The following is a 229,735-nucleotide window of genomic DNA, read 5'->3' on the forward strand; positions in this document are numbered from 1 at the left end:
AAACAAAATCGCCAGGCCCCTTTACCGAGACCTGCAGGTTCTGGACTTCCCCGAAATCACGCCCCAGCGACTTTCCTGCCTTGACGGCAGCCTGAACCATGACATTGAGAAGAGCAGAACGGGCCATTGGGGCATTTTCCTTGGAACTGGTACGGGGTGCGCTGTCAGGGCGGGGAAGGTCCCTGATCGCCGGAAAGGGCAGCGCTCTTAATTAGATGGCGGCCTCAAGACCACAAAATCAGGCAAATTTCAAGGGGAGAGCGTTGCAGACGCTGAAAGAGATCACCGGCACCGAAGGCTTCGCCGACGCTCTGTTTGTGAACCTCAGGGCAGGCGGCGGAACTTGTTGGCCCGGTCGATCGCCTGCTTTTGCTGAGTGTCCTCGATGCCGAGATAGAAATCCTCAAGCTCCGGATCGGGTAACCCTGCCCGGCGGGAGAGCACGTACCATTTCGCCGCTTCGACCGGGTCCGGCTTGGTGCCGAGCGCACCGATATAAAGATGTGCGAGCTTGTTCTGCGCCGCGACGTTACCGCGATTGGCAGCGAGCTTCATCCACTGAAAGCCCTTCACGAAGTCCCGCGGTCCGTTTGTGCCATTGACGAGCCAGACGCCGAGATCGAGCTGCGCGGTGTCGTAACCTGCGCGCGCTGCGCGGGCGAGCCATTCGCGCGCCAGCTTCTTTTTCTGCTTCGGCAGATCGGCAAGCACGGAATAGATTTGCGCCACGGCATATTGGGCGTCGGCAATGCCCTGCTGGGCGGACTTCTCATAGTAGGGAAGCGCGAGCTTCAGCCCTTCGGGGCCGGGATGATCGGTCGTCAGCAACTGCCCCCAATTGAATTGCGCTGAAGGATTGCCGCCGTCGGCCGCCCGGCGCATGTAATCGTCCGCCTTAGCCTTGTCGCGCGGCACGAGCTCTCCCGCCATCAGGATCAGCGAATATTTGAACATCGCCGCCGCATCGCCGCCTTCGGCGGCCTTGCCGTACCAAAATGCCGCGCTCTTCAGATCGCGGCGAACACCGAGCCCGGCATACTGCATTTCCGCAATGAGCGTCTGCGCTGCCGGATCCCCGAGCTGCGCGCGCGGCAGCGCCAGCTGCATTGCCGTCAGGTAGTAACCGCGCTGATAGGCGCCGTAAGCCGTATCGATAGGCCCTTTGTAATCCTTCTCCGGCGGCAGGTCGGGCAGTTTGGCGCCCATGCGATCCAGCACGCCGAGACCGGTCGAGGGCTGCGCTCCTTCCGCCGGCCGGTTGGTCTTGAACGGCTCGGCTTGCGAACCCAGCGGACGTGTCACGACGTTGTCGACCGTCTGCGCCGAAGCGCCATTCGGCAAAACAGCCGCGAAAACGGCGGCAGACAGGAGGGATCGGCGCAAACTGGCGGAGAGGATCGGCATGGCCGCGATATCAATCCCCAAACCGTGGCGCTTTTTCGTCAAGAAGTGCGTTGACCCGAGCGACGACCGACGGGGCCAGCCCCGGCTCGCCAAACACCGCCAGGCGCAATGCCACGAACTCGGCACCGGATTCGGCGACGACAAGAGCAGAAGCCGGATCGATCCCGCCCATGACGATGCAGGGAATTTCGATCATCGAGGCCCACCATTCACCGAGCGCCACGTTCTTCGGATGCGCCTCCGGCTTGATGTCGCCATCGAGTTTGCCGAAGAAAATATAGTCCGGCCGCGCCTCGCCGATCTCCAAAGCCGAGTGGCGGTCGGTCGCTTTACCGCCGCCGATGATCAGCTTGCCGGCATGTTTGTCGATCGCCTCGGCAATCTCGGCGGCTGAGCCTGTCAAATGCAAACCGTCTGCTTTCGAGCGCCCAGCGACACGGCTGTCGCCCGCAATCAGCGCCGCTGCCCCTGCATTCTGGATGATCGGAACAAGTTTCTCGGCATGTTTTTGAAACGCGCCGGCATCGAGCCCGTATTGCGGCACGATCACCGAGGCAACGTCGCCGCCCTTCAGCGCGTCGGCGACAATATTTGCCTGCTCGTCGGCATCCGCGATGTCCGGGACGATCAGGACAAGGCGGCAGCGGTTTTCCGGTCCGGTCATGAACTCTTTCCATTTTCAGCGGATATCGCCAGTAGGCGTCAAATCCACACTCGTTTTGTGTGAGTAATTCCGTTAGACGGGGCTGGCAAGGGGAGGACTTGAAAAGCATGCTGCCGGAACTGTCATTCTTTTATGCCGCGGTGCCGGCCGTGCTGCTCGTCGGCCTCGCCAAGGGCGGCATGGGCGACGCACTGGCCTTGATCGGCGTCCCTATTTTAGCCCTGGTTGTCTCGCCTGTCGAAGCAGCCGCCATCCTGCTGCCGATCCTGATCTTCATGGACATGATCTCGCTTGTTGTCTGGCGCAAGCACGGCGACTGGACGACGCTGAAGATCATGCTGCCCGGTGCCCTCTTCGGCATTGCGCTCGGCTGGGCGACATCCGCACTGGTGCCCGGCAATGTCTTGCGCGTGGTGATCGGTGCAGTCACTGTACTCTTCTGCGCCCGCTATTTCTGGAACAGTTTAGGCCCCGGTGCAGGAGAGGTCGCCCTGCCGCGCGGCCAGCGTCCCTTGCTTGCGAGCGCCTGGGGCACGCTTTCCGGCTATGGCAGTTTCGTCGCCCATGCCGGTGGCGCTCCGTTTCAGATCTACGCCCTGCCCTTGAAACTGCCGCCACGCGAATTCACCGGCACCGGCGTACGTTTCTTTGCCATCCTGAACGCGGTGAAACTCATTCCTTATTTTGCGCTCGGCCAGCTCGATACCAAGAATCTCGTGACATCGGCGACATTGCTGCCTTTCGCCCCGTTTGCGACCATTGCTGGCGCCTGGTGCGTTAAGCGCATGAAGCCGGAGATATTCTATCCGTTCATGTATGCGATGGCACTGATCGCAGCGCTTCTGATCATTCACGAAGGGCTTGGATTCTAGGTCCTGACGCCGGCGAGCGCCGCTCGGTTGCGGCGCACAATTTCCTTGCCCGGAAGCTGCCTTTGACGTAGCTTTTCGCCATGTCGACCACCGACCCTTTCGCCGCGATATCAGATCCGAACCGGCGGTTCCTGCTGGAGCAGTTGCGGCGCGCGCCGCGAACGGTCAACGAGCTCGCCGAAAGCCTGCCGATCAGCCGGCCGGCAGTCTCGCAGCATCTGAAGGCGCTGCTCGACAGCAACCTCGTGTCGGTAACCTCCGAAGGCACCAGGCGCATCTATGCGGTCAACAACCGCGGCTTCGACAAACTCAATCTGTGGCTTGATCAATTCTGGGCGTGAAGCCTTCGTCCAAAAGAAATGCGCCAGCCCAACTCCGCACTGTTTGGGACTGGCGCATGATTTTTCTCAAAAATCGCCGGTTATAACTAACCCATTTGAAAGATTGGATTTTATCCTCTTTATGCTGCAGGATCAGCGCGCCGGCAATCGGCATTATCGCTTAGTGAACGGATGATTTCAGACGTTGGATTTCGTCTTTGATGCGCAGCTTTCTGCGCTTGCAATCCGCAATGTCGGTGTCTTTTCTGGAGGGAGATGCCATCAGCGAATGTAACTCCTCCTCAAGAGCTACATGCTTTTTTTCGAGTGACTCAAGATGAGCTTGAACAGTCATTTGACCCTTCCTTCCTCTTGCCTTCCCCAGCCATCCATCGCTGGAGTTCTAGGCGTCAACTTTTGGAATGTGACATATTTTTACATCCTTGTCGAAGGCGAAAACGTGCTCAGTCCATGGCAAATTCATGTTCAGCACCAACTAGCCGCTGCCGCTATTTGGTGATAGGAGCTTGCGGAAATCATCGGCAGGCCGGACAACGTCCGAAGACGATAATGGGGAATACGAATGGCCGATCAGGAACAGGCGGAAATCAGGCTCATGGCAGCGCGCTTGCGCCAGGAGCACGAGGATTACGACGCCGCGATCAACGCCATGATTGCCATGGGATGCGACGCGCTGCGCATCCAGCGCATGAAAAAGAAGAAGCTCGCCATCAAGGACAAGCTGACTAAGCTGGAAGACCAGATCATTCCGGATATCATCGCCTGAAAGGGTAATGCCGTTGACGCTGACAGACAGACCGCCCGTCGCAATCATCATGGGCAGCCAGTCCGACTGGGAGACCATGAAAAACGCCGCCGACACGCTGGAGGCGCTGGAAATTCCTTATGAAGCGCGCATTATTTCGGCGCATCGGACGCCCGAGCGCATGGTGAATTTTGCCAAGACCGCGCGCGACGAGGGCTTCAAGGTGATCATCGCCGGTGCGGGCGGTGCCGCCCACCTTCCCGGCATGACGGCCGCGCTGACGCCGCTTCCGGTTTTCGGCGTTCCCGTCCAGTCAAAGACGATGTCCGGCCAGGACAGCCTTCTTTCCATCGTCCAGATGCCGGGTGGCATTCCGGTCGGCACTCTTGCGATCGGCAAGGCAGGTGCAATCAACGCAGCACTCTTGGCCGCCGCCGTTCTTGCGCTTTCGGACGAGGATATCGCCGAGCGCCTCGATGAATATCGCGAACGGCAAAGCGCCTCGATTGCCGAATATCCCATGGACAACCTATGACGGCAAAGACGATCGGCATCATCGGTGGCGGCCAGCTCGGCCGCATGCTTGCGATGGCCGCAGCACGGCTGAACTTCCGCACAATCATCCTGGAACCGCAGGCCGATTGTCCCGCCGCACAGACCGCCAACCGCCAGATCGTTGCGGCCTATGACGATCCCGCCGCGCTGGCTGAACTTGCAAAGGTCTGTGACGTCGTGACCTACGAGTTCGAGAATGTGCCGGTTTCCGCGGCTAAGGCCCTGGCAAGAGATGTTCCCGTCTACCCCCCGCCTAAGGCGTTGGAAGTGGCACAAGACCGTCTTGTCGAAAAGCGCTTCATCAATGAATGCAGCATCCCGACCGCGCGCTTTCACGCCGTCGACAGCCAAAGCGAGCTTGACACGGCCCTGAAGGCCTTCGGCGGCCAGGGCGTGCTCAAGACGCGCCGCCTCGGCTATGACGGCAAAGGCCAGAAGGTATTCCGTTCCGCCGCCGACGGCGCAGAAGGCGTCTATGCCGGCCTCGGCGGCGTGCCGCTGATTCTGGAGAGCTTCGTAACCTTCGAGCGCGAGATTTCGGTCATCGCCGCCCGCGCGGCGAGCGGCACCGTCGTCGCCTTCGATCCGGCGGAAAATGTGCATCGCAACGGCATTCTGCACACATCGACGGTGCCCGCGTCGATCTCTAAGGCGACGGCTGCGGCTGCACACCAGGCGGCAGAAGCAATCCTCTCCTCGCTCGGCTATGTCGGCGTCATCGGCATCGAATTCTTCGTTCTCGCAGACGGCAGCCTGATCGCCAACGAGATGGCCCCGCGCGTCCACAACTCCGGCCACTGGACCGAGGCAGCTTGCGTTGTCTCGCAGTTCGAGCAGCACATCCGTGCCGTCGGCGGCCTGCCGCTCGGCAACGTAGAGCGTCATTCCGAATGCGTGATGCAGAACCTGATCGGTGACGATATCTTGAGCCTGCCGGAATGGCTGAAACGCCGCGATACGTTTGTCCACCTCTATGGCAAGACCGAATCCCGCCCCGGCCGCAAGATGGGCCATGTGACGGTACTGACGGGCAAAGCCTAGGTTTTTGCCCGAGAAAAAGCCTTCATGTGGTTGACACAGACATGAGGCCGGGTTATCTGCACGCCCAACCTAAAGAGCGCGCGCAGACGCGCTTTTTGATTGTTTAAAAGATACGGGCGAATGTGAAATTCCCCCACAGAGATCGCGGATCAGAAAAATGAAGATCAAGAATTCGCTCAAGTCGCTCAAGGCTCGCCACCGTGACAACCGTCTGGTTCGCCGCAAGGGCCGCATCTACATCATCAATAAGCTCAACCCGCGCTACAAGGCTCGTCAGGGCTGATCATAGCGTGAGCTGGATTACGCCTGCGTGCTGCAGGCTTTTCCGGTAGGGTCGCTGCGGTGATCACATCAAATTTTCTTTGATCTTCGGCGCTGGCGGGCTACATTGTCCGCCATGCGCTTTTTTGCTTTGACCTGTGTGGCTCTGCCGCTTGCTCTCGGTTTCCTTGCTCCTGCTTTCCCTGCCGCTGCCGCGGAGAAGGAAGTTATTGTCGAGCAGCCGAATGCCAGTACCTCTCCGAAACAGCACCTCGACAATCTCTATGCCCAGCTGAAGCGCGAGCGCGATCCGGACAAGGCGAGCGGCATTGCGGAGGAAATCCGCATCGAGTGGAATAATTCCGGCAGCGCCACCGTGAATTTGCTGATGCAGTGGGCCGACAAGGCGATCGAGGAAAAGCGCAATCCTGCAGCCCTTGATTTCCTCGATCAGGCGATTGCGCTGAAGCCTGACTACGCCGAAAGCTGGAACCGCCGCGCAACGCTGAATTACGCCATGGGCAATTACCGGAAGTCGATGTCCGACATAGAGCACGTGCTCGATCTCGAGCCGCGCCACTTCGGTGCACTCTCGGGATTGGCGACGATTCTCAATATGTCGGGCAATGACCAACTCACCTTGAAAGCCTGGGAGCGCTTCCTGGAGGTCTACCCGGCAAACCGCGCGGCGCAGCAGCAGGCGAATACCCTCTCCGAAAAACTCGCCGGAAGCCGGACCTGATCTTGACGCCGAACCGGCATGCGCAATCTTACGGATTGGTGCCGTAACTGTTGCCGGTTCAAAGCCATGCTTGCCGAAATTTCCGCCATTCTCGTCCCCATCGCTGCCGCAATCGGCTATTCGTCTTACAAAGCCCGGCAGTTTGAACAGGCATTTCCCAATATTGGCGAACTGGCCGATATCGACGGCTACAGGATGAACGCCGTGCACATCCCCCGCCCCGATACCGCCGACCTACCGCCCCTGGTCTTTATCCATGGCGCGAGCGGCAATCTGCTCGACCAGATCGGCGCCTTCCTACTGCCGCTCGAAGGGCGCGCGGAGATGCTCTTCGTCGACCGTCCCGGACATGGCTATTCAGAACGTGGAGGACCGGAGAACGCTTTTCCTTCCGGCCAAGCGGATGCGATCGCAAAGCTCATGGAAAAGCGCGGGATCGAAAAGGCGATCATCGTCGGTCACTCCTTCGGCGGTGCGATCGCCGCGGCCTTCGGCGTGCGCCATCCGGAAAGGACCGCCGGTCTCCTCTTCCTTGCCCCCGCGACGCATCCGTGGCCGGGCGGCATCGACTGGTATTATCATATCGCAGCCGTGCCGCTGATCGGCTGGCTCTTTAGTCGAGTTGTTGTCGTGCCACTGGGCCTGTGGCGGCTGGAGCAGGTTACGCTCAATGTCTTCCGGCCCAATCCACGCCCGGCTGATTACATCTCAAAGACTGGGCCGTCCCTGGTGTTGCGGCCGAAGACCTTCCATGCCAACGCCACCGATTTCATCAGGTTGCTTGAATATGTGAAGGCGCAGTCGCCGTTCTATACCCGCATCACGGCGCCGACCGTCATCATCACCGGCGACAGCGACGGCATCGTCTGGGAGCACCTGCATTCTCAGGGCCTTGCCCGCGACATCGCCGGCTCCAAACTGCTGAAGATCAAGGGCGTCGGCCATAAGCCTGACTATCTCGCGACCGATGTCGCCATCGCCGCACTTGAAAGTATCGCCGGAATGCCACGCGATCTCGAGGCGGCCGTGCGCGTTGCCGAAGAAAGGCTGTCAGGCGGCAGCGCAATTGCCGCCTGAGCGGACTTGCGCACCGCCAAAACGAAACCATATCCCTCCGAATAATTTGATGGTTTGGAGGGGAAGTGATGGTCCGCTTGCGCATTAAAGCCATTTCGCTATTTACCGCTTTTGCCTTTGTCGTCTTGCCGCTCGCGCCGGCTTTCGCCGCCTCGCCTGCGCCCGTCGAAGCCGAACATGGCATGGTCGTAACCGCACAGCATCTGGCGACGGATGTCGGTGTCGAAATTTTGAAGGGCGGCGGCAATGCCGTGGATGCGGCAGTGGCGGTCGGCTACGCGCTGGCAGTCGTCTATCCGACGGCGGGCAATATCGGTGGCGGCGGCTTCATGACGATCCGGCTGAAGGACGGCAAGACGACCTTCCTCGATTTTCGTGAACGCGCACCGCTTGCCGCCACCAAGACCATGTATCTCGATGCCAAAGGCGATATCGTTCCGCGTGCCAGCCTGGACGGCTATCTCGCCGTCGGCGTACCGGGCTCGGTCATGGGATTCGAAACGGCGCGCGAGCGATATGGCACCAAACCCCGCGCCGAGTTGCTGGCGCCGGCGATCCGCTTTGCCAAGGACGGCTTTACGTTGGAACAGGGCGACGCGGCGACTTTCGCCTCAAGCGCAAAGCGCCTCGCAAAAGATGAAGCTGCCGCAAAGATCTTCCTGAAGCCGGATGGCAAACCTTATTCCGCGGGAGAAAAGCTCGTGCAGCCTGAACTCGCCGCGGTGCTGTCCGGCATTTCCGAGAAGGGCGCGGACGCCTTCTACAAGGCCGCCCCGGCCGAGGCGATCGTAAAGGCAAGCCAGGCGAAAGGCGGCGTTCTCGCGAAGGAAGATTTCGAGCAATACAGCGTGCGCGAATTAAAGCCGGTCGAATGCAACTACCGTGGCTACGACATCGTCTCCTCGCCGCCCCCCTCTTCGGGTGGCGTCATCATCTGCGAGATCTTGAACGTGCTGGAGGGCTATCCGCTTTCCTACATGGGTTATGGTTCGTCCGAGACAGTCCGCGCCATGGTCGAGGCCATGCGTCACGCTTACGTCGACCGCAACGCCGCGCTTGGCGATCCGGACTTCGTCGACAACCCGGTTTCGAGGCTTCTGGACAAAGGCTATGCCAAGGAAATCCGCGAGAAGATCGATCCCTACAAGGCTGGCAAATCCGACAACCTGAAGCCGCTCGGCGCCAAGGAAAGCGTTGAAACCACCCATTATTCGATCGTCGACGACGAGGGCAACGCGGTCGCCGTCACTTATACGCTGAACGGCTCCTTCGGTGCCGGCGTGGTTGCCCCCGGCACCGGCATCCTGCTCAACAACGAAATGGACGACTTCACCTCGAAGCCGGGCGTCCCGAACCTCTACGGGCTCGTCCAGGGCGAGGCCAACGCCATCGCGCCGAAGAAGACGCCGCTCTCCTCCATGAGCCCGACGATCATCTCCAGGGACGGGAAGCCCTTCATGGTGATCGGCAGCCCCGGCGGCTCGCGCATCATCACCATCACGCTGGAAGCGATCCTGAACGTCATCGATTTCGGCATGGACATCAGCCAGGCCGTCAATGCACCGCGCATCCATCATCAATGGCAGCCGGACAAGATCTATCTCGAACCCTATACCCTGTCTCCGGATACGATAAAGACGCTCGCCGCCATGGGCTACAGCTTCGATGACGGCAGTGGTCCGCCCCAATGGGGCCAGGCGGCCGGCATCCTTGTCGGCGGCAAGAGCCTTGCCGATATCGAGAAGGGTGGCGGCGCGCGCTATTATGGTGCGATGGATAGCCGCGCCACCGAGGGTTCGGCAAGCGGCTATTAAGCGCCTACCGGATCAGGGCGCGTACATAATCTGCCTTGATGTTCACCAGCGGGCGGGCGCCCGGAACGCTTGGAACGAGGCTGTCAATGCAGGACGCCTTGGCGGTTACGGTGTAATCGACTGGGACATCCTTGCCGAATCCGAGATAGGCATCGAGCGACTGTGCGGCGATCTCGATCTTTTCGTCGTGTTTGACGGTATCGTAGGTGAGGTTAGCGCGAACGGCGGCGCCGGAGATTTCGACGCTGGAAGCGTGGCCGTCGAGCATGATGTCCGCCGCCTTTCCCGTTGTGCCAAGACTTGCGAAGTCGCCGTTCAGTTTCGCCGCGAATACCTGCTGCTCGATGCGCACGGCGCTGCCAGGCGGGACATTCGCCGACACTTCCGGCGAACAATCGGCAATGTCGCTCCAGGCCGACATTGCTACGTCGATTGTCAATGTCGCTCCGTCGATTTCTGCCTGGCTCTCGTCCTTGCAGATATTGAAAAACCAGCTCGAATACCAGGATGAAAACCAGCCGCTCCGGCGGCCGCTGGTTGCTGCACGATAGGGCTCCTCCGATTTCGTCGTGATCTTGATTGAGCTTGCATCGCCAATGATCACGATGGTGCGGATGCTGGAAACATCAATGGTCTCGTCGAGCGGCCTCACATCAGCGAAACTGGATATCAGCATCATGAAAAACAGGGGACCGGACAGGACTATCGACATCGCTTTCTCCTTGATGGTGCCGTCGAAATGACCGGCCAATCAGGTTGCTTTCCAGTCCTCCTTGTTGAGACCTCAATCATGTTCCGGGTCGCCCGCAATTGCGATTGAGGCCATTCTCGTGCTGATATCGAACCATCGAATTCGGACATCACCTCATGATCTTTGTTCCGCTTCCCTTCGTCGTTGCCCTGCTGCTCTTCACCGTCCAGATCCGCCTGCTACGGCAGGAGGACTGGCGTGCGCCGGAAAAGCGGCCGTTCCTGCTTCTCATCGGCATCTATGCGCTGCAGTCCGTACTGATTGGAATTCGCTGGGGCTACGACGTCCTCGCGATCATGCCGGCACAAGTCATTCTGGCAGCAATGATTGCCGCACTCGCCTGGGTCAGCTTCCGGAGCCTGACGCTGGAAGGGCCGCTTTCATTCGCGCACCTATGGCCTCATACCCTTCCAGCGGTTCTCATCGCCGCCCTGCTGGTATTTTGGCGCGAGCCGATGGGTGTTGCCTTGATCCTCATCTTCCTTGGCTATGGAGCGGCCCTGCTCTGGCTCGCGCGCCATGGCCCGGACGGACTTATCGCGTCGCGGCTGGACGGCGCGCTACTTTCTTATCGTTCGCTTCTGATCACCGCAGCGGCGCTCATTGCTGGTGCGGTCGCCGACATTTACATCAGCCTGGACTTCGACCGCACCGGCGGCACACGTGGCGGTGCCATCGTGGCGCTCGGCAACGTCATCACGCTCCTGGTTCTCGGGGGTGCCGCGTCCATTGCCAGCGGCGGCCAACCGGCGCAGGAGCAGAGCCCGGAAACACCCCCCACCCCGCCGCCAATGCCGACGGAAGAGGACGGCGCAGTTGCCGCCTCTCTCGATGCACTGATGCAATCCCGCGAGATCTATCGAGATCCCGAGCTCAACCTTAACCGCATTGCGCGAAAGATGAGCCTGCCTGCCCGCCGCGTATCGATTGCCGTCAACCGCATCCACGGCGTCAGCGTCTCGCAATATGTCAATGAGTTTCGCATCCGTTCGGCCTGCGATCAACTGATCAAGACGGATGAACCGGTGACGCGCGTGATGTTCGATTCCGGCTTCATCAGCAAATCGAACTTCAATCGCGAGTTCCTGCGCGTGACCGGCACGAGCCCGACCGACTTCCGGCGGCGGCGCGTCAGCGGCATGGCTGACACCGCTGATGCGAAATCGCCGGCTTTTGTGTCACGGTGACAAAGTCTCCGTTCACAAGTGAAGGCGAGCATCATATTCATGGATGAACCATCAGCCGAAAGAGCTCATAATGGCCAGCATTGAAATGATCGTCGCCGCTCGCGCCCGTCTCCGGGGCCATGCACGGCGAACGCCGCTTCTTTCCTCCCCATTCCTCAACGAAATCGCCCGAAGGCAGGTCTTCGTGAAGGCGGAATGTCTGCAGCATTCGGGCTCGTTCAAGTTCCGCGGCGGCTGGTCGGCCGTTTCCGGCCTTGATCCTACAGTGCGGGCGAAAGGCGTTATCGCCTTTTCGTCCGGCAACCACGCGCAGGGCGTTGCCCTTGCCGCAAAGCTTCACGGCATTCCCTCCGTTATCATCATGCCGTCCGACGCGCCGTCGCTGAAGATCGACAATACCCGCGCTTTCGGTGCCGAAGTGGTGCTTTACGACCGCGTAAATGGGGATCGCGATGCGATCGGTGACCGGTTTTCGGCTGAGCGCGGCCTCACTCTGATCAGGCCTTTCGACGAGCCGCTGGTGATTGCCGGCCAGGGCACGACCGGGCTTGAAATTGCCGAACAGGCAGAAGAGGAAGGCGTGAAGTCGGCAGAAGTCCTTGTTCCCTGCGGCGGAGGCGGGCTGGCGTCCGGCATCGCTCTGGCGCTCGAAGCAAGTGCGCCGGGCTTCACCGTGCGGCCCTGCGAGCCGAAAGACTTCGACGACACCACGCGTTCACTGGCCTCCGGCAGAATCGAACGCAATTGGGCGATGACGGGCACGATCTGCGATGCGATCATGACACCGGAACCCGGCAAGATCACCTTCCCGATCCTGCAGAGGCTCGCAGGCGCGGGCATCGTCGTCACCGACGAAGAGGCACTGCGCGCCATGGCGCTCGCATTCAAACGGCTGAAGATCGTCGTCGAGCCCGGAGGGGCGGTTGCGCTTGCCGCTGCGCTCTTCCATGGTGACGCCCTCGAAAGCGACAACGTCATCGCGGTGACCTCGGGCGGCAATGTCGATGCGGATATCTTTGCCACCGCTCTCGAGAAATACGGCTAGGCCAGCGAAGTCATCGCCTACTGATTGTCCGATACGCGTTGCGGCATAAAATCCGTGATCGCCTCGCCTACCGCCCGCAGCAAGATCGAAGCGAGCCGTGCCGTCGCCGGATCAGGGTCAGCTTCCGCGCGGTGAAGCACAAGGCCCAGCGACGGCAGTGCCGGCAATCCAAGTTCCGCAGGCTTCAGCGGCCTGACCTTTGCCGGCAAGCCGATCGGCGTGCGTATTGTCACGCCCAACCCGGCCGCGGTTGCAGCCCAAAGCCCGCCGAGGCTCGGGCTGACGAAGGCAAGCCGCCAGGCAATATTGGCCCTGTCCAGCGCATTCGTCGCGGCGGTTCGCAGGAGGCACGGCGCCTCCAGCGAGGCAAGTGGCAGCGGCTCGCCGCTTGCGGCGTTCCAGCCGGGCTCACCTGCGGCAGGACCGATCCAGCGCATCGGCACCTCGCCGATCTTTTCGCAATGGGCGGTCAGCGTCGCATCGCTCCAAGCAAGCGCCAGATCGAGTTTTCCCGTTGTGACCCGCTCGAGGAGTTCCGCGTTGCGAACGACTCGCGCCTCGATCCGCACCTTTGGATGGGCGCGAGCGAAACGGCCGAGAACATCGGGAAGCAGATTTTCACCGAAGTCCTCTTGCAGGCCAAGCCGGACCCAGCCTTCCAACTCGACGCTTTGGACGGCCACTGCCGCTTCGTCGTTAAGTTCAAGCAACCGTCGGGCATAAGCGAGCATCGTCTCGCCCGCCTCCGTCAACGCCAGGCCACGGCCCGCCTTGCGGAATATTGGCGTACCCGCCTGCTCCTCGAGTTTCTTGAGCTGTGCACTGACGGCCGAGGTTGAGCGCCCAAGCCGATCCGCCGCCTTTGCAAAGTTCCCGAGTTCCATTCCAGTCGCGAAGGTTCGCAGCACATCGAGGTCGAAGACCATCCTACGCATCGCTTAATCCTGTTTTTCAGGACATTTAGTCCATAAAATTCTGATTTTCTGCATCACCGTGGCGTGCGAGAATTATGAAGTCAAGGTTGGATTAGCAAGGAAAAGGAGGCTCCAAATGCCTTTCGTTCGAATCTCTCTGCTGAAAGGCAAGTCGCCGGATTATCTCCGTGCGCTCTCAGACAACATCCATCGTGCCATGGTCGAGACGTTCGACGTGCCTCCGAATGACCGCTTTCAGGTCATTCATCAGCATGAGCCTGGTGAACTGATCTTCGACCGCCACTATCTCGGGGGCCTGCGTTCGGACGATTTCGTGCTCTTTTCCATCACCGCGGGCAAGCCCCGCACGACCGGGATGCGCAAGGCTTTTTACCGGCGTGCGGCCGATCTGCTCGGACAATCTCCAGGCCTGAGGCCTGAAGATTTGATGATCGTGGTCAATACCACCTCTCCGGAAGAATGGTCCTTCGCAAATGGCGAAGCCTCGATGACGGAACCAGACTGGCAAATCCGAGCGCTCGCGCCCATGGAGCCATCCCGATGATCGCCATGCAATACAGCTTCACGCTGCCGGCGGATTACGACATGACGATCATCGATCGCCGGATCCACGACAAAGGGCCAATGCTGGACGGCTTTTCGAATCTTGGATTCAAGGCCTACCTCAGCGCTCGCAAGGGCGAATTCGGCAGCCGGGAGAACCTCTATGCTCCATTTTATCTTTGGAAGCAGCCGGAAGGCGCCAGCGATTTCCTCACCGGAGCCGGTTTCGAAGGGCTAACGCAGTCATTCGGTTGGCCGCAGGTAAGGCACTGGATGGTATGGAATGCCGAGGTCGCGGACTTGCGAGATGCAAAGTTCGCAAGCTGCGATATCCTGCCGATTCCTGCCTACGCGCCGCTGGCCGAAATGCGCAAGGAGGAGGTCACGCGGTCAGATGCTGAAGCGGCACGACGCGGCGTTCTGGCCTCGATATCGGGCTTCGAGCCGTCCGGCTGGAGCCTTGTGCGCTTCACGCTTTATCGCGACATGCCGTTGACCTCCAACGGAGACCAGATCTACCGCGTCGGTCATGTCTCCTTGCCGTAGGTCAGGTGGTCGCGCGCCGATAAAATGCCAATGATCCGGCAAGCGCGATGAGTGCGCCGCCGCTGATACGGTCAAGCCACATGGCGCCGGAATTCTTGAGCAGGCGGACAGCCTGCGAGCCGAAGGCGGCGTATCCGAACATGATCACGAAATCGATCGAGGCGAAGATGACGGCAAGCACCGCATACTGAGCAGGCTGCGGCAGTGCAGGATCGATGAACTGCGGCAGGAAGGCCGAGAAGAACAGGTAGCCCTTGGGATTCGTCACTGCCACCATGAAGCTTTTCAGCCCGATCGCAAAGGCTGAAGCGGCGCCGCCGGGGCTTTCCACCTTCATTGCCGTTTCGATCGTCCCTTGAGAGCGCAGCATCATGATGCCGAGAAAGGCAAGATAGGCGGCACCCAAATATTTCAGCACGGAGAACCAGAATTCGGAGGCCGCAAGCAGCGCACCGAGGCCGATCGCCACAGCGCCGATCAGAACGAAATCCGAAAGCACGGCACCCAGCATGCCGGCAATCGCCCGACGAGTGCCATAACGCGAACCGTTGGTCAGCGCCAGGAGCACTGTCGGCCCCGGCGTTGCGATACCCACAAAGGAAACCGCAGCGAAAGCAAGAAGCGTGACGATATCCATAAGTCCCTCCAGAGCTCGGATATCGGAAGCTTGCATTTGCCGGGAAAGCGATCAAGCCGAAAACGAAAAGCCCGTTTCCTTCCGAGGCAGCGAGCTGGTTCAAGCCAACGCGAACGGATCACATGCCGCTTTGGCCGTCCGAACCGATATAGGCGATGCGGAGCATGTTGGTGGCGCCCGGCGTTCCGAGCGGCACGCCGGCCGAAATGATGATACGGTCGCCCGGCTTGCCGAAACCCTCACCGGCGACGATGCGGCAGGCCCGGTTGACCATGTCGTCGAGATCGGTCGCGTCATGCGTGACGACACAGTGCAGGCCCCAGACGATCGCCAGCCGGCGGGCTGTCTTGATGATCGGCGAGAGCGCCAGAACCGGCACCTGCGGGCGCTCGCGCGAAGCGCGCAGGCCGGTGGTGCCGGACGAGGTGTAACAGACGATCGCGGAAAGCTTCAGCGTCTCGGCAATTTGGCGGGCGGCGAGCGAAATCGCATCGGCACCGGTTGCTTCCGGCTGGGCGCGCTGGGCGTAGATGATGCCCGGATAATGCGGTTCGCGCTCGATGGCACTGGCAATCGACGCCATTGTCGCAACGGCTTCGACCGGATAGTCGCCCGAGGCGGATTCAGCCGAAAGCATGACGGCATCCGCGCCTTCGAAAACGGCGGTCGCGACGTCCGAGACTTCGGCGCGTGTCGGCACCGGCGCGGAGATCATCGATTCCAGCATCTGGGTCGCGACGACGACCGGCTTGCCGGAGCGGCGGCAGGCACGGATCAGCTGTTTTTGGATGCCCGGAACGGATTCGAGCGGCATCTCGACGCCGAGATCGCCGCGGGCGACCATCAAGGCATCCGAGAGTTCGATGATTTCTTCGATGCGCTCGATTGCCTGCGGCTTCTCGATCTTCGACATCAGGCCGACCCGACCTCTGGCGATCTTGCGGACCTCCGCGAGATCTTCCGGGCGCTGGACGAAAGACAGCGCGACCCAGTCGACGTCATCGGTCGCCAGAACGGCATCGAGATCGGTACGGTCCTTGTCCGTCAGAACACCGACGCCGAGCAGGGTGTCGGGAAGGCTGATGCCCTTGCGGTCCGAGATCTTCGTGCCGGAAATGACCGTCGTTACGATGCTCTTGCCGTCGCATTTTTCGGCGCGCAATGCGAGCTTGCCATCATCGATCAGCAGACGGTGGCCGGGCTTGACGGCTTCGAGAATTTCCGGATGCGGCAGGAAGACACGGCTTGCATCGCCGGGTGTGTCATTGTCGTCGAGCGTAAAGGTCTGGCCCGGCTTTAGTTCAACCTTGGTTTCCGCAAACTTGCCGACACGAAGCTTCGGCCCCTGCAAATCGGCCAGGATGCCGATCGGACGGCCGGAGCGGGCCTCGACGGCGCGAATACGCTGGATCAGAGTGCGCATCAGATCATGGCTTGCATGGCTCATGTTGATACGGAAAACGTCGGCACCAGCCTGGTGCAGCTTTTCGATCATCGCTTCTTCGCTCGAGGCGGGGCCGAGCGTCGCGAGGATTTTCACTTTGCGGTTACGCTTCATCAATTCGGACTTTCTTGCGTGCCGGGAGTATCGGAAAGTTGGACCATCCAGCTGCCCTGGCGGCCCGTGTCATATTCCTTGAATCCCATCCTCTGATAACCGCGGGCATAGCAGTCCTGCACGCCCGCGATCTTGAACTCGTTTTCCGCTACGCACATCTGGATGTCACCCGTCCAACGTCCCCCCCGGGCGGCATCCTCTGCGTAGAGGTAATAGTATCGCGACTGCAATTCTCCTTCGATCAGCGTCGCGCAGGTCGTTGCCGGGACCTGCCACCAGCCTTCAGTGATCCACCCGTCCTTGGCACGGTATCCAATCGCCACACCCACAAGGTTCTGCGTGCCGTTGCAGACGCGAAAATCGGCGCGGGCAACATCGGCAGCGAAAAACGGTGAAAGGGCAGCGAATGCAAACAAGGCGAAACGGGCAATCCCGGACCGGGTGAGGAAACTTGGTGCGGCTTGCATCAACACGGCTTCCGAATGGCTCCCACGGTTATTCGTTGTCCGTGCCTTCTTGCGCCGCCATCAAACGAATGTCAACGCGATGCTAATCGATTATATTCCTTTCATAACCTGCTCGTGATCACTGACTTGCCCTGGGCTGGGGCGCATTGCGCTTGAACCTGCAGCATGTGCATGCGATCAGTGACGGCGAGCGCCAAATGACGATCGGCAATTCCCTGATGAATCCCTTCCAATCCTTCGAAATTCTACCTGGAAATCATGACAGCGGCATGGTGATTCTGGGCGATCACGCGATGAACCGCCTGCCGGAACGGTATGGTAGGCTCGGGCTTCCCGAATCCGCCTTCTCCCGCCATATCGCCTATGACATAGGCATAGAAGGCCTGGTGCGGGGGCTTTCCGCGAGGCTGGGGGTTCCGGCCGTTCTTGGCGGCTTTTCGCGGCTTCTAATCGACCCGAACCGCGGCGAAGACGACCCGACGCTGGTCATGAAGATTTCCGACGGCGCGATCATTCCTGGCAATCATCCGATCACGGATGAGGAGTGGAACTACCGCATCGAGGCGTTCCACCGCCCCTATCACAGTGCCGTCTCCAAGACGATCGACAAGGTCGCCAACGCGAGCGGCAACGCGCCGCTCGTGCTCTCGCTTCATTCCTATACGCCTGCCTGGAAAGGCGTACCGCGACCATGGCATGCCGCCGTCCTCTGGGACAGCGACCACCGCGCCGTCGCCCCTCTGCTTGACATGCTGAGCCGCGATCCCGATCTGATGGTCGGTGACAACGAACCGTATGACGGCGCACTCAAAGGCGATACGATGTACCGGCACTGCATGGTCACCGGCATACCGCATGCGCTGCTCGAGATCCGTCAGGACCTGATTGGAAACGAGGCCGGCATTTGCGAATGGGCCGAACGCCTGGCTCCGATCTTCGCGGCCATGAATGCCGATCCGGCCCTGCATAAATACAATGTCCATGTGTCGCGCACCGGCCCTTACGAATGAAGGAAAGCGAGATGACCGCACTCAGCAAGAAACAGCAGACCGAATTCGAAGCTGCCGCCTTCCGCCGCCTTGTCGCGCATTTGCGCGAACGGACCGATGTTCAGAATGTCGACCTGATGAATCTCGCGGGTTTTTGCCGCAACTGCCTATCGAACTGGTATCGCCAAGCCGCCGAGGCCGAGGGCGTGCCGCTGTCGAAGGACGAATCGCGCGAGATCGTGTACGGCATGCCCTATGAAGACTGGAAAAACCTGCACCAGACCGAGGCCTCGGACGCACAAAAATCTGCATTTGAACTGAACAAGCCGCACAAATAGGTTCATGACGCCCGATTGGACTTGACCGCGGCGCCGCTTCGCGGCAGTCACTCCCCCACCGAATTCAAGACGAGAAAATCAGGAGAACACGATGTCCGATGCTCATGGCGTCGCCCGCGATCAGCTTCGCGCTTTCATCGAGCGCATTGAACGGCTGGAAGAAGAAAAGAAGACCATCGCCGACGATATCAAGGACGTCTACGGCGAAGCAAAGGGCATGGGTTTCGACACCAAGATCCTGAAGAAGGTCGTCGCCCTTCGCAAGAAGGACGAGCAAGAGCGCATGGAAGAGGAAGCCATCCTCGATACCTATCTGCACGCGCTCGGCATGATCGAGTCCCCGCCGGAAGCCTGAGGATTGCCGTTGGCAGTTTTCAAAGCCGCCGGATTTACCCCGGCGGCTTTTTGAATCATGCTTTGGAATTAGCCCGCCGTTCTCCGGTTGTGCTTGCATCCGGCGCGATAATATCCCTCCGCCAGCATACTGGAGCCGCGTCCGGTTCCGCTTAATATTCAGTTATTTGATTTGATTGTAGCGAGCGGCTGCCGGTTTTCTCAACACTCTGCGCGTCGCGAGCACAATGCATGCGTTCCTATTCAGACATGCGCGAAGCCGCGAGCTTCGCTCACTCCCATCCGGTGCTCGCATGGCGCCGAGATCAAAGCCGAAGGTGAAAATCAACCCTCCCCAGGAGGAACTCAGATCATGTCGATGATGACCACGAAGGACGGAACGGAGATTTTCTACAAGGATTGGGCAAGGGCCAGCCTATTCTTTTTCCCACGGCTGCCCGCTTTCGGCCGATGCCTGGGATGCGCAGATGGTCTTCTTCGGCAATAACGGCTACCGCGTCGTCGCACATGAGCGTCGCTGCCACGGCCGTTCGAGCCAGACCTGGGATGGCAACCACATGGACCAGTACGCCGACGACCTGGCCGAACTGATCGAGAAGCTCGACCTCAAGGACCTCATCATGATCGGCCACTCCACGGGCGGCTGAAGGCTTGATCCTTCGGGCATCAATCCTCCCGCCTCCAGTGCGGGAGGATGTGCCCAGCGCAAAAACAAGGACCGCCGGATTTCTCCGGCGGCCTGTCGTTCATTCTGATTGATTCGCTCAGTTCGTGTTGAACTTGCGCACTTCCATGAAGTTCACCGCCGAGCCGCTGAAGCGGGCCGGATCGATGGAAGCCGTTTTGACGTTGAAGCCTTCGGCGTAGACGGCGGTCGGCTGGGCGCGAAGCGTCTGGCTGACGAAACGGGGGGCCTTGACCGGCTTCGTGATCATTTCCATGCGGGAATTGGTGAGCGCCCACTGCGAAATTATCTTCTGGGTCAGCTTCGGCTCGGTACGGACCGTCGCGCGGCTTGCGTCGGCAGCGGCAGCAGCCTCCTTCGTCGGGCGCCCGCCCTTGGTCGCAATGCCATTGGCATTGGAGTCTTCGGAAATCTGCTGCAGGTCGAAGGCGTCGCCGAAACTTGCGGATTTGACAGGAGCGAGTGCGGCAAGTTGCACCGGTGCCTTATTCTCAGCCGGCTTGGCCGCAGGCATTGCTGCGCTGATGGCCTGCTCGACCGTGGCCGGCGCAAGGGCGGCCACCCGCCTATCGACTGCATCGTTCTGATCAAGCGCTTGAGCCAGTGCCGGAGAAAGCCGGTCCGCTTCGGCCTCGTCAGCATCCGCTTCCGGATCGATTGCCGCCGCCGCAAGCAGATTTTCAGCGACCGCTGGACGTTCGGCCGGGGTCGGAACCATCGGATCGTTGGATGCCACTTGCGCATCACCGGGCGCGTTGCGCGGGCCAAGCAGCGAGGGAACCGGAACGTGATAGGTGCTGAGATCGGCGAACTGCTGTGGCTGGCCTTGCTCTTCGGTGGCAGCGGCAAGTGCCTGCTGCGCAGCATTACCGGAATTCGGCGAAACGAGGGCATTTGCAACTTCGCCCCCGGCAAGCTGACCAGCAAAGGCTGGACGAACCTGCGGTACCGGTGCATTCACGGCGGCAACCTCAGTCGGCTGCGGCTCAGCCGCGGTAGCAGGCGCTTCGGCCTTCGGCGGCGTTGCCCTTGCAACGGCGACCGGAGCGGTATCCTCCACGCTATCCTCTTCGTCGTCTGCGCCGCCGCCAAAGAGCGCAGCGAACAATGTCTTCGGCTTTCTCGTTTCGGCATCGCCGCCGCTTGCCATGACAAGCTGATTGGAGCTCACCCGGCGCTTATACTCGGCCATCGCCTGCTGGTAGCCCGGCAGGGGCTTGCCATCCGACGGGATATGAATGGTGTTGCCGTTCGGGAAAAGCTGCGCCAGCTCCTGGCGGCTCATGCGCGGCCAGGCGCGAACGCCGCCGACATCCATGTGCACGAAGGGAGAACCGGACTTCGGATAGAAGCCAACGCCGCCGACCTGCATTTTCATGCCGATCGCACGCAGCTTTGCAAGCTTCACATCCGGAATGAAAAAGTCCATCGCCTTGCCGAGCATATGCTGGCTCTTCTCGGCAACGCCGGAATTGCGCGAACGGGACTTGAGCATTGAATTGGTGGCGGGCGAACGGAAGCCGCAGACAACGTTGATGTAGTCCCTGGAACCGCTCTGGCGGTAGACTTCCCAGATCAGATCGAAAAGATGGGGGTCCATCTTCGTCGGCTGGTTCTTGCGCCAGTCGCGAAGGAATCGGTTCAGCTGCCCAAGACCCTTCGGGTCGAACCTGCCATTGCGTTTGTAGGTGATGACGGCCTTTTCGCCGGTATGGATGAAGTAGAGTTTCAGACTGCGCGTTTCGCCCGCTGCCTCGGACGGCGTGCCAACGAATACTGGTGAGGAAACCGCGAGTGCGAGAAGGACAGCCATGGCCGTCCTGACCGCCTTTCCGCCAATGTCGGCGCACAGGGTACGCCAGCTCAAGCGCGAAGGCTTGGTGTTCTCATTCAGATCCGGCAAACTCAATCCCCGTCAGACTGCCCAGGTCCCCGAACTGTCCCAATGACTGTCAATTGCGGTGACACGATGGCAAAAATGCCACACACGATCAACCTTTTCTTTACATAGTCAACGATCGACTAACAAGTGGTTTATATCGGGTAACAAAACATGCTTGCGGGAATATTAATCGCCGCCGCTTATGCCGCATCTTTCTGGGGATTGTCGGGATCGATGCCGTAATCCTTGAGCTTTCTGTAAAGCGTTGAGCGTCCGATGCCGAGTTTTCTGGCCACTTGACTCATCTGGCCGCGATAGAATTTAAGCGCGAATCGAATCAATTCTTCCTCGACATCGGCAAGTTTGCGCACCTCGCCCGCCGGATTAACGCTTGCGATCGCATTCTCCGGCATCTCGTCGTGGTGCCCGCGCGTGTCGCTCGCAGAGACCTGCGGAGCGTGAAATTCCGCAAACTCCACCTCGTGCTCGCGATAGGTGTTGTCGGCAACCAGCGCCAGATGATCGACCACGTCATATTGCGGCAATTGGGCAGCGATCTGCGGAAAATCCGCTTCGCTGAGCTCCTGGCCTTCGGCGAGCACGACAGCGCGGAAGATCGCGTTCTCGAGCTGGCGGATGTTGCCCGGCCAGTCATAGGCCGTCAGCAATGCCAACGCACCCGCGCTGACCGTCATGCGATGGCCATTCTTCTGTTCGGACGAGAATCGGTCGGCAAAGACGCGCACCAGATGCGGAATGTCCTCCTTGCGCTTGCGCAGCGCCGGAATGGTGATCGGAAAGACATTGAGGCGATAATAGAGGTCTTCGCGGAAGTGGCCGTTTTTCACTTCCTCGATCAGGTCCTTGTTCGTCGCGGAAATGAGCCGGACATTGACCTTGTGCGCCGTGCGTGCGCCGACGGTCTCGACTTCACCCTGCTGCACGGCTCGCAACAGCTTGACCTGCACGTCGAGCGGCAGATCGCCGATTTCATCGAGGAAGATCGTGCCGCCGTCAGCCTCCATGAACTTGCCCGTATGGCGTTCGGTTGCACCGGTGAACGCGCCCTTTTCATGGCCGAAGAGGATGCTTTCGACGAGGTTGTGCGGAATGGCGCCGCAGTTCACCGTGACGAAGGGCTTACCCGAGCGGTCGCCGCCGGACTGGATGGCACGCGCAACCAGCTCCTTGCCGACGCCGGACTCGCCTTCGAGCACCACCGGAATGTTGGATTGCGCCGCACGCTGCGCCAGATCGATGACGCGGATCATCGCCGGGCTTGCCGAAACGATGTCGTCGAAGCCGACGATGCCGGAGCGCGAACGGCGGCCCGAGCGGGCCCGCACTTCGCGCTGGTCCAGCTTCATTGCGTTGGCGATCGAGGTTGCGATGCGCTCCGGTGAAACGGGCTTGACCACGAAATCGAAGGCGCCGGCACGCATGGCCTGCACCACCGTTTCAATGCCACCCTGCCCGGTCTGCACGATCACCGGGACCTGCGTGCCGAGTTCATGCAGCGCTTCGAGGAATTCGAGGCCGGTCATTTCCGGCATCATCAGGTCGAGAAGGATGACGTTGAAGAGACCGCTGTCGCGCTTCACCATCTCCAGGCCGATGCGGCCGTTCTCAGCCTGATGGACGACATGCCCGTGACGCTCGATTGCGTTCTTCAGCAGACGGCGTTGTACCGGGTCGTCCTCGACCACGAGAATCTGCCCTGCACCCTTGAGCTCACTGTAACCGGTCATTGTCGCCTCACTTCATGCGAAACCTGCGGGCACTTTGGCAGAAAGGCTTGAACATCCAGTTTTGAGAAATAATTGCATTTTAACGATTGTGGCGATACCGAATCCGTATCGAAGCGGGGCCTCCACCATCCCGAAAGCCCCTTGATACGGGGCCTTCCGGCGCTTAGACAGTCAGACCTGTTCGAAAAGAGGAAGAGGAACCCAGCCATGAATTTCGTGCTCCACGGCGCCGGTCTTAATTTTTCGGCAACAGTTGCCTCGGCCGCGGCTGATCCGGCGCTCGGCGAGCTCCCGGTCTGGAAGCTGCAGGATCTCTACCCTTCCGCCACCTCGACCGCCTTCACCAGCGATATGGAAAAGGCGGGCCGGAACGCGCTCGCCTTCGAGGAAAAATGGAAAGGCAAACTTGCCGGTGCAGCGGCCCAAAAAGGCGCTGGAGGCATTGGCGAGGCGCTGAAGGAATATGAGGCGCTGGACGATCTCATCGGCCGTCTCGGCTCTTTTGCGGGCCTCACCTATTTCTCCGATACGACCAACCCGGTAAACGGCAAGCTCTACGGCGACGTCCAGGCGAAGATCACCGAATTCTCCGGCCACCTTCTCTTCTTCGCGCTGGAGCTCAACCGCATCGACGACGCGGTGATGGACGCATGCATGGCGAACGACCCTGAGGCCGGCCATTACCGCCCCTGGCTGATCGACCTGCGCAAGGACAAGCCCTACCAGCTGGAAGACAAGCTGGAACAACTCTTTCTCGAAAAGTCGATGACGAGTGCGGCTGCGTTCAACCGCCTCTTCGACGAGACGATGGCCGAGCTCCGCTACAATATCGACGGCGAGAAAGTGCCGCTCGAAGTCGCGCTCAATCTTTTGCAGGACAAGGATCCGGAAGCCCGCCGCAAGGCGGCAATGGCGCTCGCCGAAACCTTCAAGGCGAACATCCGCACCTTCACGTTGATCACCAATACGCTTGCCAAGGACAAGGATATTTCCGACCGCTGGCGCGGTTTTGAGGATATCGCCGACAGCCGTCATCTGGCAAACCGCGTCGAGCGCGACGTGGTCGATGCGCTGGCAGCTGCCGTCAAGCAGGCCTATCCGCGCCTTTCGCACCGCTATTACAAGATGAAGGCGAAGTGGCTCGGAATGGACCAGATGAATTTCTGGGACCGCAATGCGCCCTTGCCGGAAACCTCCAATGCAGTGATTTCCTGGGGCGAAGCGAAGGACACCGTTCTTTCGGCCTACGGCAATTTCGCGCCGGAAATGGCAGCCATCGCCAAGCGCTTCTTCGACGAGCAGTGGATCGACGCGCCCGTGCGTCCCGGCAAGGCGCCCGGCGCCTTCTCTCACCCCACGGTTCCCTCAGCCCATCCCTATGTGCTGGTCAACTACATGGGCAAGCCGCGCGATGTAATGACGCTTGCCCATGAACTCGGCCACGGCGTTCATCAAGTGCTGGCCGGTGCACAGGGCGCGCTGATGTGCCAGACCCCGCTGACGCTTGCCGAAACCGCATCCGTCTTCGGCGAGATGCTCACCTTCCGCGCACTGCTTGACAAGACGACGGACAAGCGCGAGCGCAAGGCAATGCTCGCCCAAAAGGTCGAGGACATGATCAACACGGTCGTGCGCCAGATCGCCTTCTACGAATTCGAACGCGAGCTTCACACGGCCCGCAAGGCAGGCGAACTGACCGCCGAAGATATCGGAGAACTCTGGCTTTCGGTTCAGTCGGAAAGCCTCGGTCCAGCGATCCGGATCTCGGAGGGATACGAGACCTACTGGGCCTATATCCCCCACTTCATCCACTCGCCCTTTTACGTCTACGCCTATGCCTTCGGCGACTGCCTGGTGAACTCGCTCTATGCCGTCTACCAGAAAGCCGACAAGGGCTTCCAGGACAAATATTTCGAGCTTCTGAAGGCCGGCGGCACCAAGCATCACTCTGAACTCCTGAAGCCTTTCGGACTCGACGCCAGCGATCCGTCGTTCTGGGGCAAGGGCCTTTCGATGATTGAGGGGCTGATCGATGAATTGGAAGCGCTTGATAAGGCTTAAGACGCAACTCCGGGCGAGGAGCTGACCGAGAGCCCTGACCTTGAGCTTCGGCTGTCGGTGCAAGCAGCCAGGCGCCTATTGTGCAACGCTTACGAGGAACGATGAAGGCAACCCCTTCTCCCTCATTCCTGTGCTTGTCACAGGTCTCCAGTGCGCCCAAGTCCTTGGGCGCGGGAGACGCTTTGAACCGAAGGAAGTCATTCGCGGTGCGGATGCGCCGTGGCTGGAACCCTATGACAAGCAAGGGAATAAGGAAATCCGGAGCGAGCGGACTCAGCAAATGGGAGCGCGGATGACCATTTCTCAGTCTTGCATCCTCTTGCGCGACGACACGACCGGCGAAGTCATGCTCTTTGCCGATCCCGCCGAGATCATCATCGCCCGGACGCGCGCCGAATTCTTCGCCGGACTCGCGCGGATGGAGGCGGCCAAGACGGAAGGAAAGTGGCTGGCAGGATACCTCTCTTACGAAGCGGGCTATCTCTTCGAGGAAAAACTCGCGGGCTTCGTGGAAGAGAACAGGCAGACGCCGCTGCTGTGCTTCGGCATCTTCGACGCCCCGCAGAAGGACGGTTGTCTGCTCGCGCAGCCGAAACAGCGGCTCGAAAACGAGGAATTCCTGACAGCGCCCAAAGCCGCTTGGGCATTCCCCGCATACAAAGAGCGCTTCGACCGATTGCATCGGCATCTGCGCCAAGGCGATTGCTATCAAGCAAACCTCACCATGCCCATCGAAGCACGTTGGAACGGAGATCCGCGCGCGGCCTTCTGGTCGCTGATCGAACGTCAGCCGGTAAAATACGGTGCGCTCGTCGATCTCGGCGGGCCTGTCATCCTGTCCCGCTCTCCCGAACTCTTCTTCCGGACGGACGAGGAAGGCTGGATCGAGACGCATCCGATGAAAGGCACCGCCAAGCGCGGCGCCGATGCGGCCGAAGATGCCGCCATTGTCGCGGCGATGCGGCACGATATAAAGACACAAGCCGAAAACCGGATGATCGTCGACCTGCTTCGCAATGACATCTCGCGCATCACGGAGGTCGGTACGCTCGATGTTCCGAAGCTCTTCGAGATCGAGACCTACCCCACGCTGCACCAAATGGTAAGCCATGTGCAGGCGAAACTTCTTCCCGACCTTTCCATCCGCGATATCTTCGCCGCCCTCTTCCCCTGCGGCTCGATCACCGGCGCACCGAAGCTCAGCGCCATGCACATCCTGCACGAACTCGAAGACACGCCACGCGACGCCTATTGCGGTGCGATCGGCATGATCTCTCCGGCAGGCGCCATGCGCTTTTCGGTTGCGATCCGCACGATCAGCCTTTTTGAGGACGGCAAGGCAATCTTCAATGTCGGTGGCGGCATCGTCTTCGATTCCACCGCGCAAGCCGAATATGAAGAATGCCTGCTCAAGGCGCGTTTCGCGATCGGCGACCAGGAAATCGCGCGATGAGCGACTTCTCGCTGATAGAGACGTTGCGGTTTGAACCGGAGAGCGGCTTCATGCGCCTGCGGCTGCATCTTGCCCGCCTGACGCGCTCGGCCCGGCGCATCGGCTTTCCCGAACCGCGACATGTGCTCGACGAACTCAATGCCTCCGTCCAAGGCGCGACGGGCGCTCTGCGCATCCGGCTGACCTTCGATGCTCAGGGCCGCGTAGAAGTCACGACCGCGCCTTTCACACCGCTTGCGCCCGGCACGCAGTGGACCATCCGCATCGCTTCGACCCGCCTCGACAGCGCCGACAAGCTGCTGCGGATCAAGACCACCCGCCGCACGGTCTACGAAGCCGCCCGCGCCGAATACACGCCGCAGCAGGCGGACGAAGTGCTGATGCTGAACGAACGCGGCGACGTCTGCGAAGGCACGATCACTTCAGTCTTCCTGAGCGATGTTTCCGGCATCCTTCGCACCCCGCCGATTTCCTGCGGCCTGCTCGCTGGCGTGCTGCGCACCGAGTTGATCTGTCAGCGCAAAGCCCGCGTCGGTCGCATCCGGATGGACGATTTGAACGGCGGCCAGATCTACGTTGGAAATTCGCTTCGCGGCCTCATCCCTGCACAGCTTGTCATCTAAGCCGCGCAAAATCCTAAAAAGAAGATGGATGGCAGCGTTTTAATTGGATATTCAACAGGTTCGCAACGATAGGCCGGAAGGATTTTGCCATGTTCATACTGGCGCTCACCTATGTGAAGCCGAACGAAGAGGCCGATAAACACATGGAGCCGCATATGGCCTGGGTCAAGGAAGGCTATGCCAAAGGCTGGTTCCTTGCCTCCGGCCGCAAGGTTCCCCGCACCGGCGGCGTCATCCTCGCTATCGGCAATCGTGCCGAGATCGAGGCCTATGTCGCCGACGATCCATTCATGGTTCACGGCGTTGCAGAATATGAGATCACAGAAGTCGCGGTGACGACGGTGGCCGCGGGGCTGGATATCCTGAAAGAATAGAGTCACCGCCGACGTTGCACAAGGCCAAGCTCGTTGCGGCAGCTTGGGCATGTTCGCTTGACTGATAAATCCATTTCCGGCCCAAACGCTCTTTATTGTGACGCCGATTTATGATTAGAGCCGGTCACCTCGCATTTCTCGCGCCATTTCAGAAGAATTCTTAAAGGTTCATCGCCTTCGTCGCCTTCCATAGGAGAAAAGAATGACGGAACAGACCCACCCGGTATATGCCGAAATTACCGGTCCGATCGTGATGATCGGCTTTGGCTCCATCGGCCGCGGCACGCTGCCGCTGATCGAGCGCCATTTCAAATTCGACAAGAGCCGGATGGTTGTCATCGACCCGCGCGACGAGCCGGCCGACATGGCGATCCTGAAGAAGTACGGTGTCCTCCACATCAAAGAATACGTGACGAAGGACAATTACAAGGATCTCCTGAAGCCGCTTCTGACCAAAGGCGGCGGTCAAGGCTTTTGCGTCAATCTGTCGGTCGATACCGGCTCGCTCGACATCATGAAGCTCTGCCGCAAGCTCGACGTACTTTACATCGACACCGTCGTGGAACCCTGGCTCGGCTTCTATTTCGACAAGAACATGAAGAACGCCGACCGCACCAACTATGCGCTGCGCGAAACCGTCCGCAAGGAAAAGGCGAAGAACCCTGGCGGCGCAACGGCTGTTTCCACCTGCGGCGCAAACCCCGGCATGGTGTCCTGGTTCGTCAAGCAGGCGCTCGTCAACCTTGCCAACGAGATCGGCGTGAAGTTCGATGAGCCGAACCAGCACGACCGTGACGGCTGGGCGAAGCTGATGAAGAAGGTCGGCGTCAAGGGCATTCACATTGCCGAACGCGACACGCAGCGTACCAAGCATCCCAAGCCGCTCAACGTCTTCTGGAACACCTGGTCGGTCGAAGGCTTCATTTCCGAAGGCATGCAGCCCGCCGAGCTCGGCTGGGGCACCCATGAAAACTGGATGCCGAAGAACGCCAAGAAGCAGAAGAAGGGCTGCAAGGCCGCGATCTATCTGGAGCAGCCGGGCGCCAATACCCGCGTGCGCACCTGGTGCCCGACACCTGGCCCGCAATACGGTTTCCTCGTCACTCACAACGAGTCGATCTCGATCGCCGATTATTTCACGGTCCGCGACAAGGATGGCGAAGTTACGTTCCGCCCGACCTGCCACTACGCCTACCATCCGGCCAACGATGCGATCCTGTCGCTGCATGAGATGTTCGGCAATGGCGGCACGCCGCAGCCGGTCCACCACGTTCTCGACGAAGACGAGCTTGAGGACGGCATCGACGAACTCGGTGTGCTCCTCTACGGCCACGAGAAGAATGCCTACTGGTTCGGCTCGCGCCTGTCGCTCGAAGAAACCCGCCGCATCGCGCCCTATCAGAATGCGACCGGCCTGCAGGTGACCTCTGCCGTTCTCGCAGGCATGGTCTGGGCTCTCGAACATCCGAAGGCCGGTATCGTCGAAGCCGACGAGATCGACTACAAGCGCTGCCTCGAAGTGCAGCTGCCTTATCTCGGCCCGGTTGAAGGTCACTACACCGACTGGACGCCGCTTGACGGTCGTCCGGGCCTCTTTCCGGAAGACATCGACACCAAGGATCCCTGGCAGTTCAAGAACATCCTGGTTCGTTCGTAACCGGACATTCAAATCCGCATCGATGCCCGCCGAAAGGCGGGCATTTTTGTAACGCCTGCCGCGTAATTTCGCTTCATCGTTGCAGGAGGCTTGCCATGGCGGCGGGCTCGCGCCATGTTTTTCAAGACTTTCGCGGATAGAGTCCGCTCCGAATCGCCGGGAGAACCATATGACGTTCAGAAACATTCTCGTCCTTGCGGGTGCAGCAGCAGCACTTGCCGCCTGCGTCTCAGATCGCCCCATGCCGGTAGCGACACGCGCTGCGCCGACCGGCGTCGAGGGTTCCTGGGCCGATCCGAACGGCATCATTTCTACCTTCCAGGCAGGCACCTTCACCACCCGTACGACCGACAGCAACCAGCTGCTCGCGTCCGGCACCTATATCACCACCTCGCCGTCACTCGTCGAAATCAGCATGACATCGCTGGTTCGCAAGACCCAGTCGAAGGTCAATTGCGCGCTTGTCAACCAAAGTCAGCTGAACTGCACCTCGGATGCAGGTTCGCAATTCACGTTGACGCGCCGCATGTAGTTCCCCGGCCCTCAATGAAGAAGCTCTCCTTCGCGGGAGCTTTTTTCGTTTTTGCCTCTTGGAAAGCACCCCGAGAACAACAGCTTTTTTGCACTTGCGGTCGGTCATCGTTGATGAAAACATCCGCCCGCCGGGTAGCCGCCAAACGATAAAGGGAAGGACGAAGTCAGGGGTACGGGGCTTCGCCATTAAATCAGGAGAACAGTATGACCAAGTCATTTAGCTTCGGTCTGTTGACCGCATCGATGCTGGCGCTCAGCGCTGGCGCAGCCTTCGCAGACTACCAGCTCAATATTCTTCATATCAATGATTTCCATTCACGCATCGAGTCGATCAACAAGTTCGATTCCACCTGCTCGGCGGAGGACGAAGGCAAGAACGCGTGCTTCGGCGGCGCCGCCCGCTTGAAGACCGCGATAGACCAGCGCCGTCAGGCGCTGTCCGGCCAGAACGTCCTGCTTTTGAACGCCGGCGACAACTTTCAGGGTTCGCTCTTCTACACGACCTATAAAGGTACCGCGGAAGCCGAGATGCTGAACGCCATGAAGTTTGATGTGATGACTGTCGGCAACCATGAATTTGACGACAGCGAAGACGGCCTCGCCGCCTTCCTCGACAAGGTTCAGTTCCCGGTTATTTCCGCAAACGTCCTTGCCGCCGACGGCTCGAAGCTCGGCGATCGCATCAAGCCTTCGCTGGTGCTCGATGTCGGCGGGCAAAAGATCGGCATCGTCGGCGCCGTGGCCAATGATACCGAAGAGCTTTCCTCTCCGGGCCCCAAAGTGATGATTGCCGAGGACGTCCAGACGATCAGCGCAGCCGTCCAGGAATTGAAGGCCCAGGGCATCAACAAGATCATCGCGCTCACCCATGTCGGCTATCCGCGCGATCTCGCAGCCATCGCCAAGATTCCGGATGTCGATGTCGTCGTTGGCGGCCACTCGCACAGCCTGCTTTCGAACACCGATCCGAAGGCGGAGGGCCCCTACCCGACGATGGTGGACAATCCGGGCGGCTACAAGGTGCCCGTCGTGCAGGCGGCCTCCTACAGCAAGTATCTCGGTGATCTCGTCGTCGACTTCGACGACAGCGGCGTCGTCAAGAGCGCCAAGGGCGATCCGATTTTGATCGACTCCTCCTTCACGCCCGACCCGGCCCTTGTTGCCCGTATCCAGGAACTGGCCAAACCGATCGATGAACTCCGCAAGAAGGTCATCGGCTCGTCCGAAGCCCCGATCGAGGGCGACCGCACCGTTTGCCGCGTCAAGGAGTGCTCGATGGGCAACCTCGTTGCCGATGCCATGCTCGACCGCACGAAGAACCAGGGCATTCAGATCGCCATCCAGAACGGCGGCGGCCTCCGCGCCTCGATTGACGGCGGCGATATCACCCAGGGCGAAGTCATCACCGTGCTGCCGTTCCAGAACACGGTGGCCACCTTCCAGCTGACGGGCGCAGACATCGTTACGGCGCTAGAAAACGGTGTCAGCCAGATCGACGAGGGCGCCGGCCGCTTCCCGCAGGTCGCGGGCCTGAAGTACAGCTTCGACAAGTCGAAGCCTGCGGGCAGCCGTGTCAGCGGCGTTGAGGTCAAGGAGGGTGACAAATTCGCACCGATTAATCCGGCCAAGACCTACGGCGTCGTCACCAACAATTTCATGCGCGCCGGCGGAGATGGGTATTCGATTTTCGAAACCGCCGGCAAGAATGCCTATGACTTCGGTCCGGATCTTGCCGACGTGACGGTCGAATATCTGGCAGCCCATAACCCTTACAAGCCCTACACCGACGGCCGCATAGCGCAAATCGCCCCGGCTGAGACCGCTGCACCTGCCGCGCCGGATGCTCCATCCGCAAAAGCTCCGGCCGCAACTGCGCCAGCTGCCAGCGCACCGGCTGCCAGCGCACCGGCTACCGCGACGCCGGCAAGCCATGTTATCGCTGCAGGTGATACCCTTTGGGATCTTGCCAAGCAGTTTTACGGCGATGGCGAACTCTGGAAGAGAATTTCCGAAGCCAACGGCAATCCCGATCCGCGTCGCCTGATGGTCGGCAAGGAGCTGCAGGTTCCCGCGAAGTAAGGCGATTGTCTGGATGTTGAAGACCGGTCCGGGGTTTCCCGGGCCGGTTTTTCCACTTATAGGGATAAGCCACCGCGCCGGCTGCCTATGAGCGGAAAGAGACTATCAAACGTTGGGGCCAAGATGACGATTGCACCTTCATACCTCCCGGCCGAGCATCCTCCGGTCAAATTCGGCAAGGTCGGAGTCCTTCTCGTCAATCTCGGCACGCCTGACGGCACCGATTACACGTCGATGCGGCGCTATCTGCGCGAATTCCTGACCGACAGGCGCGTCATCGAATGGTCACCCTTGAAATGGTACCCGATCCTCTTCGGCATCGTCCTGAACACCCGCCCGCAGAAGGTCGGCAAGGCCTACGAGACGATCTGGAACAAGGATAAGAACGAGAGCTATCTACGCACCTATACGCGCAACCAGTCCGATCTCATGGCCGCGCGTCTGAAGGACCTGCCGAATGTAAAGGTAGACTGGGCTATGCGTTACGGCACGCCCTCCATCGCGTCGCGCATCAACGCACTGAAAGAGGATGGCTGCGACCGCATCGTTCTCTTCCCGCTCTATCCGCAATATGCGGCAGCGACGACCGCCACAGTCAACGACAAGGCATTCCAGCATCTCTTGAAGATGCGCTGGCAGCCGGCATTGCGCACGGTGCCGGACTATCACGACGACGAAACCTATATCGAAGCACTCGCCAATTCGGTGAGAAAGCATCTGGCGGGGCTCGACTGGGAACCGGAGGTGATCCTTGCCTCGTTTCACGGCATCCCGCTTTCCTATTCCGAGCAGGGCGATCCCTACTTCTTCCAATGCCAGAAGACAGGCCACTTGCTTTGCGAAACGCTCGGCCTTGCAAAGGAGAAGTTCATGATCACCTTCCAGTCCCGCTTCGGGCCGGAAGAATGGCTGCAGCCCTATACCGACAAGACCGTCGAAAAGCTGGCGCAAGACGGCGTCAAACGCATCGCCGTTCTCAATCCCGGTTTCGTCTCCGACTGCCTGGAGACACTGGAAGAGATCGCCGAGCAGGCGGCCCATTCCTTTCATGAAAACGGAGGCGAGAAATTTGCGCATATTCCGTGCCTCAACGACAGTGAGGACGGGATGCGCGTGCTGGAGAAGGTCGTGCGCCGCGAACTTCTGGGTTGGGTCTGAGCCGGACGTCGGCTGCCAGCCGAGCCCGATCTTCGGGCTGCTGTTTAAAACCTTGGCGTGCGCTTGTGAATATCCCGCTCGTTGAATAGGATCGCCGCGATCATAGGCCTGGTGAAGGAGAGAGAGTGATGATTTTAGGCGGGTTCGATATCGTCGTTATTGCTCTCGTCGTCTTCGTCATCCTTGTGCTTTTTGCAGGCATCAAGACGGTGCCTCAGGGCTATCGCTATACGATCGAGCGCTTCGGCCGCTATACGCGCACACTGGAGCCGGGCCTCAACATCATCACGCCCTTCATCGAGCGCATCGGCGCCCGCATGAATGTGATGGAGCAGGTGCTCGACGTACCCACCCAGGAAGTCATCACCCGGGACAACGCCTCGGTCGCCGCCGATGCCGTGGCCTTCTATCAGGTCCTGAATGCCGCGCAGGCCGCCTATCAGGTCTCCAATCTCGAAAACGCCGTTCTTAACCTGACGATGACCAATATCCGTTCCGTCATGGGCTCTATGGACCTCGACGAGCTTCTGTCCAACCGCGATGCAATCAATGACCGGCTGCTGCGGGTCGTCGATGATGCCGTGCAACCGTGGGGCATCAAGGTCACCCGTATCGAGATCAAGGACATTCGTCCGCCGACCGATCTCGTCGACGCCATGGCGCGGCAGATGAAGGCCGAGCGTGAGAAGCGTGCCCAAATTCTGGAAGCTGAAGGTTCGCGCAACGCTCAGATCCTTCGCGCCGAAGGTGCCAAGCAATCGGCGATCCTGGAGGCAGAAGGTCAGCGCGAGGCAGCGTTCCGCGAAGCGGAAGCCCGCGAGCGTCTGGCCGAGGCGGAAGCCAAGGCGACAAAGATGGTCTCCGAAGCGATCGCCGCCGGCGACGTGCAGGCGATCAACTATTTCGTCGCGCAGAAATATACAGAGGCGCTGTCTGCCATCGGTACGGCCGGCAATTCCAAGATTGTCCTGATGCCGATGGAGGCCTCATCCATTATCGGCTCGCTGAGCGGTATCGGTGCAATCGCTAAGGAGGTCTTCGGCGACGGCAATAATCCGCCCTCCCCGCCGCGGCCGCGTCAAGTGCCGCCGCGCACAACCCCGCCGGTCAATCCCTTCAACCAGGCCCCGGAGCGCTGACGAATGCTGACACGCGTCGTTGCCGAACTGGGACCATGGACCTGGTGGATTGTGGGCCTGGCGCTGCTTGCCGCCGAAATGATCGTGCCGGGCTTTTTCCTCGTCTGGATCGGTCTTGCCGCGCTCGCTGTCGGCATTCTGTCGCTGCTGCTTTGGAATGCCGCCTTCTGGTTCTGGGAAACGCAGCTCATCCTTTTTGCCATCCTGGCCGTTGCTGCGACATTCCTTGGCCGCCGTCTGACGCTTCGCCATGATACGACCGACGAACCCTTCCTCAATCAGCGGGGCGCAAGTCTCGTCGGCCGGACGGCAACTCTCTTTGAACCGATCGCCGAAGGCCGCGGCCGCATTCGCATCGATGATACGATCTGGCGAGTGACGGGTCCGAACCTCCCGGTCGGAACGCAGGTGAAGGTGGTCGCGAGCAACGGGCGCGACCTGACGGTCGAGCCGCTCTGATCAGGCGACGCCGATCCGCAAGAGATCGTGAAAATGCACCAGGCCGGCCGGCTTGTTATCGTCATCGATGACGATCAGCGCGCCGATTTGATACTGCTCCAGCAATGCCAGCGCGCTTGTCGCAAGCGCCGTTGGCCTGACCGTCTTTGGCGTGCGCGTCATGATGTCGTCGACGCAAAGCTCGGACAGGTTGCGCGTCAAATTGCGGGCAATGTCGCCTTCGGTAACGATGCCGCAAAGGCGCCCGTCCTCGTCCAGGACGCCGACGCAGCCGAAATGCTTGCGCGACAGCACGTGGATCGCCTCCGGCATCGGTGTCCCCTTCGCCACCAGCGGGACGCGGTCGCCGGTATGCATGACATCGCCGACATGCATCAGGCTGGCACCGAGCTTTCCGCCCGGATGGAAGACATGGAAATCCCGCGCCGTGAAGCCGCGCGCTTCAAGCAGCGCGATCGCGAGCGCATCCCCGAGGGCGAGCTGCATCAATGTCGATGTCGTTGGCGCAAGGCCGTTCGGGCATGCTTCCTGCTCGTTCGGGATCAGCAGTACGATGTCGGATGCCGTCGCCAGCGACGAGTGTTCGCTGCACGTGAGGGCGACCAGGGGGATCGAAAATCGGCGCGTATAGGCAATGATGCTGCGCAGTTCCGCGCTTTCGCCGCCCTTGGAGATGGCGAGCACAAGATCGTCGCTCGCGATCATCCCAAGGTCGCCGTGATTGGCTTCGGCAGCGTGAACGAAAAACGCAGGCGTGCCCGTCGAAGCAAGGGTAGCGGCCAGTTTCGTTCCGATATGTCCACTTTTGCCGACACCGGTTACGATGACACGACCGTTGATCCTGCCGATCGTCTCGACTGCTTGAGAAAACGGCTCCGACAGACCGTCGCTCAAGGCGCGCTCCAGCGCTTCCAGTCCGCGTCTCTCCGTCTCGATCGTCCGCTTGGCGGATTCGAGCACACCATTCTCAACAAGTTTGACTGCTTTCCTCATGGTCCTGCGTTAGCGCTTTTCATTTGAGGTGTCTACCCACGTCGCCTTGCAAACCTGTGAACAGAGCCTCGCGGCCGCAACGAATGATTAACCACGAGGCTTTACGTTCGGGTAACGAATTGAAGCATGCCACGCGCGGAATCCGGATGGCCAAGGAAAGAGAGACGAGCAGTTTGACGCCGCTCTGCGCGACGCGCTTTGCCGTGTCTTCTATCGCTCTCTTCGGATTGTTTCTTCAACCTCACTCTGGTCTTGCTCAGTCGGCGCAGAACAGCACCAGCGGCGCCTCATCCGGCTATTCGTCTGCATCTAGCTCGCAGTCATACAGCAGTTCGTCGAATGCCCAGCAGTTGCCCGCCAATGGCGCAGTCGACGGTAGCGATATCGCAAATCCCTCCGCCGATGGAATGAGCGGCATACCGCCGAGCTCAAACCAACAAGCCGGAACAACGATGGCAACGGGGACGACCGATCAGGATCCGTCCAACGAGACGACCGGCTCCATTCTCGATGAGGACATCCGTCGCCTGAATACCCGCGAACCGGCAATCGATGACAGAAGGGCGCCACGCAAACCGGAGGAAATCCTCACAGGTCAGGAGACGCCGGGCATCCGCATCGGCACCTTCGTACTGCGCCCTTCCGTTACCCAGTCGATCAACACCGAAACGACGAAGGACGGAGAGACAAAGGAGACGCGCGCTTTCCTCCAAACCGACGCCCACGCAACGCTGACCTCCGACTGGGCGCTCCATCAACTGATCGTCACGAGTGAGGGCACCTGGCAGCGCAATGTCAGCGGTACCGGCGAAGAACAGCCCGCCTTCGACATCGACGCGGACCTTCGCCTCGACCTGCCGGACGATACGGTCGCTCATATCAAGGGCGGATACCGGTTTTATCGGGAAGATACCGACGATCCTGACGCGATCGCCGATGCCGAGCAGCAATCGGATGTGCAGGAGTTCTCAGCAGGCGCATCCGTCGAGCGCGATTTCGGCATCCTGCGCGGTACCGCGGCACTCGATCTGACCCGGACCATCTACTCCGACGCCGTGCTTTCGAACGGCACGAGGGTCTCGCTCAGCGACCGCGACCAGACGTCCGGCACATTTCGGGCTCGTGTCGGCTATGAGCTTTCGCCAGCACTCGTTCCCTTCGTCGAGGCCTCGGTCGGTAAGACTGTCTACGACGAAACCCGGGACTCGGCGGGTTTTGCGCGCTCCGGCAACAGCTACGGCGCCAAAGCTGGCGTCGAGGTCGATCTTGGAGAAAAGTTGAGGGGTGAAGTCGGTCTCGGCTACGAAACCGCAACCTTTGACGATAGCCGCCTCGATTCGATCGATACGGCAACCGTCGATGCAAACCTTTTCTGGTCGCCGCTTCGTGGAACCGACGTTCGTTTTGATCTATCGACCAGCATCCAACCCTCAACGACAGCTGGTCAGAGCGGCTATATCTCGCACGTACTGACAACGGCAGTCACGCATCAGCTGCGCGACAATCTCCAGGCAACGGTGCTGGGTGGGGTGACTTTGAGGGACTATCCGTCCGGCGGCAGCAGCGACGAGACTGTCTATACGGCGAGCGGCAGTCTCACCTGGAACATCAACCGCTATCTCGATTTCACCAGCACGCTGGGTTACGAACTGACGACGCGCGATGTGGGCGCCGACTCGCAGCAATGGCGAGCCGGCGTCGGTCTCAAGCTGAAACGCTAGGCTCAAAGGCCTTTCAGCAGTGCCTTGAAACCGTCTTCGACGGTCGGGCGGATATCCGCACGTTCGAGTGCGAAGGCAACATTGGCAAGGATGAAGCCATCCTTCGCGCCGCAGTCATAGGTCGTGCCGCGGAAATGGTAGCCTGCAAAATCCTGTTCCTTGAGCAGCTTCAGCATGCCGTCGGTCAGCTGGATTTCGTTGCCGGCGCCGCGCTCCTGCGTCTCGAGGATCTTGAATATCTCCGGCTGCAGGATGTAGCGGCCGTTGATGAAGAAGTTCGAAGGTGCCGTTCCCTTTGCCGGCTTCTCGACCATGCCGGTGATGCGGAAGCCATCGCCGATCGGTTCGCCCGCTCCCACGATGCCGTATTTATGCGCTTGATCGGGAGCACATTCCTCGACGGCGATGATGTTGCCGCCGCTCTGGGCATAGAGATCGATCATGCCCTTCATGCAGCCCTTGCCTTCATTCTTCATGATCATGTCCGGCAGCAGCAGCGCGAAAGGTTCGTCGCCGACGATCTCACGGGCGCACCATACGGCGTGGCCAAGGCCGAGTGGCTCCTGTTGGCGGGTGAAGCTGACCGTGCCAGCTTTGGGAAGCTGATTGGCGAGCAGCGTCATTTCCGCCTGCTTGCTGCGTTCGCGCAGCGTCTGCTCGAGCTCGAAATGAATGTCGAAATAGTCTTCGATGATATGCTTGTTGCGCCCGGTCACGAAAACGAAGTGTTCAATGCCGGCTTCAAGAGCCTCGTCGATCACATACTGAATGATCGGTTTATCGACGACAGTCAGCATTTCCTTCGGAACGGCTTTGGTGGCCGGGAGGAAGCGTGTCCCCAAACCTGCAACCGGGAATACCGCTTTACGAACTTTCTTCTGCTGTCCCACTTAGACCTCCTAGGGGGGCTGGATCGCTTTTATACTCAAGCTATTTAGGGTGAACTAGATTAGAATCGCTACCGTTTTGCAAAGGATGACGGGAGAAGCCGGTCATGGTAAAGAATTTGTTGACTCCGTTCCGGTAGTGTCGGGTTTGGCCGGAAACTGCAACTCCGCCGCACGTGCAACGAAGATGACGGATACGACTGCCGATGACCCAGAACCGCAAATACTCCCTTCGTGGTCTTGCTCTCGCCCTCATGGTGACCGCTTCCGCAGGTCTGGCTCCCCATAGCGCGGTGGCCGACCAGCGGTTCCAGAAGTGGATCGCGGACTTTTATCAAACTGCCGCGCAAAATGGCATCAGCAAGGCAACCTATCGGAAAGCTTTCGCAAACGTGACAGATCCGGACCCGACAGTCCTTGAAAAGGCGACTTTTCAGCCGGAATTCACGACCAAGATTTGGGACTATGTGGACTCCCGCGTGAACCCCTACACAGCCGAGATCGGCCGCAAAATGGCCACAAAGCATGCGGCGACTCTCACGGCGATCGAACGGCATTTCGGCGTCGACAAGAACATCATCCTGGCGATCTGGTCGATGGAATCGAACTACGGCGCAGTCCTCACAAAGGACGACCGGCTGCACTATGTGCCACGCGCGCTTGCAACCCTTGCCTACGCGGACGACCGCCGAGCCAAATTTGCCAAGAAGCAGCTCGTCGCTGCACTGAAGATCCTGCAGAACGGTGATATCTCTGCCGATGGCATGACGGGATCCTGGGCAGGCGCCATGGGTCATACGCAGTTCATCCCGACAAGCTATTTGCTCTATGCCGTCGATGCCGACCGCAATGGTCATCGCGACATCTGGAATTCCGTGCCGGATGCACTTGCGACCTCCGCCAATCTTCTTGCAAAGAACGGCTGGGACACCGGCAGGACCTGGGGCTACGAAGTCTCGGTTCCGGCGAGCCTCGCAAAGCAGGTAGGCAAGACACATACGATCGCGCAATGGGCAGCGATGGGCGTCACCCGCCCCAACGGCAAGGGTTTTCGAGACGGCTCAACAAGGGCCGTGCTGAAGATGCCGGCTGGTGCTGGCGGTCCCGGCTTCCTGATGACCGCGAACTTTTTCACGATCAAGAAATACAACGCTTCCGACAGCTATGCGCTCGCCGTTGGCCTGCTTGCCGATGAGATTGCCGGTTATGGTGGTATGAAACAGCGCTGGCCGCGCCCGGAAGGCACGCTCGACATGAAGGAAAAATTCGAGCTGCAAAATCGCTTGAAGACGCTCGGCTATTACAACGGCGAGGTCGACGGCAATTTCGGGTCAGGTTCGAAAGCCGCAATATCGGCGGTTCAAGAACGTCTCGGCATGCAGGCCGATGGCAAACCCTCGCTCCCGCTCCTGAACGCGCTCCGGCGCTAGAAAGGAGAAATCCGCGACATAGCTTTCATGGAGAGTGGACGTGTGTGTCCCCTCCATGCGAAAATGTCGCGAGATGCGGGGCATGACGATGCGTAGATCGGGTGACAGGCTGAAACTAGGCTGGAGGACGCTGCTTTCCGCCGCTCTTGTGCTTTCCTTCGGCATCACCGCGCCCGTTGATTTTGCCGACGCGCAGGAGCGCTATTACTACCGCCGCTCGATCTTCGATTTCTTCACCGGCCGCCGCTACATCAACGAAGATTATGCGCCGCCGCCCGAGGTTCGACGCCCGCCGCAGCGTCAGCGCAAACGGGCGCCGCTCGCGCCCAAACCCCCAACCGTCGCCACTGCGCGGCCTGCAGCGCCCGTCCTTCAGGAGCCGGTGGTCCAGAAACTCCAGAATGCCCACAAGATCCTGATCGTCGGCGATTTTCTCGCAAGCGGCCTGGGTGATGGCATGACAGAAGCATTCAAGACTTCGCCCGGCGTGATCGTAGAGGCCCGAGGCAACGTTTCTTCGGGCCTGGTGCGCGACGATTATTACGACTGGCCCGAACAGCTCCTGAAAATAATGGACGAACTGAAGCCGGCGATCGTCGTCGTCATGATCGGCGCCAACGACCGGCAGCAGATGATAATCGGCGGCGCCAAGGAGAAGTTCCGCACCGACGCCTGGTACGGCGAATATCAGAAGCGTGTGCTGAACTTCGGCAAGGAAATAACGAACCGCAAGATACCATTGCTTTGGGTCGGACTCCCTGCTTTCGAATCGCCCTCTATGACGGCCGACGCCGTTCAGATGAACCAGCTCTATCGCAAGCAGGTGGAAAGTATCGGCGGCGAATTCGTCGACATCTGGGATGGCTTCGTGGACGAGAACGGACAGTTCGTGGTTACGGGTTCCGACATCAATGGTCAGCAGGTGCGCTTGCGCACCTCGGACGGCATTAATCTGACACAGGCCGGACGCCGCAAGGTCGCCTTCTATGTTGAAAAGCCGGCCCGCCGCCTTCTCGGCACGCAGGCAAGTCCCGACCTTGTGCGCCTCGACACCAGCAACCTGCCCCATCTCGGTCTGCCATCGGACCCGGTCGCGCATACGCAGCCGATCAGTCTTTCGGACCCCAATCTCGATGGAGGAGCTGAGCTTCTCGGCGGCAGGCAGCCTCCGGCCACTTTGGCGAACTCGCCACGAGACATGCTCGTGCAGGAGGGTAAGATGGAGCCGGCCCCGGCAGGACGCGTGGACGACTACAGTCTTCCGGCCTCGAAAGAGCCGAAACGGGTCTCGGCTAAATAAGCTTCAGTTCTTTGCCGCGCGACAGTGCGCATGAAGATGAAATTGTCGCGACGCTCGCGGACTCGAAGTCGGTCGAGCCTCGCCTTTCGAAGCCCTTGAACAGATACCCTCCAGGCTGCTCAACAGATCGGCCGCCCGCAACCTCTTGCGAGCAGCGCGTTCTGTTCGGCTTCAAGCCGGAGCAATCAGCGCGGCAGAACCGTCGAGCCCATCAGCGCTTCATCGATCGCACGCGCTGCCTGGCGGCCTTCGCGGATCGCCCAGACGACCAGCGATTGGCCGCGGCGAACGTCGCCTGCTGTCCATAGCTTGTCGACCGACGTCTTGTAGTCGTGGTCGTTGGCAACGACATTCGTCGAGCCACGGCGGTCGGTGTTGAGCGTCAGTTTGCCGTCCAGTTCCCTGAGCACGCTGTCAGTGAACGGTCCGCGGAAACCGATGGCGATAAAGGCAAGATCCGCTTTGATGACGAATTCCGTGCCGGCAACCGGCTTGCGGCGCTCGTCGACTTCGCAGCACGTGACGCCTGTCAGCACGCCGTCTTCGCCGATGAACTCCAGCGTCGCCACCTGGAACTCGCGGACGGCGCCTTCCGCCTGCGACGAAGAGGTGCGCATCTTGGTTGCCCAGAACGGCCAAACGGCGAGTTTGTCTTCCTTCTCCGGCGGCTGCGGACGAATGTCGAGTTGCGTAACCTTCACAGCGCCCTGACGGAACGCCGTGCCGACGCAGTCCGAAGCGGTATCGCCGCCACCGACGACGACCACATGCTTGGCGCCCGCCAGGATCGGGTCCGACGCCCAGCCGACGCTATCGATGTTTTCGCGGCCGACACGCTTGTTCTGCTGCACGAGATAGGGCATCGCGTCATGGACGCCGGCAAGTTCGATACCGGGAATGCCGGCTTCGCGCGGCGTTTCGGAGCCGCCGCAGTAAAGCACGGCATCGTAATCGGACAGCAATTGCTCGACCTTCATGTCGACGCCGACATTGACGCCGCAATGGAAGGTAACGCCCTCGCCCTTCATCTGCTCGACGCGGCGATCGATGAAGTTCTTCTCCATCTTGAAGTCGGGAATGCCGTAGCGCAGCAGGCCGCCCGGGCGGCTTTCGCGTTCGTAGACATGGACCTCATGGCCGGCGCGGCCGAGCTGCTGGGCAGCCGCCATACCAGCGGGACCGGAGCCGATGACCGCGACCTTCTTGCCGGTATGGACCGTTGCCGGCTGCGGACGGATGAAGCCGAGCTCGTACGCCTTGTCGGCAATCGCCTGCTCGACCGTCTTGATCGCAACCGGCGCATCTTCGAGGTTCAGCGTGCAGGCTTCCTCGCAGGGCGCCGGGCAGACACGGCCGGTGAACTCCGGGAAGTTGTTGGTCGAATGCAGGTTCTGGATCGCCGCTTCCCAATTGTTGTTGTAGACGAGGTCATTCCAGTCCGGAATTTGGTTATGGATCGGGCAGCCGGTCGGGCCATGGCAATAGGGGATGCCACAGTCCATGCAGCGCGCGGCCTGTTTCTGCACTTCCTGGTCCGACATCGGGATCGTGAATTCGCGGAAATGCCGGATACGATCCGACGCCGGCTGATACTTCGCTACCTGCCGGTCGATTTCCAGAAACCCTGTGACCTTACCCATATTTTCGTCCCTCATCATCTTAAAGCCCAAGACCCAGAGGTCCCCAAAACCAGTAGGCCAGTCCCATGACTGCGCCCAGGGCTACGAATTCCGTTTCAAGGCCGCCGCCGGCAAAAGAGGTTCCGGCGGAAACTGCGACGGCGAGGCACAGAGAGATGAAGGAATGAAGCAGCGAAAACCGATTTTTCATCATCGTTCTTACCAGCATCCTCCATGCCGCTCCTCGAAGCAGTGGCAGGTTTAGCGATTTAGAGCACTCACTCCGCGGCGATCCCCATCCGGCTCCGCTCCATTTCCTCGAGCGCACGACGGTACTCGACCGGCATGACCTTGCGGAATTTCGGGCGGTAGTCGACCCAGTTGTCCAGGATCTGCTTGGCGCGGGTCGAACCCGTGTAGTGCAGATGGTTGGAGATCAGCTGGTAAAGGCGCTCCTCGTCGTGACGCGTCATGTCGCCGGAGACGTCGACGCGTCCCTTGTGCATGAGGTCGCCGCCGTGATGGTGCAGCTTCTCCAGCATGTCGTCCTCTTCCGGAACCGGTTCGAGTTCGACCATCGCCATGTTGCAGCGCTTGGCGAAGTCGCCGGCCTCGTCGAGAACGTAGGCGACGCCGCCGGACATGCCGGCCGCAAAGTTGCGGCCGGTTGCGCCGAGCACGACCACCACGCCGCCCGTCATGTATTCGCAGCCGTGGTCGCCCACGCCCTCGACAACGGCAATGGCGCCTGAGTTGCGCACCGCGAAACGCTCGCCCGCGACACCGCGGAAGTAGCACTCGCCTTCAGTCGCGCCGTAAAGCACGGTGTTGCCGACGATGATGGAATCTTCAGCGACGATCTTCGAGTTCTCCGGGGGCCGGATGATGATCTTGCCGCCGGAAAGGCCCTTGCCGACATAGTCGTTGCCATCGCCGACGAGGGTGAAGGTGACGCCGCGCGCGAGGAACGCACCGAACGACTGACCGGCCGTCCCCTTGAGTGTGACGTTGATCGTGTCGTCCTTCAGGCCGCGGTGGTTGTAGCGCTTCGCAACCTCGCCAGAGAGCATGGCGCCCGCCGAACGGTCGACATTCTTGATATCGACTTCGAAGGCGACCGGCGTCTTCGAGGAGAGCGCAGGCTCGGCCTTCTCGATCAGCTTGCGGTCGAGAATATCATCGATCGGGTGCTTCTGACGCGCCGTCCAGTAGGTCTCTTCCTTTGCTGCATCAACCTTGTGGAAGATACGGCTGAAGTCGAGCCCCTTGGCCTTCCAGTGCGCCAGCATCTCGTCCTTCTCAAGCAGTTCCGAAGCGCCGATGATGTCATCGAGCTTGGTGAAGCCGAGCGAGGCCAGGATTTCGCGCACTTCGTTGGCGACGAAGAAGAAGTAGTTGATGACGTGCTCTGGCGTACCCTTGAAGCGCTTGCGCAGAACCGGGTCCTGCGTCGCAACCCCTACCGGACAGGTGTTGAGGTGGCACTTGCGCATCATGATGCAGCCCGCGGCAATCAGCGGCGCGGTTGCGAAGCCGAACTCGTCGGCACCCAGCAGCGCGCCGATGACGACATCGCGGCCGGTCTTCAAGCCGCCATCCACCTGCAGAGCGACACGCGAGCGCAGCCCGTTTAACACCAGCGTCTGCTGGGTTTCGGCGAGGCCGATCTCCCAAGGGCTGCCGGCATGCTTCAGCGAAGTGAGCGGCGACGCACCCGTGCCGCCGTCAAAACCGGCAACGGTGATGTGGTCGGCGCGCGCCTTGGCAACACCGGCAGCGACCGTGCCGACGCCGACTTCCGAGACGAGCTTGACCGAAACGTCGGACGTCGGATTGACGTTCTTCAGGTCGTAGATCAGCTGCGCCAGATCTTCGATCGAATAAATGTCATGATGCGGCGGAGGCGAAATCAGCCCGACGCCTGGGGTCGAATGACGGGTCTTGGCGACAGTCGCATCGACCTTGTGGCCCGGCAGCTGGCCGCCTTCGCCGGGCTTTGCACCCTGCGCGACCTTGATCTGCAGCACGTCGGCATTGACAAGATATTCGGTCGTCACCCCGAAGCGTCCCGAAGCGATCTGCTTGATCGCCGAGCGTTCCGGGTTCATCGAGCCGTCGCGCAGCGGCATGTAGCGGTCGGACTCTTCGCCGCCTTCGCCGGTGTTCGACTTGCCGCCGATCTTGTTCATGGCGATTGCCAGCGTCGTGTGCGCCTCGCGGCTGATCGAGCCGAAGGACATCGCACCCGTCGAGAAGCGCCTGACGATATCGGCGGCCGGTTCGACCTCGTCGATCGATACCGGCTTGCGGCCGAGCTCATCTGCGCTCTTGACCTTGAACAGGCCGCGGATGGTGTTCATGCGCAGCGCCGTGGTGTTCACCATTTCGGAGAATTCGCGGTAGCGATCCTCGGCATTGCCGCGAACGGCATGCTGAAGGGCTGCAACTGCGTCCGGCGTCCAGGCATGGCTTTCGCCACGCATGCGAAAAGCATATTCGCCACCAATGTCGAGCGTGCTTGCAAGCAACGGGTCGCGGCCGAAGGCGGCCGTATGGCGAGCAACGGTTTCCGTGGCGATCTCTTCCAGCCCGACGCCTTCGATCATCGTTGCGGTGCCGAAGAAATACTTGTCGACGAATTCCGACTGCAGTCCGATCGCGTCGAAGATCTGCGCGCCGCAATAGGATTGATAGGTCGAGATGCCCATCTTCGACATGACCTTGAGGATGCCCTTTCCGACCGCCTTGATGTAGCGGTAGACGATTTCGCTGGCGTCCACTTCCTTCGGAAACTCGCCCTTGGCATGCATGTCGAGCAGTGTGTCGAAGGCGAGATAGGGGTTGATCGCTTCAGCACCATAGCCCGCGAGCAGGCAGAAGTGATGCACTTCGCGCGGCTCACCGGTTTCGACGACAAGACCGACCGAGGTTCGAAGCCCCTTGCGGATCAGGTGATGGTGGACGGCAGCCGTCGCAAGCAGCGCCGGGATCGCGATGCGATCTGGCCCGATCTGACGGTCGGAGAGCACGATGATGTTGTAGCCACCCTTGACTGCCGCTTCGGCGCGCTCGCAGAGCCGGTCGAGCATATCCGGCATGCCTTCGGCACCACGCTCGACATCATAGGTGAAGTCGAGTGTCTTGGTATCGAAACGGTCTTCCGTGTGACCAATCGAGCGGATCTTTTCGAGATCGCCGTTGGTCAGGATCGGCTGGCGCACTTCGAGACGCTTGGCGTTCGCCATGCCGGTATGGTCGAGGATGTTCGGCCGCGGCCCGATGAAGGAAACCAGGCTCATGACAAGCTCTTCGCGGATCGGATCGATCGGCGGGTTCGTGACTTGGGCGAAGTTCTGCTTGAAGTAGGTGTAGAGCAGCTTCGACTTGTCGGACATCGCCGAAATCGGCGTATCCGTACCCATCGAGCCGATCGCTTCCTGACCCGTCGTCGCCATCGGCGACATCAAGATTCTCGTGTCTTCAGTTGTGTAGCCGAAGGCCTGCTGGCGGTTGAGGAGCGAAACATCGCGGCGCAGCGCACGCGGTTCGACCGGCTTCAGGTCTTCCAGGATAAGCTGAGTACGGTCGAGCCAGCTACGATAGGGATGCTGGGTCGCAAGCTGCGACTTCACCTCGTCATCCGAGATGATGCGGCCTTCTTCCATATCGATCAGCAGCATCTTGCCGGGCTGCAGGCGCCACTTCTGGACGATGTTTTCTTCCGGAACCGGCAGCACACCCGCTTCCGACGCCATGATGACACGATCGTCATTGGTGACGAGATAGCGCGCCGGACGCAGGCCGTTGCGGTCGAGCGTCGCGCCGATCTGCTTGCCGTCGGTAAAGGCGACAGCTGCCGGCCCGTCCCATGGCTCCATCAGGGCAGCGTGGTATTCGTAGAATGCCTTGCGCTCAGCCGCCATCGACTGGTTGCCGGCCCAGGCTTCGGGGATCAGCATCATCACCGCATGCGACAACGAATAGCCGCCGCGCACGAGGAATTCGAGCGCGTTATCGAAACAGGCTGTGTCCGACTGGCCTTCATAGGAGATCGGCCAGAGCTTGGAAATGTCCTCGCCGAAGAGCGGCGAAGACACCGAAGCCTGGCGCGCCGCCATCCAGTTGACGTTGCCGCGCAGCGTGTTGATTTCGCCGTTGTGGGCAACCATGCGATAGGGATGCGCCAGCTTCCAGGACGGGAAGGTGTTGGTCGAGAACCGCTGGTGAACGAGGGCAACCGCGCTTTCGAACCGCGGGTCCGACAAGTCCTTATAATACGCGCCGACCTGATAGGCGAGGAACATGCCCTTATAGACGACGGTCGATGACGAAAGCGACACTGGATAGAAGTTGCTCTCCTCGCCTTCGAACTCGTCGTAGATGCGATTGGAGATCACCTTGCGGAGCGTGAAGAGGCGGCGCTCGAACTCGTCGTTCGTCGCGGCATCCTCGCCGGCACCGATGAAGACCTGAACATGATGCGGTTCGGTGGAGGCGATATCCGGCGCCTTGGAGAGCGACGAGTTGTCGACCGGCACGTCGCGGAAGCCGAGGAAGACCTGGCCTTCCTCGGTGATCACATCCTGGATCACTTTCTTGAAGTGCTCGATCTGCTGCTCGTCGCGCGGCATGAAGATATGGCCCATGCCGTATTCACCGGCCTTCGGCAGGATGACGCCCTGCTTTGCCATTTCCTCACGGAAGAAACGGTCGGGAATCTGCACGAGAAGACCGGCGCCATCGCCCATCAGCGGGTCAGCACCGACGGCACCGCGATGCGTCAGGTTTTCGAGAATGAAAAGGCCGTCCTTGACGATCTGGTGCGACTTCTGGCCCTTCATATGCGCGACGAAACCGACGCCGCAGGCATCATGTTCGTTGCGCGGATCGTAGAGGCCCTGTTTTCGCGGCAAACCGGAGGCGGATTTACGCGTATTGGCCGTTGCGCGCACGTCGGCTGCTGCGAACTGGTCAAAACCCGTGGATGGCGTCTTCGTCATCTTTCCCTCCATGTCAAAACCCGCAAGCGGGCGTCTCTTTGTCGCGCGCCGTCCCTTGATTACGGGTTCGGCGCGTGACAGCGCTGTTGCATTATCGAAGATCCGGTCGCGTTGGCCCGCCAAAAGCGAGCCGCCGCGCTCCGCGCCTACCAGTCGCCGCAGCGCTGCCAAGGCCGCGCTCGAGTGGACTATAGCGTGAAACCCTGCAAAGGTCAGGGCTTTCGGCGCCTCTTCGGCCGCAAAGGCCAAAATAGGACAGCAACACTGTCCTAATTCATCAGTTCTATGCCAGAAACCTATGCGCTCCGCAAGAGCACGCGATTAAAAAATCGTCGATTTGCGACGGAAGATTGCCAATCTGACGAAAATGACGAAATTAAATTACACGACGCCGTACTATTTTGTTTATTGATTGCGGAATTCAATTTTTGTGATGCATTGCCAGGCAGATGTTTGATTGCGTGAAGCTTTGGCGTAATGTCCCTGCCGCACTTGCCAACCCCACATTTTTCTGACGGTTCTTCCATGTATTTTGCTTCCGACAACTGGGCTGGCGCCCATGAATCTATTGCCCAACGCCTGCTCGAGGCTTCCGCCGGTTTCGCGTCCGCATACGGCACCAGCGACCTCGATAAAAAAGTCGAGGCACGCTTTTGCGAAGCCTTCGAGCGTGAAGTCGCCGTCTTTTTTGTCGCGACCGGTACGGCTGCGAATTCCCTTTCGCTCGCCAGCGCCCAGCGCCCCGGCGGTGTCACCTTCTGTCATTCGGAAGCCCATGTCATCGAGGACGAATGTGGCGCACCGGAATTTTTTTCCGGCTCCGCTCGCCTTGTTGCCGTGCCCGGCGAGTCCGGCAAGATTGATCCGGCAAGGCTTTCGGCGAAGATTTCAAGCTTCCCCGAGGATGCCGTGCACCACGGCCGCGCCAGCGCCATCACCATCACCCAGGCAACCGAAATCGGCACGGTCTACTCGTTGCCGGAAATCGGCGAGATTTCAGCCATCGCAAAGAAGAGGAGCCTTGCCCTTCACATGGATGGGGCACGTTTTGCCAACGCGCTCGTGGCGCTCGGCGCAACGCCTGCCGAAATGACATGGAAACGCGGGGTGGACATGCTTTCCTTCGGCGGCACCAAGAACGGTTGCTGGTGTGCGGAGGCGATCGTCTTCTTTAATCCGGATCAGGCCAAGGAGATGCCTTTTATCCGAAAGCGTGCGGCACAGCTCTTCTCCAAATCGCGCTTCATCGCCGCCCAGTTCGACGCTTATTTCAAGAACGATCTCTGGCTCGATCTTGCCCGCCATGCAAACAGCATGGCCGATGGCCTGCGTGGCGGCATCGGCGCCAGCAGTTCCGCCAGGCTCGCCTGGCCCACCGCCTCCAACGAAGTCTTCGCCGTCGTCACCAAGAGCGCGGCCAGAACTGCTGAAAATAAGGGGGCGACGTTCTACGAGTGGCCGGTTCCGGCCGCAACGCCTGGCCTCGTCGAAGACAACGAGACGCTGATCCGCCTCGTCACCAGTTTCGCCACGACAAAAGCCGATGTCGACGGCTTCCTGAAGTGTCTGGCGACTTAAAGCCCGGCAGTACCTAAAGCCCGGCAGTACCTAGTTCTGATGGCCATAGACGGCGGATTGCGGGGCACCGTGATCCGCCTTTTCCGCTTCGTGCCCGATCACCAGGATCATCATTACACAGGCCACCAGCCCGGATACGAACAGTGCGCCATACATCATCGGTCCGTCCTTTCTTGCCCCGAACGACGACCATATTGGTTCGTACCGTAGGAGCCGGAATATCACCAAAAAGCTAAGCGACAAGGTTGAGAGGGGCTTAAAATGGCAGGCAACCGGTTAACCGCCGACTGCGACCGGCGTTTAAAATTCGGCCGTCGCTGGAACTTTTCAGGAACAATTTCATTGATAGCTAGAAAGGTGAAAAGCCATGAAAACGTTAGCTGTCGTGTTCATCTCAGCTATGACTGCCTTGACCAGCGTACTGCCAGCCGAGGCATTTCCTGCGATCAATCTCGAAAAGCCGAAAGTCGTGTCGAACATAGAGCAGGTTCGGGATCGCGACTGGAGTGGATGGAGCAATTTTGCTAGGCGCCGCTACCTCAAGAGTGTGCGCAGCAATCGCGGTTCATACTATGGCGGTTATCGTGGTTATCGCTACAACAGATATTATGGCCGCCGGTACCACGATTATGACAATGACAACGACGCCGCCGCAATTATCGGCGGATTGGCGCTCGGCGCGATCGTAGGCGGTGCTTTGGCTCAGCCAGGCTATTATGGCCCGTCCTCCTATGCTTATGGCGGCAACGGTCATACGAGCTGGTGCTACAGCCGATATCGCTCTTATAGGGCCTGGGATAATACGTTCCAGCCGTACTATGGCCCGCGCCGACAGTGCGTTTCGCCCTATTGATCGGCAAGCAACCGAAACCCGCCGCCCGGCGGGTTTCTATTTTTGTGCGCCCGATCGCAGACCCCGCACCTTCCCAAGAATGTCCTCCGAAAGCGCCGACACCAGCGCCTGATCGGCCCCTTTGCGCGGCACGAGTACGAATTCCACATCCTCCAGCAGCGGCAGCCTTGCCGTGCCGATCTCTTTCAATCCCGAGGGGGCCATGCTGCGCGGCTGCACCAGTACTCCCATTCCTGCCCGCGCCGCGGCCGTAAGCCCGCTCAGGCTGCCGCAGGTGCAGACGATCCGCCAAGGCACCTGCATTCGGCTGAGCGCCTCGAGCGCAATGCTGCGGGTGACACTTGGCGGCGGGAAGGCTATCAGCGGCAGCGGTCCTTGTGCAAGCACATGCTCCGGATCACGCGCCAGCCAGACCAGCGGCTCGCGATAGACAAGCCGGCCACGGGCATCGCCGAGCCGGCGCTTGGCAAGCACCAGATCGATCTCGCCATTGTCTTGCATCTCGTAAAGCGCTCCGGAGAGCGCTACCGTCAATTCCAGATCGACCGATGGATGCGACCGCACGAAATCCTCCAGCACGGCCGGAAGCTGGCTGGTCACAAAGTCTTCCGAGACGCCGAGGCGGAGACGGCCGCGCAGACTGTTCTCCTTGAAAAGCGATTGCACCTGCCCTTCGATCGAAAGCATCAGGCGCGCATGCGAAAGCAGCGCTTCGCCATCTCCGGTAAGCACGACCTTGTGGGTGTCGCGCGCCAATAGCTTTCGCCTAAGTGACGTTTCCAGCCGCTGGATATGTTGGCTGACGGTCGATTGACCGAGGCCAAGCCGCTCAGCCGCGAGCGTGAAACTGCCCATCTGCTCGACGGCAACGAAGCTGCGCAATTGCGTGAGATCAAGCACGGCTGTATCCTAATTCGCGATAACTGTTATTTCTTGCATCCTGATTCATAATGAGGGACAAAACAACGAAATTCTGAAATGCCGAGAAAGCATCATGCGCCGCTTCTTGCCCGATACCTTCACGATCCTCCTCGTGTGCACCGTCATTCTTGCCTCGCTGCTTCCGGCGAGCGGCATTTTCGCGGATTATTTCGGCGTTGCCACCGGTCTTGCCATCGCCCTGCTGTTCTTCCTGCATGGCGCCCGGCTATCCAGCGACGTCGTCATTGCCGGCATCCTGCACTGGCGGCTGCACCTCGTCATTCTTCTGACGACATTCGCCATCTTTCCGCTGCTCGGCATGGCGCTCGGCCTCATCCCGGATTCGATCCTGCCGCGGCCGCTTTACCTCGGCATCCTTTTCCTGTGCGTCCTGCCATCCACGGTGCAATCGTCGATCGCCTTCACCTCGATGGCAGGCGGCAATGTGCCCGCTGCCATCTGCTCGGCCTCCGCTTCCAACATCTTTGGCATGTTCCTGACGCCGCTGCTCGTCGGCCTGCTCTTTTCCGTCGGCGGCCATGGCGGCTTTTCCTGGGATGCGCTGGAGCAGATCCTGCTGCAATTGCTTGCTCCCTTCGTGACAGGCCAGATCCTGCAGCCTTGGATCGGCGGTTGGATCCGCGCAAAGAAGAAAATCCTGACGCCAATCGATCGCGGATCGATCCTTATGGTCGTCTATCTCGCCTTTAGCACCGCGGTCGTCGAGGGCCTGTGGCACACCTTCTCGGCCAGAGACATCGCGGTCGTCGTCGTGCTCGACATGATGCTGCTTGCAATCGTCCTGCTGCTCACCATGCATGGCAGCCGCCTTCTCGGCTTCAACAAGGCCGACGAGATCACCATCACCTTCTGCGGCTCGAAGAAGAGCCTGGCAAGTGGCGTGCCGATGGCAAGCGTCATCTTCGCCGGCCAGTCGATCGGCGCCATCGTCCTGCCGCTGATGCTCTTCCACCAGATCCAGCTGATGGTCTGCGCGGTTATCGCGCAAAAATATGCCGCAGCGGCTGCGCATCGGATAACAAAAGAGGAAGCCGACGAGGCTGCGAGCCCAGCCTGATCCGCAGCCAACAAAAAGCGGCGCCCCAACGGAGCGCCGCCTGTCTTTCTTATCCTGGGAGGGATCGGTTAGTTGGCGACCTGAGCCTCGATAGCCTTCGGTGCGCTTACCGGCTCTGCGGCAATCGCGATCTTGCGCGGCTTCATGGCTTCGGGGATGCTGCGAAGAAGGTCGATATGAAGCAGGCCGTTCTTCAGCGAAGCGGCGGTCACCTCGACATGATCGGCAAGCTGGAAGCGGCGCTCGAAGGCGCGCTTGGCAATGCCGCGATAGAGGAACTCACTGCCCTCGGCATTCTCTTCGCTCTTGACGCCCTTGACGGTCAGCGCGTGAGCTTGAGCCTCGATCAAGATTTCGCTTTCATCGAAACCGGCGACGGCCATGGTGATGCGGTAGGTGTTCTCACCGGTGCGCTCGATATTGTAGGGCGGATAGGTATTGCCCTGATCCGGCTGGGCCAGGCTGTCGAGCATGGTGAAGAGACGGTCGAAACCGACGGTCGAACGATAAAGTGGAGAAAAGTCGACGTGACGCATGATGTCCTCCTTAAGGAAGCGACGTGTTGCGATACATGCCCCTGAAACCCCATATTCGGCAGCTTCGGGACGGTTCAGCGGACCCGTTTGGCACCCGCAGAATTCAGATGGTGATCGACTTTCTGCAGTTCAAGACCCTTTTGAAGCTCGGTGAACGGGGCATGAACGCGAGGTTCGGCATGCGTTCAGCAGCACGTCTGTAGAAGTAGTAATTGTCGGGTGATTAAACCGCCCGATGGCTGAAGTGCATCGTCCCTTCTTCTTCAGTCCGATTTTACGGCCGGCGCCGGGCATCCCTCAAATCGCCCCGCCGGTCCCTTTTTATTCGCTCCGCGCTTAACAGTTGATTTTCCGTCTCCGTGCATTATCCCCTACACTCAAGGCGGCATCGAAAGCAGCGGCTCATGGACAGCGTCCTTATTTCGACAACTGACAATCCGGTTCCGGAAAACCGTACCGAAGGCTATTTCGAGACCCATGACGGCTGGAAGCTGCGCTATGCGGTGTTCCGTTCCGATGCCTCCGTTGCAAAAGGCACGGTCGTCATTTTGCAGGGACGCAACGAATATATTGAGAAATATTTCGAGACGATCCGCGATTTAACGGCGAAGGGCTTCTGGGTTGCGATCTTCGATCTTCGTGGCCAGGGCGGTTCGCCACGGCTGATCAAGAAGCGGCAGCATGGCCATGTGAGGCGCTTTTCCGATTACGAGCGCGACCTAGACACCTTTCTGGAAAAGGTGGTGCTGCCCGACACCCGCCTGCCCTTCTACCTGCTCGGCCATTCGACCGGTGGCCTGATTGCGCTTTCAGCGGCCCCCTATCTTGCGACACGCATTGAACGCATGGTGCTTTCCGCGCCCTTCATCGGCCTGATCGGCCAGGCAGCGTCAGCCTCGACCATCCGCCGCCTGGCCGCAACGGCTTGCGCGCTCGGACTTGGCTCGCTGCCATTGAGCCGCAAGCTACGGGAGCTTCCTTTCCAGGACAATCCTCTGACATCGGACGAGGTGCGTTTCGAGCGCAACATTGCCATGATGACGGAGCATCCGGAACTGATGCTCGGCCCGCCGACCGCGCGCTGGGTCCATGAATCCTTCAAGGCGATCGACAAGGTACTCATGCCGAGCCACCTCTTTTCGATTACCATCCCGACGATCGTCATTGCCCCGACCCGCGACGGCGTCGTGCCGTATATCGCGCAGGAACGGCTTTCGCGCTATTTCCGCGCCGCCCAACTCGTGCCGATCAATGGCGCGCGGCACGAGATTTTTCAGGAGCGTGACGCCTACCGGGCCGCAGCACTGGCCGCGTTCCATGCGTTTATTCCCGGCAGCGACGCTGAGGCGGCTGAAGAGGTCGAAGGATTCGGCGTCTAGACGGATGGCTTCTCAGCGCTGCAGGATCGCAAGTGCCTGGTCGTAAACAGCACGGCTGCCGGCGGCGATGATCGAGCCACCGTTTTCCGGCCGCCCGCCGTCCCACGTCGTGATGATGCCGCCCGCATTTTCGATCACCGGAATGATCCCGCCGACATCGTAGGGCTTGAGGCCGTTTTCGATCACGAGATCGACATGGCCGGCCGCGAGAAGTGCGTAGGCATAGCAATCCGTGCCATAGCGGAAGAGCCGGACCTGGCGTTCGATCTCGCGATATTTCTGCATTTCCAAGCCGGTGAAGAGATGCGGCGAAGTGGTGAAGAGGATGGCGTTCGAAAGCGTGCCGCAATCGCGTGTCTTCAAGCGCCGTTCGCCCTCCGGTCCGGAATAGATCGAGCCATTCTGGTCCGCGAAATAGCGCTCGCCGGTAAAGGGCTGCTCGATCATGCCCATGATCGCCCGGCCGTTCTTCTGTAGCCCGATCAGCGTTCCCCATACAGGCACGCCGGAAATAAAGGCCCGCGTACCGTCGATAGGATCGATGATCCAGACATAATCACGGTCCAGGCCAACATCGCCGTGTTCCTCGCCAAGAATGCCATGATTGGGAAAATGCTCTTCAATCAGCTTGCGGATTGCCGCTTCCGCTGCCCGATCGCCCTCGGTAACGGGATCAAATCCACTCGAAAGCTTGTTCGTAACATCGAGGCCGGATCGGAATCGCGGCAGTGTCTCGGCCTTGGCGGCTTCCGCCAGGCGATTGAAGAACGAGCGGTCAGGAAGCATGGATAATCCGTTTTTCTGGGCCGTGTGGCACGCATTTCTTAGCGGAATTGCGTTCGAATGCAAATCTACCAGGCATTTTCTCGATACCTGCCTATATATTTTGCATCGCAAAATGATGATTGACAATTGTGCATCGCAGCAGTAGCTTCTTCATACAGTCTTCTGACTGTAAATACCCTCCTTGGGTGTTTCCTCCCTAGACTTAGCCGCGCTGAACAGCGCGGTTCTTTTTTGAGCGACTGTCCGGGGGCTTATTCGGCAGCAAGCGCCGTATCGGTTGCAAACTGCTCCACGTAGCTGGCCATCTGCCGCATGAAGCCCGTGACGGCGTTGACGATCAGCGGAAAATCCGTGTGCTTTTCCAGCGTCACTTCGTCCACATAGATCGCCCGATTCACCTCGATCTGCAAGGCGTGCAGCCCGCGCGCCGGCCGCCCGTAATGCTCGGTGATGAAGCCGCCGGCATAAGGCTTGTTGCGGATGGCAGTGAAACCCATCTCCTCGAGAATACTGATCGCGGTACGCGAAAGTTCGGCCGACGCGCTCGTACCATACCGGTCACCGATGATGAAGTCGGGCCGCGTATTGCTGCCGGCGACGCGGACATTGCCCGGCATCGAGTGGCAGTCGATCAGCACGCCGAAGCCGAACTGCACGTGGGTGCGCGCAATCAGCCGGCGCAGCGCGGCGTGGTAGGGTTTGTAGATGCTCTCGACCCGATCGAGCCCTTCCTGCACCGGCAGCCGTCGGGCATAGATTTCCATGTTCTCGGCAACGATGCGCGGAATGGTGCCGAGCCCGCCTGCGACGCGCAGCGAATTGATGTTCGCATAAGGCGGCAACAGGCCATCGAACATGCGCGGGTCGAGTTCGTAAGGTTCGCGGTTCACATCGAGATAGGCGCGTGGAAAATTGGCGAGAAGCAGAGGGGCGCCAAGCGGGCTGGCGGCTGAAAAGAGCTCGTCGACATAGTGATCCTCCGACCGGCGGATGGAAATGCCTTCGAGCCGCGACTGGGCGATAAATTCCGGTGGATAAATACGGCCACTGTGGGGAGAATTGTAAACGAAGGGAATGGTCTGCGACACGGGCTCACGGATCTCAAAAAGCTCGTATTCGCGAATTTCCGGCACCTTTTTCCCTCTTAACCATGTCACAGGACGGCTGCTTTGCCCATGTTGCCAGTTGCCTCACCGCAAGTCCATACTATGTAGCGGGGATGACAGCCTTGGGTAGGCAATTCACCGGTTGTTTACCGGCCAAAGTCTAGTGTAAATAGCTGGCGCCTCCCACCAAAAACCTATTCACCAATCGGTCTGGATAATGACTCAGAAGATACTGCTCGCCGAAGACGACAACGACATGCGCCGCTTCCTTGTAAAGGCGCTCGAAAAGGCCGGTTACAAGGTTCTTTCCTACGATAACGGCGCAAGCGCCTATGACAGGCTCCGGGAAGAGCCCTTCTCCCTGCTCCTGACCGATATCGTGATGCCGGAAATGGATGGCATCGAGCTCGCACGCCGTGCGACCGAACTCGACCCGGACCTCAAGGTCATGTTCATCACCGGTTTTGCGGCCGTTGCACTGAACCCTGATTCGAAGGCGCCCAAGGATGCAAAGGTGCTTTCCAAGCCTTTCCATCTTCGCGATCTTGTTGATGAAGTGAACAAAATGCTTGCCGCATAAGGCTTGCGGGCGGCGGGTCACAAAACTTCAAAAAAGCCTATTGACGGCTCCCAAGGTTTTGTGATCTATGCGCCGCCATCGGATGGGCGTGTAGCTCAGCGGGAGAGCACTACGTTGACATCGTAGGGGTCACAAGTTCGATCCTTGTCACGCCCACCATTCGATCCCTCTTGAAATTACAAGAGGACTTCGTCAAACCGCTGATTGACGAGTTATCTTCCAGGATGTGAGCAATCCTGCGCTACGGCGCAAAACTGCGCCCTTGCCCAACACGGCTCACACAAGCCAGCCAAAACCCCATCAAATACTTTACTTCGTAAGCGTGGCGTCTTCAGATAGAGTTGATGCGGTTTGCAAGTTCGGCGTCTCAGGGATTGCTGCGATGAAAAACATCGTGAACGCATAAACTGAGAACAACGTCAGCACCGCGGTCAATCGAATCATTCAGTATCTCCTTATTCACAATGACAGCTTGACCCATATCGGGGTTTTCCAAAACCGTTTTCTGAACGGGAGATGAACAAAAACGTGTGACGGGGCATTTTAACGATATTTTTACAACACATTTTGAAGAGTCTCTCCTCTTCCCGAGGGTGCTTATAAGCCGGAAGAAGGAGGGTTTCATGGTCGTGAAGGAGGTATTGCTCCATTCGAGCTAATCCTGTGAATAGCGGGAATCGACGCCGGCGGCCTGGACATTAGCAAAGAGAAATGTTTGCCTGGGAAGGCTGGCTGAGGGGCCGGCGGTTGGGGGCAAGCGATGAATATAGAAGACCTGCTCGACATGCAGGAGCGCGGAATACGCGACCGGATCCTCGGCTACGCTTTAAGCGACAATCCCATGTCGCGACCGGAACTGATGCCGATCTGTGACGCTACGGAGCTTGAAATCTGGTATGCCCGCTACGAGGCATGGCGTTTCGGTTGGTCCGTCGAGGACGCCAGCCGGCGACACTGAGCGTTTGAATGGGCGAAGGCTCCGCGCAAGCAAGAGGGAAGATACAGAGGCCGGCCCGTCGTTGTTGACGGCCACGCTTCCCAGAACGGGCCGCTATCCCTGCAGCGGCCCGTTTTTCTTGAGCGCGGCAAATTTCGGACACAGAAACATGCGACCCCCGTCCGGTAAACCAGCATGACAGGATTCCTGAACAGATGAGACTGACAGTGATTGCAGCTGCGGCGCTTTCCGCCGCAGCTTTCGCCTCCGGCGCCGACGCCGCCTCCCAGAATTTTCCAGGCGCCGGTGTTTCGACACTCGCAGGCAAATGCGCAAAGCTCGTCGTTGGCAACGTGGATGCAACGAAAGGCTGCAAGGGCGAACTCGCCAGCGTGGGACTGCCAAACGGCCAGGTGACCTTCATCTTCACCTCAGGCGGCAAGATGCTTGGCTTCCAGGGCGATGGCACCGCGATCAAGCCGGCATCTAACGGCAATGCCAGGATTCCGCTCAAGATGGTGACAACCGGCGTCGGCGAGAAGATGACGGGCCAAGTCAAGGTGGCAGGCACCTGCACATTCGGCAACCCTTACGGCGGCAAGCCGATCGTGATCGAATGCTCCGCGAAAAGCAAGGATACGGCCTTTACCGGCAGCTTCCGCACCAGCGGTAAGGCTCCGAAGCAGAAGTAGACCTCAGGCGCACCACCCGCCGGCAGCGCCAGGCTTGCGGGCAAGGCCCTCGGTAATCAGTTGCGTGCCCAAAGAGCGGCCGCCGCGCGAAATCACGTGCGGCGCACCGGTACTGGCGGGCTTGCCGGCAGCGTTCATGATGAAGGGCCCGGCATTCAGAAATTTAAGCAGCCTCGATTTTGCGGCAAAGCCGATCCTCCGCTCGCCTTCGCAACGCGCGGCGCCGACATCCGGCACTACCACATCCGCGATTACGATCTTCTCGCCCTTATACCAGAATATCCCACCGTCTCCGACGCAGTTCACATGCTGGCCCTGCCCGCAATAGCCGAAGGCGGCGCGCGCGCTTTCCGGGCCGGCGGGTGATGTAGCCGTTGGAGAGAGCTTCACAGGCTGCGCTGCAGGAACAGGAACGGCTTCGGGCGGCACGGGACGCTGCGGCTGCGAAGCAATAGCCTGCCTCGGCGCGCTCTTGGCGACAGCCGGTTTCGGTGAATCTGCCTTGATTGCAGCGGTAATCGCGGCTGTGTCCGGCGCGCGGGAGGCAAGAATCGGGCGCACGCTCTTCCAGTTGTCGTAAAGCGCGATACTGCCAACGGCAACAATACCGGCGAAGAGCCAGGGCAAGGCTCCACCATGCCCCCTGCCCTTCGATTTTGCGGATGATTTGCGGCGGCGGCCGCGAGGTGCAGTTCTAGCCATCTGGTCCGAATCCCGTGATGGGCGGATTATCGCCTCCCAATCCTTTCCGAAAGGTTGGCATGGAGCCGCAACGTCGAAACGGACGAACAAAGAGCCGCAGAGGACGTTAGCCCCGCGAAGAAATGTTCACCCGAACGGAGCGCCCTCTCCATGGATATCGTCTTTGCCGACATGTTCCCTGAATCCCGTATTCAATACCCGGTGATCTTTGCCCGGCTCATCGGCGCGATTGTGCTTGGCGGCATCATCGGCTTCGAACGCGAGGCGCAAAACCATGCAGCGGGTCTGCGGACCCATATCCTGGTGAGTCTTGCGGCAGCGCTTTTCGGCATCATTTCCATCGAATCCGTGCATATGCCGGGCTTTGCCAACGACCAGCAGGTCCGTATCGACCCGCTGCGCGTCATCGAGGCCGTGACGGCGGGCGTCGCGTTTTTGGCCGCGGGCATGATCGTCTTTTCCAGAGGCAGGGTGAAGGGCCTGACGACGGGAGCAGGCATGTGGCTCTCGGGCGCGATCGGCCTTGCCATGGGCTTCGGCTATTGGCCGGTTGCCTTCTTCGCGACGGCGGCGGCGGTCTGCGTCCTTTTTGCTCTGGGCAAAATGGAGCAGCGCCTGGAGCGAGGATCCGGAAAACAGCCCCCGCCGGAAGACGATGCCGACTCATAAAAAACGCCCGGTATGCCGGGCGCGCTTTATCGGCGATGAGAATTAGCCAGTCTTCCCTCTTGAACTGTCCTTGTCTCCAGGCGCGCCCGTTTCGCCATGAGCAATAGTGCTTGATGCCGTTTCGCGCTTCTGGATATCAATGCCATTCTCGGCGGCCTCTTTGAGAGCCTGCCATTCGTTTTCGTGTTTCAGATAGATGTCCTGCGGCACGAGATCAGTCGTCATGGAGTCCTCACATTTTTGTCCGGGCCTTAAATGCAAAAGCCCTGACATCGGTTCCCGCGCCGCCTGAAAAATCTAGGCGCGCCGTTTGCGACCTTTGGACGCTGCAAGGTCTGGACCGCCTTTTGAAAGATCGCCGCCGGTGACATGAGCCGGAACATGAATGTCGTCCATCGGCGTCTGCGGCAGTGTCAGATCGACATGGTGCGGCGGCAGCACCTGCACCTTCTGCATGCGGTTCGGCTTTGCCCGCTTCATGCGGTCTGCCGCTTCCGCACGCTTGTCGGGAGAATGAGTCGAAGTCTGCATTTTGTGGTCCCTCCTTTTTTATCGCGCCGGCAATGGGTTCCATTGCCTCAACCAGGGCCTAACGGGCGGGCGACTGCATGGTTCCAAAGAAAAGCTTCGGCGCGGACCGCGCGGCCGCCTTGACTGGCGCCACAGGTTGACTACCTAGAAGGCTGATCCGCGGCCAAAACGATGCGCATGGTTGCCCCCCGTGCAAAAGCATCGGCTGCCGGACAAACACTGGTGCCGGGCCCCTCTGGCGAGAGTTTTTACGGCGCTCTCGTGATGTCGGTACCGCCTGCAAATAGCCGGCGGATTTTCACTCGATGAAAAAGCTCACAATGCCTCACGCGCATATCCCTTACGATATGCCGCGTTTTTCAATCACATCTTCCTTCCAAAACGACGTCCGCATCAAAGAGGTGCGGCCATGAAGCAACCCATCAGCCATAAATCCACGCTCGGCTATTTCCGCTGGGCTTTTATCATAACGGCCGTTGGCCTGGCGCTCGGCGCTTTGCTGGGCTGGCAGTCCACCGGCACGATCAGCGGCATGGCGACTATCTTCTTTATCTGCACGGTTCTGGCCGTGCTGGAGATTTCCCTCTCCTTCGACAACGCGATCGTAAACGCCAACAAGCTCAAGGAAATGACGCCTGTCTGGCAGCATCGGTTCCTGACCTGGGGCATTATCATTGCCGTCTTCGGCATGCGCATCGTCTTTCCGCTGGCAATCGTGGCGATAGCCGCAAGTATCGGCCCGATCGACGCCGTGATCCTCGCCGCACGGCAACCGGCCGAATATGCGCGCATCATGAACGAGGCCCATCTGCCAATCGCCGCCTTCGGCGGGACTTTTCTTCTGATGGTCGGGCTTTCTTACTTCTTCGATCCTGAGAAGGACGTCCATTGGATCGTCTCTGTTGAAAAACTGATGTCGCGCGGTGCGACGGTCAAGGGCATCGAGATTGCCTTCGTTCTCCTATTGATTCTCACTTTCGCTTCACTGCTTGACGGCCAAGAATCGACGACCTTCGTCTACAGTGCGATCTACGGTCTTGTCACATTCCTGGTGGTCGAGGTGATTGGGGCAATGCTGGACGCCTCGCAAAGGGCCATGGCTGAAGCGGCACGCGGTGGGCTTGGCGCATTCATCTATCTTGAGGTTCTGGATGCAAGCTTCTCGTTCGACGGCGTCATTGGCGCCTTCGCCCTGACGCAGAACCTTTTCATCATCGCCATCGGTCTGGGCATCGGCGCAATGTATGTACGCTCGATGACGATCATGCTCGTCGAAAACGGAACACTGACGCATTACCGCTACCTGGAGCACGGCGCGTTTTATGCGATCCTGATCCTTGCGATCATCATGTACGTCCAGACCCTCTTTCACATTCCGGAAGTCATCACCGGTCTCGGCGGTGCAGCGCTTATCGGTGTCTCGCTCTGGTCCTCGATCCGCCACAACAAGCGGAAGGAAGCCCGTGCGAAAGCAGCAAGGGCGCAGGCCGAAGTCCAATCACCTGCCCGCGAGCGGCTGGAGGCCTGACATTTCCAAGGCCGCAGCGCTTGCAAGCGTTGCGGCCTGACGGACAAAAATAAAGCCCGCGACCAACCGGTAGCGGGCTGTTTCATGCGTGATGTATCGGGAAATTAACGGCCGATATGATCGAAGGCATCCGGTGCGATACCGAGAACCTGGAGGTCCCGGGGCTTCGGACGGCGACCCGCTTCAAATGCAGCGCTTACAGCATTTGCAGCGCCGATGACAGCGAAGGCACGGCCGAAGAAACCTTCCCGAATGGACTTGCTGTAGGAGGACATTGTCTTTCTCGCTTTGGCTTCATTATTGACACCTGATATATGATGCGCTGCAGCATTCTCCACAAGTGACGGGATTTCAGGCCTGCCATGCAAAAACAAGCGGCCGACCCATGTTTCAGGGCCGGCCGCAAGAAGGGGTTCGAGCAGTATTTTTCTTCTTTAGTCTTCGCTTGCAGCAAGTTGCGAAAGAACTTCGCCGCGGCCGCGTATTCTCAAGATCAACGGGATGATGAAGGCCGCAGCCGCCACGAGCAGCAGCCCGGCTGCGATCGGCGACGTGACAAGCGTCGTCACATCGCCCTGGCTGATGGCGAGCGCCCGGCGGAGCTGCTGTTCGGCAAGCGGCCCGAGAATCAAGCCGACAACCACAGGAGCGATCGGATAGCCGAAGAGCCGCATGATATAACCAAGAACGCCGAAGGCGAGCAGCATGCCGAGCTCAAACACCGAGGGATTGGCGCCGATGGTACCAAGCGTCGCAAACAGCAGGATGCCGGCATAAAGCCAGGGCTTCGGGATCGTCAGCAGGCGGACCCAAAGCCCGATCAGCGGCAGGTTCAGAACCAGCAGCATGGCATTGGCGATGAGCAGGCTGGCGATCAGGCCCCAGACGAGCTGCGGATTGTTTGCAAACAGCAGCGGACCGGGTTGCAGGCCGTATTGCTGGAAGCCTGCGAGCATGATTGCCGCCGTCGCCGTCGTCGGCAGGCCGAGCGTCAGGAGCGGCACCAGCGTACCGGCTGCCGACGCGTTGTTTGCCGCCTCCGGGCCCGCTACGCCTTCGATCGCACCGTGACCGAATTCTTCGGGGTTCTTCGCCAGGCGTTTCTCGGTCGCGTAAGAGAGGAACGTGCCGATTTCGGCCCCGCCAGCCGGCATTGCACCGATCGGGAAGCCGATCAAGGTACCACGCAGCCATGCCTTCCAGGAGCGGCCCCAATCCTGCGCCGTCATCCAAAGAGAACCCTTGACCGCTTCGACCTTGTCCTCGCCGCGATTGGCTTGGGCCGCGATATAGAGCGTCTCCCCGATCGCAAACATGGCAACCGCAAGCGTGGTCACTTCGATGCCGTCCAGAAGATCTGGAATGCCGAAGGAAAGACGTGCCTGGCCGGTCTGCTGATCGATGCCGACCATCGCCAGCGCAAAGCCGATGAAGAGCGACGTCAGGCCGCGAAGCGCCGAATCGCCGAAAGCGGACGAAACGGTCACGAAGGCGAGTACCATCAGAGCGAAATATTCACGCGGCCCGAAGATCAGCGCCAGTTTGACGATGTAGGGCGCGATGAAGGCAAGGCCGAGCGTGGCTATGAGGCCGGCGACGAACGAACCGATCGCCGCTGTCGCCAGCGCCGGACCGCCGCGACCCGCGCGCGCCATCTTGTTACCCTCGAGCGCAGTGACGATCGAGGCGCTTTCACCCGGTGTATTGAGCAGGATGGAGGTGGTCGAGCCGCCATACATGCCGCCGTAGTAGATACCGGCGAACATGATCAGCGAACCGGCCGGGTCGAGCTTGTAGGTGACCGGGAGAAGAAGGGCGACCGTCAGCGCCGGGCCGATGCCCGGCAGAACGCCAACCGCGGTGCCAAGCGTGACACCGACGAACGCGTAAAGAAGGTTCATCGGCTGCATGGCGACCAGGATGCCCTGGAAGAGGAATTCGAAGGTGCTCATCGCATCCAATCCTAGAAGAAGAGTCTCTCGAACGGTCCGGCAGGCAGCGTAAGCTGCAGCAGCTGCGAGAAAATGATCCAGACGACGAAGCTGAAGACGATACCCGCTGGGATCGAAAGCCAGAGCTTGCGACGTCCAAAGCCGCGCGCCGTGAAGGCAAAGAGAATGCCTGTGGCAATCGAGAAGCCGGCCGTCTTCAGAAGCAGCATTTGCGCCGCAAGACCTGCCACAATCCAGATGACGGGAGCGACTTCCTGATGTTCGCGCTCGGGAAACTCATTGCGCAACGCCTCGAAGACGGTCCAGATGCCGAGGCCGATCAACCCGAACGCCACGACCTTGGGCGCGGTAGCCGGGCCGATGCGAGCATATTGGGCAATCGCTTTCATATGCGTGGCGTCCCAAAGCATGACGGCCGCAACGACGAAAAGACAGATAGCAATGATCAGCGCCGCCCAATCCGGGCGGCGCTTCGTTGCCAAGGGTGCGTTGCCCCTGCTCATTTAACAAGCCCGATCTCTTTGAGGATGTCTTCGGTTGCCGAGACGTCCTTCTCGAGCTGCGCCTTGAAGGCATCGCCGGCGAGGTATGTGTCGGCCCAGCCCTTCGTCTTTAGGATTTCCTGCCAGCCTGCCGACTTGGAAAGCTTGTCGAAATCAGCGGTGACAGCAGCCGTCTGCTCAGGCGTCAGGCCGGGAGCGGCGGCGACCATCCGCCAGTTCTGCACGCTGACATCGACGCCAGATTCCTTCAACGTCGGAGCGTCGACACCGTCAATGCGCTTATCGCTCGAGACGGCGAGCAGGCGGAGCTGACCGGCCTTCACCTGCGATTCGAATTCGCCGTAGCCTGAAATGCCGGCCGTTACCTGTCCGCCGAGGATAGCGGCAAGCGCCTCACCGCCGCCCGAGAAGGCGACATAATTGATCTTCGTCGGATCGACGCCTGCGGCCTTTGCGATGAGACCGACTGCGATGTGGTCGGTACCGCCGGCCGAGCCGCCACCCCAGGACACCGAACCCGGATCAGCCTTCAGCTTGGCAACGAGGTCACCCATCGTCTTGATGTCGGACGATGCTGGAACGACGATGGCCTCATACTCGCCGGTCAGGCGAGCGATCGGTGTGACGTCCTTCAGGGTGACAGGTGACTGGTTGGTGAGGATCGCGCCGACCATGACATAGCCGCCAACGATCAGGGCGTTCGGATTGCCGCTGTTCTGGCTGGCGAACTGCGCCAGACCGATGGTGCCGCCGGCGCCCGGAACGTTCTGAACCTGAACATTGCCAGAGATGCCTTCCTTCTGCATGACGGTCTGCAGCGAGCGGGCCGTCTGATCCCAACCGCCGCCGGGTGCGGCAGGCGCCATGATGGTGTAGTCGGCCGAATAGGCCGGCAGCGCAATAGCGGCTGCAAAAAGCGTTGCAAGGAAAGTATGCTTCACGATGTGTCCTCCGTGATCGCGGTGAGCGCCGCGTATTGTTCTCAAGGGAATCGAGAAGCGTTGCCGGGCAGCGGACATTGATGGTCCGCAATAGCGACGGAGACTCCTCCCGAAACGTCTACTCTCCGCCTCCACGAAGAGAAGTACCAGAACCGCACCACATCAAGCTGTCATTTAGCTGACATCGGCAGGATATCCAGCGCCAAGGACACTTTTTTGCCGTAATTCAAGCATGAGCGCCCGGTTATGCCGGTGGCGTACATGTCAAATTCGCTCCAGGGTGGGTGCAAACGCTATCGCCATCTACTGTGTCCGCAGCACCTCGTTCCAATGGGCAATCAGCCGCGCGCGTTTGACCTGGTCGAGATAGACCATCAGGCCCGGACTGACCGGAACGGGCCGCAGCTGGGCACCGAGAAGCTCCTGTAGGGTGTTAGCCGTATTCTCGCCTGCAACTTCGGGGCTGACCGCCGGGATCTGCAGTTTTCGGGCCATGATCGTCTGTCCTTCCTTCGACATGAAGAAGGTGAGATATTGCCGCCCGAGTTCCGGCTCCGCCGCAGCCTGCGGCACCAGCCCGATCCGCGACATCACGACTGTATAATCCTTCGGCAGCACGATGCCGACATCGGGGTGCCGAGACGCCCAGTCCGCCGCATAGGAGCCTAGAATGTTGTAGCCGAGCACGAAGCGCCCGTCGGCTACCCTCTCCAGGATCGCCGAACTCGTCGAATAGAGCTTGACGCCCGCAGCCCCCATCGCCCGGATCACCGACCAGATGTCCCCGAACTGCTCCTGGTCGCGCGCCATGAACAGAAAGCCGACGCCGGAGCGTTCGATGTCATAGGTGCCGATGCGGCCGTAAACCGCGTTGCCTTTGCGCTTCAGGTAATCGACGAATTCCGCCCGTGAACTTGGCACCGGCTCATGCAAAAAGCTCGGCTTGTGATAGACGAAGACGGCCGGCTCGAAGGTGAGCGCATAGGCCGTGTTGCGCCAGTTTGCCCATTTCGGCCATTGCCCGCTCATCGGCAGATTACTGACCTGCGCATAGCCGTCGTTGGAGAGCTTCACCTGCAGGTCCATCGCCGATGAAAAGGCGAAATCCGCCGTTTTTTTCCCGGAATCCGTTTCCCGCACGATCCGGTCATAGATCTCGCCCGTCAGCATGTCTTCATAACGCACGGCGACATCCGGATTGGCCTCCTGAAAGCCATGGATCATCGGCTGGGCGAGAGGCTCGTCGAGCGAGGAATAGACCGTCAGCACCCGCGCATCCGCCTTGCCGGATTTCGCGGGATAAAAGGCCTGATCCGCGGCTGCAAAACCGGGACAGAGCAGAAGCAGCACAACAAGAAGTCTCCTCATGAGCGCAGAATGCATCACCACGCTTCACCGGGCAAGCACGAGTGATTGGGTGCTGTCTCGCAACGCGACAAGAGCATTAAAAGACGCTAAGCTAATTTAGCCAACCGTATGGAGGGGATATTGGAACGACGGCTGAGTGCCATACTCGCTGCCGACGTGGTGGGTTACAGCCGTCTGATGGGTATCGACGAGACCGGTACCCTGCAGGCGCTCAACCGCCACCGCTGCGAACTGATCGATGTCAGGATCTTCGACTACAAAGGGCGCATCTTCAAGCTGACCGGCGACGGAATACTCGCGGAATTCCAAAGTGTGGTAAACGCCGTCGCCTGCGCTGTCGAAATCCAGCGCGAGATGGCAATGCGCAACAAAGACGTCCCCCAGGATCAGCGCATCGAATTGCGGATCGGCATCAATCTCGGCGATGTTGTCATCGAGAACGACGACGTCTTCGGCGACGGCGTAAACGTCGCTGCTCGGCTCGAGGGCCTTGCTTCACCGGGTGGCATTGTCGTTTCCGGCTCGGTTCGCGATCAGGTCGGCACGCGCCTCAACATCGGTTTCGAGTTCCAGGGGGAGCAATCTCTGAAGAACATCAAGCAGAATGTGTCGGTGTTCACGGTTCTCCTCGATCCGCCTTCTGCAACGGCCGGCGCGTCGGACGACCAAACCCGCAATACTTGCTTTATTGCCGTTCTGCCTTTCACCAACATGAGCGGCGATCCTGAGCAGGAGTATTTCGCCGACGGCATCACGGAAGACATCATTACCGACCTCTCCAAGATATCGAGTCTACACGTCGTGCCGCGGCACACTGTCTTCACCTACAAAGGGAGTTCGCTGAAGGTAAAGCAGCTCGCCCACGAACTCGGCGTGCGATACATTCTCCAGGGCAGCGTCCGCATCGCCGGCGCGCGCGTGCGCATATCCGGCCATCTCATCGATACCGCGAACGGCGACCATCTGTGGGCCGATCGCTACGACCGGAATCTCACCGATATCTTCGCGATCCAGGACGAGATCACCAATTCGATCGTCGGCCAGCTCAAGATCCGACTCCTGCCCGCCGAGAAGAAGGCCATCGCCGCCGAACCCACCGCCAATATCGAGGCCTATACCTACTACCTGCGAGGCCGCCAGCTATCGCACACCTGGACGAAGTCATACCTGCACCTTGCCCGCAGGATGTTTTGCAAGGCTGTCGAGCTCGATCCTGACTATGCGCGCGCCTATGCGGGTATTGCCGATTGCGATGCGGCCATACGCGATTGGGACCCGGAAAATGTCCCTCTCGAAAACATCCTGCAGATGAGCGCCCGCGCCCTTGAACTCGATCCTGATCTTGCCGAGGCCCATGCCTCCCGGGGTCTGGCCTTGCATCAGAACGGCCAGGATCAGCAGGCCATTGCAGCCTTCGAGCGGGCGCTTGCACTTGAACCCAATCTTTATGAAGCGAACTTCCACTATGCGCGATTCTTCTTCATGCGCGGTGATTTCGCCAATGCCGTCCGCTACTTCACGCGCGCGGCACATATCCGCACGGACGACTACGTCTCACCTATTCATTTGATGAGCGCCCACCGCTCGCTCGGGCGCATGTCGGAGACGGAAAACTGGGCCAAGCTCGGGCTGCTGCGAGCGGAACGCGCACTGAACCTCAGTCCGGAAAATTCAGGACCGGCCCATCGCGGCGCCCTGGCGCTGGCGCATCTCGGAGACAGGGCGAGAGCAAGGGATTGGGCCGCCCGCGCCATCGCGATCGATCCCGACGACATCGTTGCGCAATACAATCTGGCTTGCGTCTATTCCGTCCTCGGCGACGTGGACGAAGCGATTGATATCCTGGAGAAGCTGATGCCGCGAAGCTCGGTCTACCACATCAAATGGTTCGATAACGACTCCGATCTGGATAACATTCGCAGCGACCAGCGCTTCCAGAAACTCCTGCTCGCAGCGCAGGAGGAACAACCCCGGGAGGTTGCTGAATAGAGGAATTGAGACCGCCAAACTCTCGTTGATTGAATGGCGCCGGGTTTTCTTTTGCCGCTGATGACATCCCCCTTCACGGGCTGTAATCTTCTTTGTTGAACAACAGGAAACCACCCGTGCGCATTCTCCTCACCGAAGACAATATCGCGCTGGCCGACGGCCTGTCCGCGATCTTGCGCGGTACCGGGCATGCCGTCGATGTCGTCCACGACGGCGCATCCGCCAATGCAGTCATCGCGGCGGAAAATTTCGATCTCGTGATCCTCGACCTCAACCTGCCTGAGATGGACGGGCTGGACGTCCTGCGCAGCATGCGCTCCCGGCAGAACCAGGCGGCCGTCCTCATTCTGACTGCACGCGGAGCGCCGGAGGAGCGGGTCAGAGGCCTCGACCTCGGCGCCGACGATTACCTTATCAAGCCCTTCGACATTACCGAATTCGAGGCGCGCGTGCGCGTGCTGCTCCGGCGCCAGGCGGGCCTGCATTCGGCGACGGTGATGTACGGCTGCGTGTCCTTCGACCTCAAGTCCCGCACCTTTTCCGCCGGCAATATGCAGCTTGATATTCCCGCTCGCGAAGTCGGACTGCTTGAAATCCTCTTCATGCGTGCCGGCAAAGTCGTGTCCAAAGAGGCAATCACCCAGTCGTTGACGGCCTTCGACGACGACATTTCCGCCAATGCGATCGAGCAATATGTCAGCCGGCTGCGCAAGCGCCTGGCACCGCATGGATTGACCGTGAAGACCGCGCGCGGCATCGGCTACTATCTCGACAAGCTTCCCGAGGCCCCATGAAAGCCGCCTATTCGCTGAGGCGCCGGCTGCTTTTCTGGCTGCTGATCTCCACCGCCATCATCGGCACGCTGGCGCTCGCCGACACATACCGGGAGGCGGTCGAGACCTCGAACATTGTTTCAGACCGTGTGCTTGCCGGTTCGGCGCTCGCCATTGCCGAGCGCGTGGTCGTGGCAGAAGACGGCGCGCTGGAAGTCGACATTCCCTATGTCGCACTGGAAATGCTGACATCGGCCGCTCAAGACCGTGTGTTCTACCGCGTCGATGGTCCGCCCGGAAAATTCATTACCGGCTACCAGGCACTTCCGGTTCTTAAGGAAACCAGGAGCGACGCAGCCGTCTTCGCAGACGATATTTTCCGCGGCGAGCCGATCCGCGTCGCGACGCTGGAGCGCTCCGCCTCAACCGGCATCCGCTCGGTTCCCTTTGTTGTCACCGTCGCGGAAACGACGATCGCCCGCCGTCAGCTGGCACGCGCGATCCTTTTCCGTTCGGCTGTCCGTCTCGCCTTCATGATCGCCGGCGCAGCCGTGATCGTCTGGATCTCGGTCACGGTCGCGCTCCGACCGCTTTACAAGCTCCGGGACGCGATCGGCGAGCGCAGCCCGGACGACTTGCATCCGATCGAGCAATCGGTGCCGAGCGAGGTGCAGCCACTGGTGGATACGGTGAACAGCTTCATGGTGCGCCTGCAGTCAGCCCTTGATGCGCTGCGGAATTTCACCGGCAATGCCAGTCATCAATTGCGAACACCGCTTGCCATCATCCGCACTCAGCTCGCGCTTTCCGCCCGCGCCGCAACGCTGCCTGAAGCGCAGGACTCGGCCCTGAAAGGGGACCAGGCCGTCGCGCACGCCGAACGCATTCTCGCCCAGCTGCTGCTGATGGCAAAGATCGACGCAGCAACAGCCAAGGAGGCTCTGGCGGCCTCAACGATCGACATCGCCGCCATTGCCCAGGAGATTACCGGCGAACTGATCCCTGCAGCCGCCGAGGCCGGTATCGATCTAGGCTTTGAGGGCGAGGGACATGCGATGATCCGCGCCGAACCCCTGCTGATCGGCGAGCTGCTGCGCAATCTTGCGGGCAACGCCATCGCATATGCCGGCAAGAGCGCCGAGGTTACCGTGCGGATTGCGCAGGATGGCGAAACCGTCCGCCTCGAGGTTGAAGACAATGGTCCCGGTATCGCGCCGGAAAAGCTCGACGCCGTGCGCCGCCGCTTTTCGCGCGGCAACGACTCCGATGCGCCAGGCGCCGGCCTCGGCCTCCCGATCGTCGAGGAAATCGCCAATCTTTTCAATGCGACGCTTACGCTCTCGCCTGCGACCAGCGGCAAGGGGCTCAAAGCCGCCGTCGCCTTTGCAAAAGTGTCATAAAGGCTTCGCGGCGTTAACCTTTCCGCCTTGCTTTCTTTCGTTGCATTGCACACTATCGCGTCGGGAACAGCAAATGCCGCATAACGATGTGGCGTCGGACAAGGCAAAATATGTCGATCAAAGCCAGTATCTATCATCTGACGCACTACAAATACGACAGGCCGGTGCGCCTTGGGCCGCAGGTCATCCGCCTCAAGCCCGCCTCGCATTCAAAAACGCGCGTGCTCAGTCATTCGCTGAAGGTCACGCCGTCGAACCATTTCGTGAACCTGCAGCAGGACCCCTACGGGAATTATCTTGCTCGCTACGTCTTTCCCGATCCGGTGACCGAATTCAAGATCGAGGTCGATCTCGTCGCCGACATGACGGTCTACAACCCCTTCGACTTCTTCGTCGAAGACGAGGCCACTAAATGGCCCTTCGACTATCCGCAGACCATCCAGGAAGACCTCTCGATCTACATGAAACCGGAGGATCCCGGCCCGCGGCTCAAGGCTTTCCTCGAAACGCTCGACTATTCGCCGGGCCAGACGACTGTTGACATGATCGTCGGCCTCAACGCCCGCCTGCAGCAGCAGATCGGCTATGTCATCCGCATGGAGGCCGGCGTCCAGACGCCGGAGGACACGCTTGAAAGCGCCAGAGGCTCCTGCCGTGATACGAGTTGGCTGCTCGTTCAGGTTCTCCGTCACCTCGGGCTTGCCGCCCGCTTCGTCTCGGGCTACCTCATTCAGCTGACGCCCGACCTGAAGGCCCTTGACGGCCCCTCCGGTACGGAGGTCGATTTCACCGACCTGCATGCCTGGGCCGAAGTCTATCTGCCTGGCGCCGGCTGGGTCGGCCTCGACCCGACATCCGGCCTGCTCACCGGCGAAAGCCACATCCCGCTCGCCGCAACCCCGCATTATAGCAACGCCGCCCCGATCTCCGGCGGCTATTTCGGCGAAGCCAATACCGAGTTCGCCTTCGACATGAAGGTCGCCCGTGTCGCAGAACATCCGCGCATCACCAAGCCCTTCTCGGAGGAGAGCTGGAACGAGCTCGACGCACTTGGCGAAAAAGTGGATCGTATCCTCAAAGCAGAGGATGTGCGCCTGACGATGGGCGGCGAGCCCACTTTCGTGTCGATCGACGATTTCGAATCCGAAGAGTGGAATACCGCCGCCGTGGGCCCGACCAAGCGGGAGAAAGCAGACAGCCTGATCCGCAGGCTGCGCCAGCGCTTCGCCCCGGGCGGCTTCCTGCATTACGGACAGGGAAAGTGGTATCCCGGCGAAAGCCTGCCGCGCTGGACCTTCTCACTCTACTGGCGCAAGGACGGAAAGCCGATCTGGCAGAATCCGGATTTGATCGCAGTAGAGGGCGCTGACACCGTCGCCAAGGCGCAAGACGCCGAGCGGCTGCTCACCGGCATCGCGCGCGAGCTGGCGATTACGCCTGATATGGTGCTGCCGGCCTATGAGGACCCCGCCGAGTGGATCATCAAGGAGGGAAGCCTTCCCGAAAATGTCGATCCGTCGAATTCCAAGTTGAAGGATCCGGAAGAGCGCAACCGCATCGCCCGCGTTTTCGAACGCGGCCTGACGGTTCCGACAGGTTATATCCTTCCCGTTCAAGCCTGGAACGCTCGGGCTTCGGGGCACCGCTGGATCAGCGAGAAATGGCAGACCCGGCGCGGCAAGATCTTCCTCGTACCTGGCGACAGCCCTGTCGGATACCGTCTGCCGCTTGGTACGCTCCCTTACGTGCCGCCATCGCAATATCCCTATATCCACATCGCCGACCCATCGATCCCGCGCCAGCCCCTGCCCGAAGTCTTCGTGCCCGCTGGCCGCGCCATGCCGGAGGCCTCGTTCCAGCGCGACGAGAGCGGCCAGAGCCGTGTGGAACAGACGCTTGGCGAAATCGGCGGCGCGGTTCGCACGGCCATATCGGTCGAGCCGCGCGACGGACGGCTTTGCGTCTTCATGCCGCCCGTCGAGCGCATTGAAGACTATCTCGAACTCATCGCAGCAGCCGAAAACGCTGCGGCCGAACTTGGGCTTGCCGTCCATATCGAGGGCTATTCGCCGCCCCAGGACGAGCGCATCAATGTCATTCGTGTCGCACCGGATCCAGGCGTCATCGAGGTGAATATCCACCCCGCCTCGAACTGGCAGGATTGCGTGGCAATCACCACCGCGATCTACGAAGAAGCGCGGATGACGCGTCTCGGCGCCGACAAGTTCATGATCGACGGCCGTCACACGGGCACGGGGGGCGGCAACCATGTCGTCGTCGGTGGCGCCAATCCGAACGACAGCCCGTTCCTGCGCCGGCCCGATCTCTTGAAGAGCCTCGTGCTGCACTGGCAGCGGCATCCCTCGCTCTCCTATCTCTTCTCCGGCATGTTCATCGGGCCGACCAGCCAGGCGCCGCGCATCGACGAGGCCAGGCACGACAGCCTGTACGAGTTGGAAATCGCCCTCGCCCAGGTGCCAGCGCCAGGCCGCGGCCCGTCACCGCTTCCCTGGCTGACCGACCGCCTGTTTCGCAATCTCCTGATCGACGTGACGGGCAACACCCACCGGGCCGAGATCTGCATCGACAAGCTGTTTTCGCCGGATGGGCCGACCGGACGTCTCGGTCTCGTAGAGTTCCGCGGCTTCGAAATGCCCCCGAATGCGCGCATGTCTCTCGCTCAGCAATTGATGGTCCGCGCCCTCATTGCCCGCTTCTGGAAAAATCCCGCCGACGGCAAGTTCGTGCGCTGGGGCACTTCCCTGCACGATCGCTTCATGCTTCCGCATTTCGTCTGGGCCGATTTCCTGGATGTGCTTGCCGATCTCAAAGAAAACGGCTTCGAGGTCAGCCCGGAGTGGTTCAAGGCACAACTCGAATTCCGCTTCCCCTTCTGCGGCGAAGTGGAATACGAGGGCTCGAAACTCGAGCTTCGCCAGGCGCTCGAACCTTGGCACGTCATGGGCGAGGAAGGTGCGATTGGCGGCACCGTTCGATATGTCGACAGCTCGGTTGAGCGACTTCAGGTTCGCCTCGAAACCAGCAATTCCTCACGCTACACCGTCACCTGCAACGGCCGAACCGTGCCGCTGACACCGACAGGGACGTCCGGCGTGTCCGTCGCCGGCGTCCGCTTCAAGGCGTGGCAGCCGGCCTCGGGCCTGCATCCGGTCCTGCCGGTGAATACGCCGCTGACATTTGACATTTATGATACATGGTCGAAGCGTTCGATCGGCGGCTGCATCTATCATGTTGCCCATCCGGGCGGGCGCAACTATGACACCTTCCCGGTAAACGGCAACGAAGCGGAAGCAAGGCGGCTTTCCCGATTCGAACCGTGGGGACATACGGCAGGCGGCTTCATTCCGCGCGCCGAGATGGGTTCGCCGGAATTCCCGCTGACGCTGGATCTCCGCAGGCCGGCAGGCATTTGACGAGCTAGGTTTTAATGGGCAAGAAACCGGCAATGGAGAAACGTAGGGACGAGGTTGCAAGCCGCGGCGGCAACGGTGCGGCGTTCGGCTATGCGCCCCTGCCTGGCATTGCCGACGAGATGGTCGACAACAACGGCGCCATCCGCCCGGTCTGGCAGCGCTTTCTTGCGGGCTTCGGGGCAATTCCCGAGAAGGAACTGACCGAGCGCTTCGCCCGAGCCGACCGCTATCTGCGCGATGCCGGCGTATTCTACCGCGCCTATGGCAGCAAGGGCACGGGCGAGCGGTCCTGGCCGCTGTCGCATATCCCGGTCCTGGTCGACGAGCGCGAATGGCAGGCGCTTTCTGCCGGCCTGGTGCAGCGCGCCGACCTGCTTGAGGCGATCGTTGCCGATATCTATGGCGACAACAAGCTGGTCGAGGAAGGCTTCCTGCCGCCTGGCCTGATCGCCGCCAACCCGGAATTCCAGCGCCCGCTTGCAGGCGTAAAGCCCGCGACCGGCCACTACCTGCATTTCTGCGCCTTCGAGATTGGCCGCGGTCCGGACGGAAACTGGTGGGTTCTGGCCGACCGTACACAGGCGCCGTCAGGTGCAGGCTTTGCGCTTGAAAGCCGCGTTGCCACCACACGCGCCTTCTCCGATATCTATGCCGAAACCCCGGTTCACCGTCTCGCCTCCTTCTTCGGCGCCTTCCGCGATGCGTTGCAGACGATGAAGCATTCCGGCGACGACCGCATCGGCGTTCTGACCCCCGGACCGGCAAACGAAACCTACTATGAACACGCCTATATCGCTCGCTATCTCGGCTTCATGCTGCTTGAAGGCGAAGATCTGACGGTGGTCAACGGCCGCGTCATGGTTCGCACGGTGGCCGGCCTGAAGCCGATCGGCGTCCTCTGGCGTCGCCTCGATTCCGCCTATGCCGATCCCTTGGAGCTGAACCAGAATTCGCATATCGGCACACCCGGTCTGGTCGAGGCACTGCGTGCCGAATCGGTGACGATCGTCAATGCTCTGGGAACCGGCATCCTCGAGACGCGCGCCTTGCTCGCTTTCATGCCGACGATCTGTCGCCGCCTGCTTGGCGAAAAACTGTCCCTGCCGTCGATCGCCACTTGGTGGTGCGGGCAGAAGCAGGAGCGCGAACACGTCGCGAAGAACATCGAGAAGATGGTGATTGGTCCCGCCTATTCGCGCGCTCCCTTCTTCGACGATAGCGGCGAGTCTGTCCTCGGCTCGTCGCTGCGCGCAACGGCAAAGGATTCTATCACCGACTGGCTGAACACCGACGGCCCGAAACTGGTCGGCCAGGAAGTCGTCACGCTGTCCACCACGCCGGCCTGGGTAGACGGAAAGTTGACGCCTCGGCCGATGTCGCTTCGCGTCTTCGCCGCCCGCACGGCGAATGGCTGGCAGATCATGCCGGGCGGCTTTGCCCGCATCGGCGCCGGCGACGACGCCGCCGCGATCGCCATGCAGTCGGGCGGGGCGGCGGCAGACGTCTGGATCGTCAGCGACAAGCCGGTCGAGCGCCATACTCTGCTGCCTGCCGAAGGAAGCTTCACCCGCAATATGCCGGGCAGCCTGCCAAGTCGGGCGGCCGACAATCTCTTCTGGCTCGGCCGCTATATCGAGCGCGCCGAAGGAGCGCTGCGCATCCTTCGCGCCTGGCACGCCCGTTACGCCGAAGCCGCCGATCCGAGTCAGCCGCTGCTTGCCGATGTTTCGGAATATCTCGCCGCCGTCGACATCGCCACGGAAGAAGCCGTTCCTGAAACGCTGCTGCGCAACATCGACAGCGCCGTCTATTCCGCCAGCAATATCCGCGACCGGTTCTCGCCAGATGGCTGGCTGGCGCTTAACGACTTGGCCAAGACCGCCCACCGCTTCCATGTCAGCGTTGCAGCAGGCGACGACGCTAGCCATGCCATGACGATCTTGCTGCGCAAGCTCGCGGGCTTCGCAGGTCTCGTGCATGAAAACATGTATCGCTTCACCGGATGGCGCTTCCTCTCGCTCGGTCGCTATATCGAGCGCGGCCTGCACATGACCCGTCTTCTCGGCCATATGTCTGGCTCCGATGCCCCTGATGGCGCGCTGGATATGCTCCTCGAAATCGGCGACAGCGTCATGACCCACCGCCGACGGTACAACGTCAACACCGCCCGCCTGACCGTGACGGACCTTCTGGCGCTCGACCCGCTGAACCCGCGTTCGGTTCTCTTCCAGATGAACGAGATCCATCGCGAGGTCGAGCAGCTGCCGAACGCCTTCGTCAACGGCCAGATGTCGCCATTCTACCGCGAGGCCATGCGCCTGCATTCCGGCCTCGCCGTCATGACGCCCGAAACGATGACCGGCGAGTTCTACAAGAAGTTTGAACGCGAGCTCGAGCAGCTGTCCGACCTTCTTGCCCAGACCTACCTCGGGTGACCGCCGTGCTCTACGACCTCACCCTGCACATGGGATACACCTACGACACGCCGGCTTCGGGCGCGCGCCACATCATTCGGCTGATGCCGCTTTCGCTGCCCGACCGGCAGCGGCTGGTCGCAGGCTCGATTACCATATCTCCGTCGCCGGACGAGCAATCGCATTTCACCGATTTCTTCCTCCATCCGGCAACATCCTTCCTGCTGCGGTCGCCGCACGAGACGTTGGATATCCGCATGCAGGCCCGCGTGCAGGTCGATAGCCGTTCGATCGCCGCCGATTTCTCGCCGGTCCTCGACCGCCTGCCGAAGGAGGTCGCTGGCGTCTGGTCGCTGGAGCCTGACTCTCCACATCATTTCCTCGCCGGCAGCCCTCGTCTCGCGGAAACCCGCGCCATTTCGGACTATGCCAGGGACTGTGCGCTACCCGGCCTTACCGTGCTGCAGATCGCCAATGCCTTGTGCGCCCGCATCAACAGGGATTTCACCTACGATACGGAAGCGACGACGGTCGATTCCACGGCTCTCGACGCCTTCACCCTGAAACGCGGCGTCTGCCAGGATTTCGTCCATGTGATGATCCTGGCGCTCCGCAGCCTCGGCATCCCGGCAGGCTATGTCTCCGGCTTCCTGCGCACTATCCCACCACCCGGCAAGGAACGGCTCGAAGGCGCTGATGCCATGCATGCCTGGGTCCGTGTCTGGTGTGGTGAAACACTGGGCTGGATCGAACTCGACCCGACCAACGACATGCCCGCCGGCACCGACCACATCGTCGTCGCCTATGGCCGCGACTATTCCGACGTCGCCCCTGTTATCGGCGTCCTGAAAAGTTACGGCGGCCATCGCGCCGTGCAGGCCGTCGACGTTATTCCGATCAAGTGATCGGAAAACAGGAACCGGCTGCTTTCTGAGTCTTGCGACTAGCACGGCAAACCCTGTCTCCTATCTTTCTGACTGCTTGAATCCCGAAATCAACCGACCTTGGCGGAAGCATCCGCATGTCTTCCTGGCCTCTGTACCGGAACGTGCCAATGGCGACGGCAAGTGTGTAGGACCGACGCAGAACCCACTGCCACAGACGTTAATGCGCAAAAGCGCCAGCTGTCCTCTTGGCGAGAAGGTTATCCGGCAAACGCAGTAGATCATGTCCCGAAATCGCAAGTTATCTGCAATTTTAGCGATTACCTTAAGACCTGTGGTAACAACCGCGCTGTAGATATGGAAACAGCATAAATCCTCTCTTGCTGCAGGTGACATGATGTCTCCCATATCTTTTCTGTGCGCCAACATTACGCGCGTCTTGCGCGATCGTTCTGGCAATTTCGCCATGATGACGGCGATTTTGATGCCGGTCGCGATTGGCGCCGCCGGGCTCGCCGTCGATGTATCCAACATGATGCTTTCGCAACGTCAGTTGCAGGAAGCCTCCGATTCGGCTGCTCTTGCCGCAGCCTCCGCGCTCGTCGCCGAAAAGGTCGACGTGAATGGCGCCAAGGAGCTCGCCAAGAACTTTGTCGTCGGCCAGATGTCAAACTACATTGACGATTCGGACACCATCGCGGCTCTAAAGGATGCAATGTCTGTTGTTGTCACAGAAACTGCATCCGGTTCGGGCGGCAAGACTTATAAAGTTGAGGTCAAAACTGCCTACAACATGGACAATAGCGCGCTGATGCGCGCCTTGGGCAAGGAAAGCACGCAAATCGGCTCATTGTCCAAGACGGAGAGCAGTACCGAAAATACCGTCACAAAGAGCTCGCTCTCGATGTATCTCGTTCTCGACCGTTCGGGCTCGATGGCCCAGGATACGACGACCTCGCATACGTACACGGAAAGCTACAACTGTGGCTCGAAAAGGAACCCGAAGACCTGCGAGCGAACCGTTACGGACTACTACACCAAGATCGAGGCATTGAAGCTTGCCGTTTCGAGCCTTTTGGCCCAGTTGAATACCGCCGATCCCAATCTGCAATACGTCCGCACCGGCAGCGTCTCTTACAATATCGAAATGCAGCCGGCGTTGAATCTGGCCTGGGGAACGTCTGCCGTGTCAACCTACGTCAACGCTCTGACCGCGACAGGCGGGACAGATTCAAGCGATGCCTTTAAGACGGCATATAACAAGATTACCGACCCGGCCGAGAATACAGCGCACTTGACCAAGAACGGCCTGACGCCCGACAAATACATTGTCTTCATGACGGACGGCGACAACAATTACATTGCAGCCGATACTGAAACCAAACAGTGGTGCGACTTGGCGCGCGACAACAATATCACGGTCTATACGGTTGCGTTCATGGCTCCCGATCGCGGCAAGGCGCTGCTAAGCTACTGCGCGACGAGCTCTTCAACCTATTTCGCAGCCGAGAACATGGCCTCGCTCGTATCAGCCTTTAAGATAATCGGCTCATCGGCCGCCAAGCAGAGCATACGTCTGACCCAATAAATTAGGCGCTCATCTATCAAGCAAAAGCCGCTCCGGAACAACCCGGGGCGGCTTTTCGTTTAGGGCTAATCTCGCGCATCAGACTGGGAAAACCAATTGAAATCAAGTCCCTTATGCCGGTGAACACGACGGTTTCGCAATTTTTTGCTTTCGCTAAATCCCCTGTTGCAAGTGCTTGGTAACGATGCATAAACTGCCGTGACCGGCGTGCGTGCAAAGTCGGCTTCGTCAGACGTAACGCACTGAAACTAAATCAAAATTGGCGAGATATGACGATGACCCCCGTTTCCAAGCCGACCATCCCTTCTCCCGCCCCGCGCAGTTCCCGCCCGGAAATTCTAGCCGAAGAAATCATCGAACGCCTGACTTACCGCATCGGCAAGGATGCAAAAGTTGCCAAGCCGCATGACTGGCTGACGGCGACGATCCTCGTCGTTCGCGACCGCATCATTGACAAATGGATGGAATCGACGCGCAAGGTCTACGCGACAGGCGACAAGCGCGTTTACTACCTGTCGCTTGAGTTCCTGATCGGCCGCCTGATGCGCGATGCCGTCACGAACATGGGCCTGATGGAGCAGGTGCGCGATGCGCTTGCCTCCCTCGGCGTCGATGTCAACGTGATCGCCGGCCTCGAGCCGGATGCTGCTCTCGGCAACGGCGGCCTCGGGCGCCTCGCGGCCTGTTTCATGGAAAGCATGGCAACAGTCGAAGTGCCGGCCTATGGCTACGGCATCCGTTATGTCCACGGCCTATTCCGTCAGCAGCTTGCCGACGGCTGGCAAGTGGAATTGCCGGAAAGCTGGCTGGCGCATGGCAACCCTTGGGAATTTGAACGCCGCGAAAGCGCCTATGAAATCGGCTACGGCGGCACTGTCGACGTCGCCAACAACGGCGAAGGCGAGCCGCGCTATGTCTGGAAGCCGGCAGAGCGCGTCATCGCCGCTGCCTTCGACACACCGGTGGTCGGCTGGCGCGGCAGGCGCGTCAACACGCTGCGTCTCTGGTCGGCCCAGCCGATCGACCCTATCCTGCTCGACGCCTTCAATGCCGGCGACCATATCGGTGCTCTGCGCGAAAGCAACAAGGCCGAAAGCCTGACGCGCGTGCTCTACCCGGCAGATGCGACGCCGGCCGGACAGGAGCTGCGCCTTCGCCAGGAATTCTTCTTCTCCTCCGCCTCGCTTCAGGACATCCTGCGCCGCCACCTACAGCAGTATGACGATTTCACCTCGCTGCCGGACAAGGTGGCGATCCAGCTGAATGACACGCACCCCGCCGTTTCGGTTGCCGAGCTGACGCGCCTGCTCTGTGACGTTCACGGCATGGATTTCGAGCAGGCCTTCGATATCGTCCGCCGCACGATTTCCTACACCAACCACACGCTCCTGCCGGAAGCTCTCGAAACCTGGCCGATCCCGCTCTTCGAACGGCTGCTGCCGCGTCACATGCAGCTGATCTACGCGATCAATGCCAAGATTCTGCTTGAGGCCCGCAGGGAAAAAAACTTCTCCGACACCGAAATCCGGGCGATCTCGCTGATCGACGAGAGCGGCGACCGCCGGGTGCGGATGGGCAATCTCGCCTTCGTCGGCTCGCATTCGATCAACGGCGTATCCGCCTTGCATACCGAACTCATGAAGGTCACGGTCTTTGCGGACCTGCACAAGCTCTATCCGAACCGCATCAACAACAAGACGAACGGCATCACCCCACGCCGCTGGCTGCAGCAATGCAACCCCGGGCTTACCAGCCTTATCCGCGAGGCGATCGGCGAAGAATTCATGGATGACGCCGAAAAGCTCAAGCCGCTCGAAAAATTCGCCACTGATCCGAGCTTCCAGGAAAAGTTCGGCTCCGTGAAGCGCGCGAACAAGGTGGCGCTTTCCAATCTTGTCGCCAGCCGCATGGGCGTGAAGCTTGATCCTTCCGCGATGTTCGACATTCAGATCAAGCGCATCCACGAGTACAAGCGCCAATTGCTCAACATTGTCGAGGCGGTCGCCCTCTACGACCAGATCCGTTCACATCCCGAACTCGACTGGGTCCCGCGCGTGAAGCTGTTTGCCGGCAAGGCGGCGCCGAGTTATCACAATGCCAAGCTCATCATCAAACTCATCAACGACGTCGCCCGCACGATCAACAACGACCCGGCCGTCCGCGGCCTCCTGAAAGTGGTCTTCGTGCCCAATTACAACGTGTCGCTTGCCGAGGTCATGGTGCCCGCCGCCGACCTCTCCGAGCAGATTTCGACGGCCGGCATGGAAGCCTCCGGCACCGGCAATATGAAGTTCGGTTTGAACGGAGCGCTCACGATCGGCACCCTGGACGGGGCGAATGTCGAGATGCGCGATAATGTCGGCGCCGACAATATCGTCATCTTCGGCCTGCGCGCCGATGAGGTCGCCGATGCCCGCACCGATGGACACAACCCACGCGCCATCATCGAAAGCTCACGGGAACTGTCGCAGGCTCTGGCTTCGATTGCCGGCGGCGTCTTCTCGCCGGATGACCGCAATCGCTACGCCCAGCTGATCGATGGCATTTATTCGCACGACTGGTTCATGGTCGCCGCCGATTTCGACGCTTATGCAGCCGCCCAGCGGGACGTAGACCAGATCTGGAACAAGCCGTCCTCCTGGTATGCCAAGACCATCAACAATACCGCGCGAATGGGCTGGTTCTCCTCCGACCGCACGATCAGGCAGTATGCCGATGAAATCTGGAGAGCCGGATGAAAACGCCGAAAGCCGCCCTTGAAGTAAAGCGTCCCTGGGAAATTTCGGCAGACGAAATCACGGCAATCCTTGCCGGCTCGCACGCGAACCCATTTGCCGTGCTCGGCGTGCATGAGGCAGGCGACAGCTACGCTGCCCGCTGCTTCATTCCCGGCGCCGAAGAAGTCACCGCCTTGACGCTCGATGGCAGCGTTATTGGCGAACTGACGCAGCTCCATCCGGATGGCTTTTTTGCTGGCCCGGTCGCGCTGGCGAAACGGCAGCCGGTGCGCTACCGCGCCCGGCGCGACGATGCGGAATGGGCCGTCACCGACCCGTACAGCTTCGGCCCCGTACTCGGCCCGATGGACGATTACTACGCGCGTGAAGGCTCGCATCTCCGCCTCTTCGACAAGATGGGGGCGCACTGGATCAAGCATGAAGGCGCGCAGGGAATCCATTTTGCCGTCTGGGCGCCCAATGCCCAGCGCGTTTCCGTCGTCGGCGATTTCAACAATTGGGACGGACGCCGACATGTGATGCGTTTTCGCGCCAGCGCCGGCATATGGGAAATCTTTGCGCCGGATGTCCCCACGGGCGTCCCTTACAAGTTCGAGATCCGCGGCCATGACGGCGTTCTCCTGCCGCTGAAAGCCGATCCTTTTGCGCGGCGCAGCGAATTTCGTCCGAAGACCGCCTCCGTCGTGGCGCCTGAGCTTTTACAGGAATGGCAGGACGAAGACCATCTCAAACACTGGAGCGAAACCGACAAGCGCCGCCAGCCGATCTCGATCTATGAGGTGCATGCCGGTTCATGGCAGCGCCACCAGGATGGCTCCTTCCTCTCCTGGGATGAGCTTGCCTCCAGCCTCATCCCCTACTGCGTCGACATGGGTTTCACTCATATCGAATTCCTTCCGATCACCGAACATCCCTACGACCCGTCGTGGGGCTACCAGACCACCGGGCTTTACGCGCCGAGCGCCCGCTTCGGCGAACCGGAGGGTTTTGCCCGTTTCGTCAACGGCTGCCACAAGGTCGGCATCGGCGTCATTCTCGACTGGGTGCCCGCGCACTTCCCCACCGACGAACACGGCCTCGGCTGGTTCGACGGCACCGCACTTTACGAGCATGAGGATCCGCGCAAAGGTTTCCACCCGGATTGGAATACGGCGATCTACAATTTCGGCCGTACCGAAGTTCAATCCTATCTCGTCAACAACGCGCTCTATTGGGCGGAGAAATTCCATCTCGACGGCCTGCGTGTCGATGCCGTCGCCTCGATGCTCTATCTCGATTACTCGCGCAACCACGGCGAATGGATTCCGAACGAATACGGCGGCAACGAAAACCTCGAGGCGGTCCGCTTCCTTCAGGACATGAACACCCGCATCTATGCCGAGCACCCGGGCGTCATGACCATTGCCGAGGAATCAACCTCCTGGCCGAAGGTCTCGCAGCCGGTGCATGAAGGCGGCCTGGGCTTTGGCTTCAAGTGGAACATGGGCTTCATGCACGACACGCTGAGCTACATGAAGCGTGATCCGATATATCGCAGGCATCACCACAACGAACTGACCTTCGGCCTGCTCTACGCCTATTCGGAAAACTTTGTACTGCCACTCTCTCATGACGAAGTGGTGCACGGCAAAGGTTCGCTGATCGCAAAGATGCCTGGCGACGACTGGCAGAAATTCGCAAACCTGCGCGCCTATTATGCCTTCATGTGGGGCTACCCCGGCAAGAAACTGCTCTTCATGGGCCAGGAATTTGCGCAATGGAGCGAATGGAGCGAGGCAACCTCGCTCGACTGGAACCTGCTGCAATACAGCATGCACGAAGGCATGCGCCGTCTCGTACGCGACCTCAACCTCACCTACCGCTCCAAGCCGGCGCTGCACGCGCGCGATTGCGAAGGCGACGGTTTCGAATGGCTGATCGCCGACGATCACGAAAACTCCGTCTTTGCATGGCTGCGCAAGGCACCGGATCACAAGCCCATCGCCGTCATCACCAATTTCACGCCGGCTTACCGCGAGAACTATTCCATCCGCCTGCCGTTCGAAGGCCGCTGGCGGGAAATCCTGAATACCGATGCCGATATCTACGGCGGCAGCGGCAAGGGAAATGGCGGGCGCGTGCAGGCCGTCAACGCAGGCGGCAGCATCGTTGCGTCGATCACCTTGCCGCCGCTAGCGACGATCATGCTTGAACCTGAGACTTGAAGACTGGTGGGAGGAGTAGAAAATGGTAGAAAAGCGCATTCAGCCACTTGCCCGCGACGCAATGGCCTATGTTCTGGCCGGCGGCAGGGGAAGCCGCCTCAAGGAACTCACCGACCGGCGCGCCAAGCCGGCGGTCTATTTCGGGGGCAAATCACGCATTATCGACTTTGCACTGTCGAACGCGCTGAATTCCGGCATCCGCCGCATCGGCGTCGCGACGCAGTATAAGGCTCACTCTCTGATCCGCCATATGCAGCGTGGCTGGAATTTCTTGCGTCCCGAGCGAAACGAGAGCTTCGACATCCTGCCGGCCAGCCAGCGCGTCTCGGAAACGCAATGGTACGAAGGCACTGCCGACGCCGTCTATCAGAACATCGACATCATCGAGGATTACGGCGTCGAGTACATGGTCATCCTTGCAGGCGATCATGTCTACAAGATGGATTACGAGTGGATGCTGCAGCAGCACGTCGATTCGGGCGCGGATGTCACCATTGGCGTCCTGGAAGTGCCGCGCATGGAAGCCGTGGGCTTCGGCGTTATGCATGTGGACAAGGCCGACCGGATCATCGATTTCGTCGAAAAGCCCGCCAATCCGCCAGGCATTCCGGACAAACCTGACTTTGCGCTGGCGTCCATGGGGATCTATGTCTTCCACACCAAGTTCCTGATCGACGCATTGCGCCGCGACGCAGCCGATCCGAATTCCAGCAAGGATTTCGGCAAGGATATCATCCCCTATATCGTGAAGAACGGTAAGGCGGTCGCCCACCGCTTCGGCCAGTCCTGCGTCCGCTCGGATTTCGAACATGAACCATATTGGCGCGACGTCGGAACGATCGAAGCATATTGGCAGGCGAATATCGATCTGACGGCGATCGTCCCGGAACTGGATATTTATGACAAATCCTGGCCGATCTGGACCTATGCGGAGATCCTGCCGCCGGCAAAATTCGTCCATGACGACGAAGACCGCCGTGGCTCGGCCACCTCCTCGGTCGTCGCCGGCGATTGCATCATCTCCGGCGCCACGCTTCACAAAAGCCTTCTTTTCACCGGTGTTCGTGCTAACTCCTATTCCAAATTGGAGGGCGCCGTCGTCCTGCCGAGCGTGAAGGTCGGCCGGCGCGCGCAATTGAAAAACGTCGTGATCGATCATGGCGTCGTCATTCCGGAGGGCCTTGTCGTCGGCGAGGATCCGGAACTCGATGCCAAGCGGTTCCGGCGGACGGAAAGCGGTATTTGCCTGATTACGCAACCGATGATCGATAAGTTGGATCTTTAGACATATGAAAGTTCTTTCGGTTTCGTCCGAAGTCTTCCCTTTGATCAAGACAGGGGGCCTTGCCGACGTGGCCGGCGCCCTGCCAATCGCACTCAAGCGGTTCGGCATTGAAACGAAGACCCTCATGCCCGGCTACCCGGCAGTCATGAAGGTCATTCGCGATCCGGTCGTTCGCCTGCAGTTCGATGATCTGCTGGGAGCGCCCGCGACGGTGCTGGAAGTGGAATATGAAGGTCTCGATATCCTCGTTCTCGACGCCCCTGCATATTACGATCGTGCGGGCGGTCCCTATCTCGACCACACGGGAAAGGACTACGTCGACAACTGGCGGCGTTTCGCGGCGCTATCGCTGGCAGCTGCCGAAATCGCCGCGGGCCTTATGCCAAACTGGCGACCGGACCTCGTACATGCCCACGACTGGCAGGCTGCCATGACGCCGGTCTATATGCGCTACTATCCCACACCCGAGCTGCCGACCGTTCTCACAATCCACAACATGGCATTCCAGGGCCAGTTCAGCGCCGACATCTTCCCGAGCCTGCGGCTGCCGCCGCATGCGTTCTCGACTGAAAGCATCGAATATTACGGCCATATCGGCTTCCTGAAAGGTGGCCTTCAGACCGCGCACGCAATTACCACCGTAAGCCCCACCTACGCCGAGGAAATCCTGACGAATGAGTTCGGCATGGGGCTGGAAGGTGTCATCGCCAGCCGCCGCGACGTGCTGCACGGCATCGTCAACGGCATTGATGCTGAAGTTTGGAATCCGGCAACCGATCCGGTCGTCCACACACACTACGGCGTCACGACACTTAAAAATCGCGAAGAGAACCGCAAATCGATCGCCGAATTCTTCCGCCTGCATGATGACGGCGCGCCGATCTTCAGCATCATCAGCCGCCTTACCTGGCAAAAGGGCATGGACGTGATCGCTGCGACCTCCGACGCAATCGTCGCCCTCGGCGGCAAGCTTGCCGTCCTCGGATCCGGCGATCCAGCGCTTGAAGGTTCGCTGCTTGCCGCAGCCGCCCGTCATCCCGGCCGCATCGGCGTCTCGATCGGATATAACGAGCCGATGTCGCACCTAATGCAGGCCGGCTGCGATGCCATCATCATCCCCTCGCGTTTCGAACCTTGCGGTCTCACCCAGCTTTACGGCTTGCGTTATGGATGCGTGCCGATCGTGGCACGCACCGGCGGTCTCAACGATACCGTGATCGATGCCAATCACGCCGCGCTTGCAGCGAAAGTCGCAACGGGGATACAGTTTTCTCCCGTCACCGCAGAGGGTATGTTGCAGGCAATCCGGCGTGCACTACATCTCTTCGCGGACCAAAAAGTCTGGACCCAATTGCAAAAGCAGGGCATGAAATCGGATGTCTCGTGGGAGAAGAGCGCCGAGCGCTACGCTGCCCTCTATTCAAGCCTCGCCCCGAAAGGCAAGTGACAGAAATGAACAAATCTGTATCCACAACGCCCTACCAGGACCAGAAACCCGGCACTTCGGGTCTCAGGAAGAAGGTCCCGGTCTTCCAGCAGCCGAACTATGCTGAGAACTTCATCCAATCGATTTTTGATTCTCTGGAAAGCTATCAGGGCAAGTGCCTCGTCATTGGCGGCGACGGACGCTATTACAACCGCGAGGTCATCCAGAAGGCGATCAAGATGGCCGCCGCCAACGGCTTCGGAAAGGTCATCGTTGGCAAAGGCGGCATTCTTTCGACCCCTGCTGCCTCGCACGTCATTCGTAAATACAAGGCTTTTGGCGGCATCATCCTTTCTGCCAGCCACAATCCCGGCGGCCCGACTGAAGATTTCGGCATCAAATACAATGTCAACAACGGCGGACCGGCACCGGAAAAGATCACCGACGCGATCTATGCGCGCACCAGGGTGATCGACAGCTACAAGATCGCCGATTTCCCGGACGTGAACCTCGATCGCATCGGCAAGGAAGAACTGCCCGGCGGCATGATGCTTTCGGTCATCGACTCGGTCGAGGACTATACCGCGCTGATGGAGGAGCTCTTCGATTTCGGCGCGATCCGCAATCTGATCAGCCTCGGCTTCCGCATCGCCTTCGATGCGATGAGTGCCGTTACCGGCCCCTATGCCAAGGAAATCTTCGAAAACCGTCTTGGCGCGCCGCTCGGCTCGGTGCGCAATTTCATGCCGCTGCCGGATTTCGGCGGGCATCATCCGGATCCGAACCCTGTCCACTGCAAGGAACTCTATGACGAGATGATGGGTGAGGACGCGCCCGATTTCGGCGCCGCTTCGGACGGCGACGGCGACCGCAACCTCATCATCGGCCGCGGCATCTTCGTCACCCCATCAGACAGCCTGGCGATCCTCGCAGCCAACGCCAATCTTGCGCCGGGATATTCGGGCGGCCTGGCAGGCATCGCACGCTCCATGCCGACCAGCGGTGCTGCCGACCGTGTCGCCGAAAAACGCGGCATCGGCATGTACGAAACGCCGACCGGCTGGAAGTTCTTCGGCAATCTGCTCGATGCCGGCATGGCAACGATCTGCGGCGAGGAGAGCGCCGGGACGGGCTCCAGCCACGTCCGCGAGAAGGACGGCCTCTGGGCCGTACTCCTCTGGCTGAACATCCTTGCCGTCCGCGGCGAAAGCGTTCAGGACGTCGTTACCCAGCATTGGCAGACCTATGGGCGCAACTACTATTCCCGCCATGACTATGAAGGCGTGGATACCGATGCTGCAAACGGCCTGATCGATAATTTGCGCAGCCAGCTTGCAGCCCTGCCGGGCAAGACCTTCGGCGGCTTGACCGTCGAAAAGGCGGACGACTTCGCTTATCACGATCCGGTCGACAGGTCGGTCAGCGAACATCAGGGTATTCGTATTCTCTTTTCGGGCGGCTCGCGTGTCGTGTTTCGCCTCTCCGGCACCGGGACGTCCGGTGCGACGCTACGTGTTTACCTGGAGCGTTACGAGCCAGATTCGACCCGGCACAACATCGAGACGCAGGAGGCGCTGGCCGACCTGGTCGCCGCCGCGGAAAGCATCGCCGACATCGGCAAGCGCACGGGCCGTGATGCACCTTCGGTGATCACCTGATCGGAGGCTCATGCGGGCGGACAATAGGGCTAAAGGGGGCGCGATCCTTTTCGAAACCGGCGTCGAATTCGTCGTCTGGTCGCAGCATGCCGCAGAGATCCAGCTCTGCCTCTTCGATGAAGACGGCGACAAGGAACTCGCGCGCCTGCCGATGGCGCGCGAAAACGGCCATGTGCACCGCCTTTTCGTCGACGGCCTGAAGGAAGGCGCCTGTTACGGCATTCGGGCCGACGGCATCTATGCTCCGGAAAACGGTCTCTGGTTCGATCCGTCCAAGCTTCTGGTCGACCCGTACGCCAAACAGCTTGACCGGCCCTTCCGCCATGATCCGCGTCTCGGCATCTTCGGCGAAGACACGCAGAACCTGGTGCCGAAGGCGAGGGTGACCCGCGATACGAAAGTGACGGTGGAGAAACCTCTCTTCAAGCCAGGCGGGTTTATCTATGAAGTCGCGGTCAAACCCTTCACGATCCTCCACCCGGACGTTCCCGAGAAACAGCGCGGCACCGTCGCCGCCCTTGCCCATCCTTCAGTGATCGCTCATCTCAAACGGATCGGTGTCGATGCGGTCGAGCTGATGCCGATCACCGCTTGGATCGACGAGCGCCATTTGCCGCCTCTCGGGCTAGCAAACGGGTGGGGTTACAATCCCGTTGCCTTCATGGCGCTCGATCCGCGCCTCGTGCCGGGCGGCATGGCCGAACTACGCGATACGGTTGCGAAGCTTCGGGCCGAAGGCATCGGCGTCATTCTTGATCTCGTCTTCAACCATACCGGCGAGAGCGACCGTTACGGCACGACGCTGTCGCTGCGCGGCCTCGACAATCTCTCCTTCTACCGGCATCTGCCCGGCCGACCAGGCGAGCTCGTCAACGATACCGGGACCGGCAATACCGTCGCCTGCGATCATCCCTATGTCCGCCAGCTCATCATCGACAGCCTCCGACATTTCGTCCTCGGCGCCGGCGTCGATGGTTTCCGCTTCGATCTGGCGCCTGTTCTCGGCCGCACCGCAAACGGCTTCGAGGCCCATGGAGGGACACTATCCGCGATCCTCGACGATGAGGTGCTTGCCGAGCGCATCATGATCGCCGAACCTTGGGATATCGGTCCGGGCGGCTATCAACTCGGCAATTTTCCAGCTCCCTTCCTCGAATGGAACGACCGCGTTCGCGACGATATCCGCTGCTATTGGCGCGGTGACGACTGGAAGACCGGACCGCTCGCAACAGCACTGGCCGGCTCCTCCGACATTTTCTTGCGAAAGGGCGGAACGGAGACGCGCAGCGTCAATTTCCTGGCGGCCCATGACGGTTTCACGCTGAAGGATCTCGTTGCCTACAGTCATAAGCACAACGAAGCGAACGGCGAGGAAAACCGCGATGGCCACAACGAGAACCATTCGTGGAACAACGGCATCGAGGGCGAAACGCGCTATCCCGATATCATCGAGAAGCGCCGTGGCGATCTGAAGGCGCTGATCTCTACGCTCTTTGCGAGCCGCGGCAGCATCATGCTGACGGCGGGGGATGAAGGTGGGCGAACACAGCGCGGCAACAACAACGCCTATTGCCAGGACAACGAAATCACCTGGGTCGACTGGAACGCGCTGGATGAAGAATTGATCGCCCACACCGCCTTCGTGGCAGCATTGCGAAAGCGCTTCTGCGTCTTCTCCGGATCCGGCTTCTTCGACGGCAACGGCGATATCGAATGGATATCATCCTCGGGCAATCCGATGACCGTTGGCGAGTGGGAGACTGCGAATTTTTCCACGCTCGGCATGCTGCTCACAACGCACGACCGCGATAGCCGCAGACAGGTGCGTCTGGCCGTGCTCTTCAACCGATCGAACAATGCGATGGACTTCCTCCTCCCGCCCCCAGACACTGCCGCGTGGCGGCTGCTGAGCGCGTCCGGCAGCTCCGGAAAGCTTGGCGCAGCAGTGACCGTTCCGCCGCGGTCGGCCATCTTTTGCGTCGGGAATTGATTCAAGCCGCAACGAATATCAATCGTTGTCGTAATTGTCATAAATCCACTGTAAGCAATTGAGTAGGCGGCTTTTTTCATGGGGAATTTATGGTCAGGGAAATTTCGCTCGCGGAAGTCCGCGGGCTCATTGGCACGAAAACAGGGCTTTCAGATTGGATTCTTGTCGATCAGGCGATGATCGACGCTTTTGCGCACGCCACCAACGACCATCAGTTCATCCATACCGATCCCGCCCGCGCGACAACCGAAAGCTCCTTCGGCGGCACGATCGCCCATGGTTTCCTGACGCTCTCTCTTCTTTCCACAATGAACTACAATGCGTTGCCCAAAATCCGCGAGCAGACGATGGGTATCAACTATGGATTCGACAAGGTGCGCTTCATGGCGCCGGTCAGATCCGGCACCCGCATCCGCGGCCATTTCGTCCTCGCCGACGCACGCTTTCGCGGCGCCAGCATGTTGATGACCACATATGAAGTGTCCATCGAGATCGAGAATGAGAAGAAGCCCGCGCTTACTGCGAACTGGATCACCATCATCCAGTTCGACGCGAAGGACCGGCCGGAGGAAACCTGAGGAGCAGGCTCTTTGGAGCCAAAGCCACTGATGGCGCGGAGTTGACGCTGTTCGTATGGCGGGAATTTTGCGAACGCGCAGTTCCGCCCGCGATCAATGGCCCCTCCGTTTCACAGGCCATTGGATTGCTGAAAGCGGCTATGCGTCCTTAGCCGCTCGCGCGATTTCACGGCCAGCCCGTCAGTGCCCCGCGTCTTCTGCCGCCTCGGCCAGCAGACCGAAGACATAGTCGGAAAACGACCGCCAGCATTCGACCCGGAACGTGTCGTCCTCGGTGCGGAAGAACACGACTTCCGCCTTGCCGAACAGCGTGCGCGAGCAGGCGCCGACCGGAAATGTGCCGATCGACAGGTCCTGCGGGCAGCCGCCCGAAAGCGCGGCTTCGGCGCCGGGGCCGGAGACGATGATGCCGACATTGCGATGGGAGACATCCGTCGCCGAATGAAGGAGGCTGACACCTGAAAACAAGGCCATCAAATCTGCGCCGTCTTCATCGATCACCAGCCATTCGTCGGGGCCGAGCCAGAGCGCCGAGCGTCCGCCCTCGCGGCCCGAGGTCTTCGGCGCATCCGGGATCGTGACACCGAGAGCCGATGAAAGAGCCTTGAGCGAACCTGCCGGCGCCCTCAGCGCCACCCGACTCGCCGCCGGCGCAGGCGTCAGCCGTACAGTGGCAGAACCGCCGTGGTTGCCCGAAAGAGCGGATTTGCGAATTGCCATATCAACCATTGATCCGGCCTCCATCTTTGTCAAAGAACACCATATCCGTCACTTCAACGGCGATCGTCTTGTCCGGCATCGGTACGTAAAGAGTCTCGCCTATGCGCGCCCGGCCGCCGGCGACCAGCGCGAAGGCGATCGACTTGCCGAGGTTTTCCGACCAGTAGGACGAGGTCACATGACCAAGCATGGTCATCGGTTTCGGCTCGTTCGGATTGGCGACGATCTGTGCGCCCTCTTCGAGTACCAGCTTCGTATCCTTCGTAACGAGACCGACAAGCTGCTTGCGGCCTTCCCTGACGAGATCGGGACGCTTGAGCCCCCGAATGCCAACAAAATCGGTCTTCTTCTTTGAAACGGCCCAAGAAAGACCTGCGTCATCCGGCGTAACCGTGCCATCCGTATCCTGTCCAACGATGATATAGCCCTTTTCGGCGCGAAGAACGTGCATCGTCTCGGTGCCGTAGACGCAGGCGCCGAGCGGCTCGGCATTCGCCCAGACAGCTTCGAGCACCGACTGGCCGAAATCGGCTGGAACGTTGATTTCGAAGCCGACTTCGCCAGTAAACGACACTCGGAAGAGGCGCGCAGGCACGCCGCAGACCTTGCACTCGCCAACGCTCATATGCGGGAAGGCCTCGTTGGAAATATCGAGCCCCTCAACGAGCGGTGCGACGATCTCGCGCGCCTTGGGACCTTGCACGGCAATCACAGCCCATTGCTCGGTAACGGAGGTCAGCCACACCTTCAGGTGCGGGAACTCCGTCTGCAGATAGTCTTCCATGTGATGAAGAACGCGCGGCGCGCCGCCTGTCGTCGTCGTCACATGGAAACGGTCATCGGCAAGACGCCCGACAACGCCGTCGTCGTACACGAAGCCGTCTTCGCGGGTCATGATGCCATAGCGGCACTTGCCGGGTTTCAGCGTGTCCCAGGCATTGGTGTACATGAGGTTCATGAACTCGGCCGCATCCGGGCCGACGACCTCGATCTTGCCGAGCGTCGAGGCATCAAAAACGCCTGCGATATCGCGAGCCGTTTTGCATTCGCGGGCAACTGACTGATGCATCGTTTCGCCGGCGCGCGGATAGAACCAGGCACGTTTCCAGTTGCCGACGTCTTCGAACACAGCGCCATGCGCCTCTTCCCACTGATGCATCGGCGTCTTACGCGCGGGGTCGAAGAGCTCGCCGCGCGAATGGCTGATCAGCGTGCCATAGGTGACCGGCGTATAGGGCGCACGGAAGGTCGTGAGGCCGACCTGCGGGATTTCCTTGCCGAGCATTTCAGCGGCGATCGCCAGACCGTGCATGTTGGAGAGCTTGCCCTGGTCGGAGGCCATGCCGTTCGTCGTGAAACGCTTGATGTGCTCGATCGAGTGCATGCCCTCGCGCACCGCAAGACGGATATCCTTGGCGCAGACATCGTGCTGGAAGTCGATGAAGGCCTTGGCGCTCGTCTCCGGGCCGGCACCTTCGGCAGCACCGATCATACCTCCGGTCCAGTCATAGGCCTGCTCGGCCGAGATGCTGATCTTGCCACTGCCCGATTTTCCGACGGCCTGCGCCATCAGCTCGCCGGCAGCAAGAGACTCTTCGATCGTCTGCTGCAGGCCGTCCGTGCCGTTGCAGGCGCCGACCGACAGGCAGTCCTGCGCATAGGTGCCGGGCAGGAAGCGCTGGCTTTCCGGCTCGAACTTCACCTTGCCGCGCGACTGCGAGAAAAGGTGCACCGACGGCGTCCAGCCGGCCGAAACCAGCAATGCATCGATTGCAATCTTGCGTGGCGAGCCGCCACCGTTGCGGGCCACGGTCATCGATGAGACGCGGAGCTTGCCGGAAGTATTAATGACCGATTGTCCAGCCAGCACCTCGATACCGAGCGAACGCGCTTCGGCAAGGACTGCAGCCCCCGGTGTCTGGCGGCAATCGACGATCGCAGTGATTGCCACGCCGGCACGCTTCAGGTCGAAAGCGGCTTCATAGGCCGAATCATGGGCGGTGTAGACACCAATCCTGGCTCCGACAGCGACGCCGTAATGGTTCAGGTACGTGCGCGCAGCGGACGCCAGCATGATGCCCGGACGGTCGTTGTTTCGGAATACCATGTGGCGCTCGATTGCACCGCTGGCGAGGATCACCCGCTTGGCGCGGACCTGCCAGAGACGCTCGCGCGGCAGGTCACGGCCTGGCTTGGCGATATGGTCGGTCACGCGCTCGGCAAGAGCGATGAAATTATGATTGTAGTAGCCGAAGGCCGTCGTGCGTGTCAGAACCTGCACGTTGTCCATCGCCTTGAGCTTGGCAGCCGCCTGCTGCGCCCAGACATAGCCTTCGATGCCGTCGATCTTTACTCCGCAGTCGAAACGCAACGCACCGCCGCATTCCGGCTGCTCGTCGCAGATGATGACGCGGGCGCCCGCCTCAGCCGCGGCAAGGGCAGCGGAGAGACCGGCAACGCCTGCGCCGGCGACGAGCACGTCGCAATGCGCATAGCGGCTTGCGTAGTGATCCGGATCGGCTTCCGTCGGCGCGACGCCGAGACCGGCGGAGCGTCGGATGAGTGGCTCATAGACGTGCTTCCAGGCAGCCCTCGGCCACATGAAGGTCTTGTAGTAGAATCCGGCCGCAAAGAACGGCGAAAGCAGATTGTTGATGCCACCGACGTCAAAAGCAAGCGACGGGAAGCGGTTCTGCGACTTGACGATCATACCGTCGAAGACTTCCTGAACCGTGGCGCGCACGTTCGGCTGCTTTCGCGCCGAGTCTCGGGCGACGTCGATCAGCGCATTCGGCTCTTCCGCGCCAGCTGAAAGGATGCCGCGCGGGCGGTGGTACTTGAAGGAGCGGCCGACGAGATGCACGCCGTTGGCGATCAGGGCCGAAGCGACGGTATCGCCTTCGAGCGCGGTATAGCTCTTGCCGTCGAAAGTGAAGCGGGCGGTTCTCGCCGGCGTCAGGCGTCCCTTGCCTGGAATTCGGTTCGCGCCGCTCATTGCGCCTCTCCTTCCATCGCTTCATAGGTTTCGACGGGGGCGTGCGGGACGCTGGCAGCGCCTATTTCAGGCTTTGGCTCGCCTGCCTTGTAGGTCATGATGAATTTGTCGCTGATGGTGTCGCGCGCCGCATTGAAGAAACGGCCGCAGCCGTGGACGTGCCGCCAGCGTTCGAAGATCAGACCCTTCGGGTTGTCGCGCAGGAAGAAATAGGCCTCAAACTCCTCGTCGGAAATCGAAGCGATATTCTGGGGCCGCGCAATATGCGCGTCGCCTGCGCCACGGAATTCGAGCTCGGAACGCTCTTCCTGACAGTATGGGCAGTGGATCAGTAGCATTGGTTTCCCTTGTCGGAAGTGCGTGGTCAGTGCGCGACGGCGGCGGCTGCCGCTTCGTCGATGAGCCGTCCGGTGCGGAAGCGCTCCAGCGTCAACCCGGCATTGAACTTGTGCGGCTCGTCACGGGCGATCAGGTGCGCAAAGAGATTGGCCGAACCCGGCGTTGCCTTGAAGCCGCCCGTTCCCCAGCCGCAGTTGACGTAGAGCCCCGGAACCGGCGTCTTCGACTGGATTGCCGAACGGTCCGGCGTATTATCGACGATGCCGCCCCAGGAGCGCATCATCTTCACGCGGCGGAACATCGGAAAGAGCTCGCAAATCGCATCAAGCGTATGCGTGATGATCTGCAAGCCGCCTGTCTGCGAATAGGAATTATACTGGTCCGTGCCAGCGCCGATGACGAGCTCGCCCTTGTCGGACTGCGAGATATAGGCATGCACCGTGTTCGACATGACGACACAGGGAAAGATCGGCTTTAGTGGTTCGGAAACCAGCGCCTGCAGCGGGCTCGATTGCAGCGGCACGCGCACGTCCGCCATCTTCATCACGGTCGTCGAGTGGCCAGCCGCGGAGACACCGAGCTTCTTCGCGCCGATGAAGCCGCGATTGGTTTCGACGCCAACAACCCGCCCGTCCGGTCCGCGGCGGATGCCGGTGACTTCGCAATTCTGGATGATGTGAACGCCCCGATCCGACGCCGCACGGGCGTAACCCCAGGCGACCGCATCATGACGCGCCGTACCGCCGCGGCGCTGCAAAGCGGCGCCGTTAATCGGGTAGCGCGCCTTTGCCGAAATATCGAGCGGGGGGCAATAGGCCTTCGCCTGCTCCGGCGTCAGCCATTCATTATCGATACCATAGAGGCGGTTGGCATGGATATGGCGCTTGAAGGACTGCTGATCGTGGATGTTGTGCGAGAGCATCATCACGCCGCGCGGCGAATACATCACATTGTAATTCAGATCCTGCGACAGGTTCTCCCAGAGCTTCATAGAATGCTCGTAGATGTGCATGCTCTCTTCATAGAGATAGTTCGAGCGGATGATGGTGGTGTTACGGCCGGTGTTGCCACCGCCGAGCCAGCCTTTTTCCAACACCGCGACGTTGGTGATGCCGTGCTCCTTGGCAAGGTAGTAGGCTGCTCCCAGACCATGCCCGCCGCCGCCGATGATAATGACGTCGTATTGCGCACGCGGCTCCGGCGAAGTCCACTGCCTCTCCCAGCCCTTGTGGCCTCTGAGCGCTTCCCGTGCCACGGCAAAAACCGAGTATTTCCGCATCCGCCTTGATCTCCTTCAGGGAAAGGCATTTTCTTCGTGGCCATACAAATCGCAAATCGAAATGCGGCACAACGTTTCTTTTGCGACGCGAACGGGCTTTTGTTTGACATGGGTGGAACAAGTGGTGATGACAGCGAGGTTGTCGCATCCGCCCGGCCGCACCGGATTAGTCCGACTAACCCAAGAGGGCAGGAAGACGAGCCGCAAAACTACATGCTAATATTCCTATTCTTAGGGGTATTCCCATGTCGTATCGGCGTCTTGCCACAGCCACGGTGCTCAGCGCCGTGCTTTTCAGCCCCACGCCGGCCTCCGCAGCCGAGCAGGTTGGCCAGGCGGTCCACATCAAGACGGAAGTGACCGGTCAAACGGGACCGCTGACCGTAAATGCCGCAGTCCATCGCGACGAGCGCATTCGTACATCGAAATCCGGCCTCGGCCAGTTTCTCTTCCGTGACGGCACCAAGCTTGCGGTTGGCTGGGGTTCGTCAGTCGTCATCGACAAATACATCTTCGATGACTCTCAATCGGTGAAAAAGCTGAGCATCCGCGCAGCGAAGGGGACTTTCCGCTGGATCAGCGGCAGTTCGAAATCGTCCGCCTACCAGATCCTGACACCTGCGGGCACGATCGGCGTGCGTGGCACCGCCTTCGATTTCTATGTCGGCCCGGATGGAACGACGGCCGTCGTCATGCTGAATGGCGCCGCCCAGTTTTGCGGCCCGGGTGGCTGCCGGCAACTGACACGCCGTTGCGACTGTGTCGTTGCAACACCCAACGGCAACATGACGGATGTGGCGCCCGTCAACCAGGGCGTCCTTCGAAGACTGGGAACGCCACGCGCCCTCCCATTCCTTTCCGGCAGTCAGTCGCTTTCCGGCATGATGGGCGGCGGCTGCGGACTGATGGCGGCACTGCAGCGGCCCGATAACCTTCAGCGCCAGGCGCCGGCCGTCTCGCCTCCGCAACCGAAGCCGGAGAAACCGCATAAACCTGACAAGCCGGATAAGCCGGATAAGCCGGATAAGCCCGATAGACCACACAAACCCGACAAACCCGACAGGCCGCATAAGCCGGACAAGCAGCATGACCACGATCGGCCGCATAAATCACATGATCACCACCGGGGCGATCACGACAGAGACCGCGACGAAGGCGACCATCATCATGGCAAGGACCGCGACAGGGATCGCGGCGAACGGAACCACCATCGCTGATGCGTCATTGTGCGGGGCGCGCTTCCTCAGAAATCGGTTCATCACGGAAATGTTCGGCCCTGCGGGAAATCCGGCGATAAAACTCTGCCAGGCCGGGTGCGATCATTTTGCTCCTCAACCTGATGGCACTGACGATCCTGCGCGTGTCGGGCGAGCGCAAGCGAAGTGCCTCGATAAGCTGATCGTGGAGCTGCCGCAGCTCACCAAATTCGGCCGATTGCCTCACGCGCTCATCGCCGACGACAGCGAATAGGCGCGTCCGACTGCTCTTTCCCTTCAGGCCGATGGTGCCCGCTTTAAGCAGCGCAGCGCCTAACTGCAGCCGCGCCGTGTCCTCCGAAATCAGAATATCGAAGCCGACTTCCTTGCAGGAGGATTCGATCCGCGCAGCAACGTTCACGGCATCGCCGACGGCCGAGTAGTTGAAGCGCGTTTCGGCTCCCATATTTCCGACACAGGCAATGCCGGTATGGATGCCGATGCCGATTCCCACCGGCTGATCCTTGCCGAAGCCGAAGGCGTCGGCAGCATTGAGCTCGGCAAGCGTTTCCCGCATGGCCAGAGCGGCGCGCACCGCCTTCGTCTCGTGATCGGCAACATCGACTGGCGCATTCCAGAACGCCATGATCGAGTCGCCGATGAACTTGTCGAGCGTGCCCTCATTGGCGACGACATGGCGGCTCAGCGCGTCGAGCAGCGTGTTCAGGAATCCGACGACGGCCGTCGGCGGCAGCCGCTCACTGATTTCGGTGAAATGACGCACATCGACAAACATGACCGTCAGCTGCCGATCGTCGCCGCCAAGGCGCATTGCGTCGCGGGTATGCTCGATACGATAGAGAAGCGATGGCGACAGATACTGCCCGAATGCGCGGCGAACCTCGCGCCTTTCCCGGTCGATCACCAGGATGCGGAACGACGTCGCGGCGAAATGCGTCACTGATCCGCTGATGATCGGAGCCAGCGGATCGAAAAGAAGCCCGGCATAGGAAAAGCAGAGCCAGGAGGCGACAACAGCAAGCGCAGTAATCGCCAAACCACAGGCCAGGGCGACCGCCGGGCTGACGAAGGTCGTCAATATCACCAAAAGGCTGCCAAGCACTGCGATGGCGAATATCTCCAGGCCATCCGCCCAATCCGGCCGCGACAGATAGCGGCCGTTCAAAATCTGCTCGACGGCCTGCGCGTGCAGCGAAACGCCCGGCACATTCTCTCCAAGCGCCGTGACACGGATATCCTGCAGCCCCGCGGCCGACGTGCCGATAAAGACGATACTTCCGTTTATCGCCGCGCTGACTTCGGCCGAGGCACCTTTTTCTGCAAGCACATGCCGCGCGGAAACATATCGCTCCGCACGGTCGGGGCTGACATAGAGCCATAGCTCGCCGGCCGCCGTCACTGGGACGACAAAATCGCCTGTCTTGACTGAGACCATGATGCCCTGCGCATCCGGAGCGCCCGCCAGCACATAGGTCGAGACGCCCTGCGCAACACGCAGCGCCTCCAGCGCCAGATTTGGATAAAGCTGCTCACCATCCGTCAAGAACAGCGGAACTGCCCGCACGACCGACGAGGAGCTGCCCGGATTGAGACTGATATGACCGATGCCAGCGGCGTTCGCTTCAAGGCGCGGACGTAACGGCGTTGCGGCATGGATATGCGGAGGTGCGCCGACGGGACTCTCGCCGGTGAAGGCGAAGCCTGCCTTGACGGATGGGCGATAGGTTCCCTCGTTGGTCAAGCCGAAGCCGAGCACGACAGGCTTATCGGCAATCGAATCGGCGAAAATCTCGTCATTGTCCGGCAATTGCGACAGCAGCGACGGATCGATGCCGGACACATTGCCTAAGACGGTCCGTGGCGAAAGCCGGTCCGGCTCGGCAAAGAGAATGTCGAAGGCGATCGCCGCCGCACCCATCTCGGACAACCTGTCGACGAGCAGAGCCAGCCTGTCTCTCGGCCATGGCCACTGGCCGAATTCGCGCAGCGATGCCTCGTCGATATCGATTACCCGAACCGGCAGCTCTTCGAAGGATCGCGGTGATACGCGCTGGTATTCGTCGAAGGTCACATCGCGGATCGATCGCAGCAGCTGTGGATCGCTGGCCCGTAGCAGCGTGAGCACCGCAACAATCGCCAAGCCGATGATGACACCGATTTGCTGCGCGCGTGTCATGAACCCGATGGCGCCCCCTACGCTGCAAGCCGCTGAGCAGCGAAGAAAGGCTACGCCGCTTTAGCGCCGAACGCCATCCTGTCGCAGAACTGGCACGCAGCATAACGAGAGATTGTGTGGGAGCGCGTGGGAATCGGGCAGACGCCGTCCGGGAAGGGACCGCGTTTTGCAATAAAACCTATTGGCCGGCCGATTTGACTGAAACCTTGCGCTTCCTTTTCGGAGCCGGAAGTTCGGGCTCAGCTTCGGCCTGCCGCTGCAGACGGAGGGCTTTCAGCTTCTCCGTCTTTTTTTCACGCAGTTTTGCTTCGTCTGCAATAATCGCCCGCGCCGTGTGATCCGTGGCTTCCGCCTTGTCGCGGGCCGACATCTTCGTGGCGTTGAAGAATGCGTCCTTTGTGGCAGTCATTCACTTTTCCTTGGATGGTTCGCGATTTGGAAACCACGCTCGCAAGCGACACTCAACGTGTATTTGCGGCCTTTTTGGGCATCGGCAGCAAACCTTCGCGCTGCATCTTCTTGCGCGCGAGTTTCCGCTGACGGCGGATAGCTTCGCCCTTTTCGCGGGCGCGCTTCTCGGATGGCTTTTCATAGGCGCTGCGCGCCTTCATTTCACGAAACAGACCTTCGCGCTGCATCTTCTTCTTGAGAACGCGAAGAGCCTGGTCGACATTGTTGTCCCTGACGAGAACCTGCAAAATCTTATCCTTTCGCGGCAATGGCATGCCGTATGGTTAAAGAGGCGTTACTTTCGAACCTTGATGCTGAACGTCTTCAGCCAAGGCTCGGCATTGGAAGTTTGGGCTACCTGAGCGCCTGAAATCCGCGGCGGGGATTCGGTCGCATCGATATCAAGCGCTGTTATCCTGCGCTCGAAGTTTTCGGCCTCGAACCGAACACGGTATTGTACATGTCCATGGTCGTTCGGCAGGATGCCGACGACCCTGCATCGCCTGTCGGCAGCGGCAGTTCGGGTGAGACCGGACTTCAGCACGACAAAGTCACCTATTTTATAGGTCGGCTTTGCCTTATAGTTTGGCTTTGGCATCACGGTGCTCTTTCAAAATGTCAAAAAGGCCGGGCGCTTTACCCGACCTCTTCCCGTCATTCGGCCTGCTGCCAGTACATCCGTGGTCAGCCGTGGCAAATGACAAATCACGCGGCCTGGAGATTATCCGCAGCGTTCTTGCCGGACTTTTTGTCCCGGACGAGATCGTAGCGTACCTTCTGCCCGTCGGACAACGCGCTCATGCCGGCACGCTCCACGGCGGAAATGTGAACAAATACGTCGGTCGAACCGTCGTCCGGCTGAATAAAGCCAAAGCCCTTGGCGCTATTGAACCACTTAACTGTGCCTGAATTCATGAACGATCTCCTTTCAATCGCTGCACTGCCGGGAAAAATTCGCCGGCTCTTATCGAGAGTTGAGAGGAAATCTGACAGAGCGCTCAGCGCGTGACAAAGGTCACAAGCAATATTCGATAGGCTCATATATAGGGGTATTTCTGCATACCGCAATAGCAAATGCATTTCTGGACGCCGCATCCACCAAGCAGGCGGAAGGCTTATCCGCCATTTTTTCCGCAGATCGCCATATCAGTCTGGACTTCGTGCCTTCGATCTGTTATCCCGCATCACCAATCGCAAGGCTCCGGCCGCGCGAACCGTATAATTTTGCCCTGGCGCTGTGCCGCCGCTGGTGTCAACCAAAACCAAAGGAACGTGATTCTCGTGCAGGTACTCGTCCGCGATAACAATGTCGATCAGGCTCTCCGCGCTCTCAAGAAGAAGATGCAGCGCGAAGGCATTTTCCGCGAAATGAAGATGCGCGACTACTACGAGAAGCCGTCGCAGAAGCGCGCCCGCGAGAAGGCCGAAGCTGTTCGCCGCGTTCGCAAGCTGGCTCGCAAGCGGGCCCAGCGCGAAGGTCTGGTCGCACGCTAAGCGGTGCCGTCGTTATTTCGACGTTTTCAAATGCATGTTGGCGGGGGCGATTACGTGTCGCCGCCGCCTTTTTATTTTTGCTGCTGAAGATCGCATATCCGATTGCCCCCGGATATGACGCATGGGGGAAGCGCACGAATGGCTGATTTCTTGTTCACCTCGCCCCGGTCCTTGCGCGCGCCGAAAGCGACGCTGCTGCCGGTGCTTGCAGTTCTTGCCGCAATCGGCCTTGCCGGTTGCCAGACCGACAACACCTCCGATGCTGTGATCCGCCTCGACAAGGCTCAGGGTTCCGAAGAGAACATTGCCTCGTTGACCTCGGTGATCAATTCCAATCCGCGTGATCCGGAAGCATACAACGTCCGAGGCTCGGCCTATGGCCGTGCCGGTCAGTTCAAGGCCGCGCTGAACGACTTCAATACCGCCCTGCAGATCAATCCGCGCTTCTTCCAGGCCTATGCCAACCGCGCGCTCGTCCATCGCAACATGGGCCAGCAGCAACAGGCGATCGCCGATTACAATGCCGCGCTGCAGATCAACCCGAGCTACGACGTTGCCTATATCGGCCGCGGCAACGTCTATCGCCAGGCCAGCCAGGACGATGCGGCATTCAACGATTTCGCCCGCGCGATCCAGCTCGGCACGACGGATGGCCGCGCCTATCACAATCGCGGCCTGATTTTCCAAAAGCGCAATCAGCAGGACAAGGCGATCGACGATTTCTCGAAGGCAATCTCGCTGTCACCGAATTCGCCCGAGCCCTATAATGGCCGCGGCATTTCCTATATCGCGCTGAATGACGACGACAATGCCTTCGCCGACTTCAACCATGCGATCGAGCTCAACGGCAACATCGCCGAATCCTGGGCCAACCAGGCGCTCGTCTACGAGCGCCGTGGCGAAAAGGACAAGGCGGCCCGTTCCTATCGTCACGCGATCGGTCTGGACCCCAAATACCAGCCGGCCCGCGACGGCCTGGTCCGCGTCGGCGCGGCAACCAGCGGCTGATACCTGTAGATCACGGAGAAAACAGCGATGGCGGCGAAACGGCATGTGATCGTCGTCGGCGCCGGTATCATAGGCGCCTCAATCGCCTGGCATTTGGCGAAGGCCGGTGCTGCTGTGACGGTCATCGCCGAAGAAACCGGCGGCGTCGCAACACCCAATTCCTTCGCCTGGATCAATGCCAGCTGGGGAAACCCCCAATTCTACTTTCATTTCCGGCGCCGCTCGATGGCGGAGTGGAAGCGGCTCGCTGCGGAGCTTCCGGGCCTGCCGCTTTCCTGGTGCGGCGGCATCTGCTGGGACCTGCCCGGCGATCAACTCGAAGCTTACGCGAAGGAGCATGGCGGCTGGGGTTACGGAATCGACCGCATCGAGCGCAGTGAGATCTCCCGCCGCGAACCCTATTTGCGCAATGCACCCGATTTTGCCCTTGCTGTCGCTGAGGAAGGTGCAGTCGAGCCGGTGGCAGCCGCGCGCATGATGCTGGCGGATGCCGAAGCGCGAGGCGCGAAATTCATCGGCGCTGCCGTTCGCAGCCTCATCCGTAGCGGAGATCACATTGCCGGCGTCGTGACGTCACAAGGTCTGGTCGATGCGGATCATGTCGTCCTCGCTTCCGGTGCAGGATCCGTTCCCATAGCCGCGTCAGCCGGGATCACGCTGCCGATTGACGCTCCGCCCGGCCTGATCGTCCACTCCCGCCCGTTCGAGAAACGGCTGAACGGCCTGGTGATTGCGACGGAACTGCATATGCGCCAGACGACCGAAGGACGCATCATCGCGGGCAGCGACTTCGGTGGCAGCGATCCGGGCGAAGACCGTAAGGCGACCGCGGCCGCTCTCTTTGCAAAAGTTAAAGCGAGCCTTTTGGAAAGCGACGCTCTGACAATGGATTTCCTCACTGTCGGATATCGCCCGACGCCGCGAGACGGCTTCCCGATCATCGGCAATTGCGGCATCGGCGGCCTTTACGTCGCCGTTATGCATTCCGGCGTGACGCTTGCTCCGTTGGTCGGCACGCTCGCGGCAAACGAAATTCTGTCAGGCGCAACTGACGCAAGCCTCGGATCATTTCGGCCCTCCCGGTTCGCCTGACGGCACAATAGTATGACCATTACAATTCTTCCGTCAGCATGTTTTAGTGTGTTGCAACCAATTTCCCGTGCCCCTAACATGTTCCTGCTTCGATAGCAGGCTATCGGGAATCCGGACGCGTTGAGGGCACTGACGGCGATGCAGCTTTTTGCTTTCGTAACTGTTTGCGAAAATCCGGCCAGGCCATTCGCCCTCGAAAGCCTGCAAAGATTATGCCCATGAGTCTGCGTGCGCGGCTGTTTCCCAAAGCTTCGATCGGCACCTACCTGATTGCCATGGCGGTCTCGATCGCCGTACCGATCTTTGCTTTCGTCACACTCCTGCTTCTGCAGCTCGAGGACAATCAGCGCACGACGCTGCGGCGCGAGACGGCGCAAGACGCGCTGACCCTCTCTCGCTCTATTGACCGGCAGTTGCAGGACATGGCGACGACACTTCGTCTGCTCTCAACATCGCCGGAACTCGAGAACAACGACTTCGCCTCGTTTCATGAGCGGACCGAAACGGCCCTGCGCGGCGATACTCTCTATGTGATCGCCGTCGACCGAAGCGGCCAGCAGCTACTGAACACGCGCCGTGATTTCGGCACGCCGCTAAGCAAGACAGCCAATATCCCTGCGATGGAATCGGCCATCGGGTCCGGCCGTATCGAAGCATCCGACGTCTTCAAGGGAGCGACCAGCGGCGAGTGGGTCTACAATGTCACGATGCCGCTGGATGCGGGTCAAGTCGCGGCCCTGATCGTCACCCAGAATGCCAAGGACCTCGCCAGACTTGTCACGACCGAAGGGCTTGCGTCGGGTTGGTCGGCTGCGGTGATCGATCAGGGCGGCCATGTGGTGGCTTCGAGCGGCATGGCAAGCATTGCCCCTGGAACGCCGTTCGACACGCGTATCCTGCCGTCGCTTACCGCTTCGCGCGGCGTCTTCGAAGACGAGGATATTTTGCCGAATCAACTCCTGGGTTATGCTCAAATTCCCGGGTGGTCCTGGAAAACGGTGGTCTGGGGACCGGTTGCCACGGCGCAGGCATCGATCCTCACGACATGGCGTTTCCTGATCGTCGGCGGCATCGCATTGCTTCTGGTCGCCGTGCTTGCGGCCTATGCCGTGGCGCGGCAGGTGCGCACCACGATCCGCGATATAGCCGACATGGCGAGCCGCATGGGCGAGGGCCAAATCGTGGCGCCGATCGATACCAGCGTCATTGAGGCAAACCAGGTCGCCGTTGCTCTCTCCAATGCCTCGTTCGATCGCAGCCAGACGGAAGACCGTCTGCATTTCATAATGCATGAGCTCGTGCATCGAACGAAGAACCTGCTCACGCTGGCCCAGGCAATGATGCGCCAACTCGCCAAACAGGCCGACAGCGTCGAAGGCTTCCAGTCGGCCGTTTCCGATCGCCTCGACGGGCTCGTCCGTTCGATTGAGCTTTTGACAAGCGAACAATGGTCCGGTGCCTCGCTCCGCCGGGTCATCGACATTCACCTGGAGGCCTTCCCGCAGGCAGCCGAACAGCTTGAGATTTCCGGAGAGGATTTTGTGGTCAAGCCGGAGGCGGTCCAGAACCTGGGCCTGACGCTGCATGAGCTTGCTACCAATTCGGTGAAATACGGTGCGCTTTCCGTACCGCAGGGCCGCGTCTCCTTCTCCTGGGCGAATATCCAGGTCGAGGATCAGTCCGAGGCAATGCTGCGTTTTATTTGGGAGGAACGGAACGGTCCCGAGGTCGCTACACCGTCTCGCTCCGGCTTTGGAACCACCGTCATCAAGACGCATGCAGCAGCAGCCTTCCGCGCAACGGTGCAAGTGGACTACCTGCCGCAGGGCCTGATCTGGACCCTGACGGCGCCGCGCAGCACGCTCGAGCGCGAATAACGGCCGGAACAATCAAAAGGATCAATTCGTTTCCGATAGGTCATCCGAAAGGGAGAACGGCCATGTTCAAGCACATGATCATCGCAGCAACGGCGGCGGCGGCAGTCTTAGCAAGCCCGGCAGGCGCTGCGAACTATATCAGCCTCGGCCGTCTGGTCTGCGGATCGGAAGGCGGTCAGGGACTGATTGTCACTTCGCAGAAGAATCTCATCTGCACCTACACGCCTGCCGGAGGCGGGCCGAAAGCGGTCTATGCTGGCAGAATCGAGAAATTTGGCCTGGATATCGGCGAGACCGGCAAAAGCGTTATGATCTGGCAGGTTCTTGCCAAGACCGGCACAAACATTCCGGAATTTGCACTTGCCGGTGAATACTACGGAATCGGCGCCGATGCCAGCCTTGGCGCAGGTGCCGGTGCCAAGGTGATCGCCGGTGGCACCAACAAGGCTTTCATGCTGCAGCCGCTGAATGTGCAGGCCCAGGAGGGCCTCAATCTCGCGATCGGCGTGGAGAAAATGACGCTGGCGCCCGCTGATACCTGATAAGGGTCAGCGGAGATGGAAAAAGGCTCGCCCAGGCGGGCCTTTTTCTTCGGCTGGCATCGCTTGAAATAAAGGCCTGGCTCGGCCTGGCCTTGGCTCAGTGACCGATCGCTTTGTTGATCTCCTCGGTGACCTTCTTTGCATCGCCGAGCAGCATCATCGTGCCATCCTTGTAAAACAGCGTATTGTCGATGCCGGCATAGCCGGAGCCGAGTGAACGCTTGACAAAGAGGCAGGTCTTGGCCTTGTCGACATCGAGGATCGGCATGCCGTAGATCGGCGAGGTCTTGTCATCGCGCGCCGCTGGATTGGTGACGTCGTTGGCACCGATGACATAAGCGACATCGGCTTGGCCGAAGTCGGAGTTGATGTCTTCGAGTTCGAAGACCTCGTCATAAGGCACGTTCGCTTCGGCCAACAGCACGTTCATGTGGCCGGGCATGCGGCCGGCGACCGGATGAATTGCGTATTTGACTTCGACGCCGGCCTTCTTGAGATTGTCGGCCAGCTCGCGAAGCGCGTGCTGCGCCTGGGCAACCGCCATGCCGTAGCCCGGCACGATAATGACCTTGGAAGCGTTCGCCATCAGATAGGCGGCATCCTCTGCCGAGCCGAGCTTGACGGTCTTGTCGGAATTGTCCGCTGCCCCGGCGGAGGTCTCGCCACCGAAGCCGCCGAGAATGACGGAGATGAACGAGCGGTTCATGCCCTTGCACATGATGTAGGACAGGATCGCACCCGAAGAGCCGACCAGCGCACCGGTGATGATCAGAGCGAGATTGCCGAGCGTAAAACCGATGCCGGCTGCCGCCCACCCCGAATAGGAGTTCAGCATGGAGACGACGACCGGCATGTCGGCGCCCCCAATTGGCACGATCAGCAGCACGCCGAGCGCCAGCGAAAGCGCCACAACCGCCCAGAAATCGAAATGGCTTTCGGTTGCCGCGAGCCCGATGATGAAGAAGACGATCAGCACCAATAGCGCGATGTTGATGATATGCCGGAAGGGAAGCAGGATCGGCTTGCCGGACATGCGCCCGTCGAGCTTCAGAAAAGCGATGATCGAGCCGGTAAAGGTAAGCGCCCCGATCGCGGCGCCGATCGCCATCTCGATACGCGCCTCGCCATGGATCGAGCCGATATCGCCGATGCCGAAGGAGGCCGGTGTATAGAGCGCGGAGGCAGCAACAAGCACGGCGGCAAGGCCGACCAATGAGTGAAAGCCTGCCACCAGCTGCGGCATCGAGGTCATCGGGATGACGCGGGCGATATAGGCGCCCGCCCCGCCGCCGATCGCCAGTCCGAGCACGATCAGCACGAAGCCGGCGAAAGAAGGCGTGGCCAGCGCCAGCGTCGTGAGGATCGCCATCCCCATCCCGATCATGCCGTAGAGATTGCCCTTGCGGCTGGTCGCCGGATGGGAGAGGCCGCGCAGTGCCAGGATGAAAAGCACGCCGGAGACGAGGTAGAGGAAAGCTGCGATATTGGTCATTCGTCCGGCCTCACTTGTCCTTCTTGCGGTACATCGCCAGCATGCGCTGTGTGACGAGGAAACCGCCGAAGATGTTGACCGAGACGAGAACGAGCGCGACGAAGCCGAAACCGGTCGCAAGCCCGCTTGCCGAAATGCCGACTGCAAGCAGCGCGCCGACGACGATGACTGAGGAGATTGCGTTGGTGACGGCCATCAGCGGGGTATGCAGCGCCGGTGTCACCGACCAGACGACGTAATAGCCGACGAAGATCGCCAGCACGAAGATCGCGAGCTGGAAGATGAAGGGATCGATCGCCCCGCCCGTCGCCGCACTTGCCGCTTCCGGTGCCTGCGCGGCCGCCGCCACGACTGCGTTGACCGCCCGGTCAAGCTGCTCCAGCGCCTTTTCCATTGCTTCACTGGCCATCAGCTATCCCCTTCTTCGTCCCGCCGAATGCCGGATGCACGACATCGCCTGCATAGGTCAGCATGGTCGCTTTGATGAGTTCGTCGTCGAGGTTGAGGAGGACGCTCTTCGTCTCCTTGTTGAGCATGGTCTCGAGGAAGGTGACGAGGTTCTTGGCATAAAGCGCCGAAGCGCTGGCAGCGACCCGGCCCGGCAGGTTGGCGAAGCCGATCACCTTGACGTCTTCGACGTCGACGACCGCGTCTGCAACCACGCCCTCGATATTGCCGCCACGCTCGACCGCAAGATCGACGGCAACGGCGCCGGGCTTCATCGAAGCCAGCATCTGGCGCGAAACGAGCTTCGGCGCAGGGCGGCCGGGGATCAGTGCCGTGGTGATGACGATGTCCTGCTTGGCGATATGCTCGGCAACAAGCGCTGCCTGCTTCGCCTGGTATTCCTTGGACATTTCCTTGGCGTATCCGCCCGCCGTTTCCGCTGCCTTGAACTCCTCGTCTTCAACGGCGATGAACTTGGCGCCGAGCGAGGCGACCTGTTCCTTGGCGGCGGGGCGAACGTCGGTGGCCGAGACCGCAGCGCCGAGGCGCCGCGCCGTCGCAATCGCCTGGAGGCCGGCCACGCCTGCACCCATCACGAAGACCTTGGCGGCCGGAACGGTGCCGGCGGCCGTCATCATCATCGGCAAGGCGCGATCATAGACGGACGCCGCTTCAATCACGGCCTGATAGCCGGCGAGATTTGCCTGTGAGGAAAGAACATCCATGGACTGCGCGCGCGTAATGCGCGGCATCAGTTCCATCGCGAAGGCTGAAAGCCCTGCCTTCGCCATAGCGGCAATCGCCTCATCGTTTCCGTAGGGATCCATGATCGCGATGACGACCGCGCCGCTCTTGTAGCCGGCAATCTCCGCCTCCGTCGGGCGGCGCACTTTCAGCACCACATCCGCGGTTGCCGCATCGCCAGCCGAGCCGATCCGCGCCCCTGCAGCCTCAAATTCGCTGTCCGGCATACGCGATAAAACGCCAGCACCTGCCTCGACCACGATGTCGAAGCCGAGGTTCCTCATCTTCTTCACAGTTTCGGCAGACGCCGCAACGCGTGTCTCGGAACCGATCGATTCTTTGGTAATGAAAACGATATTGCCCAACTGCCCCCTCCTCCGGGTCAGCCAAACCACCGCGGGCTCACCGCTCAGGCCAAGCACCTATTCAAAGATTCGGAAATGCCGCTCCTCGCCTGCTGCCGGTCAGCGCAGCAGGACGATGCCGGCAACGAAGATGATGAGAAAAACCAGGAGGCCGCCGAGAAAGCCGCTGCTGGTGAAGAAACCGACCGTCATGCCAAGCAGCAAGGCGATCAGGAACATCGTGCCGTATTTCGCAGCCGAAATGAACAGATTGTAGGTTTGTTCATGTTCCTTGTAGTCCATCGGCGCGCCGACTTCGACGGGTCCGTTGTGTTCTTCGGCCATGAAATTTCGTCTCCCTGAATGCCATGATCCCATTCAGGGCTTACACAAAGCCTGGGAAAAGCGCAATGCATGAGAATGCCGCAGCCGGTGCGCTTTGCGGCATTTCATGAACGCGGCTTTAAAGCGGCAGATCGGTGCCGAACTGGCCCTCCGGCACGAAGCGAGCGGTCGGGATGATGGTGAGCGACGGCAGCGTGCTGTCGGGGCCGCGGGAAAACATCATTCGCTGTTCGCTGGCGCTGGAGATAAAGAAGGGATAACGCGTCAGAAGCTTTCGGCCAACCTCGATCACATTCGTCGCCATCAGGGTCATGTCGATTCCGTAATTCTTCGCCAGCCGGCCGGGCACGATGGTATCGGCATAGAAGACCCGCTTGTAGAACGCGGCGTGCGGGGGCCGGCAGAACTGGAGAACGCGGTCTGCACGGAAATGTGCCGCCGCAACGATGCTTGGCCTCAGCGTCAGGTAGGGAATCCACGACAGGTCGGCGGTCAGTTCCGGATCGGCTGCAAAGCGCGCCGGATCGATCAAGGTCAGCCCTGCATCCAAGAGCGAATCGATCGCTTCAGGAAAGGCGCCGGCGGACTGGCTGACGCGATGGTCCGGCGTTACATAGTGAAGTCGGACCGTGCTGACCATTTCGCCGTAATAGTAGAGACCGAAGACATAAGCATGGCTATCGAAATCGGTATCGTCCAACAGCCCCTTTGGGGCGAGCGCCAGCACGTCATGGGCCTTGTAGGCCTTCCAGCGCAACCGTTCGACATCTTCCATGTCCTCGCTGCTTTCGATGCGGCGATATTCGACATGGTCCAGAATTTCGAGAAGCTTTCTTGAAAAGTCACTTGTATTCAAAGGGATTGACGCCATTGATGTTCCCGCAGTTAACGGGCCATTAATCATATCTGGGCACGCAAAGAGCAAGATGTATCAAAAATTTCTGACGTATTTGAATTATTAAGGTTAACAGACCCGAGTAAATGGGCTCTGCTGCGATGGCGGCGATCAGGCGACCTTGCTGCGGCGGCGCTGGGTGACGCGACGGCTGAGCGCTTGCGAAAGGATGCCGATCTCCTTTGAGGGGACCGGCGGAGAGAAGACATAGCCCTGCACGAGATCCGCGCTGCGATGCTTGTTGAGCAATGCCAATTGCTCAACAGTTTCCACACCCTCGATGACGATCTTGAGCCCGAGCTCGCGGGCGAGATTGACGGTACCGCACAAAAGCTTCAGACGGCGCGTGTCTTCCGCGATATTGCGAACGAAGGAGCGATCGATCTTGACGATATCGAGCGGCAACGTGTCGAGATAGCTAAGGCTGGAGAAGCCCGTGCCGAAGTCATCGATCGCTATGGTGATGCCGTGGGAGCGCAATTCCGCGAGGATGGCGCGCACCGCCGCAGGCTCGTCGATGAGACAACTTTCTGTAATTTCCAGATGCAGCCGCGACGCCTTCAGGCCGGATGTTGAAAGCGCTTCCGAAACGACGGCGAGGATATCGTTGTCACGCAGGTCGCGTGCCGAGAGATTGACCGAAATCGCGATGTGGTCGGGCCAGGTCATGCATTCGCTGCAGGCCCTGAAAAGGATGAACCGCGTGATGTCCGATATGATGCCCATCTCTTCGGCGAGGCGGATGAAAACGTCCGGCGGAATGGCGCCTTTTTCCGGGTGGACCCAGCGCGCCAGCGCCTCGGCGCATTCGATGCGTGTCCCATCGTTTTTGAACATCGGTTGAAACACGACGCTGAGCGCGCCCGCAGCCACCGCTTCGCGCAAGTCCGCTTTCAGCTTCTGCTGCTCGATGTAGCGGCCATCCATTTCGTGTTCGAAGCCGGTGATGCCGCCGCGCAGCCGTGACTTGCTTTCAAAGAGGGCGAGGTCCGCTTTGATGCTCCACTCCTCCATTGCAAATGCATTGCTTTCGAGGAGCGCGTAGCCGGCGCTGAGCGATACAAGGAAGGTGACCTCGTCCACTTCATAATTGCCCTGTATGTCGGCATGCACCCGGCGGATTTCGGCATCGAGCGCTTCGTTGTTCTTGGCATGGGGGAAGAAGATGACGAATTGGTCGCCCATGAGGCGGCCGACGATGGCATTGCCTGCTTTGTCCTTGATGCACGCCGCGATCGCGCAGAGCAGGTGATCGCCGGTGATGTGGCCGCGCATGTCGTTAACGTGCTTGAACTCATCGATGTCGAGGACCATGAACCCAAGCGGCCCACGCCTTTTGGGGTGGCGCTCGATATACTCCTTTACGAGATGACCAAAATATTCGCGGTTCGGCAGGCCGGTCAGTGCATCGAAGCGGACCATATGCAGGATCTTCTGCTCCGCCTTCACGCGGCTCGAAACATCCTCGAAGATCAGAACGGCGCCGCCGTCGGCACGACGCTTCGCGGAAAATTCCAGCGACAGACTCTCTGGAAAATGGATCAGGGTGCGCGATAGGCCCTCCTCGGCAACCTGTGTCAGCTGCCGCAGAATCAATTCCGGTTGCGAGGCATCCATGAAGCTGTAGCGCGCGCCGTAGCGCAGGACGGCACCGAGGTCGCGATCCTTCAACCGGCCCGGATCGCCGATCTTGAGGAGCTCGCAGGCCTTCCGGTTGATCACCTGGATACGGTTCGACGGATCGACCATCACGAGACCGTGCGGCATATTGTTGAGCGCGGTATCGAAACGATCGGCAATCAGCGAGATCTGCCGGTGAGCGATGACATTCTCATAAAGGAACTCGCGCACGCCGTTGGCCATCGCCCGCGTCGTCAGCCAGAAGGGAATGAGGAAGATAGAGAGGATGCCGCGATAGAAATCCAAAGCCATCAGGCTGCAGACAATCATCGGCAGGCAGCAGGAGAAAGTCTGCAGGTCGACTGCCAGCCGCGAACCGTAATTGCGGCCGACGACGGAAACCATGGTCGCCATCGTGACGGAAATGCAGGCAAGCTCCGCGAAGGAATCATGCACGACGAAGATGGCATAGCCGCTGCCGATGCCGAGGATGGCTGTAGTGCAGGCTGCACCGGCAACCAGGACGCGCTCCCAGCGCTCGATGCCGGCGCGCGACAGTTTCTCTTTTTCCACGCGATCGAACCGCCGGAAGGTGAGCATACGGACGCAAAAGACCAGGAAGGCGGCAGCCGACAGCAGAACATAGATGGAAGACTGCGTTTTGGCCGCAACCGCCAGGAAAGTTGCGACATGCACAATGACGCCGGCGAGCAGCGTCATGCGGTTCCCCGAAAGAGAACTCACAAACGACAGATACACGTCGATAGGGACCCTGTTCGGGTTATGTGGTTTCATCCATACTTTCCCTGTGCGCCGGGATGATACGGGGAACCTTTTAAAAATTGATTGCCTAGACCCTAACTGTTTGGTTGTTTTTTCTAAAACCGAAGAGAGAATTTCAAGATTAAGCGCGAATTTCACAGCCATGAAGTGAAGTTTATGGAAAAATGATCCACGCTTAGGTTGCTGGTTGTTCAGGCTGCATCTAAACCGCCGCATCCAAAGTCTACGACTAAAATCCTATAAGGCCGTTTATTCTTTCAATTTCCAAAACCGTAGTTTACACAAATTTCAAAAGTGAGAACTTGCCGCAAAGGCAGAGTAAGGGGAAAGGCATGCCGGCGTTTCTAAGCGTCAGCCGGCTGATCGACAGCGTCAGCCAATTCATAGGGAAAATCGCCGATTACATGGTGCTTGTGTGCTGCTTCATCAGCGCTGGCAATGCAATCGTGCGCTATCTTTTCAATTACAGCTCGAATGGTTGGCTGGAGATTCAATGGTATCTCTTTGCCTACATCGTCGTGCTCGGGGCGGCTCATACGCTGCGCAACAATGAGCACGTACGCGTTGACCTGATCTACGGATCGGTTTCCGACAAGGCCAGAATCTGGATCGATATCATCGGTTTGATCGTCTTCCTGATCCCGGCCTGCTCTTTTCTGGCTTTCTTGTGCTGGCCCTATTTCGTGATCGCCTTCCAGCAGGGTGAGATATCCGCAAATGCGGGAGGGCTCATCCGCTGGCCGGTCAAGCTTATTCTTTTCGCAGGTTTCGCACTCCTGGTGCTGCAGGGCATTTCGGAACTCATCAAGAGGATCGCCGCGGTGCGCGGCTACATCCAGCTCGAAACGAAATACGAAAAGCCGCTGCAATAAAGCTCTCCGGGAGGAACGGATTTGTTTGACTTCGGTATCATTCCACCGGCGATGTTTCTGGGCATGGTCATCTTCATGCTCTACGGCTTTCCGGTCGCCTTTTCGCTCGCGTCCGTCGGCCTCTTCTTCGGGGTCATCGGCATAGCAACCGGCCATTTCAGCGAGGCCTTCCTGCAGGCCTTGCCCCTTCGCGTCTTCGGCATCGTTTCCAACGACCTGCTGCTCGCCATACCCTTCTTCACCTTCATGGGCGCCATTCTGGAACGGTGTGGCCTGGCGGAGGATCTTCTCGAGGGAACCGGCAAGCTCTTCGGCGCCGTACCCGGCGGTCTCGCCTACGCCGTCATACTCGTCGGCGCTGTTCTCGGCGCCATCACCGGCACGGTTGCGGCATCGGTCATCACAATGGGCGTGATCTCGCTGCCGATCATGCTGCGCTACGGCTACAATCCGCGGCTGGCGACAGGCGTCATCGCCGCATCGGGCACGATCACTCAGGTCATCCCGCCCTCCCTCGTGCTCGTCGTTCTCGCCGACCAGCTCGGCAGATCGGTCGGTGACATGTATCTCGGCGCCATCGGCCCTTCGATCCTGCAGGTCGCGATCTTCCTTGGCTTCATCCTGTTCCTGTCCATCTTCCGGCCAGGCTTGATGCCGCCGCTGCCGAAGGAGGTGCGCGGCGAGTTCAACTGGGCACTGCTGATGAAGGTGCTGGCCGGCATGGTGCCTTCCATTATCCTCATCTTCCTTGTGCTCGGCACGATCTTCATGGGGCTTGCGACGCCAACGGAAGCTGGCGCCCTCGGCGTGGTGGGCGCGATCGCACTCGCAGCGCTCCACCGCCGCCTGACCTGGCCGCTGGTCCGCGAAGCCATGACATCGACGATGCATATCACCTCGATGGTGGTGATGATCTTGATCGGCTCGACTTGCTTCAGCCTCGTCTTTCAGGGCATGGATGGTTCGCGCTGGATCGAGCACATGCTGTCCGGCATCCCGGGCGGTCCGGTCGGCTTCCTGATCTTCGTCAACCTCTTCATCTTCGTCCTCGCCTTCTTCCTCGATTTCTTCGAAATCGCCTTCATCGTCATTCCGATGCTGGCGCCCGTCGCTTCGGCGCTCGGTATCGATCTGATCTGGTTTGGCGTGCTTATCTGCGTGAACATGCAGACGAGCTTCATGCACCCGCCCTTCGGCTTCGCGCTGTTTTATCTGCGCTCCATCGCCAGCCGTGACGTGAAGACACGGGACATCTACATGGGTGCGATCCCATGGGTCGTCATGCAGCTCATCCTCGTCGCGGTTGTGATCTTCTGGCCGCAATCCGTGACCTACTGGCTAAACAAGGGTCCGGCCGTGGACCTCAACACGATCAAGATCGAAATACCCGGCTTCGGCGGCAATCAGCTCTCGCTGCCTCCCGCGCCTGGCGGCGGCAGTACACCACAGATCCCGGGTCTCACCCTGCCGCCCCTGAACGGTCTGCCCGGTCAGCAGCCTGCCCCTGCGACGCCCGCGCCGGCCAATCCGGCACAACCAGCACCGCCGCCCGATCTCAACCAACCACCAAAGATCAATTGAATGCAAATGAAGAAGCCCCGGGTTTCCATCCGGGGCTTCTTGTTGGCGATGCGATAAACGCGAAGAACGGTTCCAGCCGCCTAGAGCTTGCCCGATCGCTGCTGGATCATCATGAAGGTGTCAAACGTATATTCCGACAGCTGCATCCAGAGGTAAGCATCGCGCTTGAATGCGGTCTGGTCGTCGTAGATCTTCTTGAAAGATGGGTTCGAAGCCGAGAGCTCGGCATAAAGACCGGCTGAAGCCTGGAATGCAGCTTCCAGAATTTCCTGGCTGAAGGGACGCAGTGTCGCACCTTCGGCGACGAGCTGCTTCAGCGCTGAAGGGTTCTTCATATCGTATTTCGCCATCATCCTGGTATTGGAATAGGTGCAGGCGTCGGCGAGGATCGTCTGGTAGTGCTTCGGCAGACTGTTCCACTTTTCGAGATTGAAGAAAGCGTGGATCGCCGGACCGCCTTCCCAGAAGCCCGGATAGTAGTAGTACTTGGCGACTTTATGCAGGCCGAGCTTCAAGTCGTCATAGGGACCGACCCACTCGGACGCGTCGATCGTGCCCTTTTCGAGCGCCGGATAGATGTCACCGCCGGCAATCTGCTGCGGGATGACGCCGAGCTTTTCCATGACGCGCCCGGCAAGACCGGCGATACGCATCTTGACGCCCTTGAGGTCATCCAGCGTATTGATTTCCTTGCGGAACCAGCCCCCCATCTGGACGCCGGTATTACCGGCTGGAAGACCGAACATGCCCTGCGTGGCATAAAATTCGTTCATCAGGTTGATGCCATTGCCCTCGAAGAACCAGGCGTTGGTGAGGCGGGCATTGAGGCCGAAGGGAATGGCCGTGCCGATTGCATAGGTCGGATCCTTGCCGACGAAATAGTACGAGCAGGTGTGGCAGCATTCGACGGTACCCGAGCTGACGGCGTCGGCCGCCTGCAGGCCGGGCACGATTTCACCGGCTGCGAAAGGCTGGATCTTGAAGGCACCGTCGGTCGCGTCGGCGACTTGCTTGGCGATATCTTCCGCACCGCCAAAGATCGTGTCCAGGCTCTTCGGGAACGAAGAGGTCATGCGCCACGAAATTTTCGGATTCTCCTGTGCGATCGCCGGTGCGGCGAGCGCGCTTGCCGCAACGGCACCTGCCCCCGCAGTTCCAGCCTTCTTAATAAACGAACGACGATCCATCAAAAACCTCCCGTATAGATGGTATGCACGGACAATCTCATCTTTACCCGCAGCAATGGAGGCGAGCTAAGCATGCGGCCGCCCGCGTTTCAAGCTTTAGTCGATCAGACTTTGGCATCACGGCAGCAATTTGGCGAATGCCGTGTTTCCATCGAAAATCAGCAGTTTAGCAAGGTCTCTATGCTTGATTGGCGCAGATCGCCGCAATTTGGCCCGCCATTGCGCCGACAAGTTGACTTTGAGGCCGATCTCGGTTCTCACAATAGAAAAATCGAGAGCTTTCCGGATTAAAAATATGAAGCCGATCGTCGCCGTTCCTGCCGATATCCGCACCCTCGATGGCGCCGACTGGCATGCCGTCCAGCATCAGTATGTACGCGCGGCGCTGAACGCCGCGGGCGTCATGGCCTTCATCATTCCTGCCTTCGAGAAAGGTTATGACACGGACGCAATCCTTGACCGAGTGGATGGTCTGCTGGTTTCCGGCTCCGCGAGCAACGTCCACCCATCGCTCTACGGTGCCGAGGCTCGCGAAAGCGATGGCCCCTTCGACCAGGCGCGTGACGCAACGGCCATACCCCTCATCCGCCGTGCAATCGATCGAGCCATCCCGCTGCTGGCGATCTGCCGGGGCATACAGGAGCTCAACGTCGCGCTCGGCGGTTCCCTTGCCAGTGAAATCCACGAACAGGAGGGCATCTGGGACCACAGAAAGCCAGCCGATGTCGATCGCGACGGCATGTATGCCATCCGCCAGAGCGTTTTCGTCAAGGAAGGCTCCTGCATCGCCCGCATCATCGGTCCAGGCGAAGTCCTGGTGAACTCGCTGCACCGTCAGGCAATCGCCAAGACGGCGCCTCGCCTACAGGTGGAGGCGATCGCCGAAGACGGGACGATCGAAGCCGTTTCCGTCATCGACGCCAAAGCCTTTGCCGTCGGCGTGCAGTGGCATCCGGAATACTGGGCCGAAACCGACAAGCCCTCGAATCAGATCTTTGCGGCCTTCGGGGATGCGGCAAGAGAATACGCGGCGGCGAAGAATGCCTCCATGAAGGTCAAGGCTTAGGTACTCCGGTTGCACGACAGAACGACAGGTATCGACAGTGGCTCGCGGCGAGATCAATATACGGCTCCTCGGCCCCGCGGATATTGAGGCTTTTCGGCAAATCCGCTTGGAGGCGCTACAAACAGAGCCCGCGGCATATGCGAGCACCGCCGCCGATTGGGAGAGCCTGACAAACGATGAATGGCGTCACCGCCTCTCGAACAATGCAGTGTTCGTCGCATTCCACCAAGAGAGGCCGGTTGGCATGATGGGCTTGATGCGGCAGCAATCGAGCAAGATGGCCCACCGTGCGACGATTATTATGGTCTACGTGCATAAGAGCTTTCGCGGTTTAGGCGCCGCCTCGGCGCTACTGGAACGACTGACCGGGCACGCTCGAGAGGTCGGCATCAGACAGCTGGAGCTGGCCGTAAGCGCGCAGAACCCGCCAGCGATCCGTTTCTACGAGCGCGAGGGCTTCATCCAGGTCGGGCGAATTCCGGGCGGAATTATTCACGACGGAGAGGAAATCGATGATGTCGTTATGGCGCGGCGCATCGTTGACTGAGCCGTTACCTTGCCGCAGGCGTTTCCGGCACCGGAGTTAGCGGCCTGCTCTTCTCAAACCATTCGATGAGATTGCCGGCAACGAGATCGGCCATCGCGTTGCGCGTCGGGATCGAGGCGGAGGCGACGTGCGGCAGCAGCACCGCATTCGGCAAGCTGAAGAGTTCCGCCGGGACCACCGGCTCGCTGTAGAAGACATCGAGGCCCGCAGCCCCTAGTGCGCCGCTCTTCAGCGCCGAAACGAGCGCTGCTTCATCCACCGTCCATCCTCGGCCGACATTGATCAGAATGCCGTCAGGGCCGAGTGCAGAAAGGACCTCCGCATCGATCGTCTTGTGGGTGTGAGGCGTCTTCGGAACGATCGCAATCAACGTATCGACAGCGTCGGCGAGACCTTTCAGCGTCGGATGATAATCATAGGTGATATCGGGATGGATCGTGCGTGTGTGATAGCTGATTTTCACCTTGAATGGTTCGAGGCGCCTGGCGATCTCTTGGCCGATGCGGCCGAGGCCGTAGAGACCGACATGCCGCCCTTTTAAGGAAAAGCGCGATAATGGGTAGGCCGAACCCGGCGTCCAGTGGCCCTCACGCAGCCAGTTCTCCGCCCGCGGCAGTTCGCGGACGGTGTTGAGCAGCAGGCCGATTGCCGTATCGGCGACCTCGTCGTTCAACACATCCGGCGTGTTGGTAACGACGATACCTTTTTCCGCAGCATGCTTGACGTCCACGGCGTCATAGCCGACGCCGAAGCTCGCGATCACCTCAAGGCTCGGCAGCTGATCCATCCACCTGCCGGCAAACGCGCCGCTGACGGCAGCGCCGCGAATGCGGTTTGCGGTTTCGGCGTCGAGTTCCAACGTCTCGCTTTTTTCGACGGCGACAACTTCAAAACGGTCCTTCAAGGTCGCAAGAACACGCTCGTGTATCTTCCCGGGAACGAGAATGGCGATGCGGGACATGGCTTTTCCTCTTGTATTACTGGCGGGGTCTGTAAGGGCTTGTCGACTGGCGGATGCGCATCTCGGGTTTGATCAGGTGGATGCCGTCCGGCTCGTGACTGCCGGCCAAGCGATCGAGAAGCGCCCGGGCGGCAAGGCGGCCAACTTCAGCCTGCCCATTCCAGACCGTCGTCAGGGCCGGTGTCGAGAGCGAGGCTTCCTCGAGATCGTCATAGCCGGTAACCGAGATGTCCTTGCCTGGCACAAGACCGGCACGGGCAATGCCGTTCATGAGCCCGATGGCAACGAGATCGTTCCAACAGACGGCAGCAGACGGTTTTTGCGGCAGCGACAGGAAATGCACAGCCGCCTCGAACCCGCCCTGCATCGAGCGCGGACCGGGAATGCGCAGGTTGGGATCGACTTCGATCTCCGCCTTGCGCAGCGCATTGACATACCCCTGATAGCGGTCGCGGCCGGTTGAGGTCTGATCCGTTCCCCCGATCATGGCGATTGAGCGGTGGCCGAGCCCGATCAGGTGATTGGTGGCAAGTGAAATCCCGTAGCTGTCGTCACCGCGATAGGTCGGCAGGTCCATCCCCTCCATTGAGCGCGCGACAAGGATCGCCGGCATGCCGTTGGCCTCGGCAAGCTGCATGTCCTCAGGCGGTGTGCCGATTGCGGGCGACATGATGACACCGTCGCCGCCGAGTTGCAGCAGCGTCTCGATGAACGTGCGCTGCTTTTCGACCGAATCGTAGTGGTTGGACAGGATGAAGGTATGACGGCTGCGATCGAGTTCGCTCTCGATCGCCTTTAGGATTTCGCCGTAGAACGGGTTCATGATGTCGTGCACCACGACGCCGACGATGCCCGAGCGAGACGTACGCAGGCTTGCGGCCCGGCGGTTGTAGATATATCCGAGCGCGCGCGCCTGTTCCTTGATCTTTTCGCGCGTATTGCCTGCAACGAGCGGGCTGTCGCGTAAGGCGAGCGATACCGTTGCCGTAGAAATGCCGAGCGTTTCGGCAATTGTCGAAAGTTTGATCTTCTGAGCCACGCATCCTCCCCAGGCAACGCGCGAGATGGTGGAGCGCATCGCGGAACCGGAAAAGAGCGCCCCTTAAAATGTTTAATTAAAAGATTAAACGCGGGGAGGCAAACCGAATTTTGATCGACCGTCAAATTTCGTCGGGTTCTTCGAACGGCACTGCTTCGGCCTGGAGATTGTTGTCGATCGCCTTTAGAAGGCGCACGAGGTTGCGGATTTCTTTCTCCGAAAAATCAAGCGTAGCCGTCCGATCGCAGGCCGACGCCGCCATCTCGATCGCCTTCACGCTGCCGCGCCCGAGTTCGGTGAGGTAGACCTTCGTCAGCCGCGCATCGTCCGCATCCGGCTTGCGCTCCAGAAAGCCCTGGGCTTCCATGCGGCCGATGGTGCGAGTCATGGTTGGCGCCTTGACGCCGAGTTTCTGAGCAAGGCCGCCTGCCGTCATCCCGTCGGTTTCAGCAAGCGAAAGAATGACGCCGTCCTGGCCGGCGTAAAGGCCGCTTTCAAGCAGACTACGGGAGAGCACCGTGCGCATCGACCGCGCAGCCTGCGTCAAAGCCGGCGAAAGATCGGCAAGCGTATATTCGGTCGGGTCCTTTTTCTTGGACTTGTTTTTCTTGCCGTCTTTGTGCTTCTTCCCCATCGCCATCCCTTTGATCTTTAAGCCGTGACAACGCTGCGTTATGACATTGCGCAGGTTCACGTCATAAACAAGGGGCATTGAAACCGGATGACAGCGCCTGCCCGGAACTTCGCGGACAACGATGCCGCACTTTCGGCTGAAGACCGCCGAAACTGGATCGCGGTTCTGCCGCTCGGCGCGCATGAGCAGCACGGCCCGCACCTTCCTTTCGAAACCGACACGCTGATTGCCGAAGGCATCGTCGAAAGGCTGAAGGCTGCCCTCCCCTCAACATTACCGGTTACCTTCCTGCCCACAGAACCGGTCGGCTATTCGATCGAACACATGGATGTCGAAGGCACGAAGACGTTGACCTACTGCGAAGCGATCGACCGCTGGCTGGCAATTGCCGGAATGCTTCACGATCTCGGCTGCCGCAAACTGGTCATGTTGAACGCCCACGGCGGCAATTCACCGCTGATGACAATCGTCGCAACCGAAGCGCGGGTGAAGTTCAACATGCTGGCCGTTGCGACCAGCTGGACCCGTTTCGGCGTGCCGGAAGAGGTGATATCAGCTGAAAACAAGGCGATCGACATCCACGGCGGCGATATCGAAACCTCGGTCATGCTGGCGCTGCATCCCGGTAGGGTCACCATGTCCAAGGCTGAGAACTTCGCTTCAAGGCAGCTGGAATTTGCCGGGCGCTTCAAGCATCTACGGGCCTACGGGCCGCACGCCTTCGGCTGGAAGATGTTCGATCTGAACGTCCAAGGCGCGGCCGGAAACGCCGCTGCCGCAACGGCCGAGAAAGGCGAAGCGCTAGTCGGCCATGCGGTTAAGGGGCTGACGGAACTGCTGCGGGATGTGGATGCGTTTGACACATCCCAGCTCAAATAGAGCGATCCAAAGGCAATGTGATCTTATAACATTATAAAACCCTTTGAACTGACGCGTCCAAATCCTTATATGGAACCGACCGTTTAAAGCCCCCTCGGCGGCAAGCCCATTCTTCGAGGTTCTCATGACCGACGCAATTTCGACTCAGCAGAAGCCCATCCCCGTCACCGTGCTCACCGGCTATCTCGGCGCCGGCAAGACGACGCTGCTCAACCGCATCCTGTCCGAAAACCACGGCAAGAAATACGCGGTCATCGTCAACGAATTCGGCGAAATCGGCATCGACAACGACCTGATTGTCGAGTCGGACGAAGAAATCTACGAGATGAACAACGGCTGTGTCTGCTGTACCGTGCGCGGCGACCTGATCCGCGTCGTCGAGGGCCTGATGCGCCGCCCCGGACGCTTCGACGGCATCATCGTCGAGACGACCGGACTTGCCGATCCGGTGCCGGTCGCCCAGACCTTCTTCATGGATGACGACGTGCGCGCCAAAACGGAGCTCGACGCAGTCGTCGCCCTTGTCGATGCCAAGCACCTGCCGCTGCGCTTGAAGGACAGCCGCGAGGCCGAAGACCAGATCGCCTTTGCCGACGTCGTCCTCATCAACAAGACTGATCTCGTCTCGCCGGAAGAACTGGCGCAGATCGAGGATATCGTCCGCGCCATCAACCCCTCGGCTCGCGTCTACAAGACGAGCCGCTCCGGCGTTGATCTCGCCCGCGTGCTTGATCAGGGCGCTTTCAACCTTGAACGCGCGCTGGAAAACGACCCGCACTTCCTGGAGCAGGAACACGACGATCACGTCTGTGGCCCGGATTGCGATCACGACCACCATCACCATGCGCATGACCACGACCATGATCACCACCATCACGGTCACGACCATGGCCATCATCACCACGGCGCGATGTCGCCGATCCATGACGTGACGGTGCAGTCGGTGTCGCTCCGCGGCGGCCAGATGAACCCCGAGCGCTTCTTCCCCTGGATCCAGAAGATCACCCAGACGCAGGGTCCGAACATCCTGCGCCTTAAAGGCATCATTGCCTTCAAGGACGATGCCGAGCGCTATGTCGTCCAGGGCGTGCACATGATCGTCGAGGGCGACCACCAGCGTCCTTGGAAGGATGGCGAGAAGCGCGAGACGCGGCTGGTCTTCATCGGCCGCGACCTCGACCGCGACAAGCTCGAAGCCTCCTTCAAGGCATGCGAGGCCGCGGCCTGATGCCAACAGTTGCCCCGCTTGATCTCGACGGCCACATTCTGGCCGTCGAATTTTTAGGTGATGTCCCCTACTTCGCGAATGCCGCCGGCACGTTTCACCGGCTGGATGGCGGCGAGAAGGTTTGCGAAGCCCATCAGGGCATGCTCACCTGCATCCGCGATCCCTATAGCGAAAGCCTGATTTCCGGCGGCGAAGATGGCAAGGTGTTGCGCATTGCGGCCGACGCCGGCGTCAGCGAGATCGCTAATGCCCCGCGCAAATGGATTTCGCAGGTAGCGGCCGGCCCGCAGGGTGCCGTCGCCTATGCCTATGGAAAGAGCGCCTTCGTCCATCTTTCGAATGGCGACACTAGGGAGTTCACCGAGGAGCGGACCGTCGAAGGCCTTGCCTTTGCACCGAAAGGCATGCGCATCGCTGCAGCGCGCTACAATGGCGTATCGCTGCACTGGGTTGGCATGAACGCAAAGCCGGTCGATCTGGAGTGGAAGGGCGCACATACGGGTGTCACATTCTCACCCGACGGCAATTTCCTCGTGACCACCATGCAGGAAAACGCCCTGCACGGCTGGAAGCTTGACGCCAAGCCGGGCACTGAGGCGCGTCACATGCGCATGACCGGTTATCCGGCCAAGGTGAAGTCGCTCTCCTGGTCCGCCAAGGGCAAGTGGCTCGCCTCATCTGGCGCACCAGCAGCAATCGTCTGGCCATTCCAGGGCAAGGACGGTCCGATGGGCAAGGCGCCGCTCGAGCTCGGCACGCGCGCCAACATCATGGCGACCGCGGTCAAGTTCCATCCGGCAGAGGACATCCTCGCAATCGGTTTCATCGACGGCATGATCCTTGCCGTGCGTATTGCAGACAGTAAAGAGGCGCTGATCCGCCGCCCCGGCAAGGGCGCCATCACCGCGATGAGCTGGAGCAAGAACGGCAAGCTGCTGGCCTTCGCCTCGGAAGCAGGCGACTGTGGCGTCGTCGATATCTCGGCCTGACCGCTCAAGCTCTTCCGATGGTGATGGCTGAGTGCCTTCGCCATCCCTTCCAGTCAGGATGTCCGGGCATTTTCGACAATCTCGCCCAACACGCCATGCAAGGCATCACGATAGCCGTTGCGGGCGGATGGCCCGCTTTCCTCCGAGGTCATCACCACGGTCAGATTGAGCGACGGCACGATATATAGCATCTGCCCACCGTAGCCCCATGCGAAATGCACGTCCTCGCCGCCGAGATTGCGCTCAAACCATCCGTAGCCATAGGCATCGCCCGAGAAGCGCGAGTTGGTGCGCCGCTGCCAGGACGCGGCAACCCAGTCGGCGGGAATGACTTGTCGCCCCTGCGGCGTCCTGCCGCCGTTGCGATAGAGCTCGCCAAAAGCAAGCAACGAGCGGGCGCTCATGGCCATCTGGTTTCCGCCGAGATAGATGCCCTGTGGATCGCGTTCCCAGGCGCCAATCCGAAAGCCTACGACTGGCCTGAGCCATTCCCGTGCCAAGGCAAGGGTTGTCTTACCGCTCGCCTTCGTCAGGATTGCAGACAGGAGATGTGTCGAGGCAGTCGAGTACAGCATTCGGCCCCCGGGCTCATCGTCGAAGGGTTGCGAGAGTGCAAAACGCACCCAGTTTCGGCTCGAAACCCAGCGCCCGTAGTTCGGTCCCGACATACGGCCCAACCCCGCCTGCATGGACAGCAGGTTTCCGATGGTGATCTCGTTCAGCCGCGGATCGGGTGATTGCGGCAGATCCGCCTTCAGGATCGGCGCGATCTTCTGATCCGGTCCTTCGAGCACGCCCTTGCTGATGGCGATGCCGACAAGGGCGGAGATGATCGCTTTCGAGGCGGACTTGATATTAGTCGATTCCGACGCTGTATGTCCGCGATAGCCGCGCTCGGCAACGATCTTTCCGTCGCGCGAAATGATGATGGTTTTCAGGGATTTCAGTTCCTCGCGGAAAGCGAAGTTGTCGAGCAGCGACGCAAGGCGATCGTTTTCCTGCTGGGCTGAGACCGGCGCGGCGGAAAGAAAAAGGGCAAACCATATGAGGAAGGCTCTGGTCATTGCCATGAGCTAGCGCAATCCCAGGCAGAATTCATCCGTTCAAAGAGCCGATTCACGCGGACGTGAAAGTTTATGATCCTGCTTGCCCTATCGAGCGGCCGCCCAACATATTGGCCGGACCAACTCAACATTCGGCGGGAGCGTAAAAACGATGGCACGCGTAATCGTGATCGGAGCAACCGGCCATGTCGGCACATATCTCGTCCCGCGTCTTGTCGAGGCAGGGCATGACGTCGTTGCAATCAGCCGCGGCAAAGCGGAGCCCTACTGTCCCCACGCAGCTTGGCAGAGCGTCGAACGGCAGCAGATGGATAGGGCGCAGATGGAGGAGGAAGGCAGCTTCGGCCCCGCCGTCCGCGCACTGAGGCCCGATATCGTCATCGACATGATCTGTTTCACGTTGGCGAGCGCTCGCCACCTGGCGGGAGTGTTGGATGGCCATGTCGGCCATTTTCTGCACACCGGCACCATCTGGACGCACGGCCATTCCATTTCAGTTCCGACGCGCGAGGATGCGCCGAAAACGCCCTTTGGAGACTATGGCGAGCAGAAGAAGGCAATCGAGGACTATCTTCTAGGCGAGGCACGGCGGCGGGCCTTTCCCGCAACCCTCATCCATCCCGGCCATATCGTTGGACCGGGCTGGCCTCCACTCAACCCCGCCGGACACTTCAACCTTTCCGTCTTTTCGACGATTGCACGCGGCGAGACGCTGAGATTGCCGAATCTCGGTTTGGAGACCGTTCATCATGTCCACGCTGACGATGTGGCAGGCATGTTCATGGCAGCGATCAGCAATTGGCACGCGTCAAGCGGAGAAAGCTTCCACGCGGTTTCCGACCAGGCACTGACGTTGAGAGGGTATGCCGAAGCGATGTTTCGCTGGTTCGGGCATGAGCCGAAGCTTGAGTTCTTCCCCTATGACGAATGGTCGAAAATGGAGAGCGCCGAGGACGCAAGGGCGACGTGGGAGCACATCGCCCGAAGCCCGAATTGCTCGATGGACAAGGCAAGACGCCTGCTGGAGTTCACGCCACGCCACAGCTCCCTCCAGGCTGTGCAGGAGTCGGTGCGGTGGCTTATCGCGCAAGGGCGCATAGGCGCTTAAAAGAAAAAGCCCCGCCCGTTTCAGAAAGAGGCTTGACGCGTCAGGCAGCCTTGCGGAGCGGCGCCTTGGCCAGCATGCGCCCCGAGGCAACGATCATGCCGGCTGCGCCGTCAAGCCAGCCTTCCGTCAACTCCAGCGCAAGGAAACGCGAGCGTTCGAACGGGCCGGGCATGACGAGATGGCAAGCCTTCTCTGCAAAGAAGCCGAAGCGCTCGTAATAGGCAGCATCGCCGACGAGCAGGATCGCGCCATGTCCCCGGTTCTTGGCCTCGAGAATCGCCGCACGCATCAGCGCCGAACCGACACCCTTGCCCTCAAAGGTCGGATCGACGGCCAAAGGGCCGAGCAGCAACGCATTGATCGACGTTCCGTCGGCGTTGACGCCAGCTTCGATGTTCCAGAGGCGGACGGTGCCGATGACATGACCGTCGCGGTCACGCGCGACAAGTGCCAAGCCTTCTGCCGGGATGCGGCCGCGCCGGATCTTCTCCGACGACTTCTTGCGGCGGTTCGGACCCATGGCGCGATCGAGCAGATTCTCGCGCGGTACGACATCCGACGGATTCTCGGAGTCGATGGTGAAAACGGAGGGCGCAAAAAATGCGCGGACAGAATCAAGAACAGCGGCCATCTTGGCCTCCCGAACTCAAAACCGTTTCAGACGGTGTCGAAAGAACATTGTGAAGGTGCCGCCCCGATTGGATACGGGGCCGGCTGGATCATATGACGTAGGCCTTCAGCGGCTCAAAGCCATTAAAAGCAACCGCCGAATAGGTCGTCGTATAGGCACCGGTGCCTTCGATCAGAACCTCGTCGCCGATGGTGAGGCTCACCGGCAGCGGGTAGAGGTTCTTCTCGTAGAGCACGTCGGCCGAATCGCAGGTCGGGCCGGCGATGACGCAAGGCTCCATCTTGTCGGTGTCGCGTTCGGTGCGGATCGGGTAGCGGATGGCCTCATCCATCGTTTCGGCGAGACCGCCGAACTTGCCGATGTCGAGGAATACCCAGCGGGCCGTATCGTTGTCCGACTTCTTCGAGACGAGCACCACCTCAGCCTTGATGACGCCGGCATTGCCGACCATGCCGCGGCCCGGCTCGATGATCGTCTTCGGGATCTGGTTGCCGAAGTGATCGCGCAGGCTCTGGTAGATCGAACGGCCATAAGCCTCGGCCGACGGGACGTCTCGAAGGTATTTCGTCGGGAAGCCGCCGCCCATGTTGACCATCTGCAGATGGATGCCCTGCTTGGCAAGCTGCACGAAAACGCGCTTGGCATCGGCAAGAGCCGAATCCCACGCATCGACCTTGGTCATCTGCGAACCGACATGGAACGAGACGCCATAGGATTCGAGACCGAGCTGATGGGCATAAACAAGAACATCGACAGCCATTTGCGGGACGCAGCCGAACTTGCGCGATAGCGGCCATTCGGCGCCTTCGCCATCCGTGAGCACGCGGCAGAACACGCGGGCGCCGGGAGCGGCACGCGAGATCTTCTCGACTTCCTCGTGGCTGTCGACCGCAAAGAGGCTGACGCCGAGCGCATAGGCACGTGCGACGTCGCGCTCCTTCTTGATCGTATTGCCGTAGGAGATGCGGGCAGCGGTCGCACCGGCATCCAGTGCCATTTCGATTTCAGCGACAGACGCGCAATCGAAATTGGAGCCGAGGGAAGCCAGCAGCTTCAGCACTTCCGGGGCCGGGTTTGCCTTGACAGCATAGTAGATAGCGCTGTCCGGCATCGCATGACGGAAGGCGTTGAAATTGTCGCGCACGACGTCGAGGTCGACCACGAGGCAGGGACCGTCGGGACGTCGGGTTGCGAGAAAGTCGCGGATGCGCTGGGTGGTCATATCGATTCCCTCTTCCAATTCCAGAGCTCCGGAAAAAACCGGAGGACAAAGGGCATACGAATGCTCGCATTGGAACCAGCCGGTGGAGACCCCGGAACCATAGCAAGCGCTCGATGCGCAAATATTGAACCAACGCCACGACAGCGGCATAGTTCGGCTTTGTCTGCCATGGATTGGAGGGAAAATCCCAACCGCACTTCCGGCAATGAAGGTGTGCCTCTTCAGTAACCCCGGCTGATGGAAAGCCGGAAGACACCAGAAAGGCCCGCACCGTCGTTGCTTAGGCGTCCTCGCATTTCCCGGTTGGCCGGAATAGCGACTGGAGGGGTTAGTTCCAGGTACCTTACCGATGACCTCACCTAATCGAGGGTCGGCGGACACCCATGGGCACGTGCGACTTTGGGCTGAGGACGAGATAAGAATATTCGCAGTCATAATCAAGAATTTTTTTGCCCGTCCTCAAAAAAATAAATTGAACAACTCCGCGCAATTTGTTCAATCTTTCGCAACAACCGGGAGATTGCCATGGACACACTGACGCGAATACGCGCCTTCATCGATGTCGTTGAAGCGGAAGGTTTTTCCGCCGCAGCGCGGCGCACCGGCCGCTCCAAGGCGCTGCTTTCCAAATATGTGCGCGAGCTGGAAGACGAGTTGGGTGCCCTGCTGCTCAACCGCACCACCCGGCAGTTTTCCATGACCGAGGCCGGGCATACTTATTACCGCACCGCCTCCGACATTCTGAAGGAGATCGACAACCTCGCCGATCTGGTCCGCGAGAACAACGCACAACTCAAAGGCCGGCTGAAGATCTCGGTGCCGCGCACCTTTGTCGATGCCGATGTCGGTCAGTCGCTGATCGATTTTGCCAAGGAGAACCCGGACCTGCAGCTGGAAATCGCCGCAGACGACCGGTTCGTCGATCTGATCGAAGAAGGTTTCGACCTGGCGATCCGCGTCACGAAGCTTGAAGATTCGGGAATGATCGCGCGAAAGATCTCGGATTTCCGCGTCCACGTCTGCGCCACGCCGGAGTTTCTCGAGCGCTATCCGGCCCTCGAACATCCGACGGACATTTCCAACGTTCCCTTCATCGTGGATACGAACTCGCGCACGCAGGCAAGCGTGCGTTTCTACAATCCGGACAGCACGTCCTTCGCCGTCGCGGTTTCCGGACCGATCGAGGTGAACAGCCCGCATGCGACATTGCGGGCGGCTCTTTCCGGCATCGGCATTGCGGTCATCCCGGACTTCATCGCTCGCAAGCCGATCGAGGACGGCCGGCTCGTGACGCTGTTCAACGACTACATACCTACCGATCGCGGGATTTATGCCGTCTATCCGCATCGGCGCTACCTGCCGGCAAAGGTCCGCATCTTCGTGGATTTCCTCCATGCTTGGTTCAAGAAGCAGGCTTGAAGCCGGCCTGATTCACTTTGCCGCCTTGAAGTAGGTCCCAATTCCGTCCCATTCTCCGGCAAGAAGACACCAACCGATTTGGGCAGAGCGGTAACCCGACACATGAAGAAATCCACTTACGTGATGGCCGCGCTAATCTTGCTTGCGCCAGCCGCGGCCATGGCACACCCGCATATTTTCGTGGAAGCTCGGCTCGAAGTCGTGTCGGCGCCCGATGGGAGCGTTCAGGAGTTGCGTAACGTCTGGCGTTTCGACGAGGTATTCTCCTCGTCCGTCGTCATGGATTTCGACAAGAACACCGATCTGAAGCTGGAGCCGAACGAGCTCGCCGAAGTCGGCAAGACTGTCCGGGAGTCGCTCTCGGACTACGACTACTACATGAATCTGACGATCGACGGGAAGAACGTGACCGTACAGAAGCCGGACATCATTCACGTCGACTACAAGGAAGGTCAGCTTCTGATGTTCTTTGCGGTAAAGCCTGCGCAGAAGATGCCACTGAAGGGCAAACTGACCTTCGGCGTCTACGACCCCACGCTCTACACTTCGATCGACTTCCCGACGGACAAGGAGCTGGCAACGGTCGGGGACGGCTTCAAGAACTGCAAGCATGATGTGCTGCGGCCGGATGCCGACCAGGTGATTTCTCAAAACAAGCAGTCGCTGACCGACGCTTTCTTCAACGATCCCACCGGCACCGACATGTCCAAGCTCTTTGCCACCAAGCTGGAGGTTTCATGCTGAAACGGAACGCTTTGCTGTTCCTCCCAATCGCCGCAATTGCACTGCTTGCGCTCATGAACGTGGCGCATGCGCAATCACCGCTCGGGATTGGAACTGCGGAGCCGAGTTTCCAGCCGACAGGCGGACCGCTGGCGCCGCTGCTTGCCTACATCAATTACGAACAGCAGGCCTTTTACCGCGCGCTGACGGATGCCCTGAAGGCAATGCGTGAAGACCCGTGGCAGCTTGCGTCGCTGATCGGCCTTTCCTTCGCCTATGGCGTCTTCCATGCGGCCGGTCCTGGACATGGCAAGGCCGTGATCTCCTCCTACATGATCGCCAACGAAATCGAGCTGAAGCGCGGGGTAGTGATCTCCTTCATCTCAGCCTTCGTTCAGGGCGCAGTGGCTGTGGCGCTCGTCGGCGGTGCCTGGCTTATCCTGCGTGGCAGCGGAATAACGCTGACGCAGGCGACGAATGCGATGGAGATCACAAGCTTCGTCATGGTCATCGCCTTCGGTGGTTGGCTGCTCTTTCGCAAACTGCGTTCGATGATCGGCGGCCTGCCAAAGCGTGAAGTCGTGGAAACATCGGCCGGTCCGGTCAGCATGATGCTCGACTGGAAGGATAATGAAAGCCGCAGGGAAGCCTATGCCTTCGGCGAGAAGCAGGCACGCAAGGCTGGGCACAACTTCGTCTCCGGCATGGCCTGCGAAACCTGCGGCCGCTCTCATGCGCCGGACCCGTCGCTGCTGGGCGGCGACAAATTCAGCATTCGGGAAGCCTGGTCTGCCATCGTTGCAGTCGGCCTTCGCCCCTGCTCGGGCGCGCTGCTCGTCATGACCTTTTCGCTGCTGAACGGCCTTTATCTCGGTGGCATTCTTTCCGTGCTCGCCATGTCGCTTGGCACGGCCATCACCGTCGCCGTCCTCGCGATCCTTGCCGTCACCGCCAAAGGCACCGCCGTCCGCATCTCCGGCCCTGGCTCAGCGAAATCGATCTGGATTGGCAACGCGATCGAAATCCTGGGCGCCGTCCTGGTGATTTGCATGGGCGTTCTGCTGCTGGGCGCCTCGCTTCAGGGGTAGGCTCTTATTTCCCCCTGCCTCGCTGATAGTGCGCCCTCAGCCAGAATATCGCGAAGAAGCCGAGCAGGAGCGCCGCGCCGGCAATGACTGCAAGCACGGGTGAATAGCTGGCGATCCAAAGAACGAGCGTCGGCAGGAAATAGATGACCAGTCCCGCGCAAATGAGGATGGTCGCGGCGGCGATCGCCTGAGAGCGGCTTTCGGGGCTCATGCGAGCCTTTCCTTTTCAAGATCGGAACGGATATCCTGCAGGCGCCGACGCTGCTTGCCTTCAGCATCGAAGTTCTCCGGCGAAAGCCAGGTCTCGAAAGCTTCCCTGATCAGCGGCCACTCGCTGTCGATCATCGAGAACCAAGCCGTGTCGCGGTTGCGGCGCTTTGAGATCATATGCTGACGAAAGACACCCTCGAACCTGAAGCCGTAGCGCGTGGCCGTCGTCTTGCTGGCCTCGTTGTTGTTGTCGCACTTCCATTCGTAACGGCGGTACCCGAGGCCCTCGAAGACATGCTTGGCCATCAGGTAATGTGCCTCGGTGGAAAGCGGCGAACGCTTCATATCCGGACCGTGCGCCACGCCGCCGATTTCGACGACGCCGTTGGCCGGGTCGGCACGCATATAATTGGCCATGCCGACGATCCTGCCGATGGCAGTGTCGCGGAAGACGTGGGTGAGCCAGCCAGACTTGGTATGGGCGTTCTCAAGCCAGTTGGCGAAATCGTCGATGCCGGTGAAATCGTCCTGCGCGAAGTAGAGAAGCAGTGGATTGATGCCCATGCCGCCGAGGCCGTCCCAGAGCGCCTGAAGGTGCTCCGCGCGGACATAGGGCTCGACCGTCACGTAGCGCCCCTCCAGTCTCACATAATCAGGTGCCGGCACCTTGAAATTCGATAGATCGCGCATGCTCACTCCTCTCATCGGAAGAGTGGGATAGGCCAGCCGCCTTGGAAAGGCAACCAGCCTGCATGTCACCGTGACAAGGAAACCTTGGCGGAGGAAACCGTTGCTTCGATGTGGTCCACAAGCGCATCGGCAAGGCCAAGACGGCCGGCAAGAAGATCGAGATAGCCGCGTTCGGCCCGCGAGTCCGGCTCGATCGTCAGGCGCGAAGCCGTATAGAGCTCGACTTTCTGTTCCTCCGTAGTGGCGGCGGCGACCAGCGCGTCGAGATCGGTCGGCGAGGCAAGCTCGTGCTCGATGAAGGACGCGGCTTCGCCGGTGACGTCGGCGGCCCTCATCTTGTCCATGATGTGCGCTCGCTCGGCGTCGTCGATATGTCCGTCTGCTTTGGCCGCCGCGATCATGGCGCGGATCAGCACGAGGGCAAATTCGTTGCTGCCAGCAGGCGAAGCCGGACCGAAACCGGAGTCCGCGGGTGCCGGCAGAAGAACCGGCGTTGAAGGCGGAGGGGCATCCGAAGGCGTGGCAGGTGCCTGGCCCGCCTGGTAATTCTTGTAGGCCTGGTATCCGAGGCCGGCGATAGCTGCGAGCCCGCCGATTGCCAGCGCGTTGCCGGCAATGTTGCGGCCCGTCTTCGTTCCGAGCAATGCGGTCGCCAGCGCTCCGGCTTTCCACGGATTATCCTTGGCCAACTGGACGGCATCACCGGCCCGGTTGCGGACACTTCCGCCGACGCCCGGTATTTGCGACCCCAGGAACTGGTCAAGAAGCTTCTTCGCGTCGAACATCCTTCATCGTCTCCCTGTTGAGGCAGACCTGAAGATAGGAAGCGGAACGGCAATTACAAATGCCGGCGAAACCGCCGGCATCCTGAAGCGATCAGGAAAACGTCAGGCCTTCAGCGCAGCCGCTTCCGAGGCGAGCTTGGTGATGCCTTGCCAATCGCCCGCAGCGACAAGTTCCTTCGGCGCCACCCAGGAGCCGCCAACGCAGATGACGTTCGGCAGCGACAGGTAATCATTGGCGTTTTTTAGCGAAATGCCACCGGTCGGGCAGAAGACCGTGCCGGCGAGCGGCGAGGAAAGGGCCTTGAGATATGCGGCACCGCCCGCCTGCTCGGCCGGGAAGAATTTCAACACCTGGTAGCCTTCTTCGCGAAGCGCCATGACTTCGCTTGCCGTAGCAGCGCCCGGCAGCAGCGGAACGGGCGACGCCGAAGCGGCATCGAGCAGTTCTTGCGTGGCCCCCGGGCTGACGACGAACTTCGAGCCGGCAGCAACGGCCGCATCCCACTGCTGGGCATTCAGGATCGTGCCTGCGCCGACTTCTGCACCTTCGACTTCCTGCGCAACGGCACGGACCGTATCGAGTGCTGCAGGCGTGCGCATGGTGATCTCGATCGCCTTCAGGCCGCCCGCGACCAGCGCACGCGCCAGCGAAACGCCGGACTTCACGTCATCGACGATAAGCACCGGAACAACGGGCTGGAGTTTGAGGATGGAAAGGAGCTTTTCTGTCTTCTCGCCCATGGCCGCACGGTTCCTTAAACGATTGAATTGGGCTCCCGAATACCTCTATGGACCTGCTTTGTCGAGACAAAACAGATGCGGTAAGAAGATGGGTATCACTCCCGGGAGTTTTACGTTACGGTACGGCGATCGTCACAAAAGGTTCACTGAAATGGCGAAAGAGATCGAGCGGAAATTTCTGGTACGCAACGACGGCTGGCGCGCCAAGGCCGAGACGAAATCGATCCTCAGACAGGGTTACATCGCCTCGATGGACGACCGGTCCGTGCGTGTGCGCATCCTTGATGGAAAGCGCGCGCGGCTGACGATCAAGATCGGCCGCAGTACCGTGACCCGCGACGAGTTCGAATACGAGATCCCCGTTTCTGACGCCGAAGAGCTGATGCAGAGCACCATTGGCCTGGTGATCGAAAAGACGCGCTACCGCGTGCCGCATGACAGCTTCGTGTGGGAAGTCGATGTCTTTGCCGGCGCGCATCGCGGTTTGGTGATCGCTGAGGTGGAGATGAAGTCCGAGAATGACGATCCCTCCCGCCCGGCCTGGCTTGGCCGCGAAGTGACCGGCGATTTCCGCTATTCCAACCAAGCGCTCGCGACCGAATTCGAGTACGATCAGGATGCCCTTTCGCATACGGCCTGATTTCGATTTCACCGATCAGTTCCGAAGAGTGGCAACGGACCAGCTGGAACGTGCCATTACCGTTCTCGAGCAGCGGCCGGACGGCGCGCATGCGGCGGTCCATGGTTTTCGCAAGAACGTAAAGCGGCTGCGCTCTCTTTACCGGCTCGTTGCGAAAGAAGCGCCTGACTTTCAGAAGCGACAAAATGCCAGGCTGCGCGATGCCGCAAAATCGCTTTCATCGATCCGGGACGCAGCAGCCCTGATCGGCACTGCCGAATATTTGCAGAAAGGCGCCCGCGGTGACGCAGAGAGCGAGGCGCTCAGCCGCATCGTCACCATTCTGCAATCACGGCGTGACTGGATGGTGGAGGCCGAAAGCGGCCTTGAACAGAAACTTCACGACACCGCCGTCTCGCTGAAGGACGCGATCACCGCAGTCGATAAGGTTTCTTTCAAGAGCAACCAGCGCAGAAACGCCCGCATGCTCGCCAAAAGCTGGCAGCGAACTTTGCGAAGAGCGCGGACAGCGCTCGATGCATGCCGCGATACGGCAGCGGTCGAGGATTTTCATGAACTGCGCAAACGAACCTATGACTACCGGCTCTATCACGCGCTGCTGCGCAATCTGTGGCCCGCCGCGATGAAGGCGAAGCAAGATGCAGCCAAGGATCTCGCAGAGCGGCTCGGCCACGTCAACGATCTCTCGGTGCTTTCGCAACTGGTTGAGGCCGAGCCGCAGCTCTTTACGCGCAATGAAGATCTCGCCCACCTGCTCGATGCCATCATCTTCCGCCAGCAGGAAGAGCGGCAAAGCGCGCTCGCCGACGCCGGCCGCGTCTTTGCCGACAAACCGCAAGACGAGGCGAACCGGATTGAAGCCCTCTGGCTGTTGAGCCCGAACTGAATTCGACAAGCGCCGAGGCGTCGCTGCGGGCCGCAATGGCAACGCTTGCGCGAAAACGCTTCAGACTGTATTTCAGCGCGCATGACCGACAGCATCAATCACACCAGCCCGTTCCTCGTGGCGGCGCTTTATCATTTTGTTTCCGTGCCGCGCTTCGAAAGCCTGTGCGCGCCCCTGCAGACGCTTTGCGAAGAAAACGGCGTGAAGGGAACACTGCTCCTGGCGCATGAGGGTATCAACGGGACGATCGCCGGGCCGGATGCTGGCATCGAAATAGTGCTCGCCTACCTGCGGGCGCAGCCGGAATTCAACGCCCTGGAGCACAAGGAAAGCCGCGCATCCAAAATGCCTTTCCTGCGCATGAAGGTGAAACTCAAAAAAGAGATCGTCACGATGGGCGTCGACAATATCGACCCCAACAAGGTGGTTGGGACCTATGTGCTGCCGCAGGATTGGAACGCCCTGATTTCCGATCCCGACACCATCGTCATCGACACGCGCAACGACTACGAAACGGCGATCGGCACCTTCCGTGGCGCCGTCGATCCGAAAACCAAGACCTTCCGCGAGTTTCCCGAATGGGTGCGCCAAAACACCGGCCTGCACAACAAGCCGAAGATCGCCATGTACTGCACCGGTGGTATCCGCTGCGAAAAGGCGACGGCTTTCATGAAGGAGCAGGGTTTTGAGGAGGTCTACCACCTCAAGGGCGGCATCTTGAAATATCTGGAGGAAGTTCCGCAGGAGGAAAGTCTGTGGGATGGCGCCTGTTTCGTCTTCGACGAGCGGGTGTCGGTCGAGCACGGACTGAAGGAAGGCGACCACAAGCTCTGCCATGCCTGCCGCAATCCGATCACCGCAGAAGAGATCACGTCGCCGCTTTACGAGGAAGGCGTTTCCTGCAGCAACTGCTATTACACGCGCACTGAAGACGACCGACTGCGCTATCGCCAGCGGCAACTGCAGATCGCGCTTGCCAAGAAACGCGGCCAGAGGCACATCGGGACCTAGGTTCAGGCAGCGGTTATCTGGCGCGGCATCGCGTCCAGGGCACGGCGTGCTTCAAGCATTTCGGTGATCCTGTCTGCCGGCACCGGCTTGCTGAAAAAATAACCCTGCAGGCAATCGCAACCGAAGAGACGAACGGCGAGCGCCTGCTCTTCCGTCTCGATACCCTCGGCCGTCACCGGAATATCCAGTGAGCGGGCAAGCGCGACGGTTGCCTGCAACATCTCGCGCTGGCTGTCGCTTTCGGTCACGCCCTCGACCAGCGAACGGTCGATCTTGATGCGGTCGAAACCGAATTGGCGGAGATAGCCGATCGACGAAAAACCCGAGCCGAAGTCATCAAGCGCGATCTTGACGCCGAGCGTCTTCAGCCGCTCGATCGATTGCCGGGTGCGCTGCGGATTCTGGATCATGTATCCTTCGGTGATCTCCAGTGTGACGCGCTCCGCCTCGATCTCCGTCTGTTTCAGGACATAGCGAACATAGTCGGTAAAGGCCGGATTCCGGAACTGGCCGGGGGAAACGTTTACGGCAACGCGCAGCTCCGGCCATTGCTTGGCGGTCTCGCAGGCCTTGCGCAGCACAAAGAGACCGAGCGCCTCGATAAGCCCGCTGGTTTCGGCGATCGGAATGAATACATCCGGCGAGACGGGTCCGTGGCCGGGACGATTCCACCGCACCAGCGCTTCAACGCCATTCATCTCGTGTGTAGAGGCATCGATCAGCGGCTGATAGGCAAGCGTCAGATCGCCGCTTTCGATCGCAACGCGCAGATCGAGTTCAAGCGCATTGCGCTCCTCGCGGTCGGCATCCATCGCGGGATCGTAAAGCGTCATGCGGGCCCGGCCCGCTTCCTTGGCCTTGTACATCGCAAGATCGGCGCGGCGGACCAATTCTTCGCGGCTGATCGCCCCGCCAGCAGCCATCGCGATGCCAATGCTGGCGCCGATGACGACGACGCGCCGGCCGATCTCCAGCGGCTCCGCCAGGAAATCCAGAATCTGTTCCGAAAGCTGCAGTGCATCGGCGTTGCCACCTTCAGACAGGAAAGCAATCGCGAATTCGTCGCCACCAATGCGCGCCAGAACCGCGCCGTTAGGGATCAGCACCTTGAGCCCGGCCGCGACCGCCCGGATCAACTGATCACCGGTGCCATGCCCGTAGCTATCATTGACTTCCTTGAAACCGTCGAGGTCGAGATAGAGAAGCAGTACGTTCTTACCGGTCTGCTTCGCCTTGGCAACGACGTCGTCGACAGCAATCCCCAGGCCTTCACGGTTCGACAGCCCGCTGAGGCGATCGCGGAGCGCATCCTCGCGGGCATTGTTTTCCTCCGCCTTCAGCCGGCGACCGGCGAGCCAGCCTATGACGAGCAGGCCGGCGAAGAACAGCCCGACGAGGCCGAGTGCCTTCACAACCGTCGGGCGCACCTGTGCATAGCTGATGTCGCCCGGCGAACGCGAAATCCATACAAGTTTGCCGAGGGCCTTGCCGGCGGCATCATCGATCGCTACGGAATATTGCGCGTCATAAGCGGCTGGCACCAGCTTTAATCCCTGGATGACATAGGTCTCCCCGAGGTTCTTGATCGTTTCGTCGTTCAGATGGCGCGCAAAAATCAGGTAGCGGCGCTGCCCTGCAGGTGCATTCAGCGTGCCGGATTTTTCGCGCACGAGCGCAACGCCGACTGCCGCGATGCCTTTCTTGGTGCTGACGAAACCCACGGCTTCCGGTGCTTCAAGCCCGGCGGCCTTCACTTTGTCGAACAACGTCCAGAACGATGGCGCAAAGAAATCGTCAAGCCCGCCCTCCATCGGCTGGCCGTCGCGATAGACCATCAGCGGTTTCTTGTCGTCATCTATGACGATCGCCACGTCGAAAAGCGCGCTGTTGGAGGACATTTCGCCGTAGTTGCTGGTCGTCCAAGCCATGCCGTCCCTGGCGTAGACATTGACGGCCGCATCGTCCCAGGCGGCATAGTCGTTCAGCGTCGCGCCGAGTTGCGCTTCGAATGTCTTGAGCGCCCCGGCCGTGGTTTCACGCGAACGTTCGTCGTCGAGAATATTGGCGTTATCGGTGACGCGCGACAGCGCCGTCAGCACCATGACGGTAACGACCGCGACCATAACAGCAAAGGAAAAGAGCACACCGGTAACAGTTGTGTGGCGGCCGATCCCCGAAGCCTGATTTTTTTGCCTAAAGAACGCAGGCATGCATTACTCCCCGATAACGGGGGACTTTGCCAGTCAAGGCTTCAAAAACGGTTAAAGCGAACGGTATAAGGCTTCATCCCAGTGATTTTTCTCTATGAAGATCCCTGGGCATTGAAATACCCTTCCCGCGGAACGGGAAGAGCTTGATTTCATAATGCTTTTGGCCGTCGCTTACCAGCCTGCGATGACCGAGCCCTTGAAAGTATCGGCGATGAACTGTTTCACGGCATCGCTGTGATAGGCTTCGACCAGCGTCTTCACCCAAGTCTCATCCTTGTCCTTCTCGTTGACCGCCAGAATATTGACATAGGGCGCCTTTTCGCCTTCGCGGGCAATCGGATCCTTCGAAGGATCAAGGCCAGCTTCCAGCGCGTAGTTGGTGTTGATAACAGCGGCATCTACGTCGTCCAGCGAACGCGGCAGCTGGGCGGCATCGAGTTCGGCGAACTTCAAATTCTTGGCATTTTCCGTGACATCGGCAGGTCCGACCTTCAGGCTCGCGCCATCCTTCAGCTTGATCAGTCCCTTATCGGCGAGGATCAGCAGTGCGCGGCCGCCATTGGTCGGGTCGTTGGGGATTGCGACGGTAGCACCATCAGCGAGTTCATCCAGGCTCTTCACCTTCTTGGAATAAACGCCCATCGGGAAGTTGACTGTATAGGCGACGTCAATGATCTTGAAGCCGCGATCGGCGACCTGGTTGTCGAGATAGGGCTTGTGCTGGAACGAGTTGGCGTTCAACTCGCCATCGGCAAGCGCCTGGTTCGGCACGACATAGTCGGAAAATTCCAAAATCTCGATGTCGAGGCCCTTGGGCGCTGCGACTTCCTTCACCTTCTCCATGATCTGCGCATGCGGACCCGGCGTGACGCCAACTTTGATGGTTTCGGCCGCGGCAGCAGTCGCAAAGGCAGCTGCGAAGGCGGCTGCGAGGATGATTTTCTTCATCGGTCTTTTCTCCTTGGGTTATGGGGCAATTCGATCAATTCTTGCGGGATCGCTTGTCGAAGCGGCGGGCAAGCGCATCGCCGGCGCTCTGCACGGCCTGGACGAGCAGGATCAGGACGATGACGACGACCAGCATCACATCCGGCATGAAGCGCTGGTAGCCATAGCGGATACCGAGATCGCCGAGCCCACCGCCGCCCACGGCGCCGACCATTGCCGAATAGCCGATGAGGCTGACCAGCGTCATGGTGAGCGCCAGTGTCAGCGCCGGCCGCGCTTCGGCAAGAAGCACCTTGCGCACGATCTGCATCGGGGTCGCACCCATGGCGCGGGCGGCTTCGATCAGGCCCTTGTCGACGTCACGTATGGCGGCTTCGACGAGCCGCGCGAAGAACGGAATGGTTGCGATCGTCAACGGCACGATCGCTGCCTTGGTGCCGATCGACGTGCCGGTGACGAGGCGCGTGAAAGGAATGATCGCGACGACGAGGATGATGAAAGGCGTCGAGCGCGTCGCGTTGACGACCAGTCCAACGACGCGATTGACGGTAGGCGCCGGAAAGAGCTCGCCGCGACCGCTAGTTGCCAGGAACACACCGATCGGCAATCCGATCAGGGAGCCGATGAAGCCGGCGATCGCCACCATGCGCAGCGTATCGAGCGTTGCCTTGCCGATGAGAAGCAGAAGATCAGGAGACATAGCCGAGCACCTCCGCAACGAGACCGTTCGCCTTGAAGAATTCACCCGCTTTGGCTGACGTCCCATCATCCGCTGCATAGGCGATGATGAGCGAGCCGTAGGGTTCACCGCCGATCTCGTCGACCGTTCCGGCGATGATGTTGATATCCGAACCCAACGTCTGAATGAGCTGCGAGATCAGCGGCTGTTCCGCAGTGCGCCCGAAGAACGTGATGCGCACGGCAACGCGACCGCCTTGTGTCTTCTGCGGCCGCAGGCCGGATGCGAGCGCTGCCGGAAGCTTCGAGCCCGGCAAACCCGCAAGCAATGCGCGCGTCGTCGGATGTTGCGGCCGGGTAAAGACATCGAAGGTGCGGCCGCGCTCGACGATGATACCCTTGTCGATCACCGCGACGTCGCCGGTGACGGCTTTGACGACCTCCATCTCGTGGGTGATCAGAAGCACCGTAAGCCCCAACTCTGCATTGATGCGCTTCACGAGCTCGAGGATCGACTGGGTTGTCTCGGGATCCAACGCGGAGGTCGCTTCATCGGAAAGTAAAAGTTTCGGCTGCGTGGCGAGCGCTCGGGCAATGCCGACGCGCTGTTTCTGGCCACCGGAAAGTTCTGCCGGATAGCGGTCTCGTTTGTCGGAAAGCCCGACGAGATCGAGCAGCGGCTCGACGCGAGCGCGAATGGCGTCCTTGTCGAAACCGGCGATTTCCAGGGGCAGCGCCACATTGCCGAAGGCGGTACGCGAGGACAAAAGGTTGAAATGCTGGAAGATCATGCCGACCGAACGGCGCAGCGTACGCAGGCCAGCCTCGTCCAGGTCGGGAACGTTGACGCCATCGACGATGACCTTGCCGCTCGTCGGACGTTCCAGGCCGTTGACAAGCCGGATCAGCGTCGACTTGCCGGCGCCGGAACGCCCGATGATGCCGGTAATGGAGCCGCGCGCGACGGCGAAATCGACCGCATCAAGTGCGGTAAACGATTTTTTCTCGGCGCCGAAGCGTTTCGATACCCCTTCGAAGAGGACGGTATTTGCAGCATTGGCCGCGCTGGAAAAGTCGGAATGCATGGATGCTCTCGATGTTCAAAAAAGTCCGCAATCGCCGAATGGCTGGGGACGCGGCGCGTCTGATCAGGCCGGCATTCGGCAACGCATTCGGAACAGAGAGGCAGTCTTTATCATCGCACAACCGGAAGATTCAATTTGATCGGCGCATGGCTGCCATGCGCAGGGATGTAATGCTTTATGGCGGAGTTCCAGTCGCGATTGACAGAGAGATTTTTTCCTTGAATCGGTCAGTGCGGCAAAAAACCACCCATTGTGCAATTGTCTGGCTCACGAAACGCGCGCCGCTTGCTTCTTCCCCCAGCGAGGAGAAATCCTGGAGCGTCAGCGAGGCGACGAGGGGTGAGCGACGAAAGGAGCGAACGACCGAACGATGAGGCCGGGTCTCCCATAAGGCCCTCATCGGGCCTTTCGGGCCCTCTCACAAAGAGGCGGGGGTATTCAACTTGCTTTGTGATTGCCCGCCGGAAACTGGCTTGCCAGCTCCCGATACCACTTGCCGCTCTTCTTCACGGTGCGGACCTGGGTGTCGTAATCGACATGCACAAGGCCGAAACGCATCTTGTAGCCTTCCGCCCATTCGAAGTTGTCCATCAGGCTCCAGGCAAAGTAACCGCGCATCGGGTAGCCGTCCTTGATGAGGTCGGCAACGACCGCCAAGTGATCGCTGTAATAATCGAGTCGCGGCTGGTCATCGACCTCGCCGTCGACCACGTCCATGTTGTAGCAGGCGCCGTTTTCGGTGATGTAGCATTCGGGCAGTTCATAGCGACGATAGAGGTCTTCGACGATGTGCTTGAGGCCGGGTGAATAAACCTCCCAGCCGATATCTGTCTTCACGTCGCTGGCACGCGGTGCTTCGGCCGTCCAGGGGAAATCGCCGCTCTTCGCCGGGTCGTCGGCAACACGCAACGGCGTATAGTAGTTGAGACCCCACCAATCGAGCTTCTGGTTGATGATATTCATGTCTCCATCTTCGATGATGGGCATGCGGTCGCCGAGCGCTTCCACGAACTCGCTCGGATACTCCCCCTTGAAGACCGGATCGAAAAAAGCGCCGTTGTGGAACTGATGCGCGCGTTCGCCGGCTGCGATATCGGCCTTGCTCTGCGATCCCGGAATGACGGGCATCGCATTCAGCACTAGGCCGGCTGGCACCTTCGGCGCCTCGGCGCGGATCGCCTCGACGCCAAGCCCGTGCGCAAGGTTCATGTAGTGCATGGCGTGAAGCGCTGCCTGCATGTTGCGCTCGCCCGGCGCATGGATGCCGTAGAGATGGCTGAGCCAGACGATGCACCATGGTTCGTTGAAGGTCGCGACACTGTCGAGCCGGTCGCCGAGACGCGCCATGACGGTCTTTGCGTAGCGCTGAAAGGCGTAGGCCGTGGAGCGCGCCGTCCAGCCGCCGTCGCCTGCCAACAGCAGCGGCAGGTCCCAGTGATAAAGCGTCGCGAAGGTCTTGATGCCACGCGTCTTGCAACCGTCGACGAGGCGGTCGTAGAAATCAAGACCTGCTTCATTCACAGGCCCGGTGCCATCCGGAATGATGCGCGGCCAGGCGATCGAGAAGCGATAGGCCTCGACACCCATGTCCTTGATCAGGTCAAGGTCCTCTTCGAGCCGGTTGTAGTGATCGCAGGCAACATCGCCATTATGGCGGCTATAGACACGGCCCGGCATGTTGCAGAAGGCATCCCATATTGACGCCTTGCGCCCATCCGCTTTACTGGCCCCCTCGATCTGGAAGGCAGCCGTCGCGACGCCAAAGGAAAAATCGCCCGGAAATCGGGAGGCGAGTGTCTTAGGATCGATCATCTGAAAACCCCGTCTGGTCATGGACTGGTCGTTTCGAGCGGCGGTTTAGCCAAAGGAACCGGCGTTGTACAGAGTGGAAATGTCAATCCTGCAACGTTGCAGACGGATAGCGGACCCAATGGCTATAGCCAGGCTACGTGCCGCCCTTCGCGCTAGCTTCTCCCCGCAAATGGGGCGAGGGACCATCTCTGGCGCAAGCGCGCGTTCTGCTGAAGCGGTACGACAATATACCCTTCTCCCCGCCTTCAGGGGAGAAGGTGGCGTCAGCCGGATGAGGGCTCGCCGAAGACCTGGTCATCAGAGTTTGACCCAAGCCCCATTCCGCTTCGACGAAGCAACGCAGGCCTCGACGAAGGCAACGCCCTTCACGCCGTCATCCACGGTCGGATAGACCACGGCCTTTTCGACAGCTTTGCCTTTCTTGTGCGCATTGATCGCATGCGCCGCTTCCGTGTAGATCGTCGCGAAGGCTTCCAGGTAGCCTTCCGGATGACCGGACGGAATGCGCGAGACGCGGGCAGCGGCGGCACCGGAACCTGCGCCGTTGCGGGTAATCAGCCGCTTCGGCTCGCCGAACGGCGTGTACCAGAGATAGTTGGGGTCAGCCTGCACCCACTCAAAGCCGCCCTTGGTGCCGTAGACGCGGATCTTCAGCCCATTCTCATGGCCGGGAGCCACTTGGCTGCACCAGAGCATGCCCTTGGCCGGCTTCTCCTTGCCTTTTGCCTTGAAGCGCAGAAGCACGTGAGCATTATCGTCCAGGCGACGGCCCTCGACGAAACTATCGAGATCGGCCGCGAGACTATCGAGTTCGAGGCCGGTGATGAAGGAGGCAAGGTTATAGGCATGCGTGCCGATATCGCCGGTCGAGCCACCCGCGCCCGACTGCGCCGGGTCGGTGCGCCAGACGGCCTGCTTGGCACCGCTCTGCTCGACAGGCTCTGTCAGCCAGTCCTGCGGATATTCGGCCTGTACGACGCGGATATCGCCGAGTTCGCCATTGGCAATCATCTCGCGCGCCTGACGGACCATCGGATAGCCGGTGTAATTGTGCGTCAGGATGAACAGTGCGCCGCTCTCGTCGGCGACCTTCTTGAGTCTTTTGGCATCGGCAAGATTGGAGGTGAGCGGCTTATCGCAGATGACGTGAATGCCCCGGCGCAGGAATTCCTTGGCGGCATCGTAGTGGACATGGTTGGGCGTGACGATCGAGACCGCCTCGATACCGTTCTTGAGCTTTGCCTCACGGATCGCCATTTCCCGGTAGCTCGCGTAGGTGCGCGACGGGGGAAGGCCGAGATCGCGGCCCGATGCGATCGCCTTTTCCGGCGTCGACGACAGCGCACCTGCGATGAGTTCGTATTGATCGTCGATGCGGGCCGCTATGCGGTGCACGGCGCCGATGAAAGCACCCGCTCCGCCGCCGACCATGCCGAGGCGGATGCGCGGCTCGCGCGCCTGTTCCGTTGATCCTTCAATTGCCATAGGTTCCTCCAAAGAAATGAGTGTTTGCCGACGGTGCCGAGATCCTACTCCCTAGCGGGAAGAAGGTGGCGGTAGCCGGATGAAGGGGTGCGGCAGACGTAGTCTTTCGCTATGTGCTCAAGACGTCGATCCGCTCCGCCCCCTCATCTGTCCTTCGGACATCTTCTCCCCGCTGGGGAGAAGAAAGAAGCAAGGCTCACAGCCCGAGCATGCGGCGGTTCGCCGCCTGGTCCGTTCCGCTGCCGGCAAAATCGTCGAAGGCCTTCTCGGTGACGCGGATGATGTGTGCCTTGACGAACTCAGCACCCTCACGCGCACCGTCTTCCGGATGCTTCAGCGCGCATTCCCATTCGACAACGGCCCAGCCGTCGAAATTGTTGGCCGTCATTTTCGAGAAGACGGCGCCGAAATCCACCTGGCCGTCGCCGAGCGAGCGGAAGCGGCCAGCGCGATCGACCCAGCCCTGGTAGCCGCCATAGACGCCCTGACGCCCGGTTGGATTGAACTCCGCATCCTTGACGTGGAACATCTTGATGCGATCCTTGTAGATGTCGATGTTGTCGAGATAGTCGAGGCACTGCAGGACATAGTGCGATGGATCGTAGAGCATGTTGGCGCGCGGATGGTTGCCGACCCGCTCCAGGAACATCTCGTAGGTGACGCCATCATGCAAATCCTCGCCGGGATGGATTTCATAGCAGACGTCGACGCCACACGAGTCGGCATGGTCGAGGATCGGCTTCCAGCGGCGGGCAAGCTCGTCAAAGGCCGTTTCGACAAGACCGGCCGGACGCTGCGGCCACGGGTAGATGAAGGGCCAGGCAAGCGCCCCTGAAAAGGTCGCATGTGCCTTGATGCCGAGGTGCTTGGAGGCCGTCAGCGCCATCTTCACCTGCTCGACCGCCCATTCCTGCCGCGCCTTCGAATTGCCGCGCACTTCCGGTGCGGCAAAGCCGTCAAAGGCCTCGTCGTAGGCAGGATGCACGGCCACCAGCTGGCCTTGCAGGTGGGTCGAAAGCTCAGTGATCTCGATGCCGTTTTCCCGCGCCTTGCCGGCGAATTCGTCGCAATAATCCTTGGAGCTGGCGGCCTTCTTCAGATCGATCAACTGACCGGCCCAGGTCGGAACCTGCACGCCCTTGTAGCCGATATCAGCCGCCCATTTGGTGATCGCATCCCATGAGTTGAAAGGTGCGGCATCGCCCGCAAACTGCCCGAGGAACAGGCCAGGCCCTTTGATCGTCTTCATGTCAGAATCCTCCCTGATGATCGACCGTAAACGTTTATGATAACTTCTAGCACGGATTCTGGCGGGAGCCAGGCGCCCCACGCCCTTGCGGCAGATGCAACTGAAAAGCCGAAAGTCAAACTGAAGTGAACTAATCACGCCTGCCTGGAGGCTGCAAGAGGTACGTGCCGCATTCTTGACCACGGCGCATGCCCGCAAGGAAAGAAAATGCGCCCATTTTCGCAAATGGGCGCATTACGGTCGAAGATCAGAACGGAGAATCCGGGAAATAGAAGTCCTTGGCGTTATCCTTGGTGATGAGCGTCGCGTCGAGAATATAGGTACCGCGCACCGGAACCTGATCGTAGAAATTTGCTGCCGTCATTTCCATCGCCGTGCCGACCATCGCCGGCGGATAGAGAACGTCGACCGGGATCAGCTTGTCGCCGTCTATGACCTTCTTGACCATGTCCTTGGAGCCGGCGCCGGCGATAACATACTGGATGTCCGTCCGCTTGGCCTGCTCGATGGCCTGCAGCACGCCGACGGCCATGTCGTCGTCCTGGCACCATACGACGTCGATCTTCTGGTACTTCGTCAGATAGTCCTGCATGACCTTGAAGGCGTCGTCGCGGTTCCAGTTGCCGTACTGGCGGTCGAGAACCTTGACGTTCGAACCGGCGATGCCTTTGTCGAAGCCGTCCTGGCGCTGCTGGTCGATCGGGATCGGCAGGCCGCGGATGACGACCACCTCTGCATCGGGCGTGTTTTCCTTGATGTACTTGCCGGCGACTTCGCCAAGCGCGGGGTTGTTGCCGGCAACGTAGAGGTCGCGAACGGAATCATCGTTGTTGCTCGGCGCACGGTCGACGAGCGCCACGAACTTGCCGGCGTCCTTGATTTCCTTGATGGCGTTGACGAGCGGATCCGGATCCGACGGCAGGATGACCAGGGCATCAATGCCTTGTGTCGCAAGATCCTGCACGGCGTTTGCCTGGCTTGCGGCATCTGGCGAGGTCTTGACGATGACGTTCAGGCCCGGATGTTCGGCCATCAGCAGCTTTGCCACGCGCTCTGCATGGAAGACGACGCCGGCCGTCCAGCCATGATCGGCTGCGGGAATGGAAACGCCAATCGTCACCTTCTTGTCCTGGGCATACGAGACGCCCGTGAGGACCGCCATGGCGGCGACGGCCAACCCCAAAATTTTTTTACGCATTTTCTCTCTCTCTCTCCCAATGTATGACTGGGTCTAGTCGATCGAGGACCGGGCGACCCATAAACCCGGCTATTCACGGTTTGCGTACCAGCGACCGCTGAACCAGCATGGCGATGATGATGATCGCCCCCTGGATGGCACCGATCAGGTATTCGCTGATGAAATTCGAAAGCAGCATGATGTTGCCGACGAGTTCGAGGATGAAGGCGCCGCAGATCGTGCCCCAGACCCGGCCCGCGCCACCCTTGAGCGCCGTGCCGCCGACAACCACGGCGGTGATCGCCTGCAGTTCCCAAAGGATGCCGGTCGTTGCCGAGGTCGACCCAAGTCGCGGCACATAGAGAAGCACGGCGATGGCGACGCACAGGCCCTGGATGACAAAGGCGATGGTGCGCACGCGATTGACGGCGATACCGGAATAACGCGCCACGTCGCTGCTGGAGCCGACCGCCACGACATGCCGCCCATAGCGGGTGCGGTAAAGGACGAAGGCTGCAACGCCGGTGACGGCAAGGATCACGGCGATCGGAACCGGCACGCCGAGGATGGACCCGAAATAGGCCGGGCGGTAGAGTGTCTGCAGTTCGGGCTCGCGCAGCGTGATGGCGCCGCCTTGCGAAAGCCAGGTGGTCAAGCCGCGATAAACGCCCATGGTGCCGAGGGTGGCGATGAAAGGCTCGATCTTGCCAACGGTGGTGATGAGACCGTTCGCAAGGCCGCATGACGCGCCGATTACGATCGTGAGCACGATGGCAGCCGTCAGCATCAGCGCCGGATCGGCGATCGCGCCGGAATTCATGAACAGGATCATCAGGCTGGCGACGAAAGCAACCATCGACCCCACGGAAAGGTCCAAGTCACCCGCCGAAATCACGAAGGTCGCGCCCACGGCAATGATGGCAATGAAAGCGCTTCTCGTCGCAACATTGGCAAGGTTCGTGATGCCGATGAAATTCGGATTGACCAGCGCCCCGACCACGAGAAGCAACGCCAGTGCCGCGAAGGGCGCGACCGCCCGAAGATCGACATCGCGCCAGGAACGGCGCCGGCTTTCCTTTTCGCTGCTTTCCTCGCTTATACTCATGTTCAAAACCAACCTCCCGTCCCATTGCCCTTGGGAATTCGCTGCCACGCCCCGACCGGATTATTCGCCTGTCAGGCAGCAATCTTTTTTTTCAATCCAGCCGCGTAGCGCATGATTTCCTGTTCGGAGATCTCATCGCCTTCCAAAATTCCGACGATCCGGCCTTCACGCATCACGGCGATACGCGTGCAAAGTCCGATCACCTCCGGCATCTCGGAAGACACCACGATGATCGAATGACCATCGCGGGCCAGTGCCGAAATGAAATGATAGATCTGCTGCTTGGTGCCGACATCGATGCCGCGGGTCGGCTCGTCGATGATGATGATCTGCGGCTCGATCTCCATGACTTTCGCCAGCAGCAATTTCTGCTGGTTGCCCCCGGACATGCGGCCGGCAACGATATTGCCGTCCCTGACGCGGATGTCGAAGCGACGACGGGCCCTTGCCATCGCAGAGGCTTCGCTCGCAGCGCTCAGATAGCCGAACCGGCCATGCTTGTCCAAGGATTGCAGCGTAAGGTTGGCAATCATGCCGGAGTTGAGAAGCAGTCCCTTGGACTTGCGGTCCTTGGTCATGTAGGCCAAGCCTGCGCGATTTGCGGCATGAACGTCGTGCGGAGGCACGGACTGTCCGTTGACCGTGACTTCACCCGATGCGCGCGAGCGCAAACCCATGATCGCCTCCATAAGCTCGGTACGGCCGGATCCGATCAAGCCGGAAAAGCCGAGGATCTCGCCTCTCCGGACCTCGAAACTGGCATCACGGACATAGTGGGTCGATACCGAATTGACGCTGAGCACGACCTCTTCATCGACATCGGGCTCGTTCTTGGCGGGATAAAGGCTGGAGAGCTCCCGCCCGACCATCAGCTGAGCGATCGATTCGCCGTCCAGAATCGAGGTGGGCGAGGTCTTCACCCATTGGCCGTCGCGCAGCACGGTCACCCGGTCGGTCAGTTCCATGACTTCGTCGAGCTTGTGGGAAACGAAGACGAAGCTCGTTCCCTGGTCACGAAGCTTGCGCACCTGCTTGAACAGGAAGTTGATCTCCTCGCGCGATAGCACCGCGGTCGGTTCATCCATGAATACGATCCGCGCGTTGCGGCTGATCGCCTTGGCGATCTCCACCATCTGCTTGTCGGCGATCGACAGCGTATTGATCTGCGCATTCACGTCGACATGCGAGCCGAGGAGATCAAGGACGCGCCGCGCCTCGGCGCGCATGTACTTGCGGTCGAGCACGCCGAAACGCGTGACTTCGCGACCGAGAAACAGGCTCTCGGTAACGGTCAGATGTTCGGCGAGATTGAATTCTTGGTGAATGATGACGATGCCGAGCGCCTCTGCAGCACCATTGGGCGGCAGCGTTACTGGTTTGCCGTCGAGCAGGATTTCGCCGGAGCTTGGCTCTTCGAAACCGGAAAGGATCTTGACGAGGGTGGATTTGCCGGCGCCGTTTTCGCCCATCAGCGCATGGATTTCGCCGGCGCGGAGGTCGAAATTGACGCTGAAGAGCACCTGCACGCCGCTGAACGACTTGCTAATTCGCCTTGCCGACAGCAGCACCGCGCCTTCGACGGTCTCCGGATTCATTATTCCCCTCCCCACGGCTCCCGTCCGCTTTATGGACTGTGTAAACCTTTACATTGGCGATGTAAAGGTTTACATCATTGGATACATGAGAATTTTTCAGCGTCGCCTTTGACCTTCGGGGAAGTCTGTGTAGTGTCCCGGTCAAGACGAGACCCAAGGCAGAGCGCAGTGTCGAATTCCACTCCCGCAACAATCGAAGACGTCGCCCGAATTGCCCAGGTTTCGATTGCAACGGTCTCCCGCGCGATCCATATGCCCGAGAAGGTCGCGAACTCGACACGGCTCAAGGTCAACCAGGCGATCGCCATCACCGGCTACACGACGAATGCGATGGCGCGCAGCCTGCGGCTCGGCCGCTCGAACATGATTCTCGTCGTCGCGCCCGACATCGGCGACCCGAATTTCTCCAGCATCCTGGTCGGATTGGAAAATGAAGCCCGCGCGCACGGCTACGGCATTCTCATCGGCCATACGCAGAATGATGCGCAGCGCAGTCTCGAATATCTGAAGTTCCTGAATTCCAATCAGGCGGCCGGGCTGATCCTCTTCACCGGCATCCTGCCCTTCGGCCACCAGACCATGACGGCGCGCCTGCCGCCCAGCGTCGGCGTCTTCGAACCGGTCTTCAACGGCGGCATTCCCTATGTCGGCGTGGACGACATCGCGGGCGCCCGCAAGGCCGTCGACCTGCTGATTGCCGAGGGCCATCGGAAGATTGCCTTCATCGGGGATTCGCGCACCCGCCTCGCCTACAGCCGGCGGCGCATGGGTTATGAAGCCGGATTGGATGCCGCTGGCGTTAGTCCCGACCTTCGAATTGTCTTCGAAGGCGACGGCACGATTGAAAGTGGCCGCCTGGCGGTCGAACAGCTTTTTATGCGCGATACCCTGCCGACGGCCTTCATGTGCGTCAACGACCAGACCGCCATCGGCGTCATGATCGGCCTTGGCGCGCGCGGCTACGATATCCCTCGGGATTTTTCCGTGACCGGCTTCGATGACGTGCCTCAAGCCGTCTTCATGTCACCCTCGTTGACGACGATCCGCCAGCCACGCACAGCCATCGGCAAGCATGCCATGGCGCTTCTGCTCGAACTGCTGTCGGACGGTCAGCCCGCCGAAACGGAAATCCTGCTCAGACCCGATTTGGTGGTCCGCAACTCGGTCTCTGCGCCCTCGCGTAACTGGATGAGGAAGTAAGAAGGACTACGGCGGCAGCCGAATGAAAGCTGCCGCCGGCCGGCATTTCTTAAACGTAGCGGTTGACGACGTTTTCCAGCAGTTCCTGCTTGCCGGATTTCGGCTGCGGGTTGATGTTTCTGGTTTCAACCCACTCTGCGATCTGCTCCAGCGAGTATTCGCCGCGCAAGAGCTTCTGGCCTTCGGGGGCGTTCCAGCCGGCATAGCGATCCTCGAGCGGTTTGGAGAGCGCCCTGTCCTCTATCATCCTGGCCGCCGCCTTCAGACCGCGAGCACAGCAATCCATGCCGCCGATATGGCCGATCAGCAGGTCCTCCGGATCGAGCGACTGGCGGCGCAACTTGGAATCGAAGTTCGTGCCGCCGGTCTTGAAGCCGCCACCTGCTAGGACGTGGTAATAGGCCAGCGCCATTTCCGGGACGTTGTTCGGGAACTGGTCGGTATCCCAGCCGGACTGGTAATCGTTGCGGTTCATGTCGATCGAGCCGAAGATGCCGAGCGCGTTGGCAAGCGCCAGCTCGTGCTCGAAGGAATGGCCGGCGAGGATCGCGTGGCCCTGCTCGATATTGACCTTCACCTCATTTTCCAGGCCGTTCCTTTTCAGGAAGCCGTAGACGGTCGCGACGTCGTAGTCGTACTGGTGCTTGGTCGGCTCCTGCGGCTTTGGTTCGATGAGGATGGTGCCCTTGAAGCCGATCTTGTGCTTGTATTCGACGACGAGGTTGAGGAAGCGGCCGAGCTGATCGAGCTCGCGCTTGAGGTCGGTGTTGAGCAGCGTCTCATAGCCTTCGCGGCCACCCCAAAGCACGTAGTTTTCGCCGCCGAGCTTATGCGTCGCATCCATGCAGGTCTTCACCGTCGCAGCCGAAAATGCAAAGACATCCGGATCCGGATTGGTCGCGGCACCCGACATGAAGCGGCGGTTGGAGAAGAGGTTCGCCGTGCCCCAAAGCAGCTTGACGCCGGTCGCAGCCTGCTTTTCGGCAAAATAGTCGACAATCTCGTTGAGGTTCTTCGTGTTCTCGGCAAAGTTATTGCCTTCCGGGCGAACGTCGGCGTCATGGAAGCAATAATAGGGCGTGCCGAGCAGCTGGAAGAATTCGAAGGCAACGTCGGCCTTCAATTTCGCTGCCTTCATCGTGTCTTCGAACCAGGGACGCAGAAAGGTCTGGCCGCCGAAGGGATCGCCACCCGGCCAAGTGAAGGTATGCCAGTAGGCAACCGCAAAGCGCAGGTGGTCTTCCATGCGCTTGCCCATGACAATTTCGTCGGGTTGGTAGTGGCGGAAGGCGAGCGGATTGGTGCTGTCCGGGCCTTCATAGTTCACTTTCTGGATATCGCCGAAAAATCCGGTGCTCATGATGTTGTCTCCTTGGGTTTCACTCTTGTCGGTTAGCAGCCAGGCGCCCCCTCACCCTACCCTCTCCCCGCCAGGGAGAGCGGGGGCAAGGGCCGCCGAAAGTACTTTCTCCCCAGAGGGGAGAAGGTGCCGGTAGGCGGATGAGGGCAGCCTCAACCTCAATGCGCCAGCGATTTGATCGCGGGATAAAGCGCCCGATAACGCCTGTAGGCGTCCTCATAGGCACCACTCAAAGCCGCGACCGGCTCGATCGTTTTTGCCGTCTTCGGCGGCGTGCAGACTGAAACCGGCTCGACGCCTGTCGCCGCGATCAGCCCAAGCCGCGCCGCGCCGAAGGCCGCGCCGAAATCGCCGTCGGCGGGCAGATCGACCGGGACGCCGAGCGCCGTTGCGATTGACGCCAGCCAATAGTACGAGCGCGAGCCGCCGCCGATGGCGGTGACGCGAGATATATCGGTGCCTGCCGAACGCAGCGCTTCGAGATTATCGCGGATTGCGAAGGACACACCTTCGATCACCGCCTGTGTCAGTACGACCCGACTGCTCTCATGCTCGAGGCCGATGAAGGCGGCACGGATGACGGCATCATTGTGCGGCGTGCGTTCGCCCGAAAGATAAGGAAGAAACGTGACACCAGAAGGTGCCTTCAGCGTCTCGCCGAGCTCGTTCGTGAGATCGGCCGCGGATTTACCGGTGACGTTCGAATGCCAGTTCAACGCATCGGTGGCCGAAAGGATGACGCCCATCTGATGCCAGGTGTTGGGTAGTGCGTGGCAGAATGCATGGACCGCACTCTCTGGCTTCGGCAGGTAGGCGGCATTCGCCGTGAAGAGAACGCCGGACGTGCCGAGCGAGACGAAGGCCGCGCCATCGCTGACCGTGCCCATGCCGCATGCAGACGCTGCATTGTCCCCTGCCCCGCCGGCGACGACAACATCGCCTGCAATACCCCACGTGGCGGCGATTTCGCCGCGCAGCTTTCCTGCCTGCGCCGTGCCTTCCACCAGCGCCGGCATCTGCTTTTCCTCGAGACCGGTCGCGGCAAGAAGCTCCGTCGACCATTTGCGTTTGCCGGTATCAAGCCAGGACGTACCGGCAGAGTCCGACATTTCGGAAATGTGCTCGCCCGTCAGCCAGAGCCGCAGGTAGTCCTTCGGCAGCAGCACCTTGGCAACCTTGGCGAAAATTCCCGGTTCATGCTTGGCGACCCAGGCAAGTTTCGGTGCGGTAAACCCGGGAAAGACGATGTTACCCGTCAGCTTGCGGAATATTGGATCGGCATCCAGCGCCGCTGCCTCGACATAAGAACGCGTATCGTTCCAGAGAATGCAGGGACGCAGCACCCTATCGTCGGCATCGAGCAGCGTCGCGCCATGCATCTGGCCGGAAAGGCCGACGCCTTTGACGGCCGCGAGCTCTTTCGGGTGTTTCGCTTTCAGGCCCGCAACAGCCTCCTCCGTTGCGCGGATCCAATCTAACGGTTCTTGTTGCGACCAGCCGGAATGTGGCCGCGAAACATCGAGCGAACCATTCGCCGAGCCGATGATCTTCTGATCGCCGTCGATGAGCATCGCCTTGACGCCCGAGGTTCCGAGATCGAGACCCAGATACATGTCATTCTCCTTGCCGTTACGGCAGATTGTCTTTCAGGAATATGTCGAGCCGGATCCGCTCCTGCGCGTCGATGACGGCAAGCCCGTCGGCCTTTGCTTTGAGAACCCGGATCGCACTGCGGACCTCATGGCCGGCGTTCTGGTTGAGGATCGCATCGATCGTGCCGTCGATGAGGGCTGCGCGCGTATGGACGGTCAATTCATGGGCGACGACTGTCAGCGGGCGGCTCGAGGTTCTCTCCTTCAGCGCCCTGACAAGTCCACGGTTGCCGGCGCCTAGGCTGTAGACGCCAATCACCCGCTCGTGCTTGGACAAGACGTCGGCGACCAGCATATGCGCCAGTTCCGGATCGTCGCGGCCTTCGAGGACGGGCAGGATGGAAAGCTTCGGAAATTCCTCCGCCATCAACGCGGCAAAGCCTTCCAGCCGCTCGCGATGGTCGCGCACGAGCATGGAGCCGGCAAGCACCGCCACCTCGCCCTTGGCATCACCAAGAAAGCGTCCGAGAAGACGCGCTGCGGTTCTTCCAGCAGCGATGTTGTCGACACCCGCATAATGATGCCGGCGCGAACCGGTGAGGTCTGAAACCAGCGTAACGACAGGAATGCCGTCGCCCACCAGCTTGTCGACCGCAGCGACTACCTCAGGCGCATCGGTGGCGACAAGCGCAATCCCGGCGGGACGTTCATCGGCAAGCTTTTCGACTGCCGCAACCAGAGCGGCTGGATCGAAGGCGGCAACTTCCACTGTGCGAATACTCGTCCTCTCTAACGGCGAACGGATCATCGCTTCGCGGATCTCGGCGTGCAGCCCGTGCATGAAGGAATTGTCTGAGGCAGGCAGGATGAAAACCAGCGGATAGGTGCGACTCTTGGCGAGGTTGGCGGCGGCAACATCGCGCACATAGCCGATCTCGCGGATTGCCGTTTCCACTTTTTCGCGCGTGATGCGGCGCACACCGGGGCGCTGGTTCAGCACGCGGTCAACGGTCGCCAAACTGACCCCCGCTGCAGCGGCGATATCATGAACTGTGGGCCTCATCGCTCCTCCTGATGAAACCATTATCGCCAAATTTGATGTACGTAAATCAAAAATTTCAAACGGCTGTCGACCACCAAGAAAAAGGCCGGCATGGTCTCCCAAGCCGGCCTTGATTTCGTTTATTCGAACGCTCAGTGGCCACCGCTGCCACCGCCGCCGCCCTGGGGTGCCGGTTTCTTGATCATCGCGACCCCGAGGATCATGGCCATGAAAAGTACGGTCAGGATCAGGAATACGTCGCTGAAGGAGAGAATGATCGCCTGTTGGGTGGCAAGCCCGACCATCTGCTTGATCGCGGCCGAAGCACCGTCCAGGCCATAGGAGTTGAAGTTGGCAGTCAGGTTGTTCATCTGGTCGATCGCGGCCGGATTACCCCAATCCATGTTTTCCCGCAGCCGCTCGTAGTGCACGTCCTGACGGTTGGAGAGAACGGTGTTGATCACCGCAAGGCCGACTGCCCCGCCGAGGTTACGAGTAAGGTTGAACAGACCGGAGGCGCCACGGATACGTGAAGGCGGCATCGTGCCGAGCGCGATGTTGTTGATCGGCACCATGCACATCATGAGCCCGAACCCGCGCAGGATCTGCGGGATGAAGAGCTCGTAGAAATCCCAGTCGTCCGTCAGATGGGTCATGACGAAGGTGCCGGCCGCGAAGCTGGTAAAGCCGATCACCATCATCAGGCGAAGGTCCATCTTCGTCGACAGCCGGCCTGCAATCGGCGCAGTGAAGAACATCGCAAGGCCGGAGACAAACATGGTCTCGCCGATCATCAGCGAATCGTAACCGCGGATGCGCCCCAGATAGACCGGATAGATATAGGTGAGGCCGTATAGCCCAATCCCCATGACGAATGAGAACACCGAACCGAAGGAGAAATTCCTGTTGGTAAAGGCCCTGAGGTCGACGACGGGGAAGTCCACAGTGAAAGCGCGATAGAAGAAGATGATCGCACCTGCCGCGGAAGCCACGGCTCCGGCGACGATATAAGTGTCGTTGAACCAGTCGTTCGAATTGCCTTCCTCCAGCACATATTCCAGCGCACCGAGAAAAACGCCCATGGAGATAAGGCCCCACCAGTCGAACTTCCTGAACAGCGACAGTTCCGGCTTGTCGAAATCTATGAAATTCCAGGTGATGGTCGCGACCAGGATACCGGGAATGACGTTGACGAGGAACAGCCAGTGCCACGAGAAGGCATGGCTGAGATAACCGCCGACGGTCGGGCCGATGGTCGGCGCAAGGGTGGCGATCAGGCCGATGATAGGCGAGACGATACTGCGCTTCGACGGTGGGAAGATGGTGAAAGCGGCCGCGAAGACGGACGGAATCATACCGCCGCCGATGAAGCCCTGGATGGCGCGGTAAACGATCATCTGATCGATGTTCGTTGCCGTTGCGCAGAGCACGCTCGACAGCGTGAAACCAGCAGCGGAAATAGCGAAAAGATAGCGTGTCGAGATGATGCGAGCGAGCGTTCCCGACAGCGGAATCATGATGACTTCCGCAATCAGGTAGGATGTCTGCACCCACCCGATCTCGTCCGAGCCGGCAGAAAGGCCGGCTTGGATTTCCGCGAGCGATGCGGAGACGATCTGGATGTCGAGGATCGACATGAACATGCCAAGCACCATCGCAAAGAATGCGATGAGCTTGCGCGGGTCCATTCGCTCCTCGGAACCGGCGACCGCAATGGCGCCTGTTGTAGCGGTGGTAGCCATTGGCCTACTCCGGCTGGCTGATCACTTTGCTGCCTGCCCTGTAGCGGGCGCCGTGCGGGTATCGACATCGACGACGACGCTCAGGCCGGCGCGCAAGCGGCCGCTATCAAGCGCATCTTGAGGCAGCGCAATGCGGACCGGGACGCGCTGGATGATCTTGGTGAAATTGCCCGTCGCATTTTCCGGCGGCAGTAGCGAGAAGACAGAGCCGGAGGCTGGCGAAATCGACTCGACGGTACCGACGATCGGATGGTCGTCATAAGCATCGACATGCACGTTGACCTTCGAGCCCGGAACCAAGTGCTGGATCTGCGTTTCCTTGAAGTTGGCGTCAATGAACAGCTGACGCACCGGAACGAGTGCCATCAGCCGCTGGCCGGGCGAAACGAGATCGCCTTCCTGAACAGAGCGGTTGCCGACGACGCCATCATACGGTGCCTTTAGGATCGTGAAGGACAGATCGCGGGCTGCCTTGTCCCGCTGAAGCTCGAGCGTACGGACCGAACCTTCGGCTTCCCTGCGCTGCGCCTCGAGGATGGTGACGTTTGCTTCCGCCGACTTGATGTTGGCGTCGCCGCCGACGAGATTGGCCTTGGCCTGGTCGAGAGCAATATTGGCAGTGTCGAGATCGGCCGTCGTGCCGACCGACTTAGCCTGGAGGTCCGCCTGGCGCTTCTGTGTGATCTCGGCGCCACGGACTGCCGCCTCGAGAGCCACCTTGGAGGCCTGGGCCTGAGCAAGCGCTGCCTTGGCTCCTTCGATCTGCGCGTCGATGCGGCTCAGCGACAGCTTCTCCGTGGCGATCTGCGCCTCGGCCTGATCGAGGGCGTTTTGATAGTCGCCGTTGTCGAGCGTGGCAAGCACGTCCCCGGCCTTCACCTGCTGGTTGGCGACAACATTCACCTTCGCGACATAGCCGGTGACCTTTGGCGAGATCGTTGCGATGTCGCCTTCGATATAGGCGTCGTCGGTCGACACCATGAAACGGCCGTTCGTCCACCACTCGTAGCCGTATGATGCACCGCCGGCGAGAATAGCGAGCGCCACGATCGGTAGCACCAGGCTGCGGCGCTTCTTCTTTTCAGCTGGAGCGGTCTGCGTATCGGGCGCAGTCTGAGGGGCACGCGGAGCTTCGGCGGTCGCCGGTTCGGCAGGGACAACGGCGTCTGGCACCGCCTCGTCCCTTGCGGAATCGCTGACAATGCGGGCGACATTCGTTTTCTGATTAGACGACATGAGCAAAGACCGGTAAATCGAGTGACATTGATCGAACTGAACGGTTCGGTTCAGTTGACATAAGGCCTTTTTAAAGTCATATCAAGCTATATCGAACCAGGCGGTTCGATTTTGTTAAAAGAATGTTCGCATCGGCGAACGTGGTTAAGGAGACAATGACAGAGATTTTCAAAGATACGGTCGAAGCCCCGGCCGCAAGCGGCAGATGGGCGGCAGGAGAGGATCCGGCAAAGCGCAGGCAGATTCTCGAAGGGGCGAAGCGCGTCTTCATGAAACTCGGGTTCGATGCCGCGAGCATGAACGATGTGACGCGCGAGGCTGGTGTTTCGAAAGGAACGCTTTATGTCTACTTCGCCAACAAGGAAGAGCTTTTTACCGCGATGATGGAGACCGAGCGCGCCGCTTTTGTCGCCAGTGTGCGTGCGGCCCTCAATGCCAATCCCGACCCGGACACGGCTCTTTATGATTTCGGCATGACCTTCGTCCGGCACACAACCGAAGAAAAGGTCATCAATGCCATACGCACCGTCATCGGAGTGCGCGACCGCATGCCGCACCTCTGTCAACGCTTCTTTACCGGCCCCGAAAACATCCGGACCGTCCTCACCGACTATCTGAAGACTCAGGTCGCCGCCGGACATTTTGTGATCGAGGATGTCGAGCTTGCCGCTCGCCAGTTCCTGGAACTCTGCGGCGGAGGCTTCTTCAAGCTGCGCCTCTTGGGCGACATGGCGGGTCCTCCGTCCGAGGAGGAGATGAGCCGCATCATCCGCGGTGCGATCCGCGTCTTCCTTGCTGCCTATGGCGTTAGCCAGAACCGGCCAGCCTGAACGTTATCGATTTCTTTCTGCGTTGCACTAGAATCCAGCAATAGCGATCAAACCTGCTTGCCGGTTTTACTCTAATCAGGAGACCGCAACCAAGGAAGTGCGCATGAGTGCCATTGGACGGGCGATTTGGTTTATTGAAAGCCATTCCGCCAGCGATATCTCGCTGGACGATATCTCGGATGCCGCAGGTCTGTCGCGCTATCATCTGTCGCGCGTCTTCGGACTCGTCACCGGCCACTCGATCAGCGGCTATCTGCGCGGACGTCGACTGAGCGCCGCCGCATTGGCCCTGATCGGCAGTTCATCGAGCATCCTCGAGGTTGCCCTCGGCGCGGGTTACGGCTCGCACGAGGCTTTCACCCGTGCCTTCCGCGACCAGTTCGGTATCACTCCGGACGCGATTCGCAAGCAGGGGCACGTCCGCAACCTCGCTTTAGTGGAGCCGATCAAGATGGACCCCGCACGCCTCAACGAACTTGAAGAACCCCGCTTCGAAAGCCTGCCGCCAATGCTTTTTGCCGGACTGCAAGAGACCTATGGCTACGGCGACAATGCCGCGATTCCCTCACTGTGGCAGAAATTCAACTCTTACTTCGGCAATATTTCCGGCCAGCGGGGTAATGCCGCCTATGGCATCTGCACACATATCGAAGGAGAAGCCGAAACGTTCCGTTACATGGCAGGTGCCGAAGTCACAGATGCCGGCGACCTGCCGGAGGGATTTACGACGCTGAAAGTGCCCGGTCAGCGCTACGTCGTCTTCACTCATCGCGGTCACGTCTCCGCTATTGCGGCAACGATGCATCATATCTTCGGGACATGGTTCCCCTCCTCGGGTCTGCAGCACGGCGAGATGCCAGACATGTTCGAACGTTACGACGAGCGTTTCGATCCCCATACCGGCGTGGGCATCACGGAAATCTGGATACCGGTCAAGGAATAAAAGCCTCCCCGCTTTCGTATATTCCCTTGCGCGCTTGTTTCTTGGCGCCTTCACCTTAAATTGCGGGCGTCAGATTCTATGGCGCGAGGGAAAATAGCTTATGCAAGATATCATCATGCTCGTTCAGGATCCGGCAGCCTGGGTGGCTCTGGTGACCCTGGTTGTCATGGAAGTCGTCCTCGGCATCGACAACCTGATCTTCATTTCCATTCTCACCAACAAGCTGCCGGTCGAGCATCGTGATAAAGCTCGCAAGGTGGGTATCAGCCTCGCCCTCATCATGCGTCTTGCATTGCTTGGTACTGTAGCCTGGATCGTCCAGCTTACCACACCTGTCTTCGAGGCTTTCGGTCATGGCTTCTCTTGGAAGGACATGATCTTGATCGCCGGCGGTCTGTTCCTCGTATGGAAGGCCACCAAGGAAATTCACCACAGTGTCGATCCGGAGGATCACAACGAGGATTTCATTGCGAGTTCGGCGACGACGGGCTTTGCGGCGGCGATCGGCCAGATCCTGCTGCTCGACCTTGTCTTCTCGGTGGACAGCATCATCACCGCCGTCGGCATGACCCCGCACCTGCCGATCATGGTCATCGCCGTCATCGCCGCCGTCACCGTCATGCTGGTCGCCGCAACCCCGCTTGCAAATTTCATCGAGAAGAACCCGACGATCGTCATGCTGGCGCTCGCCTTCCTGCTGATGATCGGCACCACACTCATCGCCGACGGCATGGGGTTCCATGTACCGAAGGGCTATGTCTATGCCGCCATGGCCTTCTCGGCGCTCGTTGAAGTGCTGAACATGTTTGCAAGAAATGCCCGAATGCGAAAGAAGGCCAGCGGGCATTGACGAGATTTAAACGGGGGCGCGACAAAACGCGCCCTTTTCCTTTTGTTCAGCCGGCTCTTGCGAGTTCCCTGGGATCGCCGACACCAGCCGCCGATCGTCTGCCGTGATGTCTGGCGCGAGACGGCGGCGACCGCGCCCAATGTGCGCGTAGCAAACGACACCGCCCTGTCCGGCGAGATGCTGGAAAAGATCATCAGCGCCCGGCGAGGTGAAGGATAGGAACTTTGCATCCTGCGCGACATTGATTGGTCCAGGAAAGCGTACAAGTATCATCCGGCAATCAGCCCAAACCTCCGGAGCGGTATGACAACCCAACAGATCCTTTCCTTCGGCGTGATCGGCCTGATGATGGCAATCTTCATCTGGGACCGGTTTCGCTACGACATTGTGGCCTGTTGCGCCCTCGTTCTTGCGGTTGCAGCCGGTCTCGTTCCTTTCGGCAAGGCGTTTTCCGGCTTCGGAGACGACATCGTCATCATCGTCGGGAGCGCGCTCGTCGTCAGCACCGGGGTTGCCCGCTCGGGGATCGTCGACATGGCGATCAAGCGCTTCTTTCCCAATCTGGACAAGCCTCATCTCCAGCTCGCCCTGTTGCTTATCGTCGTTGCAGTGCTGTCTGCCTTCATCAAGAATATCGGCGCTTTGGCGATCATGATTCCGGTCGCATTCCAGTTCGCCAGGAAAACCGGCAAATCACCATCGCTTTATTTGATGCCGATGAGTTTTGCTGCACTGCTCGGCGGCCTGATGACGCAGATAGGCACTTCGCCCAACATCGTCGTATCGCGCTTGCGCGAGGAGATCACCGGTGCGCCCTTCACCATGTTCGATTTCACGCCTGTCGGCGCGACCCTGACCCTTGTCGGCGTCGTCTTCCTGATCTTCTTCCATTGGCTGGTGCCGGAACGGCAGAACGAGAATCCCTCGCTCGAGGAGGCGCTCGACCTCAAAACCTATTTCTCGGAGGCGACGGTTGTCGAAGGATCGAACTTCGACGGCAAGAAGCTGAACGAGCTCCTTAAACTCGGCGACGGCGAAGTCGTGGCGACAGCGATCCTGCGCGGCCACTCCCGCATGTCGCCTTTTCCCGACGTGATGCTGAAGGCTGGCGATACGATATTGCTGGAAGGCGTGCCGGATGCACTCGATGGCGTGGTGACCCATGCGAAGCTGAAGCTCTCCGGAAAGCCCATCCCGGAAGCGCGGGCGGAAGGCAATCTCGTGTCGATCGAGGCCGTCATAACCGCGGAATCGATGCTGATCGGCCTTTCCGCGCGCCAGCTCTCGCTGTGGAACCGGCGGCGGGTCAACCTGCTCGCAGTCAGTCGGCAGGGCCACAAGCTCACCGAGCGGCTGAGCGAGGTGACGCTTCGGGCCGGCGACGTTCTCCTACTTCAGGGAAGCCGCAGGAACCTGCCTGCCTTCCTGCAGGAATTTTCCTGCCTTCCGCTTGCCCAGCGTGACATCATGCTTGGCACGCCACGCCGAGGCTATGTGCCCCTTCTGATCCTCGCCGCCGCCATGGGCGTCACTGCCGCTGGCCTCACGCCGGTTTCGATCGCCTTTTTCTGCGCAGCGCTCGCCATGGTCGTCTTTCGCGTGATCCCGCTCGTCGATGTCTATAAGTCGCTCGATGCGCCGATCCTGATCATGCTTGCAGCGCTGATCCCGGTATCCGATACGCTTCGCACCACGGGCGGCAGCGATCTGATTGCCGGATGGCTCGGCGATTTCGCTGCCGAGATGCCGCCATTCGGCGCGCTGGCGTTGATGCTTGTGACCGCCATGGCAGTGACGCCGTTTCTCAATAATGCCGCCACAGTCCTTGTCATGGGACCAATCGCGGCGAGTTTCGCTGAGGCCCTCCATTATAAACCGGAAGCTTTCCTGATGGCGGTTGCCATTGGCGCCGGCTGCGACTTCCTCACGCCAATCGGCCATCAATGCAATACGCTGGTTTTCGGCCCCGGCGGCTACCGCTTCAGCGATTACCCTCGCCTGGGCCTTCCACTATCCTTCATCATCATCGTGGTGAGCGTGCCCGTGCTTCTTTATGTTTGGCCTGCGCTTTGAGTGCCCGGTGCCCATTTTCCTTGACGTGCGCGGTCGAATATGGCCTTAAGGCCAGCCAAACGGACAATCGGCGGATGAATTGGGCAGAATGCCCTTATCCGGCCGGTTTCCTGATCCAGTGATCTGCATTCTTCCCCGCCGAACGTCGCTTTCGCAGGAAAGCCGTCCGGCATTCATTTGACGGGCACATAAAATGACAGCTTCCGGCGTCCGCGTCCGAATCGCTCCCTCGCCGACTGGCGAGCCGCATGTCGGGACCGCTTACATCGCTCTCTTCAATTATCTTTTCGCCAAGAAGCACGGCGGCGAGTTCATTCTGCGCATCGAGGATACCGATGCTACGCGCTCGACCCCGGAATTCGAAAAGAAGGTCCTGGATGCGCTGAAATGGTGCGGCCTGAGGTGGTCGGAAGGCCCCGACATCGGCGGGCCCCATGGTCCGTACCGCCAGAGCGACCGCAAGCATATCTACGGCGAGTATGTCGAAAAGATCGTTGCTGCCGGCCACGGTTTCCGCTGTTTCTGCTCGCCGGAGCGTCTGGAAAAGATGCGCGAGGCGCAACGCGCCGCAAACCTGCCGCCGAAATACGACGGACACTGCCTGAGCCTCTCGGCAGAAGAAGTCACCTCACGCATGGCAGCAGGCGAACCCTCTGTCGTGCGCATGAAGATCCCGGCCGAAGGCTCCTGCAAGTTCACCGACGGGGTCTATGGCGACGTCGAAATCCCGTGGGATGCGGTCGACATGCAGGTCCTCTTGAAGGCCGACGGCATGCCGACCTATCACATGGCAAATGTCGTTGACGACTACCTGATGAAAATCACCCATGTCGCCCGCGGCGAGGAATGGCTGGCTTCGGTTCCAAAGCACATCCTGATCTACCGTTATCTCGGCCTCGAGCCACCGGTGTTCATGCACCTGTCGCTCATGCGCAATGCCGACAAGTCAAAGCTGTCGAAGCGCAAGAACCCGACCTCGATCTCCTATTACACCGCGCTCGGCTATATCCCCGAGGCGCTGATGAACTTCCTCGGCCTCTTCTTCGTCCAGATTGCTGAAGGCGAAGAGCTGATGACGATGGACGAGCTCGCCGAAAAATTCGACCCGGAGAACCTCTCCAAGGCCGGCGCGATCTTCGACATCCAGAAGCTCGATTGGCTGAACGGCCGCTGGATCCGCGAGAAGCTTTCGGAAGAAGAGTTCCAGCACCGTGTCCTGCAGTGGGCGATGGAAAACGATCGCCTGAGGGCCGGTCTTGCGCTCTCGCAGTCGCGCATCGCCAAGCTTGGCGAACTGCCGGACCTCACGGGCTTCCTGTTTAAGTCTGAGCTGAATCTTGATCCATCCGCCTTTGTCAAGATCAAGTCGCCGCCGGAAGAGATTCTGGAAATCCTCAACACGGTGCAGCCGGACCTCGAAAAGATCCTCGAATGGAACGTCGAGTCGATCGAAGCCGAGCTGCGCGCCATTGCCGACCGCATGGGCAAGAAGCTGAAGGTGGTCGTCGCACCGCTTTTCGTCGCCGTGTCCGGCTCATCGCGCTCGCTGCCGCTGTTCGATTCCATGGCGATCCTCGGCCGCGCCGTCGTACGCCAACGCCTGAAACTGGCGTCCCAGGCGGTTGCCTCCCTCGTCGGCCCGAAGAACTGAACCGGACGTTTGCATCATGACTGAAAAGACCGAAACAGCGACCCTTTCCTCAGACGCAACGGAAGTCCGCGCCCAGAAGCTGAAGCTGCTGCGCGAACAGGTCGGCGATGTCTATCCGGCGCATTTCCACCGGACGATCACCAATGCCGAGCTCGCTGCGAAATACGAGGGCCTGGAGCCGGACACCGAGACCCAGGATGTCGTCACCGTCGCCGGCCGCGTCTATTCCTCGCGCAACTCCGGCATGTTCATGGACATCCATGACGCTTCGGCCAAGATTCAGATCTTCAGCCACAAGGACACGACGCCGGAAGCGGCTCGCGCCCTGCTGCCGATGATCGACATCGGCGACATCATCGGTGTGACCGGCGTGGTGCGCCGCACCAAGCGCGGCGAGCTGACGATCAACGCGCAGCAGATCACCATGCTGACCAAGTCGCTGCTGCCGATGCCCGAAAAGTGGCATGGCCTCTCCGACATCGAGCTGCGCTACCGCAAACGTCACCTCGACATCATGACCAACGAGGAATCGAAGCTCCGTTTCCAGCAGCGTTCGAAGATTGTCTCCGGCATCCGTCGCTTCATGGAAAATGACGGCTTCATGGAAGTCGAGACGCCGATGCTGCAGTCGGTCTACGGCGGTGCGACCGCTGAACCCTTCAAGACACATCACAACACGCTGAAGCTCGACATGTACCTGCGCATCGCGCCGGAACTGTTCCTGAAGCGCACCCTGGTTTCGGGTCTCACCGACAAGGTCTTTGAAATCAACCGCAACTTCCGCAACGAAGGTGTCTCGACAAGGCACAATCCCGAATTCACCATGATGGAGTGCTACTGGGCCTATGCCGACTACGAGGACATGATGGACCTCGTCGAACGCATGTTCGCCGAGCTTGCCATGTCGGTCCATGGCAGCACGGAATTCACCTTCGTCGACAAGCAGATCTCCTTCAAGGGCCCGTTCCGCCGTGTGCCGATGCCTGACGCCGTCAAGGAAGCGACCGGCATCGACTTTCTGGCGATCAAGACCGACGAGGAAGCCCGAGCCGCCACGAAGGCGGCCGGATTCGAAATCGAGAAGGACGCGACCTGGGGCGAATGCCTCGCCTTTATCTTCGAGGAGAAGGTCGAAAGCACGCTGATCCAGCCCGCGCACGTTACGCATTTCCCGAAGGACATCTCCCCCTTCGCCAAGGAAGTGCCGGGCGAGCCGCGCCTTGTCGAACGTTTCGAGACCTATTGCAACGCCTGGGAACTCGGCAACGCCTTCTCGGAACTCAACGATCCGGAAGAGCAGCGCAAGCGCATGGTCGAACAGCTGGAGCAGGCTCACGCACGCGGCGAAAAGGAAAAACAGCTGGACGAGGAATTCCTGGACGCAATCGACCAGGGCATGCCGCCCGCCGGCGGTCTCGGCATCGGCGTCGATCGCCTGATCATGCTGCTCACGAATTCCCCCTCGATCCGCGACATCATCCTTTTCCCGGCCCGCCGCAGCAAGTCGGACTGAGCGGAAGGATGAGCTGATTCAAAAGGGCGGACGGCCGATGGTCGTCCGACCTTTGCATGCCCAATGATTAATGGCCGGAGGCAGGAGCAGCCTTGCTGCCTTCTGGCGGAGAACCGGCTTCGCCTTCCGGTGATGCTCCCTCTTCGACGCCTCTTTCGTTGCCTTCGCCTGCGGTTGCAGCGACAGCCGTCGGATCAATGCAATCGGAGCGTTGCTTGAACGAGGCGTTCAGCGCCTGGATTTCATCGTCCGGCAAATCGATGCGCTCGCCGAAAAACAGGCCGTTCTCGCTCGCCTCGCCATCGTAATAGCGGGCAGTATAGGATTTGCCGTTCAGCCCTTCGACCAACCGGTCGGGATGCGGGATATAAACCACATCGGCGCCGATCGCCCTGCCACGAATATCCGAACGCAGCGTTGGACCGTTTTCATCGAGGACCACGACCTGTACCAGATCGGGCCTTTCTTGCGCGTAAATGGCTTGCGCGACGCGGAGCGCCGTCTTGACCCGTGTCATGCCGTCCGTCGGCTCGGTCTTGATGTATTTGCGAATCCAGACGCGATCCTGCTTCTTGATGGTCACCAGATTGACATCGGTGCAGGAGACGCCGTTCGCCTCTTCCAACACCTGGCCGATGATGTTGTCCCTGCCGATATAAACGGCAACACCGCCGGAAGCACCTATAAACAAGGCCGTTCCGCCGATCACGATCACCAATTTCCGGGAGGGCCGGAAGATCCGCAGTAAGGCCTTCACGCCAACTGGTCCGCCATCGAAAAAACTCCAACGCAATACATGCAAGTGAAGCTAGCCAAACGACGTTTCGGAATGCTTAAGTGGTCTTTCGAGAAACATACCAATTCGGGCTAAAGACCAAAAAAGGTCCGCCACCCGTTGTGCTTGCCATGATCCGTTTGACCGTGCTCTAAAAACACGCATGGCCTTCACCCTTCGCCAGATCCAGTATTTCGTTGCCGTTGCCGAGCAGGGTTCGGTGACGCGCGCAGCGCAGAATCTTTCGATCTCGCAATCCTCGGTCACAGAAGCGCTGAAGGAACTGGAAACCGACCTCGGCGTCGAACTCTTCGAACGCCACCCGCGCGGCCTGACGGTCACGCACAACGGTCACCAGTTCCTCCGGCATGCGACAAAAATTCTAGCCAGCGTCTCCGATGCCCGCGCCAGTTTTTCCGGCCTGCAAAGCGCTCTTTCCGGCACATTGAATATCGGCGTCACCTCGCTGGTCGCAGGCTATGTTCTCTCCGATCTTCTGGCGCGATACCGCCGCGCCTGCCCCGGTGTGGAGGTGAGTGCAATCGAAGACAATGGCGGCTATCTGGAGCATCTGCTGGTCGGCGGTGAGCTCGATGTCGCGGTCATGGTGATCTCTAATCTGCGCGACCGCATGGCGCTGCAGGCGGAGATCCTCGAAACCTCGCCCTATCGTCTCTGGCTGCCGATGGGCCACCCGTTGGTTTCCGCTGACATCATCTCGGTTGCCGACATCGCCCGCGAGCCGCTGATCATGCTGACGGTCGATGAGATCGAGGAGAACACCGGCAAGCTACTGTCTGCGCTCGGCGCTCGCCCGCATGTCGCCTTTCGCACCCGGTCGGTGGAGGCCGTGCGCAGTCTCGTTGCAACAGGCGCCGGCGTCGCGCTGCTTCCCGAACTCGTCTACCGCCCCTGGTCGCTGGAAGGCGACCGGATCGAAAGCCGCGATGTCTCCGGTTCATTGCCAGTCGTTCAGGTCGGCATGGTCTGGCGCAAGGGTTCCAGCCTGCCGCAAGCGGCGCGAGATTTCGTCGGCATTGCGGAAGCGATGCGATCCGGCCGTGCGCGATGACGATATCGGAATTTCCGATACCGCCTTTCTGATAAATGAATTTGCGAAACCGGATATTTCAGCGCACCTTTTAGCCGGGAACAAAATGCCGCAACAAGCGGCGCAAACCGGGAGACAGACGATGAAGTACCTTCTGAAATCGTGCACTGCTGCCCTCGCAAGCTTGAGCTTCGTGACGCAGGTTGCTGCTGCCGAGCCGTTGAAGGCCTTGGACAAGGGTGAGGGTGCGGTCAGCATCGTCGCCTGGGCCGGCTATATCGAGCGCGGCGAAACCGACAAGAATTACGACTGGGTTACCGATTTTGAAAAGAAGACCGGCTGCAAGGTTTCCGTGAAGACCGCGGCGACCTCGGATGAAATGGTAGCGCTGATGAACGAAGGTGGCTTCGATCTCGTCACTGCTTCGGGCGATGCTTCGCTGCGTCTCGTTGCCGGCAAGCGCGTGCAGCCGATCAATACCGATCTCATTCCGAGCTTCAAAAACCTCGATGAACGCTTACAGAACGCTCCGTGGCATACGGTCGGCGGCGTCCACTACGGCGTGCCCTATCTGTGGGGGCCGAACGTTTTGATGTACAACACCGATGTATTCAAGGATAAGGCCCCGACCAGCTGGAAGGTGGTATTTGAAGAAGAAACGCTGCCTGATGGCAAGTCCAACAAGGGCCGCGTCCAAGCCTATGACGGGCCGATCTACGTCGCCGATGCTGCCATGTATCTGATGGCCCACAAGCCCGATCTCGGCATCAAGGATCCCTACGAACTCAATGAAGACCAGTATAAGGCAGCTCTCGATCTGCTGCGCGGCCAGCGCAAGCTCGTCTCCCGCTACTGGCATGACGCGATGATCCAGATCGACGACTTCAAGAACGAAGGGGTCGTCGCATCCGGCTCCTGGCCGTTCCAGGTGAACCTGATGCAGGCCGAGAAGCAGAAGATCGCCTCGACCTTCCCCGAGGAAGGCGTCACCGGCTGGGCCGACACGACAATGCTTCACGCCGACAGCGAGCATCCGAACTGCGCCTATATGTGGATGGAGCATTCCCTGTCCGCCAAGGTCCAGGGTGATGCCGCCGCCTGGTTCGGCGCCGTCCCCTCCGTTCCGGCAGCATGCAAGGGCAACGAACTGTTGACCGATACCGGATGCACCACCAACGGTTTCGACCACTTCGACAAGATCAAATTCTGGAAGACGCCTGTTGCCAAATGTACGACGCAGAGTGAATGCGTGCCGTATCATCGCTGGGTGTCCGACTATATCGGCGTGATCGGCGGGCGGTAGTCAAAACCCAGGCAGAATGATTGCCCCTAACCCTCTCCCACACGCAGGGAGAGGGGACATGCCCCAAGACCTCCCGCCGCTATCCGAAACGCCCCAAAGGGCGAAAGCATCGCCGCGAGTCCCCTTCCCCGCGCTTGCCGGGAGAAGGTGCCCGGCAGGGAGAATGAGGGGCATCATGTATAACTCGGAGACCCCAATGACACCCGCCGTCCGTTTCCAGCAGGTTTCGCGTCATTTCGGCCAGGTTCGCGCCGTCGACGGCGTCGATCTCGAAATCGCACCAGGCGAGTTCTTCGCGATGCTCGGTCCGTCGGGCTCGGGAAAGACGACCTGCCTGCGTCTGATCGCCGGCTTCGAACAGCCAACGGATGGGCATATCGAGATTTTCGGAGAAACGGCAGGCGGTGTCCCGCCCTACCGCCGCAACGTCAACACCGTCTTCCAGGACTACGCGCTCTTCCCGCATCTGAACATCCTCGACAACGTTGCCTACGGGCTGATGGTCAAGGGCATCGGTAAGGCAGAGCGCACGAGGGCGGCCGAGCAGGCGCTGGAACTGGTGAAACTTCCGGGCTACGGCGCCCGCCGCCCCGGCCAGCTCTCCGGCGGCCAGCGGCAGCGCGTGGCACTCGCCCGCGCTCTCGTCAACAAGCCGAAGGTCCTGCTGCTTGACGAGCCGCTTGGCGCGCTTGATCTGAAGCTGCGGGAGCAGATGCAGGAAGAATTGAAGAGCCTTCAGCGCGCACTCGGCATCACCTTCGTCTTTGTCACCCACGACCAGGGCGAGGCGCTCTCCATGGCAGACCGCGTCGCCGTCTTCAACAACGGCGGCATCGTGCAGGAGGGTACGCCGCAGGATATCTACCGCCGTCCGAAGACACGCTTTGTCGCCGATTTCGTTGGTTCCTCGAATATCATCGCGCCAGATGTAATGACGTCGCTCGGCGGCGAAAAGCGCTGGGCAAGCCTGCGCCCCGAAGCGATCCATCTCTCCGGCGATGGCATGGAGGCGGCGGTCGAAAACACCAGTTTCCTTGGCGCCGCGTATCGCCTGACGGTCAGCATGAGGGGCACGCACCTGCATGTCACACTACCCGCAGGCGCCAATGTGCCGGATATCGGCGCCAGCGTGCGCCTCGCGTGGCAGCCGGCCGACGTGCATTACATGGATGATGCAGCATGACAGCGCTCGCCCTGACAAAACCTGGCGTTACGACCTCCATCTTGCCGGGCCGCGGCGGTTTCTTCGGTGGATTGTCGGACGCCTTCTGGCGCCATCCGACGCTACTGCTTTTACTGATGCTGACGCCGCCGCTGCTTTGGCTCGGCATCATCTATATCGGCTCGCTGATCGCACTGCTGCTGCAGAGTTTCTTCTCGATCGACGATTTCTCCGGCTTGATCAATTACGAGTTCACGCTCGCGACCTATGCTGAGCTTCTGAACCCCACCAATTTCGACATCATCGTCCGCACCGTCGTCATGGCAGTCATGGTGACGATCGCATCCGCCGTCATCGCTTTCCCAATTGCCTACTACGCTGCGCGCTATGCGCAGGGAAAGTGGAAGGCGTTTTTCTATCTCGGCGTCATGCTGCCGCTCTGGTCGAGCTATCTCGTCAAGGTTTACGCCTGGAAGCTGATCCTCGCCAAGGAAGGCATCCTCACATGGATTTTCGCCAGGCTGCATCTCTCGTGGCTGCTCGACGGCATTCTCGCGCTACCGGTCGTCGGCGGCAATTCGCTTTCGGTGAGCTATCTCGGCACCTTCGTCGTTTTCGTCTATATCTGGCTTCCCTACATGATCCTGCCGACGCAGGCCGCTCTCGAGCGCGTGCCTGCAAACCTGATCGAGGCTGCCTCGGATCTCGGCGCCACGCCGGGCCAGACCTTCCGCACAGTGCTGTTCCCGCTGGCGCTGCCCGGCATCGTCGCCGGCTCCATCTTCACCTTCTCGCTGACCCTCGGCGATTACATTATCCCGCAGATCATCGGTTCTTCCCGGCTCTTCATCGGCCAGGCGGTCTATGCGCAGCAGGGCACCGCCGGTAACGTGCCGCTCGCCGCCGCCTTCTCCGTCGTGCCGATCGTCATCATGGCCATCTATCTCTGGCTTGCAAAAAAACAGGGGGCTTTCGATGCGCTCTGACCGTGGAAACCGCCCCCCTCTCTCCCTGAAGATCGCAGCCGCGAGCGGCCTGCTTTTCCTGCATCTGCCGATCCTGCTGATCTTCGTCTATGCCTTCACCACCGAGGAGAAGAGCTACCAGTGGCCGCCGCCGGGACTGACGACGCAGTGGTTCAACGTGGCCTGGAACCGGCCTGATGTCTGGGCAGCCCTCGGCCTTTCTGTGCAAGTCGCCTGCATCGCCACCGCTATCGCCCTGGTGCTCGGCACGCTTTGTGCTGCCGCCGTCAGCCAGACGAAGTTCTTCGGCCGCGAGGTCATCTCTTTGCTCGTCATTCTGCCGATCGCCCTTCCCGGTATCATCACCGGCATTGCGCTGCGCTCGGCCTTCAGCCTGTTCGACATCCCGTTCTCGGTCTGGACGATCGTGCTTGGCCACGCCACCTTCTGCGTCGTGGTCGTCTACAACAATGCTGTCGCCCGCTTCCGCCGTACCTCCGGTTCATTGATCGAAGCTTCGATGGACCTCGGCGCCGACGGCTTCCAGACTTTCCGGCACGTCATCCTGCCGAATATCGGCACCGCGCTGCTTGCCGGCGGCATGCTTGCCTTCGCGCTCTCCTTCGACGAAGTCATCGTCACCACCTTCACCGGCGGCCAGCAATCGACGCTGCCGATCTGGATGCTCGAAGAACTCATCCGCCCGCGCCAACGCCCGGTCACCAACGTGGTCGCCATGGCCGTCGTGCTCGTCACCTTCCTGCCGATCCTGGCAGCCTACTACCTCACCCGCGACGGCGACCAAATCGCCGGAGCCGGCAAATAAAAGGGAGAACATCATGGACACCCAGATGCTGATTGGATCCCGCTTCGAAACGGGCACGGAAACGGAAGAGCACATCCTGAACCCGAAGACGGGTGAGACGGTGCTCAATCTGCCGGAAGCCTCGTTCGGCCAGATCGATGCCGCTGTGGAAGCCGCCGGGAGGGCTTTCAAGAGCTGGTCGCAGACGACACCCGCCGAACGCTCCGGCTACCTGCTGAAGATCGCCGATGCCATAGAAAAAGACCGACAGAGCTTTGCCACGCTCGAAGCACTGAACTGCGGCAAGCCGATCAACGCCGTGCTCAACGATGAAATCCCGGCGATCGTCGATTGCTACCGTTTCTTCGCGGGCGCTGTCCGCAACCTGCACGGTCCGGTCTCCGGCGAATACCTGCCTGGTCACACCTCGATGATCCGCCGCGACGCAATCGGTATCGTCGGCTCGATCGCGCCTTGGAATTATCCACTGATGATGATGGCCTGGAAGCTGGCACCCGCGATCGCCGGCGGCAACACCGTGGTCTTCAAGCCTTCCGAACAAACGCCGCTGACGGCTCTGAAGATGGCGAAGCTGCTCGCTGACATCCTGCCCGAGGGCGTCGTCAACGTCATCCTCGGTCGCGGAGAAAGTGTCGGCAATGCGCTGATCAACCACCCGAAGATCGGCATGGTCTCGATCACCGGCGATGTCGCGACCGGCAAGAAGGTGCTGCAGGCGGCCGCCAAGTCCGTCAAGCGCACGCATCTGGAACTTGGCGGCAAGGCCCCCGTCATTGTCTTCGAGGACGCCGATATCGATGCGGTCGTCGCAGGCATCCGCACCTTCGGTTACTACAACGCCGGCCAGGACTGCACCGCCGCCTGCCGTATCTATGCTGACGCCAAGGTCTACGACAGGTTCGTCGCCGATCTCTCCTCGGCGGTTTCCTCGATTAAGTTCAACCAGGCCGAGGACACTGAAAACGAGATCGGCCCGTTGATCTCCAAGCGCCAGCGCGACCGCGTCGAAAGCTTCGTTACCCGCGCTGCCGAGCACAAGCACATGGAAATTACTACAGGCGGCAAGACCTCTGGCGACAAGGGCTTCTTCTTCACTCCAACCGTCATCGCCGGTGCCACGCAGGATGACGAGATCGTCCGCCGCGAAGTCTTCGGCCCGGTCGTCTCCGTGACACGCTTCACCGACGTCGAGGAGGCCGTCGCTTGGGCGAACGACAGCGACTATGGCCTTGCCTCCTCCGTCTGGACCAAGGACATCAGCTGCGGCATGAAGACGGCCGCGCGGCTGCAATATGGCTGCACTTGGATCAACACGCATTTCATGCTGGTCAACGAAATGCCGCATGGCGGTCTCAAGCAGTCCGGCTACGGCAAGGATATGTCGGTCTATGCGCTAGAGGATTACACCGCCGTCCGGCACGTGATGATCAATCATGGTTGAGTCATTCTGACCAGCCTCAGTTGTGATCAAGACCGTCGCAGGCACCTGCGGCGGAACAATTTGGTCTTTCCTGCGTCCTCTTGTGTATCCGACGCAGAGGAAACATCCATGCTCAAATGGGCTCTCATATTTCTCGTCATTTCGCTGGTTGCCGGGTTCTTCGGTTTTTCCGGCATCTCAGCCGCCACCGCAACGATCGCGCGTGTCCTTTTCGGCATCGCCCTCGTCATCTTCCTGATTTTCCTGATCCTGGCGCTGATCGCCGGCCAAGCGGTTCTCTAACAGCAGCGTGGCTTGCCTAAAGCAGGCTCGCTCCGACATTGATCGCGAGTGCCAGGATCGTCGTATTGAAGAGAAACGACAGCACTGCATGAAGCAGGGCGATCTTGCGCATCGTCATGGTGGAGACGGCAACATCAGCGGTCTGCGCCGCGACGCCGATCGTGAATGAGAAGTAGAGGAAGTCCCAATAGACAGGTTCTTCGATCCTGTCCGGAAAAATCAGGCCCTCGCCCTTGTCAGGTCCACGGTAAAATCGATGGGCGTAATGGATGGTGAAGAGCGTGTGGAGGAAAACCCAGGAAACCAGGATCGTGACCACCGCCGCGCAGGCTCTGGCGAAGGCGACATCGGGTGGCGCTTCTTTCACGGAATGCAGCTCGAGCCCAATGCCAGCAATGCTTGCGAGCGCGGCCGCGATCGACAGGAAGAGTACGAACGTGTCGGAAAAATCCAGATCCTCCGCTCGTTTCCTGATATCTGCGACTGTCGCCCGAAGCATCCTTCGCCAACTGACACACGTAAAGACGATGGCCGTCACGTTCCAGCCGACCAGCACATTCTTGGCGTTCACATCCCGGGAGGTGAGAAGCACGAAAACTACCAAGCCCGCGATGAAAGCAATGATGATGCTCAAATGCCGGACGGCATAGGTCATTATCGAACTGCGCTTATCGTCACCCGCCATGTCTTTCCTCAGGCTTTATGCCATTGATACCAGCACGAAAAAGGCGCGGCCGCCATTGGCAACCGCGCCTTTCAACCGTTTCTATGAAGACGTCAGGCAGCAGCGAGCTGCAATTCCTTCTGTACCATCGTGCGAAGCGCCGTCAGGTCCTTGGCGAAGGCGCGAATGCCTTCGGCAAGCTTTTCGGTTGCCATCGCATCTTCGTTCATCATCCAGCGGAAGGTCTTCTCGTCGATTTCGATCTTCGGCTCGGCCTTCTTCGTGTCCGGTGAGAGCTTGCGGACCAGTGTGCCCTGATCGTTGGCGAGTTCGTCGAGCAGCGCCGGGCTGATGGTCAGGCGGTCGCAACCGGCCAGTGCTTCGATTTCACCGGCGTTGCGGAACGAGGCGCCCATGACGATCGTGCTGATGTCATGCGCCTTGTAGTAATTGTAGATGTCACGGACAGACTGAACGCCCGGATCCTCTTCCGCAGTGTAATCCTTGCCGGTGGACTTCTTGTACCAGTCGAGGATGCGGCCGACGAAGGGCGAGATCAGAAAAGCCTTCGCATCGGCGCAGGCAATGGCCTGGGCCTTGGAAAAGAGAAGCGTCAGGTTGCAGTCGATGCCCTCCTTCTGCAGTACTTCCGCGGCGCGGATGCCTTCCCAGGTCGAGGCGAGCTTGATCAGAATGCGATCGCGCTCGATGCCGCGCTCCTTGTAGGAGGCGATGATGCCGCGCGCCTTGGCGATTGATGCTTCAGTGTCGAAAGAAAGGTCAGCATCGACCTCGGTCGATACGCGACCCGGCACGAGTTTCGACAAGGCGGCGCCAACGGAAATCGCAAGACGATCGGCGACGGCTGCTGCAACCGCATCGCTGTTTCCGCCCTGCTTCTTGCCCCAGGAGACGGCTTCCTTGATCGCATCGGCAAACATCGGCGTTCCGAGCGCCTTCAATACGATGGTCGGATTGGTCGTGCAATCCACCGGCTTCAGTCGGGCGACAGCCTCGATATCGCCGGTATCGGCGACGACCGTGGTCATGTCGCGGAGTTGGTCAAGCTTGGTTGTCATGGTCAAAATCCCTTGTGAACTCGAACTGCTAACTTGAGCTGCGGACCGGCGCGAGCTCCGCCCGGCAATGAGGTAGTCTACAGACAGATGAGTTTGCTGCAGGCGAAAACGCGTGCCTTCCCATGTGCCCGCACATTGTCCTCTTCGGACGAACGACTGTGTCGGGAATGACTATCGCCATTCCGAAAAGAGAAAGTCAAGGACATTTGTGCATTTCAATTGACATAAGTGTCACGCCCGTCATTATCGCCAGGACAAGGAAAATTGCCCTGCTTTTTTCGCCTCGGATGCAAGGATGCAAGTAGGGTGAAACTCAATGAGGAGAAGATGTGGTCAAGCTGAAACGCGGCACGCACACGGCTTACTCAGAAGCCTCCTCGCTGAGGCTACGCGCCGCGTGGCTCTACTACAATCAGGGCCTGACGCAGAAGGACGTCGCCGAGCAGCTTGGCATAAGCCGCACGACGGTCATCCGCTTGCTCGACGAGGCCATGAAGCGCAGCGAGGTGCAGATCTGGATCAACGATTCGATCGGCGACTGCGTCGAGCTTTCCGTGAAGCTGGAGCGCGCCTACGGGCTCGACGAGGCAATCGTTGTCCCCGCTCCCGTCAGTTCCGACGTCGATAGTCTCGCAAAGAGCGTCGGGCTCGCGCTCGGCCAGTTCCTGTCCGAGGCGATCCCCGACGACTATACGATCGGTGTCGGCTGGGGACGCACGATGACGGCTTCGCTTTCGAGCTTCCGGCCGCCCCGCCGCACCAATTGTAAGGTCGTCTCGCTGCTCGGCGGCATCGTCGCGGTGCACCAGACAAACCCCATCGACTATACATGGCGGCTGGCAAGCCAACTTGGCGCCGAGTGCTACATGTTCCTCTCGCCGCTGCTCGTGGATTCGGTCGAGACGAAGCGCAATCTGATCGAGAAATGCGGACTGGACACGATCTACCGGCTGGCGGAAGATCTTGATCTTGCGATCGTCAGCTGCGGCGACATCGGCCCGCATTCGACATCTTTGTCGGAAGGCTGGATTTCCAAGGCGGAGTTGCAGCAGCTGATCGAGGCCGGCTGCGTCTGCGACACGATGTTCAATTTTCTGGACAAGGACGGCAACACCGTCGATCACTCGATCAACAGCCGCGTGATGTCGGTCGATCTGGACACCCTGAAGAAGGCACGGCACATCGTGCTCTCTTCAGGGGGCGCACACCGCGCCGTCGCGATCCGTGCCACCATCCGGCGCATCGGCTGCAACACGCTGATCACCGACGAGAGCGCCGCAAAGGCACTGCTCGAACTAGCTGAAACTCATGCCTGACCGGCTTCCCACCCCAGTATCGCCCGTTTGCGTGTGAGTCCCCAATGATAGCCCGTCAAGTCGCCATTTTTCCCGAGCGCACGGTGGCATGGCACAACGAAGGAGATCGGATTGCGTCCAATCGCAGCACCGACTGCACGCGATGCCGTCGGCTGGCCGATATCTTTAGCGATGTCCGAATAAGTCATCGCTTTGCCAAGCGGAATCTTCAAAAGGCTCTCCCAGACGCGGACCTGAAAATCCGTGCCGATGAGCACGACGCGCAACGGCTGGTCTGCAGACCACTTTCCCGGCTCGAAGATGCGCTCTGCATAAGGCGTGGTTGCCTGCCGATCTTCGACATACTGGGCATTCGGCCAGCGGCAGGTCATGTCTTCGAAACAGGCGGCCTCGTCGCCAAGATCGCTGAAGGCAAGGCCTGCAAGGCCGCGATCGGTGGCCATGACCAGAGCGACGCCGAAGGGAGACTGGTGGAAGCCGTAGCGGATCGTCAGGCCGCCGCCCTTTGCCTTCCACTCACCGGGCGACATGGCCTCATGGGTGACGAAGAGATCGTGAAGACGGCTTGGACCGGAAAGACCTACCTCGATCGAAGTTTCAAGCAGCGGCATGTCTTCCTGGCGCAGCAACCGCTTGGCATGATCGAGCGTAACTGCCTGCAGGAAGGCCTTGGGCGAAAGTCCGGCCCAGCGGGTAAACGTCTTCTGAAGCTGCGTCGGCGACTGGTTGAGCCGCGCGGCAATCGCCTCCAGCGACGGCTGGTCGCGATAGTCCTCGGTAATAAGTTCGATGACCTGGCGGACGGTCTCGTAGTCCGGCCCCTCCGGGGTGGTGTCTCTGTTCAGATTGGCGATCATATTCATCGTTCTTCTCCTTGTAACAAGGAGATAGTCAAGGGGAGGACCGCAAGCCACCCGTTTCTTGCGCAACGTTTAGATACGCTGCTTGACTGTCGCAAGCGCTCCTTTGAAGGCCTTGGCAAAGCTTTCGCGATCATCCGGATTGAGGAAGGAGCCGATATCCGTCCGCCGGCCCTCGCCAAAAATATGCATGGAAAGAATGCCGATTTCCTGGTGGCGGCGGACAAGGAAACGCGCCCAGAAGGGATTAAAGTGATGCTCCACCATGCGTCCGGAGGGCGCGAACTTGCGGATCGCGACATCGGTGCGCGAAACGGTCACTTCCTCGCGCGCCCTGCCGGAGCGGTAGTTGAGCCAGAAGGCTCCGTAGAGCAAAGCGAAATCCAGCCCGAAGAAGAAGCCGATCGGCCAAGCGCCGGTAACGACGAAGAATATCCCATAGATGAAACAGACGGCACCGGAAATCAGCAGCAGCACCCTGAAACCCTTGCGGCCGAGCGACCGGTAAGGGAAAAGTTCGGCTGCAAAAACAGGCTGTTCGTTCGCCCGCCCGGCGTTGCTTTCCGTCATGGCTGATGAGTATAGATTGTCGATGCCCGAACCGAAACTCAAATCCGTCCGAAAATCACCGCAAAACTCGAAAGTGATCACCCGCCGCAAGGCCGTCCCGGTGCACACCGCGTATTCGCAAGCCGAGCGCGAAGAGATATTCCGCCGCTTCTCGATCCAGCGGCCGGAACCCAGAGGCGAACTCGCACACACCAATCCATTCACGCTCGTCGTTGCCGTGGCACTCTCCGCCCAGGCGACGGATGCCGGTGTCAACAAGGCGACGCGGGCGCTTTTCAAGGTGGCAGATACGCCGGAGAAGATGTTGGCGCTCGGTGAGGAACGCCTTCGCGACTACATCAGGACAATCGGCCTTTACCGCAACAAGGCGAAGAACGTCATGGCGCTCTCGCAAATGCTGGTCGACGAATTCGGCGGCGAGGTTCCGCAAAAGCGTGAGGAACTCGTGCGCCTGCCGGGCGTCGGCCGCAAGACAGCGAACGTGGTTCTATCGATGGCCTTCGGCCAGGCGACGATGGCGGTGGACACGCACATCTTCCGCATCGCCAATCGCATCAAGCTGGCGCCGGGAAAGACACCGGACGAGGTCGAGGACCGCCTGATGAAGGTGATCCCCAGTCACTACCTTTATCATGCCCACCACTGGCTGATCCTGCACGGCCGCTACACGTGCAAGGCGCGCCGCCCGGAATGCGAGCGCTGCGTGATCGCCGATCTCTGCAAATCGCCCGAAAAGAGCTGCGACATACCGGCGCCGCTGGTCGAACTGCCGCCGCAGGTGATCGGCGAGGCCGTCGAATAGGCGAACCCTCGGCCTCCTCGAACTGATCTACCGGTGAAAACCGAGATCCCGTTGGGAAATCAGTTTATAGAGATGAACCATCATGCCCGCCGCAAAAAGCGGCGTCAGCAGATTGAGGAAGGGGATGGCCAGGAAAGCGGCGATCACCAAACCGCCGACAAAGACGGTAGAAGCATGTTTTGCCCTGAAGAGCCGGGCCTCCTCCGGCGAACGGAAGCGCATGGCGGCGAATTCGAAGAATTCCCGACCGAGCAGATAACCGTTCACCAGGAAGAAGGCGATCAGGTTCACGCCCGGGATGAAGAGCAGGAGGAGGGCAACAATATTGCCGGCGATCACCACGCCCAGGAACTTGAGTGAACTCGCGATTGCCGGGCCGATCGGCATCGCCGTTCCCGGGGTATCCTCGGGATAATCCCGCTTCTCCACCACTTCCGCCACGTCATCAAGAAAAAGGCCGGCAATCAACGCCGTCACGGGCGACAGCATCAGCGCCAGGCCCAAGGCAAGACCGATGCTTGCGAGAATGACAAAGACGAAGCTCAGCCAGCCGGCCCAATCCGGAACTTCCGGAAAGAATCCCGCGATCCACGGAAACAGCAAAGTCATGAACAGGCTTCGCAGCACGAACCAGAGCCCAATGAGAACCAGGATCGTAAGCCCCAGAACTTTCCAGAAAACAGACCGGGTTTCCCGTGCAAACAGGTTGAAAAACGCAAGGCGAGCGGCATCGAGGATCATTCTTCGCATCTCCAGGTTATATCTGCGCATGTAGGAATCTCAACGCCCGACGGCAAGTCGAAATAAAACTACATGCAACGATGGAAAACTTGTCTAAAATAACACAATAATATATAGTCTATAGTATTCGATATAAACTTGAGCCTAGGACGCAGCTTCCGGAAATAGTTGCAACGGCAAGTCTCGCCAATAGCGCATCCGCGAATTGCCTCTGGGAAGTCAGGGAGGCTGATGTGGAAGACTTTGTTCAGAAGCTCAGACACTATGTGAAGTCAGGCACGCCGGCCGAGCGCAGAATTGCGAAGTATTTTACCGAACACCTGAACGACCTTCCCTTCGAGACCGCTGCCTCCGTGGCCGACAGGCTCGATCTAAGCCCGATGACGGTTGGCCGTTTTCTGCGCGCCCTCGGCTATCAGGGTCTCGACAGCGTCAAAGTCCATTTCCGTGAAACCGCAGTCACCTCTCCTGTCCAACTTCAAAATTCGCTCAACGAGTTGCAGACCGATGCCTCGGAAGGAAAATCGCTTGCCTTGCTCGTCACCGAGCAGATCCAGGCGCTGCACCACATCTACCATCTGACAGCACAGACGCACTGGGCCGAAGCGGTCGCGATGATTGGCATGGCACGCGAAGTTTTCATTGCAACGCATGTACGGCTCGCGGGCTTCGCAACGCATTTCGCCCACCGGCTGACACGGTCCCGCGATGGCGTCCACGCACTGGACGGTTCGGCAAACCGCTTCGCCGAACTCTTCGCTCGCCCGAGTGGCGAAGGCGCCCTCCTGATCATCATCGATTGCCGACGCTTCGGCAAAGCGCGTCTGTTGGCGCGAACCGCGCGGCGCTATGGCTACAAGGTCGTGCTGATCACAACGGAAAACAGCGACTGGCTGCCCGACCAATCCAACGTCATGCTGGCCCTTCCGCCTGCCCGCTCGCCCGATGAGGACAACCTTCCTCCGCTGATCGCTCTTCTCGACTGTCTGTCGGAATCCGTCATTGCCGCCGCAGGCGAAGAGGCGCTCGAACGCCGGCGGCGAATGTCGGAATTCGGCACCATTCTCGGAGAAAGCGGCAATCGCTAGCTTATCGCGTCCAGTTCGGCTCGATGGCGATACATCGCGAGAAACCGCCGGTATTCGCGATCATACAGAGCCTGCTTTGTCGCGTCCGGCGCACGCTCTTCACCCCCGGGATACATTGCCACGCCGGCCGTCGTGAGATCCTTATGTAAGCCACAGGCAACGGAAGCCCCGATCGCGGTGCCCAGCAGCACCGCCTCGTTCATCTTCGGAACGACGACCCTGCAGCCTGTCGCATCCGAATAAAGCTCCATCAGCACGGGGTTCTTCACATGCCCGCCCGCAACATGCAGCGTGTCCGGCACATAACCGTATTCCTTCATCTTTTCGAGAATATGCCGGATGCCGAGCGCAATGCCGACGGCGGTGCGCCAGTAGAGCGCACAAAGTCCGTCGAATGACGTATCGAGCGTCAGCCCGCTGATAGTGCCGACGGCGTGCGGATCGGCAAGAGGCGACCGGTTGCCGTGGAAATCCGGCAGCACGAAGATGCGCGAACCGAGCGCGTCGCCTTCTTCGGCACGCAATTGCGCAATGCGGGAGACGATCTTCTGGTGCAATGCGGCGGTGGGCTCGCCCCCGGCAGCATGCATGCGCACGATATGCTCGAGCAGCGCACCCGTCGCCGATTGACCGGCTTCAACAAGCCACGAATCCTGAAAGACGACCTCGTAGTAAGGTCCCCACATGCCATGACTTGGCTTTCGATCGCGGGAGAACGAAATGATGCAGCTCGAGGTTCCCGCAATGAGCGCCAACTGACGCTCCAGCTGCGCGGGGTCGGCCGCGTAGCCTGCAAGCGTGCCAAGCGCGCCCGCATAGGCGTCGATCAGGCCCGCCGAAACGTGGCAATCGGTCGTCAGCCCGAGTGCCGATGCGGCCTCCTGGGTGAGCGTGCCGACGCTAGTGCCGACCGGTGCTGTCTCGTCGGGCAGACGGCCGCGCTCCTGCAGGTCTTCGAGACCGATCTGCGCGAGAAAATCCCTCTGCCAGCCCGTTTCCTTGTGCGCCAGATAATTCCACTTCGCCGTCAGCGTGCTGCGCGAACGGGCAAGCGAGCCCGTCGCTTTCCATGTCATGAAGTCGGCGAGATCGAAGAAATAACCGGCATTCATCCAGGTGCCAGGCAGTTTCTTCTTCAGCCACATCAGTTTTGGCATCTCCATCTCCGGTGACATGAAATGCCCGGAATGATCGAGAACCGCATGGCAGGTTGCCGTGCAGAAATCAGCTTCGTTCAACGCCCTATGGTCGAGCCAGACGATCGTGTCGAAGCGCCTCTCGCCCCCGGTCGAGACGCTGATCTGCCCACCGTCGACATCGCGGACGACGAGCGAGCATGTGCCGTCGAAGCCGATCGCACCGACAGACCCAGGGGCTGCGCCCGATTGTTCCATCGCCTTGCGAACGACGATGCAGACCGCAGACCAGATGTTTTCAGAATCATGTTCGGCATGATTTTCACGCGGCCTATTCATGATGATCGGATGTTCGGCCTTTCCAAGCAGGCGACCGCGGGCATCGAACACACCGGCACGCGCGCTGCCGGTGCCGACATCCACCGCAACCACATGATCATGCATCAAGGGTGAGCCCCATCCAGCTTTTGTTTCTGGATAAGGTGTATCAAATCCGGCATTGCGTCAAACACGCGTTCCGGCGAAAGCCGCTCGAGTTCGGCACGATAACCTGCAAAATTGGCATGCGAGCCGCCGGTAAAGGCAAAGACCGTCATACCTGCGGCTTTGGCTGCCTCAATCCCCGCAGGGCTATCTTCGATTACGACGCAGTTCTTCGGATCGACGTGCATTTCGCGGGCCGCATGCAGGAAGAGATCCGGCGCCGGCTTTCCATTCTTCACCATCGAGGCGCTGAAGATGTTCGGTAGCTTGTCGATAAGGCCGGTGACGGTGAGCGACAGCCTGATGCGCTCGACCTGGCTCGACGAAGCGACGCAGCAAGGGATGTGGAGCGCGTCGATCGTTGCGCCTATGCCTTCGATCGGCCTCAGTTCTTTCCTGAATCGCGCATAGAGATTGGTACGGATGCGCTCGAGAAACTCGTCGCCGGCATGCACCTGATATTCGCTCTTCATCGTTTCGATGACGGTCGCGAGGCTCTTGCCGAGGAAGCGCCCATAGACCTCTTCCTCGGTGATCGGCACTCCAAGGTCGTTCATCGCCTCGACGAGCACGCTGACGGAGATCGGCTCGCTATCGACGAGGACACCGTCACAATCGAAAATGACCAGGCGTGTTTCAGAACTAGCCATGAAGACCAACCAGAGTTCGGTTCGGGGGCGTTATCGGCTCGCGCATGCGCAAGCCGATCAATAGCGGCAGGAATTGCCGCCATTGATTTCCTACACTGCAAGCTTGCCATCGAGATAGAGCTGCAAGGTCGCGCGCGTCCCCTTTTCCCACAGTGTTTTCAGGGCATGCGCAAAACGCTTGCGGAACAACTCGGATTGCGACACCTCGCCAAAAATGTCGTCGAAGACGAGGAACGCCGCCGGATCGTCCTTTGCCTTCAGCGCGGCGGCATGGAGCCGGTCGGCACTCGCATCGTTGAAAACGATCTCCTTGCCGCTATCTGTCGTGCCCCAGAAGTAACGGCACCAGAGAGCCGAAACCAGCGAAAGGCCGACGACGTCCTTGCCCTGACGCAGATTGTCGAGCGTGGATGGCAGGATAAATTTCGGCTGACGGTTCGAACCGTCCTGCGCCAGGCGCGGGATCGTGTCGGCGATCTTCGGGTTCAGAAGACGGCGTTCGATCAGCGCGAAATAATCCTTGAGCGAGGTATTCGGCACCGGCGGCACGATCGGGATGATCTCGTCGTTTTCGAGCTTGGCGAGGAAGGCGCGGATCAGCGGCTCTTCCATCGCGTCATGCACGAAATGGATGTCCATCAACGCCGCCGGATACGCGATCGCCGCATGCCCGCCATTGAGGATGCGTATCTTCATGTGCTCGTAAGGCGTGACATCCGGCACGAAGGTGACGCCGACTTTATCGAGCGCTGGCCGTCCGGCAGTAAACTTGTCTTCCAGCACCCACTGCTTGAATTCTTCACAATAGACCGGCCAGTTGTCTTCAATACCGAAGGTATCCGTCAGCAGATCGATCTCGCGCTGGCTCGTTGCCGGCGTAATGCGATCGACCATGGCATTCGGGAAGGCGACATTCGCCTTGACCCACACGGCAAACGCCGGATCAGAAAGCTCCGCCATACCCAAGACGGCGTTTCTGGTGACGGCACCGTTATGCGGAATGTTGTCGCAGGACATAACGGTGAAGGGCACGATGCCCTTTTCCTTACGTGCCTTGAGACCGGCAACGATAAGGCCGAAAACGGTTTTCGGCTCGGACGGGTTTTTTCCGTCCGCAGCAATCGCCGGATGCGATGGATTGAATTTGCCGGACGCGTCGATGAAGTATCCGCCCTCGGTAATCGTCAACGAGACAATGCGGATTGCAGGATCGGAGAGCTTGGCGATGATGGCTTTGGAATCGCCGACCGGCAGGATGTCGACCATCGGCCCCGTGACACGCGCCGCCGTCTTGTTGTTGTCCTGCTCCACGACCGTTGTCAGGAAGTCTTGCGCGGCAAGCTTCTCGCGCATCGCGGCGTCGGAAGGCAGCATGCCTGCGCCGATGATGGCCCAGTCGTGATCCTTTCCTTGATTGAAAAGATCATCGAGGTAGACAGCCTGGTGGGCGCGGTGGAAATTGCCAACGCCGAAGTGCACGATGCCGGCCGTTAGCGACGCTCGGTCATAAGCCGGGATTTCGGCCGTTTTAGCCGCATCGGTAAGCGTTGCCAGCGATAATTTGCACGTCATGTTTCAGTCCTCTTGAGGTCTTGCGAAGCGGATCGGCCGCTCTGCTCTCAGCAAACCGGACGCCTTGCCCGGCCTGCATTCTCACCCCGCCCGGCATTTGCCTCAGATGGCGAGACCGCCCTCGTTGAATTTATGGATACGCGTCTTGTCCGGCGTCAGGTAGACGGTGTCCCCGGCCTTCGCCGGGAAATCGCCGCCACCGCGTGCAGTAACCGAGCCGATACCATCGACGTCGATATGCAGGAACGTGTCGGAGCCCAGATGCTCGGCGACGATTACCCTGCCCTTCCAGTCGCCGCTTTCGGTCGAAAGCAGCACATGCTCGGGACGCACGCCGATCGTATGCGCATTCAGCGCAGCCGCATTCTGACCGGTGATGAAATTCATCTTCGGCGAGCCGATGAAACCGGCAACGAAGAGATTGCGCGGGCTCTTGTAGAGCTCCAGCGGCGAGCCCACCTGCTCGATGTTGCCGCGGTTCAGCACGACGATCTTGTCGGCCATTGTCATGGCTTCCACCTGGTCGTGGGTGACGTAAACCATCGTCGTCTTCAGTTGCTGGTGCAGTTCGCTGATTTCGATGCGCATGTTGACGCGAAGTGCGGCATCGAGGTTCGATAAAGGCTCGTCGAAGAGGAAGGCCGATGGCTGGCGGACGATGGCGCGACCGATCGCGACACGCTGCCGCTGGCCACCGGAAAGCTGGCGCGGCTTGCGCTCCAGATAATCCGTCAGGTTCAGGACGCGTGCGGCGTCGCTTACCTTCCTGTCGATCTCGGTCTTGTCCATCCCCGCCATCTTCAATGGGAAGGCAATATTGTTGCGCACGCTCATATGCGGATAAAGTGCATAGGATTGGAACACCATCGCAAGCCCGCGCTCGGATGGCGCCTTTTCGGTCGCGTCCTTGCCGTCGATGACGATCTTGCCGCCGGAAACGTCCTCCAGCCCGGCGATCAGCCTGAGCAGCGTGGACTTGCCGCAGCCCGACGGGCCGACGAAGACGACGAATTCGCCGTCCCGGATGTCGAGATTGATCGAAGGGATGACCTTGGCTTCGCCGAAGACCTTCGAAACGCTCTGAAGGGTAATGCTGCCCATGTTTCTCTCCCTGATGTCTTATTTCACCGCGCCGAAGGTCAGGCCGCGGACGAGTTGTTTTTGCGAGAACCAGCCGAGGATCAGGATCGGCGCGATTGCCATTGTCGATGCTGCCGAAAGCTTGGCGTAGAAGAGACCTTCGGGGCTGGAGTAGGAGGCGATGAATGCCGTCAGCGGCGCGGCTTTCGAGGCGCTGAGGTTCAGCGTCCAGAAGGCTTCGTTCCAGGCCAGTATGATGTTGAGGAGCAGCGTCGAGGCAATGCCCGGTATCGCCATCGGCGTCAGCACATAAATGATTTCCTTGGCGAGCGATGCGCCGTCCATGCGCGCCGCCTCGAGGATTTCGCCAGGGATTTCCTTGAAGTAGGTGTAAAGCATCCAGACGATGATCGGCAAGTTGATCAGCGTCAGCACGATCACCAGCCCCATCCGGCTGTCGAGCAGGCCGAAATTGCGGAACATCAGGTAGATCGGAATCAGCGCGCCGACCGGCGGCATCATCTTCGTCGACAGCATCCACATCAGCACGTCCTTGGTCCGCTTGGTCGGCGAGAATGCCATGGCCCAGGCGGCAGGGATCGCGATGATGAGGCCGATCAAAGTCGAGCCAAAGGAAATGATCACCGAATTCATGAAGTGGCCGAGATAGTTCGACCGGCTCTGGACCTCCGCATAGCTTTCCGTCGTCCAGTGGAAGAACAGGAACTGCGGCGGCGAGGCAATCGCGTCGGCCTCCGACTTGAAGCTCGTAAGAAACGTCCACAGAATCGGGAAGAAGATCAGGATCGCCAGCGTCCAGGCGATCGCCGTCATGATCACCTTGCGTTGCGTTGTGACTTTTCTAGCCATCTCAAGCCTCCAGATTCTTGCCGACAAGGCGGACAAGGAAGATCGCGACGATGTTGGCGAGGATGACCGCAATGATACCGCCCGCCGAAGCGCCGCCGATATCGAACTGAAGAAGCGCCTGCGCATAGACGAGGTAGGTCAGGTTCGTGCTCTGCGTGCCCGGGCCGCCATTGGTGGTAACCAGGATTTCGGCAAAGACCGAGAGCAGGAAGATCGTCTGGATCAGGATCACCACCGTGATGGCGCGCGCCATATGCGGCAGAATGATATAGATGAATCTCGATATCGCGCCGGCGCCATCCATTTCGGCAGCTTCCTTCTGCTCCTCGTCCAGCGACTGCAAAGAGGTGAGCAGGATCAGCGTCGCAAAAGGCAGCCACTGCCAGGCGACGATCAGAATGATCGAGAACAACGGTGCGTTTGCCAGCCAGTCAAAGGGCTGCAGTCCGAGCGCCTTGGCAAGATGCGCAAAGAGCCCGTTGACCGGGTTCATGAACATGTTCTTCCAGACAAGCGCTGCCACCGTCGGCATGACGAAGAACGGTGCGATCACCAGGATGCGCACGATGCCCTGGCCATAGATGTCCTGGTCGAGCAGCAAGGCGAAGGCGATACCGCCGACCACGGTGATGATCAGCACGCCGAGCACCAGCAGCAGCGTATTGGTGAGCGCTGCGAAAAAGGCCGGATCGGACAGGAAGTAGCTGTAGTTCAGAAAGCCGACGAAGCTCTCCATTCCCGGGCTGAGAAGGTTGTAGTTCAACAGTGAGAAGTAGATCGTCATCGCAAGCGGGACGATCATCCAGGCGAAGAGAAGCACGACGGACGGTGCGATCATCATTCGCGCTGCGGAGCGGGTGTGTAACGTTGCCATGGCGATGACCGATCCTGTTTCGAGGGGCGTCTGACTGCAGGGCAGCTGAGAAAAAGGGGCCGCCGACGCTATTCGGGCATTCGGCGGCCCAGAGGGGTGGGAGGTCAACAATCCCACCGTCTCAGGAGGTTGTTATTTGATATAACCAGCCTTGGTCATTTCGCGGGTCGTCAGTTGCTGCGCGCTCTGAAGCGCCTGATCAACCGAGACCTGGCCGGCAAGAGCCGCGGAGAACTGCTGGCCGACGGCCGTGCCGATGCCCTGGAATTCCGGGATCGCCACGAACTGGACACCGACATAGGGAACCGGCTTTACAGTCGGCTTGGTCGGATCAGCCGCATTGATGGAGTCCAGCGTCATCTTCGCGAAAGCCGCAGCCTTCTGGTATTCCGCGTTCTCATAGAGCGAGGTACGCGTGCCGGGAGGTGCGTTCAGCCAGCCTTCCTTCTCGGCGACGAGCTTGGTGTAATCCTTGCTCGTTGCCCAGGCGACGAACTTCTCAGCTGCTTCGACCTTCTGCGAGCTTGCCGGGATTGCAAGGCTCCAGGCCCACAGCCAGTTGCCACGCTTGCCGAGACCCTTGTCGGGCGCCAGCGCAAAGCCGACCTTGTCGGCAACCTTTGATTCCTTCGGGTTGCTGACGAAGGAGGCTGCAACGGTGGCGTCGATCCACATGCCGCACTTGCCGGTCTGGAAGAGCGCCAGGTTTTCGTTGAAGCCGTTCGATGAAGCGCCGGGAGGGCCGGCTTCCTTCATCAGGTCGACGTAGAAGGTGAGCGTGTCCTTCCACTCCGGCTGGTCGAACTGGGGTTTCCAGCTCTCATCGAACCAGCGGGCGCCGAAGGAGTTCGACATCGCCGTCAGGAAGGCCATGTTTTCGCCCCAGCCGGCTTTGCCGCGCAGGCAGATGCCGTAGATTTCCTTGTCCTTGTCGGTGATCTTCTTCGCAGCGTCGGCGATGAAGTCCCAGGTCGGCGCGTCGGGCATCTTCAAACCGGCAGCGTCGAAGAGGTCCTTCCGATACATGACCATCGAGCTTTCACCGTAAAACGGCGCCGCATAGAGCTTGCCGTCTACAGTCAGGCCGCTGCGAATGGCCGGCAGCAGGTCGTCGGCGTCATAGTCGGCGCCGAGATTGTCGAGCGGCTGGAGCCAGTTCTGCTTTGCCCAGATCGGGACTTCATAAGTGCCGATCGTCAGAACGTCGTACTGGCCGCCCTTGGTCGCGATGTCAGTCGTGACCTTCTGGCGCAGAACGTTCTCTTCGAGGGTAACCCATTCAAGGTCGATGTCGGGATTCTTCGCCTTGAAGTCATCCGTCAGCTTCTGCATCCGGATCATGTCGCCGTTGTTAACGGTCGCGATCGTCAGCGTTTCAGCCGAAGCCATGCCCGCAAACGCCAATGCTGAGCAGGCGCCCAGCAGAATAGTTCTCAATGTCATATCTTCCTCCCAGAAGATGGGTATGAGCATTCGCTTTGCTCGTGAGCAATTACTCACTACAGAGCATGGAATGTCAATTGGAATCGTTGCTGCGATCGCGAAATGACAAGCTATCTAATTGATTTTATATATGATATTTTTTGCTCAAGACGTGAGCAAAAAATCGGCAGTCTGTTCATCGGTGATCAGGCTATTGATTTGACGGCCTACAATTGCGGCCCTTATCGCCTTGAATTTGCGCTTGCCCTTGGCAATTCCAATGACTGTCGAGGTTTCGCGTGAAGGAATCGAGGCCGACGCGACGCGCTCGTTGATCGGATTATCGAGGAGCCTGCCCTGCTCGTCGAAAATCCAGCCGCAGATTTCGCCGACGGCCCCCTCGCGCATCAGCTCCATCATCTCGTCCTTCTCCAGGAAGCCGTCGACGCAGAGCGGGCCGTCAATGCCCAGTTCGCCAATACCGACGAAGGTCACATCGGCTTGGGCGCTGATTGCAAGCGTGTAGCGCACCAGTTGCTGGCCATGGAGCAATTCACGCTCCTCGGCCGAAGTGACGAGCACCGGCAGCGGCATCGGGAAGTGCCGCGCCTTCACCGCATCCGCCATGCTGAAGATGACATTGTAATAGGCGGCTGAGCCGTCCGGCGTGATGTTGCCCGTCAGCGAGACGATGCGATGGTTCGGACATTCGATCGTCGGCAGCTGGTCGACGGCAGCTTTCAGCGTGCGTCCGGTTCCAACGGCGAGCACGATCGGATCCGGCCGCTTGAGCCATCGCTCGATCTCAGCAGCCGCCGCTTCGGCGATGCCGACCGTCCTCGATGAAGACCCCGGATCGCTCGGCACGATCTCGACATGCTTGAGGTCGAATTTCTTGCGCAGCTGGTTGGCGAGTTCGAGGCAGGCGGCAATCGGATGATCGAGCCGCACTTTGATGAGCTTTTCGGCGACGGCCAGCGACACCAGGCGCTGTGCTGACTGCCGCGAGATACCCATCGCAGAGGCGATCTCGTCCTGCGTGCGCCCAGCCACGTAATAAAGCCAGCCCGCACGCGCTGCGTCGTCCAGCCGTCCAGGTGTCTCGGTTCTTTTCGCCATTGAGGTCTACCGCGCGTAAAATGGGCCGGCTTACTGCCGGACGAATATCTTTGAGTCTGTGCCGCGCCAGATCAGAACAAAATTGAGCAAAAGTCGAGTGCATTGAGGAAATGCAACGGCCGCATAGGCGAAAATTCGCTCAGACGAACCAGTTTGTGACGAAGAAGATCGCAGCCTTGATAAGGCCGTAGATCACACCGCCAACGACGGTCAGTGAAATACCGGCCATGACCATTCCAAACGCCGAAAAGAGACCGTCCTTGCCCAAGATGCCGAAGGAAAACAGGCAGATGGTAAAAGCCGGAAGGATGTTGCCGAGGGGGATCGGTAGCGTCAGGATGACCGCAAGCACTAGGCAGAGAAGGCCCACAAGATATTCGGCAGGTGGCTCGACGAGGAAAGAAAGCCGCGGCTGCAGCATGCGCTCGGCAAAGGCGAGCCAGCGGTGGATGCGCGAGACGATTGCTTCGAAATCCTCGCGCTTCATCGAGCGGCCGGCAATGACCTTCGGCAACCATGGCTTCAGCCCGAATGTCAGCTGCGCTGCGAGAAAGAGTAGTGGCGCACCGAGGATTGCGGAGGTTCCCGGCGGCGTCGGCACCAGGTTGGGAATGGCAAAGACCAGCATGAGCGCACCGGTCGCACGGTCGCCCATCACCTCGAAAAGATCACCGATCGAAATGCGCTCACGGTTCCTGTCGCCCGCAAGCTGCCTCAGGATGGCCGAAAGCCGTCGCCCCCTCGGGCGCGGACTCCTGATAAAACGCCTGCGTGATGTCTCCATTTCCTCGATTGTCATAGCATCCCGGATCGTCGGCTTGCGACTAATACCATCCCAATGTGAATCTTCTCTGTCGAATGCGCCGCCATCATGGCCGTGCGGGTTCTGGATCACGGCCATTACATGGCGATTTTTCGCCGGCACCCCTCGCTTGACCCTCAGCAAAAAGCAGCGCTACTGCTCTTGGCAAGGAGACATCGCGTGCGCATTCTTTTGGTTGAAGACGACAAGATGATTGGGGAAGCGGTGCGCGATCACGTTGCAGCAGCCGGTCACGCGATGGACTGGATGTGTACGGTCGGCGATGCTGAAGCCGCTGCAGGCTCCGTCGACTACGGTCTGATCCTGCTTGATCTGCAGCTTCCCGACGGCAGAGGCATCGATTTGCTGAAACGGTTGCGTGACAACGGCATGGCAATGCCGGTGATAATCCTCACTGCGCGCGACCAGATTTCCGATCGCATCGAGGGGCTGAACGCCGGCGCCGACGACTACCTCGTCAAGCCGTTCGATCTCGGAGAACTGCAGGCGCGCATCATGGCTGTCGCGCGCCGCTACGACGCCAATCCAAGGACGATCATCCGCATTGCCGATATCGAGATCGACCGGCCGCAGCACAGGCTTGCCATCGCCGGCGAGCCGGTCATGCTGACCAGCCGCGAATGGGCGGTGCTCGATCTGCTCATCTCACGTCCGGGCGCAATCGTGCCGAAGGACCGGATCGAGGAAGCCCTTTATGCCTTCGGTTCGGAGATCGAAAGCAATACGGTTGAGGTCTATGTCAGCCGGCTGCGCAAGAAGATCGGTCGCGACAGGATCAAGACCGCCCGCGGCATCGGCTACACGCTGGCGGAAGCATGAAACGCGAACCGAGCATCACGCGCCGGCTCATCCTGGCGCTCACAAGTGCCATGGTCACCTTCTGGCTCGCCGCGATCGGACTCGGCATCCAGGTGATGCGGCACGAATTCGACGAGCTTTTCGACAGCGCCCAGCAGGAGACGGCTCAGCGCCTTTTCGCACTGATCGTCGACGACCTGAACGAGCGCGCCGAAACAGACCCTCCCGGCGTCGCAATTTTGAATACGCCAGCCAGCCGCGAATATCTGACCTATCAAGTACGCGACAAGGACGGAAACGTCGTTCTGCGCTCCAATGACGCTTCGCCTGAACCTTTCGATGCGCCACTCGTGCGCGGTTTCCACAACAATGATCGCCAGCGCATCTATACCGAAGCGACCGCTGACGGCTCCCTGTTCATGCAGGTCGCCGATCGCCTCGGCAATCGCCGCGAAGCCGTGCGCGAAAGCGCCGTCACGCTGCTGCTTCCACTGATCGTGCTGATCCCGGCGAGTATCTTGGCCATCTGGCTCATCCTTGGTCGGGCGCTGAAACCGATCGAAATGCTACGCCGGGACATCGCCGCCAAGGATAGCGGCAATATGGCAGCCATTGAAGGCGACGAGTTGCCGAAAGAAATCAAGCCGATCGCTCGCTCGGTCAATCTTCTGCTCGCCCGTCTCCGGTCGGCCCTCGAAGCGGAACGCGAATTTACCGCTAACAGCGCTCACGAGCTCCGCACGCCGATTGCCGGCGCGCTGGCACAGACCCAGCGCTTGGTCGAGGAACTGTCGGCCGGTGCCGCCAGGACGCGGGCGCGCCAGGTCGAAAGCTCGCTCGTCGATCTCGGCCGCCTCGCTGAAAAACTGCTGCAGCTTTCACGCGCCGAAGCCGGCATCGGTGCCAGCGACAACGCCGCCGACCTTAGCAAGGTGCTGGAGATGATCGTCAGCGACTACGAGCGCGACAGCCGCACCAAGGGGCGCGTCAACTACGTGCCCGACGCCGGAGCAACGCTTGTCCGTTATGCAGACATGGATGCCTTCGGCATCGTCATGCGCAACCTCATCGAAAACGCGCTGCTTCATGGCGACCAGGATCGGCCCGCCACGGTCAGACTGGATAGGGCCGGGACCATCCGTGTCGTCAATGGCGGCCCTGCGGTCGCGGAAGCCGATCTTTCTGGTCTCAAGAAACGCTTCCGGCGCGGCGCGACCAGTGCATCCGGTTCCGGCCTGGGCCTTGCGATCGCCGACCGTATCGTCTCCCAGATGGGCGGCACGCTGGAACTCCTCTCCCCGGCAAGCGACGAGACTTCCGGCTTCGAGGCGAAGGTGAACCTGCCGGCAAAGGACTTGCAAATCCGCCAGAAGGGTGCAAGCAGACGCGGAAACTTTCGAGGCAGACAAGCATGATCATCTCACTCGACATCGGCGGTTCGGCGATCAAAGGCGGTATCGCACGCTCGGAAACGGATATCGTTCCTATGGGTCGCCGTCCGACGCCGAAGGATGATTTTGCTGCTTTCACCGAGACGATCCGCAGTTTCATAGCAGAGACCAGCGAAACACCTTCGTGCCTTGCCTTCTCGATTGCCGGCGTTGTCGATCCGGACACGCAACGTCTGACATGCGCCAACATTCCCTGCATTCACAACCGCAGCCTTGCGGCTGATTTGGAGGCCGACCTTGGTTTTCCGGTCCTGATTGCCAACGACGCCGATTGCTTCACCATGGCTGAAGCCGAACTTGGCGCCGGGCGCGGCCACCGCATCGTCTTCGGCGCGATCCTCGGCACTGGCGTCGGCGGCGGGCTCGTTTCCGACGGTCGGCTCGTCAACGCCTCGGGCGGTTTCGCCGGCGAATGGGGTCACGGCCCGATCCTCGCATGCGAAGCCGGCAATCCCCCCGTGAAAATCCCAGCCCTTCCCTGCGGCTGCGGCCAGAGGGGCTGCGTCGATACAGTCGGCGGCGCCCGCGGACTCGAGCGGCTTCACACGACGCTGCACGGCCTCGACTTCCCCAGCGAGGAAATCATCGCGCAATGGCAACGGGGTGAGGAAAAGGCGACGAGCACAATCGACATCTATACCGATCTCGTCGCCTCGCCCTTGGCACTTACCGTCAATATCACCGGCGCGACCATCGTACCGGTCGGCGGCGGACTTTCCAATGTCGAGCCGCTGCTTGCCAAACTCGACAGAGCTGTAAGGGGCCGCACGCTGCGCAGGTTCGACCGGCCGCTAATCGTGCGAAGCGAATGCCGTTTAGAGCCGGGCCTCATCGGCGCGGCTCTTCTGGGCCTGAAAGCGGAAGTGGCTTTAAGAGCACTTTGAGTGGGTTGATTGGAAATGAAAATGGCGGGGCTTTCACCCGCCATTTTCACTCTGCTGCCAATGCCGGCGGATGATGCTCATCCGCCTCTTCCTGGTTGGCATTGGCATATTCGGTCTTTGTGTCCTTCGTCTTCGGCTCGCGGCCGAAGAAGAGGGCATAACCCGCTGGTAGCACGAGGATTGTCAGCACGGTCGCAACCAGAATGCCGCCCATCATCGCGTAGGCGAGCGGACCCCAGAAGACGCCGCGGGAGATCGGGATAAGGGCGAGAACTGCCGTCAGCGCCGTCAGCATGATCGGCCGGAAACGGCGCACGGCCGCACCCACGATCGCCTCCTGCCGGTGCATGCCCGCCTTGATATCCTGATCGATCTGGTCGACGAGGATGATCGAGTTGCGGATGATGATGCCGAGCAGCGCAATCACGCCGAGGATCGCGACGAAGCCGAAGGGCGCGCCGCTGATCAGCAGTGCGGCAGAGGCACCGATGATGCCGAGCGGGCCGGTCGCCAGCACCAGCATCGCCTTACCGAAATGCTGCAGCTGCGCCATCAGCAGCAGGACGATGACGACGAGCATGACCGGCGCCTTGGCAGCGATCGAGGCCTGACTTTCAGCCGCATCTTCCGCCCCGCCCTGGATTTCGATCTTGTAGCCGGCAGGCAGGCTGTCGCGCAGGCCCTGCATATCGGCATACATCTTCATCGCCACGTCGTTCGGCTGGATGCCGTCTGGCAGCGTTCCGCGGACGGTGATCGTCGGCAGGCGGTCACGCCGCCATTCGACGCCTTGTTCCATGACGGGGACGACCTTGGCGACCTGCGAGACCGGAACAAAGCCTCCGAAGTCGGTCGGGACATAGACCGAATTGACGGCCGACAGCAGCGAACGGCTGGAATCCGGCTCCCGGGCGACGATCGAGACCGTCTCTTCGCCGTCGCGGAAGTCGTCAAGCGACGTGCCGGACACGGCGGTCTGCAGCGTCTGGCGGACGCGCTGCGAAGTGACGCCGAGGGCTCGGGCACGATCCTGGTCGATTACCAGCTTCATGGCCGGCACCGGCTCCAGCCAATCGTCGTGGACGGCGCCGAGCTGCGGATTTTCGGCAAACTTCGCCTTCACCTGATCGGCGATATGGCGAACCTCCTGGCGATCTGGTCCCATGACGCGCATTTGCACGGGCCAGCCCGTTGGCGGACCGAGAAAGAGACGGTCGACCTTGCCGCGGATCGACGGAAAATCGTCCGCAAGGATGCTACGCAGCTTGGCGATCAGCCGCTCGCGGGCGGGCTCGTCATTCGCGATGATCAGGAGCTGGGCGAAGTTTGGATTGCGAAGCTGCTGGTCGAGCGGCAAGAAGAAGCGCGGTGCGCCCTCGCCGATATAGGTGGCGATGAACTTCTTGTCCTTGTCATCCATCATCTTGGCTTCGAGCGCCTTTGCCTGCGTCTCGACTTCCTTGATGCTGGTGCCTTCCGGCAGCCAGAGATCGACGAGAATTTCCGGACGCGAGGACTGCGGGAAGAAGTTCTGCGGAATGAATTGGAACGCCCAGAGACTCGTCGCGAAGGTGAAGAGTGTGGCAGCCAGCACGATGATGCGATGGCGCACCGCCCATGCGACAGTGGCACGCAGGCGGCGGTAAAAGCGCGTGTCGAAGACATCATGATGCTCGCCGGCGTGCTTGCGCTGCTTGAGGATCATGTAACCCAGCCATGGCGTGAAATAGACCGCGACGAACCACGAGACGACGAGCGCGATGCCGACCACATAAAAGAGGGAGCGCACATATTCGCCGGCCGTCGATTCTGCAAAGCCGACGGGAATGAAGCCTGCCGTGGTGATCAGCGTACCAGTCAGCATCGGAAAGGCGGTCGAGGAATAGGCGAAGCTCGCCGCCTCGATCTTCACGAGGCCTTCTTCCAGTTTTCGTTCCATCATCTCGACGACGATCATCGCGTCGTCGACCAAAAGCCCAAGCGCAATAATGAGCGCGCCGAGCGAGATGCGCTGCAGGTCGATGCCGAGTTCGTACATGATGGCGAAGGTCGCGGCCAGCACAAGCGGAATCGCTATCGCGATGACAAGGCCCGATCGCCAGCCGATCGATAAGAACGAGACGATCAGCACGATGACAAGCGCTTCGCCAAGCGCATGCATGAATTCGCTGATGGCGTCCGTCACGACGTCCGGCTGATTGGATATCTGGTCGACGGAAACGCCGTAGGGAAGAGAACCATCGAAGCGCTGATAGGTCGCTTCGACATCCTTGCCGACATCCGTGACCTTGAAGCCCTTGGCCATGACCACGCCGACCTGCACGCTTTCGTGCCCGTTGAAACGGTATTTGCGTTGATAGGGGTCTTCGAGCCCGGAGGTAACGGTGGCAATATCACCGAGACGCGTCACTTGATTGCCGGAACGCAGGCGTAGTTCGCGAATATCCTCGGCCTTCTTCACATCCCCTTCGACGGAAACACGCACCGAACGCAGCCCGGTATCGACCGAGCCTGCAGGATCGACTGTGTTCTGGCCTTTGATGGCATTCTGCAGGTCGAGGATCGTAAGCCCCCGTTCGGCAAGCGCCTTGGAGGAAACGTCGATGTAGATCTTTTCCGGCTGGTCACCGATGATGACGGCCTTCTCGACGCCCCGCGTCGAAAGCAGCATGTCGCGGGCCTGGATCGCGAATTTCTTTAGTTCCGGATAGGAGTAGCCGTCGCCGCTGATCGAATGAAGCGTGATGAAGGTATCGCCGAATTCGTCATTGAAATAGGGCCCGAGCAGGCCTTCCGGCAGCTCGTTCGAAATATCGCCGACCTTCTTGCGCACCTGATAGAAGGCATCCGCCACTTCCGCGGAGTTCGTGTCGCCCTTCACCTGCAGCGTAATGATCGCGCTGCCGGCACGGGTGTAAGAGCGAACGAAATCGAGGTGCGGAGTTTCCTGCAGCTTGCGCTCGATCTTGTTGACGACCTGATCCTCCATTTCCTGGATCGAGGCGCCTGGCCACATGGCTTGCACGACCATGACACGGAAGGTGAAATCCGGATCTTCCTTCTGACCCATGCGCATCAGTCCCAGCGCACCGGTGATGATGATCAAACCGAAGAGGAAGCGTGCAATGCTGGGATGACCGATTGCCCAGCGCGACAGATTGAAGGGGCGCTTCTCGGTGGTCGAGTTGTCCATGACAGTATTCCCTCTCCTGGACAGCAATTATTGAACGGTGCCGGCGGGCTCGGCGGAAGCCGACTGCTCGCCCGGCACGGAGACCTTCAGGTTCTCGGTCATGAATTGCGTTCCGGCAGCAACAACGAGATCCCCGCTCTTCAAGCCATCTGTGACGTTGACGCCATCGTCGGTGAAATCACCGACGTGGATTTGGCGTGCGTGCACGGTTGCCGCACCGCGGTCGACGACCCAGACGATCTTCTTCCCATCCTTCTCGGCAAGCGCACTCAACGGCACTGCGACATAGGGATCGGAATTCGTAACATCCGCCTCGATCGTCGCCGTCATACCGAGCAGAACACGCTGATCATTTGGCAGGCTGACGCGGACGGAAAAGGTCCGGGACTGCTGATCGGCGCTGCCTGAAACTTCGCGCACCCTGCCGTCGAGCACCAGCTTGGCATCCGACCAGAAGGTTGCCTTCACCGTCTTGCCCGGCTTGAATTCGGCAATATCGTTTTCCGACACCGCGATCTGAACTTCTTTCTCGCCGTCGATGGCAACGGCGACGACAGGCGTACCGGAGGCGACGACCTGACCCGTATCCGCATTGACCGCAGTCACGATGCCGTTCTGATCGGCCTTCAGATCCGTGTAGCTTACCTGGTTCTTCGCCTGATCGAGCGAGGAGATCGCAGCATCGCGCGTCGAAACAGCTTGGTCATAAGAGAGCGAAGCCTGCTCGAGCTGCGATTTCGGTGTGGCATTCTTGTCAAAGAGCTGCCCGGCACGCTTGTTTGCGAGATCTGCCGTCTGCACGCCCTTCTCGGCCGCCGCCAAGTTGGCTTCAGCCGTCTTCACCGCGAGCTGATAATCCGTGGAGTCGATGCGCGCGAGCACATCTCCAGGCTTCACCCGATCGCCGATATTGACGAGTCGCTCCGTGATCTTGCCCGCAACACGGAAGCCGAGGTTCATCTCGGTGCGCGCTTTTACAGCGCCGGAATAGTCGAGGGCGCGCGTTTCGCCGGCCTTGGCAATCTCCACGACCTTGACGGGGCGGACGATTTCCTTCGTCTCTGCCTTCTCCTCCTCGCTGCAGCCGGCAAGGCCAAGGCTTATGATGCCGACAAACGTGAAGCGGAAAACGGACGGCAGATTGCGTGTCTTGAGCGAAACCATCTTCGCACTCCTGATCGTTTCGTGTGTTTCTGGACGGCCTGGCCGTGCTGTTATCTCAATGCCTTGATCGAATACTCGATGAGTTCGTCAACGGTCGCGCGGTTGGTCTTGGCAAGACATTGCGCCACCATCTGCGGGTGACAGAGCGTCACGGTGGCCGCACCGAAGCAGCGTGAAGCAACATCGGCATCTTGCTCGGCGAATTCACCGGCTGCGATCCCTTCGCGGATCACGCCGGCGATCAGTTCATGAATGCTGTCGATATGCCGTTCGATGACATGCCAGTCGCGTTCGATCGCGACGACGACCATCTCGTGCACTTTCTGTTCATCCAGCATGGTGTCTAGCGTCATCTGATACTGGCCATACACAAATCGTCGCAGGCGCTCCGAGGCGCTGATCGGCAGGTGGCATATGTCGTAGGCCTGCTTGTAACTGGCTGCCAGCATGCGGCCGCAGATCGCCTGGTGGATTTCCACTTTCGAGGCGAAGAAGCGGTAGATATTGGCAGGCGACATGCCGAGGTCACGCGCTACATCGGCAACCGTCGTCTTGCCGTAGCCATAGTGGCGGAACAGCCGCTCTGCCGCGTCGAGAATGCGCGTCACATTTTCCTGGCGTGTACTGTCCAGCATATTTTCTGCGGCGTCATTCATGCGTTTTGGAAACCTTACTTACGACTGACGAATTTTGAATTTCGTCAGTCGTAAGACATCAGGCATCATTTGTCAATATTCTGCTTGCCACCAAAAAAATGCCGCGGCATCGGCTCGCGGCATTTAAAATCAATAGTTGCGGAAATCAGTCCAGCTTGACATCGAGCGTGATCGGCACGGCGGAAAGCGCCTTGGAAACCGGGCACCCCGCCTTCGCCTTATTGGCAAGCTCTGTGAAGGTCGCCTGATCGGCGCCGGGAACCTTGCCGGTCAGCGACAGATGAATTGCGGTGATCGCGAAGCCATCTTCGACGCTCTCGAGCGTTACCTTTGCCGTCGTCTCCATGTCTTCGGCCGTAAGCCCCGCATCGCTGAGAATCAACGATAGCGCCATGGTGAAGCAGCCGGCATGGGCCGCGCCGATCAGTTCTTCCGGATTGGTGCCAGGAATGCCTTCGAAGCGGCTCGCAAAACCATAGGGATATTCCTTCAACGCGCCGCTCTGTGTCGATATCCGTCCCTTGCCATCCCTGAGGCCGCCGGACCATTGAGCCGAACCTGTACGATTGATCTGCATGCCGTCCTCCTGTTTCGATTGGACTCATCCGGAAAGGACTTGTGCCGCTTCCCGCCGCAGAGAGGCCAAAGCCTCCCCCGAACGGCAATATAAGGCTCTATCCGCAGAAGACGACAGCTGTGAGAGAATCGGTCCCGATGGAGACCTGCGGCCGCCTGATTGCGCGACAAATCATCATACCAAGAAATTGTCTTTGTATGATGATTGCAGTATAGGATTGTGCACATGCACCGAGGAGACGTCGCAAGGCAAACCGAATTTCCAGTAGGATTCGGTTTGCTTCGCAGGTGAGAGGCGAAGAGGTCAGTGGAGTCCATCGAGCAGCAGGCTGAGGGTGAAAACCCGCGCGTCGAGCGCCGCCCGCGCGTTCGCCGAAACGTCACGGCCTCGATCGCGCAGGATATTTGTTGCCACCGTTATCCGGCAGGCCTGCCGCTGCCGCGCGAAAACGACCTGTGCGAAATCTACGGCGTCAGCCGCACCGTCGTTCGCGAATCCCTGAAAATCCTGGAATCCAAAGGCCTCGTGCGCGGCAAGCCGCGTATCGGCACGACCGTCTGCGATAAGGACGAGTGGAACATCCTCGATGCCGACGTGCTCGAGTGGATGGGGCCGCATATCGAGGATTCCGACCTGCTCGGCTGCATCCTCGAAGCCCGGCGCATCATCGAGCCTGCGGCCGCCGAATACGCAGCCGCACGCGCAACGGCACAGGAGATTGCCGATCTCGACAGCGCCTGGCGACAGATGCGCGATAGCGCCAGCGATCCGGAAAGCTTCACCGATGCCGACATCATGTTCCATTCGGTGCTGCTAACCGCGAGCCACAACCAGGTGTTCCGGCGGCTTTCGAGCGCCATTCACGCCGCGGTGAAATACGCCCTGCACGCCTCGAATGTCGCGGTTAAAGACCGCAAGGACGCAGTTGCCGCTCACGGCGAACTGGTCGAGGCACTCAGGATGCGCGACCGAAAAAGGGCACGCGAATGCGCCAACCGGATGCTGGATCTTGCGGTGCGCGATCTTGCAGCCGTCAAGAAAGCGGCCAGCAGAACCAAATCATGACTGAAAATGGCGGCCGAGCCCCGTAGAGCAACGCGACAAGAATGAGGCCTGAACCCATGAAGATCACGAAACTGACCACCTATATCGTTCCGCCGCGCTGGCTGTTTTTGAAAGTCGAGACCGATGAGGGCGTGGTCGGCTGGGGCGAGCCGGTGGTCGAGGGCCGGGCTCTGACCGTGGAAGCCTGCGTGCACGAGCTTGCCGACTACCTGATCGGCAAGGATCCATTCCTGATCGAGGACCACTGGAATGTCATGTATCGCGGCGGCTTCTACCGCGGCGGCGCCATCCACATGAGCGCGCTTTCCGGCATCGACCAGGCGCTCTGGGACATCAAGGGCAAGGCCCTTGGCCAGCCGATCCATTCGCTGCTCGGCGGCCAGGTGCGCGACCGGATCAAGGTCTACAGCTGGATCGGCGGCGATCGCCCGTCTGACGTCGCGCGCAACGCCAAGGAGGTCGTCGCGCGTGGCTTCAAGGCGATTAAGCTCAACGGCTGCGAGGAAATGCAGATCGTCGACACTAACGAGAAGGTCGAAAAGGCCGTCGAGACCATCGCCACCATCCGCGAGGCGATCGGCCCGCATATCGGCATCGGCGTCGATTTCCACGGACGTGTCCACAAGCCGATGGCAAAAGTTCTGGCCAAGGAACTCGAGCCCTACAAGCTGATGTTCATCGAAGAGCCGGTGCTTTCCGAAAACAGGGAAGCGCTGAAGGAGATTGCCAATCATTGCTCCACGCCGATCGCCTTGGGCGAGCGGCTTTACTCGCGCTGGGATTTCAAGTCGGTGCTTTCCGACGGCTATGTCGACATCCTCCAGCCGGACCTTTCGCATGCCGGCGGCATCACCGAGTGCCGCAAGATCGCGGCGATGGCGGAAGCCTATGATGTGGCGCTTGCCCCGCATTGCCCGCTCGGGCCGATCGCGCTTGCCGCATGTCTGCAGGTCGATGCGGTTTCCTACAACGCCTTCATCCAGGAACAGAGTCTCGGCATTCACTACAACCAGGGCAACGATATCCTCGACTACATCTCCAACAAGGACGTCTTCAAGTACGCCGACGGCTTTGTCAGCATTCCCCAAGGGCCGGGCCTCGGCATCGAGGTCGATGAGGCCTATGTCATCGAGCGTGCCAAGCAGGGCCACCGCTGGCGCAATCCCATCTGGCGTCATGCCGACGGCAGCTTCGCCGAGTGGTGAGAACCAACAAGGGTCGCGTCGAGCGGGCCCTTTTTGTTGCACCGTGTAGGAGGCAGCGCGCGCCATCCGTCATAGTGAAAGCTCACAGGAGGAGATTTCGTATGCCCAGAGCAATCGCAGTGATCGTCGCACGCATTATCTTCAGCTTCATCTTCTTCATGGCGGCTGGCTTCAAGTTTGCCGACATGGGCGCCACGTCAACCTATATCGCTTCCGCCGGTTTTCCGATGGCCGGCTTCCTGGCATGGGTCGCGGCCTTCTTCGAGATCGCTTTGGCGCTAGCCTTGATAACCGGCGTCTTCTTTACGGAGGCAAGCCTGCTTGCCGGCACTTATGTCGTCTTCCTGGCATTCGCCTTTCATGGACCGTCACGCTGGACGGATAACCAGGCGGAATTCGGCTTCTTTATCGACCACTTCAGTTTCCTCGCGGGACTGCTATTTGCCGCCGTGCACGGGCCGGAGAAGTGGGCGATCCGCCGCAGCCTGGTGAGGCTTTAAGGCCGCCAGCCCGATAACTTCGCCCCCGCGCCGGAACCATGCCCCCATTCGAACATTGCCCTAACGCAAAACCGAACGAGGGATTTGGGAAAATGGAACTTCAGGGAAGAACTGCACTGGTCACCGGCGCGGGATCCGGAATCGGAAAGGCGACCGCTCTGAAGCTCGCCGCAGAAGGCGCCAGGGTTGCCGTTTTGAGCCGCACCGGCCGCGAGGCGAAACAAACGCGCGACGAAATCCGCTCCGCAGGCGGAGAGGCGATCTCGCTGACGGCCGACACCAGCGACGAAGGCCTGATGCGCGACGCAATCGAAACGCTTCTCAGCAAGTTCGGAGGCATCGACATCGTCGTTGCAAATGCCGGCATCAATGGCGTCTGGGCGCCAATCGACGACCTGAAGCCGCAGGAGTGGGACAAGACCATGGCCGTCAACCTGCGCGGTACCTACCTCACCCTCCATCTCACCGTCCCGTATATGAAATCGAACGGTGGCTCCATCATCGTCGTCTCCTCGATCAACGGCACGCGGACGTTCACGACGCCTGGCGCGACCGCCTATACCGTCACGAAGGCCGGCCAAGTGGCGATGGTGCAGCAGCTGGCGCTGGAACTGGGCAAGCACGGAATCCGCGTCAATGCCGTCTGCCCGGGCGCCATCGACACCAATATCGGCGATAATACCAGGAGCCGCCACCGCGAGGAGACGGAAATCCCGGTCGTCTGGCCGGAAGGCGAAATTCCGATCAGCGGCGGCGAGGCCGGGCATAGCGAGGATGTCGCCGAAGCCATCCTCTTTCTTGCGACAGAGCGCTCGCGTCACATTACCGGCACACCGATCTGGATCGATGGCGGCCAGGGCCTGCTGCGCTAGGATCAGCCGCCGAGCCGCGCAGTTTCCAACGTGTAAAGTTCCTGCGGCCGCTTGACGCCGCGCAGCGCGTAACGGCCGATGCATGCGAGACCGCTGCGCTGAGCCTCCGGTATAGCAGCTGCGAAATTTGATGACATCAGTACGTTGAGATCGACCGACCGGCATATCGACGCGATGCGGCTGACCTCGTTGACCGCCGGACCGATGACCGTGAAGTCCAGCCGTTCCTGGCTCCCGATATTGCCGTAGAAGACATCGCCGATATGCAGGCCGAGATAAACGTCCGTCGTCGGCCTGCCATCGGCGGCGCGCTCTTGGTTGAGCGTCGAAAGCTTCTTGCGCAACAGACCTTCGGCCCGCAATGCCGCGCGGCACGCTTCTGATTGCTCCTCATCCTTGAAAATCGCAAGCACACCGTCGCCGATGAGCTTCAACACGTCGCCGCCTGCCTCATGGATCGCGGAAATCACCACTTCGCTATATGCGTTGAGCAGCGGCAGAATTTCTTCCGGCGGCGCGCTATCCGATATCTTGGTGTAATTCAGAAGATCCGAAAACCAAAGCGCCGCCGAAATCCGCTCGGACTTGCCGCGCGTGATCTTGCCCTCCAGCACCTGCTTCGCGGCATCCTCGCCCAGATAGACCTCGGCGATCGTACGCGCGATGCGGCCGAGCGCGATGCACTTGATTGCCAGCGCCAGGACCGGCACCAGCTTGCGCAGGATGGCGAGGTCGTGGTCGCAAAAGCCTTGCGGATGCCGCGTCGTAAAATGCGAGAAAAAGCAATCCATCTCGCCGATCGTACCAGCTTTGGCGAAGCGATGTACCATGGCGACGAAATCGGTGTGGCCCGCTTCGGCCATCTCGGCGAGCATGACGAAATCCGTCGGGTCGCCGAAGCCGATGCGGCGGCGTACCTCGCTCTCTTTGCCGGACCAGAGATAGTAAAAGGCCGAACGCTGCCAGTTATCCCGCGCACTGCCTTCGCCGGTCGGACCGTATTCGAATTCGGTCTCTATGTCCTCCTGGCTGTCCCACCGGAAGGCACGGCCCTCATGCACCGGGTGCAGTGTATCCATAAGCGCCATGCCGCGATCGAGCGGCAGGCCGAATTCGCGGCAGGAATTGCAAAAACCGGTCAGCAGCTCGGCTTCGGAGGCACCCTTCAGTCCCTGTTCCGTCAGCCATGCGGCCACCGTTCCGACGTCGCTGTGATCCATGCCACTCACCTTCATCTATGTCGAAGCTGTAACTATATTTCATCGTTGAAGGAAGAAAAAACAGCTCTTCGGTGAGGCTGTCGCCGGAGTCGGGTTTGAGGCAGATATTGCCGATCACCGCATCGGGCGGCCGGATTTTGAAAAATGCGGCCGCCCGGTGCATTTGCCGTACGGGGCTCTGGCACGCATCGCCGTTTATGTTTACGAAGAACGTCATATCGCTTTGGGGAGGAGCCAATCAGTGTCGCAAGATATCCTCTATGAGATTCATGACGAGCGCTTCCGCAGCCTGATTGCAGGAAGCGCCAAGCTGGAGGAACTTTATACCGGCTGCCGCTGGGCGGAAGGCCCTGTCTGGTTCTCCGATCTCAATTGTCTGATCTGGAGCGATATCCCGAACGAGCGCATGCTGCGCTGGGTGCCCGATGGCGGCGTCTCGGTCTTCCGCTCGCCATCAAACTACGTCAACGGCAACACCCGTGATCGTCAGGGGCGCCTGATTTCCTGCGAACACGGCGGCCGTCGCGTCACGCGTACGGAACCCGACGGCAAGATCACGGTGCTGGCCGACAGCTATCAGGGCAAACGTCTCAACTCGCCAAACGACGTCGTCGTCGCGTCCGACGGCTCGATCTGGTTCACGGACCCTAGCTACGGCATCAAATCGGACTATGAGGGCCACAAGTCGGAGCCGGAACAGGAGACGCGCAACGTCTACCGCATCGACGCGCAGAGCGGCGTCGTCGAAGCCGTGGTTACCGACTTCATCCAGCCGAACGGCCTTGCTTTCACTTCCGACGAAAAGCAGCTCTTCATTGCCGATTCCGGCTCTGCCGATCATGACGTGCCGCGCCACATCCGCGCCTTCGACGTCATCGACGGCAAGAAGCTCGCCAATAGCCGTTATTTCTGCTCAATCGACAACGGCATACCGGATGGCTTCCGCTTCGACATCAGCGGAAATCTCTGGAGCAGCGCCGCCGATGGCGTCCATTGCTTTGCCCCGGACGGTAGCTTGCTTGGCAAGATCAAGGTGCCGCAGACCGTCTCCAACGTCACCTTCGGCGGCCCGAAGAAAAACCGCCTGTTTATCACCGCAACACAGTCGCTCTATTCGATCTACACGACGACGAATGGCGCACAATATCCGTAAGCGGCTTTGCCGGCCGCGCCAATCAGACATGCTTTAAAGAGGAGTCCGGGATGCGGTCCGTCGTCTCGTTCAATGAATCCTGGAGTTTCCACGAAGGCTTCGGCGAGCAGCTTCTCGACGCTTTCGACGGCACGACGAGCGTCAGCCTGCCACACACCGCCGTCGAGCTGCCCTTCAACTATTTCGACGAGAAGCTCTATCAGCGCGCCTTCACTTATCAGAAAGTCTTGCGCTGGCTGCCCGAATTCGAAGGCCGCGAAGTATCGATCGTCTTCGATGGCGCCATGGCCGATAGCGTCGTCTATCTGAATGGTGAAGAGATCACCGCTCATAAGGACGGCTACACGCCCTTCGAGGCCCGCCTCACCGGCAAGCTTGTTAAGGGCGACAACCTGATCACCGTGAAGATTGACGGCAGCGAGAATCCCGCAATCCCGCCCTTCGGCGGCCGCATCGATTACCTCACTTATTCCGGCATCTATCGCGATGCCTGGCTTAAAGTCACTGGCGCGGTCTCGATCCGCAACATCAAGATCGAAACCGCAAATGTACTCTCCGACGTCAAATCCGTTCGCGTCCGCTGCGATCTCGCCAACCCGCAAAATGCCGCGTTTCTTGGCACCGTTACGGCTTCGCTGAAGGACACATCCGGCACCGTCATCGCGACCGCGAGCGGCGATACGACGGGCGAAGACGTGACGCTTTCCTTCGAAGGCCTTACGGACATCTCGCTTTGGGACATTTCCAGCCCCGCGCGCTATGAAATCACCGTCGACCTGAAAACCAGCCACGGCTCGGATCGGCTGTCGTCGCATTTCGGCTTCCGCACCGCCGAGTTCACGCCGGATGGTTTTCTGCTCAACGGCAAGCCGCTGAAACTGCGCGGCCTGAACCGCCACCAGGCATTTCCTTATGTCGGCTACGCGGCCGGGCGCTCGGCGCAGGAGCGCGATGCCGATATCATGAAATCGGTGCTGAAGTGTAATATCGTCCGCACCTCGCACTATCCGCAGTCGAAATGGTTCCTGGACCAGTGCGACCGCATCGGTCTGCTGGTTTTCGAGGAGATCCCCGGCTGGCAGCATATCGGCGACCTGGAATGGCAGCGAGAGTCGATCCGCAACGTCCGCCGCATGATCGAACGCGACTGGAACCACCCGTCGATCGTCATATGGGGCGTGCGCATCAACGAATCGCAGGATAGCCACGACTTCTACGTCGAGACCAACCGGCTCGCTCGCGAGCTCGACCCGACCCGCAAGACCGGCGGCGTGCGCTACATCACGGAAAGCGAGTTGCTCGAAGACGTATACACGATGAACGATTTCATCCTCGGCAACGAGGAACTGCCCGGCGCCAATCGCCCACGCACGGCGCTTCGCAGCCAGCAGGAAAACACCGGTCTTGATCGAAAGGTGCCGTACCTCATCACCGAGTTCAATGGCCACATGCATCCGACCAAGATCTACGATCAGGAAGCGCGCCAGGCAGAGCATGTGCGTCGTCACCTTGAGGTGCTGAACGCCGCCTACGGCGATCCGGACATCGCCGGCGCGATCGGCTGGTGCATGTTCGACTACAACACCCATAAGGATTTCGGCTCCGGGGACCGCATCTGCTATCACGGTGTGCTCGACATGTTCCGCGAGCCGAAATTCGCCGCCTATGCCTATTCCAGCCAGTGCGATCCGTCTGACGAGATCGTCATGAAACCGGTGACCTTCTGGGCGCGTGGTGAGCGCAACATCGGCGGCGTTCTGCCTCTGATCATTCTTACGAACTGCGATGAGGTCGAGCTGAAATACGGCTCGATCACCAAGCGCATCGGTCCGGATCGTGAAAATTTCCCCCACCTACCCCACCCGCCCGTCGTGCTGGACCATCGGCATTTCACGGCCGATGAGCTTGGCACGTGGGGTTTTGAGTGGCTCGACGGCGAGTTTACGGGTTATATCGACAGCCAGCCCGTAGCCAGATTGCGACTTGCTGCCGATCCGCTGCCGACGACGCTCGACGTGGTGGCCGACAGCGGATCGCTGAAAGCCCGCGAGCGCGACACGACGCGCGTCATCATTCGCGCGCTGGACCAATATGGCCAGCGACTTCCCTTTCTGCATGATAGCGTGACACTGCGCGTCGATGGTCCGGCCAAGATCGTCGGCCCCACCGCTATTCCGCTACAGGGCGGCACGGCTGGTTTCTGGCTGGAAGCAACCGGCCTTACAGGTAACATTACCGTCGAGGCACTCTCGTCCCGCTTTGCGCCTGTCACCGTGCATGTAACGGCCGTCTGACAAATGCTATGCGATCCGGAGCTGGCTCTCGGGATCGAAGAACACCGCCTTGTCGAGATTGAAGGCAAGGCGCGTGCTCTGACCAGGCTGAATACCGGCATCGGCGCGTAGCCGCGCAATGACCGACTTGCCGCCAAGCTTCGTCACAGCGAAAGTGTCCGAGCCTGCGGGCTCGACCACCTCGATCGCACAGTCGCCTTCCGCCAGCGACTTTGCCTTGCGGTCGGCGCCATCCGGATCGGTCAGCGCTTCCGGGCGAATGCCGAAGATCACCTTCTTGCCGGCATAGGAGGCCAGGCTGTTGCTTGCGGCCGGAACCGGCAGCTTTAAGGCTTCCGCGTTCGGCCGGTCGAGTGAAACCTGCAGGCCGCCGGCGCTCCTTTCCAGCGTCGCGTTGAGGAGATTCATCGCCGGCGATCCCATGAAATCGGCAACGAAGATGTTGGACGGGCTATTGTAGATTTCGGCGGGTGTGCCGAACTGCTGCAGCACTCCATCCTTCAGTACGGCGATCTTGGTTGCCAGCGTCATCGCCTCGATCTGGTCGTGCGTGACATAGACGATCGTCGTTTTCATACGCTGATGAAGGCGCTTGATCTCGGTGCGCATATCGACGCGCAGCTTCGCATCAAGGTTCGACAGCGGCTCGTCGAAGAGGAAAACCTGCGGATTGCGAACCAGCGCGCGGCCCATCGCGACGCGCTGGCGCTGACCGCCCGAAAGCTGGCTTGGCTTGCGGTCGAGCAGATGGCCGATCTGCAGCATGTCGGCCACTTCCTTGATCGCCTTTGCACGCGCGTCCTTCGGCACGCCGCGAATCTCCATGCCGAAGGAAATGTTTCCCGCCACCGTCATGTTTGGATAGAGCGCGTAGGACTGGAACACCATGGCAATGTCGCGCTTGGAGGGATGGAGACCGTTGATGGTGCGGCCATCGATGCGAATATCGCCCGAGGTAATCGACTCCAGGCCGGCAATGGTGTTGAGCAACGTGGACTTGCCGCAGCCGGATGGACCGACCAGCACGAGGAAGCCGCCTTTTTCAAGCTCCAGATCGATCCCCTTGAGGATGTCGACGGCGCCGAAGCGCTTTTTAAGACCGGATATTTCAAGGAAAGCCATGGATTACCCTTTGACGGCGCCCGCCATCAGACCGCGCACGAAATAGCGGCCGGCGAGGACATAGACGATGAGCGTGGGCACGGCGGCGATCATCGCAGCGGCCATGTTGACATTATATTCGACCACACCGGTCGACGTATTCACCACATTGTTGAGCGCCACCGTCATCGGCATGGATTCACCGGTGCCGGCATAGGCGGAAGCGAACAGGAAGTCGTTCCAGATATTGGTGAATTGGTAGATCACCGTGACGACGATGATCGGCAGCGAATTTGGAAGCATGATGCGACGGAAAATCTGGAAGAAGCTGGCCCCGTCAACTTGCGCTGCCCTGACCAGTTCAGTCGGAAAGGCCTCGTAGAAATTGCGGAAGAACAGCGTTGTGAAGCCCAAGCCGTAAACGACGTGCACGAAGACCAGATTGACGGTCGGATTGCCGAAACCAAAGCTCATGCCCGTGGCGTTCTGCAGCGTGGCACCGAAGCGACCGAGTGCACCGAGGATCGTCGCCATCGGCAGCAGCACCGACTGGAACGGAATGAAGCAGGCAAATAGCATCAGCCCGAACACAAGCTTATCGCCGGGAAAGCGCCATTTGGTCAGCACATAGCCGTTGAGCGCGCCCATGATGGTGGAGATCGCAACGGCAGGAACGACCATCTTGATCGAATTCCAGAAATAGCCCTTGATGCCGGCGCAGGTCAGGCCGACGCAGGTCTCGCCCCAGGCCCGCAACCAAGGATCGAAGGTCGGCGACTGAGGCAACGCCAGCATGTTGCCGTTTTGGATCTCGTCCATGGTCTTGAACGAGGTGACCAGCATCACGAAGAGGGGCATCAGATAAAGGATCGCGAAGATCACCAGGAGGCCGTAGATGACGGTGCGAGTGATCCACCGGCGGCCATTGCCGCCTTGCGATATGGCAGCTGCTGAAGAGGCAACGGTACTCATCGCGCCTTCTCCCGAAGTTCGGAGTACAGATAGGGCACGATGATCGCCGAGATCGTCATCAGCATGATGATTGCGCTCGCCGAACCGACGGCCATTTCGTTTCGCTTGAAGGTGTATTCATACATGAAATTGGAAGGCAGCCAGGCCGAGCCACCGGGACCGCCGCTCGTCAACGCGACGACCAGGTCATAGGACTTGATCGCCATATGGGCGAGCACGATGAAAGCCGACAGGAAGACCGGCCGCAGCATCGGGATGACGATGCGCCTGTAGAGCTGAAAGGTCGTTGCCCCGTCGATCTGGGCGGCTTTCATGATCTCGCCGTCGATGCCACGCAGACCCGCGAGAAACATCGCCATGACGAAACCGGAAGCCTGCCAGACGCCGGCGATCACCACGGTGTAGATGACGAAATCCTTGTTCTTGATCCAATCGAAATGAAAGCTCGTCCAGCCCCATTGATGCAGTGTCTGCTCAAGGCCGAGGCCCGGATCAAGAAACCACTTCCAGGCAACGCCCGTGACAATGAAGGAAAGCGCCATCGGATAGAGGTAGATTGGCCGCAGCAACCCCTCGCCGCGGATCTTCTGGTCAAGCAGAATTGCCAGGAACAGGCCGAGCGCCAGACAGATTCCGACATAGAGAAAGCCGAAAATTCCCATATTGGTAATCGAGGTGTACCAGCTCGACGGCGGATCGGTCTCAAACGTCCAGCGCCATAGCCTTTGATAGGCGCGCGGTCCTGTCAGCACATAGGATGGGAATGTCTTGGAATTGGTGAAGGACAAATAGGCGGTCCAGACGATGAAACCATAAACAAAGATCACGGTGACGGCGAAACTCGGCGCCAGCACGATCTTCGGCAGGACATCCTGCAGGCGGGAGCGGATGGAATTGCCTATTTTGCGTTCCGACGTCAGGTTGATCTCGGGGGTCGCGACAGTGTTCATAAAATCGTCCCCTCCCAGGGCCGTATCTGTAGCAAAACGCCTCCCCCGCCTGCGCGGGGAAGGATCCTATTTGATCGATGTCAGTTACTTGGCGTCGTCGATTGCCTTGACGAGCTCTTCCACGGCCTGATCAGAGGTCTTGATCTGTCCATGAACGAACTTGGACACGACGTCCTTGTATGCATTGGCGACCGCTGGAGGAGCGCCATAGCCCTGAGCCAGCGAGCCGAACAGCGTGCCGCCTTCATTGGCCGCCTTGAGGTCGGCAATACCCTTCTTGCCGCAAGCATCGAAGTCGGTATCAGGAACGTCGGTGCGCGCAGGCACCGAGCCCTTGACGACGTTGAAGGCCGACTGGAAGCTCTTGGAGAGCGTGGCCGTGGCAAGCGCGACCTGCGCGGCCTTGCGGTCATCCGGCACATTGAACATGCCGAACATATCGGAGTTGTAAATCACGCTGCCGTCCGTACCCGGGAACCGGTAGCAAAGGAAATCGGTATCCGGCGTCTTCTTCGCCGCCACGAATTCGCCCTTGGCCCAATCGCCCATGACCTGAACAAGTGCATCGCCCTTAATTACCATGGCGGTCGCCAGGTTCCAGTCACGGCCGGAGAAGTTCGGGTCGACATATTCCTTGATCTTGGCAAGGTTGTCGAAGGACTTCTTCATCGTGTCTGATTTCAACGACTCTTCGTCGAGGTCGTTGAACGCCTTCTTGTAGAATTCCGGCCCGCCAGTGGAGAGCACGATGGAATCGAACATCGTCGCTTCCTGCCAGTTCTGACCTCCAAGCGCCAGTGGAATGACGCCTGCAGCCTTGGCCTTTTCGAGCAGTGCGATCAAGTCGTCGAAGGTCTTCGGCTCCGTGCCGCCGATCTTTTCCATGACGGCCTTGTTGATCCAAAGCCAGTTGACCGAGTGCACGTTGACTGGAGCAGCAACCCATTTGCCGTCATAGACGGAGAATTTCTGAAGAGCCGCGGGCACAGATTTGTCCCACCCTTCCTTCGTCGCGGTCTCGGTGAGATCGCCCATGACACCTGCCTGCGCGTAGTCAAGCACCGTATAGCCGAGCATCTGCGAGGCGGTCGGATAGGTACCGGCAGCAACCATGGCCTTGAGCGCCGTCATGGCAGCATCGCCGCCACCGCCGGCCACCGGCACGTCCTTCCAAGCAAAACCTTCCTTGGAGAGGTCTTCCTTCAGCACGTTGAGCGCCGCAGCTTCACCGCCGGACGTCCACCAGTGCAACATCTGGACTTCCTTCACGTCGGCCGCGTAGGCCGCAGTACCTGCCATCATCACGGCAGCAACGGCTGCCGAGCCCAAAAACTTGCGCATGATATTCCTCCCGTTCGCAAGTAAAGCGGCGAGACCCTCCTCGTCCGCCGATGTCTCCCGCAGTCGAAGCGGCAAACATGCCCCGCAACTCTCCCAGTCACGGTTGATAATTTAAAGCGTTATAAAACGAGCGGCGTCAAGTCTTTCTCGACTCGTGAGAAAAATCAGCCTTTACTGTATAAATTATTGAAAATATTTAACTTCGGCAGCCGCTTCCAGTGACCGCTTAGAACGAGATTTCCTTTCACGTGATTGCCGCACCCGGTAATATGGTAGCCAGCAGCGGCAGATGATCCGAGGCCCGGCGCACGAACGGTGTCGCGGTGACCGTCGCAGATGTCACGCCAATCCCGTCCGATACGAAAATATGGTCGATCCGCAGGATCGGCAGCCGGGAAGGATAGGTCGGGCGGGGACGCCGCGCGGCAAGCAGCTGCGTATCGCGGAAATGCCGCGCCAGCATTTTGTAAGCCGGCGATGACGGGACCGCATTGAGATCGCCGCAGATGATCGCGGGAGCCGCTTGGAATTTCTGGCTTCCAATCCATTCCCTGCCGAGTAGCGTCGTCACCTGCCGCATCCGATCGATGCCGCGCAGGCCAAGATGCGTGTTCAGCAAGTTCAGATGAATTCCCGCCAGTTCGATCTGCACCCATATCGCGCCCCGCATCTCGCCTACAGAGGGCAACGGCCCGGCTTTCATCAACCGGGTCGGCATGGCTGTCAGGATGGCATCGCCGTACTGCTCCTCCTCGACATGCAGCGCCGGATGAAAGTGGGCCTGCATCTTCAAGAGCGAAGCGATCGCATGTGCCTGGTCGATGCCGCCCGTACGCTTGCGGCCGACATCAAGTTCCTGAAGTGCAATGATGTCCGCGCCGGTTTGCGCGATCACATCGGCGATACGCGCTGGTTCGATCCGCCGGTCGGTGCCGATGCAGCTATGCACATTGTAGGTCAGGATTTTCAGCTCGCCGCCGGTTGATTGCGGCGGAACGGGAGAGAATGTGCTCATCCCGGGGGAACTAGCTTTCAGCCCGTTTCGTTCCATCTGCGGAACTCCAACCAAATGGGGCATTTATGTCCATCAAACGCGTGATTATCAATCTGGCGCTCGTTCTCGGCCTGATGCTTGCGGCCTTTCTTCTCTACAGGGTCTTCAGCCGTTACACCTTGAGCGACGTCTTGGAATCGATCGGCACGATACCGGGAGCCCGCATTCTCGGGGGCCTCGGCTTTGCGGCCGCCTCCTACCTCTGCCTGACCGGCTTCGACTGGCTGGCGCTGCGCTACGCCGGCAAGCCGCTGAGCTATCCGAGGGCGGCCATTGCCTCGTTCACCAGCCTCTCCATCGGCCATAATCTTGGCTTTGCAGCGTTGAGCAGCGGCGCTGTGCGCTACCGCTTCTATTCACGCTGGGGCTTGAATGCCGAGGAGGTTGCAAAGGTCATCCTGTTTTGCGGCGTGACCGTGGGCATCGGCCTTTCGGCCCTTGCGGGCATCGCCCTGCTCATCAATCCGCACGATGCCGCAAATCTCCTGAAACTCGGCCCGGCCAGTCTGTTCGCCCTCGGCTGCGCCTGTCTCGGCCTGCCAGCAGTCTATGTCATTCTGTCCGCCATCGTCCGCGCGCCGCTGCATATTTGGAAATGGTCTTTCGAAATGCCTCGCCCGAAGCTTGCATTGGGCCAGGTCATCATCGGCACGGTGAACTTCACCTTCGTCGCGGCCTGCCTGCATCAGATGCTAGCCGTCCAAGGCCAGGCGAGCTACGTGCAAACGGCCACGGCATACGTGCTCGCCAATATCGCTGTCCTCGTTACGCACGTGCCTGGCGGTCTTGGCGTCATCGAGGCCACGGTCAGCTATGTCCTGCCCGGCGCCGCCTCGATAGGGGCGCTGGTGGCCTTCAGGGTGATTTATTTTCTGATTCCGCTGTTGATCGGCCTGCCGATCTTCGCAATCAGCGAAGTCGCCATTCCGAAGCCAAAGCAGCTACCGTCAGAAGATCGCTCTCAGAAGCCGGCTCATGCGCAGACGCAGCTTCTGTAGCGGCCGGTACGGTCGCCGGGGGTCCACGAAAGCAGTACCGATCATCGGAGATGTCTCGCCTCGCGCAATATCGATCGCAAAGTGGCGAAGGCCGCGCTTGCGGATGTTGAGCGCCTCTATGGCATTGAGCAAGGACCGCTTCGCCGTCTCCGTGCCTTTGACAGCTTCGCTCGTCGCATCGAGATGCTCGGCGATCAGCCGGTGGCGAAGCGACGTTATCGCCCGCCGGTGAGCAGCACTTTCCGCCTCGATCGCCAGGTCGCATTCCGTATCGAGCCCCTCCGAACGATTGTTGAGATTCGAAGAGCCGATGCGAATAAAACGGTCGTCGACGATGATAAGCTTCGAATGGATGACAACCTCCTGCTCGCCGCCCTTCCCGTCCGGGACGACCGGGTACATCACGCGCAGCCGGTCATAGCGATCGATGCGCTTCAGCCTGCGGATCAGCCGGTCGCGGTTGTGGCCCATTGCCAGCTTTTCGATCAGTCCGTGCGAACTCTTCGTCACCAGAACGGCAATCTCCGGGCCATCGGCCTCCTTGAGGCGTTTCGCGATGACCCGAGCCACGCCGAAGGAGGCAAGATACTGGGTTTCGATATAGATGTATTTCCTTGCCGCATTTATGGCATCGCGCGTCAGCCGAAAGGCTTCAAACCGCCCGCGTTTGCCGATCCATCCCGGCTCGGTGAGTGCAATGGCCGCCGTCACATTCTCCATTTCCGGCGGGAGCGTATGCGGCCATGACGCGCCGCCCTGCGGAGCTACTTCGATCAGCTTGCCGGTCGCCTGCTTCCACCGTCGCCGGCACACGTCGCCGATCAGCCGCGCAGCGCTGCCTGAGACCATCGACTGCATATCATGCACAGGATCGTATGGCACACCGTCCGGAGCATTTCGAAGCGGATTGTCGGCCCGATGATCAGGCTCATCCCAGCGCCGGGCGGTCAAATCTACACCGCCGAGGAAACCGATGCTGTCGTCGATGGAAACCAGTTTCTGATGGTGGCAGCCACGCAGAGGATGGCGCAGATCGAAACGCAGGCTGATCTGCGGATGTGTGGAGAAGCCGTTTTCCTTGAAAAGCTTCAAGGATTTTCCGGAGTAGACCGGCCCCATGCCCCAGATCAATATCCGGATCTGCAGCCATGGATTTTCATCTGCTAGCGCCAGCAGAAGTTCGCCCAGCGTTTCCGAGCTTTGATGTGGCCTCAGCCGGATATCGGGATTGAAATCCCAGCCGATGATCCAGATCGAATGTCTTGCCTGTCGCAGAACCTCATCAAGCGCTGCGAAATAGGCAGCACCGTCAACCAGAAAAGCTGCCTTATCCGCTTTGCCAGTTCGCCAGACGTTTCGTCCGTTGCGAATAATGCCGCCCGGAATGACCGAAAGAGCGGTGCGGCGGCGCGCGACCGTCGTGATATAATCAATTGCTTTTGTGGTCTTACGGCTATCGGAAACGGCTCGAAAATCGGTCATTCGTTGTCCAGCGCCCTTGAATATTGCGCACTGGAAACGCCCCAAATACGCGGCTTGTTCCAGGATGGAGAAAAAGTACCGGTTGTTTGTCGTGATGCCGCCGCAATCTGCTCGACCGATGAATGTCGTGATATCCGCATTTGCTGCAGGCATTTGACGCGCTGCTAGGGCACCAGGGAGGAACCATCATGCGCCAATACTCAGCCTGCATCGAATGGCTGTTCGCCGAACCCGGTGATCGTTTCGAAGACCGCATCTACCGCGCCAGGAAGGCAGGGTTGCGGGCAATCGAGTTCTGGCGTTGGACGGACAAGGATCTCGGCGCGATTTCCGCTGCCCTCAGGCAGACCGGCCTCGCCGTATCCAGCATCGTGACAGAGCCGATGATTCCGTTGACAGATGCCACCAACAAGCAAATGTGGCTGGAAGGACTGGCCGCTTCGGTAAAGGTCGCCCAGAGGCTCGCCGCTCCTATCCTCATTGCACAGGCAGGTGACGATCTCCCCGGCCGCTCGCGGCAGGAGCAGCGCCTTGCTCTGACGACTGCGCTACGCGCCGGCGCCGATGTCCTGAAGGGCACGGGCGTGCGCCTCGGCGTCGAGCCACTGAACACCCGCATCGACCATATCGGTTATTTCCTGGAATCCACCCGCGAAGGCCTCGACATCGCTGACGAGATCGATCGCCCCGAAATCGGAATCGTCTACGATGTCTACCATTCGGCGGTAATGGATGAGCGAACGGAGGATGTAATCGGTGACCGGATTTCGCGCGTGTTTCATGTACACGTCGCAGACCACCCCGGTCGCAACGAACCCGGCTCCGGCCGCGTCGATCTGGCGCACCGCCTCGACTGGCTGTTTGAGAGAGGATACGCAGGAAGTGTTGGACTGGAGTACAGGCCGCTTACGCAAGGCGTTGCGGCGGTCAGAAATGCGATTGGCGTGCTTTGAAAGAGATCCGCTTGCAAGCTGCCGTGACGCCGCGCATATCGGAAGCATATGGGTCGCGGAGCTATTGCAAAGCGGGCCGGAAGCCTCGTTACTTCCGACCCGCCTCGATGACGATCAGTTCGACTGCCAGCTCTTGACCAGTTCGTCGTAATTGACCGTTACCGGCTTCTCTTTCTCGTTCTCGACCTTCAATTGCGGAGCGAGGTTGCCCTTTGCGACGGCATCCTTGTTCCAGTATTCGAGATCTTGCTCCTCAGCGAGCTTCGGTCCGACGTCACCCTGAACACCTGCGCGTTCCAGGCGCTGCAGTACCTTTTCCTGCTCGGCGCAAAGCGAATCCATGGCTTCCTGCGCGGTCTTTGCTCCCGACGACGCATCGCCGATCGCCTGCCACCAAAGCTGTGCCAGCTTCGGATAGTCCGGAACGTTCGTACCGGTCGGCGACCACTGCACGCGGGCCGGCGAGCGGTAGAACTCGACCAAACCGCCGAGCTTCGGAGCGCGTTCGGTGAAGCTCTTGTCACGAATGGTGGACTCGCGAATGAACGTCAGCCCGACGTGGCTCTTCTTCACGTCGACCGTCTTCGACGTGACGAACTGAGCATAGAGCCAGGCGGCCTTGGCTCGATCGTCGGGGGTCGACTTCATCAGCGTCCAAGAGCCGGCATCCTGGTACCCGAGCTTCATGCCGTCCTTCCAGTAGACGCCGTGCGGCGACGGGGCGAAGCGCCACTTCGGCGTGCCGTCCTCGTTCACGACCGGCAGCCCCTGCTTCACGAAGTCGGCGGTGAAGGCCGTGTATGTAAACATCTGCTGGGCGATCTCACCCTGCGACGGAACCGGGCCAGATTCGGAGAAGGTCATGCCCTGGGCTGCCGCCGGAGCGTAGGCCTTCATCCAATCCAGATACTTCTGGATCGAATAGACGGCTGCAGGACCGTTGGTGTCGCCGCCGCGTGCGACGCAAGAGCCGACTGGACGCGAGTTCTCGTCTACCTTGATGCCCCATTCGTCAACCGGCTTACCATTCGGAATGCCTTTGTCGCCGTTGCCAGCCATGGAGAGCCAGGCGTCGGTGAAGCGCCAGCCGAGCGACGGATCCTTCTTGCCGTAGTCCATGTGGCCATAGACCTTCTTACCACCGACCTCACGTCCGGTGAAGAATTCAGCGATGTCCTCATAGGCCGACCAGTTGACCGGCACGCCGAGGTCGTAGCCGTACTTCGCCTTGAAGTCGGCCTTGTTTTTCTCGTCGTTGAACCAGTCGTAGCGGAACCAGTAGAGGTTCGCGAACTGCTGGTCGGGCAGCTGATAGAGCTTGCCGTCCGGCGCCGTCGTGAAGGACTTGCCGATGAAGTCGTCGATGTCGAGGTTGGGATTGGTGACGTCCTTCCCCTCGTTCGCCATGAAGTCGGTCAGACTGCGTGCCTGCTGATAGCGCCAGTGCGTACCGATGAGGTCCGAGTCATTGATGTAGGCGTCGTAGATGTTTTCGCCTGACTGCATCTGCGTCTGCAGTTTTTCAACGACGTCGCCTTCGCCGATCAGATCATGGGCGATCTTGATGCCGGTGATCGCGGTAAAGGCTGGTGCCAGCACCTTCGATTCATATTCGTGCGTGGTGATCGTTTCGGAGACAACCTTGATGTCCATGCCGGCGAAAGGCTTTGCCGCATCGACGAACCACTGCATTTCCTTTTCCTGGTCCGCACGGGAAAGCGTCGAGAGATCGCCGACTTCCTTGTCCAGAAAGGCTTTCGCCTCATCCATGCCGGCATAGGCGGAACCCGCCATGGCCAGCAAGATGCCTGCTGTTGTCGCTAGTAAATGCCGTCGCATAATATCCTCCCAGGGTTTGCGATTGCAGTCTTCACGTTTCAGGCGGCCAGTCCCCCGGCCATCTGTATTACCCTGCCGTCACACGTAGCGGAACACGCCGATGGCGTAGACTACGGCGAGGGCAAGTGCCCACCATAGGTTGGGCCCGACAAGGCCCAGCCATGCGAGATGAATGAATGCTGCACCGAGCAGCGAAATGAAAAGCCGGTCCCCGCGCGTCGTTTCGAAACGCAGCACGCCGACCCGCGGCGAGCCCCCCGGCGCGAAATACTCCCACACGCTCATGCCGATCAGCAGCACGAGGATCGTCAGGAAGAACAGTGCCGTGGGCAGCGTCCACGCCATCCAGGAAAAGTTCATATCGATCTCCCTCAAACGCGTCCAAGAGCAAAGCCCTTGGCGATGTAGTTCCTGACGAAATAAATGACGAGCGCGCCCGGCACGATCGTCAGCACGCCGGCAGCAGCCAGTACACCCCAATCCATGCCGGCCGCCGAAACGGTGCGCGTCATGATCGCCGAGATCGGCTTTGCAGCCGTGGTCGTCAGCGTACGGGCAAGCAGCAGTTCGACCCACGAAAACATGAAGCAGAAGAAGGCTGCGACGCCGATACCGCTTGCGATCAACGGCATGAAGATCTTCACGAAGAAGCGCGGGAACGAATAGCCGTCGATATACGCAGTCTCGTCGATTTCCTTCGGCACACCCGACATGAAGCCTTCCAGGATCCACACGGCCAACGGCACGTTGAAAAGGCAATGCGCCAGAGCAACGGCAACATGCGTGTCGATGAGGCCGAACGCCGAATAGAGCTGGAAGAAAGGAAGTGCGAAGACGGCCGGCGGTGCCATCCTGTTCGTCAGCAGCCAGAAGAACAGGTGTTTGTCGCCGAGAAACCGGTAGCGCGAGAAAGCGTAGGCCGCCGGCAGCGCCGCAAGCACCGAGATCACCGTATTCATCCCGACGTAGATGATGGAATTGATATAGCCATTGTACCAGGAGGGATCGGTGAAGATCACCCTGTAGTTCCTGAGTGTCGGATTCTGCGGCCAGAGCGAGAAGGCGCCAGTGATCTCGGCATTCTCCTTGAAGCTCATATTGATCAGCCAATAGATCGGCAGCAGGAGAAAGACGATATAGATCGTCGAGACGACCCAGGAGAAGTTGCCGGCGGGTTTGTATTTCATCGTGGTTTCCATGACCCTCTCCTCATGAATTCGCGTCGCTGCTGGTCATGACTGTGTAGAATATCCACGAGAGCAGCAGGATGATCAGGAAGTAGACGATCGACATGGCGGCTGCGGGCCCGAGGTCGAACTGGCCGACCGCCATCTTCACGAGATCGATGGAAAGGAATGTCGTGGAATTGCCCGGTCCGCCGCCGGTGACAACGAACGGTTCCGTATAGATCATGAAGCTGTCCATGAAACGCAGGAGCACCGCAATCAGCAGAACGCGCTTCATCTTCGGCAACTGGATATAGCGGAAGACGGACCAACGCGAAGCGCCGTCTATCTTCGCAGCTTGATAGTACGCCTCCGGGATCGAAACGAGACCGGCATAGCACAGCAGCACGACAAGGCTCGTCCAATGCCAGACATCCATGATGATGATCGTGATCCACGCATCGATAGGGTCGCGGACATAGTTGTAGTCGAGCCCCATCGCTTCCAGGCTGTGGCCGAGCAGGCCGATATCAACACGGCCGAAGACCTGCCAGATCGTGCCGACCACATTCCACGGGATGAGGAGGGGAAGTGCCATCAGCACGAGGCAGACGGGAACGCCAATGCCTTTTTTGGGCATGTTGAGCGCGATGAAGATGCCAAGCGGGATTTCAAGCGCCAGAATGATGAAGGAGAATAGCAGGTTTCGCTGCAGGGCCTCCCAGAAGCGGTCGGAATGAAGGATGTCGTCGAACCAGTCGGTGCCGGCCCAAAAGAACTCGTTGTTGCCGAAGGTGTCCTGAACGGAGTAATTCACGACCGTCATCAGCGGAATGGCCGCCGAAAACGCGACGAGCAGCAATACCGGCAGGACGAGAAACCAGGCCTTGTTGTTCCAGGTCTTTTCCATGATCAACCCTCCCTTCCGACCCGCCACGAACCGGCGTAGATGCTGATCGCATCCGGATCGAAGCTGACGCGCGCATCCGCTGGAATTTCCACATCTTCCGGCACGACGATGGCGATCGGCTGATCTGCAAACCGCGCGCGAACGATTTTTTGCCTGCCGATATCCTCGACCTTCGAAATCGAGACGGGCATGCCTTCGCGGCCGAGGCGGATGAATTCGGGACGGATGCCAAGTTCGATCTTGGCCGCACCATTCGTTTTCGGCGCGTAGCCGAGATTGATCGTCTCACTGCCAACCTTGACGGTATTGCCGGCAACTTCCGCCGGCATGACATTCATCCCCGGCGAGCCAATGAAATAACCTACAAAGGTGTGGCTCGGGCGTTCGAACAGTTCCGCGGGCGTGCCGATCTGCACGATTTCTCCCTCATACATGACAACGACCTTCTCGGCGAAGGTCAGCGCCTCCGTCTGGTCGTGGGTCACATAGACCATCGTGAAACCGAACTGCTTGTGCAGCCGCTTCAGCTGCGACCGCAGCACCCATTTCATATGCGGATCGATAACGGTCAGCGGTTCATCGAAGAGAATCGCGTTGACGTCGTTTCGCACCAGACCGCGGCCAAGTGAAATTTTTTGTTTCTGATCGGCCGTAAGCCGCTGCGCCTTGCGCTTGGCCCAGTCCGCAAGATCAATCATCTCGAGAATTTCGCGAACGCGCCGATCGACGTCGGCCTCCGAGACACCCCGGTTGCGAAGCGGAAAAGCGAGATTGTCGTAGACCGTCATCGTGTCGTAGATGACGGGGAATTGGAAAACCTGCGCGATGTTGCGGGCTTGCGTCGACAGCATGGTTACGTCCTGGCCGCCGAACAGGATGCGCCCGTGCGAAGGCTGAAGCAGACCGGAGATGATGTTGAGAAGCGTTGTCTTTCCGCATCCTGACGGACCAAGAAGCGCATATGCGCCGCCGTCGGTCCACTCATGATCGACTTCCTTCAGGGCATAGTCCTTGTCCGTCTTCGGATTGGGTCCGTAGGCGTGGCGGATATGGTCGAGCGTGATCCGTGCCATTCTGTCCCCCTATGCCGCTAGCTGCGTGGCAGCGATGGCGCGGCCATTGTCGCCGAACGCCATCAGGTGACGCGTGTCCAGGAACACGTCGACATCCGTATCCGGCTCGATATCATGAATGCCGTGCGCCAGCATAACCCAGCGCACCCCTTGGTAATCCAGATGCACGAAGCTCTCGGAGCCGGTGATTTCGGAAATCTGCGTTCTGGCGCGAAGCTTGGGCGCACCAGCGGTCTGTGGTTCCAGGGCAAGATGATGCGGATGAAACGCGATGGTGATCGGACCGTCCGCGATTGCCGCAAGATGTGCCGGCACCGGAATACCGATTAGGCCACTATGCTGAAAGCTCGCGCCTGCTTTCGAAACCGAAATGAAATTCAGCGGTGGGTCCGCAAAGGTCTTGGCCGTCACCAGATCGGCGGGCCGGCGATAGACGGAAATGGTCGGACCGAATTGCGTCACGCTTCCCTGATTGAGGGTCGCGGTATTGCCGCCGAGCAGCAAGGCTTCCGAAGGTTCTGTCGTCGCATAGACGAAAATCGCGCCCGACTGGGAAAATATTCTCGGCAGTTCCTGGCGCAGTTCCTCGCGCAGCTTGTAGTCGAGATTGGCAAGCGGTTCGTCGAGAAGCACCAGCCCTGCATTCTTGACAAGGGCGCGCGCAAGCGCGGTCCGCTGCTGCTGCCCGCCCGACAGGTTGAGCGGAGTACGCTCGAGATAAGGTGTTAGCTTCAGGAGCTCTGCCGCCTTGCGCACTTCCACATCGATCGCCTTCGCGTCACGGCCAGCGATCCTGAGCGGCGAGGCGATATTCTCATAGACGGACAATGCGGGATAATTGATGAATTGCTGGTAGACCATCGCGACTTTTCGCTTCTGCACCGGCACGCCGGTCACATCGGCGCCATCGAAATGGATGGAGCCGCTGGTTGGACGGTCAAGTCCAGCCATGAGGCGCATCAACGACGTCTTGCCGGAGAGCGTCGGTCCCAGCAGGACGTTCAGCGTACCCCGTTCGAGTATCAGATCGGTCGGGTGAATATGATATTCACCACCTACCATCTTAGCGGCATTCCGCAATTCAAGCATTCCGGTTCCCGTGCCTCCTCACGACGGGGACGACATGGCGCTTCATCCCGCAAGCTGCGCAGGGATCGCGGCCATGTACTCCTCCAATTTCTGTACTTCATCCATTTGCAGATATAGCCCGTTCTTGGTCCTTCGCCACAGGATGTCTTGAGCGGTGACGGCCCATTCGTTTTGGACGAGATAGCGGACTTCGGCCTCGTAGAGATCGGAACCGAAGCAGTGGCCGAGATCGGCGATAGATTTAGCCTCTGCGAGCAGAATTGCGGCGCGCGTGCCGTAGCGGCGCACGAGCCGGCGGGCATGGGCCTCGGCAAGGAACGGATAGTCCGCTTTCAGCTTGCTCACCTCGGCCGCATAGCCCTTGACCGGGAAGTCGCCGCCCGGCAGATGGCTCCTCGCCGTCCACGGGCCGCCCTTCTTGCCGATCGCCTCGCCGATCTTTTCCAGCGCATGCTCCGACAGCCGCCGGTAGGTGGTCAGCTTGCCGCCGAAGACATTGAGCAGCGGCGCCTCGCCACCTTTGCCTTCGAGCTGCAGTACATAGTCGCGCGTCGCCTCCTGTGCCTTCGAGGCGCCGTCGTCATAGAGCGGCCGCACCGCCGAATAGCTCCAGACGATGTCGTCCGGGGTCACCGGCTCGTTGAAATATTCGCTGGCGGCGGCGCAGAGATAGCCGGTCTCCTCCGCAGAGATGCGCACGTCCTTGGGATCGCCGCTATAGTCGCGGTCGGTGGTGCCGATCAGCGTGAAGTCGTCCTCGTAGGGGATGGCGAAGATGATGCGGTTGTCGGGGTTCTGGAAGAAATAGGCGCGCGGCCCCTCGAATTTCTTCTTGACGACGATGTGGCTGCCCTGCACCAACCGCACATGGCGGGCCTCGGTCTCGCCAAGGGCTGCACGCAGCACCTGGTCGACCCAGGGGCCGGCGGCATTGACCAGCATGCGGGCCCGATGCCGGCGCCTTTCGCCGGTCAGCATATCGCAGCTGTCGATTTCCCACAGGCCGTTCTCGCGGCGCGCCGCCACCACCTTGGTGCGCGGCATGATCAGCGCACCGCGGTCGGCGGCATCGCGGGCGTTGAGCACCACCAGGCGGGCATCGTCGACCCAGCCGTCGGAATATTCGAAGGCCTTGGCAAACACCGGCTTCAGCGGCCGGCCGGCCGGATCGCGGCGCAGGTTCAGCACCGCGGTCGGCGGCAAAAGTCTGCGGCCGCCAAGATGGTCGTAGAAAAACAACCCCAGCCTGATCAGCCAGGCCGGCCGGATGCCGCCCTTGTGATAGGGCAGCACGAAGCGCAGCGGCCAGATGATGTGCGGCGCCATCGCCCACAGCATCTCGCGCTCCATCAGCGATTCGCGCACCAGCCGGAACTCGTAATGCTCCAGATAGCGCAAGCCCCCATGGATCAGCTTCGTCGCTCCGGACGACGTGCCCGAGGCAAAGTCGCCCATCTCGGCCAGCGCCACCGAATAGCCGCGTCCAACAGCATCCCGGCAAATGCCGCAGCCGTTGATCCCGCCGCCAATCACGAAAAGGTCGTGCTGTGTTTGGCCCACTTTACCCCTCCCCGTGCGCCGTCATCGATTTGCGCAACAGGACAAATCGAAACTTTTTGAAGTAAAAACGAAAACCATTCGCGTGTCAAACGAATGTTTCTCGCATCAAGGGAGGATAAGAAAAAACCGCCACCCGATCGGGTGGCGGCGCACTATGAAGCGGATGAAAGTGTAGGAAAACCCGGCATGAACCAGGCTGATTTCCTAGCCTTCCAGCCACTTTACCTGTTCGGCAGTAAGCTCGATGTCGAGGGCCGAAAGACTATCTTCCAGTTCGGCGATCGTGCGCGGGCCGATCAGCGGAATGACTGGGAACGGCTGGGCGATCACATAGGCGAGCGCGACATGGATCGGGTTTCGGCCGAGCTTATTTGCCAGTTCATTCGCGCGATCACGGCGTGCGAAATTGCGATCGGAATACCAGCAGCGGACGATTTCCTCATCGTCGTGCTTGTCGCGTCCCGCCCGGTCGGTGAAGAAGCCGCGGCCCTGGCTGGACCATGCGAAGTTCGGAATCTGCTTTTCGTTCAGCCATTTCTTCCATTCGTCGTCCGAGGCTGCGACGCATCCAGCCCAGATCGGATCGAGCATTTCGGCCAGCGAAAAGTTATTGGAAAGCGCCGCAGGCGCTTTCTTGCCGGCCTTTGCCGCATAGGCCATTGCCTCGTCCATCCGCTCACGGGTCCAGTTCGAGCCGCCAAAAATCCCGCGGATGCGACCGCGATTGACTTCGGCATCCATGGCATCGACGAACTCTCCTACCGGAATACCGGTATTGTCCCGATGCATGAAGTAGATATCGACATAGTCCGTCTTCAACCGCTCGAGCGACTGATCGAGTTGCTTGGCGATCATGTCCGGGTAGCACAGCGGCGAATGCACCCCCTTGCCGATCAGCACGATGTCGTCACGCGGAACGTTGCGGCTCGTGTGCCAGTCGCCGAAAATACTCTCTGTCTTGCCGCTTCCGTAAACATAGGCCGTGTCGAAGACGTTGCCGCCCGCCTCGTAGAAGGCATCGAGTGTCAGCGAGGCGGCCGCAAAGTTCGGGAAGAATTCGAATCCAAGCGTTACAACGGAGGCCGGTTTAGAGATGCCTGGTATCTGGCGCTGCGGAATGCTGCTGCCAGGCCGGACTGCTCCGCCCGCAATATTCGTGGTTCGCTTTGATGCCGTCTCGACACCATATTCGAGGCCGACAGAGGCCCGCCATTTGTCGAGAACGCGAAGGTTGCCAGTCGAATCGGCCCAACTCATGCCCGGCGAAGCAAATTCCGCCTCGCCGGCGCGGATTGCATCTCCAGCCGCATCGACTTCGAAGGAATAGAGCCAACGGTCTTCCTTGATCTCGATCGTTTCCTGCTCGGCTCCCTTGAAAATCTCGATCGTTCCGATGCCGCCCTTGTGACCTGAGGCGAACCAGAAATCCTTGACCTCGATGCGGCCTTCGGAGCCGTTGACGCGAAGCGTATTGTCCTGCTGGGCCATGATGGAGCAGGAGACTTCGGCAATGATGCCGTTTTGGAATTTCAAGACGGCGGAGGCCCATTCGTCTACGCCGGACTGTCCGAGGTGCGCTACGCCAAAAACCTTCTCCGGGTCGAGGAAAGGCTTGTTTTCAACCGCACCGGCGATCAGCCGCGCCATCGAGACCGGGTAGCCACCGACATCCAGAATGCCGCCGCCCGCCGTATCGTTGGCGAATAGCCGATGATCGGGCTTGAAGCCGCCCATGTTGAAGCCGAAGCTTGAGCGAATGATGCGCACCGTGCCGATCACGCCGCTTTTCACCAGTTCGACGATCTTCGCCGTCTGAGGATGCAGGCGGTACATGAAGCCCTCGCCTGCAAAGACACCGGCCTTCCTCGCTTCATGGTAGATCGCATCCGCATCGAAGGCCGAAAGCGCAATCGGCTTTTCCACCAGCACATGCTTGCCAGCGCGAATCGCCTTGATCGCCCACTCGGCATGGCCGGTATGTGGGGTGGCTATGTAGACGGCGTCGATCTCCGGATCGGCCAGCAGCCCGTCGTAGCCTTTAACGATGCGGGCGCCGGGAAAACCATCGCCAAGGCCGGGCTTTTCCGGGTTGCGGCTCGCCACCCCCACCAGTTTGCCCGTACGCGAATGGGCAATGCCGTCTGCAAAGGTGCGGGCGATCGTGCCGGGGCCGATGATGCCCCAGCGGACAGGTTGCTCTGAACTCATGACTATTCCTCTTTCGTATCTTCGTCTTGGGAGCGGATCTCGTCAGCGCAAGCGATTGCCTGCGCTGTCGAACAGGAAGGTGCGGTTTGCCGATAGCGCGACGGTGAGAGTGTCGCGATCGGCTGCGGAACGGGATTCGGGACGTTCGATGATGAGTGGCTGTCCGCCGGCAGCGGTCGCATAGATGTAGCTGGTATTGCCTAGGTGTTCGGCAACATCGACCGCGACGGTGAGGTCGGCGTCGCCACTGCCCTGGTCGGCAAAATGCTCGGGCCGCACGCCGAGCGTTACTTGCGCCCCCTTTTCGGTTGTCGCCAAAACCGGCAGCGTCAGGCGGACATTCCTGTCGCCCACCAGGGCGACGGTCACGTTCGATGCATCTCGTTCAACAACCTCTGCCGCCAGAAAGTTCATCTTCGGCGAACCGACAAAACCTGCGACGAACTGGTTAGCCGGATCGTCGTAGAGATCGAGCGGCGCGCCGATCTGCTCGATGTTGCCGGCACGCAGCACGACGATCTTGTCGGCAAGCGTCATCGCCTCCGTCTGATCGTGCGTGACATAGATCATCGTCGCACCGAGCTGCTTGTGCAGCCTGGAGATTTCCACCCGCATCTGCACACGCAGTTCTGCATCGAGGTTCGAGAGCGGTTCGTCGAAGAGGAAGACCTCGGGCTCGCGAACGATGGCGCGGCCGATCGCAACACGCTGGCGCTGGCCACCAGAGAGTTGCTTCGGGCGGCGTTCCATCAATTCCTTGATCTGCAGGATCTCGGCGGCGTGGCGCACCCGTTTTTCGGTATCCTCTTTCGGGTTGCCGTTCATGCGCAGGCCGAAAGAGAGGTTATCTGCTACCGTCATATGCGGGTAGAGCGCATAGGACTGGAAAACCATGGCGATGCCGCGGTCGGCGGGCTCGACATTGTTGACGACCCTGCCGCCGATCGTGATCTCGCCCTCCGAGATATCTTCGAGGCCGGCGATCATCCTCAGCAGGGTGGATTTTCCACAGCCCGAAGGACCGACGAAGACGACGAACTCGCCGTCCTTCACGTCGAGATTGGCGCCATGGATCACGCCGAAGGCGCCAAAGCGTTTTACAACATTCCTGAGTGAAAGCTCCGCCATGCGGCCTCCCTATTATTTGATTGCGCCGGCCGCGATGCCGGCGATGAAGTGGCGCTGCAACAGCACGAAGACGACGAGGATCGGCGCGGTCAGCAACATTGCACCCGCCATGATGCCGCCCCAAGAGACCTTGGTGAGGCCGATCAGCGTTCCAAGCGCCACCGGCGCCGTCATCATTCCGGGCCTGGAATTGATGAGCAGCGGCCAGAGATAGTTGTTCCAGGATGCCAGGAAGAGAATGATCGAGAGCGCCGCCATTGTCGGACGGGCAAGCGGCAAGGCGATGCGCAGGAAGATCTGCCACTCCTTGACGCCCTCGACGCGGGCGGCATCGAAGAGCTCGCTCGGCATCATCGAGAAGGACTGGCGCATAAAGAGCACGCCCAGGGAATTGAAGAGCGGCGGCACGATCAGCGCCACCCAGGTATTCGCCAGCTTGAATTCACGCGCCACCATGATGAACTGCGGGATCACGACGACGGCGAAAGGCAAGGTGATCGTGCCGAGAATGATGGCTGTGACGACGGAGCGGCCGGCGAATCGATAGCGGGCAAGCGCCCAGCCGGCCATCGATGTCAGCAGCACCGACAGGAAGGTGTAGATGACCGCGACGGTGATCGAGATGAACATCGCCCGGAGAAAATTCGTATCGGCCTCCAGGTTCCTGAAATTCTCGACGAAATTCGTCGACGGCCACAGCACGATGTCCGGGCTGAAGATGCCATTGTCCGGCATGGTCGAGAAGACGAACATCATCCAGAGTGGAAAGAGCCAGATGATGGCAAGCGGGGTCAGCACGATATGCAGGGCAATCTTGCGCATCAACAGGGATTGCGACTTGGACCTCGACTTCATTTCGGCTCCCTCCCGACCCAGAGATTGAAAAGCGAAATCGCAATCGCCAACGCGGCTATCGTGTAGGCGATCGCCGACGCGTAGCCGAAATTCAGCGATGTGAAGCCCTGCCGGTAAAGAAGCAGGCCGAGCGTTTCCGTGCCCCCGCCCGGGCCGCCGCGATTGGTAATGAGGAAGGGTTCGGTGAAGAGCTGCATCGTGCCGATCACCGACAGCACCACACAAAAGAGGACGATCGGCTTCAGGAGCGGCAGGGTGATATGAAAGAACTGCTGTACCTTGCTGACGCGATCGAGCGTCGCAGCCTCGTAGACATCCTCAGGGATCGACTGCAGGCCGGCCAAGATGATGATCGCGTTGTAGCCGGCCCAGCGCCAGGTAACGGCGATTATGACGAGGGCCATCGCCGCATTCGCATTGTCGAACCAGGAGACGGGAGCGATACCGACCGAACCGATCAGCTTGTTGACGATGCCGAAGTCGATGCTGAACATCAGCCGGAAGACGGCGGCATAGGCGACTTCGCCGACGACGACGGGCGCGAAGAAGGCGAAGCGGAAAAGAGGCCGCGCCTTCAGCAGCGGCGAATTCAAGAGCACCGCCATGACGGTTGCAAGCGCAATCATCACCGGAACCTGGATGACCAGGATGATCAGCGTGTTGTAGAGCGCGTTATAGAAAGCCGGGTCGCCGAACAGGCGCCCCCAATTCGACGCAAGGCTGAATTTCCAGGGATTGACGCGCGTATTCTGAAACGAAATCAAGAACGAGTTGATGATCGGCCAGACCCAGAAGGTCGCGAAGACCAGCAGATAGGGCGCAAGGAACGCATAGGCGCTCCGGGTCCTGAACGGCATTTATATCCTCCTCACAAGCGAAACGAGCCACCTTGAAGGTGAGGGCCGGGCGCGCACCAGGCGCCCGGTCGGTTGCTCATTCTGCGATCGGAAGGCCGGTCGCCGAGGCGATCTGGTTTGCCGCATCGTCAAGTGCAGCCTTCGCATCCGGATAACCGCCCGCGAAATACTTCGTCTGCGCTGCCTTGTAGATCGCGTCCGCATCACTCTGAAATGCCGTCCCGCGGCTCGGCACGATCTTCGGCAGCGTCGAAAGGATGTCTGCCCAGACCTTCTGCCCGCCCCAGTAAGGCAGCGGCTCGTTGACGAAAGGATCTTGGACTGCCGACAGCAGCGAAGGGACGAGGCCGAAGGACTTCAGCATCGTGACCTGGCCTTCGTTGGTTGCTAGCGCATAGTTCAGATAGGCCCAGGCCGCTTCCTTGTTCTCGGAATTGGCGTTGATGGCTAGCGACGAACCGCCGAGGTTTGCAGCATGCGGACCGTCAGCCGTGAGGCTCGGCATCATGTAGACGCCCCATTTGCCGGAAAGGTCCGGCGAGCCTGAGCGTATCGTGCCCTCGTACCAGCCGCCATACATCTGGCTTGCGACCTTGCCGGCGGTATTGGCCTGGATTTTCTGGTCCCAGATGGCGGCTGTCAGCGTACCGGCGTCCTTCATCTGCTTGACCTTTTCGAGGGTCGCGACGCAGGCCGGCTGGTTGATCGTGATCGTCTGGCCGTCGGTGGAGAAATAGCCGCAGCCCTGTTCATTCGCGATCATCCGGAACCATTCGCTATCGCCGTTGAAATCGGCCTGGGCCATGACGACGCCGGGATTGGCTTCGGAAATCTTCTTGCCGGCGGCGATGAAATCGTCCCAATTCTTGATCGTTGCCGGATCGACGCCGGCCTTTTCATAGAAATCGCGCCGGTAAAAGACGGCGACCGGGCCGGAATCCCACGGCATCGCATAGGCGACGTCATCCACCTCCAGCTCGGTGCGTTTGAAGTCGGGGAACTTCGCCTGGATTTCCGCCGTATAGCCGAGATCCTTCAGGTTGGCGAAGCAGTCCGGGAAGCGGTTCCAGAAGATTTCCGCCTCGAAATTTTCGATCGTCACGATGTC

209 protein-coding genes, 1 tRNA gene and 3 pseudogenes (2 of these 213 cut by a window edge) are annotated in these 229,735 nt (G+C 59.9%); 104 read left to right on the forward strand and 109 right to left on the reverse strand.

The features are described from left to right. The 3 genes from BLP23_RS21670 to BLP23_RS21680 form a co-directional block, all read right to left on the reverse strand. On the reverse strand, positions 1–127 hold the 5' end (the start) of the coding sequence (locus BLP23_RS21670) for an inositol monophosphatase family protein (protein WP_022715806.1). The gene continues 674 nt to the left of window position 1, outside the view; the window shows 127 of its 801 coding nt (coding positions 1–127); it begins with the start codon at positions 125–127; its stop codon lies beyond the left edge, outside the window. Positions 128–324: 197 nt separating this feature from the next. After that, positions 325–1,404, reverse strand: a complete 1,080-nt coding sequence (locus tag BLP23_RS21675; RefSeq protein ID WP_092587052.1) for a tetratricopeptide repeat protein — start codon at positions 1,402–1,404, stop codon at positions 325–327. Between the two features lie 10 nt (positions 1,405–1,414). Further along, positions 1,415–2,068 (reverse strand): thiamine phosphate synthase, encoded by a 654-nt coding sequence (locus BLP23_RS21680; RefSeq protein WP_092586870.1) that lies wholly within the window; start codon positions 2,066–2,068, stop codon positions 1,415–1,417. 107 nt (positions 2,069–2,175) lie between these two features. Here BLP23_RS21680 and BLP23_RS21685 point away from each other — a divergent pair, with 107 nt between their 5' ends. Then, complete coding sequence (locus tag BLP23_RS21685; RefSeq protein WP_092586871.1) at positions 2,176–2,940, forward strand: sulfite exporter TauE/SafE family protein; 765 nt, start codon at positions 2,176–2,178, stop codon at positions 2,938–2,940. A gap of 80 nt (positions 2,941–3,020) precedes the next feature. Continuing rightward, complete coding sequence (locus BLP23_RS21690) at positions 3,021–3,281, forward strand: ArsR/SmtB family transcription factor (RefSeq protein ID WP_022715809.1); 261 nt, start codon at positions 3,021–3,023, stop codon at positions 3,279–3,281. Between the two features lie 160 nt (positions 3,282–3,441). Here BLP23_RS21690 and BLP23_RS21695 read toward each other — a convergent pair whose 3' ends face one another. Continuing rightward, positions 3,442–3,615, reverse strand: a complete 174-nt coding sequence (locus BLP23_RS21695) for a YdcH family protein (protein WP_022715810.1) — start codon at positions 3,613–3,615, stop codon at positions 3,442–3,444. Between the two features lie 228 nt (positions 3,616–3,843). Here BLP23_RS21695 and BLP23_RS21700 point away from each other — a divergent pair, with 228 nt between their 5' ends. The 7 genes from BLP23_RS21700 to ggt all read left to right on the forward strand — a co-directional run bounded on the left by BLP23_RS21700 (position 3,844) and on the right by ggt (position 9,516). Beyond that, on the forward strand, positions 3,844–4,047 hold the full coding sequence (locus BLP23_RS21700) for a YdcH family protein (RefSeq protein WP_027508067.1): 204 nt from the start codon (positions 3,844–3,846) through the stop codon (positions 4,045–4,047). A gap of 19 nt (positions 4,048–4,066) precedes the next feature. Next, complete coding sequence (gene purE, locus BLP23_RS21705; protein WP_028739727.1) at positions 4,067–4,561, forward strand: 5-(carboxyamino)imidazole ribonucleotide mutase; 495 nt, start codon at positions 4,067–4,069, stop codon at positions 4,559–4,561. Further along, complete coding sequence (locus BLP23_RS21710; protein ID WP_092586873.1) at positions 4,558–5,622, forward strand: 5-(carboxyamino)imidazole ribonucleotide synthase; 1,065 nt, start codon at positions 4,558–4,560, stop codon at positions 5,620–5,622. Before purE ends, BLP23_RS21710 begins: the two co-directional genes overlap by 4 nt. 157 nt (positions 5,623–5,779) lie before the next feature. Further along, positions 5,780–5,905, forward strand: a complete 126-nt coding sequence (gene ykgO / locus BLP23_RS21715; RefSeq protein ID WP_003582204.1) for a type B 50S ribosomal protein L36 — start codon at positions 5,780–5,782, stop codon at positions 5,903–5,905. Between the two features lie 105 nt (positions 5,906–6,010). Continuing rightward, positions 6,011–6,625 carry a tetratricopeptide repeat protein gene (locus BLP23_RS21720; RefSeq protein WP_092586874.1) on the forward strand — a complete coding sequence of 205 codons (615 nt, stop codon included), beginning with the start codon at positions 6,011–6,013 and terminating at the stop codon, positions 6,623–6,625. Between the two features lie 66 nt (positions 6,626–6,691). Next, on the forward strand, positions 6,692–7,702 hold the full coding sequence (locus BLP23_RS21725; RefSeq protein ID WP_092586875.1) for an alpha/beta hydrolase: 1,011 nt from the start codon (positions 6,692–6,694) through the stop codon (positions 7,700–7,702). Positions 7,703–7,770: 68 nt separating this feature from the next. Next, entirely contained in the window at positions 7,771–9,516 is a 1,746-nt protein-coding gene (gene ggt, locus BLP23_RS21730; RefSeq protein WP_092586876.1) for a gamma-glutamyltransferase, read from the forward strand. Between the two features lie 4 nt (positions 9,517–9,520). Here the strand turns inward: ggt and BLP23_RS21735 are convergent, their stop codons facing one another. After that, positions 9,521–10,228: a hypothetical protein gene (locus tag BLP23_RS21735; RefSeq protein WP_092587053.1), complete on the reverse strand. Its 708-nt coding sequence runs from the start codon at positions 10,226–10,228 to the stop codon at positions 9,521–9,523. A 155-nt stretch (positions 10,229–10,383) separates the two neighbouring features. Here BLP23_RS21735 and BLP23_RS21740 point away from each other — a divergent pair, with 155 nt between their 5' ends. Together BLP23_RS21740 and BLP23_RS21745 are read left to right on the forward strand one after the other, a co-directional pair. Beyond that, positions 10,384–11,454: a helix-turn-helix domain-containing protein gene (locus tag BLP23_RS21740; RefSeq protein WP_092586877.1), complete on the forward strand. Its 1,071-nt coding sequence runs from the start codon at positions 10,384–10,386 to the stop codon at positions 11,452–11,454. 70 nt (positions 11,455–11,524) lie between these two features. Next, positions 11,525–12,499, forward strand: coding sequence for a threonine ammonia-lyase (locus BLP23_RS21745; RefSeq protein WP_092587054.1), 975 nt, complete (start codon positions 11,525–11,527; stop codon positions 12,497–12,499). A 17-nt stretch (positions 12,500–12,516) separates the two neighbouring features. Here the strand turns inward: BLP23_RS21745 and BLP23_RS21750 are convergent, their stop codons facing one another. After that, complete coding sequence (locus BLP23_RS21750; protein WP_092586878.1) at positions 12,517–13,434, reverse strand: LysR substrate-binding domain-containing protein; 918 nt, start codon at positions 13,432–13,434, stop codon at positions 12,517–12,519. Between the two features lie 115 nt (positions 13,435–13,549). On the opposite strand from BLP23_RS21750, the gene BLP23_RS21755 reads away from it, so the two are divergent. Continuing rightward, entirely contained in the window at positions 13,550–13,978 is a 429-nt protein-coding gene (locus tag BLP23_RS21755; RefSeq protein WP_092586879.1) for a tautomerase family protein, read from the forward strand. Continuing rightward, positions 13,975–14,523 carry a DUF4865 family protein gene (locus BLP23_RS21760; protein ID WP_092586880.1) on the forward strand — a complete coding sequence of 183 codons (549 nt, stop codon included), beginning with the start codon at positions 13,975–13,977 and terminating at the stop codon, positions 14,521–14,523. Before BLP23_RS21755 ends, BLP23_RS21760 begins: the two co-directional genes overlap by 4 nt. Position 14,524: 1 nt before the next feature. On the opposite strand, the gene BLP23_RS21765 is transcribed toward BLP23_RS21760, so the two are convergent. The 3 genes from BLP23_RS21765 to BLP23_RS21775 all read right to left on the reverse strand — a co-directional run bounded on the left by BLP23_RS21765 (position 14,525) and on the right by BLP23_RS21775 (position 17,185). Next, positions 14,525–15,160: a LysE family translocator gene (locus BLP23_RS21765; RefSeq protein ID WP_092586881.1), complete on the reverse strand. Its 636-nt coding sequence runs from the start codon at positions 15,158–15,160 to the stop codon at positions 14,525–14,527. A 118-nt stretch (positions 15,161–15,278) separates the two neighbouring features. Beyond that, positions 15,279–16,718, reverse strand: coding sequence for a pyruvate kinase (gene pyk / locus BLP23_RS21770; protein ID WP_092586882.1), 1,440 nt, complete (start codon positions 16,716–16,718; stop codon positions 15,279–15,281). Then, positions 16,718–17,185: a DUF1036 domain-containing protein gene (locus BLP23_RS21775; RefSeq protein ID WP_022715823.1), complete on the reverse strand. Its 468-nt coding sequence runs from the start codon at positions 17,183–17,185 to the stop codon at positions 16,718–16,720. The genes pyk and BLP23_RS21775 overlap by 1 nt, the downstream gene beginning before the upstream one ends. 218 nt (positions 17,186–17,403) lie before the next feature. Here BLP23_RS21775 and BLP23_RS21780 point away from each other — a divergent pair, with 218 nt between their 5' ends. The 4 genes from BLP23_RS21780 to BLP23_RS35345 all read left to right on the forward strand — a co-directional run bounded on the left by BLP23_RS21780 (position 17,404) and on the right by BLP23_RS35345 (position 19,513). Next, positions 17,404–18,195, forward strand: a complete 792-nt coding sequence (locus tag BLP23_RS21780) for an N-formylglutamate amidohydrolase (RefSeq protein WP_092587055.1) — start codon at positions 17,404–17,406, stop codon at positions 18,193–18,195. Positions 18,196–18,206: 11 nt separating this feature from the next. Further along, complete coding sequence (locus BLP23_RS21785) at positions 18,207–18,512, forward strand: DUF1244 domain-containing protein (RefSeq protein WP_092586883.1); 306 nt, start codon at positions 18,207–18,209, stop codon at positions 18,510–18,512. Positions 18,513–18,603: 91 nt separating this feature from the next. Next, on the forward strand, positions 18,604–18,867 hold the full coding sequence (locus BLP23_RS21790; protein WP_092586884.1) for a DUF2312 domain-containing protein: 264 nt from the start codon (positions 18,604–18,606) through the stop codon (positions 18,865–18,867). A 466-nt stretch (positions 18,868–19,333) separates the two neighbouring features. After that, positions 19,334–19,513, forward strand: a complete 180-nt coding sequence (locus BLP23_RS35345; protein WP_407691804.1) for an alpha/beta fold hydrolase — start codon at positions 19,334–19,336, stop codon at positions 19,511–19,513. Positions 19,514–19,630: 117 nt separating this feature from the next. On the opposite strand, the gene BLP23_RS21800 is transcribed toward BLP23_RS35345, so the two are convergent. The 3 genes and pseudogenes from BLP23_RS21800 to BLP23_RS21805 form a co-directional block, all read right to left on the reverse strand. Then, a complete protein-coding gene (locus tag BLP23_RS21800) occupies positions 19,631–21,454 on the reverse strand; it encodes a peptidoglycan L,D-endopeptidase MepK (RefSeq protein ID WP_092586885.1) in 1,824 nt (607 codons plus the stop codon). A 179-nt stretch (positions 21,455–21,633) separates the two neighbouring features. After that, positions 21,634–21,849, reverse strand: a pseudogene (locus tag BLP23_RS35350) (helix-turn-helix domain-containing protein); the annotation flags it as partial. A 74-nt stretch (positions 21,850–21,923) separates the two neighbouring features. After that, positions 21,924–23,181, reverse strand: a pseudogene (locus BLP23_RS21805) (sigma-54-dependent transcriptional regulator); the annotation flags it as partial. A 207-nt stretch (positions 23,182–23,388) separates the two neighbouring features. On the opposite strand from BLP23_RS21805, the gene BLP23_RS21810 reads away from it, so the two are divergent. The 10 genes from BLP23_RS21810 (at position 23,389) to BLP23_RS21855 (ending at position 34,718) form a co-directional block, all read left to right on the forward strand. Further along, positions 23,389–25,242, forward strand: a complete 1,854-nt coding sequence (locus BLP23_RS21810) for a M3 family oligoendopeptidase (protein WP_092586887.1) — start codon at positions 23,389–23,391, stop codon at positions 25,240–25,242. Between the two features lie 292 nt (positions 25,243–25,534). After that, positions 25,535–26,695 (forward strand): aminodeoxychorismate synthase component I, encoded by a 1,161-nt coding sequence (locus BLP23_RS21815; protein WP_092586888.1) that lies wholly within the window; start codon positions 25,535–25,537, stop codon positions 26,693–26,695. Continuing rightward, positions 26,692–27,318 (forward strand): aminotransferase class IV family protein, encoded by a 627-nt coding sequence (locus BLP23_RS21820; RefSeq protein ID WP_092586889.1) that lies wholly within the window; start codon positions 26,692–26,694, stop codon positions 27,316–27,318. Before BLP23_RS21815 ends, BLP23_RS21820 begins: the two co-directional genes overlap by 4 nt. Before the next feature lie 89 nt (positions 27,319–27,407). Continuing rightward, complete coding sequence (locus BLP23_RS21825; protein ID WP_092586890.1) at positions 27,408–27,692, forward strand: YciI family protein; 285 nt, start codon at positions 27,408–27,410, stop codon at positions 27,690–27,692. Positions 27,693–27,894: 202 nt separating this feature from the next. Further along, positions 27,895–29,349: a homospermidine synthase gene (locus BLP23_RS21830; RefSeq protein WP_092586891.1), complete on the forward strand. Its 1,455-nt coding sequence runs from the start codon at positions 27,895–27,897 to the stop codon at positions 29,347–29,349. A 169-nt stretch (positions 29,350–29,518) separates the two neighbouring features. After that, positions 29,519–29,881 (forward strand): outer membrane lipoprotein Omp10, encoded by a 363-nt coding sequence (gene omp10 / locus BLP23_RS21835; RefSeq protein WP_092586892.1) that lies wholly within the window; start codon positions 29,519–29,521, stop codon positions 29,879–29,881. A gap of 206 nt (positions 29,882–30,087) precedes the next feature. Further along, positions 30,088–31,962, forward strand: a complete 1,875-nt coding sequence (locus BLP23_RS21840; protein WP_092586893.1) for a 5'-nucleotidase C-terminal domain-containing protein — start codon at positions 30,088–30,090, stop codon at positions 31,960–31,962. 123 nt (positions 31,963–32,085) lie between these two features. Next, complete coding sequence (gene hemH / locus BLP23_RS21845; RefSeq protein ID WP_092586894.1) at positions 32,086–33,120, forward strand: ferrochelatase; 1,035 nt, start codon at positions 32,086–32,088, stop codon at positions 33,118–33,120. Positions 33,121–33,248: 128 nt separating this feature from the next. Beyond that, positions 33,249–34,259, forward strand: coding sequence for an SPFH domain-containing protein (locus tag BLP23_RS21850; protein WP_092586895.1), 1,011 nt, complete (start codon positions 33,249–33,251; stop codon positions 34,257–34,259). A gap of 3 nt (positions 34,260–34,262) precedes the next feature. After that, complete coding sequence (locus tag BLP23_RS21855) at positions 34,263–34,718, forward strand: NfeD family protein (protein WP_092586896.1); 456 nt, start codon at positions 34,263–34,265, stop codon at positions 34,716–34,718. Here the strand turns inward: BLP23_RS21855 and BLP23_RS21860 are convergent, their stop codons facing one another. Next, the gene (locus BLP23_RS21860) at positions 34,719–35,711 is read right to left on the reverse strand and encodes a KpsF/GutQ family sugar-phosphate isomerase (protein ID WP_092586897.1); all 993 of its coding nucleotides are present in this window, start codon (positions 35,709–35,711) and stop codon (positions 34,719–34,721) included. 146 nt (positions 35,712–35,857) lie between these two features. On the opposite strand from BLP23_RS21860, the gene BLP23_RS21865 reads away from it, so the two are divergent. Next, positions 35,858–37,432 carry an outer membrane beta-barrel protein gene (locus BLP23_RS21865; protein ID WP_092586898.1) on the forward strand — a complete coding sequence of 525 codons (1,575 nt, stop codon included), beginning with the start codon at positions 35,858–35,860 and terminating at the stop codon, positions 37,430–37,432. A 2-nt stretch (positions 37,433–37,434) separates the two neighbouring features. On the opposite strand, the gene galU is transcribed toward BLP23_RS21865, so the two are convergent. After that, positions 37,435–38,322 (reverse strand): UTP--glucose-1-phosphate uridylyltransferase GalU, encoded by an 888-nt coding sequence (gene galU / locus BLP23_RS21870; protein WP_092586899.1) that lies wholly within the window; start codon positions 38,320–38,322, stop codon positions 37,435–37,437. Between the two features lie 203 nt (positions 38,323–38,525). Between galU and BLP23_RS21875 the strand changes: the two genes are divergently transcribed. Together BLP23_RS21875 and BLP23_RS21880 are read left to right on the forward strand one after the other, a co-directional pair. Then, complete coding sequence (locus tag BLP23_RS21875; RefSeq protein WP_092586900.1) at positions 38,526–39,749, forward strand: lytic murein transglycosylase; 1,224 nt, start codon at positions 38,526–38,528, stop codon at positions 39,747–39,749. Between the two features lie 88 nt (positions 39,750–39,837). Beyond that, entirely contained in the window at positions 39,838–41,049 is a 1,212-nt protein-coding gene (locus BLP23_RS21880) for an SGNH/GDSL hydrolase family protein (protein ID WP_092587056.1), read from the forward strand. 185 nt (positions 41,050–41,234) lie between these two features. On the opposite strand, the gene BLP23_RS21885 is transcribed toward BLP23_RS21880, so the two are convergent. The 3 genes from BLP23_RS21885 to gltB all read right to left on the reverse strand — a co-directional run bounded on the left by BLP23_RS21885 (position 41,235) and on the right by gltB (position 47,668). Beyond that, positions 41,235–42,689 (reverse strand): glutamate synthase subunit beta, encoded by a 1,455-nt coding sequence (locus BLP23_RS21885; protein ID WP_092586901.1) that lies wholly within the window; start codon positions 42,687–42,689, stop codon positions 41,235–41,237. A gap of 19 nt (positions 42,690–42,708) precedes the next feature. Next, positions 42,709–42,882 (reverse strand): hypothetical protein, encoded by a 174-nt coding sequence (locus BLP23_RS33765; protein ID WP_167363949.1) that lies wholly within the window; start codon positions 42,880–42,882, stop codon positions 42,709–42,711. Positions 42,883–42,946: 64 nt separating this feature from the next. After that, the gene (gene gltB / locus BLP23_RS21890; RefSeq protein ID WP_092587057.1) at positions 42,947–47,668 is read right to left on the reverse strand and encodes a glutamate synthase large subunit; all 4,722 of its coding nucleotides are present in this window, start codon (positions 47,666–47,668) and stop codon (positions 42,947–42,949) included. A gap of 525 nt (positions 47,669–48,193) precedes the next feature. Between gltB and BLP23_RS21895 the strand changes: the two genes are divergently transcribed. Next, positions 48,194–49,246 (forward strand): threonine aldolase family protein, encoded by a 1,053-nt coding sequence (locus BLP23_RS21895; protein WP_092586902.1) that lies wholly within the window; start codon positions 48,194–48,196, stop codon positions 49,244–49,246. A 30-nt stretch (positions 49,247–49,276) separates the two neighbouring features. On the opposite strand, the gene BLP23_RS34975 is transcribed toward BLP23_RS21895, so the two are convergent. Next, positions 49,277–49,405 (reverse strand): hypothetical protein, encoded by a 129-nt coding sequence (locus tag BLP23_RS34975; protein WP_267285075.1) that lies wholly within the window; start codon positions 49,403–49,405, stop codon positions 49,277–49,279. Between the two features lie 208 nt (positions 49,406–49,613). Here BLP23_RS34975 and BLP23_RS21900 point away from each other — a divergent pair, with 208 nt between their 5' ends. Next, positions 49,614–50,099, forward strand: coding sequence for a BA14K family protein (locus tag BLP23_RS21900; protein ID WP_092586903.1), 486 nt, complete (start codon positions 49,614–49,616; stop codon positions 50,097–50,099). Between the two features lie 36 nt (positions 50,100–50,135). Here the strand turns inward: BLP23_RS21900 and BLP23_RS21905 are convergent, their stop codons facing one another. Further along, positions 50,136–50,999, reverse strand: a complete 864-nt coding sequence (locus BLP23_RS21905; protein WP_092586904.1) for a LysR family transcriptional regulator — start codon at positions 50,997–50,999, stop codon at positions 50,136–50,138. A 94-nt stretch (positions 51,000–51,093) separates the two neighbouring features. Here BLP23_RS21905 and BLP23_RS21910 point away from each other — a divergent pair, with 94 nt between their 5' ends. Then, positions 51,094–52,098 carry a bile acid:sodium symporter family protein gene (locus BLP23_RS21910; protein WP_092586905.1) on the forward strand — a complete coding sequence of 335 codons (1,005 nt, stop codon included), beginning with the start codon at positions 51,094–51,096 and terminating at the stop codon, positions 52,096–52,098. 68 nt (positions 52,099–52,166) lie between these two features. On the opposite strand, the gene BLP23_RS21915 is transcribed toward BLP23_RS21910, so the two are convergent. After that, a complete protein-coding gene (locus BLP23_RS21915) occupies positions 52,167–52,634 on the reverse strand; it encodes an Hsp20 family protein (RefSeq protein WP_028739736.1) in 468 nt (155 codons plus the stop codon). A gap of 404 nt (positions 52,635–53,038) precedes the next feature. Here BLP23_RS21915 and BLP23_RS21920 point away from each other — a divergent pair, with 404 nt between their 5' ends. Then, complete coding sequence (locus BLP23_RS21920) at positions 53,039–54,013, forward strand: alpha/beta fold hydrolase (RefSeq protein WP_092586906.1); 975 nt, start codon at positions 53,039–53,041, stop codon at positions 54,011–54,013. Positions 54,014–54,025: 12 nt separating this feature from the next. Here BLP23_RS21920 and hisN read toward each other — a convergent pair whose 3' ends face one another. Then, complete coding sequence (hisN, locus tag BLP23_RS21925) at positions 54,026–54,799, reverse strand: histidinol-phosphatase (protein WP_092586907.1); 774 nt, start codon at positions 54,797–54,799, stop codon at positions 54,026–54,028. 251 nt (positions 54,800–55,050) lie between these two features. Continuing rightward, the gene (locus BLP23_RS21930) at positions 55,051–55,932 is read right to left on the reverse strand and encodes an N-formylglutamate amidohydrolase (RefSeq protein ID WP_092586908.1); all 882 of its coding nucleotides are present in this window, start codon (positions 55,930–55,932) and stop codon (positions 55,051–55,053) included. Positions 55,933–56,122: 190 nt separating this feature from the next. Here BLP23_RS21930 and cpdR1 point away from each other — a divergent pair, with 190 nt between their 5' ends. The 4 genes from cpdR1 to BLP23_RS21950 all read left to right on the forward strand — a co-directional run bounded on the left by cpdR1 (position 56,123) and on the right by BLP23_RS21950 (position 58,114). Beyond that, positions 56,123–56,485 carry a response regulator CpdR1 gene (gene cpdR1 / locus BLP23_RS21935; protein WP_003542883.1) on the forward strand — a complete coding sequence of 121 codons (363 nt, stop codon included), beginning with the start codon at positions 56,123–56,125 and terminating at the stop codon, positions 56,483–56,485. An 84-nt stretch (positions 56,486–56,569) separates the two neighbouring features. Then, positions 56,570–56,644 (forward strand) — tRNA-Val (locus BLP23_RS21940). 601 nt (positions 56,645–57,245) lie between these two features. Further along, a complete protein-coding gene (locus BLP23_RS21945; protein WP_208603183.1) occupies positions 57,246–57,443 on the forward strand; it encodes a CrpP-related protein in 198 nt (65 codons plus the stop codon). 194 nt (positions 57,444–57,637) lie between these two features. After that, a complete protein-coding gene (locus tag BLP23_RS21950) occupies positions 57,638–58,114 on the forward strand; it encodes a hypothetical protein (RefSeq protein ID WP_092586909.1) in 477 nt (158 codons plus the stop codon). 3 nt (positions 58,115–58,117) lie between these two features. Here the strand turns inward: BLP23_RS21950 and BLP23_RS21955 are convergent, their stop codons facing one another. Then, positions 58,118–58,816: a hypothetical protein gene (locus BLP23_RS21955; protein WP_092586910.1), complete on the reverse strand. Its 699-nt coding sequence runs from the start codon at positions 58,814–58,816 to the stop codon at positions 58,118–58,120. 150 nt (positions 58,817–58,966) lie between these two features. Here BLP23_RS21955 and BLP23_RS21960 point away from each other — a divergent pair, with 150 nt between their 5' ends. Continuing rightward, positions 58,967–59,485: an MgtC/SapB family protein gene (locus tag BLP23_RS21960; protein WP_092586911.1), complete on the forward strand. Its 519-nt coding sequence runs from the start codon at positions 58,967–58,969 to the stop codon at positions 59,483–59,485. 42 nt (positions 59,486–59,527) lie between these two features. Here BLP23_RS21960 and BLP23_RS21965 read toward each other — a convergent pair whose 3' ends face one another. Both BLP23_RS21965 and BLP23_RS21970 read right to left on the reverse strand, forming a co-directional pair. Then, positions 59,528–59,710 carry a hypothetical protein gene (locus tag BLP23_RS21965; RefSeq protein WP_092586912.1) on the reverse strand — a complete coding sequence of 61 codons (183 nt, stop codon included), beginning with the start codon at positions 59,708–59,710 and terminating at the stop codon, positions 59,528–59,530. Positions 59,711–59,782: 72 nt separating this feature from the next. After that, the gene (locus BLP23_RS21970) at positions 59,783–60,016 is read right to left on the reverse strand and encodes a hypothetical protein (RefSeq protein ID WP_092586913.1); all 234 of its coding nucleotides are present in this window, start codon (positions 60,014–60,016) and stop codon (positions 59,783–59,785) included. 409 nt (positions 60,017–60,425) lie between these two features. Between BLP23_RS21970 and BLP23_RS21975 the strand changes: the two genes are divergently transcribed. Beyond that, entirely contained in the window at positions 60,426–61,544 is a 1,119-nt protein-coding gene (locus BLP23_RS21975) for a DUF475 domain-containing protein (protein WP_092586914.1), read from the forward strand. 104 nt (positions 61,545–61,648) lie between these two features. On the opposite strand, the gene BLP23_RS33770 is transcribed toward BLP23_RS21975, so the two are convergent. The 5 genes from BLP23_RS33770 to BLP23_RS22000 form a co-directional block, all read right to left on the reverse strand. After that, positions 61,649–61,819 carry a hypothetical protein gene (locus BLP23_RS33770; protein ID WP_092586915.1) on the reverse strand — a complete coding sequence of 57 codons (171 nt, stop codon included), beginning with the start codon at positions 61,817–61,819 and terminating at the stop codon, positions 61,649–61,651. A 159-nt stretch (positions 61,820–61,978) separates the two neighbouring features. After that, on the reverse strand, positions 61,979–63,496 hold the full coding sequence (locus BLP23_RS21985) for a tripartite tricarboxylate transporter permease (protein ID WP_092587058.1): 1,518 nt from the start codon (positions 63,494–63,496) through the stop codon (positions 61,979–61,981). Between the two features lie 11 nt (positions 63,497–63,507). Continuing rightward, positions 63,508–63,999 carry a tripartite tricarboxylate transporter TctB family protein gene (locus BLP23_RS21990; protein WP_092586916.1) on the reverse strand — a complete coding sequence of 164 codons (492 nt, stop codon included), beginning with the start codon at positions 63,997–63,999 and terminating at the stop codon, positions 63,508–63,510. Further along, entirely contained in the window at positions 63,996–64,940 is a 945-nt protein-coding gene (locus tag BLP23_RS21995; protein ID WP_092586917.1) for a Bug family tripartite tricarboxylate transporter substrate binding protein, read from the reverse strand. The genes BLP23_RS21990 and BLP23_RS21995 overlap by 4 nt, the downstream gene beginning before the upstream one ends. A 303-nt stretch (positions 64,941–65,243) precedes the next feature. Further along, a complete protein-coding gene (locus tag BLP23_RS22000; protein WP_092587059.1) occupies positions 65,244–66,290 on the reverse strand; it encodes an ABC transporter substrate-binding protein in 1,047 nt (348 codons plus the stop codon). 138 nt (positions 66,291–66,428) lie between these two features. Here BLP23_RS22000 and BLP23_RS22005 point away from each other — a divergent pair, with 138 nt between their 5' ends. The 15 genes and pseudogenes from BLP23_RS22005 to BLP23_RS34665 form a co-directional block, all read left to right on the forward strand. Continuing rightward, positions 66,429–68,297, forward strand: a complete 1,869-nt coding sequence (locus BLP23_RS22005; protein ID WP_092586918.1) for an adenylate/guanylate cyclase domain-containing protein — start codon at positions 66,429–66,431, stop codon at positions 68,295–68,297. Positions 68,298–68,413: 116 nt separating this feature from the next. Then, positions 68,414–69,091, forward strand: coding sequence for a response regulator (locus BLP23_RS22010; protein ID WP_092586919.1), 678 nt, complete (start codon positions 68,414–68,416; stop codon positions 69,089–69,091). Then, the gene (locus BLP23_RS22015; RefSeq protein ID WP_092586920.1) at positions 69,088–70,470 is read left to right on the forward strand and encodes a sensor histidine kinase; all 1,383 of its coding nucleotides are present in this window, start codon (positions 69,088–69,090) and stop codon (positions 70,468–70,470) included. Before BLP23_RS22010 ends, BLP23_RS22015 begins: the two co-directional genes overlap by 4 nt. A gap of 110 nt (positions 70,471–70,580) precedes the next feature. After that, positions 70,581–73,904, forward strand: a complete 3,324-nt coding sequence (locus BLP23_RS22020) for a transglutaminase family protein (RefSeq protein ID WP_092586921.1) — start codon at positions 70,581–70,583, stop codon at positions 73,902–73,904. A 14-nt stretch (positions 73,905–73,918) separates the two neighbouring features. Beyond that, on the forward strand, positions 73,919–76,339 hold the full coding sequence (locus BLP23_RS22025) for a circularly permuted type 2 ATP-grasp protein (RefSeq protein WP_092586922.1): 2,421 nt from the start codon (positions 73,919–73,921) through the stop codon (positions 76,337–76,339). Beyond that, entirely contained in the window at positions 76,336–77,223 is an 888-nt protein-coding gene (locus BLP23_RS22030; protein ID WP_092586923.1) for a transglutaminase family protein, read from the forward strand. Before BLP23_RS22025 ends, BLP23_RS22030 begins: the two co-directional genes overlap by 4 nt. 445 nt (positions 77,224–77,668) lie before the next feature. Then, the gene (locus BLP23_RS22035; RefSeq protein ID WP_233426778.1) at positions 77,669–78,790 is read left to right on the forward strand and encodes a VWA domain-containing protein; all 1,122 of its coding nucleotides are present in this window, start codon (positions 77,669–77,671) and stop codon (positions 78,788–78,790) included. A gap of 275 nt (positions 78,791–79,065) precedes the next feature. Continuing rightward, a complete protein-coding gene (locus BLP23_RS22040; protein WP_092587061.1) occupies positions 79,066–81,528 on the forward strand; it encodes a glycogen/starch/alpha-glucan phosphorylase in 2,463 nt (820 codons plus the stop codon). Then, positions 81,525–83,732 carry a 1,4-alpha-glucan branching protein GlgB gene (glgB, locus tag BLP23_RS22045; RefSeq protein WP_092586924.1) on the forward strand — a complete coding sequence of 736 codons (2,208 nt, stop codon included), beginning with the start codon at positions 81,525–81,527 and terminating at the stop codon, positions 83,730–83,732. Before BLP23_RS22040 ends, glgB begins: the two co-directional genes overlap by 4 nt. 22 nt (positions 83,733–83,754) lie before the next feature. After that, positions 83,755–85,017, forward strand: a complete 1,263-nt coding sequence (glgC, locus tag BLP23_RS22050) for a glucose-1-phosphate adenylyltransferase (RefSeq protein WP_092586925.1) — start codon at positions 83,755–83,757, stop codon at positions 85,015–85,017. Between the two features lie 4 nt (positions 85,018–85,021). Next, the gene (glgA, locus tag BLP23_RS22055) at positions 85,022–86,464 is read left to right on the forward strand and encodes a glycogen synthase GlgA (protein WP_092586926.1); all 1,443 of its coding nucleotides are present in this window, start codon (positions 85,022–85,024) and stop codon (positions 86,462–86,464) included. Between the two features lie 5 nt (positions 86,465–86,469). Continuing rightward, on the forward strand, positions 86,470–88,101 hold the full coding sequence (locus BLP23_RS22060; RefSeq protein ID WP_092586927.1) for an alpha-D-glucose phosphate-specific phosphoglucomutase: 1,632 nt from the start codon (positions 86,470–86,472) through the stop codon (positions 88,099–88,101). 10 nt (positions 88,102–88,111) lie between these two features. Then, entirely contained in the window at positions 88,112–90,091 is a 1,980-nt protein-coding gene (gene glgX, locus BLP23_RS22065; RefSeq protein WP_092586928.1) for a glycogen debranching protein GlgX, read from the forward strand. An 89-nt stretch (positions 90,092–90,180) separates the two neighbouring features. Then, positions 90,181–90,669, forward strand: a complete 489-nt coding sequence (locus BLP23_RS22070; protein ID WP_092586929.1) for a MaoC family dehydratase — start codon at positions 90,181–90,183, stop codon at positions 90,667–90,669. Positions 90,670–90,683: 14 nt separating this feature from the next. Further along, positions 90,684–90,821, forward strand: a pseudogene (locus BLP23_RS34665) (HIT family protein); the annotation flags it as partial. A 28-nt stretch (positions 90,822–90,849) separates the two neighbouring features. Here BLP23_RS34665 and BLP23_RS22080 read toward each other — a convergent pair. From BLP23_RS22080 to BLP23_RS22095, 4 genes are read right to left on the reverse strand one after another with little or no spacing between them, the layout of a single operon-like run. Then, on the reverse strand, positions 90,850–91,398 hold the full coding sequence (locus tag BLP23_RS22080; RefSeq protein ID WP_092586930.1) for a sarcosine oxidase subunit gamma: 549 nt from the start codon (positions 91,396–91,398) through the stop codon (positions 90,850–90,852). Next, positions 91,391–94,384, reverse strand: coding sequence for a sarcosine oxidase subunit alpha (locus BLP23_RS22085; RefSeq protein WP_092586931.1), 2,994 nt, complete (start codon positions 94,382–94,384; stop codon positions 91,391–91,393). Before BLP23_RS22085 ends, BLP23_RS22080 begins: the two co-directional genes overlap by 8 nt. Next, positions 94,381–94,722 (reverse strand): sarcosine oxidase subunit delta, encoded by a 342-nt coding sequence (locus tag BLP23_RS22090; RefSeq protein ID WP_092586932.1) that lies wholly within the window; start codon positions 94,720–94,722, stop codon positions 94,381–94,383. The genes BLP23_RS22085 and BLP23_RS22090 overlap by 4 nt, the downstream gene beginning before the upstream one ends. Before the next feature lie 26 nt (positions 94,723–94,748). Next, entirely contained in the window at positions 94,749–96,002 is a 1,254-nt protein-coding gene (locus BLP23_RS22095) for a sarcosine oxidase subunit beta family protein (protein WP_092586933.1), read from the reverse strand. Between the two features lie 245 nt (positions 96,003–96,247). On the opposite strand from BLP23_RS22095, the gene BLP23_RS22100 reads away from it, so the two are divergent. Next, entirely contained in the window at positions 96,248–97,219 is a 972-nt protein-coding gene (locus tag BLP23_RS22100) for a FecR family protein (RefSeq protein WP_092586934.1), read from the forward strand. Between the two features lie 4 nt (positions 97,220–97,223). On the opposite strand, the gene BLP23_RS22105 is transcribed toward BLP23_RS22100, so the two are convergent. From BLP23_RS22105 to BLP23_RS22125, 5 genes are all read right to left on the reverse strand, one after another. Next, positions 97,224–99,395: a CHASE2 domain-containing protein gene (locus BLP23_RS22105; protein ID WP_092586935.1), complete on the reverse strand. Its 2,172-nt coding sequence runs from the start codon at positions 99,393–99,395 to the stop codon at positions 97,224–97,226. Positions 99,396–99,573: 178 nt separating this feature from the next. Next, complete coding sequence (locus BLP23_RS22110) at positions 99,574–99,804, reverse strand: hypothetical protein (RefSeq protein WP_039846116.1); 231 nt, start codon at positions 99,802–99,804, stop codon at positions 99,574–99,576. Between the two features lie 52 nt (positions 99,805–99,856). Further along, positions 99,857–100,093: a 30S ribosomal protein S21 gene (gene rpsU, locus BLP23_RS22115; RefSeq protein ID WP_022715889.1), complete on the reverse strand. Its 237-nt coding sequence runs from the start codon at positions 100,091–100,093 to the stop codon at positions 99,857–99,859. A 47-nt stretch (positions 100,094–100,140) separates the two neighbouring features. Continuing rightward, the gene (locus BLP23_RS22120) at positions 100,141–100,443 is read right to left on the reverse strand and encodes a cold-shock protein (protein ID WP_092586936.1); all 303 of its coding nucleotides are present in this window, start codon (positions 100,441–100,443) and stop codon (positions 100,141–100,143) included. 107 nt (positions 100,444–100,550) lie between these two features. Next, positions 100,551–100,760: a cold-shock protein gene (locus BLP23_RS22125; protein WP_028739741.1), complete on the reverse strand. Its 210-nt coding sequence runs from the start codon at positions 100,758–100,760 to the stop codon at positions 100,551–100,553. Between the two features lie 366 nt (positions 100,761–101,126). On the opposite strand from BLP23_RS22125, the gene rpsU (BLP23_RS22130) reads away from it, so the two are divergent. The 5 genes from rpsU (BLP23_RS22130) to BLP23_RS22150 all read left to right on the forward strand — a co-directional run bounded on the left by rpsU (BLP23_RS22130) (position 101,127) and on the right by BLP23_RS22150 (position 105,858). After that, the gene (rpsU, locus tag BLP23_RS22130) at positions 101,127–101,339 is read left to right on the forward strand and encodes a 30S ribosomal protein S21 (RefSeq protein ID WP_003585885.1); all 213 of its coding nucleotides are present in this window, start codon (positions 101,127–101,129) and stop codon (positions 101,337–101,339) included. Between the two features lie 138 nt (positions 101,340–101,477). Continuing rightward, positions 101,478–102,347: a tetratricopeptide repeat protein gene (locus tag BLP23_RS22135; RefSeq protein WP_092586937.1), complete on the forward strand. Its 870-nt coding sequence runs from the start codon at positions 101,478–101,480 to the stop codon at positions 102,345–102,347. A gap of 27 nt (positions 102,348–102,374) precedes the next feature. Continuing rightward, on the forward strand, positions 102,375–103,439 hold the full coding sequence (locus BLP23_RS22140; protein WP_092586938.1) for an NAD(P)/FAD-dependent oxidoreductase: 1,065 nt from the start codon (positions 102,375–102,377) through the stop codon (positions 103,437–103,439). 218 nt (positions 103,440–103,657) lie between these two features. Then, positions 103,658–105,316: a sensor histidine kinase gene (locus BLP23_RS22145; protein ID WP_092587062.1), complete on the forward strand. Its 1,659-nt coding sequence runs from the start codon at positions 103,658–103,660 to the stop codon at positions 105,314–105,316. A 62-nt stretch (positions 105,317–105,378) separates the two neighbouring features. After that, entirely contained in the window at positions 105,379–105,858 is a 480-nt protein-coding gene (locus BLP23_RS22150) for a DUF992 domain-containing protein (RefSeq protein WP_092586939.1), read from the forward strand. Between the two features lie 97 nt (positions 105,859–105,955). On the opposite strand, the gene BLP23_RS22155 is transcribed toward BLP23_RS22150, so the two are convergent. From BLP23_RS22155 to BLP23_RS22180, 6 genes are all read right to left on the reverse strand, one after another. Next, positions 105,956–107,350 (reverse strand): NAD(P)(+) transhydrogenase (Re/Si-specific) subunit beta, encoded by a 1,395-nt coding sequence (locus BLP23_RS22155; RefSeq protein WP_092586940.1) that lies wholly within the window; start codon positions 107,348–107,350, stop codon positions 105,956–105,958. Positions 107,351–107,360: 10 nt separating this feature from the next. Further along, the gene (locus BLP23_RS22160; RefSeq protein ID WP_092586941.1) at positions 107,361–107,759 is read right to left on the reverse strand and encodes a proton-translocating transhydrogenase family protein; all 399 of its coding nucleotides are present in this window, start codon (positions 107,757–107,759) and stop codon (positions 107,361–107,363) included. After that, positions 107,749–108,906, reverse strand: a complete 1,158-nt coding sequence (locus tag BLP23_RS22165) for a Re/Si-specific NAD(P)(+) transhydrogenase subunit alpha (RefSeq protein ID WP_092586942.1) — start codon at positions 108,904–108,906, stop codon at positions 107,749–107,751. Before BLP23_RS22165 ends, BLP23_RS22160 begins: the two co-directional genes overlap by 11 nt. A 99-nt stretch (positions 108,907–109,005) precedes the next feature. Then, positions 109,006–109,230, reverse strand: coding sequence for an aa3-type cytochrome c oxidase subunit IV (locus BLP23_RS22170; protein WP_092586943.1), 225 nt, complete (start codon positions 109,228–109,230; stop codon positions 109,006–109,008). Between the two features lie 118 nt (positions 109,231–109,348). After that, positions 109,349–110,101: an N-acyl amino acid synthase FeeM domain-containing protein gene (locus BLP23_RS22175; RefSeq protein ID WP_092586944.1), complete on the reverse strand. Its 753-nt coding sequence runs from the start codon at positions 110,099–110,101 to the stop codon at positions 109,349–109,351. A gap of 135 nt (positions 110,102–110,236) precedes the next feature. After that, positions 110,237–112,540, reverse strand: a complete 2,304-nt coding sequence (locus BLP23_RS22180) for a putative bifunctional diguanylate cyclase/phosphodiesterase (RefSeq protein WP_092586945.1) — start codon at positions 112,538–112,540, stop codon at positions 110,237–110,239. Positions 112,541–112,860: 320 nt separating this feature from the next. On the opposite strand from BLP23_RS22180, the gene BLP23_RS22185 reads away from it, so the two are divergent. Together BLP23_RS22185 and BLP23_RS22190 are read left to right on the forward strand one after the other, a co-directional pair. After that, on the forward strand, positions 112,861–113,400 hold the full coding sequence (locus BLP23_RS22185) for a TRAP transporter small permease subunit (RefSeq protein WP_092586946.1): 540 nt from the start codon (positions 112,861–112,863) through the stop codon (positions 113,398–113,400). Between the two features lie 21 nt (positions 113,401–113,421). Then, positions 113,422–114,981: a TRAP transporter large permease gene (locus BLP23_RS22190; protein ID WP_092586947.1), complete on the forward strand. Its 1,560-nt coding sequence runs from the start codon at positions 113,422–113,424 to the stop codon at positions 114,979–114,981. A gap of 80 nt (positions 114,982–115,061) precedes the next feature. On the opposite strand, the gene BLP23_RS22195 is transcribed toward BLP23_RS22190, so the two are convergent. Next, a complete protein-coding gene (locus BLP23_RS22195; protein ID WP_092586948.1) occupies positions 115,062–116,168 on the reverse strand; it encodes a TRAP transporter substrate-binding protein in 1,107 nt (368 codons plus the stop codon). Positions 116,169–116,463: 295 nt separating this feature from the next. On the opposite strand from BLP23_RS22195, the gene BLP23_RS22200 reads away from it, so the two are divergent. Continuing rightward, positions 116,464–117,234, forward strand: coding sequence for a gamma-glutamyl-gamma-aminobutyrate hydrolase family protein (locus BLP23_RS22200; protein WP_092586949.1), 771 nt, complete (start codon positions 116,464–116,466; stop codon positions 117,232–117,234). Between the two features lie 37 nt (positions 117,235–117,271). Further along, positions 117,272–117,781 carry a GNAT family N-acetyltransferase gene (locus BLP23_RS22205; protein ID WP_233426779.1) on the forward strand — a complete coding sequence of 170 codons (510 nt, stop codon included), beginning with the start codon at positions 117,272–117,274 and terminating at the stop codon, positions 117,779–117,781. A gap of 4 nt (positions 117,782–117,785) precedes the next feature. Here the strand turns inward: BLP23_RS22205 and BLP23_RS22210 are convergent, their stop codons facing one another. The 3 genes from BLP23_RS22210 to BLP23_RS22220 all read right to left on the reverse strand — a co-directional run bounded on the left by BLP23_RS22210 (position 117,786) and on the right by BLP23_RS22220 (position 120,493). Continuing rightward, positions 117,786–118,742, reverse strand: a complete 957-nt coding sequence (locus BLP23_RS22210; RefSeq protein WP_092586950.1) for a 2-hydroxyacid dehydrogenase — start codon at positions 118,740–118,742, stop codon at positions 117,786–117,788. Positions 118,743–118,758: 16 nt separating this feature from the next. Next, the gene (locus BLP23_RS22215) at positions 118,759–119,781 is read right to left on the reverse strand and encodes a LacI family DNA-binding transcriptional regulator (RefSeq protein ID WP_022715909.1); all 1,023 of its coding nucleotides are present in this window, start codon (positions 119,779–119,781) and stop codon (positions 118,759–118,761) included. Between the two features lie 121 nt (positions 119,782–119,902). Then, the gene (locus BLP23_RS22220; RefSeq protein ID WP_092586951.1) at positions 119,903–120,493 is read right to left on the reverse strand and encodes a MarR family winged helix-turn-helix transcriptional regulator; all 591 of its coding nucleotides are present in this window, start codon (positions 120,491–120,493) and stop codon (positions 119,903–119,905) included. A gap of 9 nt (positions 120,494–120,502) precedes the next feature. On the opposite strand from BLP23_RS22220, the gene BLP23_RS22225 reads away from it, so the two are divergent. The 3 genes from BLP23_RS22225 to BLP23_RS22235 all read left to right on the forward strand — a co-directional run bounded on the left by BLP23_RS22225 (position 120,503) and on the right by BLP23_RS22235 (position 123,511). Continuing rightward, positions 120,503–121,294 (forward strand): creatininase family protein, encoded by a 792-nt coding sequence (locus BLP23_RS22225; RefSeq protein ID WP_092586952.1) that lies wholly within the window; start codon positions 120,503–120,505, stop codon positions 121,292–121,294. Positions 121,295–121,418: 124 nt separating this feature from the next. Continuing rightward, a complete protein-coding gene (locus BLP23_RS22230; RefSeq protein ID WP_092586953.1) occupies positions 121,419–122,522 on the forward strand; it encodes a CobW family GTP-binding protein in 1,104 nt (367 codons plus the stop codon). Next, positions 122,522–123,511 carry a WD40 repeat domain-containing protein gene (locus tag BLP23_RS22235; RefSeq protein ID WP_092587064.1) on the forward strand — a complete coding sequence of 330 codons (990 nt, stop codon included), beginning with the start codon at positions 122,522–122,524 and terminating at the stop codon, positions 123,509–123,511. The genes BLP23_RS22230 and BLP23_RS22235 overlap by 1 nt, the downstream gene beginning before the upstream one ends. Positions 123,512–123,564: 53 nt before the next feature. Here BLP23_RS22235 and BLP23_RS22240 read toward each other — a convergent pair whose 3' ends face one another. Next, entirely contained in the window at positions 123,565–124,575 is a 1,011-nt protein-coding gene (locus BLP23_RS22240; RefSeq protein ID WP_092587065.1) for a serine hydrolase domain-containing protein, read from the reverse strand. A 151-nt stretch (positions 124,576–124,726) separates the two neighbouring features. Between BLP23_RS22240 and BLP23_RS22245 the strand changes: the two genes are divergently transcribed. Further along, on the forward strand, positions 124,727–125,683 hold the full coding sequence (locus BLP23_RS22245; protein ID WP_092586954.1) for an NAD-dependent epimerase/dehydratase family protein: 957 nt from the start codon (positions 124,727–124,729) through the stop codon (positions 125,681–125,683). Positions 125,684–125,723: 40 nt separating this feature from the next. Here the strand turns inward: BLP23_RS22245 and BLP23_RS22250 are convergent, their stop codons facing one another. Both BLP23_RS22250 and odc2 read right to left on the reverse strand, forming a co-directional pair. Next, the gene (locus BLP23_RS22250; RefSeq protein ID WP_092586955.1) at positions 125,724–126,314 is read right to left on the reverse strand and encodes a GNAT family N-acetyltransferase; all 591 of its coding nucleotides are present in this window, start codon (positions 126,312–126,314) and stop codon (positions 125,724–125,726) included. A gap of 88 nt (positions 126,315–126,402) precedes the next feature. Next, complete coding sequence (odc2, locus tag BLP23_RS22255; RefSeq protein WP_092586956.1) at positions 126,403–127,536, reverse strand: ornithine/lysine decarboxylase; 1,134 nt, start codon at positions 127,534–127,536, stop codon at positions 126,403–126,405. A 525-nt stretch (positions 127,537–128,061) separates the two neighbouring features. Between odc2 and BLP23_RS22260 the strand changes: the two genes are divergently transcribed. From BLP23_RS22260 to BLP23_RS22270, 3 genes are all read left to right on the forward strand, one after another. Then, positions 128,062–128,955, forward strand: a complete 894-nt coding sequence (locus BLP23_RS22260) for a LysR family transcriptional regulator (protein ID WP_092586957.1) — start codon at positions 128,062–128,064, stop codon at positions 128,953–128,955. Between the two features lie 102 nt (positions 128,956–129,057). Then, positions 129,058–129,699, forward strand: a complete 642-nt coding sequence (locus BLP23_RS22265; protein ID WP_092586958.1) for a DUF1007 family protein — start codon at positions 129,058–129,060, stop codon at positions 129,697–129,699. Continuing rightward, positions 129,693–130,766: a nickel/cobalt transporter gene (locus tag BLP23_RS22270; RefSeq protein WP_092586959.1), complete on the forward strand. Its 1,074-nt coding sequence runs from the start codon at positions 129,693–129,695 to the stop codon at positions 130,764–130,766. Before BLP23_RS22265 ends, BLP23_RS22270 begins: the two co-directional genes overlap by 7 nt. 4 nt (positions 130,767–130,770) lie before the next feature. On the opposite strand, the gene BLP23_RS22275 is transcribed toward BLP23_RS22270, so the two are convergent. The 4 genes from BLP23_RS22275 to BLP23_RS22290 form a co-directional block, all read right to left on the reverse strand. Further along, positions 130,771–130,977 (reverse strand): hypothetical protein, encoded by a 207-nt coding sequence (locus BLP23_RS22275; protein WP_092586960.1) that lies wholly within the window; start codon positions 130,975–130,977, stop codon positions 130,771–130,773. Next, positions 130,974–131,666 carry a GNAT family N-acetyltransferase gene (locus BLP23_RS22280; protein ID WP_092586961.1) on the reverse strand — a complete coding sequence of 231 codons (693 nt, stop codon included), beginning with the start codon at positions 131,664–131,666 and terminating at the stop codon, positions 130,974–130,976. Before BLP23_RS22280 ends, BLP23_RS22275 begins: the two co-directional genes overlap by 4 nt. A gap of 65 nt (positions 131,667–131,731) precedes the next feature. Continuing rightward, a complete protein-coding gene (locus BLP23_RS22285; protein WP_092586962.1) occupies positions 131,732–132,451 on the reverse strand; it encodes a tellurite resistance TerB family protein in 720 nt (239 codons plus the stop codon). Between the two features lie 102 nt (positions 132,452–132,553). Then, positions 132,554–133,192, reverse strand: a complete 639-nt coding sequence (locus tag BLP23_RS22290; protein ID WP_092586963.1) for a 2-dehydro-3-deoxy-phosphogluconate aldolase — start codon at positions 133,190–133,192, stop codon at positions 132,554–132,556. Positions 133,193–133,343: 151 nt separating this feature from the next. Between BLP23_RS22290 and BLP23_RS22295 the strand changes: the two genes are divergently transcribed. From BLP23_RS22295 to trhO, 3 genes are all read left to right on the forward strand, one after another. Then, positions 133,344–133,832 carry a CYTH domain-containing protein gene (locus tag BLP23_RS22295; RefSeq protein WP_022715924.1) on the forward strand — a complete coding sequence of 163 codons (489 nt, stop codon included), beginning with the start codon at positions 133,344–133,346 and terminating at the stop codon, positions 133,830–133,832. After that, a complete protein-coding gene (locus BLP23_RS22300; protein ID WP_092586964.1) occupies positions 133,810–134,718 on the forward strand; it encodes a CHAD domain-containing protein in 909 nt (302 codons plus the stop codon). Before BLP23_RS22295 ends, BLP23_RS22300 begins: the two co-directional genes overlap by 23 nt. Before the next feature lie 81 nt (positions 134,719–134,799). Next, entirely contained in the window at positions 134,800–135,729 is a 930-nt protein-coding gene (gene trhO, locus BLP23_RS22305; RefSeq protein ID WP_092586965.1) for an oxygen-dependent tRNA uridine(34) hydroxylase TrhO, read from the forward strand. 2 nt (positions 135,730–135,731) lie between these two features. Here the strand turns inward: trhO and BLP23_RS22310 are convergent, their stop codons facing one another. The 4 genes from BLP23_RS22310 to BLP23_RS22325 form a co-directional block, all read right to left on the reverse strand. Then, on the reverse strand, positions 135,732–137,939 hold the full coding sequence (locus BLP23_RS22310) for a bifunctional diguanylate cyclase/phosphodiesterase (RefSeq protein ID WP_092586966.1): 2,208 nt from the start codon (positions 137,937–137,939) through the stop codon (positions 135,732–135,734). A gap of 171 nt (positions 137,940–138,110) precedes the next feature. Next, positions 138,111–138,887, reverse strand: a complete 777-nt coding sequence (locus BLP23_RS22315; protein ID WP_092586967.1) for a MetQ/NlpA family ABC transporter substrate-binding protein — start codon at positions 138,885–138,887, stop codon at positions 138,111–138,113. A 34-nt stretch (positions 138,888–138,921) separates the two neighbouring features. After that, a complete protein-coding gene (locus tag BLP23_RS22320; RefSeq protein ID WP_092586968.1) occupies positions 138,922–139,587 on the reverse strand; it encodes a methionine ABC transporter permease in 666 nt (221 codons plus the stop codon). Next, the gene (locus BLP23_RS22325; RefSeq protein WP_092586969.1) at positions 139,577–140,650 is read right to left on the reverse strand and encodes a methionine ABC transporter ATP-binding protein; all 1,074 of its coding nucleotides are present in this window, start codon (positions 140,648–140,650) and stop codon (positions 139,577–139,579) included. Before BLP23_RS22325 ends, BLP23_RS22320 begins: the two co-directional genes overlap by 11 nt. A gap of 11 nt (positions 140,651–140,661) precedes the next feature. Here BLP23_RS22325 and BLP23_RS22330 point away from each other — a divergent pair, with 11 nt between their 5' ends. Then, on the forward strand, positions 140,662–141,024 hold the full coding sequence (locus BLP23_RS22330; RefSeq protein ID WP_139187097.1) for a hypothetical protein: 363 nt from the start codon (positions 140,662–140,664) through the stop codon (positions 141,022–141,024). Positions 141,025–141,088: 64 nt separating this feature from the next. Here the strand turns inward: BLP23_RS22330 and BLP23_RS22335 are convergent, their stop codons facing one another. The 6 genes from BLP23_RS22335 to BLP23_RS22360 form a co-directional block, all read right to left on the reverse strand. Beyond that, a complete protein-coding gene (locus BLP23_RS22335) occupies positions 141,089–142,462 on the reverse strand; it encodes a GH1 family beta-glucosidase (RefSeq protein WP_092586971.1) in 1,374 nt (457 codons plus the stop codon). Positions 142,463–142,759: 297 nt separating this feature from the next. Beyond that, positions 142,760–143,947: a Gfo/Idh/MocA family protein gene (locus BLP23_RS22340; RefSeq protein ID WP_092586972.1), complete on the reverse strand. Its 1,188-nt coding sequence runs from the start codon at positions 143,945–143,947 to the stop codon at positions 142,760–142,762. Positions 143,948–144,143: 196 nt separating this feature from the next. Then, positions 144,144–145,196 (reverse strand): sugar phosphate isomerase/epimerase family protein, encoded by a 1,053-nt coding sequence (locus BLP23_RS22345; protein ID WP_092586973.1) that lies wholly within the window; start codon positions 145,194–145,196, stop codon positions 144,144–144,146. 247 nt (positions 145,197–145,443) lie between these two features. Next, positions 145,444–146,394 (reverse strand): substrate-binding domain-containing protein, encoded by a 951-nt coding sequence (locus tag BLP23_RS22350; protein ID WP_022715935.1) that lies wholly within the window; start codon positions 146,392–146,394, stop codon positions 145,444–145,446. A gap of 73 nt (positions 146,395–146,467) precedes the next feature. Continuing rightward, entirely contained in the window at positions 146,468–147,478 is a 1,011-nt protein-coding gene (locus BLP23_RS22355) for an ABC transporter permease (protein ID WP_092586974.1), read from the reverse strand. A gap of 71 nt (positions 147,479–147,549) precedes the next feature. Further along, entirely contained in the window at positions 147,550–149,073 is a 1,524-nt protein-coding gene (locus BLP23_RS22360) for a sugar ABC transporter ATP-binding protein (RefSeq protein ID WP_092586975.1), read from the reverse strand. Between the two features lie 168 nt (positions 149,074–149,241). Here BLP23_RS22360 and BLP23_RS22365 point away from each other — a divergent pair, with 168 nt between their 5' ends. Then, positions 149,242–150,273: a LacI family DNA-binding transcriptional regulator gene (locus BLP23_RS22365; RefSeq protein ID WP_092586976.1), complete on the forward strand. Its 1,032-nt coding sequence runs from the start codon at positions 149,242–149,244 to the stop codon at positions 150,271–150,273. 49 nt (positions 150,274–150,322) lie between these two features. Here BLP23_RS22365 and xylA read toward each other — a convergent pair whose 3' ends face one another. The 5 genes from xylA to BLP23_RS22390 form a co-directional block, all read right to left on the reverse strand. Next, positions 150,323–151,633 (reverse strand): xylose isomerase, encoded by a 1,311-nt coding sequence (gene xylA, locus BLP23_RS22370; RefSeq protein WP_092586977.1) that lies wholly within the window; start codon positions 151,631–151,633, stop codon positions 150,323–150,325. Positions 151,634–151,791: 158 nt separating this feature from the next. Further along, positions 151,792–153,246, reverse strand: coding sequence for a xylulokinase (gene xylB / locus BLP23_RS22375; protein WP_092586978.1), 1,455 nt, complete (start codon positions 153,244–153,246; stop codon positions 151,792–151,794). Between the two features lie 16 nt (positions 153,247–153,262). Beyond that, the gene (locus BLP23_RS22380; protein ID WP_092586979.1) at positions 153,263–154,288 is read right to left on the reverse strand and encodes a LacI family DNA-binding transcriptional regulator; all 1,026 of its coding nucleotides are present in this window, start codon (positions 154,286–154,288) and stop codon (positions 153,263–153,265) included. A 131-nt stretch (positions 154,289–154,419) separates the two neighbouring features. After that, positions 154,420–156,009, reverse strand: a complete 1,590-nt coding sequence (locus BLP23_RS22385; protein ID WP_092586980.1) for a DHA2 family efflux MFS transporter permease subunit — start codon at positions 156,007–156,009, stop codon at positions 154,420–154,422. Positions 156,010–156,030: 21 nt separating this feature from the next. Further along, a complete protein-coding gene (locus tag BLP23_RS22390) occupies positions 156,031–157,245 on the reverse strand; it encodes an HlyD family secretion protein (protein WP_092586981.1) in 1,215 nt (404 codons plus the stop codon). A 155-nt stretch (positions 157,246–157,400) separates the two neighbouring features. On the opposite strand from BLP23_RS22390, the gene BLP23_RS22395 reads away from it, so the two are divergent. The 6 genes from BLP23_RS22395 to lysS all read left to right on the forward strand — a co-directional run bounded on the left by BLP23_RS22395 (position 157,401) and on the right by lysS (position 165,105). Continuing rightward, the gene (locus tag BLP23_RS22395) at positions 157,401–158,075 is read left to right on the forward strand and encodes a TetR/AcrR family transcriptional regulator (RefSeq protein ID WP_092587066.1); all 675 of its coding nucleotides are present in this window, start codon (positions 157,401–157,403) and stop codon (positions 158,073–158,075) included. 103 nt (positions 158,076–158,178) lie between these two features. Further along, a complete protein-coding gene (locus BLP23_RS22400; RefSeq protein ID WP_092586982.1) occupies positions 158,179–159,018 on the forward strand; it encodes an AraC family transcriptional regulator in 840 nt (279 codons plus the stop codon). Positions 159,019–159,118: 100 nt separating this feature from the next. Next, entirely contained in the window at positions 159,119–159,868 is a 750-nt protein-coding gene (locus BLP23_RS22405; RefSeq protein WP_092586983.1) for a TerC family protein, read from the forward strand. 303 nt (positions 159,869–160,171) lie between these two features. After that, complete coding sequence (locus BLP23_RS22415) at positions 160,172–161,941, forward strand: SLC13 family permease (protein ID WP_092586985.1); 1,770 nt, start codon at positions 160,172–160,174, stop codon at positions 161,939–161,941. A gap of 193 nt (positions 161,942–162,134) precedes the next feature. Beyond that, on the forward strand, positions 162,135–163,592 hold the full coding sequence (gene gltX / locus BLP23_RS22420) for a glutamate--tRNA ligase (RefSeq protein ID WP_092586986.1): 1,458 nt from the start codon (positions 162,135–162,137) through the stop codon (positions 163,590–163,592). Positions 163,593–163,608: 16 nt separating this feature from the next. Then, complete coding sequence (lysS, locus tag BLP23_RS22425; RefSeq protein WP_092586987.1) at positions 163,609–165,105, forward strand: lysine--tRNA ligase; 1,497 nt, start codon at positions 163,609–163,611, stop codon at positions 165,103–165,105. A 67-nt stretch (positions 165,106–165,172) separates the two neighbouring features. On the opposite strand, the gene BLP23_RS22430 is transcribed toward lysS, so the two are convergent. Next, positions 165,173–165,862, reverse strand: coding sequence for a hypothetical protein (locus BLP23_RS22430; RefSeq protein ID WP_092586988.1), 690 nt, complete (start codon positions 165,860–165,862; stop codon positions 165,173–165,175). A gap of 181 nt (positions 165,863–166,043) precedes the next feature. Here BLP23_RS22430 and BLP23_RS22435 point away from each other — a divergent pair, with 181 nt between their 5' ends. The 7 genes from BLP23_RS22435 to BLP23_RS22465 all read left to right on the forward strand — a co-directional run bounded on the left by BLP23_RS22435 (position 166,044) and on the right by BLP23_RS22465 (position 172,910). Beyond that, positions 166,044–166,952, forward strand: a complete 909-nt coding sequence (locus BLP23_RS22435; RefSeq protein WP_092586989.1) for a LysR family transcriptional regulator — start codon at positions 166,044–166,046, stop codon at positions 166,950–166,952. A gap of 121 nt (positions 166,953–167,073) precedes the next feature. Next, on the forward strand, positions 167,074–168,234 hold the full coding sequence (locus BLP23_RS22440; protein WP_092587067.1) for an ABC transporter substrate-binding protein: 1,161 nt from the start codon (positions 167,074–167,076) through the stop codon (positions 168,232–168,234). Between the two features lie 196 nt (positions 168,235–168,430). Continuing rightward, complete coding sequence (locus tag BLP23_RS22445) at positions 168,431–169,417, forward strand: ABC transporter ATP-binding protein (protein WP_092586990.1); 987 nt, start codon at positions 168,431–168,433, stop codon at positions 169,415–169,417. Beyond that, the gene (locus BLP23_RS22450; RefSeq protein WP_092586991.1) at positions 169,414–170,382 is read left to right on the forward strand and encodes an ABC transporter permease; all 969 of its coding nucleotides are present in this window, start codon (positions 169,414–169,416) and stop codon (positions 170,380–170,382) included. The genes BLP23_RS22445 and BLP23_RS22450 overlap by 4 nt, the downstream gene beginning before the upstream one ends. Then, entirely contained in the window at positions 170,372–171,187 is an 816-nt protein-coding gene (locus BLP23_RS22455) for an ABC transporter permease (protein WP_092586992.1), read from the forward strand. The genes BLP23_RS22450 and BLP23_RS22455 overlap by 11 nt, the downstream gene beginning before the upstream one ends. A gap of 13 nt (positions 171,188–171,200) precedes the next feature. Continuing rightward, a complete protein-coding gene (locus BLP23_RS22460) occupies positions 171,201–172,628 on the forward strand; it encodes a gamma-aminobutyraldehyde dehydrogenase (RefSeq protein ID WP_092586993.1) in 1,428 nt (475 codons plus the stop codon). 108 nt (positions 172,629–172,736) lie between these two features. Further along, positions 172,737–172,910: a DUF1328 domain-containing protein gene (locus BLP23_RS22465; RefSeq protein WP_022715956.1), complete on the forward strand. Its 174-nt coding sequence runs from the start codon at positions 172,737–172,739 to the stop codon at positions 172,908–172,910. A 16-nt stretch (positions 172,911–172,926) separates the two neighbouring features. On the opposite strand, the gene BLP23_RS22470 is transcribed toward BLP23_RS22465, so the two are convergent. Beyond that, positions 172,927–173,595 (reverse strand): DUF1345 domain-containing protein, encoded by a 669-nt coding sequence (locus BLP23_RS22470; RefSeq protein ID WP_092586994.1) that lies wholly within the window; start codon positions 173,593–173,595, stop codon positions 172,927–172,929. A 92-nt stretch (positions 173,596–173,687) separates the two neighbouring features. Next, the gene (gene tal / locus BLP23_RS22475) at positions 173,688–174,653 is read right to left on the reverse strand and encodes a transaldolase (RefSeq protein WP_092586995.1); all 966 of its coding nucleotides are present in this window, start codon (positions 174,651–174,653) and stop codon (positions 173,688–173,690) included. A gap of 329 nt (positions 174,654–174,982) precedes the next feature. Between tal and BLP23_RS22480 the strand changes: the two genes are divergently transcribed. Beyond that, a complete protein-coding gene (locus BLP23_RS22480) occupies positions 174,983–175,969 on the forward strand; it encodes a sugar-binding transcriptional regulator (RefSeq protein WP_092586996.1) in 987 nt (328 codons plus the stop codon). Here the strand turns inward: BLP23_RS22480 and BLP23_RS22485 are convergent. Further along, on the reverse strand, positions 175,960–176,832 hold the full coding sequence (locus BLP23_RS22485) for a methylated-DNA--[protein]-cysteine S-methyltransferase (RefSeq protein WP_092586997.1): 873 nt from the start codon (positions 176,830–176,832) through the stop codon (positions 175,960–175,962). The genes BLP23_RS22480 and BLP23_RS22485 overlap by 10 nt on opposite strands. Before the next feature lie 69 nt (positions 176,833–176,901). Then, entirely contained in the window at positions 176,902–177,399 is a 498-nt protein-coding gene (locus BLP23_RS22490) for a DUF2244 domain-containing protein (RefSeq protein WP_074070441.1), read from the reverse strand. Here BLP23_RS22490 and nth point away from each other — a divergent pair. Beyond that, entirely contained in the window at positions 177,398–178,201 is an 804-nt protein-coding gene (gene nth / locus BLP23_RS22495) for an endonuclease III (protein WP_208603184.1), read from the forward strand. The genes BLP23_RS22490 and nth overlap by 2 nt on opposite strands. 27 nt (positions 178,202–178,228) lie before the next feature. Here nth and BLP23_RS22500 read toward each other — a convergent pair whose 3' ends face one another. Continuing rightward, on the reverse strand, positions 178,229–178,942 hold the full coding sequence (locus BLP23_RS22500; RefSeq protein WP_092586999.1) for a sulfate transporter family protein: 714 nt from the start codon (positions 178,940–178,942) through the stop codon (positions 178,229–178,231). A gap of 233 nt (positions 178,943–179,175) precedes the next feature. Between BLP23_RS22500 and BLP23_RS22505 the strand changes: the two genes are divergently transcribed. Next, complete coding sequence (locus BLP23_RS22505) at positions 179,176–180,030, forward strand: MurR/RpiR family transcriptional regulator (protein ID WP_022715964.1); 855 nt, start codon at positions 179,176–179,178, stop codon at positions 180,028–180,030. Here BLP23_RS22505 and BLP23_RS22510 read toward each other — a convergent pair. From BLP23_RS22510 to BLP23_RS22550, 9 genes are all read right to left on the reverse strand, one after another. Further along, positions 180,027–181,610, reverse strand: a complete 1,584-nt coding sequence (locus BLP23_RS22510; protein WP_092587000.1) for an FGGY-family carbohydrate kinase — start codon at positions 181,608–181,610, stop codon at positions 180,027–180,029. The two genes, BLP23_RS22505 and BLP23_RS22510, sit on opposite strands and share 4 nt — an antisense overlap. Beyond that, on the reverse strand, positions 181,610–182,299 hold the full coding sequence (locus tag BLP23_RS22515) for an HAD family hydrolase (RefSeq protein ID WP_092587068.1): 690 nt from the start codon (positions 182,297–182,299) through the stop codon (positions 181,610–181,612). Before BLP23_RS22515 ends, BLP23_RS22510 begins: the two co-directional genes overlap by 1 nt. A gap of 90 nt (positions 182,300–182,389) precedes the next feature. Beyond that, entirely contained in the window at positions 182,390–183,871 is a 1,482-nt protein-coding gene (locus BLP23_RS22520) for a mannitol dehydrogenase family protein (RefSeq protein ID WP_092587001.1), read from the reverse strand. A 102-nt stretch (positions 183,872–183,973) separates the two neighbouring features. Further along, a complete protein-coding gene (locus BLP23_RS22525) occupies positions 183,974–184,972 on the reverse strand; it encodes an ABC transporter ATP-binding protein (protein WP_092587002.1) in 999 nt (332 codons plus the stop codon). Positions 184,973–184,990: 18 nt separating this feature from the next. Beyond that, positions 184,991–185,821, reverse strand: a complete 831-nt coding sequence (locus tag BLP23_RS22530) for a carbohydrate ABC transporter permease (RefSeq protein WP_022715969.1) — start codon at positions 185,819–185,821, stop codon at positions 184,991–184,993. Between the two features lies 1 nt (position 185,822). Beyond that, the gene (locus BLP23_RS22535) at positions 185,823–186,695 is read right to left on the reverse strand and encodes a carbohydrate ABC transporter permease (RefSeq protein WP_092587003.1); all 873 of its coding nucleotides are present in this window, start codon (positions 186,693–186,695) and stop codon (positions 185,823–185,825) included. A 132-nt stretch (positions 186,696–186,827) separates the two neighbouring features. Further along, entirely contained in the window at positions 186,828–188,138 is a 1,311-nt protein-coding gene (locus BLP23_RS22540) for an ABC transporter substrate-binding protein (RefSeq protein ID WP_092587069.1), read from the reverse strand. A 144-nt stretch (positions 188,139–188,282) separates the two neighbouring features. Beyond that, complete coding sequence (locus BLP23_RS22545) at positions 188,283–189,236, reverse strand: sugar-binding transcriptional regulator (protein WP_092587004.1); 954 nt, start codon at positions 189,234–189,236, stop codon at positions 188,283–188,285. Between the two features lie 139 nt (positions 189,237–189,375). Continuing rightward, positions 189,376–189,954, reverse strand: coding sequence for an exopolysaccharide biosynthesis protein (locus tag BLP23_RS22550; RefSeq protein ID WP_233426783.1), 579 nt, complete (start codon positions 189,952–189,954; stop codon positions 189,376–189,378). Between the two features lie 264 nt (positions 189,955–190,218). On the opposite strand from BLP23_RS22550, the gene BLP23_RS22555 reads away from it, so the two are divergent. From BLP23_RS22555 to BLP23_RS22565, 3 genes are read left to right on the forward strand one after another with little or no spacing between them, the layout of a single operon-like run. Next, positions 190,219–190,878 (forward strand): response regulator, encoded by a 660-nt coding sequence (locus tag BLP23_RS22555; protein WP_092587005.1) that lies wholly within the window; start codon positions 190,219–190,221, stop codon positions 190,876–190,878. Then, positions 190,875–192,272 carry a sensor histidine kinase gene (locus BLP23_RS22560; RefSeq protein ID WP_092587006.1) on the forward strand — a complete coding sequence of 466 codons (1,398 nt, stop codon included), beginning with the start codon at positions 190,875–190,877 and terminating at the stop codon, positions 192,270–192,272. Before BLP23_RS22555 ends, BLP23_RS22560 begins: the two co-directional genes overlap by 4 nt. Next, positions 192,269–193,192, forward strand: a complete 924-nt coding sequence (locus BLP23_RS22565; RefSeq protein ID WP_092587007.1) for an ROK family protein — start codon at positions 192,269–192,271, stop codon at positions 193,190–193,192. Before BLP23_RS22560 ends, BLP23_RS22565 begins: the two co-directional genes overlap by 4 nt. A 46-nt stretch (positions 193,193–193,238) precedes the next feature. Here the strand turns inward: BLP23_RS22565 and BLP23_RS22570 are convergent, their stop codons facing one another. From BLP23_RS22570 to BLP23_RS22585, 4 genes are all read right to left on the reverse strand, one after another. Then, complete coding sequence (locus BLP23_RS22570) at positions 193,239–196,385, reverse strand: efflux RND transporter permease subunit (protein ID WP_092587008.1); 3,147 nt, start codon at positions 196,383–196,385, stop codon at positions 193,239–193,241. Between the two features lie 27 nt (positions 196,386–196,412). Further along, positions 196,413–197,549 carry an efflux RND transporter periplasmic adaptor subunit gene (locus tag BLP23_RS22575; RefSeq protein ID WP_092587009.1) on the reverse strand — a complete coding sequence of 379 codons (1,137 nt, stop codon included), beginning with the start codon at positions 197,547–197,549 and terminating at the stop codon, positions 196,413–196,415. Positions 197,550–197,599: 50 nt separating this feature from the next. Further along, positions 197,600–198,205: a TetR/AcrR family transcriptional regulator gene (locus BLP23_RS22580; RefSeq protein ID WP_092587010.1), complete on the reverse strand. Its 606-nt coding sequence runs from the start codon at positions 198,203–198,205 to the stop codon at positions 197,600–197,602. A 145-nt stretch (positions 198,206–198,350) separates the two neighbouring features. Further along, positions 198,351–198,782, reverse strand: a complete 432-nt coding sequence (locus tag BLP23_RS22585) for an OsmC family protein (protein WP_092587011.1) — start codon at positions 198,780–198,782, stop codon at positions 198,351–198,353. Positions 198,783–199,088: 306 nt separating this feature from the next. Between BLP23_RS22585 and BLP23_RS22590 the strand changes: the two genes are divergently transcribed. The 4 genes from BLP23_RS22590 (at position 199,089) to BLP23_RS22605 (ending at position 202,424) form a co-directional block, all read left to right on the forward strand. Further along, the gene (locus BLP23_RS22590) at positions 199,089–199,847 is read left to right on the forward strand and encodes a FadR/GntR family transcriptional regulator (RefSeq protein ID WP_092587012.1); all 759 of its coding nucleotides are present in this window, start codon (positions 199,089–199,091) and stop codon (positions 199,845–199,847) included. 56 nt (positions 199,848–199,903) lie between these two features. After that, positions 199,904–201,052: a galactonate dehydratase gene (gene dgoD / locus BLP23_RS22595; RefSeq protein WP_092587013.1), complete on the forward strand. Its 1,149-nt coding sequence runs from the start codon at positions 199,904–199,906 to the stop codon at positions 201,050–201,052. Between the two features lie 101 nt (positions 201,053–201,153). Beyond that, on the forward strand, positions 201,154–201,552 hold the full coding sequence (locus BLP23_RS22600; RefSeq protein ID WP_092587014.1) for a DoxX family protein: 399 nt from the start codon (positions 201,154–201,156) through the stop codon (positions 201,550–201,552). A gap of 92 nt (positions 201,553–201,644) precedes the next feature. Continuing rightward, a complete protein-coding gene (locus BLP23_RS22605) occupies positions 201,645–202,424 on the forward strand; it encodes an SDR family oxidoreductase (RefSeq protein ID WP_092587015.1) in 780 nt (259 codons plus the stop codon). A 2-nt stretch (positions 202,425–202,426) separates the two neighbouring features. Here BLP23_RS22605 and BLP23_RS22610 read toward each other — a convergent pair whose 3' ends face one another. After that, a complete protein-coding gene (locus BLP23_RS22610; RefSeq protein WP_092587071.1) occupies positions 202,427–203,644 on the reverse strand; it encodes an adenylate/guanylate cyclase domain-containing protein in 1,218 nt (405 codons plus the stop codon). Positions 203,645–203,885: 241 nt separating this feature from the next. On the opposite strand from BLP23_RS22610, the gene BLP23_RS22615 reads away from it, so the two are divergent. Continuing rightward, entirely contained in the window at positions 203,886–204,797 is a 912-nt protein-coding gene (locus tag BLP23_RS22615) for an SMP-30/gluconolactonase/LRE family protein (protein WP_092587016.1), read from the forward strand. Positions 204,798–204,847: 50 nt separating this feature from the next. After that, complete coding sequence (locus tag BLP23_RS22620; RefSeq protein ID WP_092587017.1) at positions 204,848–207,091, forward strand: glycoside hydrolase family 2 protein; 2,244 nt, start codon at positions 204,848–204,850, stop codon at positions 207,089–207,091. 6 nt (positions 207,092–207,097) lie between these two features. Here BLP23_RS22620 and BLP23_RS22625 read toward each other — a convergent pair whose 3' ends face one another. From BLP23_RS22625 to BLP23_RS22645, 5 genes are all read right to left on the reverse strand, one after another. After that, entirely contained in the window at positions 207,098–208,213 is a 1,116-nt protein-coding gene (locus tag BLP23_RS22625; protein ID WP_092587018.1) for an ABC transporter ATP-binding protein, read from the reverse strand. A 3-nt stretch (positions 208,214–208,216) separates the two neighbouring features. After that, positions 208,217–209,164, reverse strand: coding sequence for a carbohydrate ABC transporter permease (locus BLP23_RS22630; protein WP_092587019.1), 948 nt, complete (start codon positions 209,162–209,164; stop codon positions 208,217–208,219). Further along, complete coding sequence (locus BLP23_RS22635) at positions 209,161–210,114, reverse strand: carbohydrate ABC transporter permease (protein WP_022715992.1); 954 nt, start codon at positions 210,112–210,114, stop codon at positions 209,161–209,163. The genes BLP23_RS22630 and BLP23_RS22635 overlap by 4 nt, the downstream gene beginning before the upstream one ends. A gap of 84 nt (positions 210,115–210,198) precedes the next feature. Beyond that, on the reverse strand, positions 210,199–211,455 hold the full coding sequence (locus tag BLP23_RS22640; RefSeq protein ID WP_022715993.1) for an ABC transporter substrate-binding protein: 1,257 nt from the start codon (positions 211,453–211,455) through the stop codon (positions 210,199–210,201). Between the two features lie 244 nt (positions 211,456–211,699). After that, positions 211,700–212,470, reverse strand: a complete 771-nt coding sequence (locus tag BLP23_RS22645; RefSeq protein WP_092587020.1) for an endonuclease/exonuclease/phosphatase family protein — start codon at positions 212,468–212,470, stop codon at positions 211,700–211,702. 65 nt (positions 212,471–212,535) lie between these two features. On the opposite strand from BLP23_RS22645, the gene BLP23_RS22650 reads away from it, so the two are divergent. Beyond that, entirely contained in the window at positions 212,536–213,507 is a 972-nt protein-coding gene (locus BLP23_RS22650) for a lysylphosphatidylglycerol synthase domain-containing protein (protein ID WP_092587021.1), read from the forward strand. Here BLP23_RS22650 and BLP23_RS22655 read toward each other — a convergent pair. Continuing rightward, positions 213,457–214,989 (reverse strand): phospholipase D-like domain-containing protein, encoded by a 1,533-nt coding sequence (locus BLP23_RS22655; RefSeq protein WP_092587072.1) that lies wholly within the window; start codon positions 214,987–214,989, stop codon positions 213,457–213,459. The two genes, BLP23_RS22650 and BLP23_RS22655, sit on opposite strands and share 51 nt — an antisense overlap. 188 nt (positions 214,990–215,177) lie before the next feature. Between BLP23_RS22655 and BLP23_RS22660 the strand changes: the two genes are divergently transcribed. After that, on the forward strand, positions 215,178–215,942 hold the full coding sequence (locus tag BLP23_RS22660; protein ID WP_092587022.1) for a TIM barrel protein: 765 nt from the start codon (positions 215,178–215,180) through the stop codon (positions 215,940–215,942). A 114-nt stretch (positions 215,943–216,056) separates the two neighbouring features. Here BLP23_RS22660 and BLP23_RS22665 read toward each other — a convergent pair whose 3' ends face one another. The 12 genes from BLP23_RS22665 to BLP23_RS22720 all read right to left on the reverse strand — a co-directional run. Next, a complete protein-coding gene (locus BLP23_RS22665) occupies positions 216,057–217,781 on the reverse strand; it encodes an ABC transporter substrate-binding protein (RefSeq protein ID WP_092587023.1) in 1,725 nt (574 codons plus the stop codon). A gap of 78 nt (positions 217,782–217,859) precedes the next feature. After that, positions 217,860–218,141 (reverse strand): DUF2160 domain-containing protein, encoded by a 282-nt coding sequence (locus BLP23_RS22670; RefSeq protein ID WP_027507881.1) that lies wholly within the window; start codon positions 218,139–218,141, stop codon positions 217,860–217,862. 11 nt (positions 218,142–218,152) lie between these two features. After that, complete coding sequence (locus BLP23_RS22675) at positions 218,153–218,980, reverse strand: carbohydrate ABC transporter permease (protein ID WP_092587024.1); 828 nt, start codon at positions 218,978–218,980, stop codon at positions 218,153–218,155. A gap of 10 nt (positions 218,981–218,990) precedes the next feature. After that, entirely contained in the window at positions 218,991–219,857 is an 867-nt protein-coding gene (locus tag BLP23_RS22680) for a carbohydrate ABC transporter permease (RefSeq protein ID WP_022716001.1), read from the reverse strand. A gap of 2 nt (positions 219,858–219,859) precedes the next feature. Beyond that, positions 219,860–220,930 carry an ABC transporter ATP-binding protein gene (locus BLP23_RS22685; RefSeq protein ID WP_092587025.1) on the reverse strand — a complete coding sequence of 357 codons (1,071 nt, stop codon included), beginning with the start codon at positions 220,928–220,930 and terminating at the stop codon, positions 219,860–219,862. A 9-nt stretch (positions 220,931–220,939) separates the two neighbouring features. After that, the gene (locus tag BLP23_RS22690) at positions 220,940–222,019 is read right to left on the reverse strand and encodes an ABC transporter ATP-binding protein (protein ID WP_092587026.1); all 1,080 of its coding nucleotides are present in this window, start codon (positions 222,017–222,019) and stop codon (positions 220,940–220,942) included. A gap of 42 nt (positions 222,020–222,061) precedes the next feature. Beyond that, entirely contained in the window at positions 222,062–223,579 is a 1,518-nt protein-coding gene (glpD, locus tag BLP23_RS22695; RefSeq protein WP_092587027.1) for a glycerol-3-phosphate dehydrogenase, read from the reverse strand. A gap of 204 nt (positions 223,580–223,783) precedes the next feature. Then, entirely contained in the window at positions 223,784–225,787 is a 2,004-nt protein-coding gene (locus BLP23_RS22700; protein ID WP_092587028.1) for an aldo/keto reductase, read from the reverse strand. Between the two features lie 42 nt (positions 225,788–225,829). After that, a complete protein-coding gene (locus tag BLP23_RS22705) occupies positions 225,830–226,915 on the reverse strand; it encodes an ABC transporter ATP-binding protein (RefSeq protein ID WP_092587029.1) in 1,086 nt (361 codons plus the stop codon). A gap of 12 nt (positions 226,916–226,927) precedes the next feature. Further along, positions 226,928–227,770 carry a carbohydrate ABC transporter permease gene (locus BLP23_RS22710; RefSeq protein ID WP_092587030.1) on the reverse strand — a complete coding sequence of 281 codons (843 nt, stop codon included), beginning with the start codon at positions 227,768–227,770 and terminating at the stop codon, positions 226,928–226,930. Further along, complete coding sequence (locus BLP23_RS22715) at positions 227,767–228,627, reverse strand: carbohydrate ABC transporter permease (protein ID WP_092587031.1); 861 nt, start codon at positions 228,625–228,627, stop codon at positions 227,767–227,769. The genes BLP23_RS22710 and BLP23_RS22715 overlap by 4 nt, the downstream gene beginning before the upstream one ends. A gap of 76 nt (positions 228,628–228,703) precedes the next feature. Beyond that, positions 228,704–229,735, reverse strand: the 3' portion of a protein-coding gene (locus BLP23_RS22720) for an ABC transporter substrate-binding protein (protein ID WP_092587032.1). It continues 243 nt past the right edge of the window; only the last 1,032 of its 1,275 coding nucleotides appear in the window; its start codon lies off the right edge, out of view — the gene reads right to left on this strand; it ends in the stop codon at positions 228,704–228,706.

The organism is Rhizobium mongolense subsp. loessense (genome assembly GCF_900099775.1).
Taxonomy (GTDB): Bacteria; Pseudomonadota; Alphaproteobacteria; order Rhizobiales; family Rhizobiaceae; genus Rhizobium; species Rhizobium loessense.

Coding starts and splice junctions, on each gene's coding strand:
- BLP23_RS21675 (WP_092587052.1), bottom strand. CDS start 1,404: ATGCCGATCCTCTCCGCCAGTTTGCGCCGATCCCTCCTGTCTGCCGCC.
- BLP23_RS21680 (WP_092586870.1), bottom strand. CDS start 2,068: ATGACCGGACCGGAAAACCGCTGCCGCCTTGTCCTGATCGTCCCGGAC.
- BLP23_RS21685 (WP_092586871.1), top strand. CDS start 2,176: ATGCTGCCGGAACTGTCATTCTTTTATGCCGCGGTGCCGGCCGTGCTG.
- BLP23_RS21690 (WP_022715809.1), top strand. CDS start 3,021: ATGTCGACCACCGACCCTTTCGCCGCGATATCAGATCCGAACCGGCGG.
- BLP23_RS21695 (WP_022715810.1), bottom strand. CDS start 3,615: ATGACTGTTCAAGCTCATCTTGAGTCACTCGAAAAAAAGCATGTAGCT.
- BLP23_RS21700 (WP_027508067.1), top strand. CDS start 3,844: ATGGCCGATCAGGAACAGGCGGAAATCAGGCTCATGGCAGCGCGCTTG.
- BLP23_RS21710 (WP_092586873.1), top strand. CDS start 4,558: ATGACGGCAAAGACGATCGGCATCATCGGTGGCGGCCAGCTCGGCCGC.
- ykgO (WP_003582204.1), top strand. CDS start 5,780: ATGAAGATCAAGAATTCGCTCAAGTCGCTCAAGGCTCGCCACCGTGAC.
- BLP23_RS21725 (WP_092586875.1), top strand. CDS start 6,692: ATGCTTGCCGAAATTTCCGCCATTCTCGTCCCCATCGCTGCCGCAATC.
- ggt (WP_092586876.1), top strand. CDS start 7,771: ATGGTCCGCTTGCGCATTAAAGCCATTTCGCTATTTACCGCTTTTGCC.
- BLP23_RS21735 (WP_092587053.1), bottom strand. CDS start 10,228: ATGTCGATAGTCCTGTCCGGTCCCCTGTTTTTCATGATGCTGATATCC.
- BLP23_RS21740 (WP_092586877.1), top strand. CDS start 10,384: ATGATCTTTGTTCCGCTTCCCTTCGTCGTTGCCCTGCTGCTCTTCACC.
- BLP23_RS21745 (WP_092587054.1), top strand. CDS start 11,525: ATGGCCAGCATTGAAATGATCGTCGCCGCTCGCGCCCGTCTCCGGGGC.
- BLP23_RS21750 (WP_092586878.1), bottom strand. CDS start 13,434: ATGCGTAGGATGGTCTTCGACCTCGATGTGCTGCGAACCTTCGCGACT.
- BLP23_RS21755 (WP_092586879.1), top strand. CDS start 13,550: ATGCCTTTCGTTCGAATCTCTCTGCTGAAAGGCAAGTCGCCGGATTAT.
- BLP23_RS21760 (WP_092586880.1), top strand. CDS start 13,975: ATGATCGCCATGCAATACAGCTTCACGCTGCCGGCGGATTACGACATG.
- BLP23_RS21765 (WP_092586881.1), bottom strand. CDS start 15,160: ATGGATATCGTCACGCTTCTTGCTTTCGCTGCGGTTTCCTTTGTGGGT.
- pyk (WP_092586882.1), bottom strand. CDS start 16,718: ATGAAGCGTAACCGCAAAGTGAAAATCCTCGCGACGCTCGGCCCCGCC.
- BLP23_RS21775 (WP_022715823.1), bottom strand. CDS start 17,185: ATGCAAGCCGCACCAAGTTTCCTCACCCGGTCCGGGATTGCCCGTTTC.
- BLP23_RS21780 (WP_092587055.1), top strand. CDS start 17,404: ATGAATCCCTTCCAATCCTTCGAAATTCTACCTGGAAATCATGACAGC.
- BLP23_RS21785 (WP_092586883.1), top strand. CDS start 18,207: ATGACCGCACTCAGCAAGAAACAGCAGACCGAATTCGAAGCTGCCGCC.
- BLP23_RS21790 (WP_092586884.1), top strand. CDS start 18,604: ATGTCCGATGCTCATGGCGTCGCCCGCGATCAGCTTCGCGCTTTCATC.
- BLP23_RS35345 (WP_407691804.1), top strand. CDS start 19,334: ATGGTCTTCTTCGGCAATAACGGCTACCGCGTCGTCGCACATGAGCGT.
- BLP23_RS21810 (WP_092586887.1), top strand. CDS start 23,389: ATGAATTTCGTGCTCCACGGCGCCGGTCTTAATTTTTCGGCAACAGTT.
- BLP23_RS21815 (WP_092586888.1), top strand. CDS start 25,535: ATGACCATTTCTCAGTCTTGCATCCTCTTGCGCGACGACACGACCGGC.
- BLP23_RS21820 (WP_092586889.1), top strand. CDS start 26,692: ATGAGCGACTTCTCGCTGATAGAGACGTTGCGGTTTGAACCGGAGAGC.
- BLP23_RS21825 (WP_092586890.1), top strand. CDS start 27,408: ATGTTCATACTGGCGCTCACCTATGTGAAGCCGAACGAAGAGGCCGAT.
- BLP23_RS21830 (WP_092586891.1), top strand. CDS start 27,895: ATGACGGAACAGACCCACCCGGTATATGCCGAAATTACCGGTCCGATC.
- omp10 (WP_092586892.1), top strand. CDS start 29,519: ATGACGTTCAGAAACATTCTCGTCCTTGCGGGTGCAGCAGCAGCACTT.
- BLP23_RS21840 (WP_092586893.1), top strand. CDS start 30,088: ATGACCAAGTCATTTAGCTTCGGTCTGTTGACCGCATCGATGCTGGCG.
- hemH (WP_092586894.1), top strand. CDS start 32,086: ATGACGATTGCACCTTCATACCTCCCGGCCGAGCATCCTCCGGTCAAA.
- BLP23_RS21850 (WP_092586895.1), top strand. CDS start 33,249: ATGATTTTAGGCGGGTTCGATATCGTCGTTATTGCTCTCGTCGTCTTC.
- BLP23_RS21855 (WP_092586896.1), top strand. CDS start 34,263: ATGCTGACACGCGTCGTTGCCGAACTGGGACCATGGACCTGGTGGATT.
- BLP23_RS21860 (WP_092586897.1), bottom strand. CDS start 35,711: ATGAGGAAAGCAGTCAAACTTGTTGAGAATGGTGTGCTCGAATCCGCC.
- BLP23_RS21865 (WP_092586898.1), top strand. CDS start 35,858: ATGGCCAAGGAAAGAGAGACGAGCAGTTTGACGCCGCTCTGCGCGACG.
- BLP23_RS21875 (WP_092586900.1), top strand. CDS start 38,526: ATGACCCAGAACCGCAAATACTCCCTTCGTGGTCTTGCTCTCGCCCTC.
- BLP23_RS21880 (WP_092587056.1), top strand. CDS start 39,838: ATGCGTAGATCGGGTGACAGGCTGAAACTAGGCTGGAGGACGCTGCTT.
- BLP23_RS21885 (WP_092586901.1), bottom strand. CDS start 42,689: ATGGGTAAGGTCACAGGGTTTCTGGAAATCGACCGGCAGGTAGCGAAG.
- BLP23_RS33765 (WP_167363949.1), bottom strand. CDS start 42,882: ATGATGAAAAATCGGTTTTCGCTGCTTCATTCCTTCATCTCTCTGTGC.
- gltB (WP_092587057.1), bottom strand. CDS start 47,668: ATGACGAAGACGCCATCCACGGGTTTTGACCAGTTCGCAGCAGCCGAC.
- BLP23_RS21895 (WP_092586902.1), top strand. CDS start 48,194: ATGTATTTTGCTTCCGACAACTGGGCTGGCGCCCATGAATCTATTGCC.
- BLP23_RS34975 (WP_267285075.1), bottom strand. CDS start 49,405: ATGATGTATGGCGCACTGTTCGTATCCGGGCTGGTGGCCTGTGTAATG.
- BLP23_RS21900 (WP_092586903.1), top strand. CDS start 49,614: ATGAAAACGTTAGCTGTCGTGTTCATCTCAGCTATGACTGCCTTGACC.
- BLP23_RS21910 (WP_092586905.1), top strand. CDS start 51,094: ATGCGCCGCTTCTTGCCCGATACCTTCACGATCCTCCTCGTGTGCACC.
- BLP23_RS21915 (WP_028739736.1), bottom strand. CDS start 52,634: ATGCGTCACGTCGACTTTTCTCCACTTTATCGTTCGACCGTCGGTTTC.
- BLP23_RS21920 (WP_092586906.1), top strand. CDS start 53,039: ATGGACAGCGTCCTTATTTCGACAACTGACAATCCGGTTCCGGAAAAC.
- hisN (WP_092586907.1), bottom strand. CDS start 54,799: ATGCTTCCTGACCGCTCGTTCTTCAATCGCCTGGCGGAAGCCGCCAAG.
- cpdR1 (WP_003542883.1), top strand. CDS start 56,123: ATGACTCAGAAGATACTGCTCGCCGAAGACGACAACGACATGCGCCGC.
- BLP23_RS21945 (WP_208603183.1), top strand. CDS start 57,246: ATGAATATAGAAGACCTGCTCGACATGCAGGAGCGCGGAATACGCGAC.
- BLP23_RS21950 (WP_092586909.1), top strand. CDS start 57,638: ATGAGACTGACAGTGATTGCAGCTGCGGCGCTTTCCGCCGCAGCTTTC.
- BLP23_RS21955 (WP_092586910.1), bottom strand. CDS start 58,816: ATGGCTAGAACTGCACCTCGCGGCCGCCGCCGCAAATCATCCGCAAAA.
- BLP23_RS21960 (WP_092586911.1), top strand. CDS start 58,967: ATGGATATCGTCTTTGCCGACATGTTCCCTGAATCCCGTATTCAATAC.
- BLP23_RS21965 (WP_092586912.1), bottom strand. CDS start 59,710: ATGACGACTGATCTCGTGCCGCAGGACATCTATCTGAAACACGAAAAC.
- BLP23_RS21970 (WP_092586913.1), bottom strand. CDS start 60,016: ATGCAGACTTCGACTCATTCTCCCGACAAGCGTGCGGAAGCGGCAGAC.
- BLP23_RS21975 (WP_092586914.1), top strand. CDS start 60,426: ATGAAGCAACCCATCAGCCATAAATCCACGCTCGGCTATTTCCGCTGG.
- BLP23_RS33770 (WP_092586915.1), bottom strand. CDS start 61,819: ATGTCCTCCTACAGCAAGTCCATTCGGGAAGGTTTCTTCGGCCGTGCC.
- BLP23_RS21985 (WP_092587058.1), bottom strand. CDS start 63,496: ATGAGCACCTTCGAATTCCTCTTCCAGGGCATCCTGGTCGCCATGCAG.
- BLP23_RS21990 (WP_092586916.1), bottom strand. CDS start 63,999: ATGAGCAGGGGCAACGCACCCTTGGCAACGAAGCGCCGCCCGGATTGG.
- BLP23_RS22015 (WP_092586920.1), top strand. CDS start 69,088: ATGAAAGCCGCCTATTCGCTGAGGCGCCGGCTGCTTTTCTGGCTGCTG.
- BLP23_RS22020 (WP_092586921.1), top strand. CDS start 70,581: ATGTCGATCAAAGCCAGTATCTATCATCTGACGCACTACAAATACGAC.
- BLP23_RS22025 (WP_092586922.1), top strand. CDS start 73,919: ATGGGCAAGAAACCGGCAATGGAGAAACGTAGGGACGAGGTTGCAAGC.
- BLP23_RS22035 (WP_233426778.1), top strand. CDS start 77,669: ATGATGACGGCGATTTTGATGCCGGTCGCGATTGGCGCCGCCGGGCTC.
- BLP23_RS22040 (WP_092587061.1), top strand. CDS start 79,066: ATGACCCCCGTTTCCAAGCCGACCATCCCTTCTCCCGCCCCGCGCAGT.
- glgB (WP_092586924.1), top strand. CDS start 81,525: ATGAAAACGCCGAAAGCCGCCCTTGAAGTAAAGCGTCCCTGGGAAATT.
- glgC (WP_092586925.1), top strand. CDS start 83,755: ATGGTAGAAAAGCGCATTCAGCCACTTGCCCGCGACGCAATGGCCTAT.
- glgA (WP_092586926.1), top strand. CDS start 85,022: ATGAAAGTTCTTTCGGTTTCGTCCGAAGTCTTCCCTTTGATCAAGACA.
- BLP23_RS22060 (WP_092586927.1), top strand. CDS start 86,470: ATGAACAAATCTGTATCCACAACGCCCTACCAGGACCAGAAACCCGGC.
- glgX (WP_092586928.1), top strand. CDS start 88,112: ATGCGGGCGGACAATAGGGCTAAAGGGGGCGCGATCCTTTTCGAAACC.
- BLP23_RS22070 (WP_092586929.1), top strand. CDS start 90,181: ATGGTCAGGGAAATTTCGCTCGCGGAAGTCCGCGGGCTCATTGGCACG.
- BLP23_RS22080 (WP_092586930.1), bottom strand. CDS start 91,398: ATGGTTGATATGGCAATTCGCAAATCCGCTCTTTCGGGCAACCACGGC.
- BLP23_RS22085 (WP_092586931.1), bottom strand. CDS start 94,384: ATGAGCGGCGCGAACCGAATTCCAGGCAAGGGACGCCTGACGCCGGCG.
- BLP23_RS22090 (WP_092586932.1), bottom strand. CDS start 94,722: ATGCTACTGATCCACTGCCCATACTGTCAGGAAGAGCGTTCCGAGCTC.
- BLP23_RS22095 (WP_092586933.1), bottom strand. CDS start 96,002: ATGCGGAAATACTCGGTTTTTGCCGTGGCACGGGAAGCGCTCAGAGGC.
- BLP23_RS22100 (WP_092586934.1), top strand. CDS start 96,248: ATGTCGTATCGGCGTCTTGCCACAGCCACGGTGCTCAGCGCCGTGCTT.
- BLP23_RS22105 (WP_092586935.1), bottom strand. CDS start 99,395: ATGACACGCGCGCAGCAAATCGGTGTCATCATCGGCTTGGCGATTGTT.
- BLP23_RS22110 (WP_039846116.1), bottom strand. CDS start 99,804: ATGACTGCCACAAAGGACGCATTCTTCAACGCCACGAAGATGTCGGCC.
- BLP23_RS22120 (WP_092586936.1), bottom strand. CDS start 100,443: ATGCCAAAGCCAAACTATAAGGCAAAGCCGACCTATAAAATAGGTGAC.
- BLP23_RS22125 (WP_028739741.1), bottom strand. CDS start 100,760: ATGAATTCAGGCACAGTTAAGTGGTTCAATAGCGCCAAGGGCTTTGGC.
- BLP23_RS22135 (WP_092586937.1), top strand. CDS start 101,478: ATGGCTGATTTCTTGTTCACCTCGCCCCGGTCCTTGCGCGCGCCGAAA.
- BLP23_RS22140 (WP_092586938.1), top strand. CDS start 102,375: ATGGCGGCGAAACGGCATGTGATCGTCGTCGGCGCCGGTATCATAGGC.
- BLP23_RS22145 (WP_092587062.1), top strand. CDS start 103,658: ATGAGTCTGCGTGCGCGGCTGTTTCCCAAAGCTTCGATCGGCACCTAC.
- BLP23_RS22150 (WP_092586939.1), top strand. CDS start 105,379: ATGTTCAAGCACATGATCATCGCAGCAACGGCGGCGGCGGCAGTCTTA.
- BLP23_RS22155 (WP_092586940.1), bottom strand. CDS start 107,350: ATGACCAATATCGCAGCTTTCCTCTACCTCGTCTCCGGCGTGCTTTTC.
- BLP23_RS22160 (WP_092586941.1), bottom strand. CDS start 107,759: ATGGCCAGTGAAGCAATGGAAAAGGCGCTGGAGCAGCTTGACCGGGCG.
- BLP23_RS22170 (WP_092586943.1), bottom strand. CDS start 109,230: ATGGCCGAAGAACACAACGGACCCGTCGAAGTCGGCGCGCCGATGGAC.
- BLP23_RS22175 (WP_092586944.1), bottom strand. CDS start 110,101: ATGGCGTCAATCCCTTTGAATACAAGTGACTTTTCAAGAAAGCTTCTC.
- BLP23_RS22180 (WP_092586945.1), bottom strand. CDS start 112,540: ATGAAACCACATAACCCGAACAGGGTCCCTATCGACGTGTATCTGTCG.
- BLP23_RS22185 (WP_092586946.1), top strand. CDS start 112,861: ATGCCGGCGTTTCTAAGCGTCAGCCGGCTGATCGACAGCGTCAGCCAA.
- BLP23_RS22195 (WP_092586948.1), bottom strand. CDS start 116,168: ATGGATCGTCGTTCGTTTATTAAGAAGGCTGGAACTGCGGGGGCAGGT.
- BLP23_RS22200 (WP_092586949.1), top strand. CDS start 116,464: ATGAAGCCGATCGTCGCCGTTCCTGCCGATATCCGCACCCTCGATGGC.
- BLP23_RS22210 (WP_092586950.1), bottom strand. CDS start 118,742: ATGTCCCGCATCGCCATTCTCGTTCCCGGGAAGATACACGAGCGTGTT.
- BLP23_RS22220 (WP_092586951.1), bottom strand. CDS start 120,493: ATGCCCCTTGTTTATGACGTGAACCTGCGCAATGTCATAACGCAGCGT.
- BLP23_RS22225 (WP_092586952.1), top strand. CDS start 120,503: ATGACAGCGCCTGCCCGGAACTTCGCGGACAACGATGCCGCACTTTCG.
- BLP23_RS22230 (WP_092586953.1), top strand. CDS start 121,419: ATGACCGACGCAATTTCGACTCAGCAGAAGCCCATCCCCGTCACCGTG.
- BLP23_RS22235 (WP_092587064.1), top strand. CDS start 122,522: ATGCCAACAGTTGCCCCGCTTGATCTCGACGGCCACATTCTGGCCGTC.
- BLP23_RS22240 (WP_092587065.1), bottom strand. CDS start 124,575: ATGACCAGAGCCTTCCTCATATGGTTTGCCCTTTTTCTTTCCGCCGCG.
- BLP23_RS22245 (WP_092586954.1), top strand. CDS start 124,727: ATGGCACGCGTAATCGTGATCGGAGCAACCGGCCATGTCGGCACATAT.
- BLP23_RS22250 (WP_092586955.1), bottom strand. CDS start 126,314: ATGGCCGCTGTTCTTGATTCTGTCCGCGCATTTTTTGCGCCCTCCGTT.
- odc2 (WP_092586956.1), bottom strand. CDS start 127,536: ATGACCACCCAGCGCATCCGCGACTTTCTCGCAACCCGACGTCCCGAC.
- BLP23_RS22260 (WP_092586957.1), top strand. CDS start 128,062: ATGGACACACTGACGCGAATACGCGCCTTCATCGATGTCGTTGAAGCG.
- BLP23_RS22265 (WP_092586958.1), top strand. CDS start 129,058: ATGAAGAAATCCACTTACGTGATGGCCGCGCTAATCTTGCTTGCGCCA.
- BLP23_RS22270 (WP_092586959.1), top strand. CDS start 129,693: ATGCTGAAACGGAACGCTTTGCTGTTCCTCCCAATCGCCGCAATTGCA.
- BLP23_RS22275 (WP_092586960.1), bottom strand. CDS start 130,977: ATGAGCCCCGAAAGCCGCTCTCAGGCGATCGCCGCCGCGACCATCCTC.
- BLP23_RS22280 (WP_092586961.1), bottom strand. CDS start 131,666: ATGCGCGATCTATCGAATTTCAAGGTGCCGGCACCTGATTATGTGAGA.
- BLP23_RS22285 (WP_092586962.1), bottom strand. CDS start 132,451: ATGTTCGACGCGAAGAAGCTTCTTGACCAGTTCCTGGGGTCGCAAATA.
- BLP23_RS22290 (WP_092586963.1), bottom strand. CDS start 133,192: ATGGGCGAGAAGACAGAAAAGCTCCTTTCCATCCTCAAACTCCAGCCC.
- BLP23_RS22295 (WP_022715924.1), top strand. CDS start 133,344: ATGGCGAAAGAGATCGAGCGGAAATTTCTGGTACGCAACGACGGCTGG.
- BLP23_RS22300 (WP_092586964.1), top strand. CDS start 133,810: ATGCCCTTTCGCATACGGCCTGATTTCGATTTCACCGATCAGTTCCGA.
- trhO (WP_092586965.1), top strand. CDS start 134,800: ATGACCGACAGCATCAATCACACCAGCCCGTTCCTCGTGGCGGCGCTT.
- BLP23_RS22310 (WP_092586966.1), bottom strand. CDS start 137,939: ATGCCTGCGTTCTTTAGGCAAAAAAATCAGGCTTCGGGGATCGGCCGC.
- BLP23_RS22315 (WP_092586967.1), bottom strand. CDS start 138,887: ATGAAGAAAATCATCCTCGCAGCCGCCTTCGCAGCTGCCTTTGCGACT.
- BLP23_RS22320 (WP_092586968.1), bottom strand. CDS start 139,587: ATGTCTCCTGATCTTCTGCTTCTCATCGGCAAGGCAACGCTCGATACG.
- BLP23_RS22325 (WP_092586969.1), bottom strand. CDS start 140,650: ATGCATTCCGACTTTTCCAGCGCGGCCAATGCTGCAAATACCGTCCTC.
- BLP23_RS22330 (WP_139187097.1), top strand. CDS start 140,662: ATGTTCAAAAAAGTCCGCAATCGCCGAATGGCTGGGGACGCGGCGCGT.
- BLP23_RS22335 (WP_092586971.1), bottom strand. CDS start 142,462: ATGATCGATCCTAAGACACTCGCCTCCCGATTTCCGGGCGATTTTTCC.
- BLP23_RS22340 (WP_092586972.1), bottom strand. CDS start 143,947: ATGGCAATTGAAGGATCAACGGAACAGGCGCGCGAGCCGCGCATCCGC.
- BLP23_RS22345 (WP_092586973.1), bottom strand. CDS start 145,196: ATGAAGACGATCAAAGGGCCTGGCCTGTTCCTCGGGCAGTTTGCGGGC.
- BLP23_RS22350 (WP_022715935.1), bottom strand. CDS start 146,394: ATGCGTAAAAAAATTTTGGGGTTGGCCGTCGCCGCCATGGCGGTCCTC.
- BLP23_RS22355 (WP_092586974.1), bottom strand. CDS start 147,478: ATGAGTATAAGCGAGGAAAGCAGCGAAAAGGAAAGCCGGCGCCGTTCC.
- BLP23_RS22360 (WP_092586975.1), bottom strand. CDS start 149,073: ATGAATCCGGAGACCGTCGAAGGCGCGGTGCTGCTGTCGGCAAGGCGA.
- xylA (WP_092586977.1), bottom strand. CDS start 151,633: ATGAGCACCGGATTTTTCGGCGATATCCAGAAAGTGAACTATGAAGGC.
- xylB (WP_092586978.1), bottom strand. CDS start 153,246: ATGTATCTGGGTCTCGATCTCGGAACCTCGGGCGTCAAGGCGATGCTC.
- BLP23_RS22380 (WP_092586979.1), bottom strand. CDS start 154,288: ATGAGGCCCACAGTTCATGATATCGCCGCTGCAGCGGGGGTCAGTTTG.
- BLP23_RS22385 (WP_092586980.1), bottom strand. CDS start 156,009: ATGGCTACCACCGCTACAACAGGCGCCATTGCGGTCGCCGGTTCCGAG.
- BLP23_RS22390 (WP_092586981.1), bottom strand. CDS start 157,245: ATGTCGTCTAATCAGAAAACGAATGTCGCCCGCATTGTCAGCGATTCC.
- BLP23_RS22395 (WP_092587066.1), top strand. CDS start 157,401: ATGACAGAGATTTTCAAAGATACGGTCGAAGCCCCGGCCGCAAGCGGC.
- BLP23_RS22400 (WP_092586982.1), top strand. CDS start 158,179: ATGAGTGCCATTGGACGGGCGATTTGGTTTATTGAAAGCCATTCCGCC.
- BLP23_RS22405 (WP_092586983.1), top strand. CDS start 159,119: ATGCAAGATATCATCATGCTCGTTCAGGATCCGGCAGCCTGGGTGGCT.
- BLP23_RS22415 (WP_092586985.1), top strand. CDS start 160,172: ATGACAACCCAACAGATCCTTTCCTTCGGCGTGATCGGCCTGATGATG.
- gltX (WP_092586986.1), top strand. CDS start 162,135: ATGACAGCTTCCGGCGTCCGCGTCCGAATCGCTCCCTCGCCGACTGGC.
- lysS (WP_092586987.1), top strand. CDS start 163,609: ATGACTGAAAAGACCGAAACAGCGACCCTTTCCTCAGACGCAACGGAA.
- BLP23_RS22435 (WP_092586989.1), top strand. CDS start 166,044: ATGGCCTTCACCCTTCGCCAGATCCAGTATTTCGTTGCCGTTGCCGAG.
- BLP23_RS22440 (WP_092587067.1), top strand. CDS start 167,074: ATGAAGTACCTTCTGAAATCGTGCACTGCTGCCCTCGCAAGCTTGAGC.
- BLP23_RS22445 (WP_092586990.1), top strand. CDS start 168,431: ATGACACCCGCCGTCCGTTTCCAGCAGGTTTCGCGTCATTTCGGCCAG.
- BLP23_RS22450 (WP_092586991.1), top strand. CDS start 169,414: ATGACAGCGCTCGCCCTGACAAAACCTGGCGTTACGACCTCCATCTTG.
- BLP23_RS22455 (WP_092586992.1), top strand. CDS start 170,372: ATGCGCTCTGACCGTGGAAACCGCCCCCCTCTCTCCCTGAAGATCGCA.
- BLP23_RS22460 (WP_092586993.1), top strand. CDS start 171,201: ATGGACACCCAGATGCTGATTGGATCCCGCTTCGAAACGGGCACGGAA.
- BLP23_RS22465 (WP_022715956.1), top strand. CDS start 172,737: ATGCTCAAATGGGCTCTCATATTTCTCGTCATTTCGCTGGTTGCCGGG.
- BLP23_RS22470 (WP_092586994.1), bottom strand. CDS start 173,595: ATGGCGGGTGACGATAAGCGCAGTTCGATAATGACCTATGCCGTCCGG.
- tal (WP_092586995.1), bottom strand. CDS start 174,653: ATGACAACCAAGCTTGACCAACTCCGCGACATGACCACGGTCGTCGCC.
- BLP23_RS22485 (WP_092586997.1), bottom strand. CDS start 176,832: ATGAATATGATCGCCAATCTGAACAGAGACACCACCCCGGAGGGGCCG.
- nth (WP_208603184.1), top strand. CDS start 177,398: ATGGCTGATGAGTATAGATTGTCGATGCCCGAACCGAAACTCAAATCC.
- BLP23_RS22490 (WP_074070441.1), bottom strand. CDS start 177,399: ATGACGGAAAGCAACGCCGGGCGGGCGAACGAACAGCCTGTTTTTGCA.
- BLP23_RS22500 (WP_092586999.1), bottom strand. CDS start 178,942: ATGATCCTCGATGCCGCTCGCCTTGCGTTTTTCAACCTGTTTGCACGG.
- BLP23_RS22510 (WP_092587000.1), bottom strand. CDS start 181,610: ATGCATGATCATGTGGTTGCGGTGGATGTCGGCACCGGCAGCGCGCGT.
- BLP23_RS22515 (WP_092587068.1), bottom strand. CDS start 182,299: ATGGCTAGTTCTGAAACACGCCTGGTCATTTTCGATTGTGACGGTGTC.
- BLP23_RS22520 (WP_092587001.1), bottom strand. CDS start 183,871: ATGACGTGCAAATTATCGCTGGCAACGCTTACCGATGCGGCTAAAACG.
- BLP23_RS22525 (WP_092587002.1), bottom strand. CDS start 184,972: ATGGGCAGCATTACCCTTCAGAGCGTTTCGAAGGTCTTCGGCGAAGCC.
- BLP23_RS22530 (WP_022715969.1), bottom strand. CDS start 185,821: ATGGCTAGAAAAGTCACAACGCAACGCAAGGTGATCATGACGGCGATC.
- BLP23_RS22535 (WP_092587003.1), bottom strand. CDS start 186,695: ATGGCAACGTTACACACCCGCTCCGCAGCGCGAATGATGATCGCACCG.
- BLP23_RS22540 (WP_092587069.1), bottom strand. CDS start 188,138: ATGACATTGAGAACTATTCTGCTGGGCGCCTGCTCAGCATTGGCGTTT.
- BLP23_RS22545 (WP_092587004.1), bottom strand. CDS start 189,236: ATGGCGAAAAGAACCGAGACACCTGGACGGCTGGACGACGCAGCGCGT.
- BLP23_RS22560 (WP_092587006.1), top strand. CDS start 190,875: ATGAAACGCGAACCGAGCATCACGCGCCGGCTCATCCTGGCGCTCACA.
- BLP23_RS22565 (WP_092587007.1), top strand. CDS start 192,269: ATGATCATCTCACTCGACATCGGCGGTTCGGCGATCAAAGGCGGTATC.
- BLP23_RS22570 (WP_092587008.1), bottom strand. CDS start 196,385: ATGGACAACTCGACCACCGAGAAGCGCCCCTTCAATCTGTCGCGCTGG.
- BLP23_RS22575 (WP_092587009.1), bottom strand. CDS start 197,549: ATGGTTTCGCTCAAGACACGCAATCTGCCGTCCGTTTTCCGCTTCACG.
- BLP23_RS22580 (WP_092587010.1), bottom strand. CDS start 198,205: ATGAATGACGCCGCAGAAAATATGCTGGACAGTACACGCCAGGAAAAT.
- BLP23_RS22585 (WP_092587011.1), bottom strand. CDS start 198,782: ATGCAGATCAATCGTACAGGTTCGGCTCAATGGTCCGGCGGCCTCAGG.
- dgoD (WP_092587013.1), top strand. CDS start 199,904: ATGAAGATCACGAAACTGACCACCTATATCGTTCCGCCGCGCTGGCTG.
- BLP23_RS22600 (WP_092587014.1), top strand. CDS start 201,154: ATGCCCAGAGCAATCGCAGTGATCGTCGCACGCATTATCTTCAGCTTC.
- BLP23_RS22605 (WP_092587015.1), top strand. CDS start 201,645: ATGGAACTTCAGGGAAGAACTGCACTGGTCACCGGCGCGGGATCCGGA.
- BLP23_RS22610 (WP_092587071.1), bottom strand. CDS start 203,644: ATGGATCACAGCGACGTCGGAACGGTGGCCGCATGGCTGACGGAACAG.
- BLP23_RS22620 (WP_092587017.1), top strand. CDS start 204,848: ATGCGGTCCGTCGTCTCGTTCAATGAATCCTGGAGTTTCCACGAAGGC.
- BLP23_RS22625 (WP_092587018.1), bottom strand. CDS start 208,213: ATGGCTTTCCTTGAAATATCCGGTCTTAAAAAGCGCTTCGGCGCCGTC.
- BLP23_RS22630 (WP_092587019.1), bottom strand. CDS start 209,164: ATGAGTACCGTTGCCTCTTCAGCAGCTGCCATATCGCAAGGCGGCAAT.
- BLP23_RS22635 (WP_022715992.1), bottom strand. CDS start 210,114: ATGAACACTGTCGCGACCCCCGAGATCAACCTGACGTCGGAACGCAAA.
- BLP23_RS22640 (WP_022715993.1), bottom strand. CDS start 211,455: ATGCGCAAGTTTTTGGGCTCGGCAGCCGTTGCTGCCGTGATGATGGCA.
- BLP23_RS22645 (WP_092587020.1), bottom strand. CDS start 212,470: ATGAGCACATTCTCTCCCGTTCCGCCGCAATCAACCGGCGGCGAGCTG.
- BLP23_RS22650 (WP_092587021.1), top strand. CDS start 212,536: ATGTCCATCAAACGCGTGATTATCAATCTGGCGCTCGTTCTCGGCCTG.
- BLP23_RS22655 (WP_092587072.1), bottom strand. CDS start 214,989: ATGACCGATTTTCGAGCCGTTTCCGATAGCCGTAAGACCACAAAAGCA.
- BLP23_RS22660 (WP_092587022.1), top strand. CDS start 215,178: ATGCGCCAATACTCAGCCTGCATCGAATGGCTGTTCGCCGAACCCGGT.
- BLP23_RS22665 (WP_092587023.1), bottom strand. CDS start 217,781: ATGCGACGGCATTTACTAGCGACAACAGCAGGCATCTTGCTGGCCATG.
- BLP23_RS22670 (WP_027507881.1), bottom strand. CDS start 218,141: ATGAACTTTTCCTGGATGGCGTGGACGCTGCCCACGGCACTGTTCTTC.
- BLP23_RS22675 (WP_092587024.1), bottom strand. CDS start 218,980: ATGGAAACCACGATGAAATACAAACCCGCCGGCAACTTCTCCTGGGTC.
- BLP23_RS22680 (WP_022716001.1), bottom strand. CDS start 219,857: ATGGAAAAGACCTGGAACAACAAGGCCTGGTTTCTCGTCCTGCCGGTA.
- BLP23_RS22685 (WP_092587025.1), bottom strand. CDS start 220,930: ATGGCACGGATCACGCTCGACCATATCCGCCACGCCTACGGACCCAAT.
- BLP23_RS22690 (WP_092587026.1), bottom strand. CDS start 222,019: ATGCTTGAATTGCGGAATGCCGCTAAGATGGTAGGTGGTGAATATCAT.
- BLP23_RS22700 (WP_092587028.1), bottom strand. CDS start 225,787: ATGAGTTCAGAGCAACCTGTCCGCTGGGGCATCATCGGCCCCGGCACG.
- BLP23_RS22705 (WP_092587029.1), bottom strand. CDS start 226,915: ATGGCGGAGCTTTCACTCAGGAATGTTGTAAAACGCTTTGGCGCCTTC.
- BLP23_RS22710 (WP_092587030.1), bottom strand. CDS start 227,770: ATGAAGTCGAGGTCCAAGTCGCAATCCCTGTTGATGCGCAAGATTGCC.
- BLP23_RS22715 (WP_092587031.1), bottom strand. CDS start 228,627: ATGCCGTTCAGGACCCGGAGCGCCTATGCGTTCCTTGCGCCCTATCTG.